The 230686-nt window shown below is 45.6% G+C and carries 201 protein-coding genes, 1 tRNA gene, 1 pseudogene and 1 riboswitch (1 of these 204 cut by a window edge); of the genes and pseudogenes, 58 read left to right on the forward strand and 145 right to left on the reverse strand.

Annotated elements, in window-relative coordinates; translation table 11 throughout:
* A partial coding sequence (locus AC50YO_RS16450) for an Ig-like domain-containing domain (RefSeq protein WP_494848728.1) occupies positions 1-1131 on the reverse strand: 1131 nt, incomplete at its 3' end.
* Positions 1128-2972, reverse strand: a complete 1845-nt coding sequence (locus AC50YO_RS16455) for a motility associated factor glycosyltransferase family protein (protein ID WP_494848731.1) — start codon at positions 2970-2972, stop codon at positions 1128-1130. The genes AC50YO_RS16455 and AC50YO_RS16450, both read right to left, overlap by 4 nt.
* 595 nt (positions 2973-3567) lie before the next feature.
* Here AC50YO_RS16455 and AC50YO_RS16460 point away from each other — a divergent pair.
* The gene (locus AC50YO_RS16460) at positions 3568-3987 is read left to right on the forward strand and encodes a MarR family winged helix-turn-helix transcriptional regulator (protein ID WP_494848732.1); all 420 of its coding nucleotides are present in this window, start codon (positions 3568-3570) and stop codon (positions 3985-3987) included.
* 147 nt (positions 3988-4134) lie between these two features.
* Positions 4135-4824: a hypothetical protein gene (locus AC50YO_RS16465; RefSeq protein ID WP_494848733.1), complete on the forward strand. Its 690-nt coding sequence runs from the start codon at positions 4135-4137 to the stop codon at positions 4822-4824.
* 67 nt (positions 4825-4891) lie between these two features.
* On the opposite strand, the gene AC50YO_RS16470 is transcribed toward AC50YO_RS16465, so the two are convergent.
* Positions 4892-5320, reverse strand: a complete 429-nt coding sequence (locus AC50YO_RS16470) for an SRPBCC family protein (protein WP_494848734.1) — start codon at positions 5318-5320, stop codon at positions 4892-4894.
* A gap of 301 nt (positions 5321-5621) precedes the next feature.
* The gene (locus AC50YO_RS16475) at positions 5622-6737 is read right to left on the reverse strand and encodes an NADH:flavin oxidoreductase (RefSeq protein WP_494848736.1); all 1116 of its coding nucleotides are present in this window, start codon (positions 6735-6737) and stop codon (positions 5622-5624) included.
* 234 nt (positions 6738-6971) lie between these two features.
* Here AC50YO_RS16475 and AC50YO_RS16480 point away from each other — a divergent pair, with 234 nt between their 5' ends.
* The gene (locus AC50YO_RS16480) at positions 6972-7916 is read left to right on the forward strand and encodes a helix-turn-helix transcriptional regulator (RefSeq protein WP_494848738.1); all 945 of its coding nucleotides are present in this window, start codon (positions 6972-6974) and stop codon (positions 7914-7916) included.
* Between the two features lie 45 nt (positions 7917-7961).
* The gene (locus AC50YO_RS16485) at positions 7962-8450 is read left to right on the forward strand and encodes a DinB family protein (RefSeq protein ID WP_494849238.1); all 489 of its coding nucleotides are present in this window, start codon (positions 7962-7964) and stop codon (positions 8448-8450) included.
* 99 nt (positions 8451-8549) lie between these two features.
* Here AC50YO_RS16485 and AC50YO_RS16490 read toward each other — a convergent pair whose 3' ends face one another.
* From AC50YO_RS16490 to AC50YO_RS16515, 6 genes are all read right to left on the reverse strand, one after another.
* A complete protein-coding gene (locus AC50YO_RS16490; RefSeq protein ID WP_494848740.1) occupies positions 8550-9269 on the reverse strand; it encodes an SDR family NAD(P)-dependent oxidoreductase in 720 nt (239 codons plus the stop codon).
* Between the two features lie 100 nt (positions 9270-9369).
* On the reverse strand, positions 9370-11202 hold the full coding sequence (locus AC50YO_RS16495) for a UbiD family decarboxylase (RefSeq protein WP_494848741.1): 1833 nt from the start codon (positions 11200-11202) through the stop codon (positions 9370-9372).
* A gap of 278 nt (positions 11203-11480) precedes the next feature.
* Complete coding sequence (locus AC50YO_RS16500) at positions 11481-12470, reverse strand: cell wall hydrolase (protein ID WP_494848743.1); 990 nt, start codon at positions 12468-12470, stop codon at positions 11481-11483.
* Between the two features lie 580 nt (positions 12471-13050).
* Positions 13051-14724 (reverse strand): type 2 periplasmic-binding domain-containing protein, encoded by a 1674-nt coding sequence (locus AC50YO_RS16505; RefSeq protein WP_494848744.1) that lies wholly within the window; start codon positions 14722-14724, stop codon positions 13051-13053.
* 107 nt (positions 14725-14831) lie between these two features.
* On the reverse strand, positions 14832-16439 hold the full coding sequence (locus tag AC50YO_RS16510) for a response regulator transcription factor (protein ID WP_494848745.1): 1608 nt from the start codon (positions 16437-16439) through the stop codon (positions 14832-14834).
* On the reverse strand, positions 16417-18255 hold the full coding sequence (locus tag AC50YO_RS16515; RefSeq protein WP_494848748.1) for a sensor histidine kinase: 1839 nt from the start codon (positions 18253-18255) through the stop codon (positions 16417-16419). The genes AC50YO_RS16510 and AC50YO_RS16515 overlap by 23 nt, the downstream gene beginning before the upstream one ends.
* A gap of 141 nt (positions 18256-18396) precedes the next feature.
* Between AC50YO_RS16515 and AC50YO_RS16520 the strand changes: the two genes are divergently transcribed.
* Both AC50YO_RS16520 and AC50YO_RS16525 read left to right on the forward strand, forming a co-directional pair.
* Positions 18397-19347, forward strand: coding sequence for an ABC transporter permease (locus AC50YO_RS16520; RefSeq protein WP_494848749.1), 951 nt, complete (start codon positions 18397-18399; stop codon positions 19345-19347).
* A gap of 51 nt (positions 19348-19398) precedes the next feature.
* On the forward strand, positions 19399-20271 hold the full coding sequence (locus tag AC50YO_RS16525; RefSeq protein WP_494848751.1) for a carbohydrate ABC transporter permease: 873 nt from the start codon (positions 19399-19401) through the stop codon (positions 20269-20271).
* A 99-nt stretch (positions 20272-20370) separates the two neighbouring features.
* Here the strand turns inward: AC50YO_RS16525 and bglX are convergent, their stop codons facing one another.
* Both bglX and AC50YO_RS16535 read right to left on the reverse strand, forming a co-directional pair.
* Positions 20371-22575, reverse strand: coding sequence for a beta-glucosidase BglX (gene bglX, locus AC50YO_RS16530; protein WP_494848753.1), 2205 nt, complete (start codon positions 22573-22575; stop codon positions 20371-20373).
* Between the two features lie 317 nt (positions 22576-22892).
* Entirely contained in the window at positions 22893-23564 is a 672-nt protein-coding gene (locus AC50YO_RS16535) for an SDR family NAD(P)-dependent oxidoreductase (RefSeq protein ID WP_494848755.1), read from the reverse strand.
* Positions 23565-23764: 200 nt separating this feature from the next.
* Between AC50YO_RS16535 and AC50YO_RS16540 the strand changes: the two genes are divergently transcribed.
* The 3 genes from AC50YO_RS16540 to pdxR (AC50YO_RS16550) all read left to right on the forward strand — a co-directional run bounded on the left by AC50YO_RS16540 (position 23765) and on the right by pdxR (AC50YO_RS16550) (position 28449).
* Positions 23765-24208 (forward strand): flavodoxin domain-containing protein, encoded by a 444-nt coding sequence (locus tag AC50YO_RS16540; RefSeq protein ID WP_494848757.1) that lies wholly within the window; start codon positions 23765-23767, stop codon positions 24206-24208.
* Between the two features lie 325 nt (positions 24209-24533).
* Positions 24534-25997: an MFS transporter gene (locus AC50YO_RS16545; RefSeq protein ID WP_494848759.1), complete on the forward strand. Its 1464-nt coding sequence runs from the start codon at positions 24534-24536 to the stop codon at positions 25995-25997.
* Between the two features lie 1024 nt (positions 25998-27021).
* Complete coding sequence (pdxR, locus tag AC50YO_RS16550; RefSeq protein WP_494848761.1) at positions 27022-28449, forward strand: MocR-like pyridoxine biosynthesis transcription factor PdxR; 1428 nt, start codon at positions 27022-27024, stop codon at positions 28447-28449.
* Positions 28450-28526: 77 nt separating this feature from the next.
* Here the strand turns inward: pdxR (AC50YO_RS16550) and cysI are convergent, their stop codons facing one another.
* The 4 genes from cysI to AC50YO_RS16570 all read right to left on the reverse strand — a co-directional run bounded on the left by cysI (position 28527) and on the right by AC50YO_RS16570 (position 34336).
* On the reverse strand, positions 28527-30251 hold the full coding sequence (gene cysI / locus AC50YO_RS16555; protein ID WP_494848762.1) for an assimilatory sulfite reductase (NADPH) hemoprotein subunit: 1725 nt from the start codon (positions 30249-30251) through the stop codon (positions 28527-28529).
* Between the two features lie 76 nt (positions 30252-30327).
* Positions 30328-32175 carry an assimilatory sulfite reductase (NADPH) flavoprotein subunit gene (locus tag AC50YO_RS16560; RefSeq protein WP_494848763.1) on the reverse strand — a complete coding sequence of 616 codons (1848 nt, stop codon included), beginning with the start codon at positions 32173-32175 and terminating at the stop codon, positions 30328-30330.
* Positions 32176-32553: 378 nt separating this feature from the next.
* A complete protein-coding gene (locus tag AC50YO_RS16565; protein ID WP_494848765.1) occupies positions 32554-33132 on the reverse strand; it encodes a DUF1697 domain-containing protein in 579 nt (192 codons plus the stop codon).
* A gap of 148 nt (positions 33133-33280) precedes the next feature.
* Positions 33281-34336 carry an LLM class oxidoreductase gene (locus AC50YO_RS16570; protein ID WP_494848767.1) on the reverse strand — a complete coding sequence of 352 codons (1056 nt, stop codon included), beginning with the start codon at positions 34334-34336 and terminating at the stop codon, positions 33281-33283.
* Positions 34337-34875: 539 nt separating this feature from the next.
* On the opposite strand from AC50YO_RS16570, the gene AC50YO_RS16575 reads away from it, so the two are divergent.
* Positions 34876-35328: a VOC family protein gene (locus AC50YO_RS16575; RefSeq protein ID WP_494848770.1), complete on the forward strand. Its 453-nt coding sequence runs from the start codon at positions 34876-34878 to the stop codon at positions 35326-35328.
* A gap of 152 nt (positions 35329-35480) precedes the next feature.
* Here AC50YO_RS16575 and AC50YO_RS16580 read toward each other — a convergent pair whose 3' ends face one another.
* The 7 genes from AC50YO_RS16580 to AC50YO_RS16610 all read right to left on the reverse strand — a co-directional run bounded on the left by AC50YO_RS16580 (position 35481) and on the right by AC50YO_RS16610 (position 45471).
* Positions 35481-37205 carry an ABC transporter ATP-binding protein gene (locus AC50YO_RS16580; RefSeq protein ID WP_494849240.1) on the reverse strand — a complete coding sequence of 575 codons (1725 nt, stop codon included), beginning with the start codon at positions 37203-37205 and terminating at the stop codon, positions 35481-35483.
* A 2-nt stretch (positions 37206-37207) separates the two neighbouring features.
* The gene (locus tag AC50YO_RS16585) at positions 37208-39013 is read right to left on the reverse strand and encodes an ABC transporter ATP-binding protein (protein ID WP_494848772.1); all 1806 of its coding nucleotides are present in this window, start codon (positions 39011-39013) and stop codon (positions 37208-37210) included.
* 114 nt (positions 39014-39127) lie between these two features.
* On the reverse strand, positions 39128-40105 hold the full coding sequence (locus AC50YO_RS16590; protein WP_494848773.1) for an AraC family transcriptional regulator: 978 nt from the start codon (positions 40103-40105) through the stop codon (positions 39128-39130).
* A gap of 134 nt (positions 40106-40239) precedes the next feature.
* Positions 40240-41871: a helix-turn-helix domain-containing protein gene (locus AC50YO_RS16595; protein WP_494848775.1), complete on the reverse strand. Its 1632-nt coding sequence runs from the start codon at positions 41869-41871 to the stop codon at positions 40240-40242.
* A 138-nt stretch (positions 41872-42009) separates the two neighbouring features.
* The gene (locus AC50YO_RS16600) at positions 42010-42966 is read right to left on the reverse strand and encodes an ABC transporter substrate-binding protein (protein ID WP_494848777.1); all 957 of its coding nucleotides are present in this window, start codon (positions 42964-42966) and stop codon (positions 42010-42012) included.
* A 246-nt stretch (positions 42967-43212) separates the two neighbouring features.
* Entirely contained in the window at positions 43213-44418 is a 1206-nt protein-coding gene (locus AC50YO_RS16605) for an MFS transporter (protein WP_494848780.1), read from the reverse strand.
* 15 nt (positions 44419-44433) lie between these two features.
* Positions 44434-45471 carry an ROK family transcriptional regulator gene (locus AC50YO_RS16610; RefSeq protein WP_494848784.1) on the reverse strand — a complete coding sequence of 346 codons (1038 nt, stop codon included), beginning with the start codon at positions 45469-45471 and terminating at the stop codon, positions 44434-44436.
* Between the two features lie 202 nt (positions 45472-45673).
* On the opposite strand from AC50YO_RS16610, the gene AC50YO_RS16615 reads away from it, so the two are divergent.
* Positions 45674-46054: a VOC family protein gene (locus AC50YO_RS16615; protein WP_494848786.1), complete on the forward strand. Its 381-nt coding sequence runs from the start codon at positions 45674-45676 to the stop codon at positions 46052-46054.
* A gap of 100 nt (positions 46055-46154) precedes the next feature.
* On the opposite strand, the gene AC50YO_RS16620 is transcribed toward AC50YO_RS16615, so the two are convergent.
* From AC50YO_RS16620 to AC50YO_RS16645, 6 genes are all read right to left on the reverse strand, one after another.
* Positions 46155-47720: an alpha/beta hydrolase gene (locus AC50YO_RS16620; RefSeq protein WP_494848788.1), complete on the reverse strand. Its 1566-nt coding sequence runs from the start codon at positions 47718-47720 to the stop codon at positions 46155-46157.
* A gap of 26 nt (positions 47721-47746) precedes the next feature.
* Positions 47747-48769, reverse strand: coding sequence for a FecCD family ABC transporter permease (locus AC50YO_RS16625; RefSeq protein ID WP_494848790.1), 1023 nt, complete (start codon positions 48767-48769; stop codon positions 47747-47749).
* The gene (locus AC50YO_RS16630) at positions 48762-49769 is read right to left on the reverse strand and encodes a FecCD family ABC transporter permease (RefSeq protein WP_494848792.1); all 1008 of its coding nucleotides are present in this window, start codon (positions 49767-49769) and stop codon (positions 48762-48764) included. Before AC50YO_RS16630 ends, AC50YO_RS16625 begins: the two co-directional genes overlap by 8 nt.
* A 25-nt stretch (positions 49770-49794) precedes the next feature.
* Positions 49795-50790: an ABC transporter substrate-binding protein gene (locus tag AC50YO_RS16635; protein WP_494848794.1), complete on the reverse strand. Its 996-nt coding sequence runs from the start codon at positions 50788-50790 to the stop codon at positions 49795-49797.
* Positions 50791-50901: 111 nt separating this feature from the next.
* Positions 50902-52563: a helix-turn-helix domain-containing protein gene (locus AC50YO_RS16640; RefSeq protein ID WP_494848796.1), complete on the reverse strand. Its 1662-nt coding sequence runs from the start codon at positions 52561-52563 to the stop codon at positions 50902-50904.
* 135 nt (positions 52564-52698) lie between these two features.
* On the reverse strand, positions 52699-53319 hold the full coding sequence (locus AC50YO_RS16645) for a hypothetical protein (protein ID WP_494848798.1): 621 nt from the start codon (positions 53317-53319) through the stop codon (positions 52699-52701).
* Between the two features lie 229 nt (positions 53320-53548).
* Here AC50YO_RS16645 and AC50YO_RS16650 point away from each other — a divergent pair, with 229 nt between their 5' ends.
* The 6 genes from AC50YO_RS16650 to AC50YO_RS16675 all read left to right on the forward strand — a co-directional run bounded on the left by AC50YO_RS16650 (position 53549) and on the right by AC50YO_RS16675 (position 60139).
* Positions 53549-54166 (forward strand): TetR/AcrR family transcriptional regulator, encoded by a 618-nt coding sequence (locus AC50YO_RS16650; RefSeq protein ID WP_494848800.1) that lies wholly within the window; start codon positions 53549-53551, stop codon positions 54164-54166.
* Positions 54167-54213: 47 nt separating this feature from the next.
* Complete coding sequence (locus tag AC50YO_RS16655; protein WP_494848801.1) at positions 54214-56544, forward strand: MMPL family transporter; 2331 nt, start codon at positions 54214-54216, stop codon at positions 56542-56544.
* Between the two features lie 845 nt (positions 56545-57389).
* Positions 57390-58034, forward strand: coding sequence for a phosphatase PAP2 family protein (locus AC50YO_RS16660; RefSeq protein WP_494848803.1), 645 nt, complete (start codon positions 57390-57392; stop codon positions 58032-58034).
* A gap of 239 nt (positions 58035-58273) precedes the next feature.
* Complete coding sequence (locus AC50YO_RS16665) at positions 58274-59128, forward strand: ABC transporter ATP-binding protein (protein ID WP_494848805.1); 855 nt, start codon at positions 58274-58276, stop codon at positions 59126-59128.
* Positions 59121-59774 (forward strand): ABC-2 transporter permease, encoded by a 654-nt coding sequence (locus tag AC50YO_RS16670; protein ID WP_494848807.1) that lies wholly within the window; start codon positions 59121-59123, stop codon positions 59772-59774. The genes AC50YO_RS16665 and AC50YO_RS16670 overlap by 8 nt, the downstream gene beginning before the upstream one ends.
* Positions 59774-60139 (forward strand): GntR family transcriptional regulator, encoded by a 366-nt coding sequence (locus tag AC50YO_RS16675; RefSeq protein WP_494848809.1) that lies wholly within the window; start codon positions 59774-59776, stop codon positions 60137-60139. Before AC50YO_RS16670 ends, AC50YO_RS16675 begins: the two co-directional genes overlap by 1 nt.
* 496 nt (positions 60140-60635) lie before the next feature.
* Here the strand turns inward: AC50YO_RS16675 and AC50YO_RS16680 are convergent, their stop codons facing one another.
* The 7 genes from AC50YO_RS16680 to AC50YO_RS16710 all read right to left on the reverse strand — a co-directional run bounded on the left by AC50YO_RS16680 (position 60636) and on the right by AC50YO_RS16710 (position 65718).
* The gene (locus AC50YO_RS16680) at positions 60636-62459 is read right to left on the reverse strand and encodes an ABC transporter ATP-binding protein (RefSeq protein WP_494848810.1); all 1824 of its coding nucleotides are present in this window, start codon (positions 62457-62459) and stop codon (positions 60636-60638) included.
* On the reverse strand, positions 62459-62857 hold the full coding sequence (locus tag AC50YO_RS16685; protein WP_494848812.1) for a hypothetical protein: 399 nt from the start codon (positions 62855-62857) through the stop codon (positions 62459-62461). The genes AC50YO_RS16680 and AC50YO_RS16685 overlap by 1 nt, the downstream gene beginning before the upstream one ends.
* Positions 62827-63324: a hypothetical protein gene (locus AC50YO_RS16690; RefSeq protein ID WP_494848813.1), complete on the reverse strand. Its 498-nt coding sequence runs from the start codon at positions 63322-63324 to the stop codon at positions 62827-62829. The genes AC50YO_RS16685 and AC50YO_RS16690 overlap by 31 nt, the downstream gene beginning before the upstream one ends.
* On the reverse strand, positions 63321-63851 hold the full coding sequence (locus AC50YO_RS16695) for a MauE/DoxX family redox-associated membrane protein (RefSeq protein WP_494848815.1): 531 nt from the start codon (positions 63849-63851) through the stop codon (positions 63321-63323). Before AC50YO_RS16695 ends, AC50YO_RS16690 begins: the two co-directional genes overlap by 4 nt.
* Position 63852: 1 nt before the next feature.
* A complete protein-coding gene (locus AC50YO_RS16700; protein ID WP_494848817.1) occupies positions 63853-64341 on the reverse strand; it encodes a peroxiredoxin family protein in 489 nt (162 codons plus the stop codon).
* Positions 64341-64814 carry a TlpA family protein disulfide reductase gene (locus tag AC50YO_RS16705; RefSeq protein ID WP_494848819.1) on the reverse strand — a complete coding sequence of 158 codons (474 nt, stop codon included), beginning with the start codon at positions 64812-64814 and terminating at the stop codon, positions 64341-64343. Before AC50YO_RS16705 ends, AC50YO_RS16700 begins: the two co-directional genes overlap by 1 nt.
* 412 nt (positions 64815-65226) lie before the next feature.
* The gene (locus tag AC50YO_RS16710; protein ID WP_494848821.1) at positions 65227-65718 is read right to left on the reverse strand and encodes a serine hydrolase domain-containing protein; all 492 of its coding nucleotides are present in this window, start codon (positions 65716-65718) and stop codon (positions 65227-65229) included.
* Between the two features lie 377 nt (positions 65719-66095).
* Here AC50YO_RS16710 and AC50YO_RS16715 point away from each other — a divergent pair, with 377 nt between their 5' ends.
* The 9 genes and pseudogenes from AC50YO_RS16715 to AC50YO_RS16755 form a co-directional block, all read left to right on the forward strand.
* Complete coding sequence (locus AC50YO_RS16715) at positions 66096-66398, forward strand: urease subunit gamma (RefSeq protein WP_494848823.1); 303 nt, start codon at positions 66096-66098, stop codon at positions 66396-66398.
* A 17-nt stretch (positions 66399-66415) separates the two neighbouring features.
* Positions 66416-66739, forward strand: coding sequence for an urease subunit beta (gene ureB / locus AC50YO_RS16720; RefSeq protein ID WP_494848825.1), 324 nt, complete (start codon positions 66416-66418; stop codon positions 66737-66739).
* Positions 66736-68448, forward strand: coding sequence for an urease subunit alpha (gene ureC / locus AC50YO_RS16725; protein WP_494848827.1), 1713 nt, complete (start codon positions 66736-66738; stop codon positions 68446-68448). The genes ureB and ureC overlap by 4 nt, the downstream gene beginning before the upstream one ends.
* Positions 68449-68458: 10 nt before the next feature.
* Positions 68459-68914, forward strand: coding sequence for an urease accessory protein UreE (gene ureE, locus AC50YO_RS16730; RefSeq protein ID WP_494848829.1), 456 nt, complete (start codon positions 68459-68461; stop codon positions 68912-68914).
* A complete protein-coding gene (locus tag AC50YO_RS16735; RefSeq protein WP_494848831.1) occupies positions 68907-69593 on the forward strand; it encodes an urease accessory protein UreF in 687 nt (228 codons plus the stop codon). Before ureE ends, AC50YO_RS16735 begins: the two co-directional genes overlap by 8 nt.
* Before the next feature lie 32 nt (positions 69594-69625).
* Positions 69626-70237 (forward strand): urease accessory protein UreG, encoded by a 612-nt coding sequence (ureG, locus tag AC50YO_RS16740; protein WP_494848833.1) that lies wholly within the window; start codon positions 69626-69628, stop codon positions 70235-70237.
* A gap of 1 nt (position 70238) precedes the next feature.
* Positions 70239-71063 (forward strand): urease accessory protein UreD, encoded by an 825-nt coding sequence (locus tag AC50YO_RS16745; protein ID WP_494848836.1) that lies wholly within the window; start codon positions 70239-70241, stop codon positions 71061-71063.
* Positions 71064-71179: 116 nt separating this feature from the next.
* Entirely contained in the window at positions 71180-71662 is a 483-nt protein-coding gene (locus AC50YO_RS16750; protein ID WP_494848838.1) for a hypothetical protein, read from the forward strand.
* Positions 71663-72132: 470 nt separating this feature from the next.
* Positions 72133-72321 (forward strand): annotated as a pseudogene (locus AC50YO_RS16755) (IS1182 family transposase); the annotation flags it as partial.
* A gap of 88 nt (positions 72322-72409) precedes the next feature.
* Here AC50YO_RS16755 and AC50YO_RS16760 read toward each other — a convergent pair.
* The 9 genes from AC50YO_RS16760 to AC50YO_RS16800 form a co-directional block, all read right to left on the reverse strand.
* Entirely contained in the window at positions 72410-73003 is a 594-nt protein-coding gene (locus AC50YO_RS16760) for an ABC transporter ATP-binding protein (protein ID WP_494848843.1), read from the reverse strand.
* The gene (locus AC50YO_RS16765) at positions 72993-73916 is read right to left on the reverse strand and encodes an ABC transporter ATP-binding protein (protein WP_494848847.1); all 924 of its coding nucleotides are present in this window, start codon (positions 73914-73916) and stop codon (positions 72993-72995) included. The genes AC50YO_RS16760 and AC50YO_RS16765 overlap by 11 nt, the downstream gene beginning before the upstream one ends.
* Before the next feature lie 38 nt (positions 73917-73954).
* Positions 73955-74797, reverse strand: coding sequence for an ABC transporter permease (locus tag AC50YO_RS16770; protein WP_494848852.1), 843 nt, complete (start codon positions 74795-74797; stop codon positions 73955-73957).
* Positions 74794-75810, reverse strand: coding sequence for an ABC transporter permease (locus tag AC50YO_RS16775; protein WP_494849242.1), 1017 nt, complete (start codon positions 75808-75810; stop codon positions 74794-74796). Before AC50YO_RS16775 ends, AC50YO_RS16770 begins: the two co-directional genes overlap by 4 nt.
* Complete coding sequence (locus AC50YO_RS16780) at positions 75798-77420, reverse strand: ABC transporter substrate-binding protein (RefSeq protein WP_494848856.1); 1623 nt, start codon at positions 77418-77420, stop codon at positions 75798-75800. The genes AC50YO_RS16775 and AC50YO_RS16780 overlap by 13 nt, the downstream gene beginning before the upstream one ends.
* A gap of 413 nt (positions 77421-77833) precedes the next feature.
* Entirely contained in the window at positions 77834-79123 is a 1290-nt protein-coding gene (locus tag AC50YO_RS16785) for a GHKL domain-containing protein (protein ID WP_494848859.1), read from the reverse strand.
* Complete coding sequence (locus AC50YO_RS16790; RefSeq protein ID WP_494848861.1) at positions 79110-79865, reverse strand: LytR/AlgR family response regulator transcription factor; 756 nt, start codon at positions 79863-79865, stop codon at positions 79110-79112. The genes AC50YO_RS16785 and AC50YO_RS16790 overlap by 14 nt, the downstream gene beginning before the upstream one ends.
* 213 nt (positions 79866-80078) lie before the next feature.
* A complete protein-coding gene (locus tag AC50YO_RS16795; protein WP_494848865.1) occupies positions 80079-82124 on the reverse strand; it encodes a serine hydrolase domain-containing protein in 2046 nt (681 codons plus the stop codon).
* A gap of 151 nt (positions 82125-82275) precedes the next feature.
* Entirely contained in the window at positions 82276-82725 is a 450-nt protein-coding gene (locus AC50YO_RS16800; protein ID WP_494848867.1) for an SRPBCC domain-containing protein, read from the reverse strand.
* A gap of 153 nt (positions 82726-82878) precedes the next feature.
* On the opposite strand from AC50YO_RS16800, the gene AC50YO_RS16805 reads away from it, so the two are divergent.
* Both AC50YO_RS16805 and AC50YO_RS16810 read left to right on the forward strand, forming a co-directional pair.
* Positions 82879-83673, forward strand: a complete 795-nt coding sequence (locus AC50YO_RS16805; protein ID WP_494848869.1) for an AraC family transcriptional regulator — start codon at positions 82879-82881, stop codon at positions 83671-83673.
* A gap of 96 nt (positions 83674-83769) precedes the next feature.
* On the forward strand, positions 83770-84558 hold the full coding sequence (locus AC50YO_RS16810) for an alpha/beta hydrolase (RefSeq protein ID WP_494848871.1): 789 nt from the start codon (positions 83770-83772) through the stop codon (positions 84556-84558).
* Positions 84559-84696: 138 nt separating this feature from the next.
* Here the strand turns inward: AC50YO_RS16810 and AC50YO_RS16815 are convergent, their stop codons facing one another.
* The 5 genes from AC50YO_RS16815 to AC50YO_RS16835 all read right to left on the reverse strand — a co-directional run bounded on the left by AC50YO_RS16815 (position 84697) and on the right by AC50YO_RS16835 (position 88579).
* Positions 84697-85353 carry a response regulator gene (locus AC50YO_RS16815; RefSeq protein ID WP_494848874.1) on the reverse strand — a complete coding sequence of 219 codons (657 nt, stop codon included), beginning with the start codon at positions 85351-85353 and terminating at the stop codon, positions 84697-84699.
* The gene (locus tag AC50YO_RS16820) at positions 85353-86513 is read right to left on the reverse strand and encodes a sensor histidine kinase (RefSeq protein WP_494848876.1); all 1161 of its coding nucleotides are present in this window, start codon (positions 86511-86513) and stop codon (positions 85353-85355) included. Before AC50YO_RS16820 ends, AC50YO_RS16815 begins: the two co-directional genes overlap by 1 nt.
* Before the next feature lie 32 nt (positions 86514-86545).
* Positions 86546-87322 carry a CPBP family intramembrane glutamic endopeptidase gene (locus AC50YO_RS16825; RefSeq protein WP_494848878.1) on the reverse strand — a complete coding sequence of 259 codons (777 nt, stop codon included), beginning with the start codon at positions 87320-87322 and terminating at the stop codon, positions 86546-86548.
* Between the two features lie 178 nt (positions 87323-87500).
* Positions 87501-87938: an SRPBCC family protein gene (locus tag AC50YO_RS16830; protein ID WP_494848880.1), complete on the reverse strand. Its 438-nt coding sequence runs from the start codon at positions 87936-87938 to the stop codon at positions 87501-87503.
* Between the two features lie 53 nt (positions 87939-87991).
* Positions 87992-88579 carry a TetR/AcrR family transcriptional regulator gene (locus AC50YO_RS16835; protein WP_494848883.1) on the reverse strand — a complete coding sequence of 196 codons (588 nt, stop codon included), beginning with the start codon at positions 88577-88579 and terminating at the stop codon, positions 87992-87994.
* Between the two features lie 258 nt (positions 88580-88837).
* Between AC50YO_RS16835 and AC50YO_RS16840 the strand changes: the two genes are divergently transcribed.
* Positions 88838-89707, forward strand: a complete 870-nt coding sequence (locus AC50YO_RS16840) for an arylamine N-acetyltransferase (RefSeq protein WP_494848885.1) — start codon at positions 88838-88840, stop codon at positions 89705-89707.
* Positions 89708-89820: 113 nt separating this feature from the next.
* On the opposite strand, the gene AC50YO_RS16845 is transcribed toward AC50YO_RS16840, so the two are convergent.
* Positions 89821-90882, reverse strand: coding sequence for an NAD(P)-dependent alcohol dehydrogenase (locus tag AC50YO_RS16845; protein WP_494848887.1), 1062 nt, complete (start codon positions 90880-90882; stop codon positions 89821-89823).
* Positions 90883-91045: 163 nt separating this feature from the next.
* A complete protein-coding gene (locus AC50YO_RS16850; protein ID WP_494848889.1) occupies positions 91046-91444 on the reverse strand; it encodes a MerR family transcriptional regulator in 399 nt (132 codons plus the stop codon).
* A 204-nt stretch (positions 91445-91648) separates the two neighbouring features.
* Between AC50YO_RS16850 and AC50YO_RS16855 the strand changes: the two genes are divergently transcribed.
* A complete protein-coding gene (locus AC50YO_RS16855) occupies positions 91649-92818 on the forward strand; it encodes an MFS transporter (protein WP_494849244.1) in 1170 nt (389 codons plus the stop codon).
* A gap of 11 nt (positions 92819-92829) precedes the next feature.
* On the opposite strand, the gene AC50YO_RS16860 is transcribed toward AC50YO_RS16855, so the two are convergent.
* Positions 92830-93072: a hypothetical protein gene (locus tag AC50YO_RS16860; protein ID WP_494848892.1), complete on the reverse strand. Its 243-nt coding sequence runs from the start codon at positions 93070-93072 to the stop codon at positions 92830-92832.
* 288 nt (positions 93073-93360) lie between these two features.
* On the opposite strand from AC50YO_RS16860, the gene AC50YO_RS16865 reads away from it, so the two are divergent.
* Positions 93361-93900: a hypothetical protein gene (locus tag AC50YO_RS16865; protein ID WP_494848894.1), complete on the forward strand. Its 540-nt coding sequence runs from the start codon at positions 93361-93363 to the stop codon at positions 93898-93900.
* A 163-nt stretch (positions 93901-94063) separates the two neighbouring features.
* On the opposite strand, the gene AC50YO_RS16870 is transcribed toward AC50YO_RS16865, so the two are convergent.
* A complete protein-coding gene (locus tag AC50YO_RS16870; RefSeq protein ID WP_494848896.1) occupies positions 94064-96130 on the reverse strand; it encodes a LuxR C-terminal-related transcriptional regulator in 2067 nt (688 codons plus the stop codon).
* Positions 96131-96222: 92 nt separating this feature from the next.
* Positions 96223-96657 carry an Lrp/AsnC family transcriptional regulator gene (locus AC50YO_RS16875; protein WP_494848898.1) on the reverse strand — a complete coding sequence of 145 codons (435 nt, stop codon included), beginning with the start codon at positions 96655-96657 and terminating at the stop codon, positions 96223-96225.
* Between the two features lie 147 nt (positions 96658-96804).
* Here AC50YO_RS16875 and AC50YO_RS16880 point away from each other — a divergent pair, with 147 nt between their 5' ends.
* Positions 96805-97827, forward strand: coding sequence for an oxidoreductase (locus tag AC50YO_RS16880; protein ID WP_494848900.1), 1023 nt, complete (start codon positions 96805-96807; stop codon positions 97825-97827).
* 475 nt (positions 97828-98302) lie between these two features.
* On the forward strand, positions 98303-98854 hold the full coding sequence (locus AC50YO_RS16885) for an RNA polymerase sigma factor (protein ID WP_494848902.1): 552 nt from the start codon (positions 98303-98305) through the stop codon (positions 98852-98854).
* 126 nt (positions 98855-98980) lie between these two features.
* On the opposite strand, the gene AC50YO_RS16890 is transcribed toward AC50YO_RS16885, so the two are convergent.
* Positions 98981-100810 carry an ABC transporter ATP-binding protein gene (locus AC50YO_RS16890; RefSeq protein ID WP_494848904.1) on the reverse strand — a complete coding sequence of 610 codons (1830 nt, stop codon included), beginning with the start codon at positions 100808-100810 and terminating at the stop codon, positions 98981-98983.
* Positions 100811-101343: 533 nt separating this feature from the next.
* Here AC50YO_RS16890 and AC50YO_RS16895 point away from each other — a divergent pair.
* Both AC50YO_RS16895 and AC50YO_RS16900 read left to right on the forward strand, forming a co-directional pair.
* Positions 101344-101859, forward strand: coding sequence for a MauE/DoxX family redox-associated membrane protein (locus tag AC50YO_RS16895; protein WP_494848906.1), 516 nt, complete (start codon positions 101344-101346; stop codon positions 101857-101859).
* A 15-nt stretch (positions 101860-101874) separates the two neighbouring features.
* Positions 101875-102444, forward strand: a complete 570-nt coding sequence (locus AC50YO_RS16900; protein WP_494848908.1) for a hypothetical protein — start codon at positions 101875-101877, stop codon at positions 102442-102444.
* Between the two features lie 106 nt (positions 102445-102550).
* Here the strand turns inward: AC50YO_RS16900 and AC50YO_RS16905 are convergent, their stop codons facing one another.
* The gene (locus tag AC50YO_RS16905; RefSeq protein WP_494848910.1) at positions 102551-103174 is read right to left on the reverse strand and encodes a flavin reductase family protein; all 624 of its coding nucleotides are present in this window, start codon (positions 103172-103174) and stop codon (positions 102551-102553) included.
* A 134-nt stretch (positions 103175-103308) separates the two neighbouring features.
* On the opposite strand from AC50YO_RS16905, the gene AC50YO_RS16910 reads away from it, so the two are divergent.
* Positions 103309-103641 carry a winged helix-turn-helix transcriptional regulator gene (locus AC50YO_RS16910; protein ID WP_494848912.1) on the forward strand — a complete coding sequence of 111 codons (333 nt, stop codon included), beginning with the start codon at positions 103309-103311 and terminating at the stop codon, positions 103639-103641.
* 197 nt (positions 103642-103838) lie between these two features.
* Positions 103839-104327, forward strand: coding sequence for a YfbM family protein (locus AC50YO_RS16915; RefSeq protein ID WP_494848915.1), 489 nt, complete (start codon positions 103839-103841; stop codon positions 104325-104327).
* 232 nt (positions 104328-104559) lie between these two features.
* Here AC50YO_RS16915 and AC50YO_RS16920 read toward each other — a convergent pair whose 3' ends face one another.
* From AC50YO_RS16920 to AC50YO_RS16935, 4 genes are read right to left on the reverse strand one after another with little or no spacing between them, the layout of a single operon-like run.
* Entirely contained in the window at positions 104560-106140 is a 1581-nt protein-coding gene (locus AC50YO_RS16920; RefSeq protein WP_494848918.1) for an ROK family protein, read from the reverse strand.
* Positions 106140-107252, reverse strand: coding sequence for an S-methyl thiohydantoin desulfurase family protein (locus AC50YO_RS16925; RefSeq protein WP_494848921.1), 1113 nt, complete (start codon positions 107250-107252; stop codon positions 106140-106142). Before AC50YO_RS16925 ends, AC50YO_RS16920 begins: the two co-directional genes overlap by 1 nt.
* 4 nt (positions 107253-107256) lie before the next feature.
* Positions 107257-108567 carry a cytosine permease gene (locus AC50YO_RS16930; RefSeq protein ID WP_494848923.1) on the reverse strand — a complete coding sequence of 437 codons (1311 nt, stop codon included), beginning with the start codon at positions 108565-108567 and terminating at the stop codon, positions 107257-107259.
* A gap of 39 nt (positions 108568-108606) precedes the next feature.
* A complete protein-coding gene (locus AC50YO_RS16935; RefSeq protein WP_494848925.1) occupies positions 108607-109188 on the reverse strand; it encodes a TetR/AcrR family transcriptional regulator in 582 nt (193 codons plus the stop codon).
* Between the two features lie 182 nt (positions 109189-109370).
* On the opposite strand from AC50YO_RS16935, the gene guaD reads away from it, so the two are divergent.
* Together guaD and AC50YO_RS16945 are read left to right on the forward strand one after the other, a co-directional pair.
* The gene (gene guaD, locus AC50YO_RS16940; RefSeq protein ID WP_494848927.1) at positions 109371-110735 is read left to right on the forward strand and encodes a guanine deaminase; all 1365 of its coding nucleotides are present in this window, start codon (positions 109371-109373) and stop codon (positions 110733-110735) included.
* 107 nt (positions 110736-110842) lie between these two features.
* A complete protein-coding gene (locus AC50YO_RS16945) occupies positions 110843-112135 on the forward strand; it encodes a solute carrier family 23 protein (protein ID WP_494849245.1) in 1293 nt (430 codons plus the stop codon).
* A 551-nt stretch (positions 112136-112686) separates the two neighbouring features.
* Here the strand turns inward: AC50YO_RS16945 and AC50YO_RS16950 are convergent.
* The 23 genes from AC50YO_RS16950 to nrdR form a co-directional block, all read right to left on the reverse strand.
* The gene (locus tag AC50YO_RS16950; protein WP_494848929.1) at positions 112687-114669 is read right to left on the reverse strand and encodes an AAA family ATPase; all 1983 of its coding nucleotides are present in this window, start codon (positions 114667-114669) and stop codon (positions 112687-112689) included.
* A gap of 3 nt (positions 114670-114672) precedes the next feature.
* Complete coding sequence (locus tag AC50YO_RS16955; protein ID WP_494848931.1) at positions 114673-115185, reverse strand: ABC-three component system middle component 4; 513 nt, start codon at positions 115183-115185, stop codon at positions 114673-114675.
* A complete protein-coding gene (locus AC50YO_RS16960) occupies positions 115185-116423 on the reverse strand; it encodes an ABC-three component system protein (RefSeq protein WP_494848933.1) in 1239 nt (412 codons plus the stop codon). The genes AC50YO_RS16955 and AC50YO_RS16960 overlap by 1 nt, the downstream gene beginning before the upstream one ends.
* A gap of 495 nt (positions 116424-116918) precedes the next feature.
* A complete protein-coding gene (locus AC50YO_RS16965; protein ID WP_494848934.1) occupies positions 116919-117686 on the reverse strand; it encodes an ABC transporter permease in 768 nt (255 codons plus the stop codon).
* Between the two features lie 2 nt (positions 117687-117688).
* A complete protein-coding gene (locus tag AC50YO_RS16970; RefSeq protein ID WP_494848936.1) occupies positions 117689-118444 on the reverse strand; it encodes an ABC transporter ATP-binding protein in 756 nt (251 codons plus the stop codon).
* A gap of 13 nt (positions 118445-118457) precedes the next feature.
* Positions 118458-118811: a DUF1048 domain-containing protein gene (locus AC50YO_RS16975; protein WP_494848938.1), complete on the reverse strand. Its 354-nt coding sequence runs from the start codon at positions 118809-118811 to the stop codon at positions 118458-118460.
* Positions 118812-118823: 12 nt separating this feature from the next.
* The gene (locus AC50YO_RS16980; RefSeq protein ID WP_494848939.1) at positions 118824-119171 is read right to left on the reverse strand and encodes a DUF1048 domain-containing protein; all 348 of its coding nucleotides are present in this window, start codon (positions 119169-119171) and stop codon (positions 118824-118826) included.
* Positions 119171-119476, reverse strand: a complete 306-nt coding sequence (locus tag AC50YO_RS16985) for a PadR family transcriptional regulator (RefSeq protein ID WP_494849247.1) — start codon at positions 119474-119476, stop codon at positions 119171-119173. The genes AC50YO_RS16980 and AC50YO_RS16985 overlap by 1 nt, the downstream gene beginning before the upstream one ends.
* Before the next feature lie 334 nt (positions 119477-119810).
* The gene (locus AC50YO_RS16990) at positions 119811-120068 is read right to left on the reverse strand and encodes a hypothetical protein (RefSeq protein WP_494848941.1); all 258 of its coding nucleotides are present in this window, start codon (positions 120066-120068) and stop codon (positions 119811-119813) included.
* A 61-nt stretch (positions 120069-120129) separates the two neighbouring features.
* Positions 120130-120205: transfer RNA gene (locus tag AC50YO_RS16995), tRNA-Ala, on the reverse strand.
* A gap of 139 nt (positions 120206-120344) precedes the next feature.
* Positions 120345-121169, reverse strand: a complete 825-nt coding sequence (locus tag AC50YO_RS17000) for a permease prefix domain 1-containing protein (RefSeq protein ID WP_494848943.1) — start codon at positions 121167-121169, stop codon at positions 120345-120347.
* A 1-nt stretch (position 121170) separates the two neighbouring features.
* Positions 121171-121506: a PadR family transcriptional regulator gene (locus AC50YO_RS17005; protein ID WP_494848945.1), complete on the reverse strand. Its 336-nt coding sequence runs from the start codon at positions 121504-121506 to the stop codon at positions 121171-121173.
* Positions 121507-121649: 143 nt separating this feature from the next.
* Positions 121650-122552 (reverse strand): NAD(P)-dependent oxidoreductase, encoded by a 903-nt coding sequence (locus tag AC50YO_RS17010; RefSeq protein WP_494848947.1) that lies wholly within the window; start codon positions 122550-122552, stop codon positions 121650-121652.
* Between the two features lie 1673 nt (positions 122553-124225).
* On the reverse strand, positions 124226-124900 hold the full coding sequence (locus AC50YO_RS17015) for an N-acetylmannosamine-6-phosphate 2-epimerase (protein WP_494848949.1): 675 nt from the start codon (positions 124898-124900) through the stop codon (positions 124226-124228).
* An 18-nt stretch (positions 124901-124918) separates the two neighbouring features.
* Entirely contained in the window at positions 124919-125836 is a 918-nt protein-coding gene (locus tag AC50YO_RS17020; protein ID WP_494848951.1) for a dihydrodipicolinate synthase family protein, read from the reverse strand.
* A gap of 5 nt (positions 125837-125841) precedes the next feature.
* Positions 125842-126732 (reverse strand): ROK family protein, encoded by an 891-nt coding sequence (locus tag AC50YO_RS17025; RefSeq protein ID WP_494848953.1) that lies wholly within the window; start codon positions 126730-126732, stop codon positions 125842-125844.
* Positions 126733-126753: 21 nt separating this feature from the next.
* Positions 126754-127596: a carbohydrate ABC transporter permease gene (locus tag AC50YO_RS17030; protein WP_494848955.1), complete on the reverse strand. Its 843-nt coding sequence runs from the start codon at positions 127594-127596 to the stop codon at positions 126754-126756.
* A 10-nt stretch (positions 127597-127606) separates the two neighbouring features.
* Positions 127607-128482 (reverse strand): carbohydrate ABC transporter permease, encoded by an 876-nt coding sequence (locus tag AC50YO_RS17035; RefSeq protein ID WP_494848957.1) that lies wholly within the window; start codon positions 128480-128482, stop codon positions 127607-127609.
* Between the two features lie 88 nt (positions 128483-128570).
* On the reverse strand, positions 128571-129968 hold the full coding sequence (locus AC50YO_RS17040; protein ID WP_494848960.1) for an ABC transporter substrate-binding protein: 1398 nt from the start codon (positions 129966-129968) through the stop codon (positions 128571-128573).
* Between the two features lie 42 nt (positions 129969-130010).
* Positions 130011-130481, reverse strand: a complete 471-nt coding sequence (locus tag AC50YO_RS17045; protein WP_494848962.1) for a NanQ anomerase/TabA/YiaL family protein — start codon at positions 130479-130481, stop codon at positions 130011-130013.
* Between the two features lie 202 nt (positions 130482-130683).
* A complete protein-coding gene (locus AC50YO_RS17050) occupies positions 130684-131871 on the reverse strand; it encodes a response regulator transcription factor (protein WP_494849249.1) in 1188 nt (395 codons plus the stop codon).
* On the reverse strand, positions 131861-133648 hold the full coding sequence (locus tag AC50YO_RS17055; protein WP_494848964.1) for a sensor histidine kinase: 1788 nt from the start codon (positions 133646-133648) through the stop codon (positions 131861-131863). The genes AC50YO_RS17050 and AC50YO_RS17055 overlap by 11 nt, the downstream gene beginning before the upstream one ends.
* 1402 nt (positions 133649-135050) lie before the next feature.
* Positions 135051-135527 (reverse strand): transcriptional regulator NrdR, encoded by a 477-nt coding sequence (gene nrdR / locus AC50YO_RS17060; RefSeq protein WP_494848967.1) that lies wholly within the window; start codon positions 135525-135527, stop codon positions 135051-135053.
* A 110-nt stretch (positions 135528-135637) separates the two neighbouring features.
* Between nrdR and AC50YO_RS17065 the strand changes: the two genes are divergently transcribed.
* Positions 135638-135853, forward strand: a complete 216-nt coding sequence (locus AC50YO_RS17065; RefSeq protein WP_494848969.1) for an alpha/beta-type small acid-soluble spore protein — start codon at positions 135638-135640, stop codon at positions 135851-135853.
* Positions 135854-135944: 91 nt separating this feature from the next.
* Here the strand turns inward: AC50YO_RS17065 and AC50YO_RS17070 are convergent, their stop codons facing one another.
* The 8 genes from AC50YO_RS17070 to AC50YO_RS17105 all read right to left on the reverse strand — a co-directional run bounded on the left by AC50YO_RS17070 (position 135945) and on the right by AC50YO_RS17105 (position 144392).
* The gene (locus AC50YO_RS17070; RefSeq protein WP_494848972.1) at positions 135945-136511 is read right to left on the reverse strand and encodes a lytic transglycosylase domain-containing protein; all 567 of its coding nucleotides are present in this window, start codon (positions 136509-136511) and stop codon (positions 135945-135947) included.
* Entirely contained in the window at positions 136508-137104 is a 597-nt protein-coding gene (coaE, locus tag AC50YO_RS17075; protein WP_494848974.1) for a dephospho-CoA kinase, read from the reverse strand. Before coaE ends, AC50YO_RS17070 begins: the two co-directional genes overlap by 4 nt.
* A 38-nt stretch (positions 137105-137142) precedes the next feature.
* Positions 137143-137841 (reverse strand): sporulation membrane protein YtaF, encoded by a 699-nt coding sequence (ytaF, locus tag AC50YO_RS17080; protein ID WP_494848976.1) that lies wholly within the window; start codon positions 137839-137841, stop codon positions 137143-137145.
* A gap of 122 nt (positions 137842-137963) precedes the next feature.
* The gene (gene mutM / locus AC50YO_RS17085; RefSeq protein WP_494848977.1) at positions 137964-138824 is read right to left on the reverse strand and encodes a DNA-formamidopyrimidine glycosylase; all 861 of its coding nucleotides are present in this window, start codon (positions 138822-138824) and stop codon (positions 137964-137966) included.
* A gap of 47 nt (positions 138825-138871) precedes the next feature.
* Positions 138872-141550 (reverse strand): DNA polymerase I, encoded by a 2679-nt coding sequence (gene polA, locus AC50YO_RS17090; protein WP_494848979.1) that lies wholly within the window; start codon positions 141548-141550, stop codon positions 138872-138874.
* Between the two features lie 133 nt (positions 141551-141683).
* Entirely contained in the window at positions 141684-142343 is a 660-nt protein-coding gene (gene phoU / locus AC50YO_RS17095; RefSeq protein WP_494848981.1) for a phosphate signaling complex protein PhoU, read from the reverse strand.
* Positions 142344-142366: 23 nt separating this feature from the next.
* A complete protein-coding gene (gene pstB / locus AC50YO_RS17100; protein WP_494849251.1) occupies positions 142367-143167 on the reverse strand; it encodes a phosphate ABC transporter ATP-binding protein PstB in 801 nt (266 codons plus the stop codon).
* A 115-nt stretch (positions 143168-143282) separates the two neighbouring features.
* A complete protein-coding gene (locus AC50YO_RS17105; protein WP_494848983.1) occupies positions 143283-144392 on the reverse strand; it encodes a methyl-accepting chemotaxis protein in 1110 nt (369 codons plus the stop codon).
* Between the two features lie 206 nt (positions 144393-144598).
* Here AC50YO_RS17105 and AC50YO_RS17110 point away from each other — a divergent pair, with 206 nt between their 5' ends.
* Positions 144599-145774 carry a M20 family metallopeptidase gene (locus tag AC50YO_RS17110; RefSeq protein WP_494848985.1) on the forward strand — a complete coding sequence of 392 codons (1176 nt, stop codon included), beginning with the start codon at positions 144599-144601 and terminating at the stop codon, positions 145772-145774.
* A gap of 352 nt (positions 145775-146126) precedes the next feature.
* Here the strand turns inward: AC50YO_RS17110 and AC50YO_RS17115 are convergent, their stop codons facing one another.
* The gene (locus AC50YO_RS17115) at positions 146127-146690 is read right to left on the reverse strand and encodes a Uma2 family endonuclease (RefSeq protein WP_494848986.1); all 564 of its coding nucleotides are present in this window, start codon (positions 146688-146690) and stop codon (positions 146127-146129) included.
* A gap of 307 nt (positions 146691-146997) precedes the next feature.
* On the opposite strand from AC50YO_RS17115, the gene AC50YO_RS17120 reads away from it, so the two are divergent.
* Complete coding sequence (locus AC50YO_RS17120) at positions 146998-150324, forward strand: RecQ family ATP-dependent DNA helicase (protein ID WP_494848988.1); 3327 nt, start codon at positions 146998-147000, stop codon at positions 150322-150324.
* Positions 150312-150851: a hypothetical protein gene (locus tag AC50YO_RS17125; protein ID WP_494848989.1), complete on the forward strand. Its 540-nt coding sequence runs from the start codon at positions 150312-150314 to the stop codon at positions 150849-150851. The genes AC50YO_RS17120 and AC50YO_RS17125 overlap by 13 nt, the downstream gene beginning before the upstream one ends.
* A gap of 153 nt (positions 150852-151004) precedes the next feature.
* Here the strand turns inward: AC50YO_RS17125 and AC50YO_RS17130 are convergent, their stop codons facing one another.
* Positions 151005-151973 (reverse strand): 2-hydroxyacid dehydrogenase, encoded by a 969-nt coding sequence (locus AC50YO_RS17130; RefSeq protein ID WP_494848991.1) that lies wholly within the window; start codon positions 151971-151973, stop codon positions 151005-151007.
* Between the two features lie 91 nt (positions 151974-152064).
* Between AC50YO_RS17130 and AC50YO_RS17135 the strand changes: the two genes are divergently transcribed.
* Positions 152065-152967 (forward strand): helix-turn-helix domain-containing protein, encoded by a 903-nt coding sequence (locus tag AC50YO_RS17135; RefSeq protein ID WP_494848993.1) that lies wholly within the window; start codon positions 152065-152067, stop codon positions 152965-152967.
* Positions 152968-152994: 27 nt separating this feature from the next.
* Here AC50YO_RS17135 and AC50YO_RS17140 read toward each other — a convergent pair whose 3' ends face one another.
* From AC50YO_RS17140 to AC50YO_RS17150, 3 genes are all read right to left on the reverse strand, one after another.
* Entirely contained in the window at positions 152995-153717 is a 723-nt protein-coding gene (locus AC50YO_RS17140) for a response regulator transcription factor (RefSeq protein ID WP_494848995.1), read from the reverse strand.
* Between the two features lie 84 nt (positions 153718-153801).
* The gene (gene pnpS, locus AC50YO_RS17145; RefSeq protein WP_494849253.1) at positions 153802-155580 is read right to left on the reverse strand and encodes a two-component system histidine kinase PnpS; all 1779 of its coding nucleotides are present in this window, start codon (positions 155578-155580) and stop codon (positions 153802-153804) included.
* 44 nt (positions 155581-155624) lie between these two features.
* Positions 155625-156557: a bile acid:sodium symporter family protein gene (locus AC50YO_RS17150; protein ID WP_494848998.1), complete on the reverse strand. Its 933-nt coding sequence runs from the start codon at positions 156555-156557 to the stop codon at positions 155625-155627.
* A gap of 123 nt (positions 156558-156680) precedes the next feature.
* Between AC50YO_RS17150 and yfbR the strand changes: the two genes are divergently transcribed.
* Positions 156681-157280, forward strand: coding sequence for a 5'-deoxynucleotidase (gene yfbR, locus AC50YO_RS17155; protein ID WP_494849001.1), 600 nt, complete (start codon positions 156681-156683; stop codon positions 157278-157280).
* Positions 157281-157373: 93 nt separating this feature from the next.
* On the opposite strand, the gene AC50YO_RS17160 is transcribed toward yfbR, so the two are convergent.
* From AC50YO_RS17160 to AC50YO_RS17205, 10 genes are all read right to left on the reverse strand, one after another.
* Positions 157374-158978, reverse strand: a complete 1605-nt coding sequence (locus AC50YO_RS17160) for a glycoside hydrolase family 3 protein (RefSeq protein WP_494849003.1) — start codon at positions 158976-158978, stop codon at positions 157374-157376.
* Positions 158979-159016: 38 nt separating this feature from the next.
* Positions 159017-160645: a response regulator transcription factor gene (locus tag AC50YO_RS17165; protein WP_494849004.1), complete on the reverse strand. Its 1629-nt coding sequence runs from the start codon at positions 160643-160645 to the stop codon at positions 159017-159019.
* Between the two features lie 2 nt (positions 160646-160647).
* The gene (locus tag AC50YO_RS17170; RefSeq protein WP_494849006.1) at positions 160648-162459 is read right to left on the reverse strand and encodes a cache domain-containing sensor histidine kinase; all 1812 of its coding nucleotides are present in this window, start codon (positions 162457-162459) and stop codon (positions 160648-160650) included.
* Between the two features lie 27 nt (positions 162460-162486).
* A complete protein-coding gene (locus AC50YO_RS17175; RefSeq protein WP_494849008.1) occupies positions 162487-163332 on the reverse strand; it encodes a carbohydrate ABC transporter permease in 846 nt (281 codons plus the stop codon).
* Positions 163329-164216, reverse strand: a complete 888-nt coding sequence (locus tag AC50YO_RS17180) for a carbohydrate ABC transporter permease (RefSeq protein ID WP_494849010.1) — start codon at positions 164214-164216, stop codon at positions 163329-163331. The genes AC50YO_RS17175 and AC50YO_RS17180 overlap by 4 nt, the downstream gene beginning before the upstream one ends.
* A 93-nt stretch (positions 164217-164309) precedes the next feature.
* Positions 164310-165641 carry an extracellular solute-binding protein gene (locus AC50YO_RS17185; RefSeq protein WP_494849013.1) on the reverse strand — a complete coding sequence of 444 codons (1332 nt, stop codon included), beginning with the start codon at positions 165639-165641 and terminating at the stop codon, positions 164310-164312.
* Positions 165642-165829: 188 nt separating this feature from the next.
* Positions 165830-166021: a hypothetical protein gene (locus tag AC50YO_RS17190; protein ID WP_494849014.1), complete on the reverse strand. Its 192-nt coding sequence runs from the start codon at positions 166019-166021 to the stop codon at positions 165830-165832.
* A gap of 7 nt (positions 166022-166028) precedes the next feature.
* On the reverse strand, positions 166029-168932 hold the full coding sequence (locus AC50YO_RS17195; RefSeq protein ID WP_494849016.1) for a DEAD/DEAH box helicase: 2904 nt from the start codon (positions 168930-168932) through the stop codon (positions 166029-166031).
* Complete coding sequence (locus tag AC50YO_RS17200; RefSeq protein WP_494849018.1) at positions 168929-170518, reverse strand: SWIM zinc finger family protein; 1590 nt, start codon at positions 170516-170518, stop codon at positions 168929-168931. Before AC50YO_RS17200 ends, AC50YO_RS17195 begins: the two co-directional genes overlap by 4 nt.
* A gap of 160 nt (positions 170519-170678) precedes the next feature.
* Positions 170679-172430: a sensor histidine kinase gene (locus tag AC50YO_RS17205; RefSeq protein ID WP_494849022.1), complete on the reverse strand. Its 1752-nt coding sequence runs from the start codon at positions 172428-172430 to the stop codon at positions 170679-170681.
* A gap of 292 nt (positions 172431-172722) precedes the next feature.
* Here AC50YO_RS17205 and AC50YO_RS17210 point away from each other — a divergent pair, with 292 nt between their 5' ends.
* The 6 genes from AC50YO_RS17210 (at position 172723) to ptsP (ending at position 179183) form a co-directional block, all read left to right on the forward strand.
* Complete coding sequence (locus AC50YO_RS17210) at positions 172723-174348, forward strand: catalase (protein WP_494849025.1); 1626 nt, start codon at positions 172723-172725, stop codon at positions 174346-174348.
* A gap of 185 nt (positions 174349-174533) precedes the next feature.
* The gene (locus AC50YO_RS17215) at positions 174534-175100 is read left to right on the forward strand and encodes a PRD domain-containing protein (RefSeq protein WP_494849028.1); all 567 of its coding nucleotides are present in this window, start codon (positions 174534-174536) and stop codon (positions 175098-175100) included.
* 49 nt (positions 175101-175149) lie between these two features.
* Positions 175150-175650, forward strand: coding sequence for a PTS sugar transporter subunit IIA (locus AC50YO_RS17220; protein ID WP_494849031.1), 501 nt, complete (start codon positions 175150-175152; stop codon positions 175648-175650).
* A gap of 31 nt (positions 175651-175681) precedes the next feature.
* Positions 175682-177118 carry a PTS transporter subunit EIIC gene (locus AC50YO_RS17225; RefSeq protein WP_494849032.1) on the forward strand — a complete coding sequence of 479 codons (1437 nt, stop codon included), beginning with the start codon at positions 175682-175684 and terminating at the stop codon, positions 177116-177118.
* A gap of 25 nt (positions 177119-177143) precedes the next feature.
* The gene (locus AC50YO_RS17230; protein WP_494849034.1) at positions 177144-177419 is read left to right on the forward strand and encodes an HPr family phosphocarrier protein; all 276 of its coding nucleotides are present in this window, start codon (positions 177144-177146) and stop codon (positions 177417-177419) included.
* A complete protein-coding gene (gene ptsP / locus AC50YO_RS17235; protein WP_494849035.1) occupies positions 177420-179183 on the forward strand; it encodes a phosphoenolpyruvate--protein phosphotransferase in 1764 nt (587 codons plus the stop codon).
* A gap of 91 nt (positions 179184-179274) precedes the next feature.
* Here the strand turns inward: ptsP and AC50YO_RS17240 are convergent, their stop codons facing one another.
* The 3 genes from AC50YO_RS17240 to AC50YO_RS17250 all read right to left on the reverse strand — a co-directional run bounded on the left by AC50YO_RS17240 (position 179275) and on the right by AC50YO_RS17250 (position 182475).
* Positions 179275-179499 (reverse strand): helix-turn-helix domain-containing protein, encoded by a 225-nt coding sequence (locus AC50YO_RS17240; protein ID WP_006040330.1) that lies wholly within the window; start codon positions 179497-179499, stop codon positions 179275-179277.
* A gap of 609 nt (positions 179500-180108) precedes the next feature.
* Positions 180109-181494 (reverse strand): aldehyde dehydrogenase, encoded by a 1386-nt coding sequence (locus tag AC50YO_RS17245; protein ID WP_494849037.1) that lies wholly within the window; start codon positions 181492-181494, stop codon positions 180109-180111.
* A 150-nt stretch (positions 181495-181644) separates the two neighbouring features.
* A complete protein-coding gene (locus AC50YO_RS17250) occupies positions 181645-182475 on the reverse strand; it encodes a YhcN/YlaJ family sporulation lipoprotein (RefSeq protein ID WP_494849038.1) in 831 nt (276 codons plus the stop codon).
* Between the two features lie 174 nt (positions 182476-182649).
* Here AC50YO_RS17250 and AC50YO_RS17255 point away from each other — a divergent pair, with 174 nt between their 5' ends.
* On the forward strand, positions 182650-183642 hold the full coding sequence (locus tag AC50YO_RS17255) for a ketoacyl-ACP synthase III (protein WP_494849255.1): 993 nt from the start codon (positions 182650-182652) through the stop codon (positions 183640-183642).
* 3 nt (positions 183643-183645) lie between these two features.
* Here AC50YO_RS17255 and AC50YO_RS17260 read toward each other — a convergent pair whose 3' ends face one another.
* From AC50YO_RS17260 to AC50YO_RS17345, 18 genes are all read right to left on the reverse strand, one after another.
* Complete coding sequence (locus AC50YO_RS17260) at positions 183646-184791, reverse strand: CgeB family protein (protein WP_494849039.1); 1146 nt, start codon at positions 184789-184791, stop codon at positions 183646-183648.
* Complete coding sequence (locus AC50YO_RS17265) at positions 184792-185889, reverse strand: CgeB family protein (RefSeq protein WP_494849041.1); 1098 nt, start codon at positions 185887-185889, stop codon at positions 184792-184794.
* 217 nt (positions 185890-186106) lie between these two features.
* Entirely contained in the window at positions 186107-186379 is a 273-nt protein-coding gene (locus AC50YO_RS17270; protein WP_494849043.1) for a hypothetical protein, read from the reverse strand.
* Positions 186379-186687, reverse strand: coding sequence for a hypothetical protein (locus tag AC50YO_RS17275; RefSeq protein WP_494849045.1), 309 nt, complete (start codon positions 186685-186687; stop codon positions 186379-186381). Before AC50YO_RS17275 ends, AC50YO_RS17270 begins: the two co-directional genes overlap by 1 nt.
* Entirely contained in the window at positions 186684-187022 is a 339-nt protein-coding gene (locus tag AC50YO_RS17280; RefSeq protein WP_494849046.1) for an alpha-helical endospore appendage domain-containing protein, read from the reverse strand. Before AC50YO_RS17280 ends, AC50YO_RS17275 begins: the two co-directional genes overlap by 4 nt.
* 24 nt (positions 187023-187046) lie before the next feature.
* The gene (locus tag AC50YO_RS17285; protein WP_494849048.1) at positions 187047-187334 is read right to left on the reverse strand and encodes a nucleoside-diphosphate sugar epimerase; all 288 of its coding nucleotides are present in this window, start codon (positions 187332-187334) and stop codon (positions 187047-187049) included.
* An 83-nt stretch (positions 187335-187417) separates the two neighbouring features.
* Complete coding sequence (locus tag AC50YO_RS17290; RefSeq protein WP_494849049.1) at positions 187418-188779, reverse strand: glycosyltransferase family 2 protein; 1362 nt, start codon at positions 188777-188779, stop codon at positions 187418-187420.
* A 19-nt stretch (positions 188780-188798) separates the two neighbouring features.
* Positions 188799-189518 carry a sugar phosphate nucleotidyltransferase gene (locus AC50YO_RS17295; protein WP_494849050.1) on the reverse strand — a complete coding sequence of 240 codons (720 nt, stop codon included), beginning with the start codon at positions 189516-189518 and terminating at the stop codon, positions 188799-188801.
* A 39-nt stretch (positions 189519-189557) separates the two neighbouring features.
* A complete protein-coding gene (locus AC50YO_RS17300; RefSeq protein WP_494849052.1) occupies positions 189558-190370 on the reverse strand; it encodes a glycosyltransferase family 2 protein in 813 nt (270 codons plus the stop codon).
* Between the two features lie 228 nt (positions 190371-190598).
* A complete protein-coding gene (locus AC50YO_RS17305; protein ID WP_494849054.1) occupies positions 190599-198077 on the reverse strand; it encodes a WIAG-tail domain in 7479 nt (2492 codons plus the stop codon).
* An 829-nt stretch (positions 198078-198906) separates the two neighbouring features.
* Positions 198907-199749, reverse strand: a complete 843-nt coding sequence (thiD, locus tag AC50YO_RS17310; protein WP_494849056.1) for a bifunctional hydroxymethylpyrimidine kinase/phosphomethylpyrimidine kinase — start codon at positions 199747-199749, stop codon at positions 198907-198909.
* The gene (gene thiO / locus AC50YO_RS17315; protein ID WP_494849058.1) at positions 199746-200894 is read right to left on the reverse strand and encodes a glycine oxidase ThiO; all 1149 of its coding nucleotides are present in this window, start codon (positions 200892-200894) and stop codon (positions 199746-199748) included. Before thiO ends, thiD begins: the two co-directional genes overlap by 4 nt.
* Complete coding sequence (locus AC50YO_RS17320; RefSeq protein WP_494849061.1) at positions 200891-201700, reverse strand: thiazole synthase; 810 nt, start codon at positions 201698-201700, stop codon at positions 200891-200893. The genes thiO and AC50YO_RS17320 overlap by 4 nt, the downstream gene beginning before the upstream one ends.
* Before the next feature lie 7 nt (positions 201701-201707).
* Positions 201708-202541 (reverse strand): thiamine phosphate synthase, encoded by an 834-nt coding sequence (thiE, locus tag AC50YO_RS17325; RefSeq protein WP_494849062.1) that lies wholly within the window; start codon positions 202539-202541, stop codon positions 201708-201710.
* The gene (locus AC50YO_RS17330; RefSeq protein WP_494849064.1) at positions 202538-203650 is read right to left on the reverse strand and encodes a ThiF family adenylyltransferase; all 1113 of its coding nucleotides are present in this window, start codon (positions 203648-203650) and stop codon (positions 202538-202540) included. The genes thiE and AC50YO_RS17330 overlap by 4 nt, the downstream gene beginning before the upstream one ends.
* Before the next feature lie 13 nt (positions 203651-203663).
* Positions 203664-205424 (reverse strand): phosphomethylpyrimidine synthase ThiC, encoded by a 1761-nt coding sequence (gene thiC / locus AC50YO_RS17335; protein WP_494849066.1) that lies wholly within the window; start codon positions 205422-205424, stop codon positions 203664-203666.
* Between the two features lie 305 nt (positions 205425-205729).
* A riboswitch (TPP riboswitch) is annotated at positions 205730-205834 on the reverse strand.
* Between the two features lie 55 nt (positions 205835-205889).
* Positions 205890-207041 carry a glycosyltransferase family 4 protein gene (locus AC50YO_RS17340; protein WP_494849068.1) on the reverse strand — a complete coding sequence of 384 codons (1152 nt, stop codon included), beginning with the start codon at positions 207039-207041 and terminating at the stop codon, positions 205890-205892.
* Between the two features lie 78 nt (positions 207042-207119).
* Positions 207120-207401 (reverse strand): hypothetical protein, encoded by a 282-nt coding sequence (locus AC50YO_RS17345; RefSeq protein ID WP_494849070.1) that lies wholly within the window; start codon positions 207399-207401, stop codon positions 207120-207122.
* Between the two features lie 206 nt (positions 207402-207607).
* Between AC50YO_RS17345 and AC50YO_RS17350 the strand changes: the two genes are divergently transcribed.
* Positions 207608-208396 carry a TspO/MBR family protein gene (locus tag AC50YO_RS17350; protein WP_494849072.1) on the forward strand — a complete coding sequence of 263 codons (789 nt, stop codon included), beginning with the start codon at positions 207608-207610 and terminating at the stop codon, positions 208394-208396.
* 109 nt (positions 208397-208505) lie between these two features.
* Entirely contained in the window at positions 208506-209297 is a 792-nt protein-coding gene (gene asd / locus AC50YO_RS17355) for an archaetidylserine decarboxylase (protein WP_494849075.1), read from the forward strand.
* Positions 209298-209365: 68 nt separating this feature from the next.
* On the opposite strand, the gene AC50YO_RS17360 is transcribed toward asd, so the two are convergent.
* From AC50YO_RS17360 to pdxR (AC50YO_RS17380), 5 genes are all read right to left on the reverse strand, one after another.
* On the reverse strand, positions 209366-210334 hold the full coding sequence (locus tag AC50YO_RS17360; RefSeq protein ID WP_494849077.1) for a hypothetical protein: 969 nt from the start codon (positions 210332-210334) through the stop codon (positions 209366-209368).
* Between the two features lie 18 nt (positions 210335-210352).
* A complete protein-coding gene (locus AC50YO_RS17365; protein ID WP_494849079.1) occupies positions 210353-211321 on the reverse strand; it encodes a hypothetical protein in 969 nt (322 codons plus the stop codon).
* 77 nt (positions 211322-211398) lie between these two features.
* On the reverse strand, positions 211399-212298 hold the full coding sequence (locus AC50YO_RS17370; RefSeq protein ID WP_494849257.1) for a helix-turn-helix transcriptional regulator: 900 nt from the start codon (positions 212296-212298) through the stop codon (positions 211399-211401).
* Positions 212299-212436: 138 nt separating this feature from the next.
* Entirely contained in the window at positions 212437-212625 is a 189-nt protein-coding gene (locus AC50YO_RS17375; RefSeq protein WP_494849081.1) for a hypothetical protein, read from the reverse strand.
* 207 nt (positions 212626-212832) lie between these two features.
* A complete protein-coding gene (gene pdxR / locus AC50YO_RS17380; protein ID WP_494849083.1) occupies positions 212833-214299 on the reverse strand; it encodes a MocR-like pyridoxine biosynthesis transcription factor PdxR in 1467 nt (488 codons plus the stop codon).
* 123 nt (positions 214300-214422) lie between these two features.
* On the opposite strand from pdxR (AC50YO_RS17380), the gene AC50YO_RS17385 reads away from it, so the two are divergent.
* Positions 214423-215043: a pyridoxamine 5'-phosphate oxidase family protein gene (locus AC50YO_RS17385; RefSeq protein ID WP_494849085.1), complete on the forward strand. Its 621-nt coding sequence runs from the start codon at positions 214423-214425 to the stop codon at positions 215041-215043.
* Between the two features lie 64 nt (positions 215044-215107).
* Here AC50YO_RS17385 and AC50YO_RS17390 read toward each other — a convergent pair whose 3' ends face one another.
* Positions 215108-215899: a helix-turn-helix domain-containing protein gene (locus tag AC50YO_RS17390; protein ID WP_494849086.1), complete on the reverse strand. Its 792-nt coding sequence runs from the start codon at positions 215897-215899 to the stop codon at positions 215108-215110.
* A gap of 255 nt (positions 215900-216154) precedes the next feature.
* Between AC50YO_RS17390 and AC50YO_RS17395 the strand changes: the two genes are divergently transcribed.
* A complete protein-coding gene (locus tag AC50YO_RS17395; protein ID WP_494849259.1) occupies positions 216155-217453 on the forward strand; it encodes an aminotransferase class I/II-fold pyridoxal phosphate-dependent enzyme in 1299 nt (432 codons plus the stop codon).
* 195 nt (positions 217454-217648) lie between these two features.
* Here AC50YO_RS17395 and AC50YO_RS17400 read toward each other — a convergent pair whose 3' ends face one another.
* The 9 genes from AC50YO_RS17400 to AC50YO_RS17440 form a co-directional block, all read right to left on the reverse strand.
* Positions 217649-218674: a cytochrome d ubiquinol oxidase subunit II gene (locus AC50YO_RS17400; protein WP_494849088.1), complete on the reverse strand. Its 1026-nt coding sequence runs from the start codon at positions 218672-218674 to the stop codon at positions 217649-217651.
* A complete protein-coding gene (locus tag AC50YO_RS17405) occupies positions 218667-220025 on the reverse strand; it encodes a cytochrome ubiquinol oxidase subunit I (protein ID WP_494849089.1) in 1359 nt (452 codons plus the stop codon). The genes AC50YO_RS17400 and AC50YO_RS17405 overlap by 8 nt, the downstream gene beginning before the upstream one ends.
* A gap of 393 nt (positions 220026-220418) precedes the next feature.
* Entirely contained in the window at positions 220419-221675 is a 1257-nt protein-coding gene (locus AC50YO_RS17410; protein ID WP_494849091.1) for an ABC transporter permease, read from the reverse strand.
* On the reverse strand, positions 221672-222424 hold the full coding sequence (locus AC50YO_RS17415) for an ABC transporter ATP-binding protein (protein WP_494849093.1): 753 nt from the start codon (positions 222422-222424) through the stop codon (positions 221672-221674). Before AC50YO_RS17415 ends, AC50YO_RS17410 begins: the two co-directional genes overlap by 4 nt.
* A 118-nt stretch (positions 222425-222542) precedes the next feature.
* On the reverse strand, positions 222543-223784 hold the full coding sequence (locus tag AC50YO_RS17420; RefSeq protein ID WP_494849094.1) for an S-layer homology domain-containing protein: 1242 nt from the start codon (positions 223782-223784) through the stop codon (positions 222543-222545).
* Positions 223785-224083: 299 nt separating this feature from the next.
* A complete protein-coding gene (locus AC50YO_RS17425) occupies positions 224084-225520 on the reverse strand; it encodes a DEAD/DEAH box helicase (protein ID WP_494849096.1) in 1437 nt (478 codons plus the stop codon).
* Positions 225521-225552: 32 nt separating this feature from the next.
* Complete coding sequence (locus AC50YO_RS17430) at positions 225553-226326, reverse strand: SDR family NAD(P)-dependent oxidoreductase (protein WP_494849098.1); 774 nt, start codon at positions 226324-226326, stop codon at positions 225553-225555.
* Between the two features lie 104 nt (positions 226327-226430).
* A complete protein-coding gene (locus AC50YO_RS17435) occupies positions 226431-226892 on the reverse strand; it encodes a chemotaxis protein CheX (protein WP_494849099.1) in 462 nt (153 codons plus the stop codon).
* Between the two features lie 347 nt (positions 226893-227239).
* A complete protein-coding gene (locus tag AC50YO_RS17440) occupies positions 227240-228226 on the reverse strand; it encodes an HRDC domain-containing protein (protein ID WP_494849100.1) in 987 nt (328 codons plus the stop codon).
* A gap of 188 nt (positions 228227-228414) precedes the next feature.
* Between AC50YO_RS17440 and AC50YO_RS17445 the strand changes: the two genes are divergently transcribed.
* Positions 228415-228711 carry a DUF3055 domain-containing protein gene (locus tag AC50YO_RS17445; protein WP_494849102.1) on the forward strand — a complete coding sequence of 99 codons (297 nt, stop codon included), beginning with the start codon at positions 228415-228417 and terminating at the stop codon, positions 228709-228711.
* Between the two features lie 57 nt (positions 228712-228768).
* Positions 228769-229044, forward strand: a complete 276-nt coding sequence (locus AC50YO_RS17450) for a hypothetical protein (protein WP_494849103.1) — start codon at positions 228769-228771, stop codon at positions 229042-229044.
* An 84-nt stretch (positions 229045-229128) separates the two neighbouring features.
* Here AC50YO_RS17450 and AC50YO_RS17455 read toward each other — a convergent pair whose 3' ends face one another.
* Positions 229129-230487, reverse strand: coding sequence for a phosphodiester glycosidase family protein (locus AC50YO_RS17455; protein WP_494849104.1), 1359 nt, complete (start codon positions 230485-230487; stop codon positions 229129-229131).
* A 172-nt stretch (positions 230488-230659) separates the two neighbouring features.
* Positions 230660-230686 carry the final stretch of a Fur family transcriptional regulator gene (locus AC50YO_RS17460; protein ID WP_494849105.1) on the reverse strand. 453 nt of this gene lie beyond the right edge of the window, so the window shows 27 of its 480 coding nt (coding positions 454-480); the start codon falls outside the window, past its right edge; the stop codon is at positions 230660-230662.

Genomic DNA, 230686 nt, shown 5'->3' on the forward strand with positions numbered 1-230686 from the left:
CAGATCGAAAGACGGGTCGACGACTACCGCCGTTCCCGACACCCATGCGAATTGCGCATTATAGCCTCCAGATACCCGTGCATGGAACACAGGCGTACTTTCGCCTTTTTTGTACAGTTGAATCTCTCCGTCGCCGAAGCGCACTGCCTCATTGAAGCGAATGACTAAATTACTGGATACCGAAGCGCCTGTTTTCTCAGGCAACACCTCTACCAAGCTTGGTGCCGTCATATCTGCCGTTATAAACATCCACTGACCGCTCTCCATGCCAGCGTACGGTTCGCCTCCCAGATCCTCGAATGCTCCGCTCGTCACCTCGACGTAATACCCCGTCGAATCTGCCAAATCTACATGGGGGTCAAGCATAACAAAACTGCCGCTGAAGTGCGCAGTCGCTCCCTGGATCGTGCCGCCTGAGATGTAAAAGGCCTGTACTATCGTGTAATCCGACTGCTGTCGAATATACACCTCTCCCGTTCCGAGCTTCATCGGCTCATTAAAGTCCATGAAGAGATTCGTATCCACGTTTGTACCGCTTGTACGAGGTCCGAATTGTTTGAGTACTGGCTCCCCATTCTCTGTCGTGAAATCCCATGTCGTCGTATCCCAAATACCGCTGTAAACATTGCCCGCCTCATCGCTTATTGCCCCTGATGTTACCTGCACATAATACGAAGTATTCTCTTCCAGATCGAAAGACGGGTCGACGACTACCGCCGTTCCCGACACCCATGCGAATTGCGCATTATAGCCTCCAGATACCCGTGCATGGAACACAGGCGTACTTTCGCCTTTTTTATACAGTTGAATCTCTCCGTCGCCGAAGCGCACTGCCTCATTGAAGCGAATGACTAAATTACTGGATACTGAAGCGCCTGTTTTCTCAGGCAGCACCTCTACCAAGCTTGGGGATGATGCGGAAAATAAAGAATCAGCAAGAACATTTACCGGAGCGTTTAATTTCTGAGGATTAATAATAGCTGATTCCACCTTGTGCCCTGGGGAAGATGCATACGAAACAAAAGGAGCAAATAGATTAAGAATTTGTACCGATGCAGAACAGATCGTCAATACCTTTATACCACGATTCATGACACTCACATTTTTTTTATTCTTATTCTTCTTTTTCATTTTGCTTCTACCCTCTCGTTTACATATTCTTCAATATAATGATTGAGCTTCTCAAATTGAGACTGAATTAATAAAAAATCATCATAACATTCGTATAAAAACTTGCCAAAAAAGGACAGAACAATCTCCGCCTTTTTCACTGGATTCTTTTCTGTCTTCACAACTACAACCTTGCTGAATAGAATCTCGTAATTGGCTCTATTCATTGGTTGCAAGAAATAGCGAAAAAATAAATTTTGCTGTAATCTCTTAAATAATGAATCGAATTTTTGGAAAGCTTCTGATTGCTGATTGGATTGTAAAATAATCATCGCTTGTTGAAGCTCTGAGAACAGATGCTGCAAGTCTTTGTGCTGTTGCAGCATCTGCTCTTTTCTAGCTAGTAAAAATGCAGCATCTGCTTCTTTCACTGGAAGTCGCAAGAACCACTTAGTATCTACAACACCAACTTCTAAATCGGTGATCATAACCTCGGACAAGGGTTTGAATGTCGCTCCTTCTATTGCCGCGCCCTCTTTAGTCGTATTTACAATGGTGGCAGAGGAGCTTTTTCTAATATAGTATTCCATTTCCTTGCGCATTAAATTGAGCGTACTAGTGGTCAAGATACGTTCACCCGAAGTACTTACTACATGTGTTTCATTAGGATCGGATGATGTTGGGCTGTAAGGGACGCCCTCCGCATAATATCTGCCCTCTCGAAAAGCAAAATTTTGACCAACTAAAATGATAGAAGAGCATCTCAACGCTAGTAGAACTTGCATAGCTACGATAGCAATCGATGACGCATCCTGAACCACTGTTGAATCAGGCTCTTTCTTGCAATAGAAGGCAGCAATGGAATCTTGACTGATAGGTATATGTATTCTGGACCAAGGAAACTGGCTTACTGTGTCTTTTCCGACCGTAGTCCCAAATATAAGAGGAAAAGCTTCCCTGTTCTCTTTAATGGCTCGATCAAACACTTTGTGATTATTTTCTGTTGGATCATATGTAAAGGCTGCATCTGGAATCATATTATTTTCTATAAACGCATTAATAGCAGATCCTACCGCGATGATATAAGCTGATTTTTGCTCTTTGATCCTTCTGATGTTCTCAAATTCTTCTTGAAGGGAGGCTCCCGCCGCTACCAATAAGACTGGCTTATTTTCTAAATACTGTCGATAGTCGAAGATGCTTCGTGTTTCCATAGTGAAAGGGAAATTAGCAATACTATTTTGCACCCACTGCTTTTCAAAATGATGATTGATCTGCAGCTGCTGCTTCTTATATTCAACTAGACGGTTAGTTATTGTAAGAAATTGCTGATGCAATTCTCGATATATCTTTTGGTAGGATGGTAAAGTCAGAATCGTAAAGCTATTCGGTATTTGATAAATAACCGTTCTAATTTCTTCAATCGTTTGTGACGAGTGGTATCCGATAAAGAGATTGCGAAGCATGTTCATATTGATTTCCTCAAACGAACAGCTTGAAATAAACGCCAAGAAAGTTTGGGCCGAAGGTTCATAAATGGTATATGGAACTTGTGGAAACAATGAGATAAAACGTTTAATGTGATATCCTAGTCCAGTTCCGAAAAATACCACTTGATGATTCTGTTGCCTTAATTGATGCTCTACTCCTTGCAGAAGATGAGTGGCTTCTTTCCATGGATCAGTTTGGTCATGCAAAAAGATCCTGTTCTCGTCTTTATGTATGACTAAATTAGGAACAGCATGGTGTTCTTCCAACCTAATCTTCATCTTCTCCAGCTCAGCTAATCTTTCCGCACCTAATACTTTGTTATATAAATCCATACGGTGAGCTTTCAAATAATCCATATTTTTAGTTTTCATTAGTTCGCCCCATTACTTCGTTTGTTATATGCATAATTTCGACAATATACTACAATATCCCTCTGTTACCAACTTATTTTTAAATAAATAATAAAGTTTTTAAAATATATTAAAAAAGATTATTTTGAAGGAGCCATTTCGACCCTCCTTCAAAATAATCCGTTTTCAATAAATTCAATCTTTTTTATCAGCTCAGCATAATTGATAATAGTAATTTCAATTTACACACTCATATAGTGTGTAACAGGGTTTTCAAATCAAACACTTGCAGTTGGGACATCTCAATCACGCACTCACATAGAATGCGACAGCGCTCGAAAAAAGTCTTGTCCCACAAGAGTTTAGCGAGCGCAAAATGCGAATCCCAAAAATCAAAAGCGATTTCCATACCTATTTATTAGTTATATTCGCTCTTCGTAAACGACAGGAACTAACCAGCAAATTTTAGTTATTTCCTCAACTGTTGTCTAAATAATGGAAACAAGACAGCTAATGTTACATCCACTTGTTCATTTCCCCTTTAGTCTTTGACTTCTAATTGCGCTTATTATATATTTTGATACATATAATAGATTCACTAAAGGCGGTAATTTTCGTGTCCACATCAAATGAAGCAGAAAGCAATATTCAGAGCGTTATGCTGGCAATGCGTCAAGTGCAGCAGAAATCCAAAGCTTTTGTTGAAGACATTGCTCGCCACGATACTTTATCGCAAAATCATATTATGCTGCTCATGGATTTAAAACTAACAGGCAGCATGCGAATAACCGAAATCTCCGATCGTTTTTTCATGACAGCTGGTGCAGCAACCTCCATGTGCGATAAGCTGGAAGAGCAAAACATGATCTATAGAACAAGAACCACAGAAGACCGAAGAGTCGTAAAGGTTGCCTTAACGGATACAGGAGAAGAAAGATTAATTACCCTATTCAAGCATCTGCCTTCAGACAAGCTGCACACCATAGCCCGCGTCTTCAAGCAAGTAAATGAATTAATGTCACAAATTACTGACTAATAATGAGTTGTCCGCCTAGAGCTGACAACTCTTTTTTATTTCTCCCTCATCTCTTGACAACAAGAACGGAATAAATTAATTTAATTATTAAGTATTTTAATTATTGAAATATACATAAATTGAAATAAATGCGAACGGAGGACTCCCTTGAATAAAATGCACGTTTACTCTACCCGGCAAATTCGAATAAATGGATATGCCTCCTATGCCAATGATGTTCATACAGAGCATATAAGTATAGCGGGACATGGACACTTCAAAGGCGAGGTATATACGGACAGCTTGAAGAGCACAGGCTCTTGCAGGATACAATCCAAATGTACGGCTAACAGAATGGTTATTGCCGGTTTCGGACATTTTCAATCCGTTACTGCAAGCCAAATCTCTTCTACTGGTTCTTTTCATTCCGAAGCTTCAGTAGATGCGAATGTATTCCATGCACATGGAAAAATTCATATTGGCGACACCCTTGCTGCTGATGAAATAATGATTAAGCTGCAGGGCTTCAGCTTTGTGAAGCATCTCGTTTCAAGAGGAACCCTTGAAATTCGTGCGGACCACCTGTCCATCTTAAACCTATTGCGGTTCCGTAAAAGCAAGAGGAGCTTCACAACCTTAAAAGGAGCCTCCATTAAGGTGGAACACCTCAATGCAGGCCTAATAATCGGGGAAGAGATTACAATCGGTGCAGGTTGTACGGTTAACGAGCTGCATTATTCCAAAAGTCTACATATAGATCCCAATTCAACTGTGAAACAGGTTCGACAGATTACGAATGAGGATCGTAATGATGCAGCAAGCTCAGTGGAATTCTCGGCTGGCTCTATAGGTAAGTGATTGTACGGCTGCCTTTTTAACAAGACTATATTAAATTTGACCATGAGTGGTGAACTATCAGCAATGATTAAAACTTACGTTTTTGATAGGGCATACCAACGTCATCTTCACAATAAGATTTGAGACTATAAAGAAAAATAGCCCAGTTGTAGTTACAAGAGCGATAAAACGGCGTTACTTCTTTCCAATTCGTATGACGCAAAGTAATGAACGACTTCCCGTTCTTCTCTTGAATATCAAAGGAAATAAACGTACCAATCCATTCTGGATCAGAATCTATACACTGCCATACGACTTTTTCATTAGAGATTAATTCCTCTATTCTCATCTTAGTTATGTCATTGCTGCCGAATCGAAATTCATTAATAAAGCCAATCTGATGATTCATAATGAGTTCATTGGTCCATATTTCCGACAGTCCCTCAGCGGTGGTTAAAGTTTCATAAACCTTCGACGCTGGAGCATGTACGGTTTGCAAGTGCTCGATATTTGCCATGCCTTACTCCTTTCTAACTGCAAAAATTTATGTTTGATGCTTATGATAATCTATGATGAAGATTTAGCTTAACAAGGATAAGCAGAAAACCTAAGTTTGGTATTCGTGTCGGTTACAGTAAACAGGCACGATTAGACCAACATATTTGTCTTATTCGATAAGGTATTCCCATATTCCTTGCTGTCTATCATGGTTTTCAACAAAAAAAAGAACTGTCATTCTATGCCGAATCACAGCACCAAGACAGTCCTACTCTATAATTTACAGCCATATCTATTCTAAATCCGAGCCCTTAGCTCGATTAGTTCAATGTCTTTAGAGCACTTGTATCGTAGTCTTGAAGCTCCTCGGTACGATTATCGCGTATTTTGGCTGCCCATTCCGGATCAGCAAGCAGCGCACGACCGACTGCTACCAGATCGAATTCCCCATTATCCAGCCTCTCAATCAAGCTGTTCAGAATGGCCGGCTTCGCAGTGTCCCCACTGCTGCTTCTGAATTCATTATCGAGTCCAACGGAACCTACTGTTATCGTTGGTTTTCCTGTCAGCTTCTTCGTCCAGCCTGCCAGATTCAACTCGGAATTGTCAAACTCCGGCTCCCAATAACGGCGTGTCGAGCAATGGAACACATCGACTCCTGCATCGGCAAGAGGCGTTAGAAATTGCGAGAGTTCTTGAGGAGACTCCACCAATTTGGCATCATAATGGCCTGCCTTCCATTGGGAGAAACGCAATACAATTGGAAAATCAGCTCCAACAGCTCTGCGGCAAGCCTCAACCACCTCAACTGCAAAGCGTGTCCGGGCTGCAAGGTCTCCGCCATAGCGATCGGTACGTCTATTCGTTTTGTCCCAGAAGAACTGATCAATTAGATACCCATGTGCACCGTGAAGCTCTATACCGTCAAAGCCGATTCGAGCAGCATCTGCCGCAGCCTGCGCATATGCTGCGATAACATCCCCGATCTCATTCTCGGTTAAAGGCTCCGTTATTTTCTCACCTGAGAGATTCAGCCCCGACGGACCGATTGGCAAAGCCTCCGGGTTCGGTAGATCGCCGATTTTGCGCGTTAATCCAATATGCCAAAGCTGCGGAATGATTTTCCCACCTGCCTCATGCACTTGTGCCACGACATTAGACCAGCCATTCAATGCAGCCTCACCGTGAAAGTAGGGCCAGTTCGGGCTTCCCGAGGCAGACGGATGATTGATTACCGTTCCTTCGGTCACGATCAGACCAACGCCATTCTCCGCCCGTCTACGGTAATAGGCTGCCACATCCTCTCCTGGTACACCATCCGTAGAGTATCCTCTCGTCATTGGCGCCATGACAATACGATTGGCGACCTCCAAGTTCTTGGATGTAAAAGGCTTGAACAATGCTTCAACCGATGCTGTGCTTTTAGTATTAGACATTTACATACCTCCTCTATAGTTGTTGCGGGTATTCAGGCTTATGTAATCCTCATACTACCATGAATTACCGTGTATTCCCAGTACTTTACCTCCTATTATGTCCGGTTGTGTATTCAAACAAAGGATGCTTCAATAAATGTTAGAACATGTATTTGTTGAACGAAAGAATTGATGACAAGCATGGTGTCACCAATGCTCTGTTATGCTGATAGTAGAAAGGAGCAACCAGCGCTAATGAAAAGAATGGACAGGCTGATGGCGATCCTGATTGCTTTACAGCAAAAAACGATGACCGCGCAAGCGTTAGCTGATCAATTAGAGGTGTCCAAAAGAACGATCCTTCGTGATATGGAGGCTCTATCCGAGATGGGCATCCCACTGTATGCGACGAGCGGTCCAAGCGGCGGATTCCAGCTAATGGACGGCTACAATTTGCCTCCCGTGCAATTTGATGCGCAAGAGGCTTTAACTTTATTATTTGCGCTTAATGCAGTAACGAAGATAGCCGATACACCTTTTAATCAAGCCCGTCACACAACGATGAATAAAATTAAAGCGATCATGCCTCCCAGTATTCTGAAGCAGGTGGAGCCGATTCTGAATCATTTGGAGATCCACGTTCCCAATCGCAGCTATAAAACCCCTTTTCTAGCAGAACTGCTGAAGTACACAGCGGAAGCTGCTTGGCTGCATGTTCATTACCGTTCCGAAAAGCATCAAAGGTGGCTGCAATTATTGCCTCGCCGAGTCTATATGGCACATGGCTTCTGGTATTGTGAAGCTTATTCCATCCAGCATCAGGAGGAGCGGACCTTCCGCGTCGATCGGTTCGACCAACTGGAAGCCATAGATAAGCTGCAATCAGACCTCTGCCATGCACAAATGGTGTATAAGAAACCAGATACAAGTGGGAAGCCTATTCATATCGTTGCCAAGCTGACTTATCGCGGAGCCTTGCTTGCAGAACGAGATCCGGATATTGGGGAATACATAAAGCATGTCGCTGATAATGAGTGGGAGCTTGACTTTATGTGCCTGGCAGCAGAATGGACATGGGCCATCCAATTCTTCTTCACGCTTGGTCTGGAAGCAGAGGTGCTTGAGCCCAGCTTATTAAAAAATGAAATCTATCAAAGGGCCAACGAATTATGCAGGCGTTACGACGATTGTATCGAATAGCTTTATCGAGGTTGTTCCAATTATAAACAGAAGGGAATGGTAATGATGAGTGGCGTTATGTCTATTCGTGATCATTTATTGGAGGAGCTTGAGCTTGGGGTAAGGACGAGTGAGGCACTGATTAAGCGGATTAAACCAGAGGAGTGGACGTATCAGCCTCAAGACAATATGCGAAATCTAATGCAGCTTGTCCATCATATCGTTTCTATTCCCACTTCCGATCTAGCCATTCTACAAGAAGCTACACAGCAGGAAGTGGAGAAAGTAGAGACTAGTGTGAATGAGCTATCCGATCCCGAACAATTGGCCAACCGATTGCGCTCCAATTATGAACTATTGAAACAATACATGGTGAGTCTGACGGAAGACGAGCTGCTTAATAAATCAACAAAAGCCTTTTACCTCGAACACGGAGCTGTTCAAATCAAATGGTTGATTGAAATTGTTACGCATCTGTTCCATCATCGCTCCCAGCTCTATAATTATTTGAAGCAGCAAGGACATGAGCTTAAGTTTTTCGTCCTATACACATAGCTGGCTCCAAAGTCATTGTTAGGCATTCGACTTAAGTTTGCTGCCATGGAAGCCTTCCAAGGCTCCCATGGCAGCGTCTATCCTTGCATTTCCTACTAATTATGCGTTTATATCCATAAGAGCAGGAACATTAATTTCTTTGACACAAGCTGCTTTGGACAGGCTCACTACACAGCTCACAAGAGCTACAATATCTTGCACCGGGATTCGTGTGCCTTTATATTCCGCAATCGCTTTTTCCGGCCCATCCTCAAAAGGAATCTCCGCTGCAAGCTCTCCCGGATTAATGCAGGTCACCGCAATCCCATCTTTTCGAACATGCTCTCGCAGCGCATTCGTGATACCACGCAGACCAAATTTAGAAGCAACAAAAGACACCTGTGAAAGATTGGTATGATCCAATCCGGCTGTTGAGCCGATCACAATTATTTTACCCGCTTCTGATTCTCGCAAATTTGGCAATAAGGCCTGAATACAAGTGATAGTCGAAGTAATATTCACATGAATGATATTCGCTATATCAGCTGGATCATCCGCTTCAAAATCATAGTGATCCTCGAAGCCTTCTTTTTCCCAAATGCCAACGTTATAAATAAGTACATCAATCCTCTTGTTATGCAGTGCAGCTGTTATGCTCGCGGCGGCATCTTGCTGCGATAAATCTGCCTGAACCCATATCCTCTCAATCCCATCTTGAAGATCGAGGCTATTCGGTCTACTTCTGGAAACGACCCATACCCGGTCCCCCTTCGCTGGCAATCCTTTTACAAAAGCATCTCCCAGACCTTTACTTGCTCCAAATATAATATAGTTCCTCATCTCTATCCCTCCCTGATGACTGTCTGCCCCTCCTCTTGAGATTGCGGGCGCAGCAAATGATGTTGTCCTTTTCCGTATGCTATATGCTGAGAAAATATCGTTATCTAGAAATATGGCCTAGGCTAGCACCTTGCACGAATAATCGTTGGATATGGCTTTCTACAGCTGGATCAGGTATTAATGGCGGTGCTTGATGCGGCTTAACACGAGCGTCGATAATAACATTATCACAGCCCCAATGTTTATGCTCATAATAGCTATTCACACCATGCAAATCATGGGAGGGGTTGCTGCGTGTAAATGTCGCCCACAAGAAGTTATCAATTGTCGCACTCATGAAGTCACTGTCATCACATAATATAATCATCGGACAGGAAGCAATCTTCCCCTTATCCGTAATCGCCTTGCAAAGCTCTTCTATTTGCTGTTGCGCTGCTGTATAGCTTGTAAAAGTAGGTCCCTCAATCGCCACTATTCCTGGCATTACGAAATGAACCTTTTCGAATCCATTAAGCCCAATTAAAGCATTAGGGACCTCTGTGCATAGTTCTCTTTTCTTATCGCCAACAGCCGCGAATACGACCTTACTGCCGGTATTCAAGCCTGTACCCGAATAGTCCAGTGTATCAATCGTTGTGTTGGTCTGGAAATGAATATCGCGATGCAGATCCATTCTCTCCAATATATAGCCTAAGAACTCTTCCATATGATGCGTGCTTATCGGCTCATTCTCTTCGGCCGTAATGAATAAATACTTCGCTAAGCTCAATTGGCCTGTACCTAGAATTCGATTGGCTAGAGTAAGAATCTCCGCTGGCTGCTTCACTTGTTGATACGGAGTATAACGTTCGCTGCCGATAGCGAACAGCAAGGGATGTACCCCCGCTGCATCGACGGCATGAACCTCCTTCAGTCCAGGAATCTCCTGTTGAATGGCTCCGCCTGTCAGTTCATGTATAAGTGTACCGAATGAAGTATCCTCTTGCGGCGGCCTGCCAACTACCGTGAATGGAAATATAGCCTTTTGTTTGGCATACACTTTATGTACTCTCATTACAGGAAAAGGATGCGTAAGGCTGTAATAGCCCAAATGATCGCCAAAAGGCCCCTCCGGCTTCGTCTCATTAGGATGAATCTCTCCTGTAATAACAAAATCCGCATCATTGCTGATACAATGTCCATCCACATAGCTATATCGGAAATGGCGCCCTGACAGCAGTCCCGCAAAAGTCATTTCACTCATTCCTTCAGGCAGAGGCATGACTGCTGATAACGTATGAGCAGGCGGTCCGCCAATGAAGCAGCTTACTTTGAGGGGCTTGCCAAGCTTATTCGCCTTGTCCTGATGGACGCCGATTCCTCGGTGAATTTGATAATGAATGCCAACCTCTTTATTCCATTCATATTCATTGCCGCTGAGTTGTACCCGATACATGCCCAGATTAGAGTTCATAATCCCCGGCTTGTCCGGATTCTCCGAATACACCTGCGGCAGCGTCACAAAAGCGCCTCCATCCTCAGGCCAGCTCTTAATGAGGGGAAGGTCGGAAATTTGGATTTCCTCAAAGCCTGCTGGAAGTCCGCCGGTCTTGATCGGTAAAGCTTTTTTGGCCGCCAGCCCTGTTCCAATGTAGCTAAAAGGCTTTTTGAGCGCTTTCATCGGATCATTCCGCAAGGCGATTACATTTTGCGTAGATTCGAACGTATCCCGAAAAATAAACTTGCTGCGCTCGACCGTGCCAAAAAGATTGGAAACCGCCCGGTACTTCGATCCCTTCACATTCTCAAATAATAATGCCGGGCCACCTGCTGCATATACCTTCATATGTATGGCAGCCATTTCGAGATGAGGATCAACCTCTTCATGTATACGTACCAGATGCCCATGCTTTTCTAAATCAATGATGCATTGCTCCAAGTTGCTATAGCTCATAATAGGACTCCAATCTGTTGAAGAAAGTGATCTGGATGCCGCAGCTCATTCACTTCCAACCTTATATAATAGACAAACCCTTAATGCAGGTTAATGCTGTTTACTCATCATTCTTATTGTTACATAATTCATCAATATCTACAATTATGAAGCTCTCGTAATACACCAATGCCTATTGCTCGTTAGCTAAAAAAAAGACCACGCCTCAAGGGCGCGGCCTTAGATGGAGAACAGCTCATCGCTCGTTCTACATATATGACTACAAGGAGCTATCTAGGCTATCTTGCAAAGCTATGATGCCCGATCGTCGTAATAACATCCAGACTGGACCAGAACGGTCCTGTAGAAATCGCCGGATTGAAAAAATAGACCGCATTCTCAACGTTATTCTTCCCGTTCAACGCATCCTTCGCGGCCCGTAGAACGCTGGCGTTAGGCCGGCTTTTGTCCAGCATGCCATTATGTGCGGGAGGAAACTGTTTTCCTGAATAAATCACATCACGCACCGAATCCGGGAATCGCGAATCCTTCACTCTATTCAATATCACATTGGCTATAGCAAGTTGTCCCTCATAGGACTCATAGCCTGCCTCAACCATCGTAATCTTCGCAAGCAACATCAAGTCTGCTTGTGTGAATGATGCTGCTGCATTATCCAGAATGGAAGGAATGACTACCTTAAGCTTCGTACCTGATTTAATCTTTGCTTTGCTATCCAAGCCATTCCGCTTCAATAGCTCTGACTTGCTTATGCCGTGTTTTTTGCTGATGTCGTCCAAGCCGAACTTATCCGTTACTTCAGCTGACTGTACCGTTTGGAGTTCAATTACTCCTTCTTCTGCGATAAGCTTGGCATGCAGCATCTCTGCCAGATGACGCAGAGGCAAATATAGCCTGCCCTCAGCAAGAAAAGGGACATCCTCCATCCGGTAGCGACCTTCGTTGAAATAAACAACGGGAACTCCGTTCCCAAGTACAATGGTATCCTTTAGTTCAGTATGTATCGTTAATTCCTCATTATTCTTATTCCAGCTAGTCTTGGCGCCAAATAACCCAGCTATGTCAGCTGCAGGCACATATAGCCTTCCATTCAGCAATCGAGTGGGATCTCCCAGCTTCACATTCTTGCCATCCCGTTTAATCAGTGTGTCCTTCGCAACCACAGATTGCTGTGCGTCTACGACTGACATTGGCCAGATACCAGGCAGAAGCATCGCCAACAGCATGACGATTATTATCCTTCTAACCGGTTTGCTTGCTATGATCATAGTTACCTCCCAGTCATTCAAGTGGGTATATCGACCCAACAATCATCCTCTGCGCCAAATTATAACACAGCTACTAGTGCCCGTAGGATTAACATTTTCACAGAATTAACCACTATTCAAATAAAAGGTGCACAAAAAAGGCTTATTTCATGAGAAATAAGCTCGTTATCCAAGTACTCCATTAACGTTTTTTTTACCCACTTTATTGATCTTGCCTCCTCATACAACCCAGTTACTCTAATGACGAATTCTCAGCTGCGAGCACAGCAACGATAGCCTGCCTCACTTATCTGTGAGGCTATTCTCGCCCATACGGCATGCTTTCCCTACACGATGAGCATTCTATGAGGTCAGACTCATCGCTCATGAGACTAGCCTCCCGAGGTATGAGCCTAGACTCATACCTCCTCGTTTCCTGCTCCAATCGCCCTCAGTTATGTGAATTTCTACTCACACCTCAGTGATCTTGCCTCACACAGGCAGTGAATCCATCCCTTAAATAACCAAAAGAACCTCCGAAACCACTGTGAACGTGGAAACGAAGGTTCTTTCATCACCTATTGCTTCTTAACTGCTGCTGTTATTTCTTAGATACAGATTGGAACCACTCATTAACTTCCTTCGTTACTTGCTCTCCACCGTTTGCTTTCCAGTTGGTAACGAATTCGTCGAAAGCATCCACAGGCAATTTGCCGTAAATGATTTTATTGAACGTCTCCAGCTCGGATTGGCGAAGAAGACTCCATTTCTCAATCATGGTTGGCGTTGCTGCACCTGTGAAGTAATTTTGCTTGCGAATGTCGATTTGATCCATAACGACTTTTGCAGCATACCAGTTCTCAGGCTTACGGGATTGCTCCTGCAGCTTCTCATAAGGTGTTTCTGCCTTCTCGCCATTCGCCAGCTTCACAAGCGAGCTCATGTAGAGGTTAGGGATACGTGCAGGACCAGTAATGTACGGGAATTTATCGAAGAAACCATCAATCTTGTCTTTATCGCTTGTTGGTTTGCCGTCGATCATATCCCAGTCATAGCCTTGTGCAAAGCCATACTCGTAAGGGCTGCCTGCTTTTGGATCAGCCAGATTATCAAGCAAATAGTTGTAATAAAGAATAATCGCTTCCGGGTGCTTCGCATCTTTGTTAATCATGAAGCTGCTGTTCACGCCGGAATTTTGCCATTTGGTACCGATCAAGCCATCTGGGCCTGCTGGAATTGGATAAGCTTTGTATTCTGAGCCTTTCACGTTCTTCAACAAGTCTGGAGCCGGCCAGTCCGGAACCCAGTTCGCGCCAGGCAAGATGCCTGCATTACCTTTTGTCCAGATCTCAGCAGATTTTCCTTCATCCCATAGTGCAGAGTCAGGGTGAATATAGCCTTTATCCATCCATTCTTGCAGTTTAGCCAGCGCTTGCTTAGCTCCTGCATTCACAGAACCGTATTCAAGGTTGCCATCAGCATCTTTGTTCCATTGCTCTTGAACAGAGCCATAAGCGCCGAACAGCCAGTCCAATCCGCCCATCCATGTGTTCGTGTTGTTTTTCAATGAAACAGCAAGCGGATAAACATCTTTTGGAGCTAGTCCGTCTGGGTTCTCATTTTTGAATTTATCCATGATGATCTCAAGATCAGCAATTGTTTTTGGTGCTTCAAGCTTAAGCTTCTTCATCCAATCTTCGCGAAGCCATAGAAGCGTATCATCATTGTCAGTGTACTCCATGATTGGAAGGTTCCACTTCTTGCCGTCCTTCGTGAACGGATACCACAGCTCAGGGTTGTTAGCGGCGTGGTCTTTCCATACTTGTGTCGCATACTTATTGAACAGCTCTTCAACCGGAATGAATTGTCCGGAATCAATAAGCTGATTCGTCAGTACAGCATCCGTAGGAACAAATACGAAATCCGGAAGCTTCTCGCCGGATGTCAGTGCCAACTGAAGCTGTTGCTTATATTGATCAGCACCTGCCGGGTACCAGGTATTTTTATGCTTCATACCAAGCGTCTCAAGCATCCAACGGTCATGAACGTTATTGTCCTTCGTTTCACCCTTGGTGTATTCTTTCGGCATAATAACCGTGCTAATATCAATCGGCGGATCATATTTGCCTTTTTCGAATACAAGATCTGCTTCTGCAGATGCATTAGGACTCTCGGTACTCGGTTTATTCGAGTTTCCTCCGTCTTTGCCGCCGCAAGCAGACAAGATTAGCATCAAGGCTAATAGCGGTAACCATATTTTTGTGATTTTACCCATTTTGATTTCCCCCTGCTGTGTAAGATGGTTTCTACTGTTACTTTACCAACGGGGACTAGAAGTCATCTATAGGATATTTTCAGTTTCGATAGGACTCTGTCATGTTGTTAATTTGCTTCTCTGTATTCCTGCGGTGTACTTCCGAACTGCCTTTTGAACACCTTAATGAAATAGGCAGGGTCCAAATAACCGATCTCCGCACTGATCTCATACACCTTCTTATCCGTCGTCTTCAGCTTGTGGCAGGCTGTCTCCATTCGAAGCCGGAATACGAAATCGCTGACGCCTTCCCCTGTCTCAATTTTGTACAGCTTGGAAAGATGCGTTGGGTGAAGGTTAACATGATCGGCAAGCGCTCGAAGGGATACATCATGATGCAAATTCAACTCGACAAACCTTTGAATTTTGCGAACATACACCGAGCGGATATCCTTAACTTCGCTTGATGATCTCTCCTTCAGCTTGCCCAATGTGCCAAAGGCCCAGCTTCGAAGCTTGCTAATGGAGGCAAAGGCCTCACCGGTATGCATAAGCTCAATATCTGGACCAAGCAGCCCCTCCAGCGTATGCCCGTTGCGATGCGAATAATGGGTGAAGGCGGACGCGATCATATATCCCGCTTCCAGACAATGCTCCCAGGAGTCAGACCACTTCTCATCCAATTCAGCAAAAACCTGAGTCAGCTTATCTGCTGCCGACTCCCAGCGCTGCGCCTCCAGCAGATTTTTCAAGCCCGGCGGGGCATGAATAATATCCAAGGCACCTTCGGACACCTGATTCTCCAGATCGCCAGCTCTCATGACAAATTCACGCTCATCTCCGACAATTTGGCGGAAATAAGCGAGCGCATGACGGTATCGGTCCGCAAGCTTGTCAGGGAAATAAAAAGATTCCGTCATCACAATAGAAAGGGAGCCCTTCAAAAACTGCTTCACCTTCGCTTGAAGCTGCATGGAAGCCTTCTCCAGCATCGAATCATTGTCAACATCTGAGTGCTCTTCCTTAATCTGCAGCAGAAAAGCAAGATAACCATGCTCTTCCTTCACACCCCATACATAAGCGAATTCTCCAAATATCTCTTCGGCAATATTAATAATCGCATATTCCATCAGATGCTGTCCGTTGCTGCGATATTGCCCGAATTCTTCTTCCATTCGCACGAGCAGCAAAGCACATTCTCCGCACTGAAAGGGCAAGTTGTAGTTCTCAAGCTGCCGGCCCCATTCATCAGCGGACAAGCCTTCCCCTCGCAAGGCGCTCAGCAGCAGTTGACCGCGAAGGAGCGGCAGATTTTCTCTAAGAATATTGCCCACCCGCTCGTAAGAGCTGATATTTCCCCATTCTGCCTCCAGCTGGTCAATAGCCGCTTTTACCGCTCCCAGCAATTCATTATCTGTCGGCGGCTTCAATAAATAATCAACTGCCTGATGCCGGAGCGCTTCCTTTGTGTATTCAAAATCAGAATAACCAGATAGAATAATGCATTTGATTTTTTTATCGCGCTTGCGGATTTTCTCTATCAGCTCAATCCCTGTCATCTCGGGCATGAGCACATCAGAAATTACAATATCAATAGGATAAGATTCAATAATATTGAGCGCCTCTTGTGCGGAATAAGCTTTGTGGACTTGTTCAATACCTAAGGTGTGCCATGGTTTGGTTGTAGACAGGTTGTCCACCCAGTGGGCTTCATCATCGACGATGATCATCTGCATTTGAACGTACTCCTTCTTCTTGGTTGTAGTTGCCTCGCTGTGTATGAGATGGGAGCTCCCAGACGATCTCTGACCGGAAACCTCCAATATCCGATTTCTTAAACGTAAGACTCGATTTATCCCCGAACAGATGGATAATTCGCTGGTTCGTATTCCATAAGCCATATCCCGTATCATCTTGCAGAGGAATTCTCATCTGTTGGTTGAGCACGTTCAATTGCTCCTCCGTCATACCCGGGCCGTCATCATCCACATACAGCTTGCAAAAGCCATCCGACATCGTAGCCGTTATCCGAATTTCTCCAGAAGAATAAGTTTTCCCCACTCCATGGATAACCGCGTTCTCTACGATCGGCTGCAGCATCAGGCGCGGCACTTGCTGAGTCAGCATCGCATCAGGAATATCAATATGGTAATGAATCCTGCCATTGCGGAGCTTCTGGATGTCCAAATAATTGATGATCAGCTGAATCTCCTCGTTCAAGGAGGCCGTAGGCCGTTCCATCCGAGTCATATACCGGTAGTAGGCACTCAGATTATGGCCCATCGACACCACGGCTTCCTCATCCTTCATTTGCGCCATATTAATCATATACCCTATGCAGTTATATAAAAAATGCGGATTAATCTGCGCCTGCAGCTGCTTTAACGTTGCCTCCCTAACCCTCAGCTTCTCATTGAGCACATTTTCAATCAGGCTTTGGATCTGCTCAGACATATCATTGAAACGATAGAACAAAAAGGCAAACTCGTTATTGACGTTCGAGCTGATCCGTACAGAGAAATCGCCCCGCTGCACCCTCTGCAGCCCAACAATCAGCTGGCGAATCGGTCGCTGCACATTCCGATACAGCATGACCGAAGCCGATATACCGACCATGAAGAGCAGGATCATCGCCAAATAAAAGAAGTTGCGGCTAAAGGATATCGGTCCCAATATTTGCTCAAGCGGAACGACATCCACTAAATGCCAACCAAGTGAAAGCGATTTCACGGAACTGATTAAATAGCGTTTGTTATCTAATTCAACCACTTCCTGCATCATATCGCCTAAATCCTTGCTATCCAAATACTGAATAAGCTCATTGGAAAGCTCCTCATTCACACTGCGGTTCAGAATTGGTGAATATCCCTTGTGATAGAGCATCGGATCACCTTGTCCACCGTCTTTATACGTATCGAGCATATTCTGAATGTTCTCATGGTTGAAGCTCGCTTGTATGATGAGGCTGCTTCCCTTAACAGGGTCCGGCTGTCCGAGTGTATCGGTATAGAACAAATGGAAGGCTAGCGGCCGCTCTGATGTAACGGCTTTTCCATCACCGTAGACCCACTGTCCCGTCACATTTCTTTTCAAATATTGCTCGTCATACTCTACCATCTCGCTAGCGTTCGAGATCGCTTCTTTATTAAATTGCGAGTATACGGTGAACTCAACCGGCCAAATATTCGTTAACCCGGATTGCAGCATCATCTTCTCTTGAATAATAAATCTGGTCTGCATCTGGTCATAGGTATCATCCCAGAGGTTGAGGCCATTGAATTTGCGTACGTTAGGGTCTTTCGAAAAGGTTAAGACGAAATCCATTGTCTGATTAATCCGCGATTCCATTTGGCTGGAGAGAAAAGAAAGCTGTTTAATATTAGAGGCTTGAAGCTCTCTATCAATGACATTAAAGGAAACTCTATTGGAATATGTAAAAAAGATAATAACTGGAATAAAAAGCAGAATGAGCAGCCCATTCATTTTTGCGAACAAGCTTAACTTAGAGCCCATCTTTCTCTTGATTGTACCCATGCCTCTGCCGAGCTTCATTCGTCTGCCTCCTTCGCAAGTTGCTTTACAGAACCCTATCAATCCTAACAATGTCTTATAGTTCGATGGCGATGCGTCTTGTTATTATATAGTAGGGTTTCACCTCATGTACAAAAGAAATATATAGAAAGGGAGAGAACAATGAGCCAAATGCCTTCATCAAACCTCGATCTCAAAGCCGCCCAAAAGGCAGAAAAAAGAAGAGGATATAGAATTCCTTGGGTGCTGCATCTAATGGTGCTGCCAGCTGTACTGTGCGCGTTCATCTTTTCCTATCTCCCCATGTCAGGCATCATTATGGCCTTTCAAGACTATAAAGCTGGACTTGGAATTACGGGCTCTCCGTTCGTAGGTCTGAAGCATTTTCAATACATGTTCGAAAATGATTATTTTATAAAAATTACTTTTAATACCGTCCTGTTCGCTTGTTCCAAAATCATCTTAAATTTAATCGTTCCTTTTGTTTTTGCTTTGTTATTGAACGAAGTCCGTAATATGGCGTTCAAAAGCTCTATCCAAACACTTGTCTACCTGCCTCACTTTCTTTCGTGGGTAACGCTTGGAGGCATCTTAATCGACTTGCTCGCCCAAACCGGCATTATCAATCAGCTGTTAACGAATGTGCTGGGGATAAAGCCGATTTTCTTCTTGGGAGACGGCACTTGGTTCCGACTTACGATCATATTCAGTGACGTCTGGAAGGAATTCGGATTCAACACTATCATCTTCCTTGCCGCATTAGCTGGGATCAACCCTGCATTATATGAAGCGGCCGAAGTCGACGGAGCCAGCAGACTTAAGCAGACGACGCATATTACGATTCCTGCGCTCTTGCCAATTCTTATCGTAGTCGCGACGCTGGCACTTGGCAACGTGCTCAATGCGAACTTTGACCAAGTCTTTAACCTTTACAGCCCGATGATCTATGAACAAGGTGATATTATCGACACCTTCGTATACCGTCAAGGCTTGCTCAGCGGACAATTCAGCTTTGCTACAGCCGTCAGCCTGCTCAAGTCGGTAATTGGCTTAATCTTAATCATTGTTTCTTATCGTCTTGCTTATAGATTTGCCGGCTATCGAATCTTCTAGTAGCAATGTTAAGCCAGCTTCGATGTCTTAAACTTGAAAGGGTGACCACTCATGTACCACAAAACACTGCCTTATCGTATCTTTAACGTCTTAAACTGTCTATTCCTTGGAGCAATCGCGCTTGGCTGCATACTGCCATTATATCATCTACTAATGGTTTCCTTTAGTGATACCGCTCCAGCTAATGCCGGGCTCGTTACGTTCTGGCCGATCGGATTCAACTTAGAGGCATACGCCGAGACATTCGGCAATGTCAATTTCACTACATCCCTCTGGGTATCTATCCAGCGTACCGTGCTCGGAACAGCGCTTGCCCTGATTGTGAACCTTCTTGCTGCTTATGCACTATCCAAGAACGATAACGTGTTTCGCGGCAGGAACGTCTACCTCTGGTATTTTGTTATCACGATGCTGTTCAATGCCGGTCTCATTCCAGGCTACATTCTTATTATGAAGCTCGGTCTGCTGAATAATCTGCTCGCATTGATTCTGCCGGGCCTCGTTGCGGTCTATAACATAATTCTGCTCTTGAACTTCTTCCGCAACGTACCTAAGGAGATGGAAGAAGCAGCATTCATGGACGGAGCAGGACATTTCCGCACCTTCATTTCGATCTATCTTCCCGTCTCGTTGCCCGTTATCGCAACCATTTCCTTGTTCACCATGGTTGGGCACTGGAATGCGTATTTCGACGGTTTGATCTATATGAAGGGAGTAGAGAATCTTCCTCTTGCCAGCTTCATGCAGACCCTTATTGTACAAGGCAGTACAACCGGCTTCGACCCTACCGTTGTAGCCAATATGTCCAAACGTACGCTAAGGGCATCACAGATCTTTATCAGTGCACTGCCGATTCTAATCGTGTACCCACTACTGCAACGCTTCTTCGTAAAAGGGATTGTTATTGGCGCCGTGAAAGAATAGAGCTTTCCGTCCAATACCTATCCGCACACAATCGGGCTGTCCCTTGGGACAGCCCTTTTGCTTGTTATTATGGCGAAAAATTAATGTGCTGCTTCCATATTATTTCTCCAAATGGAAGGGCAGGCTGGTATTCGTCTTACTGTCAGGACCAATGAATGCAACGAATGCTCCCGAATCGCTGTCATGGCTAAGATCAGAATGATAGTAGCGCAGCTGCTGCTCTGAAAGCTCGAATTCGATCTCTGTGCTCTCGCCCGGCTGAAGGGTAACCTTGCGGAAGTCCTTCAATTCTTTAAGTGGACGCACAACTTCGCCTGATATATCCCTTACGTAAAGCTGGACTGTCTCTTCTCCTGCGACGCTGCCTTTATTGGTTACTGTAACCGTTAGCTTGATCGGTTCTGACTTCGTCATCACTTCCGAAGATAGCGATGCCTTGCTGTATTCAAAGTCTGAATAGCTAAGCCCGAAGCCAAAAGGAAGCAGCGGCTCATTCGGAATATCCAGGTACTGGGATACGTATCGCACTTGAGCATCAGGCGCTCCTTGAGGGCGTCCCGTGTTGAAGGCGTTGTAGTAAACCGGAATCTGTCCAACGCTGTAAGGGAAGGACATTGTAAGCCTTCCGCTCGGATTGGCGTCGCCAAACAATAGATCTGCTACCGCATGACCAGCTTGCGAGCCCGGATACCAAGCTTCCAATATCGCATCTGCTTCCTCGTATACACCGTGCAGATCGAGCGGACGGCCATTGAATAGAACGACTACAATCGGCTTATTCAGTGCTTTGAGCTTGTGAAGCAATTCTAGCTGAACAGCAGGCAGCTTGATATCCGCTCTGGAAGCAGCTTCCCCGTTCATATCCGAATGCTCGCCTAGAGCAAGCACGATGATCTCCGCAGCCTGTGCAGCCGCGAGCGCTTCTTGCCACTGCTCTTCTGTCCCGGTCTCGATGCCGCAGCCTTCCGCCACCAGCAGGTTGTCATTGCCTGTCAGCTTCTCATTCATGCCTGCTGCGAGTGTTATTGCATCCTCCTTGGAGCCTGTCCACGACCACGGTCCAAGAACGTCGCCATTGCTTGCGAAAGGACCAATCAAGGCCAGCTTCCGATCACGCTGGAGCGGCAGTGCTCCTTCGTTCTTGAGCAGTACGCAAGACTTGACCGCCAGCTCACGAGCAGTCTTAAGATGGGCATCACAGAATACGATCTCCTGCTCCCGCTCTGGATCAGCTGCCCGATATGGGTTCTCGAATAGACCAAGCTTCTGCTTCAAAGTAAGAATACGCATAACCGACTCGTCGATAAGCGCTTCGTCTACTTCCTTACGTTCCACTAGCTCGGATAAATGCTTCACGTAGCAAGCTGTCATCATCTCGATGTCGACTCCAGCTTTGATTGCTTTGAGTGCCGCCTCCGATTCATCCTCTGCCACGCCATGGGCAATCAGTTCTTTAACGGCTCCCCAATCCGAGATCAGTATGCCGTCGAAGCCCCATTCCTCCCGCAGCAGCTTGCGCATCAGCTTCGAGTTGCCTGTCGCAGGAATACCATCGACTGTATTAAAGGAAGTCATCACCATCTCGCAGCCTTCATCCAGCGCAGCCTTATAGGCTGGCAGATAAAATTCACGCATTTGGCGATCCGACAGATCGACCGTATTATAGTCACGGCCGCCTTCCGCAGCTCCATAGGCTGCAAAGTGCTTCACGCAAGCTGCAACTCTATCGAAGTCATTCGCCAGATCCTTGCCTTGGAAGCCCTTCACGAATGCTCTGGAAAACTCAGCGTTCAAATAAGGGTCTTCCCCGGTCGCTTCAACTACACGGCCCCATCGCGGGTCTCTTACCAGATCTACCATTGGCGCAAAGGTTACATGAACACCAGATACCGCAGCTTCTTTCGCCGCAATCTCAGCGCTTTTCTCCGCAAGCTTCATATCCCATGAGCAGCCAATCGCAAGCGGCACAGGAAAGATGGTCTTAAAGCCATGTACAATGTCTGCCATCATCAAAAGAGGAATGCCAAGGCGGTTCTTGCTCAGATGGGTCCGTTGTACATTAATCATATCTTGTGCCCCAGCCATGCCAAGGACAGAACCTGAATTATGAATAGTAGACTCTGTAATTCCCAAGGAATCCATTGGACCTGTAATTTGCCCCTCACCAACCGCTCCTTCATAGAAGGGAACTGCTAGCTGAATAAGCTGGGCGACTTTTTCATCAAGCGTCATTTGCTCGATTAGCTCTTGTAAATTGACCTTGCTTGCAGCCTGGCCAATAGCTTGTTGATTCTCATTTGACATATAGTTTGCAACCTCTCTGGATGTAATTTTCGATCTTATCTTTCAAATTAATCGAAACGTTTCGATAATGCTTCATTTGCATTATAAATCTGATATGGTACCGCTGTCAAATGATTAAAGACTATAAATTTAATATAGAATAAAGGAATCGTTTTCCTCTTCACATGTGATTATAGTTAAATATAAACGTTTCACCAATTATTTTCAGTTTGAAGGCTGCTGTTCATTCCTTGTCATTATAAAAATGGAGAATCAAGCTAGATTCCCCATCTCTACGTTATTATATGCGTTGTTAGATTATGTACTCTTCTGTTTGCTTAGTGACGTGTGCGGAGCATTCGCCCTACAATAAAAAGCATTCGTTTTCGTGTAATAAATCGGGACATTTGAGCAGAAATATAATTCATAGCTCCGGGAATAGCAAATGTTTTGTTAGCCTGTAGAGAACGAAGAGCAACTCGAACCACATTCTCAGGTGTATCCCGTTTCCCAATAGATGCCTCATCTGCACCTACAACATTGAAAAATTCTGTTTCCGTCGATCCCGGACATAAAGCCAGAAACTGTACACCCCGTTTTCGATTTTCCTCCCACAGCGCCTGCGTGAATGAGAGCACGAAAGCTTTAGTTGCTCCGTATACAGCCATATTAGGAACAGGCTGGAACCCCGCTGTTGAAGCTACATTAATAACTACTCCACTTTTTCTTCGCAGCATATCAGGCAGGAACAAATGTGTAAGATTGACAACAGCCACTACATTAAGCATCACTTCTTCATGCTGCCTTGAACCAGATAATTGTTCAAACAGCCCATGAGTAGCAAATCCTGCGTTATTAATTAAAATATCAACGCTTAACCCACGATCAACCACTTGCTGATAAAGCTTCATTGGAGAATCCTCTTGGGATAGGTCAGCAACAAGCACCTGTGCTTGAATACGATATTTATTTTGCAATTTGAGGGAGCGTCTCGTTTTGTTGTTGTGCATCCTCCTCGCTTGGGACTAGGCCAACTTGACAGGGGCATCACCTTTTCTTTAAAATATAACTGTCTTCGATATCAAGATAGTTGATATAAGAGATTCTTTTCGGAGGAGATATTCCTGCGCTCATCTCATTACAACATGATGACCATCCTTGTTGTCACAATAAAGGATACGAATATTATTAGCGAAAAGGGTGAGAACCAATGGCAACATTAGTTTTATACGCTACCAAATCAAGAGCATCCGAGCTATGCGCGCAGCTATTATCAGAAGAGCTATCGGATTGTACTCTTTGTGATATTAATCTAAATAAGCCTAACATCGAGGAATTTGACAGCATTATTTTAGGCGCTGGAGTAAGAGACGGGAAAATCTATAAGCCGATTCGCGACTTCATTAAAAAAAACCAAAATGAATTGTTAAATAAAAAAATGGGTTATTACATTTGCAACGAAAAGCCCAAGAAAACGGAAGAAATATTAGCAGACAATTTCTCTGATGATCTAAGAAATGCAGCCATCTTTATGGAATCCTTCGGCGGCTATAAGGCCTATGCTGCACCCAAGGAAGGCACGGATCAGCTAAAAGGCATTTTCGTAGACAAAATAAAGGAATTTGCTGAAAAATTCCAACAAGTACTACATTGAAAATTGCTCAAGCTGACAAAACCGATTCACTCTTCATTCTGTTACAATAACCCACGTCCATTGGACGTGGGTTTCTGCTTGAACAATGACTTCAAAGCACCATACCACTGTAATGCCTATAGTCTCCTGTTGCTGCTGTCGTCGCTTGAACTTTTTATAGCGGTAGTCCGTTACTCCTAAAGGTGGTTTTTTGTTTCTCAAAAGCATGCAGAACGGGAAGTTCATAAATACAACATTTTAGTCCCAAATCTCACCTATTTTACTTGCCTCATAAAGTGTTACAATAAAGGAGTCTGTTCAAAAATATACATTAGGAGCCTAACAAGTGAGGAAACATCCAATCTACATTTTACGTATAGCAGGTCTGTTAGACGGTATTTCTTTATTAGTATTACTTGGTATTGCTATGCCCTTGAAATATATTTGGGGGATAGATCAAGCCGTCACCATTGTAGGCAGTATTCACGGCGGGATTTTCAGCTTATATGCACTCGCCATTCTTTATGCTGCCGTTCGAGTGAGGTGGAGCCTGCTGTGGTCTGCTGCAGCAATAGTCGCGGCCTTCATTCCATTGGGGAACTTCTTACTCGACTGGAATTTGAAGAAGGCGCAATCCAATTATAGTGTAAAGCCTTTTAACTATGCCCTGTTCGTGTACAGTATCGTATTCTTTTCTTTCATTGATTTATTCGCACAGCTGCCTGTCATGAGTACATTCGCGACTTCGGTCGGTGCCAGCTCATTTATTGTAGGGTTTGTCGTGGGGCTATACTCGCTAACCAATACGCTTGGCAATATTTTATCTGGTATTCTGACGGATAGAATCGGTCCATTCAAAATATTAATGGTCGGATTGATTCTAACCAGCGGCGCTCTTCTGCTGTATCATTTTGTCGATTCGCCGGCATTCTTAATCGTCGTTCGGATTATCCATGGTTTTGTTGCCGGATTAATTGTGCCAGCTGCATTTACCTTCTCTGCGAATACAACACTGAATGATCAGCAAGGGAAAAAAGTCGCTTTTACCGGAACATTCGTGGGATTAGCGGCTATTATCGGCCCTGCCTTCAGCGGCATTACGGCAAGCAAAACGTCCGTGCCATTCGTTTTTACATGCGTATCTATATTAGGGTTCCTATTGGCTATCCTGTCTGCCATTTTCCTCAGCAAGTATAAGCTGTTGAAAAAAGAAAAAGAGGAGGCTGTTGTTGCCCCATCCCCCGGCTCAATCTTCAATGCAGGTGTATTAAAGGCTTATGGCGGTGCCTTTTTCTTAATGTTCTCACAAGGCGTAATTGCTTATTTGCTGCCGTTGCATGTCCAGACCCTTGGCTATGATTCGAGATTAAGCGGCACCTTAATGAGTGCGTTTGGCATCATTGCCGTTCTCATATTTGTATTGCCAACTAATCGGATTTTTGATCGTGTTGCTCCTCCAATTACGATGGCTATCGGAATTGGCCTGATGGGCTTAAGCCAACTGCTGATTAGCCAATCTACGACGACATGGGCCCTTTACATCGTTCTAGGCCTGTATGGAGTAGGCTTCGCCTTCTTATTCCCATCCATTAATACAATGCTCATCAAAGCTACACCGGCAGAGCTGCGCGGCAAAGCCTATGGCTACTTCTACGCCTTCTTCTCGCTGGGTGTCGTTGCCGGCTCTTCCGTATTAGGCTGGCTACCCTTCAATATCGTTGAAGGCTTCAGATTTACAGGAATCATCCTGCTGCTCTTTGCCGTGTTCGTAGCCTTCAGTAAGCATAAGGATCGTGCGTTGAATCACTAATGACTAGCGGAATAGAGTAAAAAAAGAACGTTCAAACCACTTTGAAATTGGTTTTGAACGTTCTTTTTATATTATGGGATTCGCTTACTAGGCATGTTGCTTAGCCACTTCCCTTTCCTGCCGGGAGCTGAGTTGCTATACAAATGAGGCAATTACGCTAATCTATGAGGAAAAGCGCCTATATTGAAGCTGCTTAATACGAATTAAGCTGATATATGAGGCTGACCTCATTCTTCGGGAGGCTAGGCTCCTCAGCTATGAGGTTAGCCTCATACAATCATTGTTACCTATTGAACAGCGTACTTTATAGTGAGTTCAAACTCATAGAATAGTGTGATTACCTCATACAATACTTCTCATCAAATGTGTGAATGTACATAGTAAAGATGAAGTACTGGTTACGCTAGTTGGTGGGGATCGTTAGTTGAGTAACTTGCTGGCCGGTGTAGATTTGTAGGTATGTTACTGTGCCGTTGCTTTACTGTTGCTTATGTTGCTTATTCCATATCTTGCTTATGTTGCTATGCTGTGTTGTTGCTTTATATGCTGTTGCTTATGTTGCCTAGCCTTTGATTTGCTGCTGCACACCGCCCTGCTGAAAGCTGCTATGCATGCGTATGAGGAAATTACGCTAATCCATGAAGTAAACCGCCTATATTACAGTTGCATAATACGAACTGAGCTGATCTATGAGGCTAACCTCATACTTCGGGAAGCTAGGCTCCTGAGCTATGAGCTTTGCCTCATACAATACCCCTAATCTAAAGATCAGCAAGCTTTTTGATGAGTTTAGGCTCATAGAATAGTGAGATTACCTCATACCTTACTTCTCATCAAATGTGTGCAGGTAGATAATCGGAGAAAGATACTGGATACGCTCGTTAGTGAAAGATCGTTAGTTGAGTAACTTGCTGTGCGGTGTTGATTTGAACTGATATAATTGTTATCAACCACTGACCCTATAAGTATGAATATTTCCAAACTTTAATTTAGGGACAGATATCACAGAGCGAGGAGAATACTCATGATCGATATAACAGTGATTCTAAAGGAAACGTCCGGGGAATCGCTATACTCTCAGCTCTATCAATATATTAAGAAAGAAATTCTGAGCGGTAATCTATCCGCACACACAAGATTGCCGTCCATCCGAGCACTCTCTTCTCATCTCCATATAAGCCGTAATACGGTGGATTTAGCCTACCAGCAATTAATAGCCGAAGGCTATGTGCATAGCAGACCAAGGAGCGGATTATACGTTACGGACCTCGAACTGGAGACATTGCCCTCTCCGCATCCAAGCTATAACAATTGGTCAATAGCGAGCAAGCAGCAGAACAGTCCTGCGATCCGATATGATTTTCGTTACGGCAATATAGATACGGAGCATTTCCCCTTTGCTACCTGGCGGAAGCTCACCAATCATACCTTACATCAGAATGAACTGAAGATGTTTGCCTATGGCGATCCGCTTGGAGAGCCTGAGCTGCGAGTAGAAATTGCTAAGTATCTATACAGCTCAAGGGGTGTTCATTGCTCCCCTGATCAAATTCTGATAGGAGCTGGCATTCAATATCTGATTGATGTATTATGCGGATTAATAGGAGATGATAGCAAAAGCATTGCAATGGAGGAGCCAGGCTATGACGGGGTTCGGACGATTTTCCGGCATCATGGATTACACATCCATCCCATTCCACTGGAGGAGGACGGGCTTAATATTCAAGAACTTTATACAAGCAAAGCCCGCATCGTATACATTACTCCGTCCCATCAGTTCCCTTATGGAATGGTCATGCCGCTTGCCAAAAGAATGCAATTGCTGAAATGGGCTGCTGACCACAACGGTCTCATTATAGAGGACGATTATGATAGCGAGTTCAGATATGTCGGCAAACCCATCCCTTCTCTGCAAGGCTTGGATACCAATCATCGCACAATCTACCTAGGGACCTTCTCAAAATGCCTGCTTCCTTCATTACGCATCGCCTATCTGGTTCTGCCTCAGACCTTGATGGAGCTTCATCAAAAAAAAGGCTATCGCTTGTATGACCAAACAGTGTCCTGGTTTCATCAAAAAACATTGGAGCTGTTTATGAGCAATGGTCATTGGGAAGCTCATATTCGCAAAATGCGCAACGTATACCGGCAGAAGCAATTCACATTAATTTCAACGATTGAAAAGCTGATGGGTTCTCAAGCCACTATCATCGGGCAGGCAGCAGGACTTCATATTTTATTGTGTGTACATAATGGCATGAATGAACAGAAGCTGGTCCAAGCGGCAGAGAAGGAAGGTGCAAAGGTCTACCCTGTATCACGCTTTTGGGCAAAAAAGGCGCAAGCCGAACGCTCCATGGTCCAGATTGGCTTCGGAGGATTGAGCAAAGAAGCAATAATAGAGGGCGTTCATGCTCTGCATCGTGCTTGGTTTGGAACTGCCAACCCGTAAATACGCGCCCCTACGATAAAATGATGAACATCAAAAAGACGATGCAGAATCATACTGCACCGTCTTTTTCATTATCCTTAATCGTGAAAGTTCATTCCGTTCGTCACAGCTTGTACATAACCGGCACGGATAACAAAATCACCAAAATGCTCTCCATTATCCCGTTCAGCCGCATAGCGGTTAATGATCGGTTTCAGCGTATCAATGATTTCTTCTTCACCGATGTTCTCACGATACAGCTTGCTGAGGCGGTCGCCCGAGAAGCCGGCACCCATGTACATATTGTATTTGCCAAGCGATTTGCCGATGAAAGCAATTTCTCCGAGTGCAGGACGGGCACAGCCATTCGGGCAGCCTGTCATACGGATATTAATCTCTTCATCACGCAGTCCCGCTTCCTCAAGAATTGGCTCCAGCTTATCGAGCAGCGTCGGCAAATAACGTTCAGCTTCAGCCATTGCAAGTCCGCATGTCGGCAGTGATACGCAAGCCAAAGCGCTTCGGCGTATAGCCGAATACTGCGAGCTCTCCGCAATGCCGTGGTCCTTAAGCAAAGCCATAATTTTCGCTTTCTTCTGGCTAGCCACGTTGGCGATCATCAGGTTCTGGTTAGCTGTAAGACGGAAATCACCCGTATGAATCTTCGCGATTTCACGAAGTGCCGTTCTCAGCTTGTAGCCCTCATAATCCGCAATCCGTCCGCTCTGAACATATAGCGTCAAATTCCATTTGCCGTCCTTGCCTTTTATCCATCCATAACGGTCACCGGTATGCTCGAACTTGAACTCGCGCGCAGGCTCCAGCTCCCAGCCCAAACGGTCAGTCAGCTCATCGACGAACCACTCCAAGCCATGGCGATCAATCGTATATTTAAAACGAGCGTTCTTCCGTACGGAGCGATTGCCGTAATCGCGCTGAATCGTAACGACCTTCTCCGCCAAATCGAGAACACGGTCTGGTGTAATGAAGCCGATAACGCGAGCCAGCTGTGGATAAGTAGCTGTATCGCCATGCGTCATTCCCATGCCGCCGCCGACACTAACGTTGAAGCCAACCAGCTTGCCATCTTCAACGATAGCAATATAGCCAAGATCCTGCGAATATACGTCAACGTCATTGGATGGCGGTACGGCGATGCCAATCTTGAACTTCCGCGGCAGGTATACAGGACCATAAATCGGCTCTACCTCGCCTTGCTGCTCAAGACTGTCTACAACCTTCTCGCCATCGAGCCAAATTTCATGATAGGCAGGGGTTTTCGGTGCCAAATGGGACGTCAATTGCTGCGACCAGTAAAAAACCTCGCTATGAATGTCCGATTGGTATGGATTCGGATTGCACATCACGTTACGGCTAACGTCACCGCAAGCAGCCAACGTAGTAAGCAATGCCTCGTTGATTTCTTGAATGGTGCTTTTCAAATTCCATTTCAGTACGCCATGCAGCTGGAATGCCTGCCGTGTCGTTACACGAAGGCTGCCCGTACCGTATTTGTCGGCAAGCTCATCCATAACGAGCCATTGCTCAGGAGTGGAAATACCGCCCGGTGTAACGACGCGAAGCATGAACTGATAATAAGGCTCCAGCTTTTGCTTTTCGCGCTCTTGACGGTAGTCACGGTCATCCTGCATGTAGCTGCCATGAAATTTAAGCAAGCGATTGTCAAGCTCAGGCAATCCGCCCGTTACACGATTTGCTAGAGAACCCGTCAATGATCCTCTTAAATAATTACTTTCTATTTTCAACTGCTCCACGTCACTCGGCGGTCCGCCGATTGGCTCTACCTTATGGTTTTTCGCCATTGCTGTTAGCTCCTTTGCCCACATGATGGGTACATGCTTTTTACATCTATAAAATGACGCGCTTCCAATCAAGCGCCTAGTATACGTCGCGTTGGTAACGTCCTTGTGCTTGAAGCTCCGACAAATAAGCAGCAGCTTCCTCTGGAGATTGACCGCCGTATTGCCCGATAATCGTAATCAGCGCCGCTTGCACATCATGTGCCATATGCTTCTCGTCCCCGCAGACATACACATGTGCGCCGTTGTTCAGCCATTGGTACAACTGCTCGCCATTTTCTAGCATCCGCTGTTGAACATAGACTTTCTCTTTGGTATCACGGGAGAATGCGACATCCAGCTTGTTCAATACGCCGTCTCTCATCATACGCTGCCAGTCAGTCTGATACAGGAAGTCCGTGACGAAATGCCTATCGCCGTAGAAAAGCCATGTTTCCCCTGTTGCGCCCAGCTCCTCACGATCCTCCATGAAAGCTCGGAACGGCGCTACGCCTGTACCTGGTCCCACCATAATAACCGGCGTCTCTGGATTAACTGGCAGTTTGAAATTAGGATTCTGTTGAATGAAAATAGGCAGCTTATCGCCCGGCACAAGACGGTCCGAGGTATACACCGAGCATACGCCCTTCCGATTACGGCCGTTCGCCTCATATTCTACCTTCCGGATCGTCAAATGCACTTCCTCCGGATGAGAATTCAAGCTGCTGGCAATGGAATATAAGCGCGGCGGCAGCTTGCGAAGCAGAGTCGCAATGTTACCAGCGGACAGCGTCCACGGCGTGAAATCACGAAGCAGATCAAGCAGATCGCGCCCGTTTATATAAGCTCTCAGATTCTCTTTATTTTCCGGCTTTACTAGTTCAGCCAGCTTGCCATCTCCAGAGAAGGCAACCGCTTTTTCTAGTAATGGCTTAGTCAATACCGTAATTTCATAATGATGAAGAAGCGCTGCATACAAAGAAGAAGTCTCGCCTGATTTGCCAGTTACGACCGCTTCCTCCCGATTCCATTGCATTAATGAAATAATATCATCTACTAGTGAAGGATCGTTCTGCGGATAGACGCCAACTGCATCGCCAGGCGCATACGTCAGGCCTGAGCCTTCAAGCGATAGCTCCAAGTGGCGAGTCTCGCGATCCGAGCCTCTGCCGTTCAAGTTCAAGTTATCCAGCACTTCCGCCATAAACGGATTGGACCGTGAGTATTCCGAATCAGCTGCAGCAGTTGTAGATACAGCTGCTGTTCCAGGCGTGCTTTGCGTCGATGCTGAAGCTGAAACGGCACTTACAGCACTGTTCACAGCTGTTATCCAGCCTGCAGCAGCGTCCTCGAAATCCACATCGCAATCTACGCGATCTGCGATTCGCTCTGCACCAAGCTCGGCGAGTCTGGTATCAAAATCTTGGCCTGTTTTGCAGAAGAACTCATACGACGTATCACCCAGCGCAAGCACGGAGAACTTTGTACCATCCAGCTTCGGTGCACGCTTGCTGTACAAATACTCATGAAAGGTTAAAGCATTATCCGGCGGATCTCCCTCGCCATGCGTGCTGACGAGAACGAACAAATAACCGGCTTTTTTGAGGTTATTCGTCTTGTACTGGTTCATAGCCGACAAGGTAACCTCGAAGCCTTGGGCTTTGAGCTTGTCTGCAAGGCGTCCCGCCAATCTCTGTGAATTGCCGGTCTGTGATCCGAACAAAATCGTCGCTTCGCGAGGACCTACAGGTACAGCTGCTGCGGCAGGTGCCTCCAATACGTTGCTTGCTGCTTCTAACGATGCCGAAACGCTAACATCCCCTGCACGATAAAACGTTAAATATCCACCCAGCCAATTAATTTGTGCCTCCGTTAAAGTTGGGAGCAGCTTGTTGATTAATTCCGCCTGCTCGCTAGTAAACGGACTATTTGTCACTTGAAGTTGCAACAACATCCACCTCACATCAATCTTTAAAATCCGACCACGTTACTTTGTTTTATTCTGTATTTATACTAACCCAGTCTCATGCAAGGTTCAATGAGTTATTTCATATTTATTTATAAGAAATATTAAAAAATCAATTAGTTTTGATTATAAAGCTTCATTTCCTGCTGGCCGTGTCATAACCATATGTCTAATTACACATATTCCTAAGCATGTTTTCGAATGGTTTTTCCCCATAAAAATGAACGTGGTCATTACAATTGGTTGAACTGTACGAGACAAATAAAAAGACAGCATCCACAAGGATGCTGTCTTCAGCTTGTCTTATCGAGAACGTCTATAACTTTAATATAGGGAAGACAGTCGAACCCAAGGTACCCCTTAGGCGTGATCTACTGACAGGCTGCCTTCTCTTTCGTTGCATAAGGCGACCAGCTTATTCATTGTTTTCCAGTTGCGTGTAGTTGGAACACCCAGCTTCTCTACTTGAATCGCAAGCTTTGAAGTACGTATGCTTTCCCCAAACAAGAGGTAAACGTTCCTCCCCACAATCTGGAATTGATCATCCTTGCAGTCGAAGGCCTGCAGCTTCTCGATACGCTCAGCCTGCGGCTCCTCCAACAGCATCGTGATGTATAAGCACTCTACCCCCGTAGAGGCCTCCGCTTCAGCAATCTGCTTAGCAGAGAAGGGACAGCTCTCAACAATTGCTTTCAATTCCGCTGCTGATCTCATAATCGTCTTAATTGAGAGACCAAATACCTTCTCAATCTCTTGTTCAATCCGCTTACGCAGCGATGCCTCATCTTCCTCCGACTCAAACAGGATGTTGCCGCTTTGAATATATGTCTGCACCCTTGCCAAGCCTATCGCTTCAAGAGCCTCTCTGAGCTCTGCCATCTTAATCTTATTCTTCCCGCCTACGTTGATGCCACGCAGCAAAGCAATATACAATGTCATTTATTCACCGCTTTCTTACTGAATGATAACGTTAAGTTTACCATATGCCGTTGCTTAACTGCCTCTTTTTCACAATGATAATAGCGCTCCAACACATATAACAATAGAGTTACAATTAATCGGTATGGAATCGTCACAAATGATGACATCACCATCTCGTAGACAAAGCGTTCGGACCAGCATTCGCAGGGAACAAAGGCAGCACTTCCTCAGTTATCTCCTGAATCACTTCGGCAGGCGGCCGGCTTGAAAATTGGATGCCGAGCGCAGCATGATTAACTCCAGCCTCCTGCCATTCCTTTAATAGCTCAATCAGACCGGCACGTCCCGTACGCAATATGTATCCGCCGCGAATCGGTGTTCGAGGATAATTCACATCCTCCACAAGATCGATCCACTCATTAGTCATATGCGGCTTGAACACCCCGCCAGGTATTTTTGTGCGCCAAGCGTTGATCTTTTGCGCTAGCTTGCGAGGCCCTATACTATTCGCTGTAGATTCAGGATAAGTCAGCCAACCGTCACTATGCTCCGCAATCCAGTCCAGCGATTGTCGGCTGGAGCCGGTCACCACAAGCGGAATCCCGCCTGTGGAAGGCCTAGGAAGCAATTCTACCCCTTGCATTTGGCCAAGGGAAGATTGGATGACAGGGCTCCGTTGATGAATAAGCTCCCGAAAAAACGCAACCGTCTCTCGAAACCTTACATCTCGTTGATCCGCATTCACTCCATAAGCGGGGAACTCTGCGACCCGGTCCCCCGAAGCAATCCCAAGCACGAGCCGTCCACCTGACAGTACATCAATAGAGGAGGCAGCTTTGGCCAAATCGATAGGATGGCGCAGCGTGAAGATCGCACTTCCTGTTGCTAAAGTTATGTTTTTTGTTTTTGCAGCAAGATAAGCCAAATAAACAAAAGGATCGAATACCTGACCAGCATCGCGGAAACTTGGATCGAATAGAGGCACATCCCGTACCCACACAGCAGCAAAATTGTGCTGATCGATCTTCTCCACCAAGTCAGCTTGGCCCTGCAGCACATCCATATTGCCTTCGTAGAATTTGAGCGGTAAAAATAGACCGATTGTCAATTTGCCCGGAGCAAACATACGAGTGAAACCTGGATGATCATTGAAGGTATTCGTCGTCCATGCTGGCCGCTGTCGATTTTGCATAAGCTCATTGGCATCTAATTTATTGTCCAATTTATTTCCCTCCCACAGCATATATATTCCAATCTTCTACTGTCACGTACATATTCGATTGGAGCTTGTATCATTGTAGTCGCTATTTGACCCCATAAGTAGGGACAGAAAGATTCAATATTATAGGGTCAGAATGAACAGTTAGGTTTCTCGAACTCTTTCCCCCTTGCATTTTAGGAAGGTTAAATTATGATACGTTTAAACAATTAAATATTGTAACGGAGTGGACTAATCTGACTGCGTCAGGAGCAGCTATCCAAGCAGAAAAACTACTATGTAGTCCAGAGGATAAACCACTTGCTCCAGCAATACGGGGTGCTTATCTCTTCCTAATGCCGCAATCAGTAGAGATTTGCTGATACATTGGACGATAATGACATATTCAAGAACCAAATTTCACATTTTACTATACTCTGACTTATCTTTGTTATCATGAATGATGATAAGATGTTAAACGTTTGGATGGAATTAGTAATTCTTGATAGAATAAATAGGAAGATGATCAGGCTATAAATTTGTACACATAAGGAGATAAAGCTATGGAAAAAAGCAAATTGCTAAGAATGGACAATGTTGGCATCGTTGTAGAATCCCTTGATAACGCAATCCCTTTCTTCGAGGAAATTGGCTTGAAGCTCGAAGGGCGAGCTACTGTCGAAGGTGAATGGGCTGGTCGCGTAACTGGGCTGGGATCACAGTGTGTGGAGATTGCTATGATGGTTACCCCTGATGGCCACAGCCGAATTGAACTTTCGCGATTTCTCACCCCACCTACTATATCAGATCACCGAGCTGCTCCTGTAAATGCCCTCGGTTATCTACGCGTTATGTTCACCGTTGAAGACATTGACGAAATGGTATCCAGACTTACAAAGCATGGTGCTGAGCTCGTTGGCGAAGTAGTTCAGTACGGAGACTCGTATCGGCTCTGCTACATTCGTGGAGTTGAAGGACTTCTAATCGGCTTAGCGGAACAGCTCGGTAATAAATAAGTGACGTTTACAAGAAGACTTAATTGAAAGATATATTACTAGGGTAAAACTAGCAATAGACAAGCAGAAGCCGCCTCTTCAAAGAGGCGGCTTTCTTATCGTAAAGATCAACATCAGAATTTAACATAGCCTTTATTTATGAGAAAAAGCAACTACAGCTTCCATGCCCCTGTCTGCTGCTGAATCTGCCACAAGCGGGCATACAAGCCTCCTCGGACTAACAAATCATGATGCTTGCCTTGCTCAGCCACTCTTCCCTCATCCAGAACGATAATTTGGTCTGCATGGCGTATCGTTTTCAAACGATGGGCAATGACGATAACGGTCCGGCCTCTTACAAGCCGATCAATGGCTCGCTGAATTTCCAGCTCATTATGGGGATCGAGTGAAGCTGTCGCTTCATCCAACAGCAATATCGGCGCATCTTTTAACAATGCTCTAGCAATGGAAATACGCTGCTTCTCTCCTCCCGACAATGTGCTTCCGCCTTCACCGACCATTGTATCGTAGCCCTTGGGCAAGCTCATAATGAAATCATGGCAGCATGCTGCCTCGGCAGCTGCTTCAACCTCCTGCTGCGTTGCTCCGCTCTTGCCGAATCGAATATTGTTGCCAATCGTATCTTGAAACAAATAGACATCTTGAAATACCATGGATACTTTCTGAAGCAGTGCCTCAGGCTCCATATCTCGCATAGTGTCTCCGCCAAGCAGCACATTTCCTTGTACCGGATCATAGAAACGCGCAATTAAACGAAGAAGCGTACTCTTGCCGCTGCCGGAAGGGCCAACCAAGGCAGTGAAGGAGCCTTCAGGTATGCGAATACTTAGATCGCTTATCGTTAAATGCTCATTGTAACCGAAAGATACATGCTGAAATTCAATCTCATGGCCGGCTGGCGGCTGACAATTCCCTGTCATGATGGGCTCTTCCATCAGCTTAATAATTCTTTTTCCTGCCTGCTCATTGTACCGAAACTCCGCATAGTTAACTAAGGCTGCCGAGAGCGGGTCAAATATTCGGGCTCCTATTAATAGAAAAGCCACGAACGTAAGCAGCTCAATCTTTCCTCCTAGCAACAAGTGAACACCAACAATAACCATAATCGTAAGGCCAGCTCGAATGCAGGCTATCGCACTCAGTACAATGGGCCCCAGCATTCCCTCAATTCGTATACTGTGGCGCATCAGCGCTCTGAAGGCCTTCTCAAGCCGCACGAAGTTTTCTCCTGCTACATTGTATGCCTTAATGATCCGTATTCCGTTCAGATACTCCTGCATCCGGTTGGAAGCGTCAATTTTAGCTCGCATATGGGCAGTACCAAGCCTCCGTTGAAGCGTCGATGTAAGAAGTATCAATAGAATGGCTACTGGAAATGCAGCGAACATCGCTATTGCCATGCGGTAATCGAGGAAGGCAAGTCCACCCAGCGCGATAATTGGCAGTATAAGTGCCCCAATCATTTGAGGAACAAGATGGGACAAACCATGCTCGACTAGTGTAAAATCACCCATCATGGTGTTCGCCAAATCACCCGGATCTCTTTTGTTCAAATAACCGAGAGACAGCTTTCTTAAATGCTCGGCAAGACTCGCCCTTCCTTCTGCCGCTATCGTGTAGGCGCCGCGGTATTGGGCATTGTAAGCAGGCACTTCACTGATATACATAAGGATACTCGCTATAATCATTAGGCCGCATATCCACCATAAGCGAGTCGTATCGAGCTGTGTTCCGGGATAAATGAATGGCTCAAAAATAATTTTTGCACTTTCGACCAACATCGCAAACGGCAGTATAGCTATCAAATTCGCTAACGTTGTATACAAAACCGGCTTCCATAGCCTGCTTGGGCTTCCAGCCGCAATATGATTCAGCATACTCAAGTCCGAACACCTCTCAATCCCATTTCCCATTGGCCTGCGTCTGAGTAAGCAGCCCACATATGAGCATAAAGACCTGCGTCAGCGACTAACTGTTCATGCTTCCCTCTCTCTACTACATGCCCTTCATTCAGAACAATTATCTGGTCAGCATCCTTAATGGAGGACAGACGATGAGCGATAACGATTACCGTCTTCCCCTTCATCAGCTCCTTCAGAGCAAGCTGCATTTCAAACTCATTCTCTGGATCAGCGAAGGCGGTCGCTTCATCCAATACAAGGACAGGCGCATTTTTCAGAATAGCTCTCGCTACCGCCACACGCTGCTCTTCCCCTCCAGATAAATACACGCCTCCCTCGCCGATCAACGTCTCATAGCCCTGCGGCAGCTTGTTAATGAAGCCATGGCATTGCGCCGCTTGAGCCGCAGCATAAACCTCCTCGCGAGATGCATCTGGCCTGCCAACCGCGATGTTGTTATATAAAGTATCGTAGAATAAGAAGGTTTCCTGGAACACAAAGGCAACCGTATTCATGAGATCCTGTGTCCGCATATTGCGGACATCCACTCCGCCTATCCGAATACTCCCTCGCCCTACATCCCAGAATCGAGGAATAAGGCTAGCTACCGTTGATTTGCCTGAGCCCGACGGTCCTACTAATGCCGTTACCTTCCCCTGATTGGCTAACAAGGATATATCCGCCAGGGCATTCTGCCTCGATGCTCCAGCCTCCGCTTGGTAAGAGAAAGATACGCCATCAAATTGGACAGCGTAAGTGCTTGGCATTTCTGGATTACTCGCTTCAGGCACAGGCTTCTCTGCCAAGATAAGATCGATCCGCTTGACACCCTCATTTATATCGCGCAGCGATGATGCCATGCTCATCAGCTTGAACATAGGGGCGGTTATGCCAGGCGCCATGATTAGGAAAAAGAATAATACAGCAGCAAATGCTGTACTTCCCGGATTACGATCTAATAAAAATACGCCTACAGGCAAAATAAAAGCAGCAAACGAGCTGAGAAGCACCTTATAGAGCAAATAACCCTTTTGAAATTGATCCGTATACTTCACGCAGTAGTCCCGATAGCTGATCATATCAGAATGGAACTTACGGAAGGAGTGCACCGTTTGCCCGAATACCTTAATCGCTGGCATACCGCGAACATATTGCACAGCTGATCCGTTCATTGCCTGCAAATGATCGTAATATCGCTTGATGCTGTCGCTCTTCTCCACCCCGCGCATCATGGAAATCTGAGCAACGATGCCTAGAACAATTGGCACCAAGCTTGCAAGAGCAAGCCATACATTCAAATAAAACATAGCACCAACCATAACGACCATTGTGACAAGCACCTGTATGAAATCCGGAAGCTGGTGGGCAACAAATCCCTCAATCTTCTCCACATTGCTATCCAGCGTCTTTTTTACAGCTCCGGTAGAAGTGCCTGTCAGCCAGCCCAGCGGCAATCGGCCTATATGATTGGATAGCTTCATCCGCAGCCCATAGAGAATGCGAAATGCGGCAACGTGTGAAGCCATGCCAGCCCCATACATCGTGACCAAGCCAATTACTAAGCCGATCAGAGCAAAGCCTCCCCAGCGAAGGATCGAATCGGTGTCGGCCAATGCAGGACTCGCCGCGTTCATCAGCAATTCTTTTACAATAAAATAGACGGAAGCATACGGAACTAACATAAAGATTGCACTCAATATGGACAACAAAAGAGATATCAGCAACAGGCCCCGCTTCTCATTCGTCAGCTCCATTAGCCTCAAGACCCCTGTTTTCGTTCGCAATACAGCTCCTCCTCTCTTCTTCAGCAAATTACTTACTGATAAAGATTATCACTGCATAATAAAAAAAACCTCTTCTGAACGGATTATTAATGCGGTCAGACGGAGGAATTGAGATTATCTTTTTAATAAAAGCCTAGGCTTAACTCCATATTTTTTGTAAAATGCTTCTGCAAAATATCCCGGATTGGAATATCCGACGGATATTGCTGCCTCGCTTACGTTCATACAGCCCTTCTCCAAATATTGCTTTGCTTTCTCAAGCCGCATCTCTCTTAATGCACCGAAGACGGTCGTATCGAATACCTCCTTGAATCCAGCCTTCAGCTTATAATCATTCAATCCAATCAGCCTTGACAGCTCCATTAGCGTCGGTGGGCAATCAAGCCGCTCCTCCAGAATCGTCTTCGCCAGCCTAATCTTCTCCAAATCATCTCCACGCAGTATAGAGCCTTTCTGTTGGCTGGCAGGAGAAATAAGACTGATCTCTAAGCTAATCCAGAGGAGCTCTAATACCTTGCTCTCCATATATAACCGCTTAAGGGGCTCATCTTGCGGACATTGTATGATCTCGTGAATGACGGCTTGAATACGGGGCGGTATCTTATCCTGAAAAATACGCATATGCCCTGAGCCTACGATATCATCAAAGCTATTTCTTCCATTGGGGCAGCCCGCTTGCAAATAATGATCAAATACAGCTGCCGTCATTCTTAATCCAACGAAGGTTGCCTGCTCATTAGCGGAATGAACCATAGAGGCTTTGATGTCTTTGGCAAGCCATAGCTGCCAATCATGCTGATGAATATCTGCTGATTGTCCCTCAGCTTCTATAACGCCATCACCCTGCAAGCAAAAATTAAGCTCGATCAATGGCTCTTGTCCCCGAAAGGTAGTCGTAATGTCCGACCAAAAGCAATATTGTGAGATAACCAGCTCTAAGCCTGGACGAATGATAAGACGCTTTAATGTTCCTTGACCATAATATTCTGGAAGACTGAATGACTCCATATATCCCTGTTTTTCTTTTATAAGATCAATTTGATTAAAGTAGTGATAGAAATGCTCATGAAGCTCCTGTTCATTCTGCCGCATAGCTGATGCCCCTTCCTATGAACCCATTAAATCAATAACAAATCAATCCTTTACAGCTTAAATGATAATCGTTATCAATTAAAATTGTCAATATTGAAGGAAGTAATGGAACGTTAGGCAGCTACTGCCCGACCTCATCGCTGAAGCAAGCTGCCTGCAATGACCTGTAGCTGCTCATCCAGTGAGTAAGGGTCTTCAAAGGCGAAACGGTAGGGATTGCAAAAGTAAACATGGCCTTTTCGAACAGCAGACAGGCTCCTCCAAACCTCACTGTCTAGTAACGCGGAAGAGTTGTCGTAGATAGAGATAAAAATATGGTCACCGGCATATTTGGGGAGCTCCGAGAACGGAATCTCTATACTTAACGAAACTTCGTTAAGCTCCTTACGCTGCTTAGGGGAAGCTTGCAGCTGCAAGGCTTGATATAGGCTGAAGCTGCCATAGCCCGCATGTCTGCCGAGCACGAATAGCTTCCCATCCAGCAGCAGCAAATTCGTGACGGAATAGCCGTGCCCAAGCTTGCTTACGATCTGCGACCGCACCTGTTCAATTCGACACTGATAGTCCTCAATCCACTGCTCTGCCACATTGCTTTTATGAAGAGCACCCCCGATCAACCGGAATTTCTCAAAAGGGCTTACACTTTGATAAGTTATCAACAGTGTGGGAGCAATTTCATTAAGCATGTCATATTGCTGCTCGTTTTGCGTCACAATCAGATCAGGCTTTAGATCAGATACACGGGACAGGCACATAGGAAAGCCATTTCCCAAATCGACGATTTCTTGCAAGCGGCTGCTGCCTCTCTGCTTCGAACCGATGAATTCTTCCATAAGCATGCCCGTCCGGGCACCTACAGGAATCGCATCCAGCTTAAGCAGTTGTCCCATATATTGATCTGCCACAATACGCTGGGGACTTGACGCCAGTGTGAAGCTTCTAAGCGATCTCCGTTTGTTCTGCGCGTATTGACGGGGCGATTGCCCGATCATTTGCTTGAAGCGACGATTGAAATAATATTCATCCCGATAGCCAATAGTTCGGGCAATATAGGATAATTGACCGCCAGCGAGCAGGAGCTTCTTCGCTTCTTGCATTCGCAGATCAGTCAAATATTCCGTCACGCTTCTATTCGTCAGCATTCGAAATAGCTCAGTGAACTGCCTTCGGCTGATTCTAGCTTCCATGGCCAGCTTATCGACCGTAATATCTTCATGATAAGCAGCATGCATATAATCAATAGCTTGTTCAACCGCTTGTTTGCTGGCTTGCTTCGCATCATTCTGTAAATCTCGTTCCAATAGAATGAACATCATCCATTCCTGAAAATGCATATGGTTCGCCAATTGCTGCAATGGATCTGAGCTCCATCTGTCTTTGCATAGCTGCTCCAGCCCTCTTGAGAGCCTTTGCCAAGATACTTTCCATACATACTGGTCAGGAAAAAGCGAAGAGGGGGAACAAGGGAGCTCCACCTCTGAATGACCTGTACTTTGTACAGCGTAGGTAATGATATAGCAGAAAGCATCTGCTGCACCGCTGATTTCAATGGCGGCTGTAGAGGCAAGAGAAAGCAGCTCCCCTGGGTGAAGCTCGATCTTTCTGCTGTTCGCTTCAACATATAGGCTTCCTCTAATCATCGCGATTAATAGGGGTTGATTATTAATATAAGGGACGGAATGGATTATTTCATTTGCTTCATACCGATCTATATGAAGCAGCGTAAAGGAAATGGAGCGTGGTGTCTCATTCTTTATTTCGATCATAGGTTGTCGTCCTTTCTTGCTCGATGCATTCGTGATAGACCAGTGATCTCAAGAAGATAGCTCTGAAACCCGTTATCTACACAGTCGTAGAGAACGGGTTCGAATTATTACCTATATGGGCAGATTCTGAAGCTTCAGCTAAGAGGCGGTCAGAAGATCCACTATAATTTTCAGTTGCGCTTCCATCGAGTAAGGATCATCCATTGCAAAAATACTTGCTTCATAAAAATACACCTGATTATTGCTTACAGCAGGGATGCTCTTCCAAAATTCGCTGTTCATAAGTTCGTCTGCCTTATCTTGGTTAATGACTGTAATAAAGGCATGGTCGCCCATATATTCAGGAACTGCTTCAAGCGAAAGCCCGCTGCTTCCTGTCTCTTTAGTAAGCAGCTCCTCCACTTTATCAGTCGGTTTCAGCTTCAGATAATCGTAGACCATACTCCCGCCATACGCGCCTTTAGGTCCGAATACATATACATTTTTATCGAATACAGCCATTACGGATACCGTCTCTCCTTCTTTCAAATGACCGGAATTCGCAATTTTTTGCTTCGCATCTGCCACTTGATTATCAAAATCCGCGATCCATTTATTTGCTACATCCGTTTTATCGAATAACTCAGCGATTTTTAACAGCTTGTCTAACGGAGATTTATAGCTTTCTGAAAAATACGGAATGTGAACAGTCGGTGCAATTTTATTATAGGATTCCTGATTGTCCGGGAGTGAGCTAATGATCAGATCGGGCTCAACCGATACAAGCTTCTCCAGATTAAGCGGAAAACCGCCTAAATTCTCAATGCCGTCAAGTAGCCCCTCTTGCAAATTCGCATACGGAATCCAAGCTTCCTGGAGCATGTTCTCGCGTACGCCAATCGGTTTAATGCCCAGCTTGAGGAGCTGTCCCATATACTGATCTGAAGCAACTCGCAGCGGCTTAACAGGAATAATCGCTTCGCCAAGCTCATGCTTGAAGGCACGGGTAGGTACCTCGGACGCGTCAGACTGCTTACTGCTCGTGCAGGAGGTTAATAAAAGTGCAATAATGCCTAGCAGGCATAGTCGTGCTGAGATCATTCGAATCCGAATCATGTTGATACCCCTTTACAAGATGATAGACTAGAGAATAATAATCATTATCACTGATTATAAAAGGATAACGCCAATGTCTCAATGGAAAATCAGGCAATTTTTTTATACTTTTAATAATGTAATAAAAAACAAACAAAATCCCCTCTATACGCAGACAAGTAAATCAGCTTGCCTTTTCCTGTCTCCGTTGAGGGGATACCATCTTAATGAAATGAGTTATTCGAGAAATTTCAATTGAGCGAGTACTTATCTTGCTCCTGCTTTTGCATTCATATATTGATTCAGCTTCTCTGTACATAAGAGCATAGCAATCGCAAAAATAATAATAATCGTCGGAAAGACACCCATAGTGGTATAGGAGGCCGTCAATCCGATGAATGGCGGTATGAACGTGCTGCCTGTATAGGCAGTCGCCATTTGATACCCCATAATCGACTCCGCATGCTTTTTCCCGAAGCGTACAGGCGTTTCATGCAGCATACATGGGAAGATCGGCGCTAGTCCGACCCCTATAATCATGAAGCCTGCAAGTGAAACAACGGTTGGAAACGGCAATACTAACAGTACGGTTCCCAATAAAGCCGTGAGCTGGCCATAACGGATCAGCTTCCTGTTACTCATCTTGAAAGTAATAAAACCGGTAACGAATCGGCCGAATGTAATGCCCAAATAAAACAAAGATACCCATTGCGCTGCTGTTGATGCCGGTAAGTCCTTTACGTTTACAAGAAAGCTGCTGCCCCACAATCCTATACTTGCCTCGACCCCGCAATAGAATAAGAAGGTGAGCATCGCTAGTTTAACCCCTTTAACCTTCCAAGGCTTGGTGTTCGCTGATGCATGATCAACCTCTTGAACGCTTCCCTCATTGTGACTGTCAGCCTTGAGCAGATTGCTGCTCTTGGCCACCTTGTCCCACAAAGGCAAGGAAACGAACAAAATAATGACTAGAATAAATTGAATAATAGCTACAGTGAGATAGCCTTGTCTCCATAGGTCCTGCCCGGAAATAAAGGAAGCCATAATGATCGGTCCAAGTGTTGCCCCTACTCCCCAGAAACAATGCAGCCAGCTCATATGATGAGCCTTGTAGTGGGCCGCAACATAGCTATTTAAGCCAGCATCGACAGATCCAGCACCTAAGCCTAGTGGTATGGCGAATATAATTAACCAAACCAATGAAGGCGACCAAGCAAAGCCCAGCAAAGCTGCGGCCGTCATTATACAGCTCACGAGCGTTACTTTTCCCGTACCAAATCGTTTGAGCACTGCACCACTCAACAAGCTGGATACAATCGTGCTGCCTGCAATAACCATCGAAAGAATGCCCGCCGTTCCCAGAGAAGCATTCAAATCCATTCTCATCACAGGCCATGCCGATCCGAGCAAGGAATCGGGCAATCCCAAACTAATAAAGGCTAAATAGATAATAAGTAAAAAGAACGTTGCCATCGTTATGTGTGCTCCTTAGCTGTCTACTTGTTGTGAAATTAATAAGCTTAACCCTAGGCTTTGCAGCCCATTGAGATAGTCCTTCTTGAAATCACTTGCTCTTAATTCGGGCAAATGCTCTGCTGGCACGTAGCTTCCACTACGTTCAGCAATTTGATTAAGCCTATTCGTATCCATCTCATCATCGCAAAAAATAAAATAATGCGTATTCAAAATAGAGGTGATGGATGCCACTAAGCGGCTAATCACATCTGTTCTATGCTCGTTTTGCAACAGGGGAGGCAAAGCATCCTTTTCGTCGTGCAATGCTTCGAAGAAGTTCTTCCCGTTACACTGTGGGATAAAGGCTACTTCTCCTGAGAAGAATGTTTTTCCTCGAACGATTTCTCCATTAATTATTATTCCTGCACCGGGACCATTCTTCCCCAAATAAAGATACATCATGGAAGTGTTTTTCTGCATATTCCGCTCAGTCATATAGCCGATTGCTGCTGCATTCACATCATTTTCTATCACGGTCGGAATTCCTAGCTGCTCCTCGATAAGCTGTTTCAAATTTCTATTGTGATAGTTCTCATACCCTGGTATAAGAAAGATCGTTCCGTTATTAACGGCACCAGGAACACCAATGGCTACAGCATGAATGGTAGGAAAGGCCTTTTTTTCAGCTTCAATAAGCGTGACCAACTTCTGCACATCTTCCTCAAGAATACTAGGCGCATGACCTTGCTTCATTACGTCGCCCACACCATTATAAATCATATAATGCGTTTCGTTTTTTTCTAGAAAAACAGCCATGCCTAACTTAAAATTAGGGTTATAGGCATATCTTTTTGCTCTTCTTCCGCCACTGGACTCATCAAGGCCAATGATCTGTACTTCTCCTGTCTCCTCCATCTGCTTTAAAAACTTGCTTATCGTTGGAAAGCTATAGGGCAGCTTATCGCTTAATTCGACCTTCGTTGCCATTCCTAATTCTAATAGCACCGTTCGAATGCTTCGTAAAATTTCTAGCTTCGTTTGTTGCGAAGTAAGCCGTGTATCACTTACCATACTCTCACCGCCTACGATCATAATGACTTATTAAAGCTGTTTAATAAGTCATTATGATCGTAGCAGGAATAAGGTACATCTACAAGTTAAATTTTATTATGCAATATTTGGAGCCGGGATGGATTTTTATTGAATATTACTATAAAATGGGTCTATAGTATGAAACACGTTTTCACTATGTGAAACAAAAGGAGGGTAATAGATGGCTTACAATTTCTATGGTCTTGACCACGTTCAACTAGCAGCCCCAGAAGGTTGCGAAACAGAGGCTCGGAATTTTTTCAATAACTTATTAGGTTGGATAGAGATTCCAAAGCCTGAAGCTTTAAAAAAACGTGGCGGCGTTTGGTTTGAGTGCGGCACTCATCAAGTACACATCGGAGTACAAAAAGATTTTATTCCCGCTACAAAAGCCCACCCAGCATTTCATGTACAGAACTTAGATGAGTTGCGTGAGTATCTGCTTCACAATAATATTCAAGTTATGGATGATGAAGTAAGGACTGCTGAAGGAGTAAGACGCTTCTATTTGAACGACCCCTTTGGAAATCGACTTGAGTTCTTAGAATGGCATACATCATAACCAAACGAGATTAAAAGTTGTTACTTTTACAATAAATTTTGTTTAATAGCAAAAAAACACCATCCCCATACGGATGATGTTTTTGTTCATGAGCCTCGATCTACCCTAAAAAAAACGACAAGCCACTGCTAAGCAAGGAAGGCACAACCGTCAAATGCCCTTCCTTCTCAAATTTCCGGAAGGCAAGCTCGAGCCCTTGCCCATGATAAGGCAGGAGCCGTTCATACAGTTGCTCTGCATCCTGAACCATATGCGGCTTCTCACTTGATCCGACACCAATGAATAGTCTTGCATGGAGTTCCCCTCGTTGCAGCTTCTCCACCAGCAGAGGTAAGCTCTTCAGCAGGCTGTGATTCTTCCACCAGATCGACGGGCTTCCCGCAATATAGGTAGTGAACAAGTGGGGCCTGGTAAACAGCAGCTTCAGCACGAATAGCCCTCCAAGCGAGTGACCGAGCAAGGCTTGCCGATTACGGTCAATCGCATACCGGCGCTCTATAGCAGGCTTTAATTCCTCCTCAATAAACGCCATGAACAGCTCCTCCCCTCCGGTCTCGGGCCAAGCGGTTCCATCCGGTCGTGGAGGAAGCTCAGAAGAATCGGCTTCTTCCGTATAATCATAGAAGCGCTGACTAGTGACGATGGGCTCGTTGGAATCGTACCCTATACTGACAATAACAGCAGGCTCAATGCCATGCGGCGGGCGAGAGAACAGGCGCATCGTTTCGGTTAACGTGGCGAAATTCGCATTGCCATCAAGCGAATAAAGGACAGGATATCCCGCTTCAGGCGGCGGTGTTGCTGGTACAGATACGGAAATTCGATATTCTCTACCTGTACGATGCGCATGCATAATTAACTGCTTCGTACCGTACATTTCGAATTTTAATTCTGGCAGCTCATCCATTGCGGCGCCTCTAGAAGTCTCTTTTCCAGCCCCGAATAGCCACTGTAGTGCATGAGCAAATTGCGCGGTCATATATTGCACATCATGGGTTCCCCCTTCCTCTATCACAAGATGGAGTCGATCTAGAGTAATCCCCTTCTCTTTCCACAGTGAGTAGGTCTTCAGGGTATTAGGCACCATGTTCTTTTGAATGTTGCTTTTGTAGATTCCCTCACAGCTTCCTACGGACATAAATAACCGCAGATGACCAGCAGGAGCGCTCTGCTTTTTCAAATAATCTACTACGCCTTCGTACCATAGGGATGCCGAGATCATCCCGATTTTCCCGAAAACCTCAGGTCTCCAATACGCTGCAAATAATGCGATTAAACCACCAAATGAGCCGCCGACGATTCCTGTGTGCTCAGCCTCCCGCAGTGTGCGATAATGATCATCCATATAGGGCTTTAGTACATCCGCAAGCTCGTCCACATAGGCTTTCCCTTCACCAGCAAACGCTGGACGGCCTTCCAATAGCGGCTCTGCTAACCACGGCGTATATTCATTGTTACGATTATGGGGCACAATTCCTACCAAGATTGCCTCAGTCATTAAGCTCTGTGCATAAAGATGCTCCAGTTGATTAAGGCAATTCTCGAATAACTCCCCGCTGTCCTGTACATAAACGACAGGATAGCGATCATTCGTACGTCGGTAAGATGGCGGCAAATAGATTGTCAGCGAGCGGTCCTCGACTATGATATGCTCCAAATAATTCATACAAGCTCCTTTCCGAGTCTTCGCACTCACTTTCTCATGCATAAAAGCAGATATACGAAGTAAGGTACACCGATAATAGAGATAACAATACCTACCGCAAGCTCTGCAGGAGCAAATACCGTCTTCCCGATGAAATCGCCAACGACAACCATCGCAGTTCCCACTAATCCGCTGACTGGAATAATGGCTCTATGCCTCAAGCCAACCAGCCTTCTCGCGAGATGCGGCGCTATTAATCCAACGAAGACAATGCTCCCTGATACGGCTACACATGCGCTTATAACGCCAATGCTGCACAACAGCAGAATGTTCTTTTCTCGCTCCACAGATACTCCGAGACCACTGACACTCTCTTCTTCGAGCTGGAATAGATCCAGAATATGTCCTCGAAGCCATAGAATCGGAACCAGTATGAGCAGCCAAGGAAGCATCATGACGACGAATTTCCAATTCGCGCTGTGGATGCTGCCTGCTAGCCAGACGACAGCCATTTCGAAATCATTCGGATTCATCTTTAATGAAACGTACATGGTCATAGCGCCAAAGCCCGAGGAGATAGCGATACCGACTAGAATAAGGCGCTGTGGATCTAATTTCCCATTGTGCTTCGCAAACCAATAAATAATCGTCGTAGCTGCCAAGCCCCCGATAAGCCCAAACATAGGCATCATCATTACGGCCAGCCAGCCTGTAGTGTTGATCTGTCCTTGGACAAGCAGCATGAAGAGCACAACCATCATTCCGGCGCCAGCATTAATCCCGAGTATGCCAGGGTCAGCAAGCTGATTGCGAGTCACGCCTTGGATCACTGTCCCGGCAACTCCCAACCCGAAGCCGATTAAGCCGCCAAGCACGATACGAGGCAATCGAAATTCGAATAGGATCAAATCATGCTCCGGCAGAGGGTTGATACGCAGTAATGTCCTAACTACTTCTAGCACCGACATATCGAAAGACCCATTGGTCAGGCTTAAATAGACACCCACCATAATAACAAGAAGGGTGGAGCCGATCACCGCCCAATATCGCAGCGACAATGATTTACGCATGATTGGCGCCCCCCTTGGTCTTAATTAAATAGAGGAAGAAGGGAACGCCGAATAAAGCGGTGACGACGCCAATCGGGGTCTCAAAGGGATAATTAATAAACCGGGCAATAATATCGCATATCGCTAGGAATAATCCGCCGAGCACGGCAGATACGGGAATGATTTTACGATAGTCGACGCCGACTAACAGTCTAGCAATATGCGGCACGATCAAACCAATGAAGGCAATTTTGCCTGCCAAAGCGACCGATGCGCCAGTCAGAATAACGACAGCCAGCATCGTAAGCAGCTTGATGAGTCTGGTGCGCTGCCCTAGCCCTGTCGATATTTCATCTCCCAAAGAGATAACGGTAATCGACTTGGACAAGCAGATCGCAAGCACTAGCCCCACGACTGCGAATGGAATCGTCAGCTTAATCATATGTGGGTCCATCTGGTGCAGCCTCGCATTGTACCAGAAGCTTAATGACTGTGAGATTTGATAGTAGGCTGACGCCGCTTCTGCTAGCCCGCTTAGAAACGTACCTATCACCGTCCCTAGAATTGCAAGACGAACCGGCGACATCCCATTTGGAATTAACCAAGCAATACCGAATACAAGAGCAGTCCCGATTGCTGACCCAATAAGCGACACAACAATTAGCCCTGTAGAATGAACACTCGGCAAAAAAATCATACACAGCGTTACAGCAAATACAGAGCCGTCTGACACCCCCATGATCGACGGAGAAGCCAGGTAGTTTCTGGTCATGCCCTGCATAAGCGCACCAGAGACCGCAAGAAAAGCGCCGATTAGCATTGCGCCTATTACTCTTGGCAATCGGGAGGTCATAATGATCTGATGATCGACGCTATCAGGGTCAAATCGCAAAAAAGCATCCCAGATGGTATCGCTGGTAATATTCTTTGCGCCATAGATCACTGAAAAAAAGATGATAAGAATGGCTGCTGCCGGAGCCATCAGAAGGATGACAACCGGCAGCGTAGTTTTATTCCGCATATCCAACACGCCTTATTTTAGAAGTCTATTTACTCAGGTTAGCTATGACAGCCTTTAAAAATTCGATTTTGCTATACGCAGTGCCGCCTTGAGCGAGAGGATCGACTACATTCGTGAATGCCGTACCGTTCTTAAATGCCGTGATGTTCTTAATAATCGGATTGTTCTGCAAATCTTCAAGTGCCTTCGGCTTATCTCTATTCTCATCCTCTGAGAATTGCAGGAACAGATAGTCTGGATTCATCTCCGCCAGTTTCTCTACCGACAGCAGCTCTTGAGCTTTTGCAGCTTTGACCTCTGCAGGAACAGCTAGACCCAGCTCTTCATAAATGACCGGATTGAAATATACCGCTTCGGGATAAATATACAGATCACCTTGACGAACGCGCGCAACGACAACCTTCTTATCCTTCAGCTTGTCGCTAAGCTCAGCCTTTGCACCTGCAAGATCCTTCTCGTACTGATTGATAACCTCGATAGCTTTATCCTTCTTGCCTGTCAGTTCGCCAAGCAGCTCCAAGTTTGCTTTCCAATTCGTCGATATGTGAGAATACGAAATCGTTGGCCCTATCTTTTTCAATTGCTCGACGACCTCAGGCTTAAACTTGGTAGAGGCTAGGATGACGTCTGGTTTAAGCGACATAATTTTCTCAAAGTTCGGCTCAATTTTCTCGCCAACAGACTCCGTTCCTTCCGTAATAGATGCGAACATCGGAGGGAATACACCCGAGAACGTAACCGCACCGACTGGATTAACGTCGAGAACAATCGAATCCTCCATCGCTTCGACCGCACCAGTAATGACAATTCTCTCGGTGCTAGCTGGAAGCTCATATTCTTCGTCCAAATATTTGATGATTTTTGTCTTTGCTTCCTCAGAAGCTGGTGTCTCTGTTGCTGCCTGTTCCTGTTGATTGGCATCCGTCTTGCCATTCTCCGCCTCTTTATTGCTGCCTCCACAAGCTGTCAATACAATTGCCAGCATCATAATAAGACCCCATATTGCTGCTGTCTTTTTCATTATTCGTTAAGACTCCCTTCGCTTACCTCTTCTGAATTTAATGATAATGATTATCATTCTTGTATTATATCCAGTAAGCCGAAGGTCCACCATAGACAGAATTCCGAAAATTTATGGACATATTCCAGAAAAGATCAGCTTCGCCTCGTCTAATATGCGCTCCAGTGCAAGCGGTGAATATTCCCTCCATGGCTCCGAAGCAATTAAAGAAATCCGATTCTCTTTTACCACTTTGAGAGATAGCCATTGCGAAGATTGCTGCAGTTGCTTCCAGCCCTCAAGCGTTTCGGTCTCTTGGCAGATTACAAGCAGAATACGGTCTGCCCCGCTGGCATCCAGCTCTTCAGGTGTAATCAGACGCTCAATTGGAAGCCTCTCATTCGGGTAAGGAGAGCGGATGCCCAGCCCTTCATAGACAATATCCCTGATTCCATTATTGCAATGAACGAAAAAATTGTTTTTGAGCAGCCGAACCGTAAGAACGCTACTGGTGCCAAACGTAAGCCTCAATTGATGACGAGCAGCTGTAAGCTTGTGCTCAAAAGCAGCAATCCAACGCTCGGCCTCCTCACACTCATCCAGTAATTGTGCAACGAAGAGCAGTCTTTTCTGCCAGCCTTCAAAACCTTCTGGCAGCTCATGCAGAGGGGCAATTGCTGACAATCTCTCTTGCTCCCACTCCTCTAATCCCGGTTCACAAATAATAAGCTCAGGATTGGTCTGCTCCAGCTTGTCCAAATTGTCTCGCTTATGTAAATTTTGTCGGTAGGCACTCAAATGAACAGGGATGTCCGAGGCGTAATATTCGTAATAATGACCCGACCACTTTGGATGAAGCGGAGCAGCATAGGGGATGATATTCAGCACGGTTAAGTATCCAATTAGAGAGGTCGAGCCATATAGAGCGACTTTGCGTTTCCGCTTCTTGATATATTCAGATGGCGATACACCAAACTGCTTCTTGAATTTGCGGCTGAAATAAAATTCATCTTCGTAGCCAATCTCATGTGCAATCTCCCTTAGGAGACGATTGGAATTCAGCATTAATCGTTTCGCTTTGTTTAGTCGAATATTCGTCAAATGATCCAATGCACGAACGCCATACTTCTTCTTGAATAGATCGCCATAGTACTTAGGACTGATCTCTGCAATGCCAGCTAATCGCTCAATTGTCAGCGCTTCATAGGAGTGCTCCTCCAAATATTCTTTTGAGCGCTCGATCGCAATATGAATGTCTTCATCAGGCTGCTTTCGCTCGGCCATCATAATCTCAAAGACCAGCTCATGGCATTCCAATTGGGCTCGCCAGCGCAGAAGTGGATCCGCACTCTCGTAATGCTCATGCATGGAGCGGCATAATGCTGCTAGCTTACCTAAAGGAGTAATGATCGTATCGTATCCCATTCGCACATAGTCTTCCGCATTCACGACTTTCATCCGCTTGTGGCTTCGTTGCGACGCATGAAATAAACCAAAGCGAATAATAGCTATCTTAATTTCATCGTTGTCACCGCCGCTTATCCCAAATGTGCTCTCAGGTGGACAGACGTAGACCCTATCCTTGTGCATATGACAAGCACTCGCATCACGCTCTAGAATCCCTTCGCCCTTTAGCAGAACAATAATCGCACTCGGTATCGTCAATTGTTGTGCCAATCGGAAGCCGTGTCCTCCGCTGATGATCTCGATATCCCATAGCTTTACGGTCAAGCTACTCGGGTCCAACTGATCCCTTATGAATAAGCGATCTATATCCATATCCGTTATAGACATTTTACGCCTCCTAATTGATAATGATTATCATTATAGGCTAAGTATAGCAAATACGCCGCTCCTTGAAAACATACAAAAATCGCCTTGCCCTCTCGAAAAAGGGCAAGGCGATTTTTACCTGGCAATACCTATTGTTTACATCCCGTGTTCTTCACGGATTTTGTACAGCCCTTGAAGGAGCAATTCCGAAGGATCACGGTTCATTAGAAGGTGCGTGAATAGGAGCTGCATTGGGAAAGCGCACACATTATTGCCTTCCTTTATCTGTGGGAACCCCGTTTCAAACACCGGACCAATCTCCTCGTTCCAATCAAGACCCGCGTGGACTTTCTCTGGAGCGAATTCTTCACGAACCGCTTCCATACATAGAGGAAGCAATACCTTGTCAATCAAGGCTTTGGCTTCATCTTCGCTTGCAGGAGGCCTTGGCAGCTCTTTTCCTCCCTCAGTCTTCATCAGCTCGAAGAAGAAAGAGGCCATCCATTCTGCCGGATCACTGCCCGACTGGAATTGTGCGAGCAACTCGCGAAGGAAAAAGCCGCATTCGTATCCATGATTCGAGGAGTCCTTCACATGATAAATAAAGATCGGACCATAATTTTCTTCATTCAATACCCGAACATCGACATCATCGAAATAGGTTTTCAAAGAGACACGGCCATTATGGCTAAGGGCCTGGATCAATTCAGCCAACTTCTCATCGTTGATGGTTGCTTGACTACTGTCGACATTTTCATTAGTTGTCTCGTTACTCATTGTCTACATCACCCGCTATCTATCATATCATTCGATGATTTGGACAGTCTAGTCCACCATCTTATGATTCATGAACTGAAATTATGGAACTGTATTCCTATCTTTCTGTATAACGCCACAACTTCGTAACAAATTGCCCATTGTGCATAATTGCTCATTGGGCAATAATATAGAGGAGCTTTATTTTGCAAACATGTTTTAAGCTAGTCGAAAAGAGGTGAAGCATCACATGATGAACAAACAAAGCCTCCGCGATATCAAACGGGAAGCAACAGCGAATGCGCTTGCTGATGCAGCGTTCACCCTTGCACTGGAAAGGGGAATGGACGGCTTCGTCGTCGAGGATGTCGTGCAGCGAGCCGGTTATTCCAGAAGAACGTTCGCGAATTACTACTCCTGCAAGGAGGAAGCGATAGCATCGGCGGCTGTCATCTTCAAAGGAGCCGATGAGGTCAAGGTATGGATTGAAGGCCTCAAAGAGGACGCTGCCCCACTTGACATTTTGTATCATTTGATGAAGCTGCAGCTGACAGCCGAGCATTTCTGGAAATTACGGCAGATTGTATCGCTTTCGAAGCAGTATCCGACACTTGAGCCGTACATGCTCAGCGGACTGCGCCGATTGCAAATATCCGCTCAGGAGACATTGAGCCAGTTATCCTATGGACGTTATCCCGAAGGGTATACCCACCTTCTCGTCGGCGCCGTATACGGAGCCGTGCTGCCATTGTTTGACGGCAGCCTGAATGTGCTGCTTCCAGGTCAATCCGCTGTCGAAGCCCCAGGGGCGGTTACGCTCGATCGGTATCTAGACACGATGTTCGATTACTTGCGCAACGGATTCTAGTTCACTATCTACTATCATTTCTACACGCAAAGGAGAAGTATTAACGTATGTCAACTTTCCTGTACAAATTGGGCAAATCAGCCTATGCCAGACCATGGTATTTCATTATCAGCTGGATCGCGATCCTTGGTGTTGTACTCGCCTTGCTCGGGGTCAACGGCATACATGTCACCTCCGATATGAAGATTGAGGGCACGGAATCGCAGAAGGTGTTAGATCAACTGTCTGCCGAACTGCCAGAGGCTTCAGGTGGACAAGCCAGCATTGTGTTTACGGCACCTAAGGACGAACGTCTGGACACGCCAGAGCGCCTCGGCTCCATTAGCGAGGCCGTTAATGCTGTATATAATCTTGATTATGTTATTAATCCTATTGAATTGGCAGCAAAAGCTGGTGCTTCTGCTGAAGGCAGCATGCAAGGGAATGAGGCCGCACAAGGAAACGAAGCAGCGCAAGCACCTACAGGTGAAATGCCTCCCTATGGCCCACTGATGGTGAACGGTGTCCCGGTTCCTGGCGTCATGCTGGCATCGGACGGCAGCGTTGCCCTATTCCAATTCCAATTCACGGTTCAGCAGATGTCTCTTCCCGAATCGGTCCCCGATTCCGTCATTGCTGCAGCCATGACTGTTGAACAGACTGGCATTACCGCCTTGCCGAGCGACTCGCTCTCGACCAAGCCTGCCATTGGTTCGACGGAAGCAATCGGCATCGCTGTCGCCGCGGTTGTGCTCTTCATGACACTCGGTTCAGTCGTTGCTGCAGGCTTGCCGCTTCTAACCGCTCTAATGGGAGTAGGTGTAAGCGTAGGAGGAGCATTTGCCTTCTCGAAATTTGTCCATATGACTGACCTGACGCCGGTTCTGGCACTTATGGTCGGACTTGCTGTCGGTATCGATTACTCGCTGTTCATTGTAAACCGCCAGCGCCGCATGATTCTCGATCAGGGACTAAGCGCTCGAGAAGCAGCCAGCCGTGCAGTCGGCACTGCGGGAAGCGCCGTATTTTTCGCTGGCTTGACCGTTATCATCGCTTTGTGCGGCATGCTTGTCATCGGGATTGGCTTCTTATCCGCGATGGCGCTTGTTGCCGCTCTAGCCGTGCTTGTCAACGTTCTGGTTGCTCTAACCCTGCTGCCGGCTCTGCTAGGTCTGCTCGGTGAACGCATCGTTTCGGCAAAAGCACGTACGAAGAACAGCACCCAAACGAAGAAAACGTCGCATGGCTTCGCACACCGCTGGGTATCGGGTGTCGTAAAAGGCCGTTGGCTTATCATTGTTGGCGTCATTGTCATCCTTGGCGCAGCGGCGATCCCGGTAGCCAAAATGGAAATGGGCATACCTTCAGGTGCCACGGCGAATTTGGACACGCCGTCCAGACAGAGCTATGACGCTATTTCGAACGGCTTCGGCGAAGGCTTCAATGGCCCGCTGCTTCTAGTCGCCAAGCCAAAAAGCGCTTCAGACAAAGTGACGCCAGAAATGCTGGGTGGTCTGGTTATGGAGCTGGGGCAGCATGAGAATGTCGCACTCGCAACCCCAATGGGAGTAAATAAAACGGGGGATATGGCGATCATCAGCCTCATTCCGAGAACAGGACCAACGGATCATGAGACCAAAAACCTTGTGCGTGAGCTTCGCGCTGCCGATTCGAGCATGGCAGTAAAGTATGGCGTCTCGGTCGGTGTTACTGGTTTCACCGCAATTAATATCGACATGTCGTCGAAGCTGGCTGAAGTGTTCCCGCTCTATGTCGGCATTATTGTTATCCTTTCGCTAATTATTCTACTGCTCGTATTTCGCTCAATCATTGTTCCGCTCAAAGCGACGGTCGGTTTCCTTCTCAGTATTCTCGCCACGTTCGGGATCACTACGGCTGTTTACCAATGGGGATGGCTTCACTCCCTGTTCGGCTTCGATACTGGCGGTCCGCTGCTCAGCTTCATGCCGATCATGGTTACCGGCATTCTTTACGGGCTGGCGATGGACTATCAGGTCTTCCTGGTCAGCTCCATGCGTGAGTCTTATGTGCATGGCCATCGTGGCACGGAGAGCGTCGTTCATGGTTACAATCAGGCCAGCCGAGTTGTTGTAGCCGCAGCCATCATTATGGTGTCCGTGTTCGCAGGCTTTATTTTTGCTCATGATATCATGATCAAGCAGATCGGTTTCGCGCTGGCGATCGGTATCCTTATAGACGCCTTCATCGTCCGTATGGCACTCGTTCCAGCAGTCATGGCAGTGTTCGGCGACAAAGCTTGGTGGCTGCCAAAATGGTTGGACCGCATGCTGCCGAACCTTGATGTCGAAGGTGATAAGCTGCTGTCCGAGCTGAAGGACCAAGAAAGAGCTGCCGATATTACGGCTAACCCTCGCTAGACTTTTAACCTCATTTCTCACTGAACAAAAGCCGCTAAACACTTGGACAACCTTGTGTTTAGCGGCTTTTGCAATTAGGTGTATCTAAGGGTATCTTAGGGCCATAACCATACTTTCATCTGAAGGCAAATGACCCCGATACTATTGCCCCTGTATGATAACTATGGTGACATTCTAATCATTAACAGTTCCTTTGGAATCACTACTGCTATCACTAATACGGCAAAGGCAGCAGCCCATAGAGTCATTAAAACTTGCCTTAACCCATACTCACAGAAAGGGGCATCCCTTATCAACTTTGATTAATTTAAAGCTATGGGACAATCCCGCCTCTGGTCATCGGGTGTTCGGGAAGCTGCTCTTGTTTTAGGAAGGAATACATTTCGCTAAATGGTGAATCACATAACCTTGTTATGGTACTTCTATGAGTAGAAATATGAAACTATGAAGCTAGGTTCACTAGTGGGGAGCCCAGCTTCTCGACTAATAAACCTTAGTGACGCTAATCGTCAATTAAGCTCATTCAGTCATTCTATTAAGGAAAATATCCTCATGAAGTAGTGAAAATGCCTCATTAAAGACCATTACGTGACGTGAGCTAGCTTTTCCGCGCCTGCCTGTCCATCGTTTGTAAAAAACTCAAACCCTATTTGTAAGTATGCCGTTATCTCCCAAGTAAATGGAACAAAAAGAAAAATTTATTTTCTTTTGAATTTGAAGCTTCTTTGTAGCTTGAGATTTTCTAAAATCATGATTCAAACAATATATTTCATTTTTGTATTGTACTTGTAGCTTATAAAGCATAGAATGATAAGAACTTCATGAAAATCAAGCGAGGGCTTACAATGAAAAGATGGATTAATAAGTGGAAGCACCTATTAGGTATTCTATCGATTCCGCTTCAGGGCTTTATTTATATGGGGATTGCGAGCAATGTTGGACCAGACGTTTTTATGGATTATTTTTGGATTGATACTCTAATTCCTTTTGTGAAATGGTTCATCTTCCCTTACATAAGCTGGATGCCGGTTCTGTATCTTAGCTTTTTATATCTGGCAATTACAAATCGCAGCATTTATTGGCGTACACTATTGATCTATAATGTTTCCGTGATGGCGTGCAATGTCGTCTTCTGGTTTTTTGCTACCCATGTTCCGCGGCCTGATGTTGTCGGCACAGATTTGGCCACCATGCTTGTTCATTTTATTTACCAGTCCGACGCCCCCTTCAACTGTTTCCCAAGCGTCCACTGCTTAACAAGTTATTTGCTATTCATTACGTTGAAGCGTGATTTAGTTGTTAAGCTGTCTGTTAGAGTTGTAATGTACACGCTGTTGTGGCTCATTATCATTTCTACTGTTTTCACCAAGCAGCATGCACTTATTGATGTATTCGGCGGAATTCTCTTTGCTGAGGTGACTTATCAGCTTGTCCATTATATGACTTCTCGCAAGAAACGGCGTGAACAGCAGATTACTGCTGGCTTATAGCTAATTCATAGACCACCTGCCCGAAGCAGGAAGCTGTGATCCTCCCACAGGACACAGCTTCCTGCTTTTTGTTGCCTAACTGAAACCTTATTCATTTCCTCGCTGAGCTCTCCTCCGCGGTTAGATACATTCCCAAAAGCCACTGCGAAATTTTGTTAGCAAAAAGTATTTGACACAATAACTTCCAATTGATATATTGTGCATATACAACATGCACAATATTGAGGGGTGGCTGCTATATGCTGGCGTTAGAAATTAAAAATTTGAATAAAAAATATGATAATTTTCAATTGAAGGACATCTCTTTTCAGTTGGAACAGGGCTATATTATGGGCTTTATCGGAGCCAACGGCGCGGGGAAAACGACCACGATCAAATCCCTTTTGAATTTGACTCCATTCGATAGCGGTGAGATTTGCCTATTAGGCAAAGACATGAATAAGCACGAATTGGAATTAAAACAAGACATCGGCTATTCATTAGGAGGCATCGAGTATTATACGCGCAGCAAAATTAGAACGTTAACCAATGTGATTAAGACGTTCTATACCAACTGGGATAACGAGACTTATTACAACTATCTGAACAGATTCCAATTGGATGAGAACAAAAAAATAGCAGACCTGTCCACCGGAATGAAAGTGAAATACGGCCTAGCTCTTGCATTATCACATGGTGCCAAGATACTCATCCTGGATGAACCAACCAGCGGGCTTGATCCTGTCGCAAGAGATAATCTGTTAGATATTTTTCAGGAGCTGGTGGAGCCGGGAGAAATCAGCATTCTCTTCTCCACTCATATTACAACGGACTTGGAAAAATGCGCAGACTACATTACCTATATTCATAACGGACAAATTATCAACAGCTCTGAGAAAGATGATTTTATTCAAGCCTATCGTTTAGTAAATGGTGATAAAAGCCAGCTGGACGAAATAAAAGACCGATTAATTTCCTACAAATTAAATTCATTTGGCTTTACGGGCCTGATTCACTCTGTCGACTTCGATCCTTCTTCTAACCTTAAGTCAACTCTGCCTAATCTTGAGGAGATCATGATCTATTTCTCGAAAAAGGAGACTTCACATGTATAACCTACTGCTGAAAGAATTAAAATTGGGCGTACACCCTGCATTTTATCTATTGCCCTTCTTGACAGGCGCCTTAATGCTCATCCCTGGATGGTTGTATTTCCTTGTCATTCTCTATTTTTGTTTTTTAACGGTGCCAAATATGTTCGCGGGCTATAAATCTCAGAACGATTTGATCTTTACACGAATGATGCCCGTAACAAAAAAAGATATTGTCAAAGCAAAGATAACTGTTATTGTTATCCTCGAGCTAGCTCATATTATTGTTGCTGCTATCTATGGTATGATAAGTATTCACTTATACCCTAATTTAACCTATTATTTCTTTAAACCATCTATAGGCTTCTGGGGACTCTGCTTTGTTATGCTAGCTATTTTCAACCTTATCTTAATTTCTATGTATTATAAAACAGCCTATAAATATGGTGCAGCAACGACGGCTTCCATTACAGCTGCTATACTCTTTGCTGGAGGCGCAGAATGGCTCGGCATCCAGAATACATTTGTGTTTAATCTTTTCAAAGGCACTTATGCTAATCATTTACCCATTCAATTATCCATTCTGATCTGTGGAATCGCGCTGTTTGCCATATTCACCGCTATTGCTTATCGGATTGCCATTAAACGTTTTGAGAAAGTGGAAATATAATGAACATCGCTATTTCGAATACCTCTGAAAAACCAATTTACCAACAGATTTTTGAACAGATCAGTGCTCAAATCCTCAAAGGCGAGCTTGAAAAAGGGCTCTGCTTGCCGCCAATACGACAAGCAGCCAAGGAGCTTCGTGTCAGCATCATTACCGTAAAAAAAGCTTGGGAGGAGCTTGAACGCTGTGATTTGATTAATACCGTTACCGGTAAAGGCTGCTTCATAGCCGAGCTTTCCCCCGAGGAGATGCTTCAAAAACGCAATGAAATGATCTTGAAGAAAATGGCTACGGATACTTCTTATTACAAATCGTTCGGCCTCAGCCTCGAAGAAGTTTTTGAATTAATGAAGAAAGTTTATTGATACGGTTTGGGGCATGTAAAAGAGGCGGTGCCAAACGTTTGAGTTGGAAAGAGTAAGAGAACCCCTATGAGGCTAACTCATATAAATGTAAGGGTGAGCATTTATAATTATGGCGGCTGGATAGAGTAGCTCAAATGTATGAGGTAAAGCTCATACCTCGGGAAGCTACCCTCCTGAGCTGTGAGGCTAGCCTCATATCTCACATATCAGCAGGGCAAACCGGCCATTAGAATGAGGCTTCCTTCATATAAATCGTGAGGATGCCTCATACGCAGTTAAAGAACCGTTAGTTGAGTGAATTAAAGTGGTTATAGGTTGGCCTGAGAATAATTTGTTCGCAAATTGGAGGCGCGGTCCACCATATACGAAGCAATTGCTCAAGAAAAATGGCGGTGCAGGAATAATTTCCTTAGCACCGCCATTTTATGATTTTAAGGAGCCGGCATGGCAAATGAATGAACTGCTTGTGAATAGCCGCTTTACTTTATTGATCAAACTAGACGCTCACCGTCTGCTTGTCCCATTCCTTCGTGTACCAGCCGGCTTGCTTGCGGAACATCGCAGCGTATTCCCCGTCCATCTTCATCAACGTCTCATGATCTCCACTCTCAACCAAGCGTCCCGCTTTGAGAACAATAATTCGATCCGCAAAGCGGCAGCTTCCTAGCCGGTGGGTGACGAAAAAGGCGGTCTTACCGCGTGTTAGCTGCATCAGATTCTCAAAGATAGCGGCCTCTGTCATCGGGTCAAGTGAAGCAGTCGGCTCGTCGAGCACAATCACATCAAACTCCCGGAAAAAGGCTCGATTGAGCGCAATTCGCTGCCATTGTCCATAAGACAGCTCATGTCCTCCGTCAAATTGAATGCCAAGCACCGTATCCCAGCCATCCGGTAGCTTGTCGATAAAGGAAGCCGTATTCGTCTGTTCAGCAGAGCGCCTGAGCCTGTCTTGATTATTCAGCTCCGCTGCTTCTCCCAATCCGATATTCTCCCACACAGGGAACGGATATTGCACAAAATCTTGAAAAATAGCGCTCATTCGGCTGCGGAGACTTCCTGCATGGATCTCGGCATAATCAATGCCATCTATTGCAATGGAACCACTGCTGGGACTGTATAAACCCAATAAGCATTTGGCCAATGTGCTTTTTCCAGCCCCGTTATCCCCCACAATGGCAATCGTCTCTCCCGCATTAACGGAGAAGCTCAGTGCTTTAATCGCTGGACTGGGAGCCCCTTCATATTGAAAAGTTAAATTATCCACGGTGATACCTTGTTTGATTGGAGAAGGAAAATCCTCCTTGCCGCTTCGATCACTATGTTCCGCAAGCCTAACGAAACTAAGCACTTCACTGGCATGAAGCAAGCTTTCATGAAGCTTGGAATACCCTTGCGCAAGGCCTTGAATGAGCGTCTGCGTGTTGAACAGCGCTTGGGCCAAGGCGACATACTGCCCAATTGCCAGCCCTCCGTTCGCTCCGGTATTCAAAGCAAATAGCAGCATTCCGCTTAGCAGTGCCAATGAAATGATCTGCATGCCAAACGAAATGCTGATCGTTGTTCGTTCCAAAGCGAGCTTCCGATCGGCATTCCTTCGGGCAATCGTCCTCCACTTGCCTATCAAATAATCAGCTAATTGAAATATGCGAATCTCCTTGGCGCCTTCCCGGCTTTTCAGCAAATAGCTAAGAAAGGAAGACATGCGCTCATCGGGCGTTTGTTGAACGAACAGCTTGAAGGTCGCCTTGCTCTCGTACAAATACGTCCACAGCATAGGAATAACTAGAAGCATCATCCCCACCGACAGCAGCCAATGAAATTGAACCAATACAATCATAAAGCCGACTACTGTAATGATGCTTTGAAGCATCGTCAGAACGACAAACACAATTCCAAGCCCTTGCATCTGTACGCTGAAGGATGCTCTTTGCATCCGATCATAATTAAGATGATCATCAAAATACGATAAAGACAGCCGATTCACCTTAGTCGACATCATCTCGTCAAAATATAAGGTAGCCCGCTCATTAAAAAATTGCTGCGCATATTTATAAATGCTTGCCAAAAGGGCACCTGTCAGGAGCAGAGCGAATTGAAGCCACACAAGCTTCCATATATCTTGAAGGCCCCTCTCGCTATTTCCTTGAAACAATTGCGCAGCTTCCTCTACAAGCTTGCTTGTGAGCGAAAGCTGCGCAATCGGGATAACTGCCTGAGCTACCGTTATTCCAACTAATAATATAAGGGCTGTACCTGATATTCTCCACAGAACAGGCAGCAAGAACCGGAGCGTTTGCAGCTTGCTGAAGGACGGCTTCATCAGGACTCCTTATGGGATATATAAAGAGGATAATGGGCCAAGGTCACATCATCTTCATCTGTCATGACAAAATGAAATAATCCTTCCTCATGCACAACAAAACGCGGCTGAAACGCCATATCTATTCCTGCTGGAATAGGCTCCGCCCTTCTATTTATGAGGCCCTCGCATTTTTTTTGCCACACCACATTTTGCTCCGAGTCGTATACCTTAATCCACACGACACCCTGATTCACCCCAAAAAACAATACTTTCGCCCACAAGTAAAAAAGGGTAACCGAGGGAAATGTTCGCATTCCCACTTCATTGCGCACGTTCTGAATACAATGTGCCCTTGCTTCATGATTATCAACTACCTGATCAGCTATTAGAAGTTGTCCGCTGATTGCTGCGTGCATAATTGTTCCTCCCTCGATTGAAATAACCTGATTTTGAGCTCCAGCAGCATTTCTACCTCTGTATAGCGATGCAGCTTCTGCCCGTCCCACTGATAGGCAACCGTTTCCCCGTTCAGCAAAGTGACCCATTTGGAATTGGCCCATTCGGGCATATGGCGAACGCTCCGACAGCTATTCCATGCACGCTGCTTCAGAAGATGAATAAACGGAGGCGCATCCAAAAATACGACAACGTCCTGAAAAGCTCTATCTTTTACTGACAATATTTCATCCAGTCTTTTGAACGAGGAATGCGTATAATGAATGCCGATTAACGTTATTTCCCCTGCTTCGGGCCATAGCTCCTCTTGAATTGCCGTTCTTGCCAGACGCCGCTCCACCCTTTTCAGTCTGCTCTTCATGGTTAATACTTGCAGCAGCCCTAGTGACAGAATCATCAAAGCCCCAACAACCCACCCGAGCATCATCCGTTCACCTGCAGGGCGACGTAGCGTTTTCGAGTCTGAACATAATCGACAAGAAACAAACCGCTTCCCATCATAACGGTATGAAGGATGAATTGCCACAAGGACGCTTGAGCGGATAAGGCAGCTGCAGGCAATAAGCATTTGCCCGCGCATAGTCCAATGAGAATTAAATTCCGACTCACAGGATAACGGTTAAGAAACCCGATTGATCCAAAGCAAGAGCATGCACTTCCCTTCTCGTCATCCAATCTGCGTTTTCTGACAAGAATGACCGTGAAAGCAATCAACAGCGCAATAGCGCCCAGCTCCTTATAATACAAGGCTTGTCCCGAAGCAAAGGAAATAAAAAGAGTGAATTCGAATACAAGCAGCAAGGTCCCAGCAGGGCGAATAAATGATAACGGAAGGACGCGATACGACTGTATGGAAAGCTCGAAGTCGCGAATGCCGCTTAGCTTAAAGTAAAATGCCGCCAAAAACAGAATGCCCAGAACTAAGTCCAATAGAAAAACCGTAATTGAAAGCAAGCTAGCCGCCTCCTTTTTGCACCCCGCTCTGGTCGTAAAGATGCCCAATATCCCTGATCGTAAATTGTTTCCTAACAAGGCCCTGCTCCAGCATAATCGCCGACGGAGTCGCCTCCAGTGCAAAACGCGCTTTATATTCCTTCTCCGGCATCGTCACAACCGGGAAAGAATAATCGTAATAGTGTACAAGCTCTTCGTTATCCTCCATTGATCCGCTGCTAACGACAAGCAGCAACCCTTCGTATCTAACGCCAAATTCGGCAAGCTCAGAAAGCAAGTCTATGCAGCTGCTGCAGGTCAAGGAAATAAAAAGAACCGTTGCCTTTGGAGCGTCGGCAAGTCCGGCATCCAGCTCAATACCACGGAAGGGCTGGCCTTCTGTTAATGGGGCTTCCATTTGTTTTTCTTGATCGAATGAAGGAGCGGAATAGGCTTGTGCGTCCTCCAGCGTCTCACGCTTGAATAAGTCTCTAAAGCTAAGTTTGCTCATTAGGATTCCTCCTTGGGGTTATAAAACCTTCTGAAAGGGGAAAATAGCTTCTCCAAAAATTCAAGACTGGCTACAGGCTCAATCGTAATAATTTGACCCTCCCTATTTAGGCCGTAAGCCCACGGGTAGCCCCGTGTCTTCAGTTCTCCGAACATCACATCATCAGATGCATGATAAATCTGGGCGGAAGGATGAAAAACTTGTTTGGCTTTCTCGAATGTCCCCTCTTCCGTCTCTATAAAGATCAGAAAATTAATTGCAGGATATTGTTGAATAAATATATCAATCGCTTCCATTGCCGGAAGACAAGGCGCGCAGGAAGTGCTAATAGTCACTAGTAAAAGGTAATCATTGATGCAATCATACAACTCTATATCATTGTTCGGAATTGTAATATTGGGCATATAATCCCCGATTTGCAAACCATCTTCCACCTTCAAAAATGATGGCCTTACTTTTTCAGTATGATTCATTCGTGTATGCTCTCCCTTCATCTTCGTGTCTGCCTAACAGAAAAGAGAATCTCTCACTAAGCTGAGAGATTCTCTATCTATGAGTTCTACCAGCAATCACATGCTCCAGTTACGCTACAATTTTCGGACGGGCAGAACATTACCCTTCTTCTCGTATGAGTGTTAATATTACTAGGGCATCTTTCATTGCAGTAAGTAACCCACTGCCCTGCTGTACAACGACTAGGACAAGCCATTATCAATTCACCTCCTTTCAATTTTTATTTTAATTTACATTTATTTCTATAGTGAAATATATACGATGTATAATAGTTTGTAAACGCTTTCAACAAAAGATGTCATAGACTTACAATTTACGACCGATTTCCTCGACCCAATCGACAAATTGTGACCCGTATTTTATCTGCAAAGTTTAAACATTCACAGCTTCACCGTAAGAACATTTACAAGCTTTAAAAGAAAAAGCCGACCTATTGAGCAACTTTTTCCATTCCGTCCCAAAGGAGCGGCAGCATCCATTATTAAGCTTAACCCTATTGTCCGCATCCAACGCAAGCTTGCCTTGTTCGGCGAGCTGCATGATTGCAGTCCATGTGAAAATCTTGGATACGGAGCCAGCCTCCATGTAGGTTGTCTTCGCGTTCATCGGCTTGTTCTGCTCCACGTTCGCTAAGCCATAGCCTTTAAGCAGCACGATCTCCCCATCCATCACGACCGACACTGCAGCACCGGGCACGTCCTTGCCGATATACTTTTCCATTACACGGTCAACCTCTGCTTCGATTTCGGACATGGACACTCCGGACGGCGTTCTCCCAGCAGCCGAAGCGTTCACAGGAAACCAGACAGTCAGCAGCAGCATAATAGCCGCAAGCAGCGTAACGGCCCTTTTTCTCACCAGCATTATCGAACATCCTCTCTGCTATTACACTCGTTCATGTATTTATTTACAAATATTGCATGCTGTTCATAACGGTCCCCGGACCATTCTTGAGTTAGTCTTCAGGAGGAATAAAAAGCCCCATTCAGGCGCTATCATTCATTGTTGTAATTATCTATATTTTTTAATAAAAACATTGTATTACGCTTCAAATTGGTTATTAATTATGGTAAAATAGTTTAGTTGGGCATAATTTATTAACTTCAGGAGAAAGAATAAATCACTAGGAATGATTTAGGAGAATTTATATAAAGTTTTTTTATATTTTCCAAATCAAGAACCCTCCTTTCTCTCTGAATGGAGGGTTCTTGTCGTTTGCGATTATTTAGGAGGATGTAGCTATGCATTTATTACCACGGGAAATTGACAAGCTTATGATTGTGGTCGCAGCCGATCTAGCTAAGCGCAGGAAAGAACGAGGCTTAAAGTTGAATCATCCCGAATCTGTCGCCCTTATCACCTATGAAGTAATAGAAGGTGCGAGAGATGGGAAAACCGTTGCTGAACTGATGGAATACGGGGCTACCATTCTGACCAGAGAAGATGTCATGGAAGGAATACCCGAAATGATTGATGATATTCAAGTGGAAGCAACCTTTCCTGATGGAACCAAATTAGTAACCGTTCACAGCCCAATACGCTAACTAGAAAGGAGCCCTATATGATTCCAGGACAATATATTTTAAAAGAAGAAGACATCATTTGTAATGAAGGAAAGCAAATTTTTAAGATTTCCGTTACGAACATAGGGGATCGCCCTATTCAAGTTGGATCACATTTTCATTTCTACGAAGTTAATGAAGCCCTTCAATTCAATCGAAAGCTGGCTTACGGCAAACGGCTTAATGTGCCTGCTGGAGCAGCCGTTCGTTTTGAACCCGGAGACGGAAAGGAAATACAGCTTATTAATTTTTCAGGTGAACGCCGTGTGTATGGGTTCAATAATAAAGTAGATGGAAAATTAGAAAGCGAGGACTTAGTATGAGCTTTAGAATGTCCCGAAGACAGTATGCTGAAATGTATGGCCCAACGACAGGTGATTCTATTCGCCTTGCAGATACCGATTTGTTTATTCAAATAGAGAAGGATTACACCTCCTATGGAGAAGAGGTTGTCTTTGGCGGCGGCAAAGTGATCCGGGATGGCATGGGCCAGCACCCGCTTGCCACTCGTAAAGAAGGCGTAGCGGATACGGTCATAACCAATGTTATCATTCTGGATTACACTGGAATCTGCAAAGCCGACCTCGCGATTCGCGATGGGAAAATTTTTGGAATTGGAAAAAGCGGCAACCCGCTCATCACGGATAATATTGATATTGTCATCGGTACCGCCACTGAAATCATCGCTGGCGAAGGATTAATCGTTACGGCTGGAGCGATCGATACCCATGTTCATTTTATTAATCCCAAGCAAGTAGAAGTGGCGCTCTCCTCAGGCACAACAACATTAATTGGCGGAGGTACTGGTCCTGCAGCAGGCTCTAAAGCTACGACGGTTACGCCGGGTGAGTGGAATATCCATCGTATGCTCGAAGCAGCAGAAGGTCTTCCCATCAATATTGGCTTCACAGGCAAAGGACATGCCGCTTCCACAGAACCGCTAGCTGAACAAGTAAGGGCTGGCGTTATCGGCTTAAAGGTCCATGAGGACTGGGGGGCTACCGGTTCGTCCCTGGATTATGCGTTACAGGTCGCAGATGAGTATGACATTCAAGTTGCCCTTCATGCGGATACCCTAAATGAAAGCGGATTTATGGAAAATACGATGGCTGCTGTGAAAGATCGCGTTCTTCACATGTACCATACCGAAGGCGCAGGCGGTGGCCATGCCCCTGATTTGATCAAATCAGCAGGTTACCTTAACATTCTGCCTTCATCAACGAATCCAACCCTCCCTTACACGATTAATACAATCGACGAGCACCTTGATATGGTTATGGTCTGCCACCACTTGAACCCTTCGGTTCCAGAGGACATTGCTTTTGCAGACTCCCGAATTAGAAAAGAAACGATTGCAGCTGAAGATATCCTTCACGACATGGGTGTATTCAGCATGGTAAGCTCGGACTCCCAAGCCATGGGCCGTGTAGGAGAAGTCGTTCTGCGTACATGGCAGGTAGCAGACAAAATGAAAAAGCAGCGCGGGCTAATGGAAGGCGACAGCAAGTATGCGGACAATAACCGAGCGAAGCGCTATATTGCTAAGTACACGATTAACCCAGCTATTACCCATGGTATTTCGGAGTATGTAGGTTCTATAGAAGTTGGAAAAATGGCCGATTTGGTACTCTGGAGTCCCAAGTTCTTCGGCGTGAAGCCCGAAATGATCCTTAAAAACGGGCTTGCCGTTATGGGCTTAGTGGGAGATGCGAATGCTTCTATTCCGACACCACAGCCTTATATTTATCGTCCAATGTATGCTCAGTTTGGTAAAGCACTGGCAAGCAGCTCTGCAACCTTCATCTCTCAAGCTGCTTATGCCGATGGGGTTCATGAGAAGCTCGGGCTTAACAAAATCATTCTGCCGGTTGGCGGAATTCGTACGCTCACGAAGAAGCATATGAAGCTAAATTCAGAAACACCTGATATTACGGTAGATCCACAAACCTATGAAGTAAAAGTAAACGGTGAATTGCTGACCTGTGATCCGGTCGATATTGTCCCTATGGGCCAGCGATATTTCTTATTCTGAGGTGAAAGCATTGATTATTGAAAAAATCGTAACCAACCTAGAAAACATGGATAAAAGTGAAATTGAAAAACGCCATATCGAAAAAGTGTACCTAGAAAGCGCTCATCTGATGAAGCGTATCCAACGAGTAAAAACAGATCATGGCAAAGAGCTGGGCATTCGCCTAAGTGAGCCGCGGGATCTTATAGCCGGTGATGTATTATACATGGACGATAAGAACATGATCGTCATTGATGTGCTGACCGATGATCTTCTTGTCATCCAGCCTAGAAGCCTCAAGGAAATGGGCAATATCGCTCACCAGCTAGGCAATCGCCATCTCCCTGCCCAATTCGAAGAGGATGATATGCTAGTTCAATATGACGTTCTAGTTGAAGAATTACTTCAGCAGCTCAAAATTCCTTATAAGCGAGAGGACCGAAAAGTTAAATTGGCATTCCGCCATATCGGTCACAGTCATGAATAGCCAGCTTCTCTCCTTGTTCCAGCTATGCGACTCTAACTTCCCTACAGGAGCTTTCAGCCATTCCTTTGGCCTAGAGAGCTACATCCAGGAAGATAGGGTGCATAACCCGGAGACCTTCTACGAGTGGCTAAAAGTATATTTGCATGAGCAGCTCGTCTATTGTGACGGGCTTGCCTCACGCTTCGTCTATGAAGCGCTCATGGACGAAGATTTACAGCAAATATGGCATCTTGACCGTCTATTAACGGTTCAGAGCTTGCCGAGGGAGACAAGAGAAGGAACGCAAATGATTGGGGATCGGATGCTCAAGCTGACAGAATCCCTATACGGCCTGCCTATCCTGTCTCAGTACAGAGATCAAGTAAAGCTTAAAAATGTGTTTGGCCATCCTGCTATTGTTTTCGCGATGGTAGCGCATGGGCTCAATGTAACCAAACAGGATACCATCCTCTACTATTTGTACTCTGCGATTTCCAGCCAAGTCCAAAATGCGGTACGTGCCATCCCCCTTGGACAAACAGCAGGCCAGATCATTTCTCATCGGTGCATACCCGAATTAACTCAGGCTGTAGAACGAATTTTGGAGCTGACGAAAGATGATTTCGGCATGGTATCTCCGGGTATTGAACTATCTCAAATGAAGCACGAGCGTGTAAATATAAGAATTTTCATGTCCTAATTCTCACAAAATCTATTAAAGGAAGTGTTGAAATGAATCCTATCAGAATCGGTGTTGGAGGACCTGTTGGAGCAGGAAAAACGATGCTTGTAGAGAAATTAACTCGCTATCTTGCGAATGAAATAAAAATGGCGGTTGTCACAAACGATATCTACACCAAAGAAGACGCCAAATTTCTTATTCAAAACGGGGTGCTTCCTGAGGATCGAATCATTGGCGTAGAAACAGGCGGCTGCCCTCATACGGCTATTCGTGAAGATGCCTCGATGAATTTCGCTGCCATCGATCAGCTAATCGAGCGTCATCCCGATGTTGAGCTTATATTTGTTGAGAGCGGCGGAGACAATCTCGCAGCTACCTTCAGCCCTGAGCTCGTCGACTTCTCTATTTATATTATTGATGTTGCACAAGGAGAGAAAATCCCTCGCAAAGGCGGACAAGGCATGATCAAATCAGATTTGTTCATTATTAACAAAACCGATCTTGCTCCCTATGTGGGCGCCAGTCTTGAGGTTATGGCGAAGGATACCAAAATATTCCGCGGCGACAAAGCGTTCTTTTTTACAAACTTAAAAAATAATGAGGGCCTTCCTGAAGTTATGGACTGGATTAGGCAGCATGCTTTATTACAAGGCTTAGATTAAGATGACAGATTGGACTGGCTCCTTAGCTCTAGACCTTGAGGATCGCAAAGGGAAAACCGTCGCCAAGAGAGTGTATTTCCAAGGGGCATTCAAAGTGATGCGGCCGATATACTCCGATGATTCCGGTCAGGTCTGCTATTACCTGCTTAATCCCGGGGGCGGTTATTTAGACGGCGACAGATATAGGATGCAAATCTCAGCCGATGAAGGCTCTAAAGTAACTCTAACCACGCAATCCGCAACCAAAGTATATAAAACGCCAAAAAGCTTTGCTTACCAAGAATCTGAAATCCATTTGAAAAAGGGCAGTTATTTAGAATATCTTCCTGACCCGCTAATTGCTTATCAAGATGCTCACTATAAACAAAAAACGACTGTTCATATGGAGCGTGGAGCAGCTTTCCTCTATACGGATATCCTCACTCCCGGCTGGTCGCCAAGCGGAGAGAGCTTCAGCTACGATACGATTCAATTATTAACCGAAATTTATTGGGACGGCAAGCTTGGCGTATTCGACCATATTAAGCTAATACCGAAGCAGCAAAATATAGCTGGTCTCGGATTCATGGAGGGCTATTCGCATCTGGGCTCTATGATTGCAGTTAGTGAGCAGATGGATTCAGCGGTCCTCGATCTGTTGTATGAAACGATTCAGACGGAACAATCTCCCTTTTCATTCGGGATTTCAAGTCTAGCAATACCTGGTTTTAGTCTAAGAATCCAAGCCAACGATACCCAAACAATCGAGCGGATCTTACACCAATGCCATCTAATCATCAGCCAAAAATGGAATAATCGTCCTCCAAGCTCTTTGCGAAAATATTAATGCAACTTAAGTCCCCAATCCTGTTTTTCGGAGGAAAATCCGAATCTCTTTATGTTATGATGGTTCGATAACCAGAAAACTGGTTAAGTAGAAGCTTTCATGAGAGGAGATACAAGATGACAGAAAATAACAATACAAAGCCTGAGATTGAGGATTTTGAGGTTGAGACACTGTTTGAGAATCGTGTACATCAACGGCTTGCATTCACTTTCAAAGTGGAAGGCGAGGAATTCAAGGGACATTTTCATAACGATGAGATTATGTGGCTTAACCCTCACCCCAAACAAATGATTGGTGAGCATAAAGTGGACAAGATCGAATCTACTATATATGCATTAATGAGACAGTATGGCGTTCTAAAAGGAATGCAAGAGCTTAAAATAAAACCCGTATTTGAAGAGACCGCCCATAAGCGCCAGCAGTTTTCCTTGCAGGTGCAAGGAGAGGAATACAAGGGGTTTGTTCATAAAGGGGAAATCCAATGGTTCCATCCTCAGCCTCAACAAAAGCTTGAAGACGATCTTGTTCAAGCAATGGAATCCGAAATTCAGGAAAAAGCAGCGCAGCATGAACAGGATCATAAAGAGAAACAGAAGTAGCAAATAGAGGAAATGATGTCCCAAAAGTCATGAAGATGATTTTTGGGACATTCTCTTTCCTTCACAGGTATTTTTAAAGATAGAAGGGCTTAAAGCTCTTAAAGCTCTTAAACCTCTAAGATAGCTGTTCCAATCGCCGCCCTGAAAAAAGGCTGCCTTCCAAGGTGGAGAAGGAATGTTATGTACAATTTAATGAATACATTTGCTTTATTTCATGACTTATACAGGTAAAAAGGAGCAATAGTGAAGTTAGGTTCCTTAGTGGAGAAGGTCGGTTTCCGACTACTGAATATAGCTGACGTTATCTCCGATATGCCTCCAGATTATGCCTGTTTTTACGAAGAACACTTCCTAAAATAGGGTAAGTTATTCATACGTGCCATCTGCAGCGTAAGGAATAGAGCTCTTAGAAGCTTTAAGAGGTCTCAGAGGACAGTACAGCAAGTGCGATCTAGACGCCACCCTTCATGCGAATGAAAGAAGATCATATGCGTAATGGTCAACTTAATCCTAGCAAAATGCACAACCGGGGATTCCGGTGCTTTCTGTTTCGAGATTTGCAGAAAGTGAGCCTTGAGGTCGGTTGGCTTACGCTCGCTCACAATTTGCTGAAGAAGACAGCAGTAGAGCAAAAAGCAGAAATGGCGGTGCAGGGATAACCTCCCTAGCATCGCCATTTCTTAGATTTTCAGTAAGTGAGCTGTCTCTTCAAGTGAGCAGAGCTGCTTTTGAGCCAGCCCATTGCTCTTAAAATGCAATGACACGATGGCAAAGCCTTCTCATGAGCTCCGATTCATGGGTAACAACGATGATTCCCATCTCTCTCTGCTTAGCGATCTCAGTGACAGCCTGCCAGATTTGGGCTTGTGTGATCGCATCAAGCATAGCTGTCATCTCATCTGCAATCAGGAATCGAGTATTCGGTCCCAATGCCCGAGCCACGCAAATTCGTTGCAGCTCTCCCCCAGACAGCTCATGGGGCCAGCGTGTCATCCACTCCGGCTCGATTCCTAGCAAGGCTAGCAATTCTTCATTAGGCTGATAGCCTTCATTAAGCGTTTTATGCAGCTTCCACCTTGCATTAACCGCTTTTTCCGGATGCTGAAGGACCATTTGGACAGGATGATACCCTTTTTTATTAAAGGGAACTCCATTCCAAGTCACTGCTCCTTCAATGGGAGATTCATAACTGGCTAATATTCGACAGAAGGTTGTTTTCCCACAGCCGCTTGGACCAGTAATGCCCACAACTTCCCCCGGCTCTATGGATAAATTAACCCCCCGAAACAACCATGGGCCACCCTCATATCGGAAGCCGATATTGCTTGCTTCAAGTTGCATGAATACACCTCACCATTCCCTGCTTAAGCCTCCGCATTTCCGGCTGTGCTTGATGGCATTCCGAGGTAGCCATGCCGCAGCGCGGTGCGAATAAGCAGCCGGGCGGCAATGCGCTCGGATGAGGCTGAGCGCCTGGAATAGGCATAAAATCATTACGAGGCAATGCCCGCCACAAGGCCTTACTATAAGGATGCCTTAGCGCTTCACCCTGCCCTGCAAAATCCTCCGCCCTCGCAATCTCAACTGTCGTTCCGGCATAAAATACAGCAACTTTATCTGCAATTTGTAGTGCAGACTCAATATCATGCGTAATGAATAGGACCGCGCAGCCTTGGCTCGCGAACGCTCTAAATTGATCCAGCGCTTCCTTGATGACAACAGGATCAAGCCCTGGCGTAGGCTCATCTGCAATAATAACCTTTGCTCCGCTCACCATAGCCGTCGATAGCAGCGTCCTCCTCGCCATGCCTCCAGAAAGCTGGAAGGGATACATCCGTTCAACCTCTCGTCCAAGGTGGAAGCGTTCAAAAACCGCCCGTTGCGCTTCCACAGCATCCCCTGTTCTCACAGACGTACGGACCTGGCTGCCAACGCGCATCAATGGATCTAGGAAATTAACAGATTGAGGGATAAGGGCGATCTCCTTCCCTCTCATAGCTTCTTGCCGTGCAGGAGTTAGCTCCTCCCCTTCGAATGTCAGTACGCCACTAACCTGTGCATTGCTTGGGAGTATTCCTAATATCGCATGTGCGAGCAGGCTTTTTCCCGATCCGCTTGCACCGACAACAGCAACAATCTCACCTGCTTCGAGCGTTATATCTAAACTGGAAATGATCTTATGATTCACCTGTTTAAGTCCAGCTGTATATTGTCTAAAGGTGACTGATAAATTGTGTACTTCAAGAATAGACATTCCTTAACTCCTCTTCCTATTGAACGCAGGTTACCTCATTAATTGCGACTGCCATGAGAATCGGTCAGCAATCTGAGATTCTCTCCAATCTGATCGAACATTCTCACGATAATGAGCAGACAAAGTCCCGGGAAGAAGGCGAGCCACCACATCCCAGAAGATAAATATTTCATAGCTTCGGATAGAATAATTCCGATTGCGGGCTCATGTGGAGACAGGCCTAACCCAATGAACGTAACTGCCGCCTCATGCAGAATAACATGGGGGAATAATAGCATAAAACCAACTAGAAATTGCGGCAGAATATAGGGAAAAATATGATGCACAGCAATCCACCAGCCGGGTTTGCCCATTCTCTGAGAGACTTGTACAAATTCAGCGGATCGGATTTGCATCACCTCTGCCCGAATGACTCTGGCAAGACTCGGCCAATGGGTTAGAGTTAATCCGATAACGATTCCTTTAAATCCGCCCCCGAATGTAAAGGCGATTAGAATCAGGGTAACCAGATGCGGAACGCTCAGAAACAAATCAATCAGCCATGAAATAAACCGGTCCACTTGCTTGCCCATTGTTGCCGCTGCCATTCCCAGACACAAAGCAATTAACGCACTTCCAATAGCTCCTGTCAGCCCAATTCCTATACTTAATGTAAGCCCCATTATCGTGCGTGTGAACATATCTCTTCCTAACCAATCCGTACCGAAGAGATGGTCTAGAGAAGGTGGAGAATTCCGATCTATAAGGTTCGTTGCCATTCTCCCCTCATCCAGCAATGCTCCTCCTAATAGGACACTGACAATGACAACCACGCAGATCAGCAACTTGGTAAGAGCCCATTGCTTACGATTCAGAGAGAATGCTCTCAGGCTTGAAATCATGCCTTCTCCCCCTCCCTCGTTCGTGGATCTAATACACGATAACTGATGTCAGCGAGTAAATTCCCTACAAAAACGAATAGGGTAGTAAAGATTACAATGCCTAGCAAAAGAGGAACATCTCCTCTTAATCCTGCTGCTACTGTAGCCTGTCCCAATCCAGGATAAGAAAAAACTTGCTCAGCCAATACCGCTCCGCCAAACAATTCACTGAAGGCTGCAAACTGCAGCGTTATCGCTGGCAATGCAACATTGCGCAAGCCATGCCGCCAGAACAATACAAAGCCTTGCTCCCCTCTTGCTCTGGCGAATAAAACATAATCGCTGGCAAGAACATCAATCAGCTTCTGCCGGGTATGGAGAGCCACATTGGCAACGCCAACAATACTTAGAGTCAGAACAGGCAGAATAAGATGCTGAATTCGGTCCATCAACGTAACGTTTTCCGCGAGAACCCCAACAGGAACCCCCATTCCAACAGGGAACCACCCTAGCCACACAGCAAACACTATGAGAATAAGGAGCCCCATCCAGAAGGCAGGTGTGGAAGCTAAGGTAAAGCAATACCACCTAATTAAACGATCTACCCAGGTCCCTTTTTTCATGGCCGCTACAACACCTATCACAAAGCCAAACACACCTGATAATAGCCAGGCGAATAGCATGAGTACCAGTGAATTCAAGAATCGTTCACCGATAACGTCAATGACCGGGCTGCGATAGATCATCGAGATTCCCAAATCACCAGACAATACAGCAGAGCCCCAATGGAAGAACTGCACCATGACGGGCTGGTCTAATCCCCAATATTCAGCGATTTTGGCCCGCTGCTCAGGACCTACCTTCAGCATATCCGCACCGATGTAGGCTTGAACGGGATCAATCGGAGAGTTCTTTACTAACAAAAACGATAGGAAGCAGATAGCCACTAATAGAGCAGCCATCCGGAGGCCTTTCTTCAATATAAATAGTCCGAGCTTGCTGTCGATGAAATTACGCACCTTTATTTCGTCCATTTCCATTCCACGATATTATCTGTTGCAGGCCAGCCATGCCCATGAACATGGATGCGTTGATCTCCGATATCAAGCCCATCCTTCACGAGGTACAAATGATTAATATTGACGAGCCATGCCCATGCAGCATCACCTTGTGCGCTGAGCCCGGTTGTCCCGTCCCACTGGGCTTTTTTCCAGAAACCAAGCGCTTCTGCTTCGGTCTTAGCTTGTAGAGCTTGTTCAAAATAGTGATCCACCGTTTTATTCGAATAATAACCCGTGTTATAGAAATCGATCCCAGCGGCTTCACTGCTATAGATGTTATACATTTCATGAGGATCATGGCTTCCCCAGCCTAACAAGACAGGATTAGAGTACATATTTTTAGAAATACTGTCCCAGCTCCCGCCTTCTAAGCGGATATTGATCCCTAACGGCTTCATCATGTCAGCAACCGATATCGCCAGAGACTGCCTTATCGTATCACCAGCTAAATAATACAACGTGAACTCGGCCTTCAAGGAGCCTTTCTCAAGGATGCCATCCCCGTCGGTATCGTTCCATCCAGCTTCTACTAGCAGCTTCTTAGCGCCTTCCATATCGCCATCTTGAATAACGGTGTCCGGATTCCACCAAGGAAGTCCATCGACAGAAGTATAAGCGGGCGTTCCCTGTCCCTCCAGAACACCGTCAACAAGTGCTTTGCGGTCTACGGCAATATTAATAGCCTTGCGAATCGCAGGGTCTGCGGTCACATCGTTGCCAATAGGTGCGCCATCTTCCCTGCTGCTTCCTGATTTCACAACGGGGAATACGATGCCTCGATTATCGACAGTCTGGATAGATTCGAGCCGCATGCCGGGTACTTTCCGATTACTGAATGCAGCTGGTATATAAGCAAGGTCAACGGTTCCTGCTTGTGCCGCAGCAAACGCTGCATCCTCATTGAGGAATACAAAAGTTATCTTTTTGAAATAGGATTGCTTATCGTAGTACTCCGGATTCGCTTGGACAATGAGCTGCTGCCCCTTGTCCCATTGCACGAGCTTATAAGGTCCCGAGCCTATAGGATGATCCGCATAATCTTTGCCATAAGCATGCTTCGGAACGATTCCCGTCGCGATAAGCGAATTGACAAAGGTCGATTGCGGCTCTTTCAACGTAAACCTAACGGTATAATCATCCAACGCCTCTACTTTACGCATACTATTAAGATCGACAACCGACCCATTGCTAATGGTCGTTTCGAAGGTAAAGACGACATCGGCGGCCGTCAGCGGCTGTCCATCCGAAAATTTAACGTCATCACGAAGCTTAGCTGTCCAAACCGTACCATCTTGGTTCACTTCATAGCTAGCAGCAAGATCATTCACAATATTCAGCTTATCGTCTCTCTTGAGAAGGGTGCTTTGGAACAACGGCGAGCCATAACGCCCCCAGCCTGTTGTAGGGTCAAAGCCTGTCTCTGGCTCAGAACCAAATGCTAATACCAGCTCATCCCTTTTCATTTCACTGCCTGCGTTATTCCCAACCTCAGATGGAGCCGGTTTTGTTGAATGACAACCTGCTAAAACAAACGTCGACAGTAAAGCGACTAGTGCGATAACTCCAACTATTTTCTTTCTCATCTGTCTCACCTCATCCTGAAAATTGCCACTCAAATAACCCTACTCAAAAAGTAAGGGATGTCTTTGGCACAATAACCTATAAAAAAAGCTTGCACGCAAAAAACATAATTTCATTTCATTCATTTAGATAAAATAAGGTTGTCCTTAGGTTGTTCCTAAAGGAGTTATTGCAGGAGATGTTCATGCGCCTACTGGGGAGGCAGACCGTGTTACGAAGTGTTTGTACAGAAGAAATCGAACATGCATAAATCTATAAGGCAGCCTAGCTTGAAATTCCTTAACCTATCTTAATAGTTAATGTAGTAATTGGCAACATAAATCCTACTAGATAACTAAATTAACCATATAAGGAAAAATAGTTCGATTAAAAAGCGCCCCAATACGATAAAAACAATCTCTAACCAGCATGCTGGTTAGAGATTGTTCGTTGAAAATGGCAGAAAGACCATATTATTAAATTGTTTGTTCTTCGCTTCAAGTGTCATATGTCCACCATACTTATCGCAAATTCTAGCTATATTGGTTAATCCGATACCGTGAAATTCCGGGTTTGGTTTTTGGCTGTGCATATGGATCACTTCATTATCCATATGATTCAAAGTATGAATGAGCAGATTAGACTCGGTGGCATGCATTTTTATAAGAATATATCTGTCTTCTGCGATTCTGACACGTTTGGAGGCTTCAATTGCATTGTCCAGCATATTCCCAATAACCACACATAAGTCATACCGATCAATTGGGATATCATGAGAGCTTAGACTGAGCTTAGTATCAATTCTTATTCCATTAGCTTGCCCAATGCTCAGTGTATTGGTGACTAGGGCATCTATAACTAGATTTCCCGTGTTCACTCGTTGATAGGCATCCTCAACTTTATTTAATGTCGTTCTAATATGCTCTACTGCGGAAGCCAGCTCATTCCGCTTAATACATTCTTCAATATACAAAAACTGTTGATTCGTATCGTGAATTATTCTTTTAATGGATTTGAAGCTGTGAACAACCTTCTCATAATTCGCATCTTGGTAGTCCATCTGCTGCTGCAGCCGATCATTCTCATTCCTATATTGAAATTTATCAATGATAGAATCGAATAGATAAACAATCATAATGTTCAAAAAAAGCAGCGCAATGCTCGAAAGAAAATAATAGAAGCTCAAATAAGTGATAACATTCAACTGGTAAATACTCACGACAGGAATGACTAAAAATAAGGCATAATAACGGTAAGGCAAAGCGAAATTTCTACGTTTGGCAACAAGTCGTAAAATCTGAATAACAGGAAACATGAGTATACAATCAAGAAAAATGACTTTCGTATGAGTGATTTGCTCTTGATGAGTGATTGGGCGAAGGCCGCTAAAGTCAATGGAATCAAACGTATAGATCATATAGACAGAAATAAAATCAACGATAGAAAATAAGACAGCGAACAGTATGGAAAAAACAAACTTCAGCTTCAGCTCCATTGTATAAGATTGTGCAACAATATAAATCATAGATATGGTTAGAATTGAAGATAGGATAGGGCCGAAGTTATTAGTCAAATATAAATAATTGATCACTCCAAAAATTATGAAGTAAATAAATCGTTTAACCTTTCGAGTGGATTTGCCAAATACCGAATTGAAGAAAAAATTCAATTGAACGCCCATCACAGCTACAACACAAAGGACAATAGGCCAATTAGTTGGTATCATAGGCTTCGACCTTCATAACCATAAATCTAGTATAGGCATCCTTTACCTCTTTCATTTTGGAACGGCCTATCGGCAATTCCGTCCCATTAGACATAAGAACAACTCCGCTGGCAAACTTCCGCACATGAAGCAGATTAATAATAATAGAGCGATGGATTTGCAAAAAATTTTGGTCTTTTAGGGCCGCAGCATAATCGGCAATAATTCCTTTGCTTTCATAGGTTTGACCGGAGGTTACAAAATGCAGCTTGCTTTTTATCGTTAAGCTTTTAGCCGCTTCAATACTAATAAGGTCCTCATGCTTAAGAACAATTTCTTCATAGGCTGACTTGATGACCATAAACTTTTTATCAAGTGCTTGGAAGTATCGGCATAGCTTGATTAGCTTTTCCTCGAAAACCGAGGGAGCAACAGGCTTAATCAAATATTGGAAGGTCATGACGTCAAAGCTGTCTACCATATATTCTGGATAACTAGTTAGAAAAATAATTTGCTCATCCAATTTTTTTAACCCTCTAATTTTTTGGGCAGTTTGAATCCCATTCATTCCGCTCATTTCAATGTCTAAAATTAAAATATGGAATGAAGATTCCTGCTGCTCATAATGAGACACTAGCTGCTCTCCCGAGCCAAATAATTTAATTTCAAACTCTATATTTGCCTTTATCGACAAAGCAATCAGGATGCTTTTAATAAGCTCTCTTTGCTTCTCCTCATCATCGCAAATCGCCACTCTATACATGGATGGTGCACCCTCATTCCCATTATATGAATTCTACAACTCTATGTAACAGCATACATTTTTTTGATTTTGTAGACATGATTTTATCACAAAACCTAAAACTAAATTCCAAAAATGTGCAGCACACCTATCGCGGGCTGTATTAAAAAGAGAAACCCTTGATAATCAAGGGTTTCAGAGGATATGATTCGCACGAGCTCGCTTGCCGCAGGCTTATTTATTCTTCAATTTCATTTTAAATACATCGCCTTTTTCTCCACCGAAAACGATCAATCCGCCTTCAGGCAGTACAACTGATTTTTTGCCGCTCATCTTCGGAAAATAAACAGCTGTCCCCTTCGCGTCATAGACGGCAAATCCTGCGCTAGCTGGATGATCTACAGTTAACACACGATTCGCAGATTTCTTATCAATTTTATACCAAGCAGCGTCGCCATTGGAGATGCGGATCGTGGAAGCTCCTTGAGGAAATGCCCCAATCCCATCTTCACTGATATGAATCTCTCCATTGATCGTTAAGTACTCTTTATTATTCTTTTTATAGAAATTCAAATCAAAGGTGTCTCTTCCCCACAAAATCGGAATTTCAAATACATTGACTGCTTTATTCCCGTTAACAATTTTAGTGCCGGATGCGTATCCGTTATCGGCATCAACGGATATTTCTTTGGTCAATAGCGCTGGATAGAGATAACGGATTGAGGTGATTTTCTCATCCAAACGGTAATATTTTTTGCCGTCTCTTTGTTCCCATACTTTTTTTACAGTTTGATCAAGCGAGTTGGAATCCAGCTTTTGATAGAGATACGCACCGGAGACCATTTGGCCCAAGCCTGGGAAGGTTAGATATCCATAATATTTGAGATAAGTTTTTCCATTATTCCCCTTCTCAAAGTTTACAACAGTATTTCCGGCTTTGTTCTTAAATTGCCCATTGCCGGTATAAACAAATTTTTCAGGGGGAGCCATACCATCGCTAAGCTCAGGTACAATCTCTCCATTCTTTATTTCCAATTGAATCGTCTTGCCTTGAGAACCGTATACACCGGCGTAAGCCTGCATATCTGCCGGCATATCTGCTTTTACGGCTGGCTCAAATGTTTTATCGGGCAAAATCTCATGAATGATGCCTTTGGATTTAAGGTGTTCGAGCAAAATATTCGTAGCCATCAGGCTATTGTAGAAAGAGGATCCTCCTGATGAAAGTACGGCCATCGAAATATCATGCTCCGGCAGCGTAATCAAGCTTGCATGATACATTATCGTATCTCCACCCTTGGATAGTGCCGTGATGCCATAATCATTGAATGGCGCTAATTGAACGGCATCCCAACCGAGACCATAATTAAATACATTGTTCTCTTCCGGAATCCACACCCCTTTACGGTACTCATGGCTTTGCATCGCCTTTGCCGACTTTTCAGATAAAAGATCTGTCCGGTTGCCAATAAGAACTTCGGCGAATTTGCTTACTTCCTCGGCGGTGGAATAAAGGCCTCCCGTCCCAATAAGATTGACATTCTCAACAGGCAAAGCCTGCTCAAACTCTGGCGTGTACGTCTTGGCGAGCTTGCTTCTGTCAAAGGAGTCACGCGGTGTTTTGGTAGAGCTTAGCGCAAGAGGCTTGTTAAAATGCACTTCAAGGAATTTGCTGTAGCTCAGTCCGCTTATCCGCTCAATCAAAATTTCAAGCAGCTGAAAGCCATCGTTGCAATAAACGGAAAACTCGCCTGGGTTCGCCTTTAAGCGCTCAGACCGCAGCCTGTTCAATAAATCATCATGGACCTCCGCATCATTGTCGTTGAACAAAAAACCGTCTTCATAGGAACTGCCATATAACCCTGATGAATGGTTCATCAACATGCGCGGTGTAATTTTTTTATACCGTTCATCCGCCATTTTAAAATCTTTCAAATAGGTAATCAGCGGTTTATCGAGATCAATCTTCTTGGAATCGACCAGCTTCATCGCTGCCGCCGTCACATACACTTTACTGGTTGAACCGATTCCGAACATCGTGTTCTTCGTTACTGGCGCCTTGGTCGCTTTATCCTTTACACCAGCACCCCCCGATAAAACAACAGCTCCGTTATCCCTGAGCGCATATTGAATCCCGCTTACGCCATAATCAGATACAATCCTCGAAGCCATTAGCTTTGCCTTTTGTTCAATAGAGTCCTGAGTCGTTTGAGCAGATGCTGAGATGACCGGTATAACGGCAACCACAGCAGCCATGAATACTAAAATCTTTTTTTTCATAAATCCTGCCTCCTTGAAATGAATTAACAAATTATTCTTGCTGGATTCAGCATACAAGGAAAAAGGCAGCTTCATAAAAAAACACCCTGAAACGAAAAAAACAATCCCTAAACAGCATGCTGATTAGGAATTGTTTACAAAACGAATTGGACTAGAAACCGAAATGCAGAGCTTTTCCCGTCTCTGCAATGGTTTTGATATTGCTTAGAATCATCCACCAATATTGCTCCGTCTTGCCCAAGAGCGGATTATTCTCTGTCCATTGATCATTGACCAGATGAAGCTTTGTACAGGAGCCCACTACTTCCAAGGACAAGGTAACGCGGCTTTCCATCTGAGCATGATCAGGAAAGTGGGAAGGACCAGGGTGATCCGTATAACTCAACAATCGGTTCCGTTCATATTGAAGCAGCTTGCCATAAATGTGAACCGTCTTCTCGCCATCGGCACCCGGACCGACAAATTGAATATCGTCCCCGACCTGATAGGTGGATTGAATAACGCCTCCCATGAAGGCTTTAAATGATTTCTCAGGATTGACGAGTACATCCCACACTTGCTCAGGGCTTGTACCAATATAAAAAACATATTCCAATTTCATGATTAATCCCTCCCGCTATCTTTTCTGCTCGAATCTTGCTTCGTTCCTTCAAATGAATTGTCGTTTATAATGAAAGAATAGCAGATCGTATCCATTAATTATTGTAAAATCGCGCCAATTCATGAATGCAACTTCGTGCTGGAGGTCAATTAAATGAATCACATTCACAACCCGAATAAGGGCGTTTTGAATTATGACCTGAGTAAAAATAAATTTTCCATCTCCCGTCATACTCCGTCTGACGATCTTCGCTTTTTTATCCAACATTATTGGCTTGTTGATTGGGATCTGCGAGAACAGCCCCCTTATGCCCAAGAAGTATTACAGCATCCAGGAGTCAACGTAGTTTTTCAGCGGGGAGATTCGTATATTCGCGGCATCGAAAGCAGAAAATCTAAAAATCTTCTACAAGGTGAAGGACAGATTGTAGGCATTCTTTTCCGGCCTGGAGCCTTTCATTGTTATTCTCAAGCGCCTGTAGCTACACTAACAGATCAATCCGTCCCCGTATCCGACTACTTCTCTTTGGATATTGAACATTTTGAAGAGAAGCTGTTTGGGCTTACCATTAATGAAGAGAAAATTAAGATTATTGAACAGTTATTACGGCAAAGAATGCCTAAGCTGGATACAACCGTTGACTTACTGAATATTGTCATTGATGAGATTATTAATAATAAGAGCATTGCCAAAGTGGAGCAATTAGTCGAGCAGTTCGACATTCCCAAGAGGACATTGCAGCGCTGGTTCAATCAATATATTGGGGTGAGCCCCAAATGGGTTATTCGGCGCTATCGCATGCATGAAGCCATCGACTTCATAGAACGGGGAATGGAGCTGTCTCAACTGGCGATAGAGCTCGGCTATTTCGATCAGGCCCATTTCAACAAGGATTTCAGGGCAGCGGTCGGCAAATCCCCCAAGCAGTATGCGAAGACTGTCGACTAATTCATTCGCACGTGAAATCATCAAATTGTTCTGCCTTAACGATTATGGTACTCTATTGTAATGTTGTAACTTATGTATGTGTAGGAGGAGAACAGAATGAATGACTCACAAAATTTTATCCGTCCTAAACCAAAGCGGAAAATTGCAAAATGGTTAATTCTCTCATTAGCTTCGATCATTATGCTCCTTGCATTAGGGCTATTGATTGCCTACCCCATAATGAAATACGAACCGCTTGCGGAAGCAAAGCAAGCGATGGACAGCAATGCAGCCGTCGAGGTGAAATCAGGAAAGAATAGCCTGCTTTTCGAGCGCGCTGATAAGCAAGCTGTACAGCCTAGCGTGATCTTTTATCCCGGGGCTTTGGTAGATGCAGGAAGCTATGCGCCGTTTGCGCATAAGCTAGCTGAAGCAGGGCATCGCGTATACATTGTGAAGATGCCGTTCGATATGGCTTTCTTCGGACAAAACAGAGCGAATAAGTTAATCGAGGAGCATCCAGAAGACAGCTATGTAATCGGTGGGCATTCCCTAGGCGGAGCGTTCGCGGCCAGATATGCAGCAGAGAATACGAGTAAGCTTGCTGGCGTGTTCTTCCTTGGCGCTTATGCGGATAAGGGAGGCAGCTTGAAGAATTCTAATCTAGATGTCCTGCAAATTACGGGCTCTAAGGATGGCGTGTTGAATTGGAGCGTATGGGAGGAAAGCAAGCAAAATCTACCTGCTGACTCAACAGAGTACGTATCCATTGAGGGCGGCAATCACGGTCAATTCGGTACGTACGGCAAGCAAAAAGGCGATCTGGATGCCACGATTTCACCGCAGCAACAATTGGATCAGGTTAGCAGTGCAATAATTGACTGGATGCAGACAGTTGGGAAATAAGCAGATTTGCAGCTCAATATAATCATTTTTTATGATTAACCTCGACCTCGGCGAAAGATAACAAAAGCTGCTCCGGAAGTGTACCGGAAGCAGCTCTAAGCCTAGTGCCGCAGCATTTTTAAATTTGAATTAGGGTTCTCATTCTGATAAATACCTGGTTAATAACAAGACTGCCTTAGCTCGGTCATTGGTGCCGATCTTGGTGTATATGTCGCTTAAATAGTTTTTAACCGTGCCCCGGGTCAAATATAGTTTTTCAGAAATCTCCTTTGCATTGCAGCCCTCCACGAGCAGCCTTGCGAGATCAAGCTCTCTTTGCGTCAATTCAAATGCCTTACCGGATTTGTCCAACCGACTGTTCTTATTGCGAATGTTAAGGGCGAGCTTGCGAGCTACTTTGCCCGTGAGGAGCAAATTGCCGGATAATGCTTCATGGATGGATTGAACAAGCTTCACCCCATCAATGTCTTTAAGCAAATAGCCTGCTGCCCCGTTGCTTAAAGCTTCTATGATATACGCATCATCATCAAAGGTCGTTAAAATAAGGATAACCATATCCGGATATAACTCCTTAATCATCTCGGTTGCCTTCACGCCCCCCATGCCTGGCATGCGGATATCCATTAAGATGATATCAGGAACGACCAAGCGAAGCTGTTCCAGCGCTTCTTCTCCACTTTGAGCCGTTCCAACGATCGTTAGATCCGATCGTAATGCGAGGAGAGTTTCCAAGCCTTCCAGCATAAGTTTCTGATCATCCACAAGCATGACACTGATCTTGCGTTCCCCACCCACTAGTCTTCCCCCCTTGCAACAGGCATTCGGACTTGGAGTGTGAATCCATTGTTTAGCTCGCTTAACACACTCAATTGGCCTCCGATGGCCTCGATTCTTTCCTCCATTGATTTCAGGCCAAACCCATAAATAACTGAATCGCTGCCTCTTCCATTGTCCTTCACCGTCATATGAATCGTATCTTGCTGTTCTATAATAGCGATCTCAATCCTGCTCGCTTTTCCATGCTTTAATGCATTAGTGATCGATTCCTTGATCGAGTTGATCATGACGTACTCCTGAAGGGAGATAAGAGAGGTGTCCATCTCAATATGCAAAGTCAATTGAACATCCGTCTGCTTCGCCGTATCATTGATGATTTTATATATCCCTTCCTTAAGCCCCAAGCCCTCTACATGGCCATCCGCAATTTTTAATGTTCGAACGACTTGACGGATGTTGCCGAGCCCCTGCTTCAATTGTTCTCGCGCGACGAGGATCTTCCGCTGAGCTTCCTCTGGTCGTATATCGAAGAGGAGCTGCGCTCCCTCAAGGGCAACAATCGCTGTCGTTAATGAATGTCCCACCGTATCATGGACTTCTTCTGCAATTCGGGTTCTCTCCTTAAATACAGCCAGCTCCTCCCTCATTCTCGCTTCCTGAATCAAAGCTTCATTCAATCGAAGGTTCGTCTCTCTCTGATTGAGCAGCAGCTTAATGCTCCATATCGGAATAACCAGACAGCTGTAGCTCAGCATGTAGAATACATTTCCCCACAAATCCACTTCATCTGCCGGCCATAAAAAAAGGTAGGCTATGAAGCCGCCATATGCAAAAGGCAAAGCGTACCACGACTTATAGTACAGGAGAAGATCTGCAACAAAGATGACAAATACGATATTCTCAATTTCAGTATCATATTGTAAAAATAGTAGAAATAGCAGAACAATTTCGATAAGCGGAGATACGGCTGCAAGGATAGGCAAGCGAGGATGGTTCAATACAAATTTAGAGTGCCTTAAGAAGTAGAGCCCTGTCAGAATTACAACGGCTATCCAACTTTTATTATGAGAGAGAATAACAAATAGCAATAGTAAGATCACGTAAACACAAGCCAGCCCATAGAAGAATAGTCTGGATACTTTCGTATTGCTCAAGGTATGAACCGTTGACATATGCATAAGGAGACCACTCATCTCTTAGAAATCGGTTCTTATAACAAACCTAGAATAACGGCAATAACGCCGACAAGCAGTGGGATAGACTCCACTCCATGAATGATTACAGCCGGCCAGAAGCTGCGGTATTTGGCGTTTAAGAAGCCGTAAAAAATCGAACCGATGATAAACAACGGAATTTCTGATATTTTATGAAGGTGGTATGTTGCGAACAATATGCCGTTCATGGCCCAATCCCATCTGCCAAAGGCTCCTCTCATCTTCGGAAGAAGAATGCCGCGAAAGAATAATTCTTCCCCTAGCAAATAATTAAACAGACAACTGACTAGAGCAATACCTAACAAGTACCAAGCTCCGACAAATTCAGGCGTAGCCAGATTTTCTATTCTAGTGTAATCTTGGGGGGCCAATAATGGAAAAAACCGATTGATCGTTTCTTCCACAAACCCGAATAAGCCTGAGCTTTCAAAGAAAAAAGCGTACATAATGATTGGGACTGTAAATGCGTAAGCAAATTTGTAAGCCTTGAACGTTTTCGGATGCAGGGGATGATTTAGCCACAGTCTTTTTTTGAGCTTCTCCCAGCTCAAATTGCCCAGCTCTCTTTTCAAAAGAATGACAGATAATACGAACTGCCAGATCATGCCGACAATCATAAGAACCCAATAGAGAATACCCGGATGAAAACTGACAATGGGTACAAGAATAGGCAGCAAGACGAATCGAAAGAAAAACATCGGCAACGAGACTAACGCCCATAACACCAAAATTTTAACAATACTGTATGGTTTCATTTCCATTTCTCTACTCAACCTACCCACTCCTTCTAAGGCAAAGTCGATTCCAGAAATAAATATATAAAAAAAGACCGTCATATGATAATTGACGATCGTCATAAATGTATGGCACCCAAATTTACGTTCTTTCTGTCCGCAGCATCCGCGTGACCATAACAAACGGGACAAGCACTAATTGAATCGGTGAACAATCTCATACTTCTGTTTGCTGCCTGATTGCGACCAGAACCTCTTCCCAATAAAGCTTCATTTGTTCACGCGTATTCGGATGGTCCAAATTTTCTTGATGGAAGCTTATCGTCGTTTTATCAGGTCTATCCGATAGCAGGCGAATTTGCAGCGTGGAAGGTTTCGCCCATTCCTTCTTCTCCCACTTTAAGCGCAGCTGCCGGAACGGTTTTACTACTCTAAATTCACCCGAAATACCTTCTAGAGACGTAAAGGTCTCCCCCTCGTTAATATGTAAAGTCGAAACGTTACCGAGCCATAATTTTCGCCCTTCGGAAGAAATAAGAAACGCCCAAGCCTCTTCTGGCGAAATCGGAAGCGTCCTTCGAACCCCAATCTGATAGCCTACCGATGCCGTTTGACCAACAGCCTTGCCCGATTCGGAATACGGTTTATTATTCATTGCAGCGCCCTCCCAATAATGTGTGTTAGCAATCACTAACTTATTATTAAAAATTAAGGGGTCAAGCCCCGAACAAACAAATCGATACTCGACTTCATAAAATTTTGCTGAGTTACCTTAGTAATGGATGATGCACCAAATAACTGAGTAATGAAAGCCCCGTAGTTCATCCACATAAAGGTAATGGCCTGCGCCTCCGCATCGGTTGGAATCAGTTTGTCCCTCCTCTGCATCTCTTCAAAATAATTCGTCAGCAGCTCCAATAGTGTGCGTGGATGCTTCTGCGCCTTCTCCCGAATGTCAGCCAGCTCGTTATCACTCAACACAATAAGGAATAATTTACGGTTTCGGTTCATTATCTCATGATACATTTGGCTGATCATGAGCAAATCGGCGCTTAAATCCCAAATCACCTTCTCGTCAAAAATCTTAGTCATTTCAATAGAATAATGATAATGATCAACTGCTTGGTCAAGTAGATTTTTCTTGCTTCCAAAATTACGGAACAACGTCATCTCGCTGACGCCTGCCGCTGCAGCTATCTCTTTGGTTGATACACCTTTGTAGCCTTTCTCTGCCATCAAATCGATTGCCGCCAGCATCAGCTTGCTTTTATTATCCGAGGTCATCATATTCTCCATCTCATCATCTTATTGAACAGCAGTTAAACCCAATAGTTAGTGATCACTAACATTTATTTCAGAATATCGTTAGTGGTCATAAATGTCAACTACCATTCGTCATTCCCTCATGTTATCTCGCCAGGAATAGTGACGGTTGGTTTGTTGAAGGCTGGTCACAAGTGAATAGCTTGAATTGTGTCTTGACTATGACACTAGTGTTATCGTTTATGATAACTTTACAAAGTTTAATTTAGGAAACAGAAAGGGGACAACACCTTGATTCAAAAGCCATTACCACCATGGGCTATTCATTATTTGGACTACATTCAAGTTCCGGTTCAAGAGCCCTCTTATGTGTATTTACAAATGATTTGCACCGCCCATCTGAACCGCATTCCTTTCGAGAATGTGAGCACATTAATGAATTTCAAAGCTTACCACAAGCAAAAATATCTTCAGCAGGATGAACAAAAATTTGTAGAACAGCTCTATCAGCATCATATGGGAGGAACGTGCTATGTCATAAACAGCAGTCTCCACCAACTGCTCAACCAGCTTGGATTTTCATGCCGCTATGCTTTATTGGGCGGAGGGCATGTTGCGGTGCTCGTCCGACTCCCCGGTGAGCAAGAAGAAGTATATGTGGATTGCGGGAATGGCGCTCCTTTTTTTGAGCCGGTTCGACTGGAGACCGATCCCAATCAGGTGTCTCAGTTTGGCGGTATAGCCATAAGGCTGCGACCCGATGAAGAACCCGGAACATACACGTATTACAGAGAGGTCGACGGAAAGCTGCTTACTGAAATGAACTGGACGTTCGATACCCGCATAACGTACCAATTTGATGATTTTCAACAAGCCATTGCAAACTATTACAAGCCGAACGGGCTATTCACCTCCTTCTTGCGCTGCCAGATTTGGCAATTGGAGCGAAAGCGATCACTGTCGTTAGTCAACAATGTATTGAATATTCGGAACAGCCAGGGGCAGGTCGAAAAACGGATATTAACGAATCGTACGGAGATTAGGGAAGTGATCGACCATGAGTTTAACTTACCGAGACTGCCTGTTGAGAAGGCCATCGATGTTCTTGAGGAGCTTGGTGTCAATCTGTTTCAGAACCAGAGATCAGAGGGAGAAACATAATGATCATTTTATGAGGTGGCCTTCATAGCAAAAAGCCAACACTTTGCACAAAATGATCAAAGTGTTGGCTTTTTCTATTTTTATATTCAGCAAATACGGTGCAAACTGGCGAATTATAAAGTAGAGATATCAATAACGAATCGATACCGCACATCGCTTTTGAGGACACGCTCATACGATTCTTCGACTTGGTCGGCACTGATTACTTCAATCATTGGGGCAATGCCGTGCTCAGCTGCGAAATCGAGCATTTCCTGAGTTTCACGAATGCCGCCAACGAGTGAGCCTGCAATGCTGCGGCGACCCATAATTAATGAAAATACATGATATTGATCTGGTTCAGCTGGAGCACCTACATTTACAAGTGTCCCATCAATGCGAAGAAGCGATAAATAAGCATCCACATTTAGATTAGCAGACACGGTGTTCAAGATCAGATCGAATCGTCCTGCTAATTCGGCAAATGTATCGGGATTACTTGTCGCAAAATAATGGTCTGCACCAAATTTTAATGCTTCCTCTTTCTTATCATTTGAGCGGCTCAATACGGTCACTTCAGCACCCATAGCATGCGCAAATTGAATAGCCAGATGTCCAAGTCCTCCCATTCCCACAATAGCAACCTTCTTGCCTGGTCCAGCGTTCCAGTGTTTTAGAGGAGAGAAGGTGGTAATGCCTGCACATAATAGCGGGCTTGCTGCATCCATATTCAGACCGTCAGGGATACGGACAACGAACCCTTCTGTTACAACGATTTTTTGGCTGTATCCTCCGTATGTTGGATTGCCATCATAATCCAGGCTGTTATAAGTATTGATAACCCCCTTCGTGCAATATTGCTCCTCTCCACTGAGGCAATATTCGCATTCTCCGCAGGAATCCACAAAGCATCCCACCCCAACGCGGTCACCAACGACGTATTTCGTCACTTCTTCTCCTACTGCCTCTACGACTCCGGCAATTTCATGACCAGGAACCATCGGGAAGATTCCGCCAGCCCATTCGCCTAAGGCACTGTGAATATCAGAGTGGCAAATGCCGCTAAACTTAATATCTATTAAAATATCATGCGGCCGTAATTCTCTCCGATTAATAGTCGTTCTCTCAAATGGCGCTTTGGCACTTGGGACACTAAGAACACGTGAAGTAGTCATGCTGTTATGATTATTGCACATCAAATATACAACCCTTTCTTTTGAGAAATAAAAATTAAGAAGTGATTCGAATCAGCTTCTTAATTTTATTAAAAGCTACAAGCATAGCATAAGCCTTAAAGTTGACTTTAAGGCAAGGTTTTTTTAAAAAATTATGAATAGGTAAAAAAAGCATATCACCTTCTCATGGTCCACAAGTATCATTCGACTTTTCCTTGCGATACTTCTTTTCTAATTCATCGTAGTATTCTATCTTCGATTCAATTTTGATAAAGGCGTTATCCAAAATTTTTTGTTTCTCCATCATCTTCTCTTTATGTTTCTCAAATATCTGTTTGCGCTGAGAGGCTGTGCTGTCTCCTTCTTTTGTTAATTCCACGACCGCACGCAGCTCCGAAAGTGGTATGTCCGTTTTCCGTAAACACACAATAAACTCTAACCATACTAAATCTGCTTCGTTAAAAACACGATTTCCATATTCATCTCTTTTTATAAAAGGCAGAAGTCCCTCTTGTTCATAATATCGGAGTGTATGTGTAGGCAAACCTATCTTTTCCGCCGCTTCTTTTATATGAATTTCCATTGTATCCTCCATAAATGTTACTGTAACTAATTTCTTAGGTTTTATTATAGACCTTAAAGTGCACTTTAATGCAAATGATCAGGGTTAGTTAATGGCTATAACGAGCAAATCACTGGGAAATTCAAGACTGCTTCTTGACTTCAAGTCGACTTTAAGCCTTATCGTTGTTTGTATCAAAAAGAAGTTAGAAAGGTATGGGGTTTTATGGATAAACGAAGCAAGCTACTTATATTTATATTAACGATCGGAGTTTTCGGCATTTTAAATACGGAAATGGGCGTTATTGGTATATTGCCTTTGATTGCTGATTATTATGAGGTCAGTGTATCAAAAGCTGGGTTGTTTGTAAGTCTCTTTGCACTTGCTGTAGCACTATCTGCTCCTACTATGCCGCTATTGTTCTCAGGTATAAATCGCAAGAAGGCCATGCTGCTTGTACTAGGGGTTTTTGTTTTGAGTAACCTTGTCTCGATAGTTGCCAGTACCTTTACAGTTGCATTAACTGCTCGTCTGATTCCAGCTATTTTTCATCCTATTTATTGTTCAATGGCATTTACAGTAGCTGCTAACTCGGTCAGCAAAGAAGAAGCTCCAAAGGCTGTTTCTAAAATTATGCTGGGAGTATCTGCAGGCATGGTGCTTGGCGTGCCAATCACAAGCTTTATTGCTAATGAAACTTCGTTTGCAATGGCCATGTTATTCTTTGCTATTATCAATTCCTTAACCTTCATTGCCACCTTACTGTTTGTGCCCTCTATGCCGGTTATAGAGAAACTTTCTTATGGATCACAATTAAGCGTATTAAAAAGTTCGATTACCTGGCTTTCCATTGGCGCTGTTATTTTTATAAATTCAGCAATATTCGGAGTTTATAGTTTCCTCGCTGATTATCTTGGAACTGTTACTATTGTTTCGGGAAAAATGATTAGTTTCATGTTAGTCATATACGGTGGGGCAAATGTTATTGGAAACCTTGTGGCAGGGAAGCTGCTAATGAAAAATGCCCTCAAAACAGTAGTAACTTTTCCTTTCGCATTAGGAGCAGTCTACATCGTATTATTCTCATTTGGACAGTTCACTGTACCTATGGCTATTATTACTTTGGTGTGGGGAATATTAGCTGGCATTGGGGGTAATATCGCTCAATATTGGATCACGTCCGCTGCTCCAGAAGCTCCTGATTTCGCCAATGGATTATTTTTATCCTCCGCTAATATAGGAACAACAGTTGGTACAGCTATAGGGGGATTATTTATAGCAGCAATCGGTACGCAATTTATCGTAATAGGTGGATTGCTATCGCTGATTTTGAGCTCGGTATGTATTTTGCTAAGAAATAGCTTACTTCGTCCTAGAAATCAATTGCCTGAGTGAGGAACTCAGGCTTATTTTTGGAGTTTAATCTTTTCAGCGGCCCTAGTGTATCTATTACTTTCAGCATTGAAATACACCTTAATTGTCGCACCTTTTTTAAAATCGTCTTTAGTCAATTTTCGACCCTTGGAATCAACTAGTTTTGTCTCAGAATTATATTGAATTGTGCAAATGTAACCGATAGCATCAGTAGATGTTATTTTGCCGTTTTCACTATACCCGTGGAAAACTTCTTGGTTACCTGTACAATCCATCACAACACTGCTGTCTTTAAAACTTTCTACTTTCCCCTCCAATATTTCCGATTCTGAAATGCTTTTATTGCATCCTACTAAGACAATGCAAATGCCCTCCATATACCTGATCCTATCCTTTATGTATACCTTCGTATAATATTCATCCCCTCCGTTCTGTTTTATATTTAGTAATGTGTTCAGCAGCTTTTGAAAGCAGGTGGTCAGTTCGTATGAAGTAAGTGATGTCGTGACGCATTATTAGAATCTGCAAGGGAAATTCATAAAAAAACATTTAGGAGGATTATGATGATTACAAGCAAATTCAAGTCTTTATTATTGGTGGTAACTTTAACCTGCATGACTCTGCTCGCCCTATTGCCAGTCCCTACTACAAGCGCATATACAGGTGGAGGAGTGTTAACTCAGCAATCTTCATGGCAAAGCTCAGACGGCGGACGAAATATGTATACGGATGCTGCCCTGCAGCGCTCGGGACCGCTTGCCGGACAATTGGATATTGTGACAAGAACGAAAAACAATGTACTCATGACAGGCTTTACAGGTGGTGTATTCATTCTGCTGCGCGATGCGGATAACGCCGTAATCGGCGTAACCAGCATGCAAAAGTTTGGGGTAGATGGCAAGTGGATCGGCCGTTATGACCGTACTGATTACTGGAGCTCCTCCGTCGATCCGCAGGTTGCCGCAGCTACCGCATCGCTCCAAATCGTCCAGCAGCATGCAGCGAAAGACTTGAGCGATCAATTGGCCTATTGGCAAAGTACGGTGTGCACCAACTTGGACCGATTAGGCTTGCCAAAACCTCCGTACGGCTGCCCGGCTTAACCTTTTCATTACTCGCTGCGTATTGAACCCGATTCCATTATGCTAATTGAAATGCCTCCGAACCACTGTCAATGTGGAATTGGAGGCTTCACTTATTTATTACTCGCATTATAAAATGTCCCAATACACATATTCATGATCAGGTTATTAACGAGCTTTCATGTTAGCTGGACGGTTCCAGCAGCTTTTTGAGCAGTTGGGTCCGATTGCTCGCGTTCAGCTTACCTAACATCGACGTCATATGCTTTTTTATTGTAATTTCTGTCACATACAAAGCAGAGGCAATCTCGGCATTCGTGAGCCCTTTTTCTAGAAGCTTCGCAACCTCTTTCTCCCGAGGTGTCAGATCAGGACGCGCAAGAATGGGATCAACCACCGCTGAAGCAGGTACACGAACAGGCTGTTCTGATTCTTTACCCGACAGAAGCTTTCTTCCAAGCTCCGTCTGATTAAGGATTTGTTGTACATAATGAATAAACTGCTCGCCTTTCCAATTGAATACGAACGTGGGTGTTGGAGTAACGCTGTCATAGCCGTAGTGTGTGGCATCCTTAACCCTTTCAAAGCCCAAGCTTTCATGCCCCATGATGAAGTATGGGAACGGGGCCGGCGACTCCACTATGAGTTCACCCGTCAACATCATGGCAAGCAGCAAATGTCCGACCGCCGATTGCTGCATCGGATCTCCGAAATCAAGCGTATCGATCGTTTCGATAAACCAGCCTGAACGTTCTGATTCCGGTACTGCCATCGCTTTCGTCTGTTCAGACGAGAGGTTCTTGAAGAACGCTTTCGCACGCGCGCTTTGCTGCAAATAAGGCATCGTTCTCCGATTAATAGGAATAATGATTGCCAGACCGATGATAGCGCCTGACTTATCCTTCAATGTCCAGAAGACATCGCTGCTGAGGGACAACCAAGCGTCCATATTCAAATGCCGCAAGGTGTAGCAGCTTTGCTCCGAGGTTAAGCTCATATCAAAGCTTCGGTTCGTACTCGGATCGGTGATCTCAATTCGGATATCTTTAGCCTCACTGTAACGTTTTTGAATATATGCCTCAATTTCACTCTTATCAACATTTTCAATAGGATTGAACCGATTTGGGGACATATCAAACCAATGGATAAATGCTCGGAGAGCAGCATCTCCGATCACATACAGCAGCTCGGTTGCTTCTTCTTCTACCGCAAGCGGATTTGGAGTATTAAGGAGTTTATTGTAATAGTGGTGCAGCAAGCGAATTCTTCTCTCCTCATACAGATCAGGGGCTCTCGACAGTAGCTCCCGGTTAATCAATTCCCGCATTAAGGCGTGAACCGTCCACCCATTGACCGTCTTCCGTATGAATGAACAACGAATCAATTCGTGAAACTCGGACAAAGCTATATTGCGATTCATGACGAAGGAGAGGCTTTCCTGATTAAAAAATCGAAGAAGAGCCGCCGTTTCAACTAGAGCACGTTGACCCTCATCAGGAACTTCTCGAAGCCATTGATTGACGATGAACGGTAAAGTTCCGTAGTCCTCAAGCGGTGTATTGGTTTCATTCACATCTAATTGTTGGCTAATATATGTGATCAACGACATCGTTAAGGGATGGCCTTTGGAGTGCCTCCATATTTGTTGTATCTTATCGTTACCGACAATAGAACTGCATGCTGCATATTGTTCTACCGACGAATAATCGAGCTCGGTTAATGGCATCCGATAAATTAATTGCCTCCAGACGGGAGATACGAACCATGGCTCAGAAAGCTTATGCCTTCCTGCGATAACAATAAGAATACTCTTGTTAAGCTGCTTTAAAAAATAATCCCGGAGCCATTGGTCCATAGCTGCCAGCTGCTCGTACACATCAATAAAAAGAACGATACGCGCAGAGGATACCCGATTGAGAGATTCGATGCATTGTTCCGCTATATCTGCAGAAGGGGCATTCTCATTCGCGACTGACCGATCAATTACTTGTAGAATAGCTCTGCAAAACGCCTCGGATGTCTTAACCAAATGCTCGCTGTCGATCGTTATACAGCATGCACCGCTGATTCTTGCCTGCCGTTGGAACTCATCAAGCAGAAAGCTCTTGCCAATTCCTGCCGTACCGTAGACATTAATGATTTTATGAGAGAAGAATTGATTATGCAATATGTCCGCAAAGGCTTGAAGCTCACTGCCCCGTCCAACAAGCATTCGGCTCTCCAGTTGCTCTAATCTCTCGCTTTCCTTCATACATTCACCTCCTGGAACATCGAATGGCCTCCTGTAGTAAATTTAACTATTTCCTATCTTGCAACACCTAGGCTATTTCGTTCGAGACCTAATTACACGTTGCTTGCTATCAGACTCTTATCTTCGAAAGCCGTCGAGAGAACAATTAAGGTTGTTGAAAATCCATATGGGTTGCACCTATCAAGAAAGTTGGTCATTGATTCTGTTGTTTCGGATAACACTTTCATTAAAAAGTTGTACTCTCCGCTTATTCTATAAAGATCAACAATCTCAGGGGACGATTCACTGAATGTAACGAAGTCCATGCAACAATTCGTTTTAAACAGGACAAAGGCAGTTGTATACAAGCCTAGTTTATGGGGATTAAGCTTCGCACGATAGGCGGTTATCATACCTTGCTCTTCCAGCTTTCGAACCCTTTCCGTTACAGCCGGCTGCGACATTGCAATCATCCTGCTCATTTCGGAAATCGGAATCCGGGCGTTTTCATACATCAAAGATAAAATTTTGGAGTCGATTTGATCCATTAGCAAAATCACCTCATTTTTAAAGGTTATGGACGTAGAGAAACTACATCATTTAGGTTCTAGAGGCAGTCTTCCTTAAGAAAGCTATGTAAATCATAGTTTTTATGCAATAAAATGTAAACATGAATTTGAAAAGGAGGCTGCGCTATGGCAGTGACATTAAATGACCCCTTATCTTTGAGAGGGTTAACATTAAGAAACCGATTAATCATGGCACCCATGCAGCAGTATAAGGGTACTGCCGAGGCTTTTGCCGGAGACCATCACGTCGAACATTACAGCCGGAGGGCCAAGCATGTCGGGCTCGTTATCTTGGAATCTACAGCAATTTCTTCAAATGGGCGACTATGGGGAAATGATATCGGAATTTTTACGGATCAGCACGTCGAGCCTCTTAGAAAAATTACGGACGCGATCCATGCCTACCAGACCCCTGTCTTTATTCAGCTATCGCATGGCGGAAGAAAATCATCGCCCGAAGTTACGAATACATTAGTCGCACCTAGTGCGATTGCATACGACGAGCATTATGGCACACCTGAGCCTCTGACTCTTGCAGGCATTGAACAAATCGTTGAGGAATATCGTCTTGCGGCCAAACGAAGCATTGCAGCAGGGTTTGATGGAATTGAGATTCATGCAGCACATGGGTTTTTAATCCACCAGTTTTTATCACCGCTATCTAACACAAGGCTGGATGCATATGGTGGTACTTCCGAGAACAGAGCAAGGTTCCTGAAGGAGGTCCTCGTTGCGATTAGAAAAGAAGTAGGCACAAATTATCCAGTTATCATTCGAATATCTGCAACTGACTATTATGAAGGGGGGCTAACTCCTATAGAGTGGACACGAATGTTAAAACCGCTCGAATCTGAATTGGATGCCATTCATGTCTCTTCAGGCGGGAATACCCCCGTACAGCCTAGTGACATATACGATGCCTATCAGCTGCCGCATGCGGCTGTGATCAAACAGCATTTCAACATCCCCATTATTGCAGTTGGAAAGATTTATACCCGCAGTCTTGCCAACCGCATACTCGAGGATCAATTAGCGGATGGAATAGCGATCGGCCGCCCGCTCTTGGATGACCCCGATTATGCGGAGCATTTGCTAATACCTGAGGAATATCCTGATAGATTGGAGATAAAACAAAGACAGATTGTATAGCTAACTAGTTGTAATGATTATCTGGGTTTTGCACATGGACGGAAAAAACCACGTCTCTTCGACGTGGTTTTTGGTTTGATTGAATGGTGGAGCAAGGTCTAAGCTATCATCCCGCATACTTGCTTAATCCATGTAGGATGTCGAATCTTTGATTTAAAAGCTGACAAAATGTATTCGTCCGAGTGTATAGAAGCCCCGAAGGGTTCGCCGCCAAAAGCTCCAAGAAATACAAACAGGAACATGATCCATAGGCCATGTTCCTGTTTGTATTTCTATAAGAACCTAGGGGAAAGAATTCCGACTTTTCAAATCTTTCAATAACCATGTGCGCATGTTCAAGTTTGTAATTAATCATCTCATACCTTTGATAGTGTAATTAAGGAATTTAAAAAGAAAGCATTCCTATAACGACAAATTGTGATATACTAAATTGGTAAATTATTTAACAGGAGGAATATTATTACAAAACATGAATATGAATAAATTACTTTTAATTTTCGATCCGTCGTTTGAAGAACTTAATATTTCTGTTCAGAAAGAGGTATTTTCAACGTTTAATGAGCTCGTATACAAATTGGTTTTTTCCTATGTAAAGAATCACCATTCCACTCAAGATATCGTCCAAGAAGTGTTCATAAAAGCAATCACATCCCCCCCTCATAATTTGGACAAAAATAAAATTTGTTCTTGGATTAAAACATTAGCGAAAAATAGTGCAATTAATCATTTAAGAAAACATAAACGAATGATTCCATCAACATTTGATAACGAACAGTTTCAAAATGAATTTTTCCTGTTGCAAGAGACATTAGAACAGTCCATTGAAAGAAAAGAAAATTTCGCGGCACTCATCGCCTGCATCGCTCAATTACCACAAAAACTAAAGCTGATTCTTTATCTATATTGTTTTGAAAATTTATCCTATCGGCATATTTCTGAAAAGCTTAAAATTTCCGAAGGAAGCGTACGGCAAAGCCTGTACCGTGCACGAAAAGTACTGAAAAATGATAATGTATCGAAACTATAATCCGCAACAAGCTAGAATGTGCGCCGGACTTGGTCATCCATACCGACGTACATTCTCTTCCTTCTCCACAGCCCTTTTTTGTTTGTGCATACAACTTTGATCTTCAACTATAACTAGCGGGACACCTTAATTTGTAACAGCTACTTTTTTCTGATAACCGCTTAGTTGGCTAAGAAACATGCTCGAATAGTAACCGCCTTCGTCCATTAGCTCATCATGAGTGCCTTGCTCGACAACTTCTCCGTTACGCATTACTAGAATGAGATCAGCATCCACACAACTGCTCAAACGATGTGAGATCATAATAGTTATTTTCCCAACCGAGAGTTTTGCCAAAGATTGATACAAAGACAATTCAGCAAACGGGTCCAAAGAAGCTGCCGGCTCATCAAAGACGAGAATATCTGCTTTCGAGAAAAAAGACCGGCTTATTGCGACTTTCTGCCACTGTCCGCCCGAAAGGCCTACTGCTCCGCCAAAAGTGCTTCCAACCTCAGTCTCATATTGCTTCTCTAATTTTTCAATAAACGTATTCGCACCGCTTTTTTCAGCAGCACCTCTAATCCCCTCTTCATCATCCAGATGATCGATGTCACCGACCCCAATGTTTTCTTTGACTGAAAAATCATATTTCGAATAATCTTGAAATACAGCACCAACATGCTGGAAAACGAGCTTAGCACTCATATGCTTTAAATCCTTATTCTCATAATAAATATGTCCCTTATAGTTTCGGTAAAGGCCGATCAAGCATTTTATTAATGTGCTTTTCCCAGCCCCGTTGTCTCCCACAATCGCCACTCTTTGTCCCGGTTTAATCTGGAATGAAATATTTTTTAGCCTTAATTGATTGTCAGAGTCGTACGCAAACGATAAATCCTTTACCAATATTCCCTCTCTATTTAATGAAGGAAAATTCGTTACTGGGGTGTCCGTTTCCGTTTCTTCTTCCTCAACCTTAATGTTGAGAAACTCAAAAAGATCGGATAGAAGCTTAATATTTTCAAATATCCCTGCAACAGATAAGGAAATGGACGTGGCTACTCCTTGAACCGTCATGTATGCCTGTGAAATCGCTACATAATCGCCAATACTAAACCCGTTTCTGGAACCTAGCCATATAAGCAGCCCCAAATTAATCGCAGTAACAGTGACGTTGGAAATATCATAAACACTTTGAAGCAAAATACTTTTCCGCTCAAACGATAACTGGATTCCCATTTGTTTGTTGAACTGTTCTTCCCATTTGTTCAGCAGAAAGCGCTGTAATTGAAATACACGAACTTCCTTAGCTGTCTCTCTTCCTTTCAATAAACCAAGAAAGTAGGATATTCGTCTTGAAATTGGTATTAAAACCAACAGCAGATTACGTCTCATATTCCCAATATGATTGTTAATGAAAAATGGAGGAATTGACATAAGAACCACTATGATTCCCGTTATATAACTAGAACTTAGCAACACACCAATTATCGTAATCATCGTAATCATACTTTGAATAATTTGTATAGGTCCGTTGAGAAGCTCAATCATACGCTGGCTTTGTCCCGATGAAGCTCTTTGCAATGTATCGTAAAAACTCCCCGAGTCAAAATACCTCAAAGAAATATTTGCTGTTTTATCCGCAATTTGTTTTTCTACAGTAAACCCCATCTTAAACTGCATCTTACTGTTGTTATAACGTTCAAGAAGCTGAACGGCTTGCAAGACTAGCAGTAGCAACGACTGCAACCCAAGATACACGAAAGCTTGATTGACATTGTTATGATGAGTGAAAACATCACTTACGCTGTCTACCAAATGTTTAGTTAATACGAGTTGTATACCAGGAACAAAGGCTTGGAATAGACGAATCGATACTAAAACAGTTGTTTCTCGCGGACATATACTCCAACAGAGTTTCATTAAACGATACAGATTTATATAGATAAATCGTAGCCGATGGAATTTTTGCATGATCATTCTCCTAAGCATTAGACATGAGAAGAAGCTGGTAAACGAGTCGTTTACCAGCTTCTGGGTGATGTTCTCGCAATTTGTAATTAAATAGCTAGATTATTTAACTGCGTATAGCTGATTAATTTAAAATTAACAAGTACTGGTGAAACATTGAATGCTAGCCGTACCAATGGTGAAACGGTTGCGGCCCGAAACGACCAATGAACCGCTATCAATCGGACTAGAACATCCGCAACATGTGTATTGAGCATAGTCGCAATACTTGTAGGATGAATCAGTAGAATCTGGAGTACAATTTGAATAATACGTGCAACTCCGTTTAGTAAGTGCAGTTGGTTGAACTGTTGACATTGTTAATATTCCTCCTTTTTTTTATCGCGAGAACTCTTGCTGGGGTTCTATTACTTAAAACAATCTATAAGTAAAATAATCACATATTATTTTTTTTTTTACTTTTGTGATTATTTAAAGATGAGTGTGTTATATAAGTGAAGATTAAATAAGACAGAGAATATACGGAGGGAATGACAGTGGACATATTCTATTTTATTCGCATTTTTCTTGGAACAATGATGATTGCAACGGCTATTCTCAAGCTTCTATCATTCAATTCATTTAAATTAACCATCAAACAGCTGAACATAGTTAGCATTAATGCTGCTTTTATCGTATCCGGCGTTATCGGCTTAGAGCTGCTATCAGGAATCTTAATGTTTTTTGATGCATTATACCTTGGAGGATTACTGCTAATTGTTTTACTCTCCATCAGCTTTATATGGGTTTCCATTCTTTCGAAGAAACTTCCAGGAAAAATCACATGTAACTGCTTTGGTAACTTAATACCAGAAACATTAGGGAACCATACTATTCACCGCGCTATTTTCTTAATTGTACTTGCATTATTTGTCGGAATAATGGAATTCGCGCTCGGCAACAAGGCAGATAGCCCGGCTACTGCGTATCTTATTTCTCTTGGCATACTCCAGAGCATAGCGATAATTGGTCTTTACGGTAACATAAGAGTCTTGTTTGCGAAGCCAGAATAAATGGAGGGTTACGAAATGGTGAATTACGAGCAATTATCAACAATTCTGCAGTGGTTTTTTATTATCTTCCTATTAATAAACTCCTTATATATGTTTCGAAAGCTGAATGAGCGAAGCCCCCAGCCCGCTCCCCAACAAGAACCTCAGCAAAAAAATTCACTTGCTCTTAATAATGTTTTCCCTGTCAGTCATCTAATCGATATAACAAACAAACCAATCCAATTACATCCTGTCCATACCCAAGGCACCATCCTTATGTTAAGTGTATACGGCTGCAGCAGTTGTGCGGAGTTGTATCCAAACATAAATGCTATCACCGAAGCATTTACAGAATATCAGGTAGCCTTAATCATGATTGGGACAGAAAATGAAATAAATCACATCAGCAACGAGCACAAGCTATGCATCCCAATTCATCGTATTGAGATGCATCAAATGAGTAATTTCGGAACCTTTACATTTCCCTTTTGCTATGTGTTGTCAAACGAAGGTGTTATCCTTAATAAAGGCCATGTACAAACAGTTGAAGAAGTATCTTTATTGCTTTCGAAAGAAGTCGGGGCACTTAACGCTAAGATTAGTTAGAATTCAAGCAAAAAATCAGAAATGGCGATGCAGGGTTAATTTCCCTAGCAGCGCCATTTCTTTATTTTACTAATCTTTATCTAGCGAGCAAAACTAAATGACTTGTTTAATCGTCTTTGTGCTCAATTGAAAATGAAGGCTTAATTCCAGCATAGTCCCCTGCCAGACTTGCAAGCGGCTTCCATTCATCAATAGCCGTTTTATAGTTTCCAGCATAGGCAGCAGCGTCTATTTGTACACGTACAACGATTCCAAGCACAAGATGATCTCCACCTACTGGAATAATCCGATCTAGCTTAAGTTCAAAAGCGATCGGCGCTTCAAGCACCGCTGGCACCTCCACAAGTTCACTAGATCGCGGGGTGACTCCCGCAAGCTCAAACTCATTTATTCCGGGCTCGACACTAGCAGAGGATCGCTGCATTGCTTCGCCAAGGGGCTCTGATACCATATTAATTACGAACTCCCGGACCTCACGAATGTTTGTCAGCGTATCCTTTATACTACCCTCTCGATCATTGACGCCTGGTCCTATTGAAATCAACAACGTTGGCGGGTTTCGGGAGGCCACGGTAAAAAAACTAAATGGCGCCAAGTTAAGAACACCCTTCTTACTCTTTGACGAAACCCATGCAATCGGTCTTGGTACAACCGAGCCAATCATCAGCTTGTACATCTCCTCTTCGCTCAAGTCGCTCGTATTAAATGTGAATCCATTCTCCTTCGGCATATTCCATTCTCCTTCAATAAAGTTTGAACAAGTAAGACATGAATGCGATAATTAATCATTAGTATAAACTCGAATATATTAAAAGATAGTATGCACTTTTTTGTTAGATACTTACCCGAAAGAGAGTGACTTCTATGATTAATCAGAGTAAAAACTCTAACGCACAAGCCGAGCAAACTCCATTTGACTATACCTTATCTTTAATTGGTGGGAAGTGGAGAATGAAAATCATGTATCAATTAGCTAGCGAACAAGTAATGCGTTACGGAGAGCTAAAACGACAGCTTCCTGCTATTACACATAAGATGTTAAGTTCTCAATTAAAGGAATTAGAATGTTGTGGCATTGTTAACAGAGAAGAATATCATCAAGTCCCACCGAAAGTGGAATACTCTTTAACGCCAAGAGGCAGAACATTGATGCCAATACTAGAGGGAATGTGCCAATGGGGGGTTGAAAATCAATAACAGTATACTAAATTTGGGTTTCTTGCAATCGGATAAAAGCGGCTCTAAATTAATGCTTTCTCACTGACTACCGATACATAGCATTCCACATATCTCAAGGTCTAGTATGTCTCAGGTTCCTTGAAATACACAATTCCATAATGTTACATTTAATAGTGCAGTTAGTCACTACTAAAAATGGAAAGAAGGCTTACAACATGGGAATGAAAGGATATTACTTTTCTATTGATAACAATCTGGTACAGCAAATCGCTGCAGGCGACATTTCATTGAAAAATTTGAAAATAGACAATTATCCCGGACTACACATTGATAGATCCTGGGAGGCTATACACTTCTTGCTTTGTGGAGATATTGCCGATGGTGAGCCTCCTCTGGGCTATGTTGTTCCGATAACGTCGGACAAAGGCATCGATTTTGGCTCATTCGGGGCATTTTTCTTGCGCGCCGAGCAGGTTGAAGAAGCGCTTAAAGCTATGTCTGTACTAGATGAAGCTCAGCTCCGCTTGCGGTATGATTTCCCGGCTATGCTCAAGGACGAGGTATATCCTCTTGAGGCTGGCATTGTTTCAGACGAGGATGCGGACGAGTTTTTCGCCTACATGCTGCAGCATTTCAACGAAATTCGGCGCTTCTACAGCCAAACTGCAGCCGAGGGCAAAGGTATCATCTTCTATATTTTCTGATTCCAATCCTGTCCCCAGCAGCAACAAAAACCATTACAATTCCTAAAGTGCATAAGGTTCTCAAAGCTCAGTTGGATATTGCAATTGAAAGTCATAAAGGAGCAGCGCCACAGCGATCTGCTCCTTTGTTATGATTGTGCTATCGACTCGCGTCCCTCGTTTTAAAATATAACTCCCATATACTCACTCATTACAGAATTCCATCATCTTTCTAGGCAGATCTATATCCTTCTTATAATCTTCCCGCTGCTTTCACCTTCACCAGCAAAGCATTGCCCGGCAAGTACGCAATTGGAATATCCTCAGACATCACGATCTGTATCGTATCGCGAGCTGCACCGGCAAGAACGGCTTGTTCTATCGCATGGTTACGAGCATCCTCTTTAGCTTGGTCATAAGTCATATCGTCTAAAGAATAAATACGCTCCGTTTCCCCGCTAACTTCACCTAACGCCGCACCAATCGCATTCGCAGCATCATAATGATTCGGCCTTACAATCTGTGCTACACCTTCAAGCTTGTCAGCTACCAGAATACTGCCGCCGCCAACCAATATGACATCAACAGGATCAGCGCTTGTCTTCATACGATCAATCGCTTCCTCAATATCCCTGGTAATAATCTCATCTGCTCTGCGGCAGATCGCTTCATCAAGCCCCTCAAGCTTTGCGTCCTTCCACTCATGCCGTCCAAGCTTAATCGCCACATCCGTTGCCGTAAGTGTATCGCCGCCAAAGATGCGCCCGCGCTTCAATAGCTCATACCCTACGCTGTCAGGACCAACTGTCACCATATCCTGTGCTGCATCTGAACGAATGATTGTACCGCCGCCGATACCGATCGATAAAATATCCGGCATACGGAAGTTTGTACGGATGCCGCCAATCTCGACTGCAGCTGATGATTGGCGAGGGAAGCCCTGCGTAAGAACACCGATATCCGTCGTCGTGCCGCCAATGTCAACAACGAGTGCATCATTTAGACCTGACAAGTGCGCAGCACCACGAATGGAATTCGTAGGTCCGCAAGCAATCGTCAGAATAGGATAGCGAAGCGCATAATCACTGTACATCAGCGTACCGTCGTTCTGACAAATATAGACGCTCGCATTGATTCCGAAGCTTTGAAGTGCTCCTTCAAACCCTTTTACTACTCCCGCGATAACGTTAAGCAACGCACCATTCAGCATCGATGCATTCTCACGCTCCAGCAATCCAATGCTTCCAATCTCATGGGATAGCGTGACAGGCATATCCACGCCAAGCACTTGCTTCGCAAGCTCTGCTGCACGTTGCTCCTGTGAAGTGTTCACTGGTGAGAACACACCGCAAATCGCAATCGCTTCGACTTCGCCCTTCATCTTCATATAGCTTGCGATGATCTCTTCCTCATCCAGTTCAACAATCTCACGGCCATCAAATTCATAACCACCGTGAACGACATACGCATGCGAGCCAATGATCGCCTTCAGTGCATCATCCCAGTCCGAAAGCGGAGGAACCGCAGTCGTCGCTGGCGCTCCGATCCGAATCAATCCCACTTTTCCCAAGTGCTTGCGCTCTACAATCGCATTCGTGCAGTGTGTCGTCCCGAGCATCGCATATCGAATCTGGGCCGGATTCACGTGGCTCTCCGCAAGCAATCGGCGAATCGACTCGCTGATCCCCTCATTGACGTCACTCGTGGTATGAACCTTTACAGTATGAATCGTACGCAGCTTAGAATCGAGCAGAGCGGCATCTGTATTCGTCCCGCCGACATCAATCCCAATGCGGTATAGCTCTTCCATGTTATTCGCAATTGATTGTGCCATTATTGTGCTCCCCCTTTCTCTGCTGCTAATTTCTCAATTGGGACAAAAGGAACATCATAGCCAAAATACTGTGGCCCTACCGTCTCAAGCCCCTTCGGTGTACGCCATTTTGGATCACAAGGAAAACCAACCGCCGTTACTCGAGCACCGTATTTCAAATTTTCAGTCGTGATTGGCATGCCAGTGTCCTGGTCGAGCAACGAGATTAAATCAGGTGTAACAGCAAGTGACTGCCCATCTTGAGTTGCTAGAAGGAATTCATTCTGGAAAAATAATCGCAGCGTACATCCTTTATTCGCATCCGTACCTTCGAATATCGCTTCTCCGCGTGTAAAGCCACCCTCCGTACGACGGCGAATATCTACAGCTTTGCCATGGAACAGCGCATATCCATTCAGTTGCTTCAGCAGCGCTTCGATTGGATTCTGCTTCAATTCCTTAGATTCATACAAGGTTCTGCCGATTTCATAGGCAAGCGTAAGGGTGTTCGGAATCGCACTTTTCTTGACCTGCGCTCCAGTCACCGGATAATCGCAGATCGAGGCCGATCCGCCCATTTGGATCGCAATCGCACGCGCCATGCGCTCCTCCCACACACCGTCGATCGCATGCATGAGCACAGCATTGCCTCGTTCATCGGCCATAGTAATCGGACTGCAAGCAATACCGTCCAAGTGGAATGTCACCATTTGTGATTCAGGAAAAGCACGTCCCATTGCATCCGCATCCAGGATAGGAATGCCGCGTTCTGCCGCCGCAATGACAGGAACTAGCGAGTTTCCTCCGCCAACCTCAATCGGCATAACAGCGCTAACCTTGCGCCCCAACTCTTTTTCAATTAAATCCAAAGGCTTCGTCATTTGCTCAATCGATGGGATCTTCTCATTCATCACCGTTGGTGCACCAATCATGGAGAGCGGAATAACCAACGCATCGTCCTCCAGTTCCTCAGGACTCACTACACGAACAGGACCATATTTGCGAATTGCCTCTTGGGCCATTAATTTACCAATATGCGGATCGCCGCCTCCCCCTGTTCCAAGTACAGCCGCTCCTACTGCAATATACTGAATCGCTTGATCATCTAACTCTGTTAGTTTGTGTTTGCTCATGATGTTATCCTTTCTTGGTCATAAATTTACCGGAAATCCATTGCACTACAAAGGCAAATATAATTGCGTCTAACGCCGGAATACTCGTCACTTGGAACCATCCAAATCCATCTGGAGCTGGGGTTGTCATAAAAGCAAACAACGTAGCTGCTACCCACACGATCAAGGAGCGAACCACCCAATTCTTATTGCGATCGATCCCTTCAAAGGAAAATTTCTTGCGATCGACAAGCAAATATTCTGCCGTGTAGATCCCCCCGATAGGAGAGACGAACACCGTAATAATCGTCAAGAATGATAAAAAATTATCATAAATACCGAATACCGCAAGCAAAGTAGCAATAATACCAGCAATGATCGTAATCAGCTTTTTCGGCACTTTTTTGAAAACGACAGAGAACCCTAGCGAAGCAGAATATAAGTTGCTCGTATTCGTCGTCCATTGCGCCAGCGTTAAGACGATAATTGCAGGGAGTCCAAGCCCCAGCGTTATGAAAATTTTCGTCAAATCGTCTGTGTCCATCACGCGTGACAAGAATATTGCGATGATCGTCATGAAGCTGTTACCGACAGCGAAGCCGATAAAGGCTGCCGTTATGGCATGCTTTGGTGTCCGTGCCCAACGAGCGATATCAGGTGAAAGCACCGTACCTACGATAAAAATACCAATAACAAGCGAGATCGCTGTCCCCATTGGTATCGGTGAACCACTAATTGGCTCCCAGATTGCAGAGGTCCCTTTTGTCTGAAAGGCTGTAAATACAGCAACTCCGATAAAAATGATTAGCAATGGCACAGACCAGATGCTCAATCTCTCAATTGACCGATAGCCCCATATTGCCGTGGACATCATCAGCAAGCCGCCGATAAACGAAAACACGCCCAGAGACAAATTAATGCCCCATATGTCATGGAAAGCTGTCTGTATGTTCGAAGCAAAGAATCCGACCTGAACCCCGAACCAACCTAGTGAAAAGATACCGAGCACTACCGCTACGATAAGTGCCCCCTTATTGCCAAATAGGAAGCGCGTGATCATCGATGTTGATAAGCCAGTCTTTGCTCCTACATACGCACAAACTGCTCCGATTACTCCCAAAATCAACGACCCGATTATCGTCGCCGTGAGCGATTCCGCCAGATTCATGCCATTGCCAAGCTGCGCTCCGAGGAACATCGCCGATAGATCAATTCCTATCGCGATCCACACGAGCGCCATGGATAACCATTTCTTACGCATATGATCTGGAACAGGCTCTCTTTCGTAATCTGCTGAACTCGATTCATTGCTCTTCACTTGAACTGCTTCTGCCATTGCTGTCATCCCCTTGTTGTCCAATCTTCTTCTTTATCTCTAAGAACAGGCGCCATTCCAATACATTTCGAATGCATGGTTCAGCTTCCGTTCATAAATTCCATTCGTAGCATAATAGAAGTATTGCATGCTCAATCCGTCCATCACGTTAAGAAAGGCATCTGTAAGAAGCTGTACAGGTTGATCCCGAATAACTCCCGCTTCGATTCCTCTTACGATAAAATGCTCGATGATCTTCGTCAGCTGCTCATCCGAATGACGGAACGCATCCTCGATAGTATCCTTGAGAAATACTGGGGGAAACATTACATATCTGAGCACAAACAAGCATTCTTCTGGACTCTGCTGATAGAATTCATATTGTCTTAATAGAATGCCATGAAGGCTATCCCTCACACTCAGCACTTTCTGCTCTACCGACAATTCTTGAATATAGGTATTATAGGACTCCATCGCCTCACGAAAGACCGTCATAAACAAATCCTCTTTATTATCGTAAAAGGCATAAATCGCTGGAGTCTTCACCCCCACTTCCTTTGCAATTTCAGAAAGGGCAGTACCGTCGTACCCCTTCTCTCCGAACAACCTCATCGCTACAACTTTCAGCTTAGTTTTAGTCAAAAATAATTCACACTCCACATTTAATTAACGTTAATTAAGTGATATTATAAATCCACTTGCATAAATATTCAATCATTAATTACACTTCATTAACGATTACAGTATTTTAGTATAGACTTATCATTTTCATCGAATTATAATTTACAAACACACATTAAAATACGAACATTAAGGCGGTAAAAATGAATAAATATATGCATTTATTTCAAGGAACTTCTTTTTCCAGTAAATCCCCCAAAGAAATTCAAATATTGAAAGATTATCTTTTCTGTATCAATACGGATGGAATGATTGAAAAAATCGTTGCACCAGAAGATACCGACTATCAAGCTTTGTTAGATGCGTATCAAGACAAGGACAACTTCCATCGTTTAGAAGAAGGCCAATATTTCTTGCCTGGTTTCATCGACTTGCATGTTCACGCACCGCAATGGGCCCAATCTGGAACTGCATTAGATATTCCGCTCTATGATTGGTTGAATACCTATACCTTCCCGCTGGAGTCTAAATTCTCAGATCTGGATTTTGCACAGCAAGTCTACGATGATTTGGTAAGCACCTTACTTGCCAACGGAACAACGACAGCACTGTATTTTGCAACGGTTCATAAAGAAGCCAGCTTATTGTTAGCTGAACTATGTGCTGCTAAGGGACAACGCGGATTGGTGGGAAAAGTTGTCATGGATGATCCGCAGCAGAATCCGGAATACTACCGAGATGCTGACACCTCTACGGCTCTTGCAGATACAGAAGCATTTATTATCGCCGTACAACAATTAGCGAAATCTACGAAACAGGGCGTGTATCCTGTTGTAACGCCGAGATTTATTCCAAGCTGTACAGATGACGGCCTGAAAGGGTTGGGAGAACTAGCAGCTAAATATGATACGCATGTGCAATCCCATTGCAGTGAAAGTGATTGGGCACACGGGTATGTACACGATCGGTACGATAAGAATGATGCCTTTGCCTTGCATGATTTTGGCCTATTGGGTGATAAATCTGTCATGGCACATTGTAATTTCCTAGATGATCAAGATGTAGATTTATTTGCACAAACAGGAACGGCTATCGCTCATTGTCCTATTTCGAACGCGTATTTCGCCAATAGTGTCATACCAGCCGCTCATTTCCATTCCAATGGTGTCGATATTGGTTTAGGATCTGATCTATCTGGAGGCTTCTCACCTAGTCTCTTCGATAACATAAGACAAGCTGTCATGTCTTCAAGAATGCTGGAGGATGGAGTCAATACGTCCCTTCCTGCTCAAGAGCGCGGTGTACCAGGATCACGGCTTACCATACATGAAGCATTCTACTTGGCTACTGCTGGGGGCGGGGAAAGCTTAAGCTTACCTATCGGCCGGATTCAAGAAAACTATACATGGGATGTTCAAATTATCGATACGAAATGTCCGTCCGCTAAGCTGCCAATATTCAATGAGAATGAGGATTTGGATGTTATTTTTCAAAAAATGATGTATCTTGTTCGACCTGAAAATATCCGTGAAGTTTGGGTACAGGGCAATAAAGTTCATTCGCGGTAAGACAATAAAATACAACTAGAAAATTCGAGGTGCACGGTTGAGTGAATACACAAACACAAAACAATAAGCAAGATGAGGTTCTCAAGAAATCACAACATTTAACTGTAATGCCCGATGATAAAATTTCATTCGGCAAATCAGCCTTCTTAGGTTTGCAGCATGTCTTAGCGATGGACGTCTATGTCGTTCCTTTCCTTATTGCGATGTTAATAGGGCTGCAAGCCGATCAATCAAGTGCTTTGATTCAATCTACTTTTATTGCTGCTGGGCTTGCAACGATCGTGCAAACTTATTTCTGCATGAAGCTGCCTATGGCTCAAGGTCCTTCATATGTACCGCTTGGTGCCATCATTAGTATTTATGCCGCTAGCGGCGGCGGTGAATTAGGATGGAGCTCTGTGTTGGGTGCTGGCTTGGTCGGTGCAATTCTAGTTATTATTTTAGGTTATACTGGCGTTTTCAATAAAATTGTCAAATCGTTTATTCCGCCGATTGTAGGCGGTACGATCATCTTCATTGTAGGTCTATCTTTATTGCCTGTTGCCATTAGAGACAATATTTATGGCGCCGCGGACGCTACAATTAATCAAAACGTACTATTGGCTCTAATTTCAGGCGGTGCACTTCTTCTGTTCGTATTTCTCGGTTCTTTATTGGGCAATAAGGGATCTTTATTCCGCATTACTTCCGTATTGTTCGCGTTAGTTGTCGGATGTCTTACTGCCAAATCTATGGGTGTCCTGGATTTCTCCGCTGTTGGGAGCGCCAAGTGGTTTAGTATGCCGCAGCTGCCTTTTAAAGATTTCGGCTTTTCTTTCGACTTTTCTGCTATTATCACCATGGTCATTATCTATCTTGTCCTGCTGGCTGAAACAACAGGTACGTGGTTCGCGATCAGCAACGTAATCGACAAGCCGTTAACCGATAAGAACCTTAACCAAGGTGTTGTTGGCGAAGGCATTAGCTGCCTTATTGCTTCATCACTTGGATCTACTCCAGTCACAGGCTATTCTACAAATGCAGGCATTATTTCCATAACAGGCGTTGCGAGCCGCCGGGTCTTTCTTGCTGTAGGTGGATGGTTCGTCATCTTTGGCTGTTCAAGCAAATTAGCTGCTTTAATCTCTTCCATTCCAACAGCTGTTATCGGCGGAGTGTTCGCTATCGTCTGCGGTATTATCTCGATTAACGGCTTACAAGTGATGAAGAAAGTAACCATTGGCGAGAAAGAAATGTATATCATTGCGATTCCAATGATTCTAACATTAGCTTTAGTGCTGATTCCCAAAGATTTCTTATATACTTTGCCTACCTTTGCGCAGTATTTATTGGGCTCGCCTCTTCTGGCAGCTTCCTTGGCAGCGATATTGTTGTATAAATTACTTCCGAATGCTAAGTGAATGGTAGAGCGAAGAGCAATGGAATGAACGGGGAACGTTCTCGTTGAATATTCCTGTTAAAAAAGGGGCTGATCCCAAGGCTACAATTCATGTATCCTTGGGGTCAGCCTCTTTATTTAAGTTTTGCGGTAGTAATATGACTAATTCCAATCGCTCAACAATTTCATTAAGAACTATTATTGCAAATTTCTTGTTTTAGTGTATGTACAAAAGCCCAATGCTGATTCTGCTTTATCGGCAATTTCTTGAATATTCGTTGTATCGAACCCCCTTCTGAGCAACATTGCATGGCTGCCGATTCTATTTCCCGCTTTTCTGCAAACTGTTCTTTCATTCACGGCATACATACTAACTCTTTTTTGTAGAAATATTCAATACCTACAGCTAAATGCAATGTAAGATCGTTGGCTTCCCATTTCTCCTTTAAAATTAATAATACTTATCTTATTCGTCACGATAAATCCTCCTGTTACATATAGTATGATACTAGTCTTGATGTTTGTAAAAAGTGTTAATGGTATTCTTCAAAAGATATAATACTTATTTGTCGTTTAAACTCTAGGAGTTGCATTATCAATAAATCCAATATCATAACCTTCCCTTGGCACTACACTGAACTTCTTAATTACGAAAGCTTCCAACGATTCTTCCATATCTTCAGGTAAATCATTATCAACAATAATTATTTGAAAGTCATATTTATCAAGCAATTCTTCACACATTAAAACTAAGTAGGCAAAAATGTTTCTATACTTAAGAGGATCGTTTAGACCTTCTGCAAGATCTTGACCCTGATCTGTAAATGATAAATACTTTGGCTTCGTTTTACCTATATATTTACCAACTGTATCAATCATGACAAGGCTTGGAAAATTTGTCTGGTTCCCTAAACTATTTCTTAGAATACTTATTAAATAACCGACTGAAACTAACGTTCTAAGACCGCCAGATGTTAATTTAGAGTAGTCCTTCCCCCTAACAACTGGAAGAAATGTACTCCTACTTATACTAACTCCATAAGCATTTTTTATCGGAATACTTGTAAGAAATTCATATAATATATCTCCTATATTCCCCAGAACGCCATCAACTGAAGGAGCACTTGCTTTTAGCATTTCTAATCTCTTATTCAAATCATTAATTTGTTCTATCAACTGATTTGATTTTTTTGTGAGATCATTAACTTGATTACGAAGTTTTAGTAAGTACTCAATCCTCTTAACTTCTTCTGTAATCTCACCTCTTCGTGTATTAAGCAAATCTCTTTGAGCGATAAAAGGCGAAACAAATTCTTGTGTCTTCAAATCCAACAATTCTTTAGCTCTACGAATATCCTCTTTCTCGTTTTCAATTTCAGTGATAGACCTTAAAATAGCCTCTCGATCTTGTTCAATTAATGAAGTCAATTCCTTATCTCTATTTTTTAAACTTTTGATTTCCTGTTCAATGGCAGTGGAATCATAGTGGTTAAATAGTTCATTAAATCTCGTAGCCTTTAATTCACTCTCACATATTGGACAATTTATATGAAGGGATTCATGATTCGGCATTTTACGAATAACTTCTAGAGAAGCCTTCAATTTCTCAATATCTTGGTGATAATCTTTTTTCAATCTTAAATTTTGTTCTAACTGAGTATTTTTGTACATTCTACTCATTGACAAGTCATCAAGATGACTTTGTTTATTGACAATCAACTTCCGAAGTTCTTCATCCTGTTCATTATTTGCCTTCATATTGTGAGTTATTATTGAAATTTCACTATCAATTGTTTTTAAGGCTTCAGCAAGCTGCGATGACTTTTCTTCTAAAGATTCTGTCGATTCTAAACGTGCTTCTCGCAAAAAGGAAGAAATAATTGTGAATTGTTGACTGATCGATTGTTTCATACGATTTTTCTCGCCTATCTCTTCTTGCAAAAGTGTAATTTTATCATCTAGCAAGTGATGTATAAATTTAAATGTTTCTTTGTTTTTTGTAAATACAGAAAAGTTTTTTTGATCTAATATGTCCTTATTTCCTACTTCATCCTGATCTATATAACAATATTTCAAGATGTCACGGAAGCTTAATGTTGACATTTTAGAATCTTCTTTTGATGGTGCCTGTTTCAACTTAACACGTGGGATATTCAATGCTTCTAAAAGAAATTCAGATAAATATCCAGAAGGGCCTTCTTTTTTAGAATGTGGACCATACTCTTTTGGAAACACTTGATCAATATGATCTATTTCTGTTTTAAAAACTTCAATAAATGCATTTGAGTCAAATATATCTCTCTTAATTGTATAAATTTCATTATTCAAATTAATCTCAAGCAATGCATACCGACCGTGCATTTCAATTTCATCATATATAGCAACTTCACTAGCACCTAATAAATAATCAATTAAATTCAAAATACTTGACTTCCCTGTATCTGAATCACCAAAAATAATATTTAAACCTGATGTAAATGAAACGACATAATTCTTCTCTCTACCTACCAAGACGAGTTTATTTAAAATTATTTTAGGAGATTGGTTATTTTTCATATTTTAAGAAAGCACCCCGTATTGAGTTGATTTTATTATTTTCTGCAATTGTGCATTTGATAGTTTTTGAAGTGAAATCAAAACTTTGCTTAACGTTTGAATTCGCTCAAAATAGGAGGATTCCAATTCCTCAACAAATTGGTTACCGAGTGGAGTGGCAAAGTAATAAATATGACCTTCATTGTCATGTTTTGCTGAGACATAACCGTAATAAAATAAAGAGTACATAATTTTTTTAATAGTATTTGTATCAAATAGAGAGGATCGATTTGGAAATAACGATTCAATTGAATTTCTCTCCTCATACTTTAGGTCTATCAATTTGCCTTTTCCGTCCGCCTTTAACACTCTTTGAAGCAACTCAGGGTTCCTCAATAAATAATCGTATATTGCAAGTCGATCTATACTTAAAACATGTTTTCCTCTTTTACTAAACGCCAATTCCTCTATTAATATGAGTAATCTGGCAAACCTGACATTATACTCATTTTCTGGAATAATAAATGGTAGTTCCATCATTTTCCCCTTGCCTTTCTAAATTGTTCGATTGTTTGTATGTTATGATCTTGTGCCCACCATAAATCCTTCTCCATTTTATTCATTAGTTGGTGTAGCATACCTGTTTTATGATAGCTACTCAGCAAGGGTAGCGCACACTTGAGAAGTTCTGGTTCCTTCATAATTTGTTCATGAACGTAAGTTACCAAATGATTACTGTCTATTAGTTCTTTACTCATTAGTTTTCCAAAAGCAATTGTATAAAAAAACTCTATTTTAGCGTATAAATCCGTCAAAAATGTTATTGCCTGATCACCTTGGTTTGTTAAAATTTTTCTCATATATTCCGCATTAAAAAAGGTTTGTTTTGCACTACTCACGTGAATATTATGTACCTCTGCAATCAATAGACGAATAACAAATATCTCATCGTCCATCTGCCCATTATCTACAAATTCTTTAATGGTTAATGATGACTGATTTATTGTTTCTCTAGCGAAGTTTTGTAGTATTGATTTTACTGCAACGTATACAAGTCTATTTCTATCAGTTGGTCTCGTAATAGAATTATGGTCCTCATCGCAAGGCACTTTCTCTGGTTTCTTAACTTGGAGTAATACAGCGCTATCCTCTGTTACCACATCATCATAATGACCGTAAAAGCAAACTGTTCGAGGAGTATTAGAGTTCTCAATCCATGCTCGATTAATTTGAGACATTAAGTGACTTAAAGGATTAAGATCGACAGCTTGTACATTTCGAAAAAGGCTCTCACCTAGTTTTGCCCATTCAGACCCAGTGTGTGGCACAGCCAATGAAAGAAACAGTTTCACCTGAGGAACAGTCGGACGCTGCTGTAATTCACTTAGTATATATGACTTCGCCACTAGCCCCCCCATGCTATGAGCTACAATGATAATGTTCTCGTAAGATTGACAGTTATACTGAATAACTGCTTGAATAAACTCTCCCAATTGCTCAATACCAACATTTTTCCTTGCACTGCCTGTTTCAAAGTTTAACATTCTCATCAACTTTTTAGCCCTTGACTTGATACCGTATAAGTCAATAAGTGTTGTATAGTACGAAACGTAGGCAACATCAAAATGACCAGAAATTCCTTCTTCCGCAAGGAGCATTTTAGGGAATTCTTGACCAGCACCATTCATCCATGTTTCTTTACTACCTGTGAAACCATGTATAAACAAAATTAAATTAGCCTTGTTATTTCTTAAAATAAACTCAATAGTATTCATCCCAGTCCTCACTATCTATATGGTACTTAATCCAATTCGACATCTTTAGTCCTATTGTTATAGTAACCTTAGACCTATGTCGAATGTTGGCGAATCGTGGTGTCGAAGAATATTTCAAGTCCCAAGAGAATAAATGTTTTGACGAACTTGAAAAATTTTTTCATCAAAAACGATATCCCACCAACTTATCCTAGAATTTCCGGCTGACGCATTTCCGTAATTAAAGCAAGCAAGAATGCAACATGGAGGTCATCTTATTCAGCAAGCTTGAGGAATTGAAACGCTTCTTCCAGATTCCATTCAAAGTAAGCGAAAACCAGTAAAGCTATTTTCATTTTAACCTAATAACATTTCCCACAAATAAACATTATCCAGGCATAGAAAAAGCCTTCAAACACTCGGAATTCCTTGTGTTTAAAGACTTCTTAAATTATAGAACCTCGGGGATTGAACCCTAGAGCCCATTACTGGTTTTACTGCCACCAAGGCTTTGTATTAAGCTTTGCGTTGAAAAACTCGCATTGCCAATACATACGCTGCGACTAATATGCCCAAGCACCATGCGAGCGCAACCCAAATGTCATGCCCTATAGGCTGACCGGTGAGCAAAGCGCGAATCGCTTCCACAATTGGGGTCACTGGCTGATTTTCTGCAAAGATGCGTACGACCTTGGGCATCGAATCGGTCGGCACGAACGCCGAGCTGATAAACGGAAGGAAGATAAGCGGATAGGAAAAAGCGCTGGCGCCTTCCACCGTTTTTGCAGACAGTCCGGCAAGCGCCGCGATCCAGGTCAAAGCCAGCGTGAACAAGGCAAGTATGCCGGCTACGGCAAGCCAAGATACGATCCCTGCCGACGAACGGAAGCCCATGAAGAGCGCTACAAGAATAATGACGGCTATGGATATAGCGTTCGATAAAACCGAAGTTAGCACATGCCCCCACAACACGGTGGAACGAGCAATCGGCATGGATTGAAAACGCTCAATGATGCCTCGTTGCTTATCCATAAACAGGCGATAAGCCGTATAAGCGACTCCGCTTGCAATGGCAATCAGTAAAATGCCGGGCAAAAGATAATTCACATAGTTGTCCGTACCGGTTTGAATGGCGCCGCCGAATACATAGACGAATAACAGCATCATGGCAATCGGCGTAATGCAGACTGTGAGAATGGTATCCATGCTGCGGAATATATGCCGCATCGTACGGCCAAGCATAACGGCCATATCGTTGAAAAAGTATTTTTTAGTTGATTCCATAACTAAGCCCCCTTTTTGCCGACGATGGCGAGAAAAATCTCCTCTAATGTCGGTTGTTTTTCCACATATTTCACCTCTGCGGGCGGGAACAGCTTTTTCAGCTCATTCAGCGTGCCTCCGGCAATAATCCTGCCCTCATGCAAAATCGCGATTTGATCAGCAAGCTGCTCGGCCTCCTCCAAATACTGCGTGGTGAGAAATATCGTTGTGCCTCCGTGCGCAAGCTCCTTCACAATCCTCCAAACCTCGTTGCGCGCCTCGGGGTCCAGTCCGGTCGTCGGCTCGTCAAGAAAAATGATCGGCGGACTTCCCACAAGGCTCAATGCGATGTCGAGCCTACGGCGCATGCCGCCTGAATAAGTTGACGGCTTGCGGTCGGCGGCTTCGGTCAGACCAAAGCGATGAAGCATGCTATCAGCCACCTGACGCGGATTAGGGAGATGGCGCAGCTTCGCAATCATGATCAGATTTTCTCTCCCTGTCAAAATCTCGTCCACGGCGGCAAACTGGCCGGTCAGGCTGATCGACTGCCGTACTTGGTCGGGCTTTGACGTGACGTCAAAGCCGTTAACAACAGCCGTGCCCTGATCCTGTTTAAGCAGCGTGGACAGAATTTTAACAATGGTTGTTTTGCCCGCGCCGTTAGAGCCGAGCAGGGCAAAAATTTCACCCCGCTTCACTTCCAAGTCGACCCCTTTTAACACTTCAGTATTTTTGAAGGATTTGCGCAAGTCTTTCAATTCAATTGCTTTTTCCATCTCGATCTCCCCCTTATTGCTTGGTTTTGCCCGCAGCTTTATTCATGGCTTTGCTAACCGCTTGGTCAACCGATTCTTGATAGAGGTCAGCGTACGTTTTTGAATCTTTGATCAGATCGTCACAGAAAGCCGCTACATCACTGCCGGTTACTTCAAGTACACCTTTCCCCGAGGCTGCGCCTTCTTCGAAAAAATCAACGATTCCCGAAAGCAATCCCGTCCCCTCGGTTAGCTCGACTGGGCCGACCTTGAAGAAATATTTTTGAATTTCTTTGTAAACGAATTGATAATCTTGCGGGAGTGCTTTGACTCGCGCAACGTGAGCACGCCACTCTTTTTTGCCTTCGATCATATCTCGAATGTTCATTAATTTCTCCCCTTATTTGCCCAATTTTTTAGCAATATTGTTGTTGAGCTGCTCACGCCACTTGTCGCGAGTAGACTTTGCTTCTTCTTCACCAGCTAGCGCTGAGCAGAACCCTTTAATATCGTCGCCCAGAACCTCTTGAACACTTTGCCCGTCTGCCGCCGTTTCTTCCAGCAAGCCAAGCACGCGATCAAGAATAGGGGTGAGGTTGCGACCGGAGAAATCGGAATACGTCCAAAGATTGGACTTTATTTCTTCCCATGCCGATTGATAATCAGCCGGCAGCTTTTGAGCACGCGTTTCGAAAGCTTTGTATTCTTTCGTCATATCGCTGCCCGTAATCTTCTCCCAGAAATTCATTACGATCTCCCCTTTAACTCATTAATTTTCGATGATACGAACTCCCATTTCTCCCAGAACTTCTTGAGTTCCTCACGCCCCGCATCATTGAGCGAGAAGAACTTTCTCGGCGGCCCCATATCAGAAGGCTTCTTGGTGATCTCGACTAGCTTGTTTTTTTCAAGCCGGATTAGAATCGTGTACACCGTCCCCTCCACAATATCTTGAAAGCCGAGGGCGTTCAGCTGTCGTGTAATCTCGTAACCGTAAGTTTCTTGACGGCTTATAATTTCAAGCACACTGCCCTCAAGCACGCCTTTGAGCATTTCCGTTATATTTTCCAACACCATCACTCCCGCTATTCTGTACGACTGGTATCCAGTACTACTTACTACTGCTATATAGTATTACGAAGTAGCTGAATTGTCAACATTATTTTTGATGATTTTGGAAATTAGTTGCAGTTCCGTGCCTGTAGAGGACATTCGTATGAGCAGCACTTGTACCGCCAAGCGATTTGTTCTGGCAGGTATCCTGTATCCAAAATTATGAAAAATAAAAAAGCTCCGATGATGCTGTGTAGATTCACAGAAACATCGGAGCGTATTTGAAATCATTATGAATGAACTGGTGAGCGTATTTTGACAACACACAATCCTTCTATTGCTGGTCCTCGTATTTCAGCTTCACTTTCATCAGTTGGCTCGTTGCCGTTGCTTGATCTTTGACGTAGAAGAACCCTTCGCCATTGCTTGATGAGATTAAGTCGGCGATGTACGAATCCGCTCCGAACGGCGCTTTCGCTTGCTCTTCATACTCTCGCGGATATTTATACATGCCAATCTCTTTTAGCGTGACCGGATCGAGCACAATGAGCGCACCGGTTCCTTGAAGATACACTTTAGTATCAACCGTCATCCTGATCGGCTCTACCAAATACAAAAAAACACGCCTTATTGGGCGTGTTAAAATTTATGTTTGGTGGAGCCTAGGGGGATCGAACCCCTGACCTCATCGCTGCCAGCGATGCGCTCTCCCAGCTGAGCTAAGGCCCCAAATTCAAACTTTTTTCATGTTATCATATCGCCAGCACGACTGTCAATCCTTAGAGAGTACCCAATGCATTGTTTACATTAGGATACCCTCTCTTTTTACCACGAATTTCCACTTCGATTTTATTCCTTTACTTGTTGCCTACTTCTCTCTGTCTTCCTGCAAAGCTTTTTTCCCAATCAACCAATAAATCAAATAGGCCAGCACATTTAAAAAAGCAAATCCGATAATCCAACCGATGTTCAAGCGTTTATGATGATAGGCATTGATGATCGCCCAAATCGTGAACAGTACAGCATACGCCGTGATGCCTGCTGTTAATGTAATATCAAAAATGGACGCATAATGCTTAGATTCAAAATGGAGGAACCAATCCTCACTCAACACATAATAATAGTCCATCTTCTCTGAACCCCATATACCACGGTCATATTGATAGACTGGCGATGCCTGATGATTGAAGTAGGATATGCTTCCGTTATCTGATACGCTTTCCACTTCGCTTGTTTTAAAAATCTGAACCTGAGAAATTTGATCTGTTAATTTCACTATAGCTGCAATCTGCTCTTCCGTCTCTTCCGAAATGACTGTCTGATTCTGAATCAGACTATCAATTTTAGCAGATGCCTCTTGATTCTCTTTACCGTTCCCCTGCTCCACGACGAATAATGACCCCGACACTGTCGAGCTAATAAGAAGTAGCGCTATAGCGACATACAGTACCCATTTGGCGAATATCCGCTGAGCCGTGAAGAGTTGCCGAATAACCGAGCGCGTCTCTTGTTCCCCGCCGAATCGTTCAATCGCTATCGTAATAGCCTCTTGCTCCGATTTGCCCTCTTTTTTCAATTCATGGACCGCCTCCAGCAGGTGGTTTTTCATCTCTGCTTTCAGTTCTTGCAGCTCTCTATTATTCCCCCCTATATTGGAGTACACCGAATTCACATAGCCTTCTATCTGCTTCATCCTACTCTCCCCCTTCCAGGAATGAATCTATAATGTTCTTCAAAAATTTCCACTCCGCACGCTTCTCTTCATAGCCCTCTTTACCGAGAGGGGTCAGCTTATAATATTTCCTTCTGCCGCCGGGCCCTTGCTCATCTCCCCAATAGGAGGAGATCCATTCACTCTTCTCTAATCGCTTCAATGACAAATAGAGCGTGCCTTCTTTCAATTCGAATTGATCAGCGCTTTTTTCCCGCACGCATTTGGCCAGTTCGTAGCCGTACATATCCTTCTTATGTAATAACGATAAAATCAACGTATCAATATGGCCCTTCAGAACCTCTTTATTTATTTCCAATATTTTCACCTCCTGAAAACACTTTAATATAAATTACTCTATAATGCAAGGTATTATGAAATCATTAAATACAATAAGCCTTTTACTAAAAAAAGAACGCCCCCTTGCCTATGCATGGGTTACGTTCTTTTGTATTGGATCAGTTAGTTTTCATCATACCCGATATAGAAATCTATCGCTTGCTCGACTAGATATTGATTCATTCTTTCTATTGTATCTCTTGTATAAAAAGCTACGTGAGGTGTACAGACCACATTAGGCAGCTCGTACAACGCTTTATTTATATATGGCTCCTCGGGATACACATCCAGACCTGCGCCTGATAATTTCCCGCTGCGTAATGCATTCTCTAAATCTGCAGCATGCAATAGACTCCCTCTTGCTGTATTGATGAGTATGGCGCCATCCTTCATCTTTTCGAGCTGGCGCTTGCTGATTAATGGTTCGCTATTGTTCTTCGTAGACGCATGCAGCGTCACAATATCCGATTGCTGTAGTACTTCGTCCATAGTGAGCTGTCCCTCACATGCAGATCGTGAAGCTATATAAACATTCATGCCGAGCGCTCGTCCAATTATGGCCACTTGACGGCCAATAGTCCCGTAACCGATAATGCCGAGGTTCTTCCCTCTAAGCTCTAAGTTGGGACGAAGCCCTTTCCTCCATGCTCCCTCTCGGACATTCTGATTCGATTGAAGGAGCTGTTTGGCAACGGCAAAAATAAGCGAAAAAGTATGCTCCGCAACGGCATTTGCTCCCGCCTGTGGGATACCGCTTACGATAATCCCTTGTCTCTGAGCAGCAGCATGGTCTACGTAATCCGTGTTATGCGCGCGAACGCCTATATATTTGCATTTCGTAAAACTCTCCAATCTTCCATAAGGAAGCCTCGTATGAAGCAAGACCATTTCGAATGGGGCAAGTTGATCCTCAGGAGCCTCCATCATATCCAGATAAGCCACATCAAACAGCTGCTCTAATTGATTCTTGTGCTGCTCCGACAACTCGATTGCCTGATCTACTGCACAATGCCATTTTACTCTCATAACCTGCCAGCCTCCTCTCCCTCCACTTTAACGTCAAAAAGCTCATCTCACCAATATCCAGTTCTTATTAAGTAATAGCTACAGCTTATAAACCATTTCTTAGACACTTGAGCCACTCTCATACAGCTAAATAGATGCTCCATGCCCCCATTTTTTTACCTTCACCAATTAGCGAAATTGCCTCCCTCATTTGCTCTAATCACCCGCCAGCCTCAGTCTCACCTAGAATATCTCACCTTCCTCAGGTATTCGAGCTAACCACAGATAGGACCGAAAAGGTTACGCTAACTAGTGAGCCTCTATTCGCTATTTTCCTGCCTAAACACTTTGAAGAGCCCAATAGTGAACCTAGCTTCACCTTTCAAAACCTTCGTTGCTCCACTAAGGAGCCTGGATGACACTAATCATGGATTCCACTCCTAGAGCAGCTACAATAACGATATTACCTTCCCTACATTGCGAAAATGCATCACTAATACGCTCCAACCACCATACCAGTATCAAAAATGTATCACAATTGCCCCAAACTCCTTACTGCTCTCAAAATGCATCACTATTGCACTCCACTACTGCTACCAGCCTCAGCTTACCCCTAAGGTGGCTCAACTTCATCAAGCATTCACGGCTAATAGTACATAGGAGTGAAGAGGTTACGCTAACTAGTGAGCCTCTATTCGCTATCTTCCTGCCTAAACACGTTAAAAAGCCAAACAGTGAACCTAGATTCACCTTTCAAAACCCTCGTTGCTCCACTAAGGAGCCTGGCTGACACTAATCATGGATTCCACTCCTAGAACAGCTACAATAACGATATTACCTTCACTACATTGCGAAAATGCATCACTAATACGTTCCAACCACCATACCAGTATCAAAATACAACACTAATGCACCTAACCACCTTACTTGCCTCAGCTACTCCCAACATGACTCACCTTCATCAAGCATTCGCGCTAATAGTACATGGGAAGGAAAAGGTTTCGTTAATTAGTGATCCAGTACTTCGCTATCTGCCTGCCCAAACACGTTAAAAAGCCAAATAGTGAACCTAGATTCACCTTTCAAAACCCTCGTTGCTCCACTAAGGAGCTTGGCTAACACTAATCATAGATTATTCTCCTAGAGCAACGACAATAACGATATTACCTTCCCTACATTGCGAAAATGCATCACTAATGCGCCCCAATCACCCTACCAGCACCAGCTTCCTCCCAACATGACTCACCTTCATCAAGCATTCGCCCTACTAATACATAGGAAAAAATATTTTATGCTAAGTAGTGATCCCCCACTCGCTATCTGCCTGCCTAAACACGTTGAAAAGCCCAATAGTGAACCTAGATTCACCTTTCAAAACCCTCGTTGCTCCACTAAGGAGCCTGGCTAACACTAATCACGGATTCCACTCCTAGAGCAGCCACAATAACGATATTACCTTCCCTACATTGCGAAAATGCATCACTAGTGCGCTCCAATCACCATACCAGTATCATAAATGCATCACTAATGCATCACTAATGCGCTCCAATCACCCTATCAGCCTCAATCCAAAATAGATCCACCAACCCACCAACAAAAAAACAAGCAGCTTTTGCACAATTCACTTGTGCAAAAGCTGCTTACTATCCCCAAAAGGAGGCTCATATTCATTTATCCTTTTATCCACTTATCCCTTACAGCGCGTTCACAAACCGCGCTGTAATTTCCTTCGGCCTCGTAATAGCGCCGCCGACAACGACTGAATTGGCTCCAAGCTCCATGCAGCGCTTGAACATTTCCGGTGTAAGCACATTCCCCTCGGCGATTACAGGAATGCTCACTTCCTGTAACACAGCCTTCAAGAAGGCAAAATCATTCTCATACAGCTTCGTGGTCGATGTATACGGTGTATAGCCGTGAAGCGTAGTCGATACACAGTCGAAGCCCAATTCCTCGGCAATCCGAGCTTCCTCCACTGTAGAGATATCTGCCATTAGCTCAACAGCAGCATTTTTCGACCTGCAATAAGCGACCAACTCAGCTAAAGTCTCGCCATTTGGCCGATCGCGCTTTGTGCTGTCCAGTGCGATCATCTCACAGCCGCTCTCCAGCAGCTCATCGATTTCCTTCTTCGTCGCCGTAATGAACACTTCGCTATCCGCATAGTCCCGCTTCACGATTCCGATGACAGGCAAGGAAACCTCCTGCTTAATCGCGATAATATCTTTTTTCGAGTTGGCTCTTATGCCTACTGCTCCGCCCTGCAAGGCAGCCAAAGCCAGCTTCGACATAATGAAGGAGCTATGCAGCGGCTCATGGTCCAATGCTTGGCAGGATACGACTAATCCGCCCTTGATTTCTTCAATCATGTTCGCCTGCCCCCTCTATTATTTCGTATAGTAGGTGATTGCCTCTACGATTTCTTGATTCAGCTCAGCGAGCGAAGCATGATCCTGTTCCCGAACAGGCAGCATTGGCGAACGAGGCTCACCTGTCTCAATGCCTCTAAGGCTTAGAATATATTTGGCTGCGCCGTAAAGGGATGGATAGCCCAGCAATTTCTTAATAATGCCGTTAATTGCGAATTGAAGCTTTTGTGCTTCTTCAATTTTGTTGTCGATGTACAATTCGTTCAATTTGCAGAATAGCTCTGGCATAACGCCATAAGTACCGCCGATACCGCCATCAGCACCCATAATTCTTCCAGCAAGGAATTGCTCATCCGGGCCGTTGAATACGATGAAGTTCTCTCCGCCAGCCTCTTTGAGCTGTTGAAGATCGAAGGTGCTTTCACCGGACATTTTCACGCCAATGACCTTCTCCTGCTGAGCCATCTTCTTGCAAAGATTCGCAGACAGGTTGAAGCCTGTCGTTTGCGGAATGTTATAAATAATGAATGGCAGCTTCGTGCTGTCGATCATTTGCTGCCAGTGATTCTCTACTGCTGCTTCCGATAGGCGATAATAGATGGATGGAACTGCAGAGATGACATCAGCACCGACTTGCTCCGCATGCTTCGACAGCTCTACAGCCTCGCGAGTCGAGTTCGCTCCAACATGAACAAGAATCGTCAGCTCTCCTTTTACTTCTTCCATTACCGCTTCAAGAACTTGCTTGCGCTCTTCGTTCGTCTGCAGAATGCCTTCCCCTGAGCTTCCGCCTACATAGAGACCTTTAACGCCTGTCCCTACATAATATCTTGCCAGCTTCTTCACTCGGTCCGTGTCCACATTGCCTGCTGCATCATAAGCGGAATACATCGCGACATAAATACCTTCAAATTTCGAGATCACATCTGCTGTCATTACTCTCACTCCGTCTCTTCTGTATAGTAAGGATACACGGCACCGAACAGGGCTGCTCGATTGCCTAACTCCGCTGCTTTCAACTCTGTTTTCGAGAAATTGGGAGGCAGGTAGTCTTTCAGATGAACGTTAATTTTGTCTAACAGAAATTCCTTCTGCTCCGACACGCCTCCGCCAATGACAATGATCGAAGGATCCGCCAGAACAATAATTTCGGCTAAGCCTCTTGCAATTTGCTCTGTCCAAGCTTCAATAATCGTATTGCATGCCTTATTGCCGCTTCTCGCCTCAGCGAACAGCTCATGTCCATTTCCTGGGAAGCCCGGCAGCTCTCGCGATACTTTATCCATCAGCGCCTTCATCGAAGCTCTTTGCTCGTAGGTCGTCTTAGTCGCCTTGTCGTATAAGGAATGCCCGACCTCGCCCGCTCGGAAATGTGATCCAATCACAAGCTGTCCATTACTGAACATCGCTCCGCCAATACCCGTGCCAAGCGTGATGCAGAAGAAATGGTCACACTCGCGAGCAGCGCCCTTCCACTTCTCTCCGCGTGCCGCCGCATTCACATCGTTAGCGACGATCGTACGCAGACCATACTTTTCTTGAATGATCGCCTTTAGATTCGTTCCTCTATATTCCGGGATCGTACCGCCAGCGAACACAATTTCACCACTGACTGGATCAACTACCCCAGCCGTGCTAATGCCAACCCCATCAACAGCCTCGAACTGCTTCAGCAGGGTATCCATAATGCCCGTAACTGCTTCTGGAATCCGAATGTTAGCCTGGCCCTTCGGGGTCTTCACCGAATCATGAACCATAATTGCCGCATTCTCATCGAATACGGCATATTTGATATCGGTGCCTCCTACATCAATTCCTACAAAATGCTTCATTCCTCAACCACGCCACTTTCCTTATTCCTTCACTGCTCCAATTGCCAGACCACGAGTAAAGTACTGCTGGAACAGCAAGAAGATAATGAGCATTGGAATAGCTGCGACTGTCGCGCCAGCCATCTTGTATGCAAAGTTAGGATTAAGATCCTGCATCAAGGTAGCAACACCGACCATCAATGTTTTCATCTCTTTGTCTTGGCCGATAACCAATTGCCACAGGTAATCATTCCAGACCTGAACGAAGTTCAGAATGAACAGGGCGCCAATACCCGGCTTGACGATTGGAAGGAGGATTTGTAAGAATGTTCTGACTTCTCCAGCACCATCAATTCTAGCCGCTTCACGCAGGGCATCCGGTGTACTGTCGAAGAATCCTTTTAGCAGGAATACACCAAAGGCTGTAGCCACGTTAGGCCAAATCATGCCCGACAACGTATTAACCATTCCCAGATCCTGAGTGATCCGGAACAACGGAACGATCATAACCTCTTTTGGAACCATCAAGCTAGATACGAAAATAATAAAGAGGACATTCTTCCCTTTAAATCTAAGCTTCGAAAAAGCATACGCCGCCATTGAGCTGGCGATTACGACCAATATCGTGCTTATCCCCGCTACATAAAGACTGTTGAAGGTCCAGCGCAGCGCAGGCTGACTATTGAATACCTCGGTGTAGTTGGAGAAGGTGAATGTTTGCGGCCACCAGTCCGGCGGCATCTTGATGACATCTGAACTGTTTTTGAGCGAGCTGGTAAATAGCCAGTACAAAGGGAACAGATTGAGAATAGCGAATAAAATAATGATGCTATTAGCAACGACATCGTACTTTTCCCGCTTTTTCTTTGCTTTTTTTTCAAGCATGCTTCATCCCTCACTTATCCTTAAACATCGCTCTGAGCTGTGGTACTGACAACAACAACGTAATTACGAACATGATAACCCCTACCGCAGAAGCGACGCCAAGCTGGTTATATTTGAATGCGTTGTTGTAGAGATAATACATCATCGTTACCGATGAATTATTCGGCCCTCCGCCAGTCAGCATTTGAATGACGACGAAGATTTTCAGCACGGCGATAATATTAATAATGGTGATATAGATTGTTGTTGGCTTAACCAGCGGGATCAGAATCTGGAAGATCACACGCAGGCGGCTGGCGCCATCGACTTCCGCTGCTTCGAACAAGTCCTTCGGCACACCAATCATGGAAGCAATGTAGAGAATGATAGCCTGACCGACGTTAGTTGCGAAGGTGACGAATATAATGACCGGCAGCACCGTCGTTTTGTTCCCAAGTAAATTAACTGTACTTAAATTCATCTCTCGTGCTGCATAGGAGATGAGCCCGTTGGCCGGATTCAGCAAGAATCCCCACACCATACTCATAACGACCATGGATACCATTACCGGGATATAGTAGCTTCCTCTAATGAAAGAAACGTACTTTGCATTTTTATCAAAGACAGATGAAGCAACGAATAGAGCGAACCCCACAGTCAACAGAACGATAAAAGCGACGAAGATGACCGTGTTATAAATGGATTTGTAGAATACTGGATCATTAAAGAGCGTGACATAGTTGTCCAGACCGACGAAGGTCTCCTTTTGATACTGAACCTTGTATAAGCTTAACCGTATGCCTTCCAGAATCGGATACACGATGAAGATAAGAAACAGTAAAAATTGCGGTAAAATAAACAGATAGCCGGTCACGTTTTCCTTCATGTAATGATTGCGTAGTTTCATGGTTATCCGTTACCTTTCTTATTCAATGCCGGATGCCATGTCATACATGGCATCCCACATCGAAACCTTATTTCATTGCCTGTACTTCTTATTTAATAGCGGAGTTTTCTTTCGCCTTTTGAATAACGGCATTACCTTTAGTCTGATAATCCTTAATCGCTTGTGCTGGTGTTTTCTCACCAATGTAGATCGCTTGCAGCTCTGGATACAGAACTTGTCTCAGCTCGCTGTAGCCTGGTACATTTCCTGTGAAGCTGAACAAGTGGGCAGCATTGGCATCATAAGCTGCGAACAGCGGGTATTGCTCTTTGAATTCATTAACAACTGACGTTCTTACTGGGATGCTGTTTTTGGACGCTTTCACCAATTCAGTATCCGTGGAGAAGAATTTAACGAAATCTTTGGCAACCTGTGTCTTAACATCATCACCTGTCTGGAATACGCTTGCACCTACAACATAAGTGAAGGACAACGGATCTCCGCTTGCAGATGGAATGTTAGCTAGACGCATGTCGAATTTCGGTGATTTGCCAGCTTCCATATCTGCTTTGGCATTGTTGAACAAGATCGCATTCGTGAAGCTGATCGCCAGCTGTTGGTTCTGGAACATGGCATTAGCATCGTTAGAAGATACAGATTCTGCACCTGGATTCGTGTAGCCGGAATCATACACTTTTTTCAGCCATTCCGCAGCTTTCACACCGTTAGCATCATCTACAATGATGTTGCCTTGGTCATCAAAGAACTTGTTGCCGAACATTCTAAGGTAAGCAAGATTCCAAGTATCGCCTTGATTGTTCAAAGCATAAAGCCCCATTGGATAAGAGCCTTTAGGCAATTTCGCTTTCAAAGTGCTAAGAATTTGGTCGTACTCTTCCATTGTCCATGTTTGAATCTCTTTGTCGTCCCCGATGAACGCCTCAAGACCTGCTGCTTTGAACATGTCCGCATTATAAGCGAATGTACCTGGGTTGTGAGAGAACGGATAGAAGTAAACATCATCTCCGAAGGTCACATTATTCCAATAGCTTTGGTCGATATCGGTTTTTGCTGCATCATCTACGATGTCATTGAGTGGTGCCAATGCTCCACGATGAGCATAGTCTCCCATCGCAAAAACGCTTTCAAAAAAGATGTTAGGAGGTGTTCCGCCGTTCAAGTTAACATTGAGAAGCTCATCGCGTTGATCGCCCGCTACCACTTGAACATTGACTTTCACATCATATTTGTCATATTGCTTAGAGAATTTATCTGCTGCATATTTGAAGAAGCTGTCATAGTCGGCATTTGCTTCTGTAGAATCCATGACACCCTTCCACTGAGGAGTAAGCCATAATGAGAGCTCTACTTTTTCTTTGGAACCGTTTGCACCTGCATTCTCACCTTTATTCGTATCCGTGCCTGCCTTATTGCTAGAGCAGCCTGCCACTAAAGCCAGGATAAGAACAAGTGCTGAAGTTACAGTAAAAATACGTTTTTTCAACATGGATAATGCCCCCTTTTGCTAGTAATCATTTGGTGTGTAGCCCTAGAACAAAGCTTGATTGATCTTGACGACGACCTTTCGAACATCGGAAGCGGCTGTCAGCGTAATACCCGGCCGATGAATATCCTGCGGGAACAATACGACGAACATGCCTGGCTTCAGCGTGATCATCGTCTCCTCCTTCAACTCCTTGAACAAGGCATAGTCTTCTTCAGGGTTATAAGGCTGGGATGGCTCACAATTGTCGTCTTGCAATTGCCAACCGATCGTCTCTTCTCCACTAATCAAATAATGAATATCGAGGAAGCGTTCATGCTTCTCTGCAGGCTGCTCATAATGCGGCTTCGTCTTAATAGCCGATAGCAGTGCGAACATATCATCGCCCCAGATCGGATACTTCCCTACTTCCTGCGAGTCCAAATCTGTCTCGGCCAAATAATCAATGGCTTTGCGCAGAACAGGATGTACGGTGTGACGTTGATCAGCCCAATGCTTCATCGATCCGACGATCATGCTTCAATCTCCTCCCTCTTCTTGTTGTGCACCTTCCTGATGATTACAATGGGGAAGGCTTCTAACAAAAGTATAGCCTCAGAGATTCTATTGAAACAGGAACGAATCTTTTACGTTTATTCACTATTTTCTGAATACTCGTTGGTATTCACTTTCTTTGGATCAAATGTTCACTCTATAAAGATAGCGCTTTCTTTCTCTCTCATTTCTGATATTGCGCTCGATATTTTTGCGGGCTAACCCCTTTAATTTTTTTAAAAAGACGTCCAAAATAATTAATATTTTCATAGCCCACCTGCTCCGCAATCAAATAACTGGGGAGATTCGTTTCTTTGAGCAAGCCAGCCGCCTGCTCGATACGCAAATGATTAATCCAGTCCGTGAAGCCAAGACCAGTTTCTTTTTTGAAAATCGTACTCAAATAGCTTTCGCTCATATTAATCATTTCAGCCGCATATCTCAGAGAAATATCCTGTGTGAAATTCGCTTTTATATATTCAAGCAGCTGCTTAATATCATCCCGAGAGGTCACACGCATGCCCTGCTCATGCATCGCTGCTTTCATATCCACATATAGGCCTTGGAGCTCCTCCCAATTGTTAATAGGCTCGCTTACCTCAGCACGAAGCGAGATGCCCAGCAGTTGATTGGAAGCACTAATCAAGTTCTTAACCATAATTGACAACTCCGGCAGCTTGTCATCGGACAACGTGAGAAGAGCTGCCATCTCTGTAGTCTCAATCGTGATCGGGTTGCTATCCAGAATCAGATCCAGCTCAGATTGAACCAAATGCTTCAACAACTGAATAGCAGAAGCGCCCTGTCCACCCTCCCGCACTTGCCCTACATACAAGAGAAGCAGAATGCTATTAGGCCTCAATTCAGGCAGCTCTTGCGATTGCGGCACCTCTTCATCCTCAAGAAGAAGCTGCAGCTGCCGGGTCGTCCTCTCGAATCTGCTCTCTGCAGACTGTCCCTGATCATTAGCCGGCAATGAATGTGCTTGTCCTTTGGCTAGCTTTGCTGCTGCTTCGATTAGCAGCTCCAGCAGCTCTTCAGGCTTCATTGACGTTTTTAACATATAATCGACTACTCCAAGCTTCATCGCTTTGCGAACGTAATCGAATTCATTATGGCTGCTTAGAACGATAATAAGCGTGTTCGGATATCGTTCCTTGACTACCTCAATAAGCTCAAGCCCATTCATGCGGGGCATCACAATATCCGTAAGCAAAATATCCGGAACCTTGTGCTCCATCAGCTCAAGCGCTTTTTCCCCATCCGGAGCATCCCCGATAAATTCAAAATTATGATTCTCCCAGTCAATCAGCGATTTGATCCCTAATCGCACTAACAGTTCATCGTCTACCAGCATCACCTTAAGCTTCATCGCCAAGTCCTTTCTCCGCTTTCTTAATCGGCAAAACATACCGCACCGTCGTTCCTTCTCCAAAGCGGCTAGTGATATGAATGCCATATTCCTCTCCATATTGCAGCTTTAATCTGTCATGTACATTTTTCACGCCAATTCGTTCCGGAGGAGGCTCTTCCGATCCCGCTGCCAATCTCCTCTCAATCTCAGCCAGCCTTTCTTCCGTAATGCCTGCGCCGTTATCGTGGACAACCAAGATGAACTGTTCCTCTTCATAACGCGCTTCGATGACAATTTGGCCTAGGCCATTCATCGGATCAATGCCGTGTACTAGACAGTTCTCAATAATCGGCTGCAGCATAATCTTGATGACCTCTTGATCCATCAGTTCATCGGGAATATCAACCTTATAAGATAATTTCTCTTGATACTTCATTTTCATAAGCCCAATATAGTTGTCGATATAATCAAGCTCCTGGCGCAATGGAATTAAGCTTGCCCCTCGCCCAATACTGCCTTCCAGTATGCCTCCGAGATTAGAGATCATGTCCCCAACTTCCCGATCATTACGGATATAAGCCATCCACTTTATATTATTGAGCGTATTCAGAATGAAATGCGGATTAATCTGTGCCTGCAAGGCGCGGAATCGCATATCTTCCTTCTGCTCGTATTCATCCTTCACCTTAAGCAGAAGTCCCCGAATCTCCTTAACCATTTTATTATAAGTGCTAATGAGTGAGGAAATTTCCTGTGGACCCGTAATCGCGATCGCAGAATAGAACTCCTTATCCTCCAGCTCCCGCATCCGTTTCTTCAACAATTTGAGCGGCTTCGATATGCTGTAGGAAATGGACAATGTAATGAAGGTGAAAATAATGAAAATGAAAATAAAGATCAGAATATTCGTCTGGCGAATTTCGAAAATTTCCTTGAATACCGTATCATACGGAACCACCTGTATAATTTTCCAGCCATTAAGCTTCACCGTATTATAATTAGCGATCCACTTTTGGCCGTCCTTCTCGATAATTTCCTGCCCTTTGATGCCTTTTCTTACTTTTGGCATATAGCTTTCTTCTGATACACTTTGACCAATTCTCTCTTTGGTCTGGCTGGACACAATTGTCCCTTCTTTGTCGACCAGATAGACCTCGCCTTCAAGACCCGTCAAATATTTGCGCAGGTCCTCTTCTGACACACTGAACACAATCATTCCCGTATTACGATTGCTCAGCAGCTCCGTAACCGTTTTTACAAGCGTGATGATTGGTTTGCGGTCCGTATATAATAGCTGCTCATCGTTGAACATCCATTTGATCTGATACGGCCTGCTCATCATATCGATGTACCAATCCGAATCCCTATACTCTTCCAGCAGTTCTTCCATCATATAGCTTGTACTAAGCCAATTGCCCTGCGCATCGAATAAGGTCACATATGTATTTGTATAATAGGAGCTGAATAAGCGATTCAATATTTCATCATTCAGGCGTAATTTCTCATATTTGCTGTAAGCATTAGGGTCCTTGAGCAGCTTAGTAATGCTCGGGGTTGTCGTAATATCGACAGCTGATTGGACCATATCCTCCAGAAATAAATTCACATTGAAATTAACAAGATGGAGGGCATCCTGTGCAGAGTCTCCTATTTTACGCTCAATCACCTTCTCCAGCGGCTTGTCCATCAGATAAAACGTAAGAAGGAATGGAATAATCAGAAACAGCAGAATTGAAAAAAATATCTTATTGCGGATCGAGTTCCATTTGCCAAGCTTATGTCTAAAATTACCCAACCCTTTCACTCCTCTGACCATGCAAGTAAGATCGAAACTATCTGTAAAGTATAATAATAACAAACTTTGAGCTAGTTTTAGTTTACATTATTTTTTGAAAAACGATACTTGTATATTTTTTCTAACTGAATTTAAGAATTGATAGGCATCAGCTATAAAAATAGCGATTCATAATGGGAATATATTGAATTAGATATGCCATTGAAGAGAGAATGAAGAAATAATTCATTTAATTATTGACTGTTTATTCTTGCAGATCAGTAACAGCAAAACTTCCCAAACTAACTTATCAACCGTAACCTCCCCCTCATGTAACGGATTAACTCCTTACAGCTGCAACGCCTAGTTTTCAACAAACCTATAATGGCACTAGCTTTTCAACTAGCCCCCACTGCCATCTACTCAAATAACGAGCCCACAACTGCGAGCGCTGCGACTACCTCACTCTTCTGTAAGGCTATACTCATCCATTCGACCCGCTTATCCTGCACAACAAGCATTGTATGAGGCTAGCCTCATATCTCAGGAGCCAAGCTTCTCCCTATCCCGCCAGCTTATCAAGAGCAATCGTACCATCTACTGTTCAGCAACTAAATGACTCACTACAATTGCTTTGCCTAGTTTTTCAACTAACCTATATTGTCACTAACTTTTAAATTAGCCAACACTGCCATTTACTCAAATACCGAGCCCACAACTGCGTGCGCTGCAACTACCTCACTCTTCTGTGAGGCTATCCTCATCCATACGACCTGCTTATCCTACATAACAAGCATTGTATGAGGCTAGCCTCATATCTCAGGAGCCCAACCTCCTGACGGATGAGTTTTACCTCATACATTCCGAATTCCTTCCCCACTCACCACATTTATAGGTGCTTTTCCTCATACTTATGTGATCTTGCCTCATACCGGCAAAGTGAACAGCTAAAATGCCTGATTTTTCAACTAACCACTAGCTTATTAATTAACCCACACACTGCCATCTACTCAAATAACGAGCCCACAACTGCGAGCGCTGCGACTACCTCACTCTTCTGTGAGGCTATACTCATCCATTCGACCCGCTTATCCTGCACAACAAGCATTGTATGAGGCTAGCCTCATATCTCAAGAGCCAAGCTTCCTGACGGATGAGTTTTACCTCATACATTCCTGCTTCCTCCCCCACCCACCACATTTATAGGTGCTTTTCCTCATACTTTTGTGATCTTGCCTCATACCAGACCGGATGTTCAGATTTCTTCTGCTCTTACCTCACGCACCAAGGGTCAAATTTCCCATACCTAACTTTCGAGACAAAAAAAGCGAAAACCCTATGTACGGATTTTCGCTTTATTTATTAATGTCCATTGTAACTCCCCCCAAAAGAAGAGCGGACTATACTGCTATGCACAGATAAATTAAGTACCGCTATTATTAACTGGATCCTTCGACAAAAGGCTGCTCAATTCTTTCATGAACATATCAATGTCCTTGAACTGTCTATACACAGATGCGAAACGCACATAAGCCACTTCATCAATTGGATATAGCTGGCCCATCACATACTCACCGATCACTCTGCTCTCAACTTCAGCAAGTGCTGTCGTGCGGAGCTCCTTCTCTACTTCAGAGACAATAACCTCAAGATGCTCGACCGATACTGGACGCTTCTCGCAAGCACGTATTAAACCACGCAAAATTTTGTCCCGGCTGAATTCTTCGCGGCTGCCGTCTTTTTTTATAACAATAAGCGGCGTTTCTTCAATCATCTCGAATGTCGTGAAGCGGCGGCTGCATTTCTCACACTCACGCCTCCGACGGATAGATTTATTCTCGTTCGCAGGGCGGGAATCAAGTACCTTCGTTCCGGAATAGTCGCAATAAGGACATTTCATATACTTTCACTCCCTTTCGTTTAGTTGAAATAATTACCAATGTGTATTTGTAATGATCTTTGGAATTAAGCACATAATATTGTTACCAACCGCAAGGAGGTGAACAACAAATGAGCCAAAACCGCAGCAGCAACCAATTGGTAGTACCACAAGCTACGGCAGCACTAGACCAACTGAAATATGAGGTCGCACAAGAGCTGGGTATTGCAATCCCGCAAGATGGTTATTACGGGAATTTCACTACCAAAGATGCAGGATCGATCGGTGGATATATCACTCGTCGCCTGGTGCAAATTGCCGAGCAATCCCTTGCAGGAAATAAATAACCTTTTCATCAGTCATGATTAACAGATGCTTTGGTTGCCTTGTCCCAGAAGTGGATGGCAACCAAAGCTTCTTGCCTGTTGTCATCAAAGTTCAAAGTTCCGGATACAGCTCTTTATATTTATTATAGTAATAAATGACACGCTGTACATAGTGACGAGTCTCTCCATAAGGGATTTCACTCTTCGTTTCCAGCTGACCATCCCATTTGCCTGTATCTAACCACTTTCTCACATTGCCGGGTCCGGCATTATAAGCAGCGATCACCGCAATCGGATTCTGATCGAATTGCTTGTGCAGGGACTGTAAATACCATACCCCAACCTCAATGCTTACATCTGCACGCTCCATTAGCATTTCATTCGATACGCGCTCGAACCCCGCTTGCTGAACGACCCAGTCTGCTGTATTCGGCATAATCTGCATCAGTCCTAGGGCGCCTTTTTTGGACACCTTGCCCGTTGAGAAATTCGTCTCCGAGCGGATAATGGCTGCTACCAAATGAGGATCTACCCCATAATTGGAAGCACTGGCTCGAATGTCTTCCTTATACCGAATAGGATACATATATCGCTCCATCCAGTTCGAAGTTAAAAACAGCATCGCCAGCAAGCCGATCAGCACAATAAGCAGCACTCTCTTCTTCAGCAGCCACTTCATGATAAGCCTCTGCTCGTCCAAAAAGCATCCAGCTGTTTACCCGTCTCCTCCAACGTACCACTATTGTCAATTACCCAATCCGCCCGAGCTTTTTTCTGTTCAATGTCCATCTGCAGCCCTATTCTCCTAGCAGCTTCCTCTTCACCAATCGAATTACGTTCCATAAGCCTGATTAACTGAACACTCGCTGGCACATAGACGACCATGACCCCATCATACAAGCCTTCTTGCCCCGTCTCGTATAACAAAGGCACATCTGCCACAATAAGTCGCTCGGGGTTGTCTGCTTCATACTGCCTGATGCGCTCCTGCATACGGCTTCTTATTGCGGGATGCAGAATCGCTTCCAGCTTCACCAGCAGCTCTTGATTCTTGAACACAATCTCGCCAAGCGCCTTCCGATTCAAGCTTCCATCTGTATGTAATACAGCTTGTCCGAATAAAGAGGCGACAGCCTCTAAAGCCGATTCGCCGGGCATGACAACCTCTCTTGCAACCTGATCGGCATCGACCAGCAATGCCCCCCTCTCCACTAACATAGTGGCTACGGTGCTCTTGCCAGTCGCGATACCGCCGGTCAAACCAATCTTCACAAGCTTTCACCTCCATTTATGCTCCATTATCCGCTCACTTATAACAGCTTCATAATTCCCATCATAATTAATAAAATACCTGGAAGCACCGACAAGGCTTGAATCCCTCTCCAATTCGAGAATCGGAATCCGAATCGAATGCCGCTCAGTAGAAAAAGCGCACTTGCTGCTGTTATAACGAAGGCTGTCAACAGCGCCGGCAGCCCAATCATGGCTGCACCTATACCAGCACCAAAAGCATCTAATGACAAGGCAACCCCGAGCATAACCGCCTCGGATGCCGATATAATTCCCGACTTGTCAATGTCTGCCGCTTGTGGAGTCCGTAATATTTGGATAACTAGCCCAAGCCGCTTCATCTCTACAATAACAACCAATACGGGATTGGCACGCTCAGCAGAAATCTCTGCTTTAGCCTCAGTATCAGAGTCCTGCTCCAGGCTTCCTGCCGAACGTGTGTCTACCCTATTTCTCCTAAGCTGCAGCAACGCCCAAATGCCAATGCCAATGAGTACGCAAGCGCCGATCCATGTCGAGACGACAGGTGATAAATATCTTGTCAACCAAGTCCCTACCTGCATCGACAGCCAAATCACGAACCCTGAGCAGCAAGCAATAATAATAACCGATATGAGCGGAATTCGAATTCGCCGCAGTCCATAAGTTACACCTACTCCAAATCCGTCTACACTGACGGCAAAAGCAAGCACCAACAAAGATGCAAAATGCACGAACAACTCTCGTCCCTCCCCGCCTTGCGAATGGCTTAAGCCAAGACATTCGCCTATTGTTCGTAATCACAATAGCATATGCGGGGATTCCGTTACGGTGCATTCACCTATTATTGTACAGTCCTATGTTAGGGGCGAATCGTCAGCTTTCGTACAGAGGCCGAGGGCTGGCAGCGGCTGCAAATATGCGTGCCTCTGCCGGCAACTACGAACTTCTTGATCGGGCTGCCACAGGTCGTGCAGGGCTCATCCTTTTTGCCGTAGACGAGGAGCTGGTGCTGGAACATACCCATTTCCCCTTGTCCATTCACATAAGACTTGATCGAAGAGCCTCCAGCTTCAACCGCTTTGGCAAGGGTTGCGACAATAGCCTCGAATAATCGTTTCCATTCAGCAGATTTCAGCGATTCAGCTGTCCGCTCGGGATGGATTCCTGCCAAGAATAATGCTTCATCTACATATATATTGCCAAGCCCTACTACATATTCCTGATTCAGCAGGAGCGGCTTGATCTTAGTGGTACGCTTCCCCAGCCGACTCCGCAGCGCTTCCAGTGTGAATGCCGGATTATCGATCGGCTCAAGACCGAGCTTGTTAAGCGGGGGAAGATCAAACTCGGTACCAAGCTCGAACAGATGCATCGTGCCGAACTGTCTGACGTCCTTATATCTTAAATCTGTTCCATCATCAAAATGGAACAGAACATGAGTATGAAGCTCAACTGGCTCATCGCTTGGGAATACGCCATATCTACCTTCCATCCTCAGATGGGAGACTAATACAAGGCCATCCATTACGATTCGCAAAAACTTTCCACGGCGTTCTACGGTTTGAATCGTTTGTCCAACGAGTGCGTCTTCGAACTGCTCCGGCTCCTCAGGACGTTGAATAATACGAGGCAGCTTAACGGTAACGGATGCTATCCGTTTACCTGCCACCAGCTCAATTAATGTTCTTCTGACTGTCTCTACCTCTGGCAATTCAGGCATGTCTCTTCACCTCAACAACATTATAACCGATTTAGCCCCATAATGGGCTACTTCGCTTCATACCAATTGGCACCGTAGCTCACATCCGCCTTCAGCGGAACATCCAGCTTCAAGGCACCTGCCATAACACTTGGAACAAGCTCTTTCATTAATTCAAGCTCATCCTCAGGCACTTCAAATACCAGCTCATCATGTACCTGCAGCAGCATACGGCTCTTGAGTCCGCGTTCACGAAGCGTCTCATCCATGCGAACCATAGCCAGCTTAATAATATCAGCTGCTGTACCTTGAATTGGCGTATTCATCGCCGTCCGTTCAGCGAAGGAACGAAGATTGAAGTTCGATGCTTTAATTTCCGGCAAATAGCGTCTGCGCTCCAGCATCGTCGTAACGTAGCCGTTTTTGCGAGCCTCTGTAACGATATCATCCATATACTTACGGACGCCGCCGAATGCCTCGAAGTATTGCTCGATGAATTTGGCTGCGTCTTTACGTGTAATATTCAAGTTCTGCGACAGGCCGAAATCGCTAATGCCATATACAATTCCGAAGTTAACGGCTTTAGCCGAGCGACGCATATTGGAATCCACTTGATCCTGCGAGACGCCGAATACGTCCATCGCAGTCTTCGTGTGAATGTCCATATCGTTAATAAAGGCTTCTTTGAGCCCTTCATCCCCAGATATATGGGCTAGCACCCGCAGCTCGATCTGAGAGTAATCGGCGGCAAGAATAAGCCAGCCCGGCTCGGAAGGAACAAATGCTTTTCGAATCTTCCTGCCCTCCTCCAGCCGAATTGGAATGTTCTGAAGGTTCGGGAATTGACTGCTAAGCCGGCCTGTAGCTGCAATAGTCTGGCGGTAATAGGTATGGATTTTGCCTGTCTCAGGACGAATCTCCTTAAGCAAGCCCTCTACATAGGTGGACTGAAGCTTCGCCAAAGTCCGATAATGCAGAATAAGCGGAATAATCTCATGGTAAGGCGCGAGCTCTTCCAGTACAGCGGCGTCAGTTGAATAGCCAGTTTTCGTTTTCTTCTTGGCGGGAAGCCCTAATTTCTCGAACAAAATCTCGCCTAATTGCTTGGGAGAATTAATATTAAATTCCGTTCCGGCATGACTGTATATATCACTCATAATCGTAGACAGCTTGCTCTCCAGATCACTTCCGAGCTTCTCCAGCTCGCTTGCTTCTACTGCAATGCCCTGACGCTCCATTCCCGCAAGTACATGGGCTAGCGGCTGCTCAAGCTCATAATACAGCTTGTTCATATCGCTCTTTTCCAGATCTGTCCGCTGCAGCTCGACAATTTGTCCTACCGCATGGGCTTTCGCTGCCAAGTGACGGTAGAGCACATTCTCCTCCGGCACTTTGAACTTCGCTCCTTTGCCATAGACCGCTTCATCAGAAGGGACAGCCGGCAAGCTGTAGCGCTCGCTCATTCCAGCCAGCGTCTGGCTCGCTTCAGTAGGATCAAGCAAATAAGCAGCCAATTGAACATCGAACTCGGCTCCTTGCAAGGAGATGCCCCTCCAGCCTAGAGAAAGCTCCGCTTTATGCGTATCGAAGCCGTATTTCGGCTTTGACGAATCAGAGAGCCAAGCCCGCAGCGGTTCTGTGAAGGGCAGCTCAAGCGCAGCAACTGGCAGCACGTAGACCGAATCTCCTACCGCCAGTGATAAACCCAGTACGTTAGCATGATGTGGGTTCTCTCCGATCGCTTCTACATAGAGACCATGCACCGCATGATCGGCTTGTACAGCCGTTAGGAGCGCATCAAGCTTCTGCTGATCCTGCTCCGATTGAATCACAATAATATCAAGCTCGGCTGCCGGCTCGGAGGATTGGCCGCCTGCGGAGCCTTCAGCACCAAGATCCAAACGGTCAATCAACGATTTGAACTCAAGCTTGCGGAAAGCATCAGCCAGCGAGGCTTGATCATAGCCATCATACTTGAGCTCATCCGCCTTTTGCTCAAGCGGTACCTCACGATAGATGGTCGCAAGCTTCTTGCTCATAATGGCATCTTCTTTATGCTGCTCCACCTTCTCCTTCATCTTGCCCTTCAAGCTTGCGGTATTGGCAAGCACCTCTTCGACAGAACCGAATTCATGAAGCAGCTTGAGCGCTGTCTTCTCTCCAACACCGGGAATGCCGGGAATATTATCGGATGTATCGCCCATTAGTCCCTTAAGATCAATAATTTGCAATGGCGTCAGCCCATACTTTTCCTGAATCGCAGCAGGGGAATAATGGTCGGTATCACTAATGCCTTTACGGGTAATGGCAATTGTAATATGATCCGAAGCAAGCTGCAGCATGTCCTTGTCCCCCGAGACGACAATCGTCTCGACCTTATTCTCATCCGCAATCCGCGTCAGCGTACCAATGATATCATCGGCTTCATAGCCGGGCAGCTCGAATTGCGAAATGCCAAATGCCTTCAATAGATCTTTGAGTACAGGAAATTGCTCTGACAATTCCGGCGGAGTTTTGGCACGTCCACCTTTATATTCGGTATAGCCTTCATGACGGAACGTAATTTTCCCCGCATCAAAAGCAACCAGCACATGCGTAGGCTTCTCATCTTCAAGCATCTTAAGCAGCATAGTCGTAAAGCCGAAAACCGCATTTGTATGTAAACCAGCCGAGTTCGTTAATGGGGGCATCGCGTAGAACGCCCTATAAGCAATACTATTGCCGTCGATTAATAACCATTTTTCCATTTCCGACACCTCACCTGATTAATATCTTTTTCTTTCTTCTATGATAGCACAAAAAACAAGCTTTTCCGAAGCACCAATCGCATCAGATAAAGCTTGTTCTTTAATTATTCCATGTATTGGATGATCGCATTGTTCAATGATTCAATTCCGGGCGTTTATTCGTCACGAGGTAGACAACGCTCTCTCCGATATTCGTCGCATGATCGCCGATGCGCTCAATATGGCGGGCAACGAAATTAAGGACAGCAGCCTGTGCTATGTTGCGCGGATTCTCCATCATAAGGGCGAGCAGCTCACGTGAGATTTGTGCGCATAGAGCGTCCACCTTATCATCATCGCTTGCCATTTTATAAGCTAGGTCTACATTTTCCTGCACAAAGGATTGGATCGACTCGAACGTCATCGACTGAACAATCTCTGCCATGCGCGGCAGATCAATCAGAGGCTTGATTAGAGGCTGGCCTTCAAGCCGAATAACCAGCTTCGCAATATTGACGCATAGGTCGCCCATTCTCTCCAGATCCGATGCGATCTTGAAGGCAGCCAGAATACGCCGCAAATCCTTGGCCACCGGCTGCTGAGTTGCGATCAGCTTGGAGCCAAGCTCCGTGATCTGCTCCTCAAGCTGATTCAGCTTATGATCCTCTTCAACAATCTTGCTTGCATTCTCACAATCCGAAGTGCTCAGCGCCTGCATCGCATCTAATAGTGCCTTCTCCACGAAGGTTCCCATTTCAACTAAAAGATTGTGAAGCTGCTCCAGCCCTTGGTCGAATTCTTTTCTTGTGGTCATCCTATCGGTTCCCCCTTATTTGCTTAGCCGAAGCGTCCGCTAATGTAATCTTCTGTTCGTTGATCGGTTGGGTTAGAGAACAGCTTCTCTGTTTCTGAATACTCCACAACCTCGCCATTCAAGAAAAATACAGTCTGATTCGATACGCGAGCCGCTTGATGCATGTTATGGGTAACCATAACAATCGTATAGCGGTCCTTCAGCTCTTGTGCAAGCTCTTCAATCTTAAGTGTAGAAATCGGGTCCAGTGCCGAGGTCGCTTCATCCATAAGCAGCACATCGGGATTCACTGCAATTGCCCTCGCGATGCATAGACGCTGCTGCTGGCCGCCTGACAGACTGAAGGCCGACCGCTTCAAATGGTCCTTCACTTCATCCCATAGAACAGCCGATTTCAAGCTGCTCTCCACGATCTCATCCAGCTTCTGCTTATTACGAATGCCATGCAGACGGGGACCGTATGCCACGTTATCATAGATCGATTTGGGAAATGGATTGGGCTGCTGGAACACCATTCCGACCTTTTTACGAAGCGTCTCCACATCTACTTCACTAGAATATATTTCAGTGCCGCCGATCATTATGCCGCCTTCAATTCTCGTGCCGGGAATCATGTCATTCATCCGGTTAAGCGTTCTGAGCAGGGTAGATTTGCCGCAGCCCGAAGGACCGATGAAGGCGGTAATCGCCTTTTCGGGAATCGTGATCGTAACATCCTTAAGCGCATGAAAGGCGCCATAATACAAATTCAATTTATCAATATGAATAAGAGGCTCTGTCTTGTTAGTTGCTTTCATAGGTCGCTCCAGCACTGTGGAAGTCATCATTATATTCATTCTCCTCTGCTTGTTTCGAATGAAAAGGATAGGTAGGCGTTCATATAGCTTCTATCCTACTCGCCGTTTGTTAATCGGGTATGCTAGTTTTGTAAACGGGATGTTAAAAGTAACCCAGCAGCTCGTCAATCTCACCTGAGACATGCACCGTTTGCTGACAGGCTTCCTCCGAGCGCAAGCCGATCTGCTCAGAGCTCGATTTGTTATTGGCAGCTGAACGGAATAATTGCTCGAATACACGTCCCGCTTCCTTCACGCAGGATTCACTGACCACCGCTTCTTCCTTTCCTTTGTTCGCGAGCAAAGCCGTCTGAGCAATAGCAGCGACAATCGCACTAGTCAACCTGGTTATTTCCTCGGCCGATTTCTTCGTCTCATTCGCCAGCTTCATGACTTCGTCCGCCACGACTGCGAAGCCTTTTCCATGCTCGCCTGCCCTCGCGGCTTCAATCGAAGCATTGATTGCCAGCAGATTGCTTTGCTCCGCAAAGGTTTTGATCAGCTTCGATACATGGCTGATGGAGCCGGCCTCGGACTGAAGCTCTTTCATCCTATCCTCCTGTTGCAAAGAGTTCGAGGCTAGGCGATGGAAGGCCGCAGTCACCTTATCAAGCTGATTTTTGCCGCTTAGCGTCAGATCCACCATATCACCTGAGAGGGTCTGCCCTTCAATCGCCGAGTGTCGGACAGAGCTTACTGCCTGATCGATCTCCTTCACTCGTCTTCCCACACTATGTATCGTTCGCACCTGTTCATCCATCGCTTCCTGCTGAAGCTTTCTGGACATGCGAAGCAAATCCGACACCGTTAATATGCCTGTCAGCTTATCCTCTGTCGTCACTATTACGCAATCATACAGCACTTCATCCTGACGGCTGAGAGCAATGTCGATCAGATGCTGTGGTGAATTGCTGCTATCTACGATCAAAGGCGAAGAATCCATTAAGTAAGTAATTGGCTTCTCATAATAGAGCTCCACTCCGAATCGCTGGCTGAGATTCATGAAAAAACGATTTCTCATCATAAGGCCGACTGGCCTATGATTCCCATCGCATACCACGAGGCATTCGCTGACCGCATTCTGTTTGAACACGGTGATCGCTTCTTTACAAGTTTGAGTAAAAGCAATCTGCGGAGCCTGTCGGACGAATTCCTCCAACCGAGTTGACGACAAAACCTGTGCTTGCGGATGCTCTAATATAGCTACAGTCATAGTTCTCCTCACCCTTCGCTCTATGTCCTTGTATCAAATATAGGTCTTTTGCATCAATTCCAATCCGTGAAATTGTTATCGCAAAGTTAAATATTAGTAATAGTAAAAAAAGTAAGGGAACCACCCTTGCTGATTCCTTGCCTTTTTCCGCAAACGGATAAAAACTAGGTTATACTAGAGCGATACAGAAAGTAGGAGGAATTACAATGTCATCTATGCACAAACAACAACTGTTCGACACGATCGATCACCATTCCGAGAGCTTCAAAGCGATCTCTCGTACTATAGGAAACAATCCAGAGCTAGGCCATGAGGAGTTCGAAGCTGCCGCAATGCTCTGTGCAGAGCTAGAGAGACAGGGCTTCTCTGTTGATCGTGGAACGCTTGGACTGCCAACCGCTTTTATCGCCACCTATTCATCCAATAAGCCAGGACCAGTCGTCGCCTTCCTCTGTGAATATGATGCCCTCCCCGATCTTGGACATGCCTGTGGCCATCACCTCATCTGCATGATGAGCATCGGTGCCGCCGTTGGCTTGAAGTCAGTCCTTGCGGAGCTTGGCGGCACCATCCGTGTCTATGGTACGCCAGCCGAGGAAACAAAAGGAGCCAAAGTGCCAATGGCCGATGCCGGCCTCTTCGATGATTGCGACTTCGCCCTTATGGCGCATCCCTACTATACGTTCGAGAAATCCGGTGAATCTTTAGCGCTTGATGCAGTTCAGTTCGAATTTACTGGACGGGCAGCTCATGCGGCCGCCAGTCCATATGAAGGCATCAACGCACTTGATGCCGTGCTGCAGTTGTTCAATAGCAGCAACGCCCTGCGCCAGCAGACACGCAATGATGCCCGAATTCATGGCATTATTAATGACGGCGGCAAAGCACCCAATATTATACCGGATTATGCTTCCGCCAAATTTTATATCCGGTCCGCCTCGCGTGCCTATACGAATGAACTAACTGCCAAAATGATGCGCTGTGCTGAAGGTGCCGCTTTACAGACAGGCTGTACGCTCTCGACCAATCGCTACGAGTATTCCTATGACGAGCTTCTGACGAATGAAGCCCTGTCCGAGCGCTTTTCAGCCAATCTGCTCGAAGCAGGCATCCTTCCTGAAGAGATTGAGACTGGTCAAGATCATGGATCTCTTGATCTTGGCAACGTATCAACAAGATGCCCGGCCATCCATCCTTATGTGAAGATCGTAGAAGAACGGTTCCTCCTTCACACAGAGGAATTCCGAGATGCGGCTATGACCGAGCGCGCTCTTGAGCGAATGATCTTCGCTGCCAAGATGCTTGGCGCAACAGCCTATGACGTTTTTGCCGATCCGCAGCTGCTTGCCCGCATCCGCGCAGAATTCGAGCAGAACCGCTAGGAGTAATCAAGAACAGAAATACTAACGAACCCCCCACTACGATTTTCAACGATAGCCTCACTTTTCTGTGAGGCTATTCTCATTCCTATAAGCTGCTTAACCTGTACGTCAAGATTTCTAAGAAGCTTAGTCTCATAGGAGAACCCCCGCTGCACTCTTCTTCCGCTAAAACTTTCATGAACCATTCTTTAATCTATTTATTACTGGCCGTTACACCTGTACTTGTAGGAGTCACCGGGACAATAGAAAGCACCCTAAGTTAACGAAAGCTGGGCATCGTTAACCTAGGGTGCTTTAATTGAGCGAACAAAAACGGGTGTGAGTTAATCTCGCCGGTTGATTGTGTTTGTTATTACAAAACAAATAACGTGCTCATAGGTACTTGTAAATCTGTAAAGACGATGGATTGAATTGTTTCCTGCTCCGTATATAAATGACGAACCTGATAACTGCCATCTCGTAGCGCATATACATGAACTGTTCGATTGCCTGGATCGACAATCCAATATTCCTGAACCCCATGCTTTTGATATAAGTTGAACTTCTCGTTAAAGTCCTTCAACGCAGTGGAGGGTGAAAGCACTTCAATGATAATGGCCGGCGCACCGTGACAACCATTCTTAGATATTTGGTCCTTAGAACAAACAACAGAGAGATCGGGCTGTATGACATGATCGGGTGACTGATACTCTTCACTTTCACTGAAAAACACATCAAACGGAGCCACAAACACATAGCAACTCCTATTCTGGAAGAACATCCTTAAGGCGAAATGAAGCTCTCCTACAATAAATTGATGCAATGAGGTCGGAGCAGGAGACATATTATAAGGTTTGCCGTTAATTAACTCCCACGTCCCGTCCCATGTCAGCCAATCTTGATAGGTGTGAATTTTCTTCTCCTCTGGATTTGACACAATGTTCGACCTCCTCCTGATTATACGTATGATTTTTTACTAATTGTACCATGAACCAACCGATCGTTGCTAATTTCCACTCCTATATTATCAACAGTATTACCCGATTATTAGCAGTATTTCACCCATCTCACAATTTCGGATAAGGGTCATTAATGACAATTTTGAAATCCTATCTACATTTGATTATTGGATCAATCTTATAAAATATAATAAAGATTGGATTTCAATTAAATAACAGATATGATAAATCTTACGAAGCAAAAAATATTCATTCGATACTCTAATACCACAGGAGATTTATATTATGAAGAAATTCACTGCTAATTACTGTTATTCGAATTCCAATTTCATTATTTCAAATTTACCTCCCGTACAGAAAGTTACACCTTATACAAATATCATTCGGATTGTTCAAAATATGATTATGCGTGGAGCACCAACAATTGCTTCAACGTATATTAGAAAGAATCTACAACTAGAAAGAGATTATTTAAAAACACTTAAATCTATTAAATTTCTCTCAAGAGACAACCTAGATTGGTCTCGGAAAATTAAAGGAGATAAACACAACAATTATTATCCTGCAGAACAATTCTATAATGATCTTGAAGTAATATTGAAAACGGCTGGATTTATTAGAAACTTAACTATTGCTGAATTCCCAATATCCAACATTATTCCAGAATCATCGAATATTTTTGCTCAACAAGAAGTTGATTTTTACATTCCTTTACTCAACACGGTAATTGAGGTTGATGGGGGATTTCATCAGAATGATAAGCAACAAAAAGAGCTCGATAACAAGAGAGATCGGGCTCTTAAAAAAGCTGATATAAATGTTATTAGGATTAGCTCCCAAAAAATTAGTAACAAAGATTACAGAGAATTCTTGTCTGATTTCCGAGAAATATACAAGAAATACAAGTCCAAAGTAACAGAATATACAAATTCTATGGACCTAGATATTACGCAATATGCCACGCAAATCAAATTAACATCAATCGCAAGATTCCAAGTGTTCATTCTTGAACTTCTTGATACTGGCGTTCTCTCCCTCGATGATGAGTATTGGAATATTAATTTACTTGATAAAGATGCCAGCTTGTATCTCGACTTAAGTTTAAGGGACTTGGAATTATGGATCAGTAATATCGCTGCACTATTTAATATACAAATTAGCATGCCGCATTTACATATATCCACTACTGAAGATGTAAAGCTATTGCCTGTCCATCATAAAGCAATAAACGTAAAGTTCGACTTATTCAAACGTTGGGACGACTCAATCAACGAGGAAAATGTATATCATATAAAATCTGATTTTGATGATGATGCTAATTATTCTTTTATCAAAGTGAATGAACCCATTATTTATTCATTACATGCGAACGTACATCAGCAAAATTTGGAGTTTATATCAGAGAATTTATTTGGTCATGAGACATTCAGGGAAGGTCAAATAGATATAATTATAAATTGTTTAAATGGACAAGACACAATCGGATTACTGCCAACAGGTGGAGGAAAATCACTTACTTACCAAGTTTGTGTGTTGCTCCAGCCCGCCATAAGCTTTGTTGTAGCGCCAATCAAATCACTAATGCTAGACCAAATTAATAACTTACGATCAAAACATTATATTACATCCTGCAGTTATATAAATGCTGACTTAAATCCCGAGGATTCAGCAACAAGGCTTCGAGATTTTGCAAAAGGGAAATACTTATTTTTAATCATTTCACCAGAACGGTTTCAAACAAAATCATTCAGAGAGAGCTTGTGGAATATTAATATGACGAAAGCAATTTCCATCGCAGTCATAGATGAAGTTCATTGCTTATCTGAATGGGGGCATGAGTTCAGAACATCTTATTTAGCATTGTCAAATACAATTAGAAGATATGCTCCCTCTGCCAGATTCCTTGCATTGACCGCAACAGCTTCTTCAAAGGTATTGCAAGATATCAAGAATGAGTTAAGCATCGAAAGTAATAATGTTATTACGATTTCCCGGTTTATTCGTGATGAACTGCAATTCAAAATTATTCAAGTAAAATATGATAAAAGAAATGAAGTGTTAGTAGAAAGTTTATTGGGATTTGCTCCTCATCAACTCAATAGAGCTGCACTGATTTTTACTACTGCAGTCAATGGAAAGTTTGGCTGCTTTGACTTACATCATTTTATTAATCAAGCTACCGGATTAAGAACAGGGTTTTACTCAGGAAGCAAACCAAAATCTTGGGTATCAGAATCATCTCAATCATTTTCTGAGTATAAAGATCATATTCAACAATTGTTCATGTTGGATCAGATAGATGTAATGGTTGCTACAAAGGCTTTTGGAATGGGGATAGATAAGCCTAATATTGGCCTAACTCTTCATTACGGAATACCTGGTTCTTTAGAATCTTTTTACCAAGAAGCTGGACGCGCTGGTCGTGATAGAAATGTTTCTAACTGTCTTGTATTGTACAATCCCGATCATTTAGATGAAGTGAAGATGCAATCGCTTTTTGGAATTCAAACGGATGTAACTTTATTGCAAAAAGAAACGAAAAATTTGAATGGAGATTTAAGTAGCTCATTTTATTTTCTAACAAACAACTTAATGGACATTGAAACTGAAGTGAATGAAATATATACATTTTATGAATCAATATACAATTCGAAAAAAAACGAGGTTTTGTTGAATTTCAATCATGAGAAAGAACAAGAAAGCAAGGAAAGATACGTATATAGACTTGCTTTAATCGGTGTTGTAGAAGATTGGACAATTAATTGGAGGATGAGACAGATTGAAATCAGATTTACTAATTGGTCAGAGCAAAGTGTAATTGAGCAGCTGACTTCTCATATACAAAAATATGAATACACCTTTACTCTAAACTCAGACGATCGGCATGCTGAACAGTATAGCGATTTCATTAGTCTCTTCAATAACAACACAAGTCCCTTCTTAAAAAGAGCCTTATCTGTATTATTAAAATGGTATAACGATAATATCATTTACTCCAAAAAACAATCTATTTTATTAATGAAACAATTTGCGGACGATTTTACCGATAGTGAGACCTTCCAACAAAAGATTGAAATCTATTTTAAACGCAATGATGATGTTTATGCGCTAGAGAGCTTTGTAGGTAAGAAAGAAAATCTGAATTTATGGAATAAGTTATTTTTTGTTCAAGCAGAAGGTAAGGACGCTATTCCGCGTGCAAGAAGCACTTTTAAGAGCCTAAAGATCACAGTTAGCCGTTTCTTAGAAAGCTATAAAAATGATATTTCCTTGAATTTAATTAGTGGTTTATTGAGTCTTGCAGAAGATGACATTGAGTCTGTCGATGGAAGGGAGAGGTTGATTTCTGCCATTCGAGATATCAACAAGTTAGATTCAAACGAACGAAGCGAAATGCTTGAATCTATATTGGTAACTTCGAATCAATATCTGAATCTCGAACAGAAAGAACAATTAGGCGAGCTGTTAATTTCCAACGGCTTTGAACAAATGAGTGATTTAAAAAATATTTATCGTATTTTTGAAGATGAAAGCATTTATACTCATATTATCAAAAATCTTTATACCAGCATTAAGCAACAATCATCGGGAGGGTATCCATGGGAAGTCTAGATCAAGTAGACAAGTTAGAAGCCTATATTGAAGATTTGGGCAGCGAAATCACAAAAGTGAAAAAAGCTTCAGAATATTTGTATTTAATTGAAAAGATGCAATCTGAAATAACACGAACCTCCGCTACACTGATAAATTCCAAAGATCAAATTAAATTATATCAAGAAATTTTAGAAAGTAAGTTAGATTTATACCACACCATTATCAAGAATGTCGAAGCTAAGCAGATATCGGTTGAACAACTCCAAATAACAATCTTAGATAAAATTTTAGAGCTGTCAAAACAACAACTGGCATTTGAACTCGAACAAAAAAACAACAAAACTGAAATAATTAAAAATACAAAACAGCTACATACTCAACTTATTGCTAACCAACAAAAACTAGTCCAAGACCTAATTGAAGTAAGTAATAAACAAAGTATACATTCCTCATCCTTATTGTCGAATAACAAATTTATTAAAGTATCTTTGTACGTTAACGTTTGTTTATTCGTGATTGTTATAATAGCTGTTTTTTCGAAATAAAAGGCCTATATTACATTTTATAAAGAGGTTTGACGACTACTAAGAAAACTTAAAAGGCTGAAACCGGTAGAACATCGGTCTCAGCCTTTTGCTTAGATATCCTTTTCATTATCCACTAAATGGGTTATGACCAAGGTCCTTCCTCACACTCATCTATTTCAATTCCGGAATGACATATTTCGGCTCCCTGCCGTGCAGGGCATCGACCAAATTCCGGGCAGCTGTCATGGCCATGTCGTATCTGGTCTGATAGGTAGCCGAGCCGATATGCGGCAGCGTTATCACTTGATCAAGCTGAAGAAGCGGGTGGTCAGCTGAGACAGGCTCCTTCTCATACACGTCAAGCCCGGCACCCAATATGCGCTTGCTTGTCAAAGCTTCGAGCAGCGCTGCTTCATCAATCGTCTCGCCTCGCGATACATTGATGAAGATCGCATTGCTCTTCATCAGCTCAAATTGCTGCTTGCCGATCATCTGCTTCGTCTCCGGAGTAAGCGGGGTCATCAGCACAACGAAGTCAGATGAAGCCAGCAGCTCCTCCATCGGCGCATAGCTTATGCCAAGCTGCTCCTCTACATTTGGTTTTCTAGTGCGGTTATAATATTGGACCTCCATATCGAAGCCAAGCCGCGCACGTTTTGCGATAACCTCACCGATCCGCCCCATCCCAATAATGCCAAGCTTCGCATGGTGCACATCAACGCCGAACAGCTCTTGCCCGATTCCACGAACCCATCCGCCAGCTCGCACAAGATTATTCAGCTCAGCCACACGCCTCGCTACTGCAAGCATCAACGCCATCGCCAAATCTGCAACCGTATCATCTAATACATAAGGTGTATGCGTGCCGATAATTTGACGTCTTCTCATCGCTTCGAGATCATTATTATTATAGCCGACAGATACATTGCTAACGGCTCTCAGCTTAGGCGCTGAGCTTAACAGCCGCTCACTTATTGCATTGCCCGACACTAATAGCCCCTCTGCATCATGCAGCTTTTCCGATAATTGCTGACCTGTGATCGCTTGCTCCCCTTGCCACATTTCGCATTCGAAGTGCTCGTCCAAATAAGCCTTCACCTCAGACGGAACTTTCGTTGCAATATATACTTTAGGCTTCATCATCCCACTCCTCTTTTTACTTTCTATTATACAGGCTGAAGTTTCCTTTGCGCGAATCAGTTGCCTTTCCTCATTAACGCCACTACAATGAATGAGAGCAAACACACAGCATGAGGAGAGATCGGACTTGGAAGCCATTAATGAAAAGGTCGCCTATGAGAATCCGTTATTGTCATTGAAAGTTTTTCAACCGATCCGGGAGCATGAAGGCTTAACGAATTGGCATTATCATCGGCAGCTTGAGCTGATTTACATTATAAAAGGAAGGCTGGACATTGATATTGATGAGGAAAGCTTCTCCCTCACCCCAGGGGATGTCATTATTATCGGTGCCTCACAGCTTCATCGTGATCGTAGCTCTGGCCATTTGGATTATATCGTCCTGCAATTTGATCTAGAGTCTTTTTTTGACCATAGCTCGATTCCTTATATGCGCTATTTCTCAGAGACGCAGAATCCGCTTAGTCAGGCTAATTATATTTTTCAAGATCATCCAATTGTGAAAAAACAAGCTGGTGATTATATCAGGCAGCTTCTTAACGAGGCCACCGTCAAAGAAAGCGGCTATGAGCTCGCCGTGAGCGTGCTCGTGAAGCAAATCTTATTGCTGCTGCTGCGCAATGATCATCGCAAGGTACTGGCAAAGCAGGATGACTTCGACCGCATTCGCTTGAAGCCTGTGCTGGATTATGTAGAGAATCATTTAACAGACCGAATCCTCGTCGAGGAAGTATGCAAGATTGCCAATATGAGCTATTACTATTTCGTTAAATTTTTCACCAAAACAATCGGAATGTCCTTCACCGAATATGTCAATTACCGTAAAATCAAATGGGCAGAACGAATTCTTCTTACGAAGGATCTCAGTATATCCGAGGTTGGCGAACGGATCGGTATGCCGAATATGGCTCACTTCTACAAAATGTTCAAAAAACACAATGACTGTTCGCCCAAACAATTTCAGCGTAAAATGTTGGCGTGGAATAGGCAATAACCGCTGCAACAAAAAAACTCGTCCACCTTATCTCTTAGGTGTGACGAGTTTTTTCGGCATGACCAGCTTATACCCAACGCCGCGAATCGATTCAATCTGAACCGATTGCTGGCCGAGCTCCAGCTTCTTGCGAAGTGAGCTGACATGAACATCAACGGTACGTTGTCCGCCAATATAATCAAAGCCCCATACTACATTCATCAAATCATCCCGTGTGATGACCATTCCCGGACGCTGTACGAGATAGAGCAGCACCTCGAATTCCTTGGGACGAAGAGGAACGGTATCCCCGTTCAGAATAACCTCATACTTCTCGGGGTAGATCGAGAGATCACCGGCTGTTATTACCTTCTCCGATGTCTCGATCTGGATAACCTCATCATTCTGCGTTCTGCGAAGAACAGCAGATACTCTGGCGAGCAGCTCCGCTACGCCGAACGGCTTCGTTATATAATCGTCAGCACCATGCTTAAGCCCCTGAACAACCTCTTCCTCAGCGTTACGCGCTGTGAGGATAATGACAGGTGTTCGGACTCCATTCTGACGAAGACGATTAAGAATCTCAAAGCCATTCATACCGGGCAGCATAATATCCAATATGATTAGATCGAAGCTGCGCTGCAAAGCAGCTTGCAGTCCCTCAGCTCCATGGTCGATGACTGTTGTCTCATAGCCCTCTTGCGTAAGGTTATACGACAAAAGCCTCGCTAATGTAGGTTCATCTTCTATTACGAGCACCTTGTGCGACATCTTACTCCCCCAGCTTGGACTTGAATTTTCACCTTTAGTTTATCATGATTTTATGAAGAATGGGTAAATCTTTTCTCAGCCAGCTTATTGCTGCAGCACCGGAAGCTCAATCGTAAAGGTAGAGCCTACTCCCACCGTGCTTGTGACAGAGATCGTCCCTTTATGAAGATCAATTAAATGCTTGACGATAGATAAGCCAAGGCCCGTGCCGCCTGAACTGCGTGATCGCGCTTTATCAACCCGATAGAAGCGTTCAAAAATTCGCGGCAAGTCCTTTTTCGGAATACCCATCCCCGTATCACTAATCTGAATCCGGATATGATCCTCATCAATAGCCTCGATAGTTAGAGAAACTCTGCCGCCTTCCGGCGTATAGCTAATGCCATTGCCGAGTAGATTCATCATGATTTGCCGCAGCCGATCCTCGTCTGCCTCTACATAAAGCCCAGCCTCGACATGAACATCAAGATGAATGGCTTTGCGCGCCGCTTCTGTCTCCATCAAGGTAACCGTTTTGGCAATGAACGTATCCACTTCCACTGGAGAGAAATATAGCGGCACTCGCTTAGATTCGATTTTGGACAGCTCTAATATATCGCCGATCAAACGATTCAGTCGGTCGCTTTCATCAAATATAATTTGCAGGAAGGATCTCGCTGTTTCCTCATCATTAACTGCACCGCCGAGCAAGGTCTCTGCAAAGCCCTTAACCGCAGCAATCGGGGTCTTCAGTTCATGGGATACATTGGCTACGAACTCGCTGCGCATCCGCTCCAGGCGGCGAATAGCCGTTACGTCCTGTAAGACAAGAAGTATACCGCCATATTCATGGCCTTCTTGATGGATCGGAACGAGATTCAATTCGAGCAGCCGTTCTTCTGGGAAATAAAACGTGATTTCTTCCCGAATATGCTCCCTAATCTCCAATCCCTCTTGAATCATCTGTGACAGCTCATACTGCTGCTTTGCCTCCACATAATGACGTCCGATGAGCTCACGTGCTGAAATGCCTAGTATCTCTTCCGCCAGGCGGCTCATTAGTACGATTCGTCCTGTCTTATCAATCATAATGACACCATTAATCATATTATCAAGAACCGTCTCCAGCTGGCTCTCATTTTGCCTGATTCGGGTCATTTGAACTTCCAGACTGTCGGCCATTGCATTGATGGCATGTCCGAGCTCTCCGATCTCGTCCTGCTTTTTGCCAACCTTCACACGAGCGCGATAATCCATGTTTTTAATATGCTTGGCAACCCTCGTAATTTGCTCAAGCGGCCTTGTCAGACCAAGCGCAATGCGATAGCTGATGAGCGCTGCAATGACGAATAGAATCAGGAGCCCCCCGATTAATACGGTCCACAGCTTGTATATGCTCTCATCCACTTCATTTAAGCTTATCGCTAATCGAATGACGTTGGATGCCGGATTAGCAGCATCGGTCGGAATGGCAACATAGAGCAGGTTCTGGTCCAGCGTCTCGCTATACCTGATTACACGCCCTACCCCTGCCTTATGCGCTTCCAGAATCTCAAGGCGGTCCAAGTGGTTATCCATCGTCTCAGGCGCATGGTCCGAATCTCCCAATACTCTTCCATCACCGCCAATAAAGGTAACCCTTGCTCCGGTGAATTGCTTCAAGCTGGTCGCTTCCTCCGTAAAGTAGGGAAACAGCGTGTCCGGCTCACCAGCAGGCCATTCCATCTTTGCTAGTATGATCCGCATTTCCCGAACCATGCTGTCTTCCAGCGTGTTAATATGCGTCTCTTTATAGGTCTTTGCCATAATGATGCCAGCAGCTGTTACGGACAATGCGATCATTACTACCATAATAAAGGTTAGCCGTGTACGAAAGCTGTTCATGCTCATTAGTCAACTCCGGTCTAATAAATGTATAAGGTCTCGTACTATCGTACATGTGTAGATGCTGTTCCGCCAGCCTTCGTATTGTTAAGTTTTTGTAAAATAAAATGATGCAGCGTCGCCAGCGGCTGCTGCACGAGAATAGACAGAACGACTGGCACAGCTGCCAGCGGACTGAAATAACCAAGTGCAAGGACAATGCCCAGCGATATGTTGCGCATTCCCGTTGCATAGGACACTGTAATCAACAGCTCTCGATCGCGCAGTCTAGCTGTTCCAAGAAAGCCGACTGCATAGCACAGCCCTACAAGTACAATAACAAGCGGAACCAGCTTGAGCATATCCTGCTTAAGCTGAAGCGCATAAGGTGCAATTGCCGAAGCGTTCAATGCTACGACAGCCACAAAGCATAGCTTCGATAGTGGGGCTGCCACTGGCTTGATTCTATCCTGTATTTGTCCTTTGCTCAGCTGATTGAGCAGCACTCCGCAGGCTGTTGGCAATACAATTACAAGAAACAAGTCGAACATAAGCGGGCCGATAGCCACATCTACAGCCGTATCAAAGAACAAATGAATGCCTGCCGGAACCACTAGAGGACTCAATGCTGAATCAAGCACGACCATTGCAAGCATTAAGGGTACGCTGCCTCCAGACATCCCCACCCATAGAACAGTCGAGACACCGAGCGGTATAATCGTGAATAGAACAAGCCCCACTACATAAGGGGATGCCGCTCCGAATAAGAGCACCCCTAGCCCATATGCAATAAGCGGTGACACAATGTGAGCAAGCACGAACGTCCATAGGAGGACTTTAGGCTTGCGTATAACCCCTCCTAGCTGTCCGAAGCCGCAGCCAATTGCCATCGTTAACGTTACATAAGCGAATAAATAAGGAACGGCTTCTATGAGAGGGTGGAGCGCATCGGCAAAAAGAAACCCCAGGATGAGTGATCCCGGGATAATCAGAAACATCCAGCGTTCAAAATAATAATTAAAAGCAAGCCCGAATTGACGCGTAAGCCATCCCTCGTTTTCTAGGTTCTAGTCGTAGAACTACACAAGCCTTATAATAACATAAAAGGAGTGAACCGACGTATGGAGAGTCATTTTTTCGCTTATATGTATCGCCTCAAATATATCGAGAGATGGAGCTTAATGCGCAACACGACCAAGGAAAATGTAGCCGAGCATTCCTTCCATGTTGCTTTGCTTGCCCATATGCTATGTGAAATCGGCAATTCGGTCTTTCACAATACCTACAATGCCGACCGCGCTGTGACACTCGCCCTCTTCCATGATGCGACAGAGGTGTTCACCGGCGATATTCCGACTCCTGTCAAGCATCATAATCCGCAAATGCTCGCCAGCTTCCGTGAAATCGAGGCTATGGCAGCCGATCGGCTGCTTTCTATGGTGCCTGAAGCGCTTCATAATGCCTATGCTCCGCTGCTTGGGAAACCCCAAGTGCAGGCAGACGCGGATCATCTGAAGCTGCTCTCTCTTGTCAAAGCCGCTGATTTGCTCGACGCTTATCTCAAATGCTTGTCAGAGCTCTCAGCTGGCAATCGAGAGTTTCTGGTGGCCAAAGGACAGACTGAAGCTGCACTCTCCAAGCTAGGACTGCCTGAGGTCGAGTGGTTCCTTGCTCATATGGCGCCTAGCCTCGGCATGACGCTGGACGAGCTGTCTGAATAGCTTCATTGTCTATCGACTATTATAGTATAGTCAAGTAAGAAGAGGCTGCCCCATAATGGTATAGGGCAGCCTCTTCTCTATTGCACTTTTCTATTAAGCTTTCCAGCCAAATGGATAAGCCGCAGACAGTTCCAAAGGAAGCTGACCGGATGGCTCCAGTTCGCCGACCAATACTTTCGCAGCGGAATTCAATGCCAATGGACGGCATTCATATACAGCTAGGTAAGCCTTCACATCCGGATAAATATTCAAATCAAGCGGATTGCGAACGGACAGGGCAACAGTACGGTCACCTGCACGCTCTACTACCTGCTTTGCAATATCCGCTTCAATCGGGTGCTTCGTCGCATCATAAGTTACGACAATAATTTGCTCGAACGCTTCCAGATCTGCCAATGGATCGCTGCCGTTCATGCTGCGCTCTTCAACCGCATCCAGACGTCCTTGCAGGTAGTCGCCCAGAGAACCATCGCTGGACAGCATCTCATCAGCAACCGATACCGGCTTAATTTCTGGCCACAATACAAGTGTTCTAACATCGCGCTTCAATGGCAGCAAGCCACCCTCATTCTTAACGAGCGTTACAGATGCTTCACTCCACTTGCGAGCTGCCGCTTTATTTGATTCTGTTCCGATCTTAGTTTCTACATCTTCCCATGCAGTCAATGGCGCATCTACCTCGAAGTCGGATTTCAAGCGCATAACACGCTCAACGGATTCATTAATCCGCTCTTCCGACAGCTCGCCGCTCTCTACAGCAGCGATAACAGCCTCAAGGGCAGCAAGCTGCTTTTCAATCGTATGGCTGACGAGAACCATGTCAGCACCGGATTGAATGGCAAGAATCGAGCCCTTTTCCGGTCCATAGTTTTTGTCGATGGCATCCATCTCCATGCAATCCGTTACGATAACACCGTTGTAGCCAAGCTCTTCACGCAATAGGCCCGTCAATACATTATGCGACAAGGTCGATGGTCTGCCTGATGGCTCAATAGCAGGCAAGCAGACATGGGCAGTCATAATCGCTGCCGTTCCAGCCTTAATAGCGGCACGGAAAGGAACAAGCTCAATTGCATCCAGACGCTCACGGCCATGATTGATGATTGGCAGAGCATGATGCGAATCAACCGCAGTATCTCCATGTCCAGGGAAATGCTTGACTGTAGCTGCAACCTTAGAAGCTTGATAGCCAAGAACAGCCGCTGTTCCCAGTTCGCCGACCACATCGGAACGATCGCTGTATGAACGTACGTTAATAACCGGATTGTCCGGGTTGTTGTTGACATCAAGACATGGCGCATAGTTCATGTTCACGCCAAGAAGACGTAGCTCTTCCCCACAAATGCGAGCTGTTTCTTGCGCTGCATCAGTAGAAGCCGTAGCACCAATCGCCATATTGCCTGGCATAAGCGTTACGCCATCAACGATACGGGCAACCATGCCGCCTTCTTGGTCGATAGCAACGATCAGACCTGGGCGCCCAGCAGATTCCGTAACGTTCTTCAATGTGTTCGATAGTTGATGCACTTGCTGCGCATCCTTAACGTTGCGGGTGAAATAAATCGTACCGCCCAAGCCATAGTTTTTAATCAATTGTGTAATCTCTTCCGTTGGCTCATAGCCATGAAAACCAAATACGAATAACTGTGCTACCTTTTCTTTAATTGACCAGTTTAACCATGCCTTGTTCTCTCCCACGATAAATCCCTCTCCCTTAAAAATTCTAGTATGTGTCCTTAGTTAAGCCTGTTGCTCGTGTCATCCTGTTGATGCTTTGTCCTGAAGTCGGTTGGATTCTCGCCCGTATACTTCATGAACACCTTGGTGAAATACCTGCGTTCTGCGTAGCCGACTTCCTTCGCAATTTGAGCAATGCTCTTAGGCGTAGTAGCTAGCATCATTTTGGCTTTCTCCATTCGCTGACGCGTTACATATTCGATGAACGTTTCATTGAAGGTCTGCTTGAACAAAAGGCTGAAATAAGAAGTGCTCAGCCCTACATGAGTGGCTGCTTCCTCTACGCTTAAATCCCGATATAGGTTCCGGTCTAGAAAAGACTTTGCCTCGGACATCGAGCGTTCAGATTGCTTCTTCTTATCTGTCGATTTCTCCGCTACGGCTTGCGTTACCTGCCTAATAACTGACAGCAGATCCTTAATGCCGAAGCGACGATCAAGCTTCTTCCACAACAAATCTTCTTGTTCTCTCGAAAAAATGCCCATTTCCTTCGTTTCCCTTATTAGGTTAAGGACAAAGAAATGAAGCATCGGCTTAAATCGCCCAACCGATGGCTCGTTCAATCGCTGCAGCTGCGAAGTCATTCTTTTCAGTTCTTCATCAACAATGGCACTGTCGCCGCGCTTCACAGCCCCGATCAATCTCTCTGAAGTATCCCAGAAAGCCTGATCTTCCCTTGACGAACCAGAAGAACGAACAGGATATACCGTAATCGGTTCTTGATTGGGCGCAAGCTGCATTCCTTGCTGTACATGCTTATAAGCCTGAGATAAAGCTGTAACTGCTGCATATTCATGGTAAATTCCAGCGTATAGTGACAGCTTGACATGACTTTTCACAGCAGTCAACAACATATCTGCCCAACCCTTTATTTTCTCCAGATCATAGGGCTGTGATTTATTGCATTCGATCAGAACACACCATTCGCCATCCCTTATTTGTATGACGGCATGGAGAAGACCATTCTGCTGAAGCTTCTCACGCAGGACATTGCAGACAGCGAAGTTCCACAGCTTACGCTCTTTGTCCGACCACTCCCGCCAATCCTTGGTTCGCTCCGAGCTGACATCCAGATCAAGGACAATCAATACATACTGCTGCTCCTTAAGCTGCTGCTCGTCACCCGCAATGAGCCAATGCTGACCCGACACTTCCGTATAATCCATCAGAATATCAAACAAGATTTTCTCGCTCGCTAGATCGATCATACGCCCCAGCTTTTGCTGTTCCTCGTTTTGCAGCTTTTGCTTCTCCCTTTGATTCGCCATTACCCGGGCAATAACACCCGTTAATTCATCGTAGGGAATTGGCTTGAGCACATAATCCTGAACGCCGTATTGGATAGCCGCTCGCGTGTAGGCAAAATCTTGATAGCCCGAGAGCATAATAATATCGCATTCCTTGCCTTTTTCACGTATATGACGGACCAACTCCAGTCCATCCATCAGAGGCATCCGAATATCGCATAATATGAGATCGAACCGTTCCGTCTCAATTCGCTCCAGCGCCTCTATACCGTTTCTTGCTGTGCCCGCAACATCAAGGCCTAGCATTTCCCAAGGAATGACCTTCTCTAAATTTCTTGTAATATGCGGTTCATCATCTACTAGAAGCACTTTCCCCTTCATGTTCATTCACCACCTCTGCCTTTGGGAATCGTGCAGCGAATTATCGTACCATGGCCTTCCGCGCTGCATATCCATAATCCATAAGATGGCCCGTAATGAATACGAAGGCGATCTGCTACATTACGAAGCCCAAGCCCGCGTCTCTCCCCCAGCTCGGCTGCATTAGGACGCTTGCCTAATTTAGGCTCCCGCTCAGCGAACTTCAATAGTGTCTGCTCATTCATGCCAGCACCATTGTCGCTTACCATAATAACAATCTGATGATCCTCCACCGTTACATCAATTTGAATTACACCTTTTCCATCTTCGAATCCTTCAAATCCATGCTGAATGCTGTTCTCAACGAGCGGCTGAAGCGTTAGCTTCAGAATCGTATAAGGCAGCGCTTCCTCTGAGACATTCAATTCATAGGAGAACAGATCCTCGAAGCGATACTTCTGAATTTCCAGATAGCTCCGAACGTGATCAATTTCTTGCGCGATAACGATTTCCTCTGAATCATGCATGCTTGTACGGAGCAAATTGCTAAGCCTGCGAACCATCAGCATAATTTTGCGGCCCTCATTCTGAGCAGCCAGCGCGTTAATAGATTCTAATGTGTTGAACAAGAAGTGCGGTTTAATCTGTGCTTGCATCAGCATCATCTCTGCATGCTGCTTGCGCTCCTGCTCTGTTCTTACCTCATTAAGCAGCTCGCCTATTCGTTCGATCATACTATTGAAGCTATTAGCCAGCAGAATCGTCTCATCTTTCCCTTTGCCATAGGTCTCTACTCTTATGTCAAGCATCCCTTGCTCAACAAGCTTCATCTTGCGAACGACTCTTACAATGGTTTTGGCGACCCGATTGACGAAGAATACATTGAATAGAATAGCGGACAAAACACAAAGCAACGTAATCATACCGATCCATTGTACGAAGCGTACATTCTCATTCGTCAAGGAATTCCATGACTTCACCGATACTAGAACCCAGCCATTAAGATCCATATTATAAGAGGAGACCAGACTGTCTGAACCATTAAACTTCAGCCTCTCACTCGAATACTGCTCGGTAAGCTGCGGGTTAACCGAGGTATAATTGCCGATCTGCTGACCCTCAATGGCTTTGTGGCTGTCCATCAGGATAAGACCCTCACGGTTAACGATTACATAGCGAGAATCCGACTCCTCTGCTGCAGGATTCAGGAAGGTCGTAAGTATGGTTTGGACCTCTTCTGTCTTGTACTGGGTAATCATAATTCCAAGATCATTGAACTTCTGCGAATCCTTAACCAGACGCATCTGTGTGAACAAAGGCGGTTCGACACCCGTCAATTCTTGGTGCTCGTAAGGTCCGATCCATTCGGGTCTGCCTCCAAGCTCCATCACCTCTTTGTAGAGGGGCTGTGCCTGCAAATCCTCAAATGTCATCGGGCGGAAGGTCGTCGGGTCATTGCGAAAGGCACGGAACATCGTTCCATCGAACGCATATAACACCACATAACTAACAGCCGGATGCTGGAATAAGATTCGTTTCATCTCTAGTTCTGCCTGATTGATCGCAATCAGAGTCGCATCATCTCTAGGATACATGCTGTATTTCAACGTATCTTGGACTTCTGTGCTCGTCAGATTGCCATCAGACAATTGATCGAGCTCTTTGAAGAAGTACTTGATATTCCCCCCTACTGCCTTGAGGGAAATTTCCGTTTGCTCGCTATATTTTTTCTCAAGCAATGCTTCCGAATTAAGAAAAGATACGATGCCCAGTCCGATCATAGGAACCACGATCAGGCAAATAAAGGCAAGCATCAGCTTTGGTCTCAAGTTCATCTGCTAACGGGCTCCTTCCACCTGTCATCAGCCCTTAACGCTTCCCGCTGTCAGGCCTTCGATTATCTGGCGCTGCAGGATTACATAGACAAGCAGTACCGGTATAATGCTCATAATAACTGCAGCCGACAATGATGCAATATTCGTGCTGTATCCATCATTGAAAAGCGCCATTCCCGTTGGCAATGTCCGAAGGGAATCCGATGCAATAAAGAGTTGGGATAAAATATATTCATTCCAGTTGTTTATAAAATTCAGAATCGTTACCGTGACCAGCACTGGAAGCGTAATCGGAAGTACGACTTTCATGAATATCCCCACTGCTTTTAAACCATCCATAACACCTGCTTCTATGAGTTCTCGAGGTATCGATAACATGAAGGCATGCAGGATAAATACGGAAATTGGCAGGGCATAGGTGCAGTATACCAGAATTAATCCCAAATGCGAATCATACAATTGGATTCCGCCAATATTTAATTGTTGGATCAAATGGTAGAGCGGGATGAACGAAGCAACAGGCGGAACAAGCAAACCGATGAGAATAAAGGGATAGATCCATTTATTCAACCGGGAGAATCTCATCTGCGTTAGCGCAAAAGCGCTCATGGCAGCTAATGCCAATGTTAAAGAACAAGCTATAGTCGTTACATATAAGCTATTCAGCACATAAAGATCAAAATGAGCGGATTCCCATGCCGCCTTGTAATTAGAGAAGGAAAACTGGCTTGGCAACGCCCATGTATCCACTGTAATTTCCCTATTGGACTTGAAGGAGGACAGAAACAGCCATATAAGCGGGAACAACGTAATGCCAACGTAGAGAAAAAGGGTCAGATGTCTCCCTATTCGAGCAATCCGCGTCGTATTCATGAAGGCAACCCCTTATTACGACCCCTCATCATCAAATGCAATATTCCTGTAAGCACTAGAATGAGGAGGAACATCGTTGAACCAATCGCACTTCCATAGCCCAGCTCCATGAAGTTAAAGCCTACCTTCATCATATAAGTGGACATAACCTCGGTAGTTTGATAGGGACCTCCGCCCGTCATGATCTGTACAATGTCGACAACCCTCATCGTTCCCGATACCGTTAAGAGCAGCATGACGAAGAGCGTTGGCATGGTAAGAGGGAGTGTAATGTTCCTAGCTTCCGTCCAGCCGTTCACCCCATCAATTCGCGCTGCTTCCACGACTTCCTTGGGGATATTAAAAATTGCTGCCAAGGCTAATACGATAAAAAAACCGATATTTTGCCAAGCATTCACGATCAGAATGGACAGCATAGCAAGCTTCGGGTCCGACAGCCATTCTCTAGCCCAGCTTTCAGGCGCAATAAGACGAATCATCTGATTGATCAAGCCTGCATCATAATTATATAGAACACTAAACAATAGAGCGGCTGTCGCTGTCGAGACAAGAACGGGAACAAATACAGCCGACTTATAAAACTGGCGCAATCGGTTCACCTTGCTAATCAGAATAGCCATCACAAAAACGATCGGAATGTTCACAAATAAGGAAAACGCCATAAAATAGAAATTATTTGCCATGGCTTTCAGAAACACTTCATCCTTCCAAAGCCTGACGAAATTGTCCAAACCGATAAATAGCTTTGCAGTAATGCCATCCCATTGATACAAGCCGTAAGTAAAGGAGACCACAACGGGATACACGGAAAATAAAACATATAAAGCAAGCGTTGGCAGCAAAAATGCAATATAAACCAACGGCTCTCGAAGCGTCTTGTGCAAAACTCCTCCTTCTGGTCAGTCTTTTCTAGCTCACAGCGAAAGAGGGCAGCCTACTAAAGATACCCTCTTGTCCAGCAGGATTGATGAACTGCCTCATTTATTATTTCTAGCATTGGCTTTATCTTGTGCTGCCTGAATTTTGGCAGCTACCTTTTCTGGCGTGCTTATTTTGCCGATCAGCTGCTGCAGGCCAATGTTCACTTCATACGCTACAGCTGGCTCGATAATCGAGTCGTATGCCGGCCATGAAGAGGTTGCCGATGACATGACCATCAATACTTCGGACATAAGCGGATCAACACCGGATAGATCGGTCAGCTTCATGGAAGGAACCAGCTTATCTTCCACTAATGCACGCTTTTGTACATCTTCCCGATAATAGTTGGCAATAAATTTCTTCACAATAGCGAGTTTGTCTTCATCCAGATTAGAGGAGAAGCCAAGTCCGTTCGAATAAGAAGCATTAATAGAGGTTTGATCGCCTGCTCCGCCAGGAATCGACGGGAAGGAGAAATATCCGATCTTGCCATTCATCTCACCAGCTTCTTCTCCTGTAAAGCGATTGGCATCCCATGTGCCAGTAAACACCATCGCCGCTTTCCCCGAGAGCAGCTGTGCCCCTTGATCGGCATATTCCAGCCCAAGCGCGCCTTTTGTTACATAGTCTTGATTAATTAGCTCCGCATAGCTCTGGAAGCCTTTGATGAAGTTCTCATCCGTCCACTTGGACTCGCCTGTCACTACTTGCTTAAGTGCTTCAATTCCGGTGTGGCGTTCCATGATCGTATTCCACATCATCCCATTCACCCAGCCATCCTTTGAAGCCAGGCCGAATGGCATATATCCGGCTTCTTGAAGCGTCTTTGCCACATGAATAAGCTCATCCCAGGTTAAAGGAATAGAGAGACCAAGATCAGCGAATACCTGTTTGTTGTAAAAAATAGCTTCGCTGTACCCTCCGAACGGCAACCCGTATACTTTTCCATCTACCATGAACTCGTCCAAATTACGGAATTGATTCTCAATGCCGAGCTCTGCAATAATGCTTGTCAGATCGAGCATTCGTCCAGCCTTCACATAGAGATTAAGATCTGCCCCACCGAATACTTCAAAAATGTCTGGTGGATTTCCCGCAATCATCTCTGCCTTCAGCTTCTGATCCCGATTGACAATCTCATCGATTCCCTCAAGCTTGAAGACCAGCCCAGGATTCTCATCTTGTGTCTGCTTAACGATATCCTCCAGAATAGCAAGCCTTGTTCGGCTCGTCTCTTTAATCTGTGTATGCCGCAGCGACAAGGTGATATCCTTCTTCAACTCAGAAACCTCCGTCGGCTTCCTCTTCTCTTCGCCAGACCCGCAAGAAGATAGAAGGGTTAGAACGAACGCCATCAGTAGAACGACAACGACTAGCTTTTTACCCATTCTGATAAAGACCTCCTTCAACAAGAATGATTCGTTGGTCTTTCCCTTTATTATAAATTCGTTAATTATGTAGAAGGAAGTCGAAATTATACTTGTAAAGGGAGAGAATTCTATTATTTCGACATAAATATTCAACATGCACAGACTATCCGGGACAATTCTCCCATCAGCCTGTGCATGCCAACTATCTATTCCTGCATCTTTTTCACATAGTTGCTTATCTCTTCGTAGAAGGCCTTCCACTCCGCATTCGCTTCTTCTGGTGGTTCAATTGCTTCTACAGGGTCCGCTTGCTCTCGCGGGACAGAAGGACTAGCTTCAACGCCTGACCGCCGTTCTGCCATCACCTTGGACAGTTTTTCACGAAGCTCCTCCGCCATCGTTGCCTCATCCTTTCAGCCAGTTTTTGCGAAGCGCGAACATTTCCTTCAATTCCTCTGTAGACATCTCGGTTATCCATTGCTCCGATTGCCCTACTACCTGCTCATTCAAATTTTGCTTGCGGTCAATCATCTCGTCAATTCGCTCCTCCAGCGTCCCGAGCGTTATGAACTTATGAACCTGAACCTGCTTCGTCTGCCCGATTCGGAAGGCTCTGTCCGTCGCTTGATTCTCTACTGCGGGATTCCACCAGCGATCGAAGTGAAACACATGATTAGCCGCCGTCAAATTAAGTCCTGTCCCTCCCGCTTTCAATGAAAGGACAAATGCACAGCAGGGAACGTCCGGGTTCTGAAAATTATCGATCATTTCATCCCTCTTGGCTTTGGGCACGCCGCCATGCAAGTACGGAACAGGCAAGCCAAGCCGCTTCTCCAGCAGCTGCTTCAGCTGCTCGCCCATATCAACAAACTGTGTGAAAATCAGGCATCTTTCTCCTTCGGCAGCAATCTCCTCCGCCATTTCCAGCAAGCGCTCTACTTTATTAGAGCGCTCCTCTTCCCATAGCTTTGCCCCATCATCTTTCATTAAGGAAGGATGGTCGCATAGCTGCTTCAATCTAGTTAGTGAAGCGAGAATAAGCCCGCGGCGCTGCATAGGTGCCAGAGTATCCAGCTTCTCCAGTAAGTCCGATACAATATTCTCATATATAGCCCCTTGCTCAGCTGTCAGCGTAATATAAGTCTTCGCTTCTATTTTATCCGGCAGCGACAACTGAATTGCAGGGTCTTTCTTAATTCGACGAAGCATGAATGGCTTCACCCATCGTTGAAGTCCAGCTATCACTTGTTCGTCACGCGTCCGCTCAATAGGAGCGACAACCGATCTGCGGAAGTCATTCATTCCTCCAAGATAGCCCGGATTTATGAAATCATAGATCGACCATAGTTCTGTCAGACGGTTCTCCATCGGCGTACCGGTCAGTGCGATGCGATGCCGTGCTGGCAGGCCGCGAATGGCTGTAGACTGCTTCGTGTATACGTTCTTAATATTTTGGGCTTCGTCAAGGCATAATGCATCCCACTCTACCATCCCCAAGTCCTCTTCATCGATCTGGGCTAAGGAATAGGACGTAATGACTAGATCGACAGCACCTGCAACAGCTTGGAAGGCCTCGCCCTTCTCCCGTTTCGGACCATAGTGAAGATGAACGCGGAGGGATGGAGCGAATTTCTCAAGCTCTTTCTCCCAATTGCCAATTACGGAGGTCGGGCAAATTAGAAGGGACGGCTCATTTTGCTGCCCTCTCTTTGCTTGCAGGTAAGCGAGATAAGCCATGAACTGAATGGTCTTTCCAAGTCCCATATCATCGGCAAGCACGCCGCCAAGACCAAATCGACGCAAGAACAGCAGCCAGGAAACCCCTTGCAGTTGATAAGGACGCAGCTCTCCCCGGAAACTCTCCGGTATGTCCACGAGCGGAATTTCCGAAGTATGCTGCAATTGCTCCAGCCATCTCGTCAGATGCTCATTCAGCTCGACCTCTGCACGCAAGCTCTCCGCCTCATCCTCCGTCTCCTCCAGAGGTGCTCCCCCCAGCAAATGCATCTCCATCACATCACGGAAGGATAGGCCCTTGCGCTTGCCAACCCGCTTCATCCAGTCGCGTATTTGTGCGACATCCTGCGGGTCTAGGTGCACCCATTCTCCACCAATATTCATCAGCCTTCGGTTCTGCTCTGCAAGACTCATGAATTCAGCTTCCGATAAATCAATATTGCCGAGCGCCATCTTCCAATCGAATTGCACAATCTGATCCAACCCGAACATCGGCTGCGAATCAGAACCAACCGAGGATTTCATCTTCGCCTTCAGCCTCAGCTTGCGCGAACGAACCGCTTCCCACCAACCAGGAAGCAATACTGGACAGCCAGCTTCAAGCAACTGCAAGCTTGCAAGCTCCATGAACTGCCAAGCCTCGTTATCGGTGAGAGAAGTCCGAATAATGCCTGAGCCTTGCTCGGTCTCCCAGCCTTGCAGCGCAGCCAGCCACTTCGCTTGCTCCTTCTCCAGCTTGGTCTCCAAGATAGGCATCCAATCGTCAGGAAGCGCCTCGCTATCCTCTATAGCAGATATCCACTGCCCGCTGTCCTCATCTATCTTAATCGGCAGCCAGCTGCCTCCATCGCGATCCTGCAGAGCAGGGCGAAGCCGCCAGCCATGCTCTTGATCCGGCTCTACTAATTGAAGCGCCACCTTGAATGGGAAGGTATCCTTGGTCAGCCCTAACGCGATGAACCATTCCTCTTCATCAGACGCCTTACGCATTAGTATGGCCTCGCCTCCAGCGGAAGCGCCAATATTGCGCCAAGCCAGATCAACGGAATCACTTTCTTCTATTACTTGCTCAACAGCCGTACTCAGCCATCTATTTAAGCTTTGCCCTCCGCCTGCTTGCTCATCCTTCATGATTTCTTCCCATTGCAGCTGCCATTCAAGCTCCGACTGCGGCACTTCAAGCTTCCAGGCGCGCCTTGCTTCCGTCCATTCTTTCCAATCAGGCACGAACCAGCCATTAAGCAGCGCCTCACGAATCAGTGAAGCTGTCTTCATCAGCTTCTGCAGCCGCGGTGTCCACTCCACCTGGAGCATACGAACAGGCTTAGGAGAGGTCAAATAGTCAACAGCCAGCAGCGGCGGCAGCTTGATCAGCTTGGCGTCTGCTTGCTCGATCGTATCGAGCTTAGTCCCATACCAAGACGCTTTATGCCAGGCAAACAGCACTTGCTTAATACGCCCAGCCCCCTCGGTACGATCAACAGCAGTGAGCAGGACTGCTCCATCTCCCGTATCCTCTTCCGTCCACCATCCGTCCACGACTAATGTCCGAGCGCCTATATAGGTTTTCATGTAATGAGTTTTCCTTTCCACAGCTCTTCCTGGAATGCACGCAAACGCTGATTATTCTGTACAATGCCAGCGACATATTGATTCCATTTATCCTCTTGTTTATCTGCTTTGTACAGCTTCTCTAGCTTCTTCATTTGTTTCACAGCCATTCGATAGCCTTGCCGATTACGCGAGCTGATCCACTCTTCAATCGACTGATGATACAAAGGCAGCATCACCTGAGGCGCGGCCTTTGCAACCTCACGGATATCTTGCAAGTCAAGATCTTCTGCTTTGATTCCAATCAGTACTTGCAAGTCCGCCCATTCTTCATATTTTTTGACCGTTATCCAATGAGCTGACAGATCGGAATATGAATAAGGAAGCAGCTCCATCATATAACGGTTCCAACGTTCTTCCTCAGGGTGATCTTCATCCGCACGTCTGCATAATGCCACAAAAGCGCCGATCGTCCTTACGCTTCGATTCGGATAAATATGCTCATACAAATAATCCATCCACAGTCCAAACTGCTTCCATTCCCCTTCCTGCAGCCGCTGACCGGCACAGGGATAAATCACCTTTTGTGTTTTTTGAAAGTCCGTTTGCCCAAAATGCGCAAGCGCCGCAGCATCATCTCTATTGAAAAAATGAAGCATAGCCGCAGCCGTATGAAGAAACGACTGATTAACCTCTTCACTTGCGGATTGCTTCGCAGCCGTCGTCATAGCTGCAAGCTCTCTCTGATGCCAGGCTGCATCCTGCGACATGACCTCACACAGGCTCAAATAGAGTGAAGGCCAGTCAAATAGCTGCTGCTCCGTCTTAATCGCCCTCTCATAGGCATAACGAATAACATGCTCCACCCATTCCCGTTCATGCTCGCCCATATCGACTGGTTCAAGCTCCTTGACCAATGAGTAATAATGCTCTACCCAAGGCTCTGCCATTCGCATGAAGGACATCTCATGATAATAGCGGCTGAAAGAATCTACTGTATTAATACCGCGTTCTGCTTGGTCAAGTACAAACAGCAGCACACTCAGCCAATGAAGGCGCTGCTCTTTTTTGTCCCAGTCCTTCGAGCTTCCCTTCAGAGCCGACAGGACAGGCTGCAAAGAATGAAGGGAATGACGACAATTACGCCAAGCCTGCCCATGCTCCGCCTCCATCCAGCTCTGCCACTGCTCCGGAGAAGCTGAAGGGTCTGGTTGGGCTACGGATAGGTTCGGTGTAGCGACCGAGACTGTCACCGACTGGACCGGCTTCGGCTCGAGACCAAGAAGCCGGCGATAAGCAGCTTCTGAAGCAGCCCCCGTCCGGTCCTCCTCATTGCAATAAGCTAAATATACAGCTGCCATATGCTTGCAATAGCCCTTATAAGGGCAGGTGCAGCTGCTATATCGGAATTGGTCGGTATCCAGCACGACCGCATATATTTCAGAGCCTTGGACGGCTCCGTTCAATGTATCTTCGTCCGTGAGCTTCACATTCATAACGCGGCCTTTGCGATAATAATCCCAGCCTCGTTCGATCAATGTGTCGCCTACATGGTTACTTATACTGCTTTCCAGTACTTTCTGAAGCTTATTGTCGAGACTCGCCAAAGCTATTCACCCGCTTCCTTCCGTACAATCTGCATTCTTTCAATTATACCACAAGCGGAATCGAGTTTGCGCAACCGAAGGATGTCCCCTAACAAAAAGACGGCTTTCCATTTGCTGTAATGGAGAGCCGTCTTTATTCCAACGTCTTGATGAATTTCAACTAATAATGAGGGATACGAATAATGAAAGCTAGCTGGCCAGTCTCTGAAGCTGCAATTTGAATGGTGCCTTTATATTTGTCGCATATGGACTTGACGATATACAATCCAAGCCCCTTATGGTTATTGTCTTTGGTAGTGAATCCCGCATTGAATACAGGTGCATCCACGATTTCGTCGGCTCCCCAGCAAGTATTCGTAATCTGGAACTCCAGATAACCGTCAATCTGATTACCAATCAGTTCAACCTGCCGTTCCTGCTCTGGATACTTCATGACCTCATCAAACGCATTATCAATCAAATTACCAAGCATTCGGTTCAAATCGAGTGTCTTGACGCCCATTTCCAGCCTGCTCAAGCCATTGAAGGTACAGCAGAATTGAATCCGGTTGATCTCGGCTTGAGAAATTTTTGAACGGACTAAGGCAGCAATAGCCGGATTACCGATATTGATGATATCGTTCATGATTCTGATTTCGCCCGTCAATTCCTTCGTATAAGCAACAAGCTCCTTCGACTTATTCAGCTCCGCCAAGGAATGGATCGTCTGAACATGATTCAGGAAGTCATGGCGCTGCGCGCGTATGGATTGGAACATATGGTTAATTTCTTCTGCATAGGTTTGCTGGGTAACCTCGACCATCCTCTCCCTCGACTGACGATAATGATTCATCACCAAGGTAGCAATGGCAATGCTGAGGCCTGTAACGATAAGAATAATAAGACCGATGTCCAAAAATTGCGAATCCAATTCATCTTGAATAATTCGGTAATCGGTTACGAGCGAGAGAACATAGCTGTTAATCCGTTCCCCATTCTCATCCACGATATTAATGCCCAGATCCTCAGTAAAGACAGGCAGGAACATCTTCAGCACATGCTTGCCGTTTACTACTTCGTTCAGCTTAACAATTTCTCCTGTACGATAGGCTTTCTCGACGCTGTCACTATCCCGATCTGACTTATAATTGTAGGTTCCATAAAAGATCGGCTTCTGCAGCAGATGCTCTTGCTCCTCGCCACTCGCATTAACGGAAATAAACGGACCTTTATTGAAGGTCTCTGGATTAATAACCGTTACTTCAAGCAAGGACTCATTGCTGGCAATCGATTTCTCAATAACCCGATCGACCCCGGTCACCTTCTCATATTCCGCCAGCATCGTGTAATTGACAAAAGGATCAATAATATAATTCGTCGTTCCATCGTGATAGTAGCCCCACTTATAAATATTGGTGGCGTCGGTTGTTGCGACCTCGAACGGACCACTCCAGAAATTCGGCAAGGTTTGTCCAAGCCACTCTATGGTTACTTCCTTCTGGTCGAACAGCTGATTAAAGGCAACATACCAGGGGTCCCATGTCTTCGTCCCGCTGCCCAACTCCTTCTCATCCGAGGACCTGTATAGCACAATATCATCAGCCGTTCGCTTCAATAGGGAGATATGCTCTACTCCAAGCTTCCTGCTCAATTCCTTGAGCTGATCATTCGTCACCTTCTCTATATCAGGATCAAGTGCATATTGTGCTGCTATGGAGACAGCTCGAAGCTCTCGACCAATCTGATCCTGGAACCGTTCCGAGCCTAACCGGGATTGTTCAACAGAAAATTCGATTTGTCTGGCAACGGCATGCATTTCATGACTCAGCGCTTGCTCGAGCGATCGTTCTGTTAAAAAGTAATAAGCCGTATTGTTTAATAAAATAATAACAATGATTGTACTGATCGCCAAAAACCACATATTGCGCTGCATTATAGTGCTCCTCTATCTCTTAATGTCCCTTTGATTATGTCTGATAATACGAGAAACGACAATATAGCCGCTGAATAAATAGTATTAGAATTTCTTTCCTTTCCCACAGATCCCCCTTCTGTTCTGGGAATGCACCATTCCCTTCAGCCGCGCCCGAAATTACTTAATTATACCATAGGGCTACTTTTGAGAGAATAACTATTGCTTAGATGATTACATATTTAGACATATGATGTGGAATAGTACGCAAGTGAATGACTGTATTTTCATATATTGGAGGATTGAAGTCGATATGCCAACTAACGATAGCAATGGAACAAATGTTGCGAATCCCGGTGATGCCCGTGATAACAGACACGCACCTGGAGAAACAGAGCATACCCTTACCACAAGGCAAGGCCACCCCGTTACGGATAATCAGAATATAAGAACGGTAGGGAATCGTGGTCCCTCTACTCTGGAGAACTATCATTTCATTGAGAAAATCACCCACTTTGACCGTGAGCGTGTTCCAGAGCGCGTGGTTCATGCCCGAGGGGCTGGCGCCCATGGTTATTTCGAGGCGTATGGCACTTACGGCAGCGAGCCTATTCAAAAATATACTAGAGCCAAGCTGTTCCAGGAAAAAGGAAAGCGTACACCTGTATTCGTTCGCTTCTCCAGCGTTATCCACGGCGGGCATTCACCTGAGACACTGCGAGACCCGCGAGGCTTTGCTACCAAGTTTTATACAGAGGATGGCAATTGGGATCTGGTAGGCAATAATCTGAAGATCTTCTTTATTCGCGATGCAATCAAATTCCCGGACATGGTGCATGCCTTCAAGCCTGATCCCGTTACGAATATGCAGGATATGGAGCGCTTCTTCGATTTCGTATCCAATTCGCCTGAATCTACACATATGATCACCTTCCTCTTCTCCCCGTGGGGCATTCCAGCCAACTACCGCCAGATGCAGGGATCAGGAGTCAATACTTACAAGTGGGTCAATGCAGAGGGCCAAGCCGTACTGGTCAAATATCATTGGGAGCCGCTTCAAGGCATACGGAATTTAACGCAGAAGGAAGCGGAAGAAATTCAAGGAAAGAACTTTAATCACGCAACACAGGATTTATATGAAACCATCAAACGAGGTGAATTTCCCGAATGGGAGCTCCAAGTGCAGATTATGGAGGATGGCGAGCATCCTGAGCTGGACTTTGATCCGCTCGATGATACGAAGCTGTGGGACCCCGAGCAATTCCCAATGGTATCTGTAGGCAAAATGGTACTGAACAAAAATCCGGGAAACTATTTTGCAGAGGTCGAGCAAGCCTCATTCGGGACAGGGGTATTGGTAGATGGACTGGATTTCTCCGATGACAAAATGCTCCAAGGCCGCACCTTATCCTACTCCGACACGCAGCGTTATCGGGTAGGCGCGAATTACTTGCAGCTTCCAATCAATGCGCCCAAGAAGAGAGTGGCAACCAATCAACGAGATGGTCAAATGGCATTCTACGTGGATCTCGCACCCGGACAGAATCCCCATATCAATTACGAGCCCTCTTCCCTTAATGGCTTAACCGAGGCTCAGCCAAGCGGCCAGCCATATGAGCCGGAGTATCAAGCCAAGCTCGTCAGGGAGCCGATCGATCGGACGAACAACTTTGGCCAAGCTGGGGATACGTTCCGCAAGTTCGAGCCTTGGGAGAAAGAAGAGTTAATCAGCAATCTGGTGGATGCTTTATCAACCTGCAGCCCGGTCATTCAACAGGCGATGATCTCGCATTTCACCGAGGCTGATAAGGAATATGGCAGACTCGTCGCCGAAGGATTGAAGCATAAAGAGCAAGCGTCCCAGCATGTAGGCACTCCTTCTGCCAATGAGGGCATGGAGATCGCTGAAGAACTCGGCCATAGCACGGATGGCTACTGAATAGGGACTTGACGAAAACGTTTTCCTATGATTAAGTGGAAGAAAACATACCATCTCGGCGTGTTACTTTGATCGAATGAAGGCATGAGCCAAGATAAGTGTTCGTCTGACGCTGTCAGTGCGAGCTCTTTCTTGGTTCTTTTTGTCCATTTCGATAGTCTTATATTAGAGGAAGGGGTTGCATCATGGCTGGCGATTATCGGGTTGATCGCATTATCGGCAACAATGTTCTACTGACCGTTGATACGCAGACAGAGAGAGAATACGTATTAGTCGGAAAAGGTCTTGGGTTCTCGTTAAAAAGCGGCATGCTTATCAACAATAAGGATCCTCGCATTGAAAAAAAGTTCCGGCTGGACGATACGGAGCAGATGCGCCATTACCCTGCCCTTCTAGAAGAAATTGATCCTGAGGTTATTCGGATCACAGAACAAACGATCAATCAGATTAAACTCAGGATGAATTGCGATGTGAATCCCAAAGTGTATTTCGCACTGCCCAGCCACATCCAATTCGCTGTATTCCGGCTCCGTAACGGAATGGATATTGTGAATCCGTTCTTGAACGAGACGAGAAAGAAGTTCCCTGTAGAATTCGAGATTGCGGAGCATCTGGCCGACTCAATCAGCAAGCAGTTTGAAGTCGCTATCCCGGAAGACGAGGTTGGTTTCCTTACCTTCCATATTTATTCGGCCATTCATAACGTACCTGTGGGACAACTCGTAAAAGAAGCTGAACAAAGCAGCTCCTAGCCTAACCTCATAGAGACATATAGTTAGCAACCAAGGAGGACCTAACACCATGCTGTCCAAATTATTCGGGAATACACAACCAACTACGGTAGAAGTGTCTTCGCCTCTTACCGGAACGATCATACCGCTGGCTCTTGTACCCGATGAAGCTTTTTCTGCCAAACACATGGGAGACGGTATCGCAGTAGATCCAAGCGAGGGAAAGCTTATCGCCCCTTTTGACGGAACGGTTGCCCATTTGATTCATACTCATCATGCCATCATTCTTGAGCATCAGACCGGACTGCAGCTGTTGATCCATATCGGGATTAATACTGTCGCCTTGAAGGGTGACGCCTTCGCGCCTCTTATACGGTCAGGCGAGCGCTTCTGCAAAGGGCAAACGCTGATAGAATTCGATGCCAAGCAAATAAAAGCAGCCGGATATTCCTCGATCTGCCCAATTGTAGTGGCGAATGAGGAAGAAGTTAAGCTGCTCGAAATAACAACAGGCAGCGGCCACGTATCCGCTGGGAATGAGATTATTTTGACTGCTAGAGTAAATCGGTAGCATTTCTTTTCATGAGAGAGGACGATCTTCGATGCTCGCTTTTTTACAGAAAGTCGGCAAATCATTAATGCTTCCTGTCGCTGCCCTGCCTGCGGCGGCCCTCTTGCAGCGCTTCGGAAAAATCGATTATGTAAAAGACTTTCACATGGGGGAGTTCGGCGCTTGGATCAACCATTACGTCGCTCCCTTCCTTGAAGCTGGCGGATCGGCTATTTTCGACCATCTTCCGCTCATCTTCGCCGTTGGCCTGGCTATTGGCCTTGCAGGGGACGCGGTTGCTGCGTTGGCAGCCGTAATCGGCTATCAAGTATTCATTACCGTACAAGCTCAGGTTCCGATCGTATTCGATAAATTGTTGGGAAGCTCAACCGAGTTGAATATGGGGGTGATGGGCGGCATCATCGTAGGGTCTATTGCCTCCCTTTTATACAACCGCTTTCATAAAATACAACTCCCGGATTGGCTGGGCTTCTTCAGCGGCAAACGATTCGTGCCCATCATAACTTCCCTTGTTATGGTTGTAGTGGCCATTCTGCTAGGCCTTATCTGGGGACCCATCCAAATTGCGCTTGATGCATTCGGCAATACGGTAGTTGGATTGAACAGCATCGGTGCCCTTCTGTTTGGCATAACGAACCGTTTGTTAATTCCATTCGGCTTGCATCATATGCTGAACTCTGTTGCCTGGTTCCAGATTGGCAGTTTTACAGATGAGGCAGGCAAAGTTGTTCACGGCGACCTAACTCGATTCTTCGCAGGAGATCCAAGTGCAGGCATGTTCATGACAGGGTTCTTCCCTATTATGATGTTCGCACTGCCGGCAGGCGCACTTGCTATTATTCACACAGCCAGACCTGAGAAACGAAAGCTGATCGCTTCTGTATTTTTCAGTATAGCATTCGCTTCTTTCTTGACAGGAATTACGGAGCCGCTGGAGTTCGCTTTCATGTTCGCCGCTCCGGTCTTGTATATTATCCATGCTGTCCTTATGGGCTTCTCCGGCTTCATTATGATGGAGCTTGGCGTGAGACACGGCTTCGGCTTCTCAGCAGGCTTCATCGACTATATTATTAATTTTCAGCTTGCAACCAAGCCTCTGCTTATTGTTCCAGTCGGCTTAGCGTTTGCCTTCATCTATTATTTTCTGTTCCGATTTGCTATCGTTACCTTTAACCTAATGACACCGGGGCGTGACCCGGATGATGCAGCCACATCCAAGGAAGACAAAGAGGGAATCGGCGTAACTGAGCAGATTGTCGCAGCCCTTGGAGGTGCTTCGAATATTGCTGGTATTGATGCCTGCATAACTCGCCTTCGCCTTGTGTTACTGAACGAACAGACTCTTGATGACAAAGCATTGAAGAGCTTGGGAGCAGCAGGCATTATTCGTCTTGGAGGCGGTGCCGTCCAAATTGTGTTCGGCACCAAATCCGAACGAATTAAAGATGATATAAGCAAGCTTATATAAACGATAGGAATGAGGAGCGCGGGACGTGCGTAACGACTATATCATACTGAATCCGTTGGGCATTCATGCAAGACCTGCCCGCAAAATTGTGGAAGCAGCCAAAGCTTATCCATGCTCCATAACCCTTATTAAAGAGGGCCGCAGCTATAATGCGCGCAGCTTCGTCCATGTTATCTCAACAGGAGCAACCTGCGGGGATACCATTACCGTATCTGCCGATGGAGAGCAGGCAGCGGAAGCTATCGCAGCTGTAGGAGCAATCCTAACCGAAATCGAGCAGCATATAGAAAAGGAGCAATAAATGATGCAGCTCCAAGGAATTCCGGCTTCACCCGGCTATGCAATTGGACAAGCCGACATTCAAGCTTCCCTAGTCATACAGAATGTGTATGATGAATCCATTCCTCCTTCAGCCATTAACGCTGAGCAAGAGCGGCTGCAGGCTGCTCTTGCTCAAGTGGCGGATGAGCTTAGCGAGCTTGCCCAGCAACTCAACTCCCTTGGAAAGTCGGTAGCGGTAGAGATCGTCATGACACAGCTCCTGCTGCTGGAGGATGAAGAATTTGTCGGGCTTATCCAAGACCGAATTGCAACCTTGCTCTGGTCACCCGAATATGCGCTCTCAGAAACGACTAACGAAGCAGTAACTGCGATAGAACAACTCGATAATGATTACTTGCGGGAAAGAGCTGCTGATATTTGCGATGTCAGCCAGCGAATTATGAATAAGCTGCAGCGCAGGGAGTCAAGCATCGGAGACGACTCAGGCAGCCGATTAAGCAGCAGCCTAATCTATACCGCTTCAGATATCTCCCCTTCCATCACCGCTCAGCTTGATCCAAGCCTGGTTGCAGGAATTATCACTTCAGCAGGGAGCCTGACCTCCCATTCCGCCATTATCGCCCGCTCGGTCGGCATTCCGGCTGTCATCGGGCTCAACATGCCGCTAGGTGACCTCATCCAGCAAGGCGATACCCTCATTGTCGACGGCGTTGAAGGCTTGGTATTTATTAGACCAGATGAAAAGCTATTGTCTGAATATCGAAAAATAAAGCAGCAATATGATCATCATCAAGAAGCAGTCGCTTGCAATGCTGGTGGCATAGGTACTTCATGCCAGAGTATGGATGGCGTCCCTATCCAGCTCCTGGCTAATGTCTCATCGGCTGCTGAGGCGCGCCAAGCAAGTGCAAGAGGTGCCGCAGGAATTGGGTTATTCCGCACCGAGTTTCTTTATTTCAATCGTTCTGAGCTTCCATCAGAGGAAGAGCAGCTCCAAGTCTTCCTCCAAGCCATAACAGCATTCGGACCAGAGCATCCGATTATTATTCGTACCGCTGATATCGGCGGTGATAAAGAGCTTCCGCTGCTCCAGCTTCCCAGAGAGGATAATCCCTTCCTTGGATACCGGGCAATTCGGCTTTCCTTAGGAAGAACGGACCTATTCAAAACGCAGCTTCGCGCCATTCTCCGAGCGAGTGCAACAGGCAATATAAAGGTGATGTTCCCTTTAATATCCACCATGAGCGAATGGCGAGAGGCGATGCGCCTCCTGAATGAGGCCAAAAACGAGTTGTTGGAGCAGGGAATTGCCTTCAATGAAAGCCTCCCAGCAGGCATCATGATTGAAACGCCTGCTGCGGCAATCATGACAGATCGGTTCGTGCAAGAGGTTGATTTCTTCAGCATTGGCGCGAATGACCTGCTGCAATATACGATGGCTGCAGACCGCTTGCATGCACAGCTTGGCGCGTTGAATGATCCTCTGCAGCCTGCCCTTCTGCGCTTGGTGAAGCATGTTATTGAGACTGCACATGCCCACGGGAAGCCCGTAAGCATGTGCGGCGAAATGGCAAGTACGGCTCATGCCATACCAATTCTGCTAGGGCTTGGCCTTACAGCCTTCAGCATGAACAGCAGCTCACTTCCTTCTGCACATGCGCTACTTTCTTCGCTCTCACAAGAGCCAATGCAACAAATAGCTAGTGCTGTACTTCATTGCGATAGCGCTACAGACGTGCGCACCTATATAGAGAAGCATGTCCCCCAGATAATTTCTTCATAAGGCAAAATTAAATCCCCCGTATTTCCTTGTGAGAGGAATTTCGGGGGATTATCATTAGCCAGACAATCGAGCAGGGAGAAATTGCGCTATGTTAAATTTGTAACTCCCCAAGCTTGATAAGCTCGACAACCGCTTGCGAACGACCTTTTACATTTAATTTTTGCATGACATTCGAAATATGGTTGCGAACGGTTTTCTCGCTGATAAATAATTGCTGCGCAATATCTCTTGTTGTCTTATCCTGTACCAACAGCTCAAATACCTCGCGTTCACGATGCGTCAATAAAAACTTGCTCTTATGGTCGCTACCCTTCAAAGTTTGTCACCCCTCCTTGCTCGGGTTTTTATGGTCTAACAAGGTTAAGGGATACAGTCAAATTATAGTATGAAGAGGCGGTTATAATGGTGCTGTCTGTGAGGAAAATGGGCGGGTTCATTCAGAAGTTGGGGGATGAGCGACAAACTGAGCTTCCAATACATAGTGAAAAAACAAGCGATGCCCGACGAAATGGCATCGCTTGTTTTTATTGTTTTGGTGTTAGTTATTCGAAATCCATAAGCTGCTGCTCACAGCTCGCTATTCTTGATTGTTGGGATTTGGGATAACCCCTTCGATTTGTTTTTTCGCAGCAACACCAACAAGAACAATGGATTTTTCCTTTGGCAAAGCTGCCTTGGTGCTTGACAATCCAGCCTAAATGTAAGGCGAAACCTTTTTTGCGCTGAATGATACGCTTTCTGTGGTGCCGGATAATAGCTTGATTTCGGTTTGTTCGATACGGTTTTATTACCATCACGCTCCCTTGGGAAAAGGCTCAGCCCGCAGGAGTTCCAAGGGGAAATAGGCTTCTACGGGCAGAGCATGATGGAAATCTTCTTAACATTCAATCGCATCTGAATCACCTGCTTGTATGAAATTTCACTTCTATTTCAAAAATCGCCGAACCCACTTCAATTTCTCGCCATAAGGCGGGAATAACAGCTTAATGTCCAATCTGGTGCTTTTTTTCATTATACTTTTCTGATGGGAGAACAGTCGGTAGCTATGCTCGCCATGGTAAGCGCCGATTCCTGCGGGACCAACACCGCCGAAGGGCAAGTAAGGATTAGCCACATGCTGGACTGTCTCGTTCACGCACCCTCCGCCGAAGGATATCCGCGCCAGCACTTCGCGTTCAACGCTTGAATTCTCTGTAAAGACATATAAGGATAATGGCTTGGGGAGACGATTAATCGCTGTGATTGCCTCATTGAGCTGACTATAAGCCATAATCGGAAGCAGGGGGCCGAATATCTCTTCCAACATAGCAGCATCCTCCCATGAAGCATCAAGAAGTGTAGGCTCTACATACAACTCCTCTCTATTCATCCTCCCTCCGAATATTATCTTTTCCCTGTCCTTCTCCAGCATCGCTGCAAGCCGGTCAAATTGCCGTTCATTAACAATCCTGCCGTAATCAGAGCTTAGGGAAGCATCTGAACCATAAAAGCTAACAACGGCTTCTTTCATCCGTTTAACTAAATCATCTTTAATCGCGGCATCCGCCAACACATAATCGGGCGCTACACAGGTCTGCCCGGTATTGAGCAGCTTGCCCCATATAATTCGCTTCGCTGCTAAATCCAGATTAGCTGTACGATCGACGATCACAGGGCTCTTTCCTCCAAGCTCCAGCGTGACCGGCACCAAATTCTTGGCAGCAGCCTCCATCACCAGCTTGCCTACTTGGCTACTGCCTGTGAAAAACAAATAATCAAAAGGTGCATGAGTAAGAAGCGACGTAACCTCCCGTTCGCCTTCGACGACTCTAATATAGCTCTCCTCGAAGGCTGCTTTAATAATCTTATGAATAACTGCCGAGACATGAGGCGTATTCTCCGATGGCTTCAATACGGCACAATTCCCAGCAGCAATCGCCCCAATAAGCGGTTCCATCACTAGCTGGAACGGGTAATTAAAAGGCCCGATGATAAGAACGGTCCCATAAGGCTCATTCAGAACATAGCTTCTTGATGGAAACAGCATAAGCGGCGTTTTCACTTTTTGTCGTTTTGTCCATTTTCGTAGATGCTTGCTTATATGGGTAATACTATTAAGAACAAGGCCAATCTCAGTTGTAATGGCTTCAAACTTACTTTTGCGCAAATCCTTATAAAAGGCAAAGAGAAGCTCATCCTCATGCTGTTCAATGGCTTCACGTAGCTTCTTAAGCTGCTCTAAACGAAATTGAACGTCCCGAGTCCTGCCCTCATGGAAAAATTGCTGATGCGAGTCGAGTATCGCTTGTACATGCTCTGGCGTTAAATTCATCTGCGATAAGACCCCCTTTTAATAAAAGTTTCTTATGCATCAGTGTACACGTCACCCAGCCTTATCGCAATTTTCCTCAGCCGCCGACGCCGAACAAGTGAACAAGAAAAAAGCCGACTGCAAGCAGTCGGCTTAGCTAAGCTCCGTTTATTAACGATTCATATCGAAAATGTCGCCACGCATTCTATTTCTATGCGCATCGTTAGTCGTAATCGTATCTACACGGGCTGGGAATAAGCGCTCAGCCATAGCATTGAATTCTGCCACGAAGCCTTGAATCGGATGCCCCAGCTTCACATCATTCATGTAGCTATTCATTCGGCCTACGAAGTCAGGATTGGCTGAAACATAGACATGCTCGACGCTTGGGTTCATTCGCTTCACTTCTCTTGCTATATCCTCTTTAACTTTGGCTGTAAGAGCTTCCTCGCCTGTAGATAATGTATTCATTCTCGAATACCGGTCAGCTGTGGATTTGCCTACATAGTTGCCATTGGTACGACTGAGTGCTCTTGTATTCCCTTTGTTATGATGATCTTCAAAGGATACGGCTACATAGGCGTTATTGTCGGTCAGCATTACATAAGCTGATTTAATCGTATTCTTATTGATGAGCTTGTTTGCGATTTGATCGCTCATTTCGATCTTATAATTTTTATGACTGCCTACAATATTATTGCTATTCAACCGTCGTCCATTTACCCGATTCATCTCGTTCATTTGATCATTTGCGAAGCGTTTGTTATTCAAGTTATTCAAATTATTCAATCCATTGCCGTTCCCATTATTGAGCATATTGCTGTTCCTGTCGTTCAGTGCATTGACGTTGCCATTGTTCAACAGGTTGCCATTTGCATCATATCTGACCGCATTTTGACGAATGTTGCGATTGCCAAGCTCCCCATGATTACTTGCGCATCCAGCACCTAGAACAGCTGTTAAAGCTACACTTGCGGTTAATAATATAAATTTCTTATTCATAAGTCCATAATTCCTCCATTCGAAGTTGGTCTAGGCTTTCGAATACCACTATAGCCTGTGCCTTTTCAGAACAGGCTATACGGAGGGAAGCTTGACAAAACCACTACAACGAAGTAAATTAGTGTCAGGTGTTAGTATCTGGTACTAATAATATGCGATAAGGATGTGAACCGAATGAAAAAGCTTGCTTTTCAATCCAATGCCGCTATAACAGCAATCGGCTCCTACGTACCTGCACGAATATTGTCCAATGCAGAGCTGGAACAGCTCGTTGATACTTCGGATGAATGGATCGTACAGCGTACTGGCATACAAGAACGCCGTATAGCTGAGCCTAATCAATATGCAAGCGACCTATGTATAGAAGCCGCCAATGATCTTGCATCCCGTTATAACAAGTCATTAGATGACGTTGATTATATTATTGTAGCCACATCCACACCAGATTCATTCGTCCCAAGTGTAGCTTCTCGTGTACAAGCTCATTTCGGAATGAAGGCATGCGGTACTGTCGATATACAGGCTGCATGTGCCGGCTTTACGTCCGGCATTCAATTAGCCAATGGTCTGCTGTTGTCCGGATTATATCGCAAAATACTCGTTATTGGCTCCGAAACCTTATCCAAAGCAACCGACTACACCGACCGTACGACTTGTATTTTATTCGGTGATGGTGCAGGTGCTGTTCTAATGGAAGCTGAAGCAGAAGGCGATATATTAGCAGCTTCCAACGATACGGAAGGTAATGGCGGACATCTGGTCTATCGCAGCAGTCTAGCCTCTGCTATCGGTCCGCATGAATTGAATCCATCCGGTCACATCGTCCAAAATGGACGCGAGGTGTATCGCTGGGTCGTTAGCAAAGTATCTTATGCTATCACTGAGCTGATGACCGACAATAACTATTCTGTCGAACAGATTGACTGGTTTGTTCCTCATAACGCCAACCAGCGAATTATAGATGCTCTGTGTGAACGTATTGGCTTCTCATCTGAGCAAGCCTTGTCCAGCATTGCGAAGTATGGAAATACGTCTGCTGCCTCGATTCCGCTTGCCCTTGATGATGCAGTCAGAGAAGGCCGAGTAGTACCCGGCCAATTGCTCCTGCTCTATGGCTTCGGCGGCGGCTTAACCCAATCAGGTGTCATTGTACGCTGGTCGATATAAGCATCATTGCTGGATGATTAGATTAGGAAATAAGAGCGACAGCATCGTCTGAAGGCGGCTTGCATACGTATGTTCACGAAGCGTACGGTACAGCCCGCGCATAGCGATGTCTTGTCGTTCCTTTTCGTGATGCAAATAATACTCCAGCTTCTCTACCATTTCCTCTGGTGTAGCATAGGTGACGATCTCAAGATCCGGCGTATAGAACGACACCAGGTCATCACGAATATCGGTTAATTGCAGGACCCCGCAAGCCGATATTTCGAAGGTGCGAGGGTTAGGAGACACGGCGGAGATGCCAAGTTCATTATTGTTGAAGTTCGGTTCATCATATGCTCTATGCATATTGATCACAATCTTGGATGCGTTATAGGTCAATGCGGTATCTTCTGGTCCCATCCAATTATCCAGCTTTATACGCGAGCGCAGCAGATCGAATCGCTCCAAACGATCCCACCATATGCCGGATATGAGTGTGTTCTTGGATGCAAGATAGGAAGCTGCTTTGTTGAAGTTAGCCACGCGATTCATATAAGCCGAGCCAATGAAGCTGATATCCTTGCGGCTCGAATACTCCGGCTTCATCGGCCGATATTGGGATGGATGGACGCCAAGAGGAAGATAATGAACACTTGAACACCCAAGCTGTTTATACAGCTCTACACAGTTCCTCTCTAATGTGAATACTTCATCATAATGGAGAACCAAAGTGGATGTAATATCGGTGTAGTAAGGGTCATCCGTCAGCCAGATTGCCGTGCGAATTCCTTGTGCTCTCATCGCAATGACTTGATTCACATCAAATTGCAGCCCATCAAGCACTATTACAATATCCGGCCTCACAATAGCTGCGATTTCTGCAATCGGCTGTCCTGCAGTTGCAACGGTTAGCTGTGCAACAGAGGCATTCAGTGTCAGCTTCACTGCCTCATCGAGAGGTGAATAGGGAAAGCCTTTACCCGTCTCTACAAACATAACGTGAACAGGCCAGACCGTTATCTGCGGTTGGTGGCGACTGCTGATAGATTCACATTGGCCTAGCCAATACCCATGCTCCCATCCTGTACGATATCCTTCCGAGCGACCAATCTCCTCTAATGACCTTTCTGTCCTCTTATGACGAGGAGCCGAAGCTTTAGCCACTATCATTCACTCCTTCGTTACCAGCTGCAGCAGCTCTATTATTCGAGTTGAAAAGGTATGATTGCGCAGCGTCCGGCATAATCCGCGAATTGCTATTGTTCTGCGCTCTTCTTCATGAGATAAGTAATAATCAATTTTTTCTGACAGCTCTGCCGCATTGGTATACGTTCCAATCTCATAGCCAGGACGGTAATAGCGCTCCAAATCCGCGCGAATATCCGTTAATTGAAAGGTTGCACAGGCTGCTATTTCGTACGTTCTAGGATTGATTGACAATCCCGGATATTGCAATGAATTGAAGTTATCCGCTCCTGCTTCTGTTGTCCGGTGCATGTTAATGACGATCTTGGCCCCATTATAATAAAGGGCAGATTCTTCGAAAGGCAGCCATTCCTTGCGTATAGCCCCTTTCAATAGCCCATATTGCTGCATTCGTTCCCACAAACCGCCAGCGATAAACACTTTTTTCTCTGCCAATCGCTCCGCTATCGCGTCGAACATCTCTACACGATTCCAGAACGCCTGCCCAATAAAGCATACATCGCTGCTGTATTCCAGCCCAGTCTTCATCGGCTTGTATATGGCATCATTTGCTGCTAAAGGCAAGTAATGAACATTGCGGCAGCCAAGCTGCTCATATAATGCAATCGTACTAAGCTCATGGGTAAGCACAATATCATAATGAGTTGCAGCCAGAGCAGTCACCGATGACATATAAGGATCATCTACGAACCATACCGCAGTTCGGATACCGAGCTCACGGATGGCATCCATTTGCTGCAAATGATCCTCTGGAAATATATGAAGACCATTCAACACCAGAACTAGGGCTGGTTGAAGAGAGGCTGCCTGCTGCGCAATTGCAGCACGTTCTCCGACCAATACCTCCTGTACGGCTGCTTGAAGCGCTGCAATGATCCCTTCGTCGATAGCATCAAAGCCCTGCGGAATATATAAAATACGCATAGGAAGCTTGACTGGCTGATCCTTCACTATTGTTTGCTTAATAGCCTCGCTTGCTCCATCTCTCCACCCTGCAGCATAGCCTGCTGTTAATCCTTCCCGTCTTCCTGTCTCAAGCAATCTCCCCTTTGTCGAGGCCATGCCTACACCTGCTTTGCCTTATAGTTGATCATGCCATTCCACTTATCTATATGCCTTGCAAGGTGTATCCATATCGTCACTTGTCCCCTAAGAGCAAAAATTGGCGCATGACCAGGTTGGAATGATATTCCAACAAAAAAAGCCTCATCATCTGGCTGCACCGACCAAGCGGACAGTCAGAAAATGAGACTTTCTTTAAAAATATCGCAAGCAGCGATTAGGGCTGTTGTTCGTAAGCAAGCTGGTGGCCATCTTCAAAGCCTTTGGCGAATCCTGCGTTGTAACCCTCATTATAAGTTTGATTAAAGCCTTCTTGATAGCTTTTGGCTTGAGGGGCTCTCTTCCTTGTGGTAGACTTCCGACGCTGTATAGCGCTTTTCCCTGTCTTTTTTCCTGTTGTTCTTCTGCTGCCTATTCTTCGTCCGTTCCGCGTACGCGGGGTTCGTCTAGCCCGTTTGCGTATAGCTGCTCCCTTTTTTCTCTTCAACACTACCGTCTCTCCTTCATGCCAGATTGACTATTTGCCGTATGAAGACGTGGGTTAAGCCAAGGACTGGTCGGTTGACCAAAGCGAGTCCGACTTTTACCCAAAGCTAAGAGCGACACCGATTCAGCCATTCCTTCCTGTAAGTTCGTCAGTAGGCGGATATTCTCTCCAATGCGTCTAGTCATCATTGGGGTGAAGTCCGATACTGACGCGATACTGTCCAGAATCCGTGCCAGAGCAAGCTGGCTCTTAGCAATCGATGAAATCAACTCCAGCTTCACAGCATGTTCCTCTTTTACAGGGGGCTTCAATCGGAATCACCAAAGCCGTTGCCAAAGTAGCTGTTGCCATTGGTATGATTATTGCCATCACCCGATTCCTTATTTAGAACAGCCTTGAGGATAGACACGATGCCCTGGCTCATTTTATTCACTCCGTCCAGAACATCAATAACTTGATCATGTAATTGAAGGGATTGCTTCAATTGTGTCTGCTCCCCGATGAAGGAAGTCGCAGAAACGTGATTGCATATCCAGTTACGGGCTTTTTCTGCTTCCTCCGCCTTGGCCTCCAATATAATCGCTACATTCCATTGCATATTGGCAGTGGCACCCAGCATTCGCATATAAGCCTGTTCACGGTCCATGCAACTGCCTCCTTCCTATCTGGTTTATTCCTCATCCTCACCATCGAGCTCTCGTATCATGAAAGTTAACTGCTCAGCCAGCGTTTCCTGCAAATCCGCAATACTGTTCAAATAAGAGACGAGGCTCCCCAGCAACGATTGCGTATTATCAAGCAGCCCGTCTGTGCCGCCAAAATTCGGATTTTTATCAGGGATCGACTTCACCACTTCGCTCATTCGAACGGCAACATGACGTTTGGCTTCAACGATTCTTGCCATTTGACTATGCGAATGTGATAAATGCTCCATAATTTCTGTAACGATATGCTGCATTCATGGTCCCTCCCACAGCAACTAGAACAGATGTTACCAGCATATGCGCTGTTTTTGCAGGTGATACTCGCCATGCTCTTGCATTAAAGAGTCTGACGAAGTTTAATTGCAGGAATTATCGGCAGCCCTTCAGGAATAGCCGAAAAGCGCTCGAAGGTCATGACAACATTAGGACGTACATCTAAGCCCCATACTTGAGCCGAGGCGGCAGTAATGATTTTTCGTTTCGTTCCATGCTCCAGATAGTATAAGAAGCCGTCCAAGCCACTCGTTACCTTGCCATTGCCGATCTCTTCGCTTAGATCATTATGAATGCTTTGCCATTTGGCCTGCAATTCTTGCAAAGTCAGCTTCTCACCTATGCCCCATCTTCTTAGGTTCACTTGCGGCAGCCGTGTAACCGGGCCAATCCATTCCCCTTCTATCGGGCGACGGACTCCACCCTCGACCCAATATACCGTAGGGCCGGTACCTCTGACCGCTACATTATCCGGGTAGAAGGCATTCTCGCTATGGGCGGGAACGGCTTCTTCCACCTTCTCTGCTTCCTTTATCTGATGAATCCAGTCGTAGGGGTTATTCCATTTGTTCATATAAAAAACCATATTGCGATTATTTACTTCCTGCAGCTTATCGCCAAGCGCCTTTATGCTCACACTGCCAAAATGATGAATAAATGAATCCCGAGCGATCACAAGCGCATACCCTTGCAATCTCACTCGTACATTGTAATCATCATCCTCGAAGTTCCCAAATTCAAAGCCTTCGTCCAGATAGCCAGTCTTTTCCCACAGTTCTCTGCGGAACAGCAGACAGAACCCGGGGAGTCTATCGGTTCTCTGCCACTTCGAAGGGTCTGATACATTATTTAATCTAGCAAAATCCGGCATGTCGCTTATATCCTCATAAGGCACTTTTATTTGCTGGTCCCCGCTAATATAGTTGGTTACAGGACCTACCATGCCTATCTTAGGATCACTAGATAAGCAGGTCATCATATTCTCCAGCCAATTGTCCGTAACCAGCGTATCATTATTAAGAATGAGCATCGTTGTTCCCTTCGCCATCATCATTCCTCGGTTGACTGCACCGGAAAATCCAAGGTTCTGGGGAAGAATACGATAACGCACCTGTCCTTCAACTTGTTGCAGATAGCTAGCTGTCCCATCTTCAGATGCATTATCTACGACAATAATTTCATAGGGCATCTCCGTATGATCTGCAATACTTTCAATGCAGGCCTTTAAATAATCGACCTGATTGAAGCTTGGTATAATAATGCTGGTTCCTTCGAATAACGAATCATAGGAGCTATAACCTGATTGAACGCCTTCCTTATAGCCAGCCTCAACTCCGGACTGATAACTAGCCTCTCGTGTTCTCACCTGCGAAGAGGCGACTGTTCGGGACTTGAGACGGCGGACACGCCGCGATTGTCGTCTCATAATTAATCTCTCCTATCTCTTACTCTTCCTCCCAAAGCAAGGAGGCTGCCTCACGCAGCGATTCGAATGTGCCTGCATCTGTCCACCAGCCTACCAAATTCTGATAGGTCAATAGCCCGGCATTCGCATATATATTATTAAGATCGGTTATTTCCAGCTCGCCGCGGCTAGAAGGCTTAATTTGCTCTATCAATTGAAATACGTTGGAGTCATACCAATAAATCCCTGTTACACACTGTGACGTCTGAGGATTCTCTGGCTTCTCTTCTATATGGCGGATTGCTCCTGATTCATGAAACAACGGCACACCATAACGACGCGGGTCTTGCACCTGCTTGAGCAGCACCATCGCTCCACCGGGCTGTCGTTCATATTGATCAACGAAGGGAGACAAATCATCCTCGAATAAATTATCTCCTAGAAGCACGATGAATTTCTCGCCATCAGCAATGAAGGAGCGAGATAATTGCAAGGCTTCCGCAATACCTCCGGCCTCTTCTTGAATACGGTAGGTCAGTGACACGCCGAACTCCTTGCCGCTGCCTAAATAAGCAATGAACAAACCAGCAGAATGTCTTCCTGTGACTATCATGATCTGATGGATTCCTGCTTGCTTCAGCTTGTTGATCCCATAATAAATCATAGGGTATTTGCCAACAGGCAGCATATGCTTGTTCATTAGAGAGGTTAAAGGGTTCAATCTCGTACCTGTTCCTCCTGCTAATATCACTGCTTTCACATCATATCCTCCTGGAAACAAAATCAGGCTTTGATAGGCTCATAGGATTAAGGCTCGATTACGGAGCTTATCTTCAAAGCCGCCTCGCCCATCAGTATGCGAGAGAACCCAATGGATGGCTTCCAAATGATCTCCGACAATTAACTTTTCCAGTGGATTGCTTCTCTCCCGCTTGATTCTAGATTTATTCAGCTTGCCTACATTAACAGGATAGACAGCCGCAACCTTCATCCCTTTCAATATAGCTTGGGCATGTGCCAGCGGCGGAACCGCTAAAGACGGGGCACCTATCGCACTCAAGCAGCGGCGGCTTATTGCATGCGGAACAGCTGTAAAGGATACTCCTTTTAAGTCCGGCCTTTTGAGAATGCTGTTCAAGGCGTGCTTGGCTAGAACAACACTATGCACCTCGATTTTATTAACTGGGCCAGAATAATCATTCAATGCGACATCAATCTCTTTTTCTTTCACTGCCTTTATGAAAGGGCGGAGATGCGCAGCTGGAATAACCATATCTCCATCAATAAAGAGCAGTACCTCTCCTCTTGCTGCCAGCGCGCCTATGCTTCTCCCAACATCATGGCCGAGCGGCTCAGAATAGCGGAGCACTCTTGCTCCCATAGACTCCGCTATTCTAGCAGATCCATCTGTTGTACCATTTGCCACGACAATGACTTCCGTATAAGCATGGATTTTCATAGCTTCACGAATGACACGCCTGATTGTGGAACGCTCGTTCATCACCGGAATAATTACGGACACAATCGGTTCAGAATTGGACGCGTGTAAGGAGATACCTTCGGGCGCCGGCGTTCGACTTCGACTGCTCATCCTGTTTTTTACGCGTTTCATCTGTTTATTCACCTCGGTATAGACCTAGTTGTTCATATAAAGCTATCTATTTACATCACATTGTATGTATCGCTTCTGCCAGCGCAACGGCGTATGTACAACTCCCAAGATGTCTGTCCCTCTTACGAATAAAAATAAGCAACTAGAAACGATGGGGCCAGCGTCATTCATCTGGCTGCATACCAAAAATGAACAGCAATAAATGCTGTCCATTCTTGATGTACTTCGTTATTTTCCTATTGCGATCCAATTAATACATCCACTAGGTTCCAAGCTAATGCGCGTTCTAATCAACGTAATGACCGCACTCGATTTCGTTTTCGTTCTTATTACGGCATAGCAAGCAGCTTGATCACAGGTAGCTGTCATAACATAGTTTACATGCTCGAATGGTTCATCTAAGAGAACCGTAACCTCAACTGATTCTTCCATTGGATTGAAACTATAGGGAGTAAGACCGAACTGTTGCTTCGTTACTCCTTGACTAGAAGAAATAACGATAGGATTAAAGGACAGCGCAGACAACCCAATCGGTTCATTCTCAATAGAATTAGCTACTACGACCGAGGCTGGAATTACACCCGGTGCCAATTTATCCAGAGTAATCGCGCCCGTAGCAATATGGTCGGAGGTTACACTTCCGCTTGCCAGTTTCGGTCCCGTCACGCTTCCGCTTGCTAGCTTCGCTTCTGTTACGCTTTCGCTCGCCAGCTTCGACTCCGTCACGCTTCCGCTTGCCAGCTTCGCCACCGTTACGCTTTCGTTCGCTAGCTTCGCTTCCGTTACGCTTCCGCTTGCCAGCTTCGACTCCTTCACGCTTTCGTTCGCCAGCTTCACTTCCGTTACGCTTCCGCTTGCTAGCTTCGACTCCGTCACGCTCTCGCTCGCCAGCTTCGCTTCCGTCACGCTTCCGATCGCCAGCTTCGCTTCCGTCACACTTTCGCTCGCCAGCTTCGCTTCCGTCACGCTTCCGTTCGCCAGCTTCGACTCCGTCACGCTTTCGCTCACCAGCTTTGCTTCCGTCACGCTTCCGATCGCTAGCTTCGCTTCCGTCACGCTTTCGATCGCTAACTTCGCTTCCGTCACGCTTTCGCTCGCCAGCTTTGCTTCCGTTACGCTTTCGTTCGCTAACTTCGCTCCCGTCACGCTCTCACTCGCCAGCTTCGACTCCGTCACGCTTTCGTTCGCCAGCTTCGACTCCGTCACGCTTTCGTTCGCCAGCTTCGACTCCGTCACGCTTTCGCTCGCCAGCTTCGACTCCGTCACGCTTTCGCTCGCCAGCTTCGCTTCCGTCACACTTTCGCTTGCCAGCTTCGCTTCCGTTACGCTGCCGCTTGCCAGCTTCACTTCGGTCACACTTTCGCTCGCCAGCTTCGCTTCCGTCACGCTCTCGCTCGCCAGCTTTGCTTCCGTCACGCTTTCGCTCGCCAGCTTCGCTTCCGTCACGCTTTCACTCGCCAGCTTCGCTTCCGTCACGCTCTCACTCGCCAGCTTCGCTTCCGTGACGCTCTCACTCGCTAGCTTCGCTTCCGTCACGCTCTCGCTCGCCAGCTTTGCTTCCGTCACGCTTTCGTTCGCTAACTTCGCTCCCGTCACGCTCTCACTCGCTAACTTCGCTTCCGTCACGCTTTCGCTCGCTAACTTCGCTCCCGTGACGCTCTCATTCGCCAGCTTCGACTCCGTCACACTTTCGCTCGCTAACTTCGCTTCCGTCACGCTCTCGCTCGCCAGCTTTGCTTCCGTCACGCTTTCGCTCGCCAGCTTCGCTTCCGTCACGCTCTCACTCGCCAGCTTTGCTTCCGTCACGCTTTCGTTCGCTAACTTCGCTCCCGTCACGCTCTCACTCGCTAACTTCGCTTCCGTCACGCTTTCGCTCGCTAGCTTCGCTTCCGTCACGCTTCCGCTTGCCAGCTTCGCTTCGGTCACGCTTTCGCTTGCCAGCTTCGTTTCCATCACGCTTTCGTTCGCCAGCTTCGCTTCCGTCACGCTTCCGATCGCTAGCTTCGTTTCCGTCACGCTCTCGCTTGCCAGCTTCGCTTCCGTCACGCTTCCGCTTGCCAGCTTCGCTTCCGTCACACTCTCACTCGCCAGCTTCGACTCCGTTACGCTTTCGCTCGCTAACTTCGCACCTGTCACGCTCTCACTCGCTAGCTTCGCTTCGGTCACGCTGCCGCTTGCCAGCTTCGCTTCCGTCACGCTTCCGTTCGCCAACTTCGCTTCCGTTACGCTTCCGCTTGCTAACTTCGACTCCGTCACGCTTTCGCTTGCCAGCTTCGCTTCCGTTACGCTTCCGCTTGCCAGCTTCGCTTCCGTTACGCTTCCGCTTGCTAGCTTCGCTTCGGTCACGCTTTCGCTCGCCAGCTTCGCTTCCGTTACGCTTCCGCTCGCCAGCTTCGCTTCCGTCACGCTTTCGCTTGCTAGCTTCGCTTCTGTCACGCTCTCACTCGCCAGCTTCGCTTCCGTCACACTTTCGCTCGCTAACTTCGCTTCCGTCACGCTCTCGCTTGCCAGCTTCGCTCCCGTGACGCTCTCGTTCGCCAGCTTCGCTCCCGTCACGCTCTCGCTTGCTAGCTTCGCTTCCGTCACGCTCTCGCTTGCTAGCTTCGCTTCCGTCACGCTCTCGCTTGCTAACTTCGCTTCCGTCACGCTCTCGCTTGCTAACTTCGCTTCCGTCACACTTTCGCTCGCTAACTTCGCTCCCGTCACGCTCTCACTCGCCAGCTTCGACTCCGTCACGCTTCCGCTTGCCAGCTTCGCTTCCGTCACGCTCTCGCTCGCTAACTTCGCTCCCGTCACGCTCTCACTCGCCAGCTTCGACTCTGTCACGCTTTCGCTCGCCAGCTTCGACTCCGTCACGCTTTCGCTCGCCAGCTTTGCTTCCGTCACGCTCTCGCTCGCCAGCTTCGCTTCGGTCACGCTTTCGCTCGTCAGCTTCGCTTCCGTCACACTTTCGCTCGCCAGCTTCGCTTCCGTCACGCTCTCGCTCGCTAGCTTAGCTTCCGTCACGCTTTCGCTTGCCAGCTTCGCTTCCGTTACACTCTCATTTGCTAACTTCAATTCCGTTATGCTTCCACTTGCCAGCTTCGCTTCTGTCACACTGCCAATCGCCAGCTTCGATTCCGTCACGCTTCTGCTTGCCAGCTTAGCTTCCGTTACACTTCCATTTGCCAGCTTCCATTCCGTTACGCTTCCGTTTGCCAGCTTCGCACCCGTCACACTCTCGCTTGCCAGTTTTGCTTCAGTTACGCTACCACTTGCCAGCTTCGACTCCGTTACGCTTTCGCTCGCCAGCTTTGCTTCCGTCACGCTCTCACTTGCCAGCTTCGCTTCTGTCACACTTTCAATCCCCAGCTTCGCTTCCGTCACACTTTCAATCCCCAGCTTCGCTTCCGTTACGCTTCCGCTTGCCAGCTTACCTTCCGTCACGCTTCCGCTGGCAAGCTTCCCCTCCGTCACGCTCTCGCTTGCTAGCTTCCCTTCCGTCACGCTTTCGCTTGCTAGCTTCCCTTCTGTCACGCTTCCGCTTGCCAATTTTGCTTCCGTTACACTCTCACTTGCCAGCTTCGATTCCGTTACGCTCTCGACTACCAGCTTCGACTCCGTTACGCTTCCGCTTGCCAGCTTGGCTTCCGTTACGCTCTCGCTCGCAAGCTTTCCTTCCGTCACACTTTCACTCGCTAACTTCTCATCCGTCACGCTTCCGCTTGCCAGCTTTGACTCCGTCACGCTTCCGCTTGCCAGTTTCCCTTCCGTTACGCTTCCGCTAGCCAGCTTCCCTTCCGTCACGCTTTCCCTCGCAAGCTTCAACTCCGTCACGCTCTCGCTTGCCAGCTTACCTTCCGTTACGCTTCCGCTTGCCAGCTTCGCTTCCGTTACGCTTTCGCTCGCCAACTTACCTTCCGTTACACTCTCTCTGGCCAGCTTCTCTCCCGTCACGCTTTCGCTCGCCAACTTCGACTCCGTCACGCTTTCGCTCGCTAGCTTCGACTCCGTTACGCTTTCGCTTGCCAGCTTACCTTCCGTTACGCTTCCGCTCGCCAGCTTCGACTCCGTCACGCTTTCGCTTGCCAGCTTCGCTTTAGTCACGCTTTTGCTCGCTAGCTTCGCTTCAGTCACACTTCCGTTTGCCAGCTTCGCTTCCGTCACACTTTCGCTTGCCAGCTTCGCTTTAGTCACACTTTCGCTTGCCAGCTTTGCTTCTGTCACGCTTTCGATCGCCAGCTTCGACTCTGTCACGCTTCCGTTCGCCAGCTTTCCCTCTGTCACACTTTCGCTTGCCAGCTTCATCTCTGTTACACTTCCGCTCGCCAGCTTCGCTTCCGTCACGCTTTCGCTTACCAGCTTCGCTTCCGTCACGCTTTCGCTCGCCAGCTTCGACTCCGTTACGCTTTCGCTCGCCAGCTTCGCTTCCGTCACGCTTTCGCTCGCCAGCTTCTCTCCTGTCACACTCTCGCTTGCCAGCTTCGACTCCGTTACGCTTTCGCTTGCCAGCTTCTCTCCTGTCACACTCTCGCTTGCCAGCTTCTCTTCCGTCACACTACCGCTTGCCAGCTTAGCTTCCGTTACGCTTCCACTCGCCAGCTTCGACTCCGTCACGATTTCGCTTGCCAGCTTCTCTCCTGTCACACTCTCGCTTGCCAGCTTCTCTTCCGTCACACTACCGCTTGCCAGCTTAGCTTCCGTTACGCTTCCGCTTGCCAGCTTAGCTTCCGTCACGCTTTCGCTTGCCAAATGTGGTGCGTGTACTGCATTCTCCATAATATGAATGCCATTTACACTAGCCGCTTCCAGCCTATCTAGGGAAAGCACCTCACCAGCCAGATGAGCAAGCATTATCGCTCCCTTACGGATATGATAACCTTGAATGGTTTCGGCTTTTAAATGCTTCCCGCCAATCGTCTCTAGCTGAATATGTTCTCCAGCTACGACGTCAGCCGCAAGCTTAGAAGCTGTAACAGCCCTCTCTTGAATCACATGCTCGGATACGCTGCCTGCTGTTAAGTGCGACTCTAGCACACTATTTTCCTGTAATTGCTCGGATCCTATAGAAGACAGCGCCAGTTTACTGCTACTGATTGAGCTGTCAGCCAAATGAACGCTGTTAATTGCTCCATGCTTAATATTGGCATGACCTACTGATTCATCTTTAAGCTGATTCTCCCCGACGCTGGCTGCTGCCAGCTTAAAGGACGTTATTGACTCATCAGCAATATGATTCTCATGAACGCTTGAATCTCCAATGTGTATGCCTAACACCGCACCATTGGCCAAATGCCGACTCTGAACAGCCTCATGTCCAAAGTGATTTGACTCTACCGCACCATGAGCAAGCTTGGAAGAATTAACGGCGCCATCCGCCAAGGCATTCCGAACAATTGCACCTTTTCTGATATGTTCCGAACCAATAATATCAGTATTTAAGTGATCAGCAGAAATTGCCCCGGAATCAATATGCATGCCTTGTATCGTATCTGGCTTAATATGCTGTGAATCAATAGCTGCTGCAGCGATGGTTCGCCCAACCACACTATTATCAGCCAGCTTAGCAGTCGTAACGCTCAAATCCATTATCTTATCTGTTGTCACTGCTTCAGGAGACAGCTTCAACGAGCTAACTACATGGTCCGCAAGATGATGTGAAAAAACAACACCCGGAGCAAGGTATCGTTCTGTTACCGCTCCATAAGCAAGCTTGGCACTAGTTATCGAGCCATCCTGTATAATCTGCGTACCAACCGCGTTATCCGCAAGATGTTCCTCTGCCACGATACCATTCTGTAGATGAGCACTGGATATTGCTTCAGGCGTTATAGCTTTTTCGGTGACTGCTCCTGCAGAGAAGTGATACGATCTTAATGCTTCTGGAGCAATTTTATGGAACGTAATGGCTTCATCTGACAAATGCTTCGTATCGACAGATTCAAAAGCAATCTTAGCGGACGTGACCGCGGCATCTGCCAGCTTGCTTTCCTTTACTGAAAGGTCTGCCAATTGCAAAGAGCCAACGGCCGCATCTTGTATATGTGTCTGCTTAATCGAGAGATCCGCCAGCTTCGCCTCATTTACGACGCCATCTGCCAAATGCTCAGTCATCACTGTTTCTTTCTGAAGCTGCCGTCCAGCTATTGAATGATCGGCTACATGACGATGCCTGATTTCACCATCTGCCACCTTGTCTGCCGTAATACTGGCACGGCTAAGATGGCGGTTGTGAACCGCTTCGTCTGCCAACTTCACCGAAGTAACACTTTGTTCAGCCAGCTTCGATACCGTTACGCTTGAATCAGACAGTTTGATCGTCGTAATTGATTGATCGAGCAGCTTAGAAGATGTAACCGACTGATCAGTAAGATGGTTGTTTTCGATTTGTCTGCTTCCGATATGAATGCCTTGTACCGCTGAAGCTTGTAAATGATTAGATGCTACCGCACCATTTGCCAGCCGCTCGGCGTTAACTGCCCCCTGTTGAAGCTCTCGTGTTCCCACTGCGCCATCGACCAGATGCTCGGGTTTTATTTCTTTTAGGTTCAAATGCTTTCCAAGAACTACTCCCTCAGCTACATGCTCAGATAAGATCAGCCCTGGCTTCAAATGAATAGATCCTACCGACTCAGCTGCGATTTTATCGCTGATTACCGCCCCATCCCGCAATTTGGAACTTGTTACAGAAGCTTCACCCAGCTTAGAACTATTAATGGATTCATTCGCAATATTCTCGGCTCGGACTGCACCGCTTTTTATTTTCTCGGAAGTAATTGTTTGATTCTCAATCAGTCTTTCCGTAATTAGAAATTGCTTCAAATGCTTCGTTTCAATCGAGCCCTCCGCAATTTTATCCGAACTGATTGTACGATCAGCCAGTTTCTCAGAGGTAATGCTATTGTCTGCAAGCTTACTCGAGACAATAGAATAATCCAATATTTTACCGCCTGTAATGGAATTGTTTGTTAAGTGATCACCGTTGATTGACTCCGGACGTATTTTCGCCCCTGTTATCGCACCGTTGACGATATGAATGCTGTCTACTGCGTAGTCAGCAATGGAAGAGGATATAACACTTCCCTCACGCAGCTTATCGCTGTCGATTGCTCCTGCTGCAATCTTTTCCTCCGTTACGGCACCATCAACGATATCATCTGTATAAATAAATGGCAGCGGTTCATACGAATCCTGCTTTTCAATAAACTTTTCCAGCTTTTGATCATAGCTCGGCTTCAAAGCAAGTTGGGCTTCGGTTCCGGTTTCGACTTCGGTTCGGGCTCCGATTTCGGTTTCGGTTTCGGTTTCGGTTTCGGTTTCGGTTTCGACTTCTACTTCGGCTTCGGCCTCGGCTCCGATTCCTGTTCCGGTTCCGGCTTCGGATTCGACTTCGGTTTCGGCTTCGGGTTCGGTTTCGGCTTCGCTTTCTAAATCATCGTTAACTTCAGCTTCAACCTCAACTTCAAGATCGAAATCAAGATCAAGATCATCGAAAATCTCTACCCCGTCCTCATCCACAGGAACAACGGGGAAAGTTGATGCGCTTATTATTACTTTCTTTTCTTCTTCTACTTTAGGTTGAAATGACGGCTTCGGTCCGCTCAGCTTGACGGTAGCTTTTTTCCTGTTCAGTTCATCCAACCATTTTAATTCGGAGGCATTGGGATTATCGACATAAAAAAGCGGCTTTCGTCCTTTCAAGCCCTTTGATTTCTTGTTATTTGCCATAGTCCTCTCCTTCTTCAACCTGAACTATCTTACGTAATATATGCGTCTACCTATAGGCACGCTACTACTCAGAACCCGTTTCTACGCCTATAAACGCAAAAAAAGCCTCAGCTTGCTGTACTGGATTGGACAAAATATTCATTTTGAAGGATCTAAAGTTTCAGCTTCTATTTATGCATTAAGGCTAGATCTTCTTCTATCTATTTGAGCTTCCGTCCGTTATCTTGCCTCTCACTTGCTAGGTCGACCAACAACGATAAGGAGTATCGCCGTCCGTTTCCCGTTCAATTGAGACATTCCGCTTGGTCGTGTTGATGGTATTGTTTTTTGTTATGGTGTGCTATGGCGTGCTCTGTTGTTCCGTTCCTTCTCTTGCTCTTTACTTTTTGCCTTTATTTTTGCTCTTTCATCCGTTCCTCTGCTAGCTAGTGAGGAATCTAAGATCGGGTTAGCCGCTATGAAGCAAGATCACATAGGTGTGAGGGAAAGCTTCCTATATTCACGGAGATTGGTGGAGGAGACTGAAAGGATGAGGTAAACCTCATACCTCAGGAAGCTAGGTTCTCGAGCAATGAGGCTAGCCTCATTGCATGCTTTGCCTAGAGTTAAACAGCTTGATTCGATGAGGATAGCCTCACAGATAAGTGAGACTACCGTTGCGCTCGCAGTTGGGAAGTCGTAAGTTGAGTAAAATACTGCAGAAGCTGAGAATTATCAGCTTAACTCACTCCTTTATTGAACACAAAAAAACAGGATAGAGCAGACTTAAACCTGCTCCATCCTGTTTTTCAGCACTAGTTGATAGTTTCTAGCTTCTTCTTATGCGCTGCTATCCTCCATTTCCTTCTTCCCGGTGAGCCGCATGCCACAATGATCCAATCCCGCTTCCTAACGGTATCGCAGCAGCGATGGCGCTGCTCACATATCGTTTGGCAGCTATTGCGGCATCGGCCGCAGAATATCCGCGAGCTATAAATGCAGCAAGAGCAGATGCCGTTGTGCAGCCTGTTCCGTGCGTATGGATCGTATCTATTCTCGATTCTCGAAGAATAAGCGGCTCTTCGAGGTCGCCACCAATTAGCATATCTACGGACTCGGCCCTGTCGTGACCTTGTAGATGGCCTCCCTTCAGCAGCACGAACTGTGAACCGAAGCAGAGCAGCTCACGCGCAGCTTCCTGCATATCCTGGAGCGTCATAAGCTGCTGCTCCCTCCAACCAAGCAGCCCGCATGCTTCCGGGACATTCGGTGTAATGATCATCGCTTGAGGAAATAGCAGCTTCTGCATAGCAAGTGCAGCTTCTGTCTGTGACAGCTCCGTCCCATCCTTTGCGCTCATCACTGGATCAACTACAACCCTAACAATAGAATAGTCACTAAGCTTCTGAGCTACTTTCTCTACCGTTGTTGCCTCTTGCAGCATCCCTGTTTTAATCGCATCTACTCCAATATCGGACAATACGGATTGAAGCTGCGCATCCACTGCTTCAACAGGAAGCTTATATACCGCTTGTATGCCCAAGCTGTTCTGAGCGGTGATTGCTGTAATGACACTCATCCCGAATACATCCAGCTCCTGGAATGTCTTCAAATCAGCCTGAATTCCTGCCCCGCCGCCTGAATCGGAGCCCGCTACCGTCAGTACCCTCGGACGACGCCCCTGCCTGCTCATCGTCGTACTCCCTTTGCAAACCCCGCACTGAATCGTTCAGGCGCAAAGGGGGCGAGCGGCAGAATAGACGGCTTATCCTCTAATAAATCCACTGCCAGCTTCGCTGTGACTGGGCTAAGCAGAATTCCATTACGATAATGACCCGTTGCCATAACAATATAAGGCATATGGGGCACTGAGCCGATCAAGGGCAAGCCATCGGTAGTTGCCGGACGAAGCCCTGCCCACCGCTGCTCTGGCACTCTGCTGCTCAGGAATGGCAGCATCCGCTCCGTGCTCTTAATCAATCGGGCAATGCCGCGCTCGGTCACACTGGTATCATAGCCTGCGACATCCTCAGAGGCTCCGCAAACAAGGCTTCCATTATTTTTTCCGACCCAATAGGCTTGACTCGAGAAAACCATATGGTTCAACTGAGGAGCTGCATTCCTATAGGAGCATATTTGTCCACGAATGGGATGCACAGGGATATGCAGGCCAACCAGCCGCTCAAAAGCTCCACTCCATGCCCCTGCACAAATGATGAGTTGATCCGCATAAAGAGGCTCCGCCGCAAGCTTGGTCTCTACATGGATGACGCCGCCTGCTCCAGCAGCTGTTACTCCAATCAGCTCTCCTGCTTCCGCGATCATTCGTACCCCTAGCTTTCGGCATGCCAGCTCCAAAGCCTCAACAAGCTTCGGCGCATAAATATGGCTCTCTACCGGGGACATAATAGCCGCAACAGCCGTCGATGCCAGCTCAGGCTCCAGCTCCCTCAATGCCTTTCCCTCAACAAGCTCAGCCTTTGCTCCCCATTCATTCTGCCATAGCATGCGAGAGTGAAGCGGCAATAGATCTGCTTCGTGCAGCACAATGCCGAGGCTGCCGCTTCGTACAAGCTCCGCGTCTATGCCGGAGCATTCCTTCACCTCTTCTGCCCAGTTCTTGAAAAGCTGCAAGCTCGCATGGCTCAATCGAAAAAAAGCATCCGGCTGCTCCGTATTTTCTGAGAAAGGAGCCAGCATTCCAGCTGCCGCCCCAGATGCTTGCCCCCCAAAGGTTCCCAGCTCAACAAGCGTTACCTGCATCCCTCTGCGTGCGGCTTCGAACGCACAGGAGAGTCCAATAATTCCACCCCCAAGCACGATAACCGATTGCATCATTCGTATAAGCCTCCGACGCTAGAGAATAGCGAGCCTGCCCAATCACTGCTTGCCGATGCATAAGGCTTCTTCGGTATCCGTCCTGCATGCCATGCCAATCTTCCTGCTTCGATGGCTAAACGGAATGCCTGTGCCATGGCAATCGGATTTTTGGCCTTGGCTACTGGCGTATTAGCTAATACGCCCGAAGCTCCCAGCTCCATTGCTTGGGCAGCGTCTGCCGCTGAGCCAATACCAGCATCCACGATGATCGGTACGCTCGCCTCTTCTACAATCAGACCCATATTATAAGGATTAAGAATGCCCAGCCCTGTACCAATTGGCGAGCCTCCAGGCATAACAGCAGCTGCTCCAGCCTCCTCTAGTCTTTTGCACAATATAGGATCATCCGAAGTATAAGGAAGGACAACGTAACCTTCCTTCACAAGAAGCTCAGTCGCACGAAGCGTTTCCACCGGATCAGGCAAGAGCGTCCTTTCATTGCCGCTGATCTCTACTTTGATCCAATTGCCAAGCCCTGCTCCGCGTGCAAGACGAGCAATGCGCACCGCTTCCTCCGCCGTTCGGGCACCTGAGGTGTTCGGCAAATAAATCTGCTCTCTATCCCCCAAATGCTGAAGCACCGAATCGTCCTCCACACTATCAAGATTAACTCTGCGAACGGCGAACGTGATCACCTCTGAGCCTGATGCAGCAAGCGCCTGTTGAAGAACGGCCGGACTTGGGAATCGACCAGTACCAATAAAAAAACGGGAATGCAATTTTTTGCCGCCTATCATTAATGGATCATTCATGCCTATGCTCATGCGCCATTCATCCTCCCCCTACGAAATGGACGAACTCGATCGCCGCATCCTCCCGCAGCGTTGTGCTTGCCCATCTCGAACGATCCACGATCTCTCCATCTAATTCAATGACGAGCCGCTTCTTCTCTTGACCAAGCTCCATCACGAGCTCCTCCACCGTACCTGCAGCTGTCAGCCTCACTCTGCCATTAAGCATAATTGGACGGGATACTTTGTGCATACGTGCCAAAAAGGCCCGACAGCTGGCTGCCGGATCATCGCTGCCGACAATAGCGGATACCGCGCATATCCGCTTCGCTCCTGCCGTGAGCACCTCTCCAACATTGTCCAGCGTAATGCCGCCTATAGCGACGAATGGAATCGTTATTTCCTGTACCACTTCAGCTATATAACTAGTCGTAACCGCGGTACGCCCTGGTTTCGTGCCAGTTGGATAGACAGGTCCTACTCCAATATAATCAGCGCCTGAGGCAGCCGCATGTCTCGCTTGTTCGATATGATGTGTCGATATGCCAATGATTCGATTTGGCCCTAGTAATTGCCTTGCCTCTTCAATGGACATATCGTCTTGCCCAAGATGAACACCGTCTGCCTGAACCTCCAGCGCAATATCCACATAGTCATTAATAATAAGCGGTACATTATAGCGCTTCGTCAGCTCGCGCAGCGCGTAGGCCTGCTCTACTATCTGTTTTTTATCAGCCGTTTTGTTCCTCAGCTGAACGATTTGGGCACCGCCAAGCAATGCCTGCTCCATTACTTCCAACATCGGTCTGCCGGGATGATAATTGTCCCCTGTAATCACATACAGCGATATCGCATCCCAATTCAACCTGCTCATACTTTATGCTCCTCCCTCTGCCTGCTGCTCGCATACTGCTTGCATAACTGGACGGCCACCCGCAAGTCTCCTGTCCCTTGCACCAGAACACGACCGTCGGGGAATAGAACCAATCTTAATCCTTCCGGAAGCTCAGCACGCAGCAAATATGGATTAGCCGTTACCTTGCAGCCCATTGCTCCGAGCTCCTCCTGCAAGCTGGATAATTCCAGCGCTTCTGGCATAGTCACCTGTACCATATCACGGCCGCATAACAAAGCAGGAATATACTCAGGATCCTGTTCATAATCATGCTCCTGCTTAAGCTTCTCGGAGTGAGCGGCTTCCTCTCTTCCAATAGGATGAGCGCTGCTCCCGCTTCCACAATAAGCGCATTCCGGCCGACAGACGGGCAGCCTTGATTCCTTGAGCCGGAACGACCACAGATCCATCGTAATCCAGGTGCTGCGAACGCTGCTGCGATTTCCCGTCAGCCATTTCAGCGCTTCTACCGCTTGCAGGGAAGCGATAAATTCCACAGCAGGTGAGATGACACCGAGCGTATCACAGGTGTCTCCCTCCTGCTCCTCCTCCATGCCTCCGATCAAGCAGCGAAGACAGGCTGTACGACCAGGCACGAGCGTCGCTGTCATTCCTTGTGCGCCTGCAATGCCGCCATATACAAAAGGAATGCTGCCTCTGTAGCATAGGTCGCTCAGCAGTAATCTAGTAGCAGTATTATCTGTACCATCGAGCACTAGATCAGCGCCAGCAAGCAAGGACGGAGCCGTCTTCTGATTCACCTCAAGTACGTAAGGCTTCACCTGCACCTCACTATTAATTCTCCGAAGCTTATTAGCGGCCGCGACAGCTTTGGGCATAGCCTCCAACGCATCCGCTTCATCGAAGAGCACCTGCCGCTGCAAATTGCTCGGCTCTACGAAATCACGGTCCGCTAGTCGCACCTCTCCTATCCCCGCGCGGACCATATGCTGTGCAAGAGAAGCGCCGAGCGCACCAGTCCCGACAATGACGACGCAAGCTTCCCCGAGCTTGCGCTGCCCTTCGTAGCGAATTGGAGCGAACCGAATTTGCCTGGAGTATCGCTCATTCAGTCGATCCTTAGTCATGATTGGCCCTTCCTCAAGCATAGATAGAGCTTCCGGCTGCTTTGAAGGCATCCGCTTTTTCCTTCATCCCTGCTTCAATCGCTTCCGTCGTTTCCAGCCCATTCTGCGCTGCATACTCACGAATATCCTGCGTAATCCTCATACTGCAAAATTTGGGTCCGCACATGGAGCAGAAGTGGGCTGACTTCGCGGCATCTGCCGGAAGAGTCTCATCGTGATAAGACATCGCTCTCTCCGGATCAAGCGACAGATGGAATTGATCGCGCCAGCGGAATTCAAATCTTGCCTTGGATAAAGCATCATCGCGCTGGCGGGCACGAGGGTGGCCCTTAGCCAAATCAGCCGCATGCGCGGCAATTTTGTAGGTGATTACGCCTTCCTTGACATCCTCTTTGTTTGGCAAGCCAAGATGCTCTTTAGGCGTTACATAGCATAGCATCGCTGTTCCGAACCAGCCTATCATAGCCGCACCGATTGCGGAGGTAATATGGTCATAGCCAGGAGCAATATCAGTCGTTAGAGGACCAAGCGTATAAAAGGGCGCTTCGTCGCATACTTCAAGCTGGCGATCCATATTTTCTTTGATCAAATGCATCGGGACATGACCTGGCCCCTCAATCATGACCTGCACATCATGCTTCCAAGCAATCTTCGTCAGTTCACCCAGCGTATCCAGCTCCGCGAACTGAGCAGCATCATTCGCATCAGCAATTGAACCCGGACGCAGTCCGTCTCCAAGGGAGAAAGAGACGTCATACGCCTTCATAATTTCACAGATTTCTTCAAAATGCGTATACAGAAAGTTTTCCCTATGATGCGCCAGGCACCATGCCGCCATGATCGACCCGCCGCGAGAGACGATTCCTGTTACACGCTTTGCAGTCAGCGGTATATACCTCAGCAGCACGCCTGCATGGATTGTGAAGTAATCAACACCTTGCTCTGCCTGTTCAATCAGCGTATCCCGGAATACTTCCCAGCTCAAATCCTCGGCTTTCCCATTAACCTTTTCCAAAGCCTGATAAATAGGCACCGTACCGACGGGAACCGGTGAATTGCGAACGATCCATTCGCGCGTAGTATGTATGTTTTTCCCCGTCGACAAATCCATAATGGTATCCGCGCCCCAGCGCGTTGCCCAAGTCATCTTCTCAACTTCTTCCTCGATGGAGGAAGCGACAGCCGAATTGCCGATATTCGCATTGATCTTCACATGGAAATGACGGCCGATAATCATCGGCTCGCTCTCCGAATGGTTAATATTCGCTGGAATAATCGCACGTCCCGCAGCCACCTCTGAGCGAATGAATTCAGGCTCCATTCCTTCACGAATCGCGATATATTCCATCTCTGGCGTCACAATACCTTGACGGGCATAATGCAGTTGAGTAACATTCGCACCCAGCTTGGCGCGCAGCGGACGCTGGGTAATGGGGAATAGCTCTGCACCCTTATCTATAACCTTCTCCTCTGTCGAGAAGCCATTATCCTCCGGGCGTGCTGTACGCCCATCATACACCTCGACATCGCCCCGCTCCTCAATCCAATTCTTGCGCAGCAGCGGCAAGCCTTCTCTTATATTCGTTTGAAAGTTGGTATCGGTATAAAGGCCGCTCGCATCATAGACCCGGATTGGCTCATTTGGCTGAACCTCGCCGTTACGCCCTGTACTTGCCTCAAGGGCAATTTCTCTCATTGGCACTTGAATATCTTCTCTGGAGCCGCTTACGTATACTTTCCGGCTTCCCGGCAATGGCGTCGTTAATATTGGCATAAAAAAAACCTCCCCATGGAATATGAAAATCCCACTAGGAGGTATGCTTGCATTCATAAAAGTGATTCGCCTTCTTCTGAAATACAGCAGCTTAGCCTACATTGCCAGATTGATACCGGCGTTGTCGTCCTGCTAAGGCACAACGTCGTTCGTTATCACAAGGCAAATGGGACCTTATCGCTTCTTCGTATTTCTCCGGCAGCGGCAATAAACAAATAGACCGCTCCGGCGAAGGGGCGGTTGAAGTGTGCGGACCATGCAAACGGACCATTCCTAACGTCTAGGAATGAGTAACGCTCACAGTAAGGGGCACAATTCCACTTTCCTACGCTGGCATAACCCAGATCAGGTTCAAAGGGACCAAAGCAGATGCTTTATCTCAGCCCATAAAGGCGCCCCTAGTGGATTTCCTGGTTCGACTATACCCTCTAGCAAAGCGCCTTGTCAATTAAATTTTTCCAACTGTCAACGCTCCCGAAGCAGCTCCAGCCACCTCGCAGCCGTATGCTCCCAGGTAAACATAGCCTCGACTCTGGCACGGCTTTCGCGTCCCATAGCGTCCCTTAGCGACTCGTCCCTTAGCAGAATATCGAGCTTCTCGGCAAGCTCAGAGGCCAATTGCTGCTGGTCGATCAAATAGCCCGTAACCCCGTCCCGGATAATCTCTTTCATCCCGCCTGCACGGGTTGCAATGACTGGCATTCCGGTTGCCATTGCCTCTACATTCACAAGCCCGAACGCTTCTCTCTGTCCTGAAGGCACAACGGCAATGTCAGCAGCAGAGAACCAATCTGGCACTTCCGTGTAGGGAACATAAGGAACGAACAATACGTTGCTCTTACATTGATTGCCCAACCTAATTAGCTTACGGGAATAAGCGGTTGAGCGATGTGAGCCATAATAGGGACTGCCCACAACGACTACCAGCAAGTCTGGGTAGTTCTTAGCCAGCCTCGGCATGATCCGCAGTAAATGATGTACGCCTTTGAGCGGAATCAACCGTCCGATGAAGATAACTACTTTGCGTCCACTCACCCATTTACGTTCCCGGATCGCCTCTCTCAGCAAGCTGCCGCTCAATGTAAAGCGCGAAGGAAATCTCTCAATATCGACCCCGGGATAGACGACACGCAGCTTGTCAGCAATCTCCGGCACTTTTCGTGCTACCGTTCGTAACAAGAACTCACTATTTACAATAATTTTATCCGCTGCTCTCAGACTGCGCCGCAGCTTGTCGAAGGAGATATACGAGGGAGCTATAAACGTCGATGAATGGAGATTAAGCCATATTTTCGCAGATGGGCAGCTTCGTTTCAGAGTTAGAACGTATTGCGGACGGTTCTCCACTTGAATGTATTGTGGATCAAATCGACGAATGGCACGCGCTACAGCTGCGACATAGGCTGATTTGCTTCTCGCATCATAACGCTCGCATACCACATTGTTGATCAAGCCCGTCCGAGACAAATGACGTACTGCTCTTCCGTAAATACGAGGCTCGATATGCGGTTGCAGAAGCGGTACGAATTTTTCTACGACTCTCTCGACAGAGCTGCTTCTAGAGGACGGTATAGGGAATGATCCCGGCGTAACGAACGCTACTTTCGTTGGTGCCACTTCGCGCGTATGCCTCCTACTCTTTTTGCAGTTAGCATACGTTGCAACATACAGACTTGCCACATAGGCAGGACTAGCCTACTTCCATAAAGACAAGCCAACCCTCGACAACGTATAAATGGATAAGTAGGCACTGCCCGCAAGAAAGAAAGGATTAAGCAAAAAAGCATGAATTTCCGTCATGAACACCGTCCCATCCGCAAGAACCCGCAGTGTAGTAGCGGCGATAATCACGATGACCACAAATAGCGATATAGCCGCTGCGCCATCGAACAGCTTCAATGCAAATGGGCTTTTATAGCCAATCCATCCAACTAGAATAGAACCAACTGCCAGTACCAAACCAATCATCAGCATCATTGCTAAGCTTCACCTCACTTATCTTTACTTATCGGTCATTATCGGTCTAATCACCCTTCCTTAAACCAATTACGCATGCTTCGAATCGTTGGCTTAATTTACAGCAGCGTTTAATACAATGAAGACATGGGGAATACATATTTAAACAACACGTATTCCTACTCCGTGTTGTTTTTTTACCTAATTCAAAAAAAGAGGTGTCGGCGATGAACCAACTTTATCGTATTTTGAATGCCCTAGGGCTCGTTCTTGTTCTTATCGTTAATGGATTAGCACAATGGCTTCCTCTGGGAGGCAAAACAACGGGGGAGCTCTCCGCACAATATCCTGTGCTTATCATGCCTGCTGGATACGCTTTCTCCATCTGGAGCATAATCTATATTTTATTAATCGGATTTATTTTCTACTCCTTTACTAAAGCAGGACAAACAAGCTCCAAGATCAATGCGATTGGACCCTTCTTCTTCATCAGCTGCCTGCTGAATGCCCTCTGGCTTGTTGCCTGGCATAATGAGCGAATCTACATCAGCGTATTTATTATGCTTGCCCTCTTGATCTCCATCCTCACCATCTACATTCGCACCAGAGCAACACACACAGGGACTTGGACAGCTTTGCCTCGCGAACGCTGGCTCGTACAGCTGCCTTTCAGCCTCTATCTAGGTTGGATTAGTGTGGCAACTATTGTGAATATCGCTTCTGCCCTCTATGCAGCGAACTGGGATGGATGGGGATTAACCGATATCACCTGGACCATTATTATGCTCACCGTTGCTTTCTTGCTCGCTGGTATTGTTGGCTGGCGCTATAAAGATCCCGCTTATGTGGCTGTATTCATCTGGGCATTTACTGCAATCGCAATCGAGCAGCAGGCGCACCTAACGATCTATTATGCTGGACTGATCTACGCCATTATTCTTCTTCTGTTCATAGTTCTATTGGTCGTTCGTAAGCGAACGGAAGGCAATTCTTATAAACCGACCTTCTCCTCCTAATGGACTAATCGCTAAGTCGCTGTTTTCTATTGATTTGTAGACCATGTTGTGTCACACTGTTCGGAGATACTTTGACATCTGATGCAGGAAAGGACGTGACGGTACGAGCATGATAGATCGGTTACTTCGTGCCATGACGGAATTAAGCTCACGCAAATGGATCTCCAGATTAACTGGGCGCTTCGCGCAATCGAGAATGAGCCGCTTGTTCATCCCAAGGTTTGCCCGCATGTACGGGATAAAGGTTGAAGAAGCGGAGAAGGCCTTGCATGAATATAGTACATTGAATGAATTTTTCACTCGCCGTTTGAAGCCAGGGACAAGAGCCATCCACACGGATCAAGACGCTCTGATTAGTCCAGTCGATGCCTTGATTACGGGAGCAGGACCCATTGAATCTGGTATGCTCTTCAATGTGAAGGGGCAGGACTACACGATTGAGGAGCTGCTTAATCGCTCTCCGCGAATCGCCAATTACCGTGATGGCTATTACATCGTGCTCTATCTGAGTCCGACCGATTACCATCGTATACATACCCCGGTAGAAGGCCGGATCGTTGAACGCGAGCATGTGCTTGGGAAGGTATATCCCGTCAATGACTTTGGGCTTCGGCGAATGCGCCGTGTGCTAAGCCGCAATGAACGGCTAATTACCTATATTCAGCATGCGCAAGGAGAGATTGCCGTTATTAAGGTTGGAGCCATGAATGTCAGCAGCATTCGCTATGCTGAGCCCATCCGTGATACTTCCAATAAAGGCGATGAGCTGGCTTATTTTGAATTCGGTTCAACTGTCGTTCTCTTGATGGAGGATGACACCTTCTCTGCCCGCAGTGATCTGGGGCCCGGTCTAAAAGTTAAGGTAGGCGAGAGACTCGGTACATTAGTAGAACAAAAATAGTTGGATGGACAACAAACAGGCGCCGGTACGCAACCGGCGCCTGTTTGTTATTCCAATATCGCATACTGCTATCTCAGCGCAATATCATGAAACCGATTATTCATCGTTTCACGCATTAATAATTTACAAGCCTGAATTGCCTCTTCCTCCATCTGCTTCGCTTCTTGGAATAGCGCAATCAGTTCGCTGACAGAATGCTTCTTGAAAGTATCCCTATTCGCAACTATCGCAGCTATCTGCTCAAAATTCTGTGCGACCTGAGCATAGTAATAAGCTGCCGGAGCCACCTGCGGCCATAGCCGTTCCAACGTACTGGCATACAGCTCAATATCTTTTTTGGCCGCTGCATAACAACGGCTAATCTCCTGTAAGCCTTCCATCTCATAATCCTCGCTATACAGAGCCGCTATAATAGCATCGTAAGCTGATCTGCCGCATGCATATTGCTGTTCAGGCAGCATAAGATCATGCGTCTCCCATTTATAAATAGCTTGAATAAGAGATTCTTTGTATACCTCCGACTCATCCAGCACGATACGATCCTCGAAGCACTGATAATACCAATACGGGGACTGATTGCGTCCAAAATCAGCATAGTGCAGCGTTCGATGCTTCTCAGACAAACCATCTGCCAAATACAGCACTCCTTGCTTGTCATCATAGCCAGTTACAATGACAAAGCCATCCTTCCAGATCAATACCCCTGTTTCGCGATCAATAGATTGCTTAATTTCGGCAATGGCCTGTTTTTGATATAGAGGAAAGGTAGGATCAAAGGTATACCCTGCACATTGAGAGGCCGTAATGCCAATGAAATCTGCCGCTAGAAAATGCTCAACCATCCAGTTGTAGGCGGTCGGAGATTCCGACAGCAGCCGACGATGGACGGAGAACCGGAAACTGCTTACCGTCATGCCGGCAAGCATGGGCTTGGAACAAGAGACCCAGCCTCTATGGGATAATATGCCATGCATCGCATCCGTATAGGACTCGGAAGCAATGGACATGTGCAAGCCTTCCAATACTACAGCATTCAATTCGGTCTCCTCCTCTCCTTATCGTGGGGAATGAGAGCCCCATCTGGGAACCGTGGAGCGCTTGGGGTCAGGATAACGAGCCGAGAGGAGCTGGAACTGCCCAATAGCCTGATCCTCCAGTTCCTCTGCCGTTCTCAGTCCTTCAATAATTCTGCTTAGCTGATTCTGATCAATTCTTCTAGCTCCCTTTGTCTCTATGATATAGCTGCATACATCTCCGATAATCTGTACAAGCTGCTCATAAAGGACATACGCATTATCCAATTCCTTCCAAATCCCCTGTGCTTCTTGCAAGTAATCTCTAATCTCGAGCCGAGAATACTGATAGGAATCTAATATATAAACAGCACCATTTTGATCATAATTCCCCTTTTGCAAACCTCGAATAAGAAAAGAATAAGCTAATTTTCCTGAAGCGATATCTTTATTCGGCAATGTTTTGTAAGGCGTCTCCCAGTCATCTATCGCTAGACGAAGAGATTCCAGAATCATGGTCTCCCTTGCAATCTCGACTGTCTCTCCGAAGACCTGTACATACCAGAAGGTCGTTGAATTAATGCCCAAATTATCATATAGCACGACCTGCCCTTCATCTGACCAGCCGTCTTGTACATAAAACACCTGATCCTCGTCGTCATATCCATGAATAACACCGAACTCCGGCAGCCAGCAGATGACTCCAATTCCGCGATCCAGGCTTTGTTTAATCCAATGCACCGCATCTTGCTGATAGTAACGGAAGCTAGGATGCCTCGTTCGTCCTCCGTCTATTACGGTCCAAAGTCCAAGGTTGTTAACGGCCGGCTTGTGTTCATCCCCCCATTGTCCATACGCAGTGACCGACATTGGCAAAAGCCGTTCATGGACAGTCCATTTAAAAGCCATCCCCGTCAGTCCAGAGAGTCGATATTTAGGGCCGACAAATAGATTTGCTGCAATTAATACGGCATATAAGCTATCAATAAAAGACTTCGATTCTCGCTTCATAACCAGTTTGTGCAAATAAACGCCAGCTATGATAAACACCTCCTTCCTGAAATAAAGGCATGCTCTATCCCTCGCTGTTATTCTGATCTTTGTTGCAGGCGCAAGAGTATCTGCTCGCACCTGTGCTGCAGCTTCTTTTTCAACCACACGGGGGATACGAGCTCCTTCCACTGCGCACCTACCAGATAGTGCAGAAAGGAATCCGCATCATAAAATTCAACAGTGTATAAAAGGTCATCGCAGCAGACGATTCGATAGCCATTCCAAGAATCGCTATGTATTGGAACGTCTAGACACACCTTTGCCCTAAACGGCTTGCGAATCAGAGGGTTCTCTTCCCATTCCTTCATCCCCTCAGCAATTTCTTGCATAAAACGCTCAGCTGTTACACTCGCATGCCTGATTCCGTCCAAGCGTAATGTTCGCTGCTGATTCTGCTGCTCACAATGGACAATGATATAATCAGCATTATAGCGGGAGGTCAGCTTCAACGGACAGATCAGGAGCTCGGTTTCCCCCTCCATATCCCTATAAGTAACTTGAATCCTATAAGATTCCTTAATCCCATAGGAGAGAAGCTCAAGGATTTGGATCCTCTTCGGGTTCAGATCGAAGGTAGGCAGACGATTATACAGCTCCTCTTCTTCCTTATCTGTGAACCTCTCTAGTAAATGGGAAATTCTTTGGACGACTTCACCATTCTCGTAATCGTATTGCCGATAGCGATGCGCAAGATATTTGAGCACCTTATTCTCTTCTTCAGTCATGTACAGCTGAGGCAAAACATAAGTTTTGTCTTCATAGCGGTAGCCTCGTTGTTTGGCCATATATAATAGCGGAGCCCGTAATGAGGTTTCCATGTACTCGATATCACGCTGGGCTTGTCGCCGGGATATTTCGAAATGAGTAGCTATATGTCCGCTGTTCGGATGTCTTCCCTCTCTAATCTGTTGATCAAACCAGTGAATCCGATGCATATTGCTCAATCCCAAGCAGCTCCTTCAATCGGTAAATCATGCCTATATAAGCATACTATCATTGAGAAGTTACTGTAAGGAATAATCGTCAAAAAAATACCCGCTTCCTAATGTGGGAAACGGGCGAATGCGATTAGCTTACCCAGAGATCGCTTCTACTTTGCTTTGATCTGCTTTGAAGCACCTTTTACATACAGTAAACGCTGTACCATCAGCTTTAGTCCGTGAATAAAGCAATTTTATTCTCGTACTGCTGCAGATTGGGCAGGTTCCCCGCCCTCTTGAAGGCAAATGCCATAATGGACGTCCTCTTTTTGTTTTAGCCACTGATTCCAAACCCCGTTTCATTATTTTGCTCTACACTTAAATGGCTGCCTGTTGATAGTTGCAGCTGACTGGCGGACACAAATGCAATTGAATGATTTACGATGTCCACCTCCTTGCTCCCCCATTATAAAACAGCTGGTACGACATATAATGTCGTACCAGCTGGGCTTCCGAGCTATTGCTGCAGACGGAGCTAGGTTACTCCCCTCAAGTCTGCTGGTTTATTTCTTGCCAGCATTGTGCAATGCAGCGAATCGCTTCTGTAATATGCTGCTCGCTTAGATGCGCGAAAAAAAACAAGGCGGATTGCTTATTCATATTCTGCTCCAGCCAATATGAATTGCCATCCCGCCAATACACGCCGGCTTGCCCACAAGCCTGTGTCAACCGTTCGTAATCCTCCGACTCACCTAGCCAATAAGCGAACTGATGCAGTCCCGCATCTGAGGGAGCGAAGCGAAACAGCTCTGTGAGATGAAGGGCAGCCTCTTCTTGGAACCGCTGCAGCCGACGGCCATATAGACGGCGCTGCCTTCGCAAATGGCGGGCATATTGTCCGCTCATCATGAATGCTGCAAGCGAGCGCTGCTCCGCCAGGCTGCTAGGCTGCGGCTCCAGCCAATGCTTTGCACGCAGCATCGGTTCCCTAAGCGATTCAGGCACGACAGCATAGCCCAGCCGCAAATCCGCATACATCGTTTTGGAGAAGGTTCCAATGTAGACGACCCTCCCTTCCACATCCAATGCCTTGAGCGGCTCTGCGGGGCGGATTCCCCACCGGAATTCACTGTCATAATCATCCTCAATAATGACGGCACCTCGTCTCGAGGCCCATTCCAGCAGCTGCTTCCTGCGAATAGACGATAATTGAACCCCGGTAGGAAACTGCCTCGTCGGCGTCACGAACAATAGCTTTGCCTCCCAATCCTCCGGCACAATGCCATTATCATCAAGCTTCCCCAGCTTCATATAGCCGCCAGCCGCCTCAATCGCTCGTCTGATTCCTGTATAGCTGCAGCTTTCCGCTACTACATGGTCTCCAGGATCAACAAGCAGCATCGTCAGCATAGCTAACGCATACATCGAGCCGCTTGTAATAAAGATATCATCTGCATGAGCAATAATTCCTCTCTCACGGCGCAGCTCCTTGCTAATCGCATCCCTCAGCGGCCAATGCCCTTGAATCGCGGTATGGTCCTCGTTCTGCCGCTCCAGCAAGCTGCGCACTTCCCCGAACATGATGCTCTTCCATTCCTCCCATGGGAATGACTCCTCAGCAAATTGGCCCGGAGAAAAATCAATGCTGTCCTTCGTTTTTTGCACATTTCCCCTATCTGGCATTGGACGCAAACGCTGCGCCCACGCGGACAATCGAAGCTCTGCACCAGAAGCTGACGACTTTACATCTAGATCAGGCTGACGATAAGCAATGAAAGTACCGCTCCCCTTCTCCATTCTGACGAACCCTTCCGCATAGAGCATATCGTAGGCCTGATTAATCGAGCCTCGCGACATCGCGTACTGCGCAGCCATTCTTCGGCTTGAAGGAAGACGCTCCCCCTCCTTAAGCAGCCCCAGCAAGATGATCTCTCGCAAAGCCAGGAACAAGGCATCGGCTTTCTTTCCTATATCCGCATAGTGGCGTTCATAAGCGGCCTGACAGCTATCCTCCATGTTCTACTCCTATTCTCCACTCATAATTGGTCTAATAAATATACGATAAAGTGGACCTTTTCGCTTGTCAATTATTCTATTAATGTAAAGCTAACGATATAGCTTAGAGGAGTTGTTCAAACTATGCGTAGAAAAGAATTTCAAATGGAGCAAGATGAAGATATCCGCCTATTTTTGCAGGAAATGAGCTTTGGTTATTTGGCGACCGTAAGGGAGGATGGGACCCCCTCCATTACCCCGCTTAACTACGTTTACTTGAACGGAGCTATTTATTTTCATGGAAGCCGAATGGGAGAAAAAATGAACAGCTTAGCCTCGTCACCTTCTGTATCTTTCTGCGTCGCTAGAGAGTATGCCATTATTCCCTCCTATTTCCGAGATCCTGTGCTAGCCTGTCCCGCAACCGCCTATTTCAAATCTGTCCTTATTACAGGTACTGCATCCACTGTTGAAGATCTGGCAGAAAAGGCTGAGGCGCTGCAAGCGATGATGGTGAAGCTGCAGCCTGAAGGCGGCCACAAACCGATTGATGCAGGCGATTCCGATTACCGGGGGAGAGTTAAGGGAGTTGCTGTCGTGCGGATCGATCCTGATCAGATTAATGGAAAGTTTAAATTTGGGCAGAACCTGTCTGCTGAAGAAATGACTCAGGTTGCACAACAGCTTGACAGGCGCGGTAAGCCAGATGATGCCGAGACCGTTCAGCTTATGCGCCAATATTGTCCCCACCATAACTCTGAGTAATAATTGCGTAAAAAAAAAGAGCCTGATAGCTCGGCCATTAATAATGGCTGAACCTCTCGGGCTCTTAACGTATTTCTGATGGGCTGCGGCCCGTATATTGCTTGAATTGTCTGCTGAAAAAAAAGATATCCCGGTAGCCGAGCGCATCAGCCACCTCCGTCACATTCATGCCTGCATGCATAAGCAAATGCTGGGCACGCTCAATTCTTGCTTCAATCATATAGGTCTGTACCGATACACCGATCATCTCTTTGAATTTCATAGAGAAGTAACGTGGAGAAATCTGGGCGCGCATAGCAAGATCCTCAATTCGATGGGCGACCCCCGGATGCTGGCGCACAAAATTCGCAATCTCGTGGATAGCCTCAGTTAGCTGATTGCTTGCTTTCTTTTCTACAGGAGCCTCGGTATCCCCACGCAGCAAATGAATCATCAGCTGCTTCAGAACCAACCTTGCCTCCTCCTCAGCCGCATACGTCTTCACCAAAAAAAGACGTACATAACGCGCAAGCATATATTCGAAATCAACCGGGTCTTCCAGCTCCCGGTATCTCTCTGGTATTTTCTCTGCGGATTCATTCTTATCAATATCGAAGTGAATATAAGTCAGGACCAAGGGCTTCTGCGGATTATGTGTTGCGCTCGTATAATCACCAGGGCGAAACAAAAAACAGCTCCCTTTGCCTACTGTATAATGATTGCCGTTTACTTCAACTTCTCCTTCTCCGCTCCATACATAAAACAGATCATAGTTCGCCATCGGCTTCTCACGCCTTGCCCATTTCCAGCCGGGCTCACAAACAATCTTGGCGATAGGAGGCAAAATAACGAAAGCATTCGGTGACAAATGCAGCATTTGAAAAATCCTCCTTAATTCTTGCCTGACAAACTTTAGTTAAGCAGTGTCTATCTCAATATGAAAAGTAAGTATAAGTCATCATACAACAGCCAGAAACGCCCTTGCAACCAATAGAGACACATTAAAGCGAATTCAGAAAAAATTTGCAGTTATAATGGTTTGTATATATGAAAAAATGTTATAATAGCACCCGACAAGCATTATTCCTGATCAAAATAAAGATTGATTTATCGGAAGGATGGAATGAAGTCCATGAACCCACTTGCCAAGCAGTTGAATGAGACGTTGGAGGCAGAAAGCCCTAATGTCTATGCGATGTTATCCTCTTTAGGCAAAGCTATTTATTTCCCTAAGGAAGGTATCTTAAGCCAATCCGCAGAAGCGAAAGCAAAAGCAAAGAAATTTAACGCTACAATCGGAATTGCGATTGAAGATGGTCAGCCGATGCACTTGAAGATTATTCAAGATACGTTGACTGCGTACAATCCCAAAGATATATATGAATATGCGCCGCCTGCCGGCAAGCCGGAGCTTCGTTCCGCATGGCGTGCCAAGATGGTGAAGGAGAATCCTTCTATTGAAGGAAAAGGCTTCAGCAACCCTGTTGTTACGAATGCCTTGACACACGGCCTCAGTATCGTATCGGATTTATTCGCCGATGTCGGCGATGCTGTAATCATCCCTAACAAGAACTGGGAAAACTACGAGCTGACCTTCGGCATTCGCCGCGGTGCAGAGATCGTGGAGTACCCTCTTTATAATGATCAGAACCGCTTCAACAGCGCTGGTCTTCGTGACGCCTTATTTGCTCAGCAAGGCAAAGGCAAAGCAATCGTTATTCTGAACTTCCCGAACAACCCAACAGGCTACACGCCAGGTCCACAAGAAGGCGATGAGATCGTTGCTGCAATCCGCGATGCTGCTGAAGCAGGCATTAACGTTGTTGCCGTTACAGATGATGCTTACTTCGGATTATTTTTCGAGGATTCCGTGCATGAATCCCTATTCGGCAAGCTTGCTGATCTGCACCCGCGCGTACTGGCTGTTAAAGTCGACGGTGCGACGAAGGAAGAATATGTATGGGGCTTCCGTGTTGGCTTCATCACCTATGCTTCTGCCTCCGACAAAGTTCTAGCAGCATTGGAGCAAAAGACAATGGGCATCATCCGCGCTACCATTTCAAGCGGACCACACCCATCCCAGACCTTCGTACTGCATGCGCTGCAATCTCCTGAATTCGAAGCGCAAAAGGCAGAAAAATATGAAATCATGAAAAATCGCGCCAATCGTGTTAAGACTCTTCTGGACAGCGGCCGTTATGGCGATACATTGAAGTACTACCCGTTCAACTCCGGCTACTTCATGTGCCTGAAGCTTGAGGGCGTATCCGCTGAAGAGGTTCGCACCCATTTGCTTAACGAATATGGCATCGGTACAATTGCCCTTGGAGAAACTGATCTCCGCGTTGCATTCTCTTGTATCGAAGAGCCTAATCTCGAAGAACTATTCGATCTTATTAATAAAGCAGTCAACGAAGTGTCTGCTCGCTAATGAAGTAGGGAATCAAATTATAGAGTAGCCCACGTTTTTTCGGAAACGTCGGGCTTTTTTTTTGCACCTTAAATTATTTATACGCAAAGAAGACCGCCGTAGCTTTCTCGGCAGCCTTAGCGGCTGGCCGCATTCCCAGCAACTTTTGAAATATAAGCATCTCCTGATACATGCGTGAGAGTTCTTTTTTACGGCTTACTCATTACGCAAATAACGCTTGTCTTTTAGGAAGAGCTTCCAGAAAAAATAAAAAGCCGGTCCTAGAATCATCAAGCCGATTACATAAGAAACCAATAGAGCGTGGAAGGTCGCCTTATTTGTAAAGCCCTCGGCTATGGTCAGATAAGGGTAGATCAAATAAGGCATATGAGCAATGCCATATCCGATGCTTGCGAAGGCATATTGAATAATAATCGCCGTAAAAGCCAGCCTTGGAATCCCCACTCTATTCGGATCAACTTTCCACCACAATGCGCTATAGCCGACGATAAAGGTTAGGAACGAAAGCGAATACCACAGTTCTTGCTGCAGGATGCCGCTGACGATCCATTGTGCCTTGGGTACCATCGTATAAGTTGTAATTACCGCAAAGAAGAGTGTGAACGGGCCAAGCCATATAGCTGCCTTCCGATAAAGGCGATATGACGAAAGATCCTTGGACTCATTCGAATAGTCAGCCAGAAACAGAGCCGATAAAAACAATTCCGTTGAAATTCCGAAGCCCAGATGAGCCCATTCAGTCGGATTGGCCAGCAGCCTTCCGAAATACAGATAAGGAACCCCATCGACCATATCGATAAAGCCCCCAAGCGTAATGGGAAGAATGCTAATAAGCAGAGCAGGAATTAATAAGCCTGTAATTCCAGATACAATGCGCAGCATCCTTCCGTACTTCTGGGATGAATAAGCATATACCATAAAGCTGCTGCGGATCAACAGCAAGAATAGCACCAGGCTGACGGGAAGCAGCAAGGCTGTGCCCAGCAAAGCAATAGCTGTGGGAAAGAAGCCAACTAGAGCGACGACAACTAATACCAAAAAAGTATTGGTAACCTCCCATGTAGGAGACAGAAAACGGTTAGCCAAAGCACCTGCATTCGTCGCTTCATTGCGACCGTATACCATTCCCCAGAAGCCCGCTCCAAAATCAATTGAGCCTAGAATCGAATAAATAAACACAATCAACCAGACTAGCACAATCGCAAGGGTTGAATCATCCATTCGTGCCCACTCCTTCCTGAGATTCAGGTAAGGGAGTTGTTAGCTCCTTGGTGACGGGATGGCGTTTAAAGTAAAAGATTAGCAGCAGGATGGTAAGCACGAGCAGTACGGCATAAATGCTCAGGAACATTACGAACAAGAAACCGAGGTTACTAGTCTTGGTAGCCGCTTCGGCTGTCAGCTGAATATGATAGATCGTCCAAGGCTGACGACCAGAGCAGCTGAATATCCAGCCTGTCTCAATACCTATCAATGATAAAGCACCCGAGCTTACCATAATCATCAGCAGCCAACGCGGATAAGGCCTGCGAAGCACAAACCGAAACGCTAAGGCAAGAAACGACAGCGCTATTAAAAAGACACCGATAACCACCATAACATTAAATAAAGTATGGATATATAACGGAGGCCATAGATCACGCGGATATTCGTTTAACCCCCTCACCACCGTATCGAAGCGATTTCCCGCCAGAAAGCTGAGTGCCCATGGAATATGGATGCCTCCTATCACTTCCTGTGCCTGTTCATTCACCGCTCCAAATACAACTAATGGCGCATGATCCATCGTCTGAAACAGCCCTTCTGCCGCTGCAAGCTTTTCCGGCTGGTATTTGTGCAGCATTTGAGCGGTTCCATGTCCCGTGATTGACGTCACGAAAGACATGCTTGCACCTACTAACAGGCTCAACAGCATACTTTTGTGGTGATATTGGATCTCCTCTTTATGCTTGTCCCGCTGCAGCAATTTATAAGCAGCAATCGAAATAATAATAAACGCCCCAGTCATATAAGCAGATGCCACTACATGTGTAGCCGTACTAAACAGGCTTGGGCTGAATATAGCTGCGACGGGATTGACATCAGTCACTTCTCCGTTGACCATTTTGAAGCCGGTAGGTGTATTCATCCACGCATGGGCATCTGTAATTAATACAGCTGACATCGTGGCACCCAACGCGACAAAAAACACACTAACAATACGCATTGCCGGCGACAAACGGTCGGCTGCATACACATAGATAGACATAAATAAAGCTTCCAGCATAAACGCCCATATTTCTACCTGAAAAGGAACAGCAATGACCTTGCCGACAATTTCCATAAAGCCGGGGAACAGCAAATTAAGCATAACACCAACGAGAGTGCCGGATGGAATGGCTACACCCAGTATGATCGCGAAGCCTCTGGTCCACCTTTTGGCAAGTATAGAGTAATGATGATGCTTGGTGACCTGAAATAATATTTCTGCAAAAACAACCATGAATGGAATCCCCACGCCCAAAGTTGCAAAAATAATATGAAAGGCCATGGATGAACCGAATAAAGCACGCGCCAACACTTCTGTTTCCAAATCCACACTCCCTTTCAACTCATACATGCAGCAGAATAACTCTTATGGTAATATGAACCATTCAGATTCCGAATATGCACGATTAGAAGGTTTTATTTTCCAATAACGATAGGAGAAAATTTAGTCTAGTTTTATAATTGCATAATCGGGAGGGGATTTTTTCTAAGTATAGGAAATCCTAATTATCTTATTTATTGTTCATCGGCTGCCCTGCTTGCATCTAACAAAAAAAGAGGCTGCCCGAAGGCAACCCCAATCAAGTAATACTATTATTCATGTTCAAGTCTGGATCCACGGTACGCTACTTCCACCTCACCACGGGATTCACTCCCTATCTCCGATATTAAAGAACTGCGAACCGCTAGCTACCACTCCTACTCCTTCTTTTACTCCCTATTCTTCCTCAGCATCTGCTGCCAGCTTACGGCGCAGCCTGCCTGGACGAATAAGCAGCGTATAAAGGATCGCTGCAATTAAAGCTAGTATAGCTGGATAGACGAAGCCCAGCAGCAACAGCATAATGCCAGCTGGCAGCCACAACACGATCGTCACCAATATGAGCGCCCAGCGGTCAACAATAATCAGGCTGCTCGTCCTTAATTGATCGGGGAGCGGATAGACATGCCGCCATACCGAATACCGGTGAGTATGACGCAGCCCACCAAGCTGTGCAGACAGAATAAGTATAAATACGAGATATGCCCCAAATGCGCCCCAGCCAGAAAGCCAGCTTGCTTCGGCAAACCAGTACACAATCAAGGCTCCTAATAGGGTCAGCCGAACGATAATCCCTCCGAGCTCCGTTCGAATGAACGTAGCTGCATACAAGTACACGAATGTATTTCGATGCTGATAAGGAATAAACCGCAGCAGCCATGACATATAGGATCTAGACGCCGTACGGGCAGGCATCGTAGGAACATCAATGAACAACCCAAAGAACAAATAATATCGGCGGCGCGTTCCCGCTTCTTCTTCAATTAAACGCTCCCATGGGAACAGATGTCGACTTGGCAGCCGATAGAGCAGTGCGAACAAAAGAACAATTAACAGCGTGAGAACTGCTGCCTTCCAAGGCACCAGCGACAGAGCTGCTCCCCACGCAAGCGCCGTACCCATCCATCGAAGCAGACGAAGCAGCAATCGCATATTCGCCCATGCCAATTGACGCTCACGCCAAGCTCCCCAAGTGTTCGCCATTCGCAGCGTCGCTGCGAATACAATTAGCATCCAACCTCCAGCCATGCCGGGTCCCTGCTTATAGATCGGCCAATACAGCAGGAGCAGGAATGCACATAATAAGGCAGTAAAGATCACACTTCTGCGAAAAGACCGCTGAATATACTGACCAATCTCCGCTTCCCTTGGCATGTGGAATACCAGATCCGCGGGTATAAGCCAAGTCCGCAGTGGTGACCAGCAGAGAACAGCCAGCATAACGGCTACCCCTACCAAGGTAACAGGGAAGTTTTCCGGCAGATTACGAATAAGCTTGAAATAACCAAGCCCCGATGAAATAAAGATAAGCCCTAAGAACAAGGTAAATCCGCTCTGGCCCATATACCCCAAATAAGGCAGCGTTTCCTTACGAAATTCACGAGCCCGCTTCAGCCATACACCAGCGAGATAACGATCTGGCCCCAGCATCATTGCTTATCTCCCGTTACAAGCTTGTAAAAGGCATCCTCAAGTGCGCCTCCCCGCGACTCGACTCCAGCTGTCCTGCATACTTCCTCAAGTGTGCCGAGTGCGACAATTCGACCATGATGCATCACAATATAGCGATCACAATAGGTCTCTACAGTAGCTAATATATGAGAGCTCATAAGAATGGCTGAGCCTTTATTCTTCACTTCAACCAGCCGATCGAGTAAAGAGCGTATACCGAGCGGATCCAATCCAAGAAAAGGCTCATCAATAATGTACAGCGGCGGTTCTGATAGGAGTGCGTTCATAATCATAACCTTTTGCTTCATTCCTTTGGATAAATGAGCAGCGAAGGCACCTCGCTTCGGTGTCATTTGGAACTCTTTCAACAAATGGCTTTTGCGTTGCTCGAACTGTTCCTCGCCTACCTGATAGGCCATGCCTGTAAGATGCAAATGCTCTTCGACCGTCAGCTCATCGAATAATACCGGTGTCTCCGGGACATAGGCGAAGGCGGAACGATAGCGCTCCATATTCTCCGCAAGCGTTACGCCTGACACTTTAATACCGCCTTGCTGCGGCTTCATTAGCCCAAGAATATGCTTGATTGTCGTACTCTTGCCCGCTCCATTCAAGCCAATCAAGCCGACCATCTCGCCTGCACGAACCTCGAACGAGACATCATGCAGAACCGAGCGCTTCGGACTATACCCACCCGATAATCCCGTAACCTGCAATACAGGTTCACTCATTCAATCACCTTCAATACAATAGATAGAAATCTCTTCTATCAGCATAACGAATATTGGATCAAAATACAAAAAAACAGACAGCCCCGATCAATCGGAAGCTGTCTGCCATATAGAGATACTACTTAATTTTGATCGACTTGACTACATTGTTATCACCGGAAACCTCTACAAACTGTCCGCTAGACAGCTGGCCTGCATTGCCAATAATCTGCACATTCGCATCCACGTTGTAGATTTTCGTATTTGCTTCATTATTTACACTTCGTGTAATCGCAATAGTCGCCAGCTTGCCGGAAGAATTAACCGTTACCGTATTAATCGTTCCATAGTCCGTAAAGCGGGTTACTGTCGGAGCCGACTTCGTCACTTCAATGAAGACGACACGATTCTGATAGGTCCGAACGAGAACTTCATCACCAGCTGCAAGAGAGCTCAGCGGTGCTTTTTTATCCTCTCGGAAAATAAATACATTAGGATCAACGCTGAGCGTCAGCTCTTTATTGTCTGGCTTAATAATCGTTACCTGGTTGCCAGATGCAGCGGCCTTAAGTTTGCCGGTAATCGCTTTTGCATCATGATCCGGCATTTCCACATCCGTCCGGTCCAGAAGCGCTGCAAGCTCTGCTCTTGTTACCGGCTGGTTCGGACGGAAGGTCCGGTCATTATAGCCTGTAATAATGCCTTTTTTCAGTGCCAGAGCAACATAACCAACTGAACCAGCCGGTATGTTCTTCGCATCCTTGAAGTTCAGCTTCTCATTATTCAATGCTTTTGCTTCATCTTCAAGCTTAAGCGCCTTAATAAGAATAGTTGCGGCCCATAATCTCGTAGCATTTTCCTCAGGCTTCACTTCCGTATCTGTCTCTGCGAACAGGTCATTCTCGACCGCAACAGCAACATAGCCTACTGCCCAAGGATATTTCTTCTCGATCTTGTTGGCATCGCGGAAGTTAAGATCGGTCTTTTGCTCCTCGGCCGATTCCGCCTTCTCACGAAGGCCCATCAAACGAACAGCCGCCACTAAGGTTTCAATACGGGATATTTTCTGATGCGGTTTAAAGGTGCCATCCTGATACCCTGTGAATACCCCTTTGGAGGCCATCCGCATAATGTATTCCGTCGCCCACTCCAGATCATCCTCATCCTCAAACTTCCATGTTACTTTTATCTCATCGTCATCGTCGTCATCATCTCTATCTTTATCGTTCTTGTCTTTCTTATCTCCCTTAGAGCTTTCATGCTTCTTGTCGTCATTATCATGGTGCTTGCCCTGTGCGAATGCCGAAGCCGCTCCTCCAGTCAACATCATGACAGCCAATGAGGACATTAACGCCTTTTTCCATATTGCTTGTTTAGTCATAACAGTCACTCTCCCTTATCACGATTTTGCGGATCATTGCCGCGTTTACCTTCGCCTATACGTTTCGTTGAAGGCAATTCGTTTTTTGGGGGTGCTGCCCGTTTATCCCGGAAAAAGGGGACCATATGACTAGAAATCCGTTCCATTTGTAGTATGTAATGTCGATGCACGAATCCGTATTTTTATGCATAAAAAAATGCCCTTCAAACAGACAGCGGCTTCCCCCAATGGGTACTCCAATGTCTAGTTTAAAGGGCACTCTTCATCATGCCATGAATCCTTTTGTCTTCATCTGTATATTAGGTGTCGCTTCCTTCACGTTTGGCCTTAAGCCATTTCGGCGCACCCTTATTCTTCTTATCCCGCTGCTTCTCCTGTCTCTGCTTGCTTGGAGCAGCAGGACGCGGAACGCGAGATGCTTCCGGCTTCGCAATTCCCTTAACAGAGCTCGTACGCGAGGCAACCGACTTCACTGCTTCTACCGTCAGCTCCGGCTCTGCTTCACGTTTCACTGGCTCTGAAGCATGCTCTCTATCCGGTCTCACTTGCTTATCGAATTGACTTCCACGACCAGCAGGTGCAACAGGGCGGCGAACCTCATCAGGAGCGACCAGCTTGCCTTTGTACATCGCTTTCTCCGGCAATTCAATAACCAGCTGCTTGCGGAATTTCTCCATTATGAACTGCTCTTGCGGAGTTACGATGGAGACCACTGTCCCCGAACGCCCCATTCTTCCAGTTCTGCCTGCGCGGTGAACATAATGATCGGCATCACTGGCAGGGTCCAAATTAATGACTAGCGTCAGTCCTTCGATATCCAATCCACGTGCCGCCACATCTGTTGCCAGCAGAAGCTGGCAGCGACCCTCCCGGAACCTCGTCAATGTGGCTGCCCGACGCTGCTTGTCTGCATCACCATACAACGTTTCAACCGTAAAGCCTTCATAGCTGAGCTTCGATTCCCAATTGGCTATATTATCTGTTGCATTAAGAAATAGCAACGCGCTCTTGGGATTCAATAGTCTAATAAGACGACGAGCCGTGTCTGTCTTGTCCCGTTTGTCGCTTACGATATAGAAATTCTCAATCGTCTCCGATACGCGATGCTGCGGTGCAACCTGGATTCGTGCCGGATCCTTCATCCATCGGCTTTCGAAGCGAGCCATCTGATCAGGATACGTTGCGGAAAAGAAAGCAATTTGTCTCTCATTCCCCATCGCGAACAGAATAGCCTCCACCTCGCGGGTAGAGCCCAGCTCGAATACTTGATCCGCCTCATCAATGACTACGCTGCGAACCTCATGCAGCTTCAGCTTCCTCAGCTTCAATAGCTCATGAATACGGCCGGGCGTTCCCACTACGAGCTGCGGGCGCAGCTTGAGCTTTTCTACCTGGCGCTTCAATGCGGCTCCTCCGATCAACTGCTGCACACGAAGGCCCAACGGCTCGACATAAATCTCGGCGACTCGCACAATTTGCATCGCCAGCTCTTGCGTAGGGGCCAGAATGACTCCTTGTATAGCACCCGAAGAAGCGTTAAGCTGCTGCAGAAGAGGCAACAAATACGCCAGCGTCTTGCCAGTGCCTGTCTGAGAACGTGCAGATACATCACGGCCTCCGAGGAGAATAGGCAGTGTCTCCGCCTGAACCACTGTCGGTTCAATAATTCCATTAGCCACCAGCTTGTCAGCAAGCGGCTCCTTTATTCCAAGATCAATCCACGTCTGCTTACTCATACATGCATACCTCTCTTATTCAAACCCTATTTTCATTTTCGATTAAACAAGCTTCCAAAAAACCGATCTATTAAACGAGGAAACAGCTGATACAGCTTAATTCCTACAGATGCTGCTACAGGCAAATCAACCTCTGCTTTTCTTTTTTCCATTACTCGGACAATGGAACGTGCTACATGCTCAGGCTTCATCATGAACCAGCCTACATTCTTCACATAGGCACCGGTAGGGTCAGCGAGCGCAAAAAAATCAGTAGCTATCGGTCCAGGATTCACCGCCGAGACATAAATACCCTTGCTTTTCAATTCCATTCGCAGAGAATTCGTGAATCCCAGCACAGCATGCTTGGAAGCCGAATAGCCCGTCGACTTGGCGGAGCCTATTTTCCCAGCCATAGATGCAATATTGACAATATGTCCTGAACCTTGTCTCAGCATGTATGGCAGGACCGCCTTCGTACATCGAATCGTCCCCATATAGTTCGTATCCATCATCTGCTCGAAGCTCTCAACGGATGCATCAAGGAAGCTTTCGAATTTACCGAATCCAGCATTATTCAATAAAATATCGATTCTCCCGTATTTCGCGATGATATCACCAACCGTTTGCTCCACTTGCTCATTATTGGTAACGTCCATTTGGTAGACGGCACACCCCGCCCCAAGCGCAGCTGCGCTCTCATGAAGCTTGTCCCTATTGCGTCCGGTGAGTACAGGTATTGCCCCGCGCTGTGCTAACAGCTTAGCTGTTACAGCACCAAGACCACTGGAAGCTCCTGATATAAGAACTACTTTTCCTTGCAGCAAGCAAGCATCACCCTTATGCCAATATTCATCCCTTGTTATCCTTCAAGTGTACTCGAACATGCCTATAGAAGCAAAAAAAAAACTCCCGAGGGAGCTGTTCCTGCTTATGAGGCGACTAACACTTGAATATCAAATTCGCCGATTCCCTCCATAATGAGCGGAATCGTTAACGCCTGCCTATCAGAAAACCCTGCTGCTGTAGCGGAATGGATCACTTTGGGAGGCGTAATATCTACTCTTACCCCTTGATTGAACAGCATCGTGCTGGCATTGCCACTAATCATGTTACCAAGCTCCGATATAGCACTGCGTCCAATCTCATCCATCTCTGAGATAACGAATCCGCCCATCATGGCCGATACCATTTTTAGCGCTACCTCTTCACTAAGCCCAAACACAATGTCTCCATTCATCTGACCATTCAGACCAATTTGAATCCAGATATAATTCTCAACAAATTTAATATCCTTCAACCCTAATTCTCCGGTCGATGGACGTATCTGAATGACCTGTTCAATTACAATTTTTGCTGATTCAAGAAACGGATTAATATATTCTGCCTTCATAAAGAGAAACGCTCCTTTTCGACAAAGTTCGCGCATGTGCTAATATAGTCTCTATTATACTTAAACATGTAGGACAAGTATACTAATTTCATTATTATTGAAACTTTAGTCCTATGTATTTAGACTCTGTGTTGTTTCTATCCCTTTATAATGGAAGATAACCTATCATCCAAATGGTGGAATTGGTTATATTCTTCACTATTAACATCCTACAGGGAAAAATCGGACGTGAAGGTTATAAGGGAAGAAAGAGAGAGGCTTTCCTAACTATTTAATAACCAGGACGGGTATTCTTAGGCTTGGAACACTCCACGGAATACCCGTTAATTCAGACTAATATTGTAGCATTACATCGCCTGTTGCTCGCTTTGTTTGCGATATCGCATACGCAGCAGCCTCAACCTCTCATATAATACATCTGCCTGTTTATCCTTCACTCCCTCTGCTCCATAGACATGCTGCAGCACAGGCTTCAAATAGCGGTCTCCCTCCAACCGGAAAGCTTCTTCTACAAGCTGCTGCTCCGCTTCAGGCATAGCAGACAGCTCTCTCGTAATCAAGGCTTCAAAATCATAGCCTTCCGTTTCCAATTGCTCGATCCGGTCCATAATCTCACGGCGCGGCAATTCCAGCTTGGCAACCAATTGCTCAAGCGTGCCTCCACTTCCTATGAAGCTTAGAATGAACTTCTTCTGTTGTTGCTTCGTCATATCATTCTTGTACTTAATTTCCTTCTGTTTATAAACCCATTTGGTATAAACAGAGGAATCCAACTTACCCGTCACCCATTGCAGCGGAAACTGTGTCGTACGAGACTCTTTAACTGTGATCGCAAGAATGTCAGGGCCATAGGCGGAATGCTTGCCCTCCCCCCAACCGGGAAGCTGCAGCAGCTCTTCTGAGGTATGGGGAATGAACGCGCTGATCATCCACAGCATCCGATTGGTTGCAATTAAATAGGCGGATTTCTTCTCTTCTGCCGCTTTATTACGGCGCCATTCTCGAAGCTCCTCGAATAATTCCTGATTCCCATAGTGCTCCCCATAGCAATGAAGCATTGACTGGAAGCTTCCAATAGTAGCACGCTTATCCTCCAGCATGCCATCAATAACTGGGGTATAGCCCTCACCCATCTTGACTGCCACACCGTGGCGAAAAGCAGCCATCATCTCCTCCCATGAGGTGCCCTCAAACCAAGAGTACTGGGTCCCTTCACCTTCCGACCAAACAACGCTCCAAATCCCCTCACTCTCACGAATCGACAGTTGTCCACTGACAACTGGGCCATCCGAGATCAGCATATCAAAGGTGTTCAAAAATACGATTTGCATCATACATTCACTCCCAAAATAAATATAGTATGAATGGATAGAACGACAAAAAGCACCTCTTCCGCCATAGGCAAAAGAGGTGCTTCCTCACGTCCAAACATTCAATTACCTGTATGCTACCATATTGCTCCCTGTCTGACAAGCATTATTGATGTATAATGAATGAAACCAATGAGTGGAGGATTTTTATTATGCTGTTGCCTGACTTTGATTTTATGTCCGATACAACCGAGGACACCTCAACCCGATTTGTCACTTTTATCGTACCGAGCATGAAGCGATTTGACCTTGCTATCACAGCTACAAGCCGATTCTACGGCAAGAAGCTCATCGTTGACCTGCAATCTGGCCGGACCGCCATTATCGGGCCAGATGATCTTGAGGAAGAAGGCTATTTGGAGCACACCTTCAAGATAACTGAGGAAGAGGCTTCCGAGCTTGCCCAATTTCTATATTTTGTGGTGGGAACGGTGCATTTTACCGATTAATCAGGGAACACTGAGATAGTTAGCACAACAAGCAGCTATTTCAGGAGGGATTATTGAGTGGATCGGTTTGTCGACGAAGAACGCAATGAATACACGGATGTATCTACGGTGGAATCGCAACGCAATGACTTGATTCCAGAGGAATTTCCAGAAGGGCCTTATGGTGCCAGCCTATTGTCTGAATCACTTGGAAAAAGTACGCCATGGCGTGTCGATCAACGTCCTTCCAATCGGTTTTCCTATGAGAACCGTTCCCTTCATGCAGGACTTGGACGAGACTATCCCGGCGATGACGATTATGAGGCCATTCCGGATGCTTTGGATGAGCCCTAACGCATAAGCTTAACCCTGTATCATACAAGAATGCCCCTGTTCCTCATGCCTCTAAATAAGGCGAAGAGCAGGGGCATTCTATGATTACCACTTCAAATTTTTGCCGAATACGAGGGCATTGCTTAATTCACGACCGGGCGAAGTCATAAGCTTACCATCTTTATAGAGTCCGGACGATGCGCCTCCATCCAAATTCATAGCCTGATAAGCGCCAAGCTGCAGCATGATGCTGCCCCATTGCTTGATTGTTGCGCCAGGTACAGTAGCAATTATGATCGTTCCGTCCTTCTTAATTGCAATTCCGCTGCGGGCACCGCCCGCTGTTAATATTTTCGGGCTGCTGAACCCTTCCTGAGCTGGATTAACAGCTAGTTTACCGTCTTTTACAAGACGCGGACCTGCTCCGATAGCCGTATGCACATTATTCCAGTCAATCTCTTGTCCGGCCGCATTCGTATACGTTACGGTATAATCCACCTGCGTTCCTACTTTGAATCGGCTCGCAAGCTTCTCTTCCGCTCCATTGAACACTAATACATAACCATCTTTGGGAATGGCCGCATTGCTATTCTTGCCCACCTTCGTCACGACACCCTTGCGTACAGTCACAGCAGAGCCATAGCTGAAGCCAACTTTGCCTCCACGCTTCGGTGTGAACATAACAGCAGAAGCAATCCCCTGCGTCGGTGTACGATTCACGAAATAAACATACCAATTATTCGGATGATTATAGGAGCCGTCTGTAGCACCCTTTATTTTCACGCGAAGCGTATCCATAACAGCCGTTCCATCCCATTTGAATCCAACGCTTGTACCTGTATTCCCGATATGCTCAACGATGCCATCGCTAATTACTGTTCCGTACGGGTCAGGCACCCCGCCATATGCTTCAAAATAGGTGCCATTAATCGCGGTATCTGCCCCGTAGGCCTTCGCTATACTAAGCAGTGGTTGAAGCGCACCGACTGTCCGGCTGGACAACCCTGCTGTTACTGGCATCCCTTTTGGGATAGTCACTGTCTGCACTGTATAGGATTTTCCCGAAACTTTAACCGTTTTGGATGAATGTACAGCCTTCAGGCTAGAGACACCCTTCTTCACCGTTACTGGGAGCTTCAATTGTCCTTTATAGCCCGATGAAGCCGACTTAATCCAAATATTCGTCGTCCCTGTTGCGACCGGAATTACAACGCCCGCACTATTCACCCGTGCAATTGCCGGATTGCCTGATTCATACAGAACAGGCACCTCTTTTGACAGCTTCAGCTTGCTCTCAAGTGGAAGTCGCTTGTCTGTCGTCAGTGTGACTGCTGCTGCAGGATACGATATCTTTACGGTGCTGTCTGCTGCCGCAGCTTCCACCTGCCTATCATTTGCTCCTGCTCCCATTAATAGAGAACAAGCAAGCGCTCCGATCATTACAACAATCGCTGGCTTTTTCATTACTTCTTTTCACTCCTTGATTGATGACTGATTTGAATTTATTCTCGCCTATTCTAGTATATCGGAATGCGAAGGCCTACTTTTAACAACAAATAGGAGATCCTGTTTGTTACGCCCTGAATATAAAAAAAAGATTGCCCTAAGGACAATCTCTACTACCCGTTCACTATAGCTATGAAACCGCCTTGCGGGTTCTCTT

This window comes from Paenibacillus sp. J22P59, from assembly GCF_059383895.1.

Bases quoted from the DNA above. Each gene is read 5' to 3' on its own strand.
- AC50YO_RS17415 (WP_494849093.1), bottom strand. From the start codon at position 222,424: ATGAGTGAACCTGTATTGCAGGTTACGGGATTATCGGGTGGGTATAGT.
- AC50YO_RS17250 (WP_494849038.1), bottom strand. From the start codon at position 182,475: ATGAATAAGAAATTTATATTATTAACCGCAAGTGTAGCTTTAACAGCT.
- AC50YO_RS16635 (WP_494848794.1), bottom strand. From the start codon at position 50,790: ATGAAAAAGACAGCAGCAATATGGGGTCTTATTATGATGCTGGCAATT.
- AC50YO_RS16865 (WP_494848894.1), top strand. From the start codon at position 93,361: ATGATTACAAGCAAATTCAAGTCTTTATTATTGGTGGTAACTTTAACC.
- AC50YO_RS16485 (WP_494849238.1), top strand. From the start codon at position 7,962: ATGAGTGGCGTTATGTCTATTCGTGATCATTTATTGGAGGAGCTTGAG.
- AC50YO_RS17440 (WP_494849100.1), bottom strand. From the start codon at position 228,226: ATGATGCAAATCGTATTTTTGAACACCTTTGATATGCTGATCTCGGAT.
- ptsP (WP_494849035.1), top strand. From the start codon at position 177,420: ATGATGCAGCTCCAAGGAATTCCGGCTTCACCCGGCTATGCAATTGGA.
- thiE (WP_494849062.1), bottom strand. From the start codon at position 202,541: ATGAGCAGGTTGAATTGGGATGCGATATCGCTGTATGTGATTACAGGG.
- AC50YO_RS17025 (WP_494848953.1), bottom strand. From the start codon at position 126,732: ATGAAGCATTTTGTAGGAATTGATGTAGGAGGCACCGATATCAAATAT.
- AC50YO_RS17390 (WP_494849086.1), bottom strand. From the start codon at position 215,899: ATGCTGCATTTGTCACCGAATGCTTTCGTTATTTTGCCTCCTATCGCC.
- AC50YO_RS17395 (WP_494849259.1), top strand. From the start codon at position 216,155: ATGAACCCACTTGCCAAGCAGTTGAATGAGACGTTGGAGGCAGAAAGC.
- bglX (WP_494848753.1), bottom strand. From the start codon at position 22,575: ATGTCAAATGAGAATCAACAAGCTATTGGCCAGGCTGCAAGCAAGGTC.
- AC50YO_RS17210 (WP_494849025.1), top strand. From the start codon at position 172,723: ATGCCAACTAACGATAGCAATGGAACAAATGTTGCGAATCCCGGTGAT.
- AC50YO_RS16660 (WP_494848803.1), top strand. From the start codon at position 57,390: ATGAAAAGATGGATTAATAAGTGGAAGCACCTATTAGGTATTCTATCG.
- AC50YO_RS16710 (WP_494848821.1), bottom strand. From the start codon at position 65,718: ATGCTGGTGAGAAAAAGGGCCGTTACGCTGCTTGCGGCTATTATGCTG.
- AC50YO_RS17445 (WP_494849102.1), top strand. From the start codon at position 228,415: ATGCTGTTGCCTGACTTTGATTTTATGTCCGATACAACCGAGGACACC.
- AC50YO_RS17280 (WP_494849046.1), bottom strand. From the start codon at position 187,022: ATGGACCGTGAACAGGCTTATATGCGAATGCTGGGTGCCACTGCCAAT.
- pstB (WP_494849251.1), bottom strand. From the start codon at position 143,167: ATGACTTCCACAGTGCTGGAGCGACCTATGAAAGCAACTAACAAGACA.
- AC50YO_RS17150 (WP_494848998.1), bottom strand. From the start codon at position 156,557: ATGTTTCTGATTATCCCGGGATCACTCATCCTGGGGTTTCTTTTTGCC.
- AC50YO_RS16980 (WP_494848939.1), bottom strand. From the start codon at position 119,171: ATGAATTTCTGGGAGAAGATTACGGGCAGCGATATGACGAAAGAATAC.
- AC50YO_RS17065 (WP_494848969.1), top strand. From the start codon at position 135,638: ATGAGCCAAAACCGCAGCAGCAACCAATTGGTAGTACCACAAGCTACG.
- AC50YO_RS17420 (WP_494849094.1), bottom strand. From the start codon at position 223,784: ATGACTAAACAAGCAATATGGAAAAAGGCGTTAATGTCCTCATTGGCT.
- AC50YO_RS17130 (WP_494848991.1), bottom strand. From the start codon at position 151,973: ATGAAGCCTAAAGTATATATTGCAACGAAAGTTCCGTCTGAGGTGAAG.
- AC50YO_RS17220 (WP_494849031.1), top strand. From the start codon at position 175,150: ATGCTGTCCAAATTATTCGGGAATACACAACCAACTACGGTAGAAGTG.
- AC50YO_RS16495 (WP_494848741.1), bottom strand. From the start codon at position 11,202: ATGAGCTATAGCAACTTGGAGCAATGCATCATTGATTTAGAAAAGCAT.
- AC50YO_RS17365 (WP_494849079.1), bottom strand. From the start codon at position 211,321: ATGAAGCGAGAATCGAAGTCTTTTATTGATAGCTTATATGCCGTATTA.
- AC50YO_RS16835 (WP_494848883.1), bottom strand. From the start codon at position 88,579: ATGGAGAATATGATGACCTCGGATAATAAAAGCAAGCTGATGCTGGCG.
- AC50YO_RS16965 (WP_494848934.1), bottom strand. From the start codon at position 117,686: ATGGAATCAACTAAAAAATACTTTTTCAACGATATGGCCGTTATGCTT.
- AC50YO_RS17125 (WP_494848989.1), top strand. From the start codon at position 150,312: ATGGGAAGTCTAGATCAAGTAGACAAGTTAGAAGCCTATATTGAAGAT.
- AC50YO_RS17435 (WP_494849099.1), bottom strand. From the start codon at position 226,892: ATGAAGGCAGAATATATTAATCCGTTTCTTGAATCAGCAAAAATTGTA.
- AC50YO_RS16890 (WP_494848904.1), bottom strand. From the start codon at position 100,810: ATGCAAAAATTCCATCGGCTACGATTTATCTATATAAATCTGTATCGT.
- AC50YO_RS16785 (WP_494848859.1), bottom strand. From the start codon at position 79,123: ATGATACCAACTAATTGGCCTATTGTCCTTTGTGTTGTAGCTGTGATG.
- nrdR (WP_494848967.1), bottom strand. From the start codon at position 135,527: ATGAAATGTCCTTATTGCGACTATTCCGGAACGAAGGTACTTGATTCC.
- AC50YO_RS17300 (WP_494849052.1), bottom strand. From the start codon at position 190,370: ATGAAACGCGTAAAAAACAGGATGAGCAGTCGAAGTCGAACGCCGGCG.
- thiD (WP_494849056.1), bottom strand. From the start codon at position 199,749: ATGAGCAGGCAGGGGCGTCGTCCGAGGGTACTGACGGTAGCGGGCTCC.
- AC50YO_RS16520 (WP_494848749.1), top strand. From the start codon at position 18,397: ATGAGCCAAATGCCTTCATCAAACCTCGATCTCAAAGCCGCCCAAAAG.
- AC50YO_RS16515 (WP_494848748.1), bottom strand. From the start codon at position 18,255: ATGAAGCTCGGCAGAGGCATGGGTACAATCAAGAGAAAGATGGGCTCT.
- AC50YO_RS16960 (WP_494848933.1), bottom strand. From the start codon at position 116,423: ATGAATACTATTGAGTTTATTTTAAGAAATAACAAGGCTAATTTAATT.
- AC50YO_RS17185 (WP_494849013.1), bottom strand. From the start codon at position 165,641: ATGGGTAAAAAGCTAGTCGTTGTCGTTCTACTGATGGCGTTCGTTCTA.
- AC50YO_RS16750 (WP_494848838.1), top strand. From the start codon at position 71,180: ATGACAGAAAATAACAATACAAAGCCTGAGATTGAGGATTTTGAGGTT.
- ureG (WP_494848833.1), top strand. From the start codon at position 69,626: ATGAATCCTATCAGAATCGGTGTTGGAGGACCTGTTGGAGCAGGAAAA.
- AC50YO_RS16930 (WP_494848923.1), bottom strand. From the start codon at position 108,567: ATGGCAGAAGCAGTTCAAGTGAAGAGCAATGAATCGAGTTCAGCAGAT.
- AC50YO_RS17205 (WP_494849022.1), bottom strand. From the start codon at position 172,430: ATGCAGCGCAATATGTGGTTTTTGGCGATCAGTACAATCATTGTTATT.
- ureC (WP_494848827.1), top strand. From the start codon at position 66,736: ATGAGCTTTAGAATGTCCCGAAGACAGTATGCTGAAATGTATGGCCCA.
- AC50YO_RS16700 (WP_494848817.1), bottom strand. From the start codon at position 64,341: ATGAGCAAACTTAGCTTTAGAGACTTATTCAAGCGTGAGACGCTGGAG.
- AC50YO_RS16810 (WP_494848871.1), top strand. From the start codon at position 83,770: ATGAATGACTCACAAAATTTTATCCGTCCTAAACCAAAGCGGAAAATT.
- AC50YO_RS17260 (WP_494849039.1), bottom strand. From the start codon at position 184,791: ATGATAGTGGCTAAAGCTTCGGCTCCTCGTCATAAGAGGACAGAAAGG.
- AC50YO_RS16580 (WP_494849240.1), bottom strand. From the start codon at position 37,205: ATGCTGAATCATATTGCGGCTGGAAGCCCAAGCAGGCTATGGAAGCCG.
- AC50YO_RS16770 (WP_494848852.1), bottom strand. From the start codon at position 74,797: ATGATTTCAAGCCTGAGAGCATTCTCTCTGAATCGTAAGCAATGGGCT.
- AC50YO_RS16945 (WP_494849245.1), top strand. From the start codon at position 110,843: ATGCCCGATGATAAAATTTCATTCGGCAAATCAGCCTTCTTAGGTTTG.
- AC50YO_RS16760 (WP_494848843.1), bottom strand. From the start codon at position 73,003: ATGCAACTTGAAGCAAGCAATATCGGCTTCCGATATGAGGGTGGCCCA.
- AC50YO_RS17135 (WP_494848993.1), top strand. From the start codon at position 152,065: ATGAGAGCAAACACACAGCATGAGGAGAGATCGGACTTGGAAGCCATT.
- AC50YO_RS16820 (WP_494848876.1), bottom strand. From the start codon at position 86,513: ATGCATATGTCAACGGTTCATACCTTGAGCAATACGAAAGTATCCAGA.
- AC50YO_RS16805 (WP_494848869.1), top strand. From the start codon at position 82,879: ATGAATCACATTCACAACCCGAATAAGGGCGTTTTGAATTATGACCTG.
- AC50YO_RS17105 (WP_494848983.1), bottom strand. From the start codon at position 144,392: ATGACTGTAGCTATATTAGAGCATCCGCAAGCACAGGTTTTGTCGTCA.
- AC50YO_RS17455 (WP_494849104.1), bottom strand. From the start codon at position 230,487: ATGAAAAAGCCAGCGATTGTTGTAATGATCGGAGCGCTTGCTTGTTCT.
- AC50YO_RS17385 (WP_494849085.1), top strand. From the start codon at position 214,423: ATGCGTAGAAAAGAATTTCAAATGGAGCAAGATGAAGATATCCGCCTA.
- AC50YO_RS16845 (WP_494848887.1), bottom strand. From the start codon at position 90,882: ATGTGCAATAATCATAACAGCATGACTACTTCACGTGTTCTTAGTGTC.
- AC50YO_RS16455 (WP_494848731.1), bottom strand. From the start codon at position 2,972: ATGAAAACTAAAAATATGGATTATTTGAAAGCTCACCGTATGGATTTA.
- AC50YO_RS16800 (WP_494848867.1), bottom strand. From the start codon at position 82,725: ATGAAATTGGAATATGTTTTTTATATTGGTACAAGCCCTGAGCAAGTG.
- AC50YO_RS16670 (WP_494848807.1), top strand. From the start codon at position 59,121: ATGTATAACCTACTGCTGAAAGAATTAAAATTGGGCGTACACCCTGCA.
- AC50YO_RS17030 (WP_494848955.1), bottom strand. From the start codon at position 127,596: ATGCTTGAAAAAAAAGCAAAGAAAAAGCGGGAAAAGTACGATGTCGTT.
- AC50YO_RS16565 (WP_494848765.1), bottom strand. From the start codon at position 33,132: ATGACATTGTATATTGCTTTGCTGCGTGGCATCAACGTAGGCGGGAAG.
- AC50YO_RS16575 (WP_494848770.1), top strand. From the start codon at position 34,876: ATGGAAAAAAGCAAATTGCTAAGAATGGACAATGTTGGCATCGTTGTA.
- asd (WP_494849075.1), top strand. From the start codon at position 208,506: ATGATAGATCGGTTACTTCGTGCCATGACGGAATTAAGCTCACGCAAA.
- AC50YO_RS17050 (WP_494849249.1), bottom strand. From the start codon at position 131,871: ATGAAGCTTAAGGTGATGCTGGTAGACGATGAACTGTTAGTGCGATTA.
- AC50YO_RS16975 (WP_494848938.1), bottom strand. From the start codon at position 118,811: ATGAACATTCGAGATATGATCGAAGGCAAAAAAGAGTGGCGTGCTCAC.
- pnpS (WP_494849253.1), bottom strand. From the start codon at position 155,580: ATGAACAGCTTTCGTACACGGCTAACCTTTATTATGGTAGTAATGATC.
- AC50YO_RS16885 (WP_494848902.1), top strand. From the start codon at position 98,303: ATGAATAAATTACTTTTAATTTTCGATCCGTCGTTTGAAGAACTTAAT.
- polA (WP_494848979.1), bottom strand. From the start codon at position 141,550: ATGGAAAAATGGTTATTAATCGACGGCAATAGTATTGCTTATAGGGCG.
- AC50YO_RS17110 (WP_494848985.1), top strand. From the start codon at position 144,599: ATGTCATCTATGCACAAACAACAACTGTTCGACACGATCGATCACCAT.
- AC50YO_RS17170 (WP_494849006.1), bottom strand. From the start codon at position 162,459: ATGAACTTGAGACCAAAGCTGATGCTTGCCTTTATTTGCCTGATCGTG.
- AC50YO_RS17320 (WP_494849061.1), bottom strand. From the start codon at position 201,700: ATGAGCATAGGCATGAATGATCCATTAATGATAGGCGGCAAAAAATTG.
- AC50YO_RS16675 (WP_494848809.1), top strand. From the start codon at position 59,774: ATGAACATCGCTATTTCGAATACCTCTGAAAAACCAATTTACCAACAG.
- AC50YO_RS16850 (WP_494848889.1), bottom strand. From the start codon at position 91,444: ATGGAAATTCATATAAAAGAAGCGGCGGAAAAGATAGGTTTGCCTACA.
- pdxR (WP_494849083.1), bottom strand. From the start codon at position 214,299: ATGGAGGATAGCTGTCAGGCCGCTTATGAACGCCACTATGCGGATATA.
- guaD (WP_494848927.1), top strand. From the start codon at position 109,371: ATGAATAAATATATGCATTTATTTCAAGGAACTTCTTTTTCCAGTAAA.
- AC50YO_RS17140 (WP_494848995.1), bottom strand. From the start codon at position 153,717: ATGTCGCACAAGGTGCTCGTAATAGAAGATGAACCTACATTAGCGAGG.
- AC50YO_RS16830 (WP_494848880.1), bottom strand. From the start codon at position 87,938: ATGAATAATAAACCGTATTCCGAATCGGGCAAGGCTGTTGGTCAAACG.
- AC50YO_RS16910 (WP_494848912.1), top strand. From the start codon at position 103,309: ATGATTAATCAGAGTAAAAACTCTAACGCACAAGCCGAGCAAACTCCA.
- AC50YO_RS17000 (WP_494848943.1), bottom strand. From the start codon at position 121,169: ATGAAGCAGATAGAAGGCTATGTGAATTCGGTGTACTCCAATATAGGG.
- AC50YO_RS16905 (WP_494848910.1), bottom strand. From the start codon at position 103,174: ATGCCGAAGGAGAATGGATTCACATTTAATACGAGCGACTTGAGCGAA.
- AC50YO_RS16790 (WP_494848861.1), bottom strand. From the start codon at position 79,865: ATGTATAGAGTGGCGATTTGCGATGATGAGGAGAAGCAAAGAGAGCTT.
- AC50YO_RS16590 (WP_494848773.1), bottom strand. From the start codon at position 40,105: ATGCGGCAGAATGAACAGGAGCTTCATGAGCATTTCTATCACTACTTT.
- AC50YO_RS17070 (WP_494848972.1), bottom strand. From the start codon at position 136,511: ATGAAGTGGCTGCTGAAGAAGAGAGTGCTGCTTATTGTGCTGATCGGC.
- AC50YO_RS16650 (WP_494848800.1), top strand. From the start codon at position 53,549: ATGATGAACAAACAAAGCCTCCGCGATATCAAACGGGAAGCAACAGCG.
- AC50YO_RS16795 (WP_494848865.1), bottom strand. From the start codon at position 82,124: ATGAAAAAAAAGATTTTAGTATTCATGGCTGCTGTGGTTGCCGTTATA.
- AC50YO_RS16600 (WP_494848777.1), bottom strand. From the start codon at position 42,966: ATGATTCGGATTCGAATGATCTCAGCACGACTATGCCTGCTAGGCATT.
- AC50YO_RS17040 (WP_494848960.1), bottom strand. From the start codon at position 129,968: ATGTTGAAAAAACGTATTTTTACTGTAACTTCAGCACTTGTTCTTATC.
- AC50YO_RS16950 (WP_494848929.1), bottom strand. From the start codon at position 114,669: ATGAAAAATAACCAATCTCCTAAAATAATTTTAAATAAACTCGTCTTG.
- AC50YO_RS16925 (WP_494848921.1), bottom strand. From the start codon at position 107,252: ATGAGCAAACACAAACTAACAGAGTTAGATGATCAAGCGATTCAGTAT.
- ureB (WP_494848825.1), top strand. From the start codon at position 66,416: ATGATTCCAGGACAATATATTTTAAAAGAAGAAGACATCATTTGTAAT.
- AC50YO_RS17305 (WP_494849054.1), bottom strand. From the start codon at position 198,077: ATGGCAAATAACAAGAAATCAAAGGGCTTGAAAGGACGAAAGCCGCTT.
- AC50YO_RS17410 (WP_494849091.1), bottom strand. From the start codon at position 221,675: ATGATGCTGGGGCCAGATCGTTATCTCGCTGGTGTATGGCTGAAGCGG.
- AC50YO_RS16610 (WP_494848784.1), bottom strand. From the start codon at position 45,471: ATGGTAAGTGATACACGGCTTACTTCGCAACAAACGAAGCTAGAAATT.
- AC50YO_RS17370 (WP_494849257.1), bottom strand. From the start codon at position 212,298: ATGCATCGGATTCACTGGTTTGATCAACAGATTAGAGAGGGAAGACAT.
- AC50YO_RS16475 (WP_494848736.1), bottom strand. From the start codon at position 6,737: ATGTCTAATACTAAAAGCACAGCATCGGTTGAAGCATTGTTCAAGCCT.
- mutM (WP_494848977.1), bottom strand. From the start codon at position 138,824: ATGCCTGAATTGCCAGAGGTAGAGACAGTCAGAAGAACATTAATTGAG.
- AC50YO_RS16625 (WP_494848790.1), bottom strand. From the start codon at position 48,769: ATGCGTAAATCATTGTCGCTGCGATATTGGGCGGTGATCGGCTCCACC.
- AC50YO_RS16715 (WP_494848823.1), top strand. From the start codon at position 66,096: ATGCATTTATTACCACGGGAAATTGACAAGCTTATGATTGTGGTCGCA.
- AC50YO_RS17400 (WP_494849088.1), bottom strand. From the start codon at position 218,674: ATGGATGATTCAACCCTTGCGATTGTGCTAGTCTGGTTGATTGTGTTT.
- pdxR (WP_494848761.1), top strand. From the start codon at position 27,022: ATGATCGATATAACAGTGATTCTAAAGGAAACGTCCGGGGAATCGCTA.
- cysI (WP_494848762.1), bottom strand. From the start codon at position 30,251: ATGGCGAAAAACCATAAGGTAGAGCCAATCGGCGGACCGCCGAGTGAC.
- AC50YO_RS17290 (WP_494849049.1), bottom strand. From the start codon at position 188,779: ATGAGACGACAATCGCGGCGTGTCCGCCGTCTCAAGTCCCGAACAGTC.
- AC50YO_RS16705 (WP_494848819.1), bottom strand. From the start codon at position 64,814: ATGAATCATACTGAAAAAGTAAGGCCATCATTTTTGAAGGTGGAAGAT.
- AC50YO_RS16470 (WP_494848734.1), bottom strand. From the start codon at position 5,320: ATGGCAAATATCGAGCACTTGCAAACCGTACATGCTCCAGCGTCGAAG.
- AC50YO_RS17015 (WP_494848949.1), bottom strand. From the start codon at position 124,900: ATGATTGAAGAAATCAAGGGCGGATTAGTCGTATCCTGCCAAGCATTG.
- AC50YO_RS16920 (WP_494848918.1), bottom strand. From the start codon at position 106,140: ATGGCACAATCAATTGCGAATAACATGGAAGAGCTATACCGCATTGGG.
- AC50YO_RS16735 (WP_494848831.1), top strand. From the start codon at position 68,907: ATGAATAGCCAGCTTCTCTCCTTGTTCCAGCTATGCGACTCTAACTTC.
- AC50YO_RS17165 (WP_494849004.1), bottom strand. From the start codon at position 160,645: ATGAAGGGGAAAGTGCTTCTAGTAGATGATGAACCGCATATTACAAGA.
- AC50YO_RS16875 (WP_494848898.1), bottom strand. From the start codon at position 96,657: ATGGATCAAATCGACTCCAAAATTTTATCTTTGATGTATGAAAACGCC.
- AC50YO_RS16780 (WP_494848856.1), bottom strand. From the start codon at position 77,420: ATGAGAAAGAAAATAGTTGGAGTTATCGCACTAGTCGCTTTACTGTCG.
- AC50YO_RS16630 (WP_494848792.1), bottom strand. From the start codon at position 49,769: ATGCGGAATAAAACTACGCTGCCGGTTGTCATCCTTCTGATGGCTCCG.
- AC50YO_RS16510 (WP_494848745.1), bottom strand. From the start codon at position 16,439: ATGCAGATGATCATCGTCGATGATGAAGCCCACTGGGTGGACAACCTG.
- AC50YO_RS17285 (WP_494849048.1), bottom strand. From the start codon at position 187,334: ATGCAGCATATCGTTACAGAAATTATGGAGCATTTATCACATTCGCAT.
- AC50YO_RS16685 (WP_494848812.1), bottom strand. From the start codon at position 62,857: ATGCACGCAGCAATCAGCGGACAACTTCTAATAGCTGATCAGGTAGTT.
- AC50YO_RS17425 (WP_494849096.1), bottom strand. From the start codon at position 225,520: ATGAGTAAGCAGACGTGGATTGATCTTGGAATAAAGGAGCCGCTTGCT.
- AC50YO_RS17175 (WP_494849008.1), bottom strand. From the start codon at position 163,332: ATGAATACGACGCGGATTGCTCGAATAGGGAGACATCTGACCCTTTTT.
- AC50YO_RS16870 (WP_494848896.1), bottom strand. From the start codon at position 96,130: ATGAAGGAAAGCGAGAGATTAGAGCAACTGGAGAGCCGAATGCTTGTT.
- AC50YO_RS16690 (WP_494848813.1), bottom strand. From the start codon at position 63,324: ATGATGCTCGGGTGGGTTGTTGGGGCTTTGATGATTCTGTCACTAGGG.
- AC50YO_RS16860 (WP_494848892.1), bottom strand. From the start codon at position 93,072: ATGGATTGTACAGGTAACCAAGAAGTTTTCCACGGGTATAGTGAAAAC.
- AC50YO_RS17215 (WP_494849028.1), top strand. From the start codon at position 174,534: ATGGCTGGCGATTATCGGGTTGATCGCATTATCGGCAACAATGTTCTA.
- AC50YO_RS16970 (WP_494848936.1), bottom strand. From the start codon at position 118,444: ATGGAAAAAGCAATTGAATTGAAAGACTTGCGCAAATCCTTCAAAAAT.
- AC50YO_RS17120 (WP_494848988.1), top strand. From the start codon at position 146,998: ATGAAGAAATTCACTGCTAATTACTGTTATTCGAATTCCAATTTCATT.
- AC50YO_RS16655 (WP_494848801.1), top strand. From the start codon at position 54,214: ATGTCAACTTTCCTGTACAAATTGGGCAAATCAGCCTATGCCAGACCA.
- AC50YO_RS16990 (WP_494848941.1), bottom strand. From the start codon at position 120,068: ATGACGGTTGATACTAAAGTGTATCTTCAAGGAACCGGTGCGCTCATT.
- AC50YO_RS16505 (WP_494848744.1), bottom strand. From the start codon at position 14,724: ATGGGTAAAATCACAAAAATATGGTTACCGCTATTAGCCTTGATGCTA.
- phoU (WP_494848981.1), bottom strand. From the start codon at position 142,343: ATGACCACAAGAAAAGAATTCGACCAAGGGCTGGAGCAGCTTCACAAT.
- AC50YO_RS17265 (WP_494849041.1), bottom strand. From the start codon at position 185,889: ATGGCCTCGACAAAGGGGAGATTGCTTGAGACAGGAAGACGGGAAGGA.
- AC50YO_RS16855 (WP_494849244.1), top strand. From the start codon at position 91,649: ATGGATAAACGAAGCAAGCTACTTATATTTATATTAACGATCGGAGTT.
- AC50YO_RS16645 (WP_494848798.1), bottom strand. From the start codon at position 53,319: ATGAGTAACGAGACAACTAATGAAAATGTCGACAGTAGTCAAGCAACC.
- AC50YO_RS16985 (WP_494849247.1), bottom strand. From the start codon at position 119,476: ATGCTCAAAGGCGTGCTTGAGGGCAGTGTGCTTGAAATTATAAGCCGT.
- AC50YO_RS17045 (WP_494848962.1), bottom strand. From the start codon at position 130,481: ATGATCGTCGGATCGATGAAGCATTGGGCTGATCAACGTCACACCGTA.
- AC50YO_RS16880 (WP_494848900.1), top strand. From the start codon at position 96,805: ATGGCAGTGACATTAAATGACCCCTTATCTTTGAGAGGGTTAACATTA.
- thiO (WP_494849058.1), bottom strand. From the start codon at position 200,894: ATGATGCAATCGGTTATCGTGCTTGGGGGTGGAATTATTGGACTCTCC.
- AC50YO_RS16525 (WP_494848751.1), top strand. From the start codon at position 19,399: ATGTACCACAAAACACTGCCTTATCGTATCTTTAACGTCTTAAACTGT.
- AC50YO_RS16745 (WP_494848836.1), top strand. From the start codon at position 70,239: ATGACAGATTGGACTGGCTCCTTAGCTCTAGACCTTGAGGATCGCAAA.
- AC50YO_RS16955 (WP_494848931.1), bottom strand. From the start codon at position 115,185: ATGGAACTACCATTTATTATTCCAGAAAATGAGTATAATGTCAGGTTT.
- AC50YO_RS16500 (WP_494848743.1), bottom strand. From the start codon at position 12,470: ATGATCATAGCAAGCAAACCGGTTAGAAGGATAATAATCGTCATGCTG.
- thiC (WP_494849066.1), bottom strand. From the start codon at position 205,424: ATGCCAATATTAACGACGCCATTGCCGGGAAGCCGGAAAGTATACGTA.
- AC50YO_RS17255 (WP_494849255.1), top strand. From the start codon at position 182,650: ATGAAAAAGCTTGCTTTTCAATCCAATGCCGCTATAACAGCAATCGGC.
- AC50YO_RS17035 (WP_494848957.1), bottom strand. From the start codon at position 128,482: ATGAAACTACGCAATCATTACATGAAGGAAAACGTGACCGGCTATCTG.
- AC50YO_RS17020 (WP_494848951.1), bottom strand. From the start codon at position 125,836: ATGACAGCAGATGTGATCTCGAAATTTGAAGGTATTTATGTCGCGATG.
- AC50YO_RS16480 (WP_494848738.1), top strand. From the start codon at position 6,972: ATGAAAAGAATGGACAGGCTGATGGCGATCCTGATTGCTTTACAGCAA.
- AC50YO_RS16915 (WP_494848915.1), top strand. From the start codon at position 103,839: ATGGGAATGAAAGGATATTACTTTTCTATTGATAACAATCTGGTACAG.
- AC50YO_RS16490 (WP_494848740.1), bottom strand. From the start codon at position 9,269: ATGAGGAACTATATTATATTTGGAGCAAGTAAAGGTCTGGGAGATGCT.
- AC50YO_RS17345 (WP_494849070.1), bottom strand. From the start codon at position 207,401: ATGATGCTGATGATTGGTTTGGTACTGGCAGTTGGTTCTATTCTAGTT.
- AC50YO_RS16595 (WP_494848775.1), bottom strand. From the start codon at position 41,871: ATGATCGAAATAAAGAATGAGACACCACGCTCCATTTCCTTTACGCTG.
- AC50YO_RS17225 (WP_494849032.1), top strand. From the start codon at position 175,682: ATGCTCGCTTTTTTACAGAAAGTCGGCAAATCATTAATGCTTCCTGTC.
- AC50YO_RS17330 (WP_494849064.1), bottom strand. From the start codon at position 203,650: ATGACTAAGGATCGACTGAATGAGCGATACTCCAGGCAAATTCGGTTC.
- AC50YO_RS16615 (WP_494848786.1), top strand. From the start codon at position 45,674: ATGGCTTACAATTTCTATGGTCTTGACCACGTTCAACTAGCAGCCCCA.
- yfbR (WP_494849001.1), top strand. From the start codon at position 156,681: ATGGAGAGTCATTTTTTCGCTTATATGTATCGCCTCAAATATATCGAG.
- AC50YO_RS17010 (WP_494848947.1), bottom strand. From the start codon at position 122,552: ATGAGAGTAAAATGGCATTGTGCAGTAGATCAGGCAATCGAGTTGTCG.
- AC50YO_RS17195 (WP_494849016.1), bottom strand. From the start codon at position 168,932: ATGAAAACCTATATAGGCGCTCGGACATTAGTCGTGGACGGATGGTGG.
- AC50YO_RS17190 (WP_494849014.1), bottom strand. From the start codon at position 166,021: ATGGCGGAGGAGCTTCGTGAAAAACTGTCCAAGGTGATGGCAGAACGG.
- AC50YO_RS17245 (WP_494849037.1), bottom strand. From the start codon at position 181,494: ATGAATTTAACGCCAGAGCATGTACAAGCGATACTCGACTCGCATCAG.
- AC50YO_RS16900 (WP_494848908.1), top strand. From the start codon at position 101,875: ATGGTGAATTACGAGCAATTATCAACAATTCTGCAGTGGTTTTTTATT.
- AC50YO_RS16665 (WP_494848805.1), top strand. From the start codon at position 58,274: ATGCTGGCGTTAGAAATTAAAAATTTGAATAAAAAATATGATAATTTT.
- AC50YO_RS16535 (WP_494848755.1), bottom strand. From the start codon at position 23,564: ATGCACAACAACAAAACGAGACGCTCCCTCAAATTGCAAAATAAATAT.
- AC50YO_RS16765 (WP_494848847.1), bottom strand. From the start codon at position 73,916: ATGTCTATTCTTGAAGTACACAATTTATCAGTCACCTTTAGACAATAT.
- AC50YO_RS16680 (WP_494848810.1), bottom strand. From the start codon at position 62,459: ATGAAGCCGTCCTTCAGCAAGCTGCAAACGCTCCGGTTCTTGCTGCCT.
- AC50YO_RS16605 (WP_494848780.1), bottom strand. From the start codon at position 44,418: ATGGCAACGTTCTTTTTACTTATTATCTATTTAGCCTTTATTAGTTTG.
- AC50YO_RS17350 (WP_494849072.1), top strand. From the start codon at position 207,608: ATGAACCAACTTTATCGTATTTTGAATGCCCTAGGGCTCGTTCTTGTT.
- AC50YO_RS16775 (WP_494849242.1), bottom strand. From the start codon at position 75,810: ATGGACGAAATAAAGGTGCGTAATTTCATCGACAGCAAGCTCGGACTA.
- AC50YO_RS16640 (WP_494848796.1), bottom strand. From the start codon at position 52,563: ATGTCTATAACGGATATGGATATAGATCGCTTATTCATAAGGGATCAG.
- AC50YO_RS16620 (WP_494848788.1), bottom strand. From the start codon at position 47,720: ATGAATTATTTGGAGCATATCATAGTCGAGGACCGCTCGCTGACAATC.
- AC50YO_RS16540 (WP_494848757.1), top strand. From the start codon at position 23,765: ATGGCAACATTAGTTTTATACGCTACCAAATCAAGAGCATCCGAGCTA.